We start from the raw sequence: 230,686 nt of genomic DNA, 5'->3' as shown, positions 1-230,686 counted from the left end.
CCTGACCGGCTTCGCGTTCCTGGACAACCTCAGCGGCCTGTTCGCCATGGAGGGAGGCCAGTACGGACGCTGGTACGTCAACAGCCTCCTGTACGCGGTGCTGGGCGCGGCCGTCGGCGCGCTGGTGAGCGTTGCCTGCGGCTACGCCTTCGACAAGTACCGCTTCCGCCACAAGGAGAAACTGTTCGGGCTGGTCCTCGCCGCCGTCATGGTGCCGCAGACGGTACTCGCCCTGCCCCTGTACCTGGTGGCGTCCGAGGCCGGCGTCGTCAACACCTTCTGGGCCGTGTTCGTCCCCGTCCTGTTCAACCCCTTCGGCGTCTACCTCGGCCGAGTCTTCAGCCAGGGATATGTGCCCGACGAGGTGCTGGAGGCCGCCCGCATCGACGGCGCGGGCGAACTGACCACCTACTTCAGGGTGGCGCTGCGGATGCTGGGCCCCGGCCTGGTCACCGTGTTCCTCTTCCAGCTCACCGCGATCTGGAACAACTTCTTCCTGCCCATGGTGATGCTGTCCGACCAGGACCTCTACCCCATCAGTCTCGGCCTCTACACATGGAACAGTTCCGCGTCCGTCTCACCCGAGTACTACCCCGTGGTCATCATGGGCTCGCTCCTGGCGGTCGTCCCCCTCATCCTCGCCTTCGCCCTGCTCCAGCGCTTCTGGCGCAGCGGCCTGACCGCCGGCGCCGTGAAGTGACCGCTCACAGAAGGAGTTCGGCCCCCACCATGACCAAGCACACGCCCGGCCCCGCCCTCCGGCCCCGTGCCGCGCTGGCCATGCACCCCGACGTCGCCTCCGCCGTCCTGGACGCCGGGTCGCACGCGGCCCTCGCCACGCTCTGCGAGCCAACGCCCCTGCCCGTGCTGGACGACTTCACCACACCCGGGGCACGCGCCGTGCTCGCCGACGTCGACCTGCTGGTCACCGGCTGGGGCTGCCCACCCCTGGACGCCGAGGTCCTGCGGGCGGCACCCCGCCTGCGCGCCGTCGTGCACGCCGCGGGCAGCGTACGCGCCCATGTCACCGACGCCTGCTGGGAGCGCGGTATCGAGGTCTCCTCCGCCGCCGCGGCCAACGCCGTACCGGTCGCCGAATACACCCTCGCCATGATCCTGCTCACCGGCAAGCGGGTCCTGGAGAGCGCACGCGACTACCGCACCGCCCGCGCCCGGTCCGACTGGCTGCGCCCCGACCCCTCCACCGGCAACCACCGGCGCACCGTGGGCATCCTGTCCGCCTCCCTCATAGGCCGCCGCGTCATCGAACTGCTGCGCCCGCACGACATCGACGTCCTCCTCCACGACCCGTACGTCGACGACCGGGAGGCTTCCGAACTCGGCGTGCGCCGAGTGGGGCTGGCGGAACTGTTCCGGCGCTCCGACACGGTCAGCGTGCACACCCCGCTGCTGCCCGAGACCCGGGGCCTGGTCGGCCGCGAACTGATCGACTCCATGCGGCCCGACGCCGTGCTCGTCAACACGGCCCGCGGCGCCGTCGTCGACCAGGACGCGCTCACCGACGCGACGCTCGCGGGCCGTATCCGTGCCGTGCTCGACGTCACCGAACCCGAAGTCCTGCCGCCCGACCACCCCTTGTGGAGTTGCGAGAACGTCCTGCTCACCCCCCACCTCGCCGGCTCCCAGGGCAACGAGCTGCGCCGCCTGGCCGAGCTCGCACTCGCCGAGATCGCCCGCTGGACAGCCGGCGACGGTTTTCTCCACCCCGTACGACGCGAAAGGCTGGCCTTCCTCGCATGAGCATCCCCTTCGAACTGCCCCCGGAGAACCGCGACCTGAGCCCGCACACCGGTTACACCCGCGCCCACTGGGAGGCCGCCGCGGACGGGCTCCTCACCGCTGCCTGGCGCTGGAGCACCCCCGGCCACGCCCTGCTGGACCTGCCGGGACGGCCCTCCCGCTCGGGCGTGCGCTCCGACGGCCTCGAGGGGTACGCGAGGACGTTCCTCGCCGCCGCCTTCCGTGTGGCCGGAGCGGACGGGCACGACCCCCACGGATGGCTCGAGCGCTATGCGAGCGGACTCGCCGCCGGCACCCGTACCCCGGGCCGTGACGACACCGAGTCCTGGCCGCTGATCCTCGACTTCACGGTGCAGGGCCAGCCCATGGTCGAGTCGGCGTCGGTCGCCCTCGGGCTGCGCCTGACCGCCCCCTGGCTGTGGAACAACCTCGACCCCGGTGTGCAGGACCGCGCCGAGGAGTGGCTGCGGGGTGCTCTGCGGCACACCCCCGCGCCCAACAACTGGTACCTCTTCCCGTACACCGTGGCCGGGTTCCTGGAGTCCGTCGGCCGCGGTGACAGCGAGACGGCAGCGGCCCGGCGACGCGCGGTGGACCTCCTCGAGAGCTGGTACCAGGGTGACGGCTGGTACACCGACGGGGACGCGCGGGCCTTCGACCACTACAACGGCTGGGCCCTGCACCTCTACCCGGTCCTCGACGCCCATCTCTCCGGCGACGCGGACGCCCTGGCCCACTACGGCTCCCGGCTGCGCACCCATCTCGAGGGCTTCGCCCTGATGTTCGGCGCGGACGGGGCTCCGATGCACTACGGGCGGTCGCTCACCTACCGCTTCGCGGCCGCCTCGGCCGTCGCGCTGGGCGCCGTGACCGGACACAGTCCGCTGACCCCGGGGGCCTCGCGCCGTATCGCCGACGGCAGCCTGCGCCACTTCCTGGACCGGGGCGCGCTGACCGGTGACGGGCTGCTGAACCTCGGCTGGCACGGCCCGCACGACGCCGTGCTGCAGACCTACTCGGGCCCGGCGTCCCCGTACTGGGCGTCGAAGGCGTTCGTCGCGCTGCTCGCTCCCGCCGGCCACGCCCTCTGGACGGACCGGGAGGAGCCCGCGCCGGTGGAGGAGGCCGACCGGGTGCTCGCCCTCCCCGCGCCAGGACTGCTTCTCCAGACGACCCGTGCCGACGGGATCGCCCGCCTGCACAACCACGGCAGCCACCATGTGGGCCCGTACCGGGCGGAGTCGGCGGCCGAGGACGATCCGCACTACGGGCGCCAGGCCTACTCGACCCGCACCGGCCCGACCGCGACCGGGAACATCGCCGACAACCACCTGTCCGTGGTGGTCGACGGCCGGCCCAGCGTGCGCTGCCGCGTCCACCCGCTGGGTGCCGGACAGGGGGACGGGTGGGGCTGGGCGGCCTCCTGGCACCGGCCGGTGTTCGCCGACGGCCCGCCGATGGTGCCGGGCCTGCGGGTGGAGAGCGTCACGGTGGCCCGGGGCCGGTACGAACTGCGGGTGCACCGGGTGGTGGGGGCGCCGGCCGGCTCCCTCGTCACGCACACAGGCTGGGCCACCGGCCCCGACGAACCGCTGGTCTCGTCCCTGCACGGTCTGCACGGCTGGGACGCTCCCGCCGCGGACCCCCTCCGCGCTCCCCAGGGCACGGCCTTCACCCGCTGGGCCCTGGTGCCCCGGCTCACGGGCCGGTCCGACGGCACGTCCGTGCATGTCAGCCTGGCGAGTCTGACCGCCGAACCCGGCCCGCGGCCCCTGACGGAGGCGGTCCGGAAGGTCCGGGTGGACGAGGGGGGCACGGTCGAGGTCGTGTGGGACGGCAGTGGAGCACGCACCCGGATCTCGTTCGACCCGGTGGAGGTCGGCCACCCGGAGCAGTGACCGGGGGCGGGCCTCGGGCCCGTGCCGAATCGGTGCAGGGCAGGGGCGCCGTCCAAGAGGGCGGCGCCCCTGCCGCGTCCGGACCGGACCGCGATCCGGTGATGGTCGTTGTGTCCATGCCATTGACAAATGAAATGGAGAGCCGAAACTCTCACTCCAGGGGCCGCAACAAATCGACTGGCATCCGCAAAAGATATACGACCGGTCGGTATTCCGTGGCAGGCGTCTTCTGTCTGCCCGGACGCCCACCCGCCCCGCCGTCCGTCCGCACCCGCACCTCAGCCGGCTCCGTCTGCTCCGCCCGTACGTGCCGCACCCGCCCGACCACGCCCCAGCACCCGCCGTGGAACGAGGACTTCATGAGACGGAAGCGATTCGGCCCCCGGACGATCACCGGCCTGCTCCTGGCCGGCCTGGTCGCCGCCGGTCTCCACCCCGCACCGGCCGCCGCCGCGGCACCGGCCGTCCGCGGGCCCAACCTGGCGCTCGGCAGGAGCGTCACGGCCGGTGGCTCCCACCCCGGCCATCCCGTCACCAACGTGACCGACGGAAGTCAGCAGACCTACTGGGAGGGCCCGGCGGGGTCCTTCCCGCAGCCCGTGCGCGTCGACCTCGGCGGCACCGTCGAGGCCGACCAGGTGGTCCTGGAACTGCCCACCGGCTGGGAGGCGCGGACCCAGACACTCACCGTCGAGGGCGGCACCGACGGCACCTCCTTCACCACCCTCTCCGCCTTTGCCGCCCGTGGCTTCGACCCCGCCGACGGCAATACGGTCACCGTGGACTTCGCCGCCCGGGAGCTGCGCCACATCCGTGTGCGGATGACCGCCAACACCGGCTGGAACGCTGCCCAGTTGTCCGAGATCGAGGTCTACGACAGCGACGCCGGCGCCGACCCGGGACAGCCACCGGCCGACGGAACCAACCTCGCGCTGAACAAGCCCGTCCAGGCCTCCTCCACCGTGCACCAGTTCGTGGCGAGGAACGCCAACGACGGGCGGACGGACACCTATTGGGAGTCGGCAGGCCATCCCGCCACGTTCACGGTCCAGTCGGGTGCGAACGCCGATCTGACCGGCGTCGTGGTGAAGCTCGCCCCCGACGCGGTCTGGGAGACCCGGACACAGAGCATCGAGGTCCTCGGACGCGAGCAGGCCGCGAGCGGCTTCACCTCGATCAAGGCCCGCGCCGACTACACGTTCGACCCCGCCTCGGGCGGCAACACGGTCACCATCCCGGTCACCGGGCGCCATGCCGACGTACAGCTGAGGTTCACCCACAACTCCGGCGGATACGGCGCCCAGATCGCCGAGCTGGAGGTCATGGGCGTCGCCGCCCCCAACCCCGATCTCGCCGTCACCGGCCTCACCTGGACGCCCGCGTCCCCCACCGAGTCCGACGCCGTCGAGGTCCGCGCGACCGTACGCAACGCCGGTACCGCCCCGTCACCCGCCTCCACCCTGGACGTCGGACTCGAGGGCACCGTCGCCGGCAGTGCCCCGGTCGGCGCGCTCGCCGCCGGCGCCTCCACGACCGTCTCCGTGGACGTCGGCCAACGGGCCCGGGGTTCCTACACGGTGTCCGCCGTGGTCGACCCCACGGACACCGTCCCCGAGCAGGACGACACCAACAACAGCCGCACCGCGACGGAGAGACTGACCGTGGCCCAAAGCCCCGGGCCCGACCTGGAGGTCCGCTCGATCGCCACCGACCCGGCGGCCCCCGCCACCGGCGCCGCCGTCTCCTTCACGGTCACCGTGCACAACCGGGGCACCTCGGCCGTGCCCGCCGGCACCGTCACCCGGCTGGAGGTGGGCGACCGTACCCTCGAGGGCACGACCGGGACGGTCGCCGCAGGCGCGAGCGTTCCGGTCGCCGTCGAGGGCACCTGGACCGCCACCGGCGGGTCGAGCATCCTCACCGCGACCGCGGACGCCACCGGCAGAGTCGCCGAGACCGACGAGAACAACAACATCCTCACCCGCTCCCTCGTCGTCGGCCGCGGCGCCGCCGTCCCGTACACCGAGTACGAGGCGGAGGACGGCACCTACCGGGGAACACTCCTGAGCGCCGACGCGAAGCGGACCTTCGGCCACACCAACTTCGCCACCGAGTCCTCCGGACGCCAGTCCGTCCGCCTCGACTCCACCGGTCAGTACGTGCAGTTCACCTCCTCGGGCCCGACCAACTCGATCGTCGTGCGCAACTCGATCCCGGACGCCCCGGGCGGCGGCGGTACCGAAGCCACCCTGAGCCTGTACGCGGACGGCGAGTTCGTGCAGAAGATCGGCCTCAGCTCCAAGCACAGTTGGCTGTACGGCAACACCGACCAGCCCGAGGGGCTCACCAACACCCCGCAGACCGACGCACGCAGGCTGTTCGACGAGTCCCACGCCCTGCTCGGCCGGAGCTTCCCGAAAGGCACCGCCTTCCGGCTCCAGCGCGACAGCGACGACACCGCCGCGTTCTACATCGTCGACCTGATCGACCTGGAGCAGGTCGCCCCGCCCGCCGAGCGGCCCGCGGGCTGCGTCTCCATCACCGAGTACGGAGCCATCCCGGGCGACGGGATCGACGACACGGACGCCCTCCAGCGGGCCGTGACCGCCGACCAGAACGGGCGGATCGACTGCGTGTGGATCCCACCGGGCCAGTGGCGGCAGGAGCAGAAGATCCTCACCGACGACCCGCTCGACCGCGGCCACCACAACCAGGTCGGCATCCGCGACGTCACCGTCCGGGGCGCCGGCATGTGGCACTCCCAGCTCTACACCCTCACCCCGCCGCACCAGTCGGGCGGCATCAACCATCCGCACGAGGGCAACTTCGGCTTCGACATCGACGACAACACCCGGATCTCGGACATCGCCATCTTCGGCTCGGGCACCATCCGCGGCGGCGACGGCGGAGCCGAGGGCGGCGTCGGCCTGAACGGCCGCTTCGGCGAGAACACGAAGATCAGCAACGTGTGGATCGAACACGCCAACGTGGGCGCCTGGGTGGGCCGCGACTACAGCAACCTCCCCGAACTGTGGGGCCCCGCCGAAGGGCTGGAGTTCACCGGCATGCGGATCCGCAACACCTACGCGGACGGCGTCAACTTCGCCAACGGGACCCGCAACTCACGGGTGGAGAACTCGTCGCTGCGCAACACCGGCGACGACGCGCTGGCCGTCTGGGCGAGCAAGTACGTCAAGGACCCCTCCGTCGACACCGGCCGCGACAACCACTTCCGCAACAACACCGTTCAACTGCCCTGGCGCGCCAACGGCATCGCGGTCTACGGCGGCCACGGCAACACCATCGAGAACAACCTGATCCACGACACGATGAACTACCCGGGCATCATGCTGGCGACCGATCACGACCCGCTGCCCTTCTCCGGAAAGACCCTCATCGCCAACAACGCGCTGCACCGTACCGGCGGAGCCTTCTGGAACGAGGACCAGGAGTTCGGCGCCATCACCCTGTTCGCACAGGGGCGGGACATCCCGGGAGTGGTGATCCGCGACACCGGCATCCACGACTCGACGTACGACGGCATCCAGTTCAAGACCGGAGGCGGTGCCGTGCCGGACGTCCGGATCGGCAACGTCACGATCGACAGGTCCAACAACGGGTCCGGCGTCCTCGCCATGGGCGGCGCCCGCGGCAGTGCCACTCTGACGGACGTCACCATCACCGGTTCGGCCGAGGGCGACGTGCTGATCGAACCCGGCTCCCAGTTCGTGATCAACCGGTAGCCCCACCGCGCCACCCCCGCGCAACCGCGCCGGACGACGGGCCCGTCCCCCCCCCGGGTACGGGCCCCGGTACGTCCGGACGGACCCGCCGGATCGAGCGAGCCCCCCACTCATCGCGTCACAATGTGCGATGAGATGAGTACGTATCGTGACACGCCGGGCGGGGTCCGGGTCTCACACGGGCGGGCGCATTTGCGAGATCCTCTCCGAGGGTGGGGATCCGGCCCCACAGAAGGAGAGCGGAACAGTGGCGGTTCACAGTGCGTCGGACTCGGTCGAGTCGGGCTCCTACGAGGACGAGCTGCCGGTCCGGCGCAGGCGCCCCGGCAAAGTCGTCGTCTCATGGCTGACCACGACCGATCACAAGACCATCGGCACGCTGTATCTCACGACATCGTTCGCGTTCTTCATCCTCGGCGGCATCCTCGCGCTGGTCATGCGCGCCGAACTGGCCCGCCCCGGTATCCAGATCGTGTCGAACGAGCAGTACAACCAGGCGTTCACCATGCACGGCACACTCATGCTGCTGATGTTCGCGACGCCGCTGTTCATCGGCTTCGCGAACTGGATCATGCCGCTCCAGATCGGCGCGCCCGACGTCGCCTTCCCGCGGCTGAACATGTTCTCCTACTGGCTGTTCCTGTTCGGCTCACTGATCGTGGTCAGTAGTTTCCTCACCCCGAACGGTGCGGCCAGCTTCGGCTGGACCGCCTACACCCCGCTGTCGGACTCGGTCCGCACGCCTGGGCTCGGCGGTGATCTGTGGGTCATGGGCCTGGCGTTCTCCGGCTTCGGCACGATCCTCGGCTCGGTCAACTTCCTCACCACGATCATCTGTATGCGCGCTCCCGGCATGACGATGTTCCGCATGCCGATCTTCACCTGGAACGTGCTGCTCACCGGTGTGCTGGTCCTGCTCGCCTTCCCGGTCCTGGCCGCGGCGCTGCTGGCCCTGGAGGCCGACCGGAAGTTCGGGGCGCACATCTTCGACCCGGCCAACGGCGGACCGCTGCTCTGGCAGCACCTGTTCTGGTTCTTCGGCCACCCGGAGGTGTACATCATCGCGCTGCCGTTCTTCGGCATCGTCTCCGAGGTCATCCCGGTCTTCTCCCGCAAGCCGATCTTCGGCTACCTGGGACTGATCGGCGCGACCATCGCGATCGCGGGCCTGTCGGCGACGGTGTGGGCGCACCACATGTTCGCCACCGGGGGAGTACTGCTGCCGTTCTTCTCCTTCATGACCTTCCTGATCGCGATCCCGACCGGTGTGAAGTTCTTCAACTGGATCGGCACCATGTGGAAGGGGTCGCTGAGCTTCGAGACCCCGATGCTCTGGGCCGCCGGATTTTTGGTGACCTTCCTCTTCGGCGGTCTGACCGGTGTCATCCTGGCCTCGCCGCCGCTGGACTTCCACGTCACCGACTCGTACTTCGTGGTGGCGCACTTCCACTACGTGGTGTTCGGCACGGTCGTCTTCGCGATGTTCGCCGGCTTCCACTTCTGGTGGCCGAAGTTCACCGGCAAGATGCTCGACGAACGCCTCGGGAAGATCACCTTCTGGACGCTTTTCATCGGCTTCCACGGCACATTCCTGGTCCAGCACTGGCTGGGCGCCGAGGGCATGCCCCGCCGATATGTGGACTACCTCGCGGCCGACGGCTTCACCGCGCTGAACACCGTCTCGACCATCGCGTCGTTCCTGCTCGGCATGTCGATGCTGCCGTTCCTCTACAACATCTGGAAGACGGCCAAATACGGCAGGAAAATCGAGGTCGACGACCCGTGGGGCTACGGCCGTTCGCTCGAATGGGCGACATCCTGCCCGCCGCCGCGCCACAACTTCCTCACCCTGCCGCGGATCCGCAGCGAATCCCCGGCGTTCGACCTGCACCACCCGGCGGTCGCGGCGTACGACCGGGAGGCCAACCGCCCCGAGCGTTCCGCGATCCAGGCCCCCGGGGACCAGGCCTGACCGGTGTGGCCCCGCAGCCCAGCGTGGAGGAGCATGTGAATCCGAGCCAGGACAGCACCCGCGGTCTCGACCAGCTTGAGGGGTACCTGCTGTGGGCGGCCGAAGTCGAGGACGCGCGGCGACAGGCAGGCCGGTTCGCCGAGCAGTTGCCGTGGCTGACGACCGCACAGCGCGAGGACGTGGAACGCGTCTACACCGCCGACCGCATCGCGGTCTCCCGCGCGACACTGGCCCGGATCTGCGAGCGGTCGGCCGAGCTCCGCGGCGCTTACGAACACCGCTACCGGCAGCTCCGGGCGCGGTGCGTGGCGGCCGCGGTCGTGGGCGTCGCGAGCGGGGCGGGGGCGGTCGTCCTCGCCTTCCTCGTCGGGGAGTGACGGTCCGTCGCCCCGCCGGGGCCACCGGACGCCGGTGCCCCGGCGGGCAGACGGGGGACGTTGGACGGACTCGCGCGGGGAGCGCGGCGTTTTGGCGAAGTCGAAGTCAGGCTGACCCCATGGCTTCATCGATCGAAGGCCCGCACCGCGGGCGTCACCGAGCTCCGTCCCCGGGCGACCGGCGGTCCGCGGCCCCGGTCCGGGGCCGATGCCGGCTGCCGATGCCGGCCCTCGCCCTCCTGATGGCGGCGCTCCTCACCGGCTGCGGGGCGATCGCCGGCAGCACGGCACGGGAGTCGCCCACCTCCGTGGCTCCCCACACAGCGGTCCCCCCCACGGCCGCCGACCCGTCGGCAACCACTCCGCCGGCCGGCGGAGCTCCGTGGAACGCGACGGCAGGCAACGGAGGGACGTGGAACGCGACGCCGGGCACCGGAGCACCCGGCGTGGGGAGCGCCACCCGGGGCCGGACCGACGCCGGGACACACCCCGACACCCCTGTTCCGCTCGGCGGCCTCGGTCCCCGGACACTGGCGCTGATCCCCGAGAACGCCCGCCAGGCCGTCGTCGTCACCGGCGGGAGCCCGGACGCGAACCGCTCCGAGGCCGTGCTGTACCGGCGTACGGCCTCGGGCTGGGAGGCGGGGCCGGCATGGCCAGCCCGCAACGCGCTCAACGGCTGGACCGACGATCACGTGGCGGGCGACCTCCGCTCGCCCATCGGCGTCTTCACCCTCAGCGACGCGGGGGGCCTGCTGCCCGACCCGGGCACCCGGCTGCCCTACGACGAGTCGCCCGGGTTCTCCATCGGGGGCACGGGCTTCGTCGGGGAGCCGCTCGCAGGGTCCTTCGACTACGTCGTGGCGATCGACTACAACCGGGTCCCGGGCACCTCCCCACTCGACCGGACCCGCCCGCTCGGCGCCGACAGGGGCGGCGGCATCTGGCTGCACGTGGACCACGACGGGCCCACCCAGGGCTGCGTGAGCCTCGAGAAGGCGCACATGAGGCAACTCCTGCTGGCCCTCGACCCCGAGCAGCACCCGGTCGTCGTCATGGGAGACGCCGGGTCACTGAGCAGGTGAACGGGGCACGCGTCCCCAAAGCCGGCGGGCGCCGGCGAGAACGGCCCGGCAGGCGGCCCCGGGCTCGACGAACGCGGTGGCGCCGGAGGGGAAGCGGCCCGGTGTTCCGTAGTCCGTTCGGGTGGCGGTGGCGGGCGTGTGCCGGTCCGGGCGCCGACGCGGCCGCGCCGTCCCCGATGTTGGGCGCATGTCCTCACCCGTTCCCCCGGATTCACTGCAGAAAGCGCTCGTCGCGGTGACCGCCGTCACCGGGATCGTCGACGCCGTGGCCTTTCTCGGTCTCGGGCAGATCTTCACCGCCTTCATGACCGGCAACCTGCTCTTCCTCGGTTTCGCCCTTGCCGGGGGCGAAGGGCTGGAGCCCTTGGGGTCGGCCACGGCCCTGGCCGCCTTCGTCGCAGGCGTGGTCGTCGGCAGCCGCCTGGGCGTGGCCCTGGCCGTCGAACGGTACCGGGGGTGGCTTTTCACCTCGGCCTGCGTCGCCACGGCCCTCCTCGTCGCCGCGGCGCTGACCGCGATCGGCCTGGGCACCGGCACCGGCCGGGAACCGGGGCCCCGGCACTACGTGGTGATCGCCCTGACCGCGTTGGCCATGGGAGTGCGCAGCGCGACCATGTGGCGGCTCAGGGCGGGTCTGAACACCACCCTGGTCACCGGCACTCTCATCACCTGGATCAGGACGTCGGCCCTGGGCGGCGGCCCGGGTGGTGGTGGCCAGCGCTATCGCGCGGCCGCGCTGTCGGCGGTACCGGCCGGCGCCGTGGTCGGTACTCTGCTGCTGCGGTTGAGCGTGACGGCGGCACTGCTGACCGCCGCCGCGGGTGTGCTCGGCGGCATCGGGGGCTACCTGCTCCATCCGGCCTCGCGGCATCCGCCGGGCGCGTGAGCCCTGTTCCGGGCCGACGGCACGGAGTGCGGCTCGCTCACGGGCCGTTACGGGGTCCCTCCGTACCGCGCCGGGTACTCCACTCTCCCGTGCTCCGTGCGTCCCAGTCCGGGTCGTCCTTGGCCCACCGTGCTGCGCCCTCGTCCCGAGGGGGACGTCCCGAGGCGCTCTCGCCCGCGGTGAGGTGCTCCAGCACCTCGACCAGTTCCTGGCAGGCGCGTTCCACGGAACGCCGCGTGTTGCGCTGCTCGGTGATCAATGCCGACAGCAGCAGCGCGGTCAGGGCCACGGCGCCGTTGAACGCCTGGAGGTTGATCAGGACCTCCTCGCGGGACAGGCTCTCGAAGGGCCCTACCCGATCGGTCGCCGCGATGGTGGCCATGACGGAGGCGAACATCGCGCACACCATGCTGCCGGCGAGCTGGAACCGCAACGTCGCCCAGATCAGCAGGGGATAGGTGAGGAACAGCACGCTCATGCCGACGCGGGTGGCCAGGGGGACCAGGGCGGCCGCGACGACCGTCAGCCCCAGGGCCTCCTTCCACCGCGACCAGCCCCATGGACCGCGCAGGTGGCGGAGCACGAGCAGGACCGGGGCGACGATGAGCACTCCCATCGCGTCCCCCACCCACCAGGCCAGCCACACCCCCCAGAAGCTGACCCCCGGCAGCTCACCGGTGGCGACCAGCAGCCCGGCGGCGACGGACGAGCTGACCAGCATCGCGGCGAAGGCGCCCAGGAACACCAGCGCGACGCCGTCCCGCAGGCGCGCGAGGTCGGTGCGGAATCCCACGGCGCGCAGCAGCAGGCACCCGCACACGGGCGCGGCGGTGTTGCCCGCCATGATGACGAACGAGGGCCACGACAGTGAGGTGAGTGACAGGAGGACGCCCAGGGAACCCAGGGCGACGCCCGGCCAGTAGCGCAGCCCGAAGACCAGAAGAGCGGCGACGGCCACACCGGTGGGCGGCCAGATGGGCGAGACGACCGCGCCCTCGATGACCAGCTCCCGCGTCAGCCCCAGTCGTCCCGCCGCGTAATAGCAGGCGGCGATCGCCAGCGTCCGAAGCGTGTAGACGACCGGTGTGCGCAGATCCCGGCTAGCCACCACACAAGCCATCAGACACCGGGCGCGCACCGTCGGCGAGGCGGGGGCCTGTGGCGAAGCGGGGGCGAAGCGGGGGCGAGGGGACGGGTGCGGCGAGCGATGGGAGGGGGAGTGGAGTGGCGGTGAGCCGGGACGGGCGGCGCGCCGCGGGCCTACGGCTGGGCGTCCGGGCCGTCGCGCGTGATCACCAGGACGGCCGCGTCGTCGTCGTGACCCACCTGCTCCGCCCCCTTGATCACGGCGGCGGCCAGCGCGTTCGCGTCCAGCCGGGCGACCGCCGCGATGCCCGCCAGCCGCACCACATGGTCCAGCCCCTCGTCGAGCCGCATCGAGGGACCCTCCACCACCCCGTCCGTGAGCATCACGAACAGGCTGCCCGTGTCGAGCCGGTACCGGGTCACCGGATAGGCCGACTCCGGCTGGATGCCCAGCGGAGGGCCGCCCTCGTCCCGCGTCACGCCGGACCGGCCGTCCGCCGTGGCCCACACGCACGGCAGGTGCCCGGCCCGAGCACTCTCGATCACGCCGCTGGACGGGTCGAGCCGTATGAAGGTGCAGGTGGCGAAGAGGTCCGAGCCCAGGGACAGCAGCAGGTCATTGGTCATGGCGAGCAGTTCGCCCGGCTCACCGGTGACGGAGGCCAGTGCCCGCAGTCCCACCCTGACCTGCCCCATGAAGGCGGCCGCCTCGACGTTGTGCCCCTGGACGTCCCCGATGGACAGGCCGATGCGGCCGTCGGGCATCGTGAAGGCGTCGTACCAGTCGCCTCCCACGTTGAGCCCCTGGTAGGCGGGCGCGTAACGCACGGCCAGCCGCACACCGCCGAGGACGGGGAGATCCCGGGGCAGCATGCCGCGCTGCAGGGCGACGGCGAGTTCCACCCGGGAGCGCTGCACCTCGGCCTGCGCGCGTGCCTGAGCCGTCAGCGCCTCGAGCCTGGCCAGCAGCTCGTCGCCGTCGTCCGTCGAGGCGGTAGGGGACATGGATCACTCACTCGGGCGAAGACGGCAACGCTCGGTGGTCTCCCTCGGGAATGGAGATCTCATTGATTTCTATATCCGATGATAATCGGAAATCAAATGAGTGGGCCAGTTCCCGGGGGCGGCACCGAACAGCGGCCGAGGTGGCGGTGTGTCCTGCATGGAGGTGCCGGGGGACGTCGGCGCGGCACCATCCGGAATAGAACCTGTTCCAGTGATGGGGTGGCGAGGAGGGAATCGTCGGATCTCTTTACCTTCTGCGTGTTGACGCTTATGAGGCGCCCCTCGGCGGAGACGGAGGAAACAGGTTCTACTGTCGCCTGCTGTCAGGTCACGACATGCCTGCGGGCATCCGGGGTGCCGTCCGACCCGTTTAGGCTGTGCCCATGGAGCAGCGCGAGATCATGCAGCGGGGTGTGGGCATCCTCACCGAGGCCCTCGAGATGCGGCGGCAACTCCGGGAGAACCCGGACGCCGAGGTCACCAGAAGCGGAGCGGTCTCCGCGCTCCTCGAGGAGATGCTGCCGCACATCCAGTTGCCGCACGACGCCAGCCCCCGCGAGGTGGCGGAGATCGTCACCGAGAAGCTGGGGCCCGCCATCGTGCACATCACCTCCGCCCTCACCTTCGCCTTCGTGCAGCTGGCCGAAGTGCACGACGCCGGCCGCACCGACGTGTCCTCCTCGGACGTCCTGCGCTCCATCTCGCTGCGCTACGAACCCGGGCCGGAGCGGTAGACGTCACCGGAGCGGGGCGGCCGGCCCCACGGGCCACCGGCGAGGGCGTCGGCTCCGACCGCACCGGCCGGGCGGGCGCCATCGGGCCGGGGGAGCCGCCGAAGCCGATCCCGTTCCCGTTCCCGTCGGGATCGCGGTACACGGCCTTGCGGACGTGGTGCGGGCAGGTCTCCTGGCGCGCGGGCCAAAGCCCTCTCGCGGCGATCCGGGCGACGCGGTCGTCGAAGTCGTCGGTGAAGACGGTGTGCCGGGCGTGGCCGGCGTGCTCGGGCAGGTACTCGACGGCCGCCGACCGGCGCTCCGCAAGCTCCCGGACGGCTTCGGAGTCACTGGCCACGTAGGTCGGAGGGGAGCCCGGCAGGCGCTCGTACCAGGTCGGCGCGGCCGCGTAGTCACCGGCGGGGATGCCGGCGAAGGGATCGAGGGCGATGCGGTCGTGCCAAGAGTCTTCGCGTCAGGGCGGGGGCCGTCTCGGGCCCGGGCAGCCGCGGATCGTCCCGGACTCTTGACTCCTTACGTGCCCGTAGTCATCCTCGGCTCATATCTTGTGCCGGTCATGACAACCAGCCGGGCGGTCCGGGCCACCGGCCCGGAGTGCCCGAGAGGGCCGACCGTGCCGTTCTGCCGACGGAGGGACATGGCCGTGACCATCGCTCGACACAGGCACGGCGGACGCCGTCATGCCGCCCTCGTGTCCCTGCTCCTGCTCCTGCTCGTCATGTCCCTCGGCCCGACGCCCAGTTCGGCGGCCGACGGCGACTGGTGGGAACCGACGGCGCGGCCCGCCCCGGACTCCGGCATCGGCGTCACCGGCGAGCCCTTCACCGGCACCGACGCGCGCGGCGAGGTCCGCGGGTTCGTCGACGCGCACAACCACCTCATGTCCAACGAGGCTTTCGGCGGCCGGCTCATCTGCGGCAAGCCCTTCTCCGAGCGGGGGATCGCCGACGCCCTCAAGGACTGCCCCGAGCACTACCCCGACGGCTCCCTCGCGATCTTCGACTTCATCACCAACGGCGGTGACGGCAGGCACGACCCGGACGGCTGGCCCACCTTCGTGGACTGGCCCGCCCACGACTCCCTGACCCACCAGCAGAACTACTACGCCTGGATCGAGCGCGCCTGGCGCGGTGGGCAGCGGGTCCTGGTGAACGACCTCGTCACCAACGGAGTGATCTGCTCCGTGTACTTCTTCAAGGACCGCGGCTGCGACGAGATGACGTCCATCCGGCTGCAGGCGAAGCTGACATACGACATGCAGGCCTACATCGACAGGATGTACGGCGGTACGGGCAAGGGCTGGTTCCGCGTCGTCACCGACAGCGCGCAGGCCCGACAGGTCGTCGAACAGGGCAAACTGGCGGTCGTCCTGGGGGTCGAGACCTCCGAACCCTTCGGCTGCAAGCAGGTCCTGGACGTCGCCCAGTGCGACAAGGACGACATCGACGCAGGACTGGACGAGCTGTACGACCTCGGCGTACGCAGCATGTTCCTGTGCCACAAGTTCGACAACGCGCTGTGCGGAGTCCGCTTCGACGAGGGAGCGCTGGGCACCGCCATCAACGTCGGGCAGTTCTTGTCGACCGGCACCTTCTGGCAGACGGAGCAGTGCACAGGTCCCCAGCACGACAACCCCATCGGCCTGGCCGCCGCGCCCACGGCCGAGGAGGAACTCCCGGCGGGCGTGGAGGTCCCGGCCTACGACGAGGACGCCAGGTGCAACGTCCGCGGACTCACCGACCTCGGCGAGTACGCCGTACGCGGCATGATGGAACGCAACATGATGCTCGAGATCGACCACATGAGCGTCAAGGCCACCGGCAGGGTGCTCGACCTCTTCGAGGCCGAGTCCTACCCGGGTGTCATCTCCTCGCACAGCTGGATGGACATGGACTGGACCGAGCGGGTCTACGGTCTCGGCGGTTTCGTCGCCCAGTACATGCACGGCTCGGAACACTTCGTCGAGGAGGCGGAGCGCACCGAGGCGGTGCGGGACAAGTACGGCGTGGGCTACGGCTACGGCACCGACATGAACGGCGTCGGCGGCTGGCCCGCCCCGCGCGGCGCTGACGCGCCCGATCCCGTCACGTACCCCTTCCGCAGCGTGGACGGCGGGTCCGTCATCGACCGGCAGACCACCGGCGAGCGCACCTGGGACCTGAACACCGACGGAGCCGCGCACCACGGACTCGTCCCCGACTGGATCGAGGACATCAGGCGCGTGGGCGGCCAGGACGTGGTGGACGATCTCTTCCGGGGCGCCGAGACCTACCTCGGCACCTGGGGCGCCTCCGAACGGCACCGGCCTGCGGACAACCTCGCGAAGGGTGCCCCGGCGACGGCGAGTTCGGCCGAGTGGAACCCGTTCACGAGCTACGCGCCCGGCCGGGCGGTGGACGGTGACCGGGGCACCCGCTGGGCCAGCGACTGGAGCGACGAGCAGTGGCTGCGCATCGACCTCGGAGCCACGCGCGAGGTGGGGCGTGTCACCCTCGACTGGGAGCGGGCGTACGGGACGTCGTACCGCGTCGAGCTGTCCGCCGACGGCACCGACTGGCGGACCGTCTGGTCCACCACGGCCGGCGACGGCGGACTCGACACGGCCCGGTTCACCCCTCAGCAGACCCGCCACGTGCGCGTCGTCCTCCTGGACAGGGGGACGGAGTGGGGCTACTCCCTGCGCGAGGTCGGCGTGCACGGCAGGTGACCGACCGCGCGGGCGGGCGGAGCCGCTTCGGCTGAGCCGCGTCGACAGCGCGGTGACAACCGTGCTGCGTCAACTGTTCTGGGGCAAGGCGCTGGTGAGGAGTTCACGGACCGCGTCCAGTGCTGCGGCGCGGTCGGCGGGGACGAGGCCGATCCGGGTGCGGCGGTCGAGCAGATCGCTCTCGTCGAGCGCCCCCTCGTGACGCACCGCCCAGAGCAGTTCGGCGCCGGTCACCGGATGGCCGGGCAGTACGGGCTCGCTCAGCCGGGCGTCGTGCACACCGAGGGCGTGCACGGCCGGTGCCTCCGTTCCGTAGCGCCGCACGAGGCGGCGGGGTCCCGGCAGGGCTGTGAGGACCTGCGGCGGCGCGGCGCCCACGAGCGGGAGGGACGCGGTGCGTGAGGGGCCGGCCGGCAGCCGTCGGACACGCACGACGGTGTCCACGGCGTCCTCGGCCATGCGCCGGTACGTGGTGAGCTTGCCGCCGACGACGGTGACGACCCCCTCGGACGACGTCAGCACCGCGTGCCGCCGCGAGACGTCGGCGGTCCTCGGCGCCGTACCGGATCCGTTCACCGAGGTGTCCAGCAGGGGACGCAGGCCCGCGAAGGCCCCCACGACGTCGTCGCGGTGCAGCGGGACGTCGAGGACGGAGCACAGGACGTCGAGGAGGAAACCGATGTCCGTCTCGGGAGCCTCGGGGACCTCGGGGATGTCACCGTCCACGGGTTCGTCGGTGAGGCCGGCATAGACCCGGCCGTCGTCCTGGGGCAGGACGAGGACGAAGCGGTTGGTCTCCCCGGGGACCGGGATGTGCAGGCCGGCCGGAAGCGGGCCGAGGCTGTCCGGACGCAGCACGAGGTGGGTTCCGCGCGAAGGACGGATCCGGATGCCGTCGACGAGGCCGCCCGCCCAGACACCGGACGCGTTGATCACCGCGCGGGCGCGGATCAGGCCCTCTTCGCCGGTGAGTTCGTCGCGGACCCGGGCACCGGAGGCGGTCAGCTCCAGGGCCCGGACCCGGGTGAGGACCCGTGCCCCGTGTGCGGCGGCGGTGCGGGCGACGGTGGTCACCAGGCGGGCGTCGTCGGTCAGCCGGCCGTCCCAGGACAGCAGTCCGCCACGCAGTCCGCCGGCCCGTACGGCGGGGGCCAGGTGGCGGGTCTCCGTCGCCGCGATCCGGCGCGGTGCGGGCAGGGTCGCCCGCGAGGTCCGGGCGGCCAGCCGCAGGGCGTCGCCGGCCCGGAAACCGGCCCGCGCCAGGGCGGACCGACGGTGGGAGACCAGAGGAGTGAGGGGCAGCACGAACGGCTGCGCGCGCACCAGATGGGGGGCGGTGCGCTCCATCAGCACCCCGCGCTCGACCGCGCTCTCGTGGGCGACGTCGAGCTGACCGGAGGCGAGATAGCGCAGCCCGCCGTGGACCAGCTTGCTGCTGAAGCGGGACGTGCCGAAGGCCAGGTCGTGGGCGTCGACGGCGACCACGCTCAGCCCGCGGGACGCCGCGTCCAGGGCGACCCCCGCGCCGGTGGCGCCGAGCCCGACGACGAGGACGTCGACCACGTCGCCGCCCACGGCCGCGGCCAGGTCGCGGACGCGGCGGCCGGCGGACAGGGACGAGCCGGAAGCAGCCGGTCCGGCGGACGAGGACCATCCGGCGGGGGGGTTCGGGGAGGTCATGGGGTGAGGGTCCTCTCCAGGACGTCGCGCAGTTCCGCGAGGAGGGCCTCGTAGGTGAGGTCCGGGTCGTCCTCGTCGGTCATGGTCCGCAGGGACAGGGTGAAGGACTGGACGACCAACAGGACGGACCGCGCCTGCCGTTCGGGGCGGCCGGCGCGCACCGAACCGTCGGCGTGTCCCTCGCTCAGGGTCTCGGCCAGCAGCCTCAGCATGGCTTCCTGGCTCGCCCCGCGCCGGTCCAGCACGTAGGGCAGCAGCAGTTCGGGATCCACGCCGACGATCTTCTGGAAGAGCGGGTGCTCGCCGAACGCGCGCACCACCGCCACCAGCCCGTCCACCATCCGCTCCCGCGTGCTCACCCCCGGCCGGGCCTCGGGGAAGGCCGAGGTGGCGACGGCGATCCACTCCCGCGTCATGAGGTCCCCGACCAGCGTGCGCACATCGGGCCACCGCCGGTACAGCGTCATACGGGAGACCCCGGCACGCCGCGCCACGTCGGTGAGCGTGGTGCGGCGGACCCCGACAGCCAGGACGCAGTCGCGCACCGCGTCGAGCACGGCGTCGTTGTCCGCTTGGTTGTGACGAATAGGCGTCATGTGCCACAGTGTAACGCCTGTGAGGCCGTCGATGGCGGTCCCGCTCCCATCGACCGGCGAGGACGACAGTCATGGACATGCTGTGGAGTGGCTGGGGCGACCCGGCCGGGGCGAAGCCGCTGCCCGACACCGTGATCGGGCTGCTGCGCGACATGCTCGGTGTCAGGCCGCGCGAGGCCGCACCGGCCGCCCTCGGTGAAGTGGCCGTCCCCGAGCCCCGGTTGGAGCCTGCGGCACGGCGTGCGCTGGCCGCCGCCCTGGACGGTGCGGACGACGCCGGGGACGGGGGTGCGGGCGTCGGGGAGGACCACGTACGCACCGACCCGGAGACCCGGATCCGGCACACCCGCGGCAAGTCCACCCCCGACCTGCTGCGCATCCGGGACGGCGACGTCACCGACATCCCCGAGGCCGTTCTGTACCCCGCGAGCCACGACGAGGTGCTCGCCGTCCTGCGCGTCTGCACCGAGCACGGCCTGGCCGTGGTGCCGTTCGGCGGCGGCACCTCCGTCGTCGGTGGACTCGCCCCCGGCCGGCCGCGCCCCTTCGTCGCCCTGGACCTGCGGCGCATGAACGGCCTGCTCGCTCTGGATCCGCTCTCCCGCACCGCCACCCTGCAACCCGGCCTGCGCGCCCCGCAGGCCGAGGCGCTGCTCGCCGAACACGGCTTCACCCTCGGACACTTTCCCCAGTCCTACGAGTGGGCCACCATCGGCGGCTTCGCCGCCACCCGCTCCAGCGGCCAGGCGTCCGCCGGCCACGGCCGCTTCGACGAGATGGTGCTCGCCCTCACCCTCGCCACTCCCGAAGGCACCCTCGAGGCCGGCCGGGCCCCGCGCTCCGCGGCCGGCCCCGACCTGCGCCAGCTCGTCCTGGGATCCGAGGGCGCCTTCGGCGTCATCACGTCGGTGACCGTCCGGATCCGGCCCGTGCCCCGGGCCCGCGTCTACGAGGGCTGGCGCTTCGACTCCTTCGAACAGGGGAGCGCCGCGCTGCGCCGTCTCGCCCAGGACGGACCGCGCCCCACCGTGCTGCGCCTGTCCGACGAGACCGAGACGCTGATCGGCCTCTCCCAGCCCGAGGCCATCGGCTCCGGCACCACGCGGTCCACCGGATGCACGGCCGTCGCCGGCTACGAGGGTACGGAGGAGGACACCGCGTACCGCAGGCAGGGCGCCGCGGCGGTCCTGCGCGCGTGCGGCGGGACTCCGCTGGGCGAGGAGCCCGGCCGGAACTGGGCCCACGGCCGCTTCTCGGCCCCGTACCTGCGCGATTCCCTCCTCGACGCCGGGGCGCTGGCCGAGACCCTGGAGACCGCGACGTTCTGGTCGAGCGTGCCCGCGCTGTACACCGCCGTTCGCGAGGCCCTCATCGGCACGCTCACGCAGGCCGGCACCCCGCCCCTGGTGATGTGCCACATCTCCCACATCTACGAGAACGGAGCCTCGCTGTACTTCACCGTGGTGTCGGCCCAGGGCGACGGCGACCCCGTGGCGCACTGGACGCGCGCCAAGCACGCCGCCAGCGAGGCGATCCTCGCCGCCGGCGGCACGATCACCCACCACCATGCCGTCGGCACCGACCACCGGGAATGGTACGTCCGGGAGATCGGCCCGCTGGGCACCGACGCCCTGCGCGCCGTGAAACAGCGCCTGGACCCGGCCGGAATCCTCAGCCCCGGCGTCCTTCTGCCCACGGACTGAGCCGGGGCTCACCGCGCGTCGACCGCCCCACGCCCTTTCCCCACCATCACCTGTCCCCATCACGTCGGCCCGCCCGGAGGCACCCGATGCGACAGTTCACCGCCGTCGTCAACCCCACCGCGGGCGGAGCCACCAAAGCGGCCGCGCTGCTCGCCCTCGCGCGCCTGCTCCGGGAGGCCGGTGCCGACCTGAACACGGAATACAGCCGCAGCCTGGCCCATGCGCGGGAACTGGCCCGCGACGCCGGCCGACGGGGCCGGGTGGTGCTGGCGGTCGGCGGGGACGGCATCGCCGGAGGCATCGGCGGCGCGCTGAGCGGCACCGGCGCGACCCTCGGCCTGGTGCCGGCGGGCCGCGGCAACGACTTCGCCCGTGCCCTGGACCTGCCCGCCGATCCCGCGGCCCTGGCCCGGATACTGCTGCACAACGCGCCGCGGCCGGTCGACACCATCGAGGTCGAGTCAGCCGTGCACCACCGCACCGTAGTCCTCGGCAGCGTCTACGCCGGCGTGGACGCGCTGGCCAACCGCCACGCCAACCGGTCCCGGCTGCTGCGGGGTTCCGCCTCCTACTACGCAGGCGGCCTGCGCGCGGTCACCGGTTGGCGGGCGGCGCGCTACCGGGTCACGGTCGACGGTGAGGAGCACACCCACACCGGCTACACGGTGGTCGCCGCCAACTCCGGCTACTACGGTTCTGGCCGCGTCATCGCCCCCGGCGCCCGCGTCGACGACGGCGTACTGGAGATCGTGATGATCGCGGACGCCTCGCGGCTGCTGTTCTTCAACCTGATGAACGATCTCAGGACCGGCACCCACGTCCACCGCCCCCAGGTGCGGATCCTGCGCGGCAAGGAGGTCCGTATCCTCGCCGACCGGGACGTCCCCTACGGGGCGGACGGCGAGGTCGAGGCGGTCCTCCCGGTGACTCTCAGGGTCCTCCCCGGCGCCCTCCACGTGCTCCACTGACCGGCCCGGCGGTCCTCTGGGCCGACCCGGAATCGGACACCGTGTGCCGCACGGGACTGGAAGTGTTCAATCTCCGGAACTGTTCCGGTTGCGGTTTCGGCCCCATGACCGCATCCCGGCCCACGAGGATCGTCCCCGGGGTACGCGAGCGCACGACGTCGCCACGGATGAGGTCAAGTGGACCGGTACCCGTGCCGGCCTGTTCTTCGGCTCGAGCTGCGAGCTGCGCGCCCTCGCGGAGGTCTGCGCGAGCGGCGGCGCGAAGGAGAAGTTCGTGCAGGGCTTCGTCAAGGCCTGGGACAAGGTCATGAACCTCGACCGGTTCGACCTCGCCCGACCCACCCCGCGCCGGACGTCCCGACTCCTCGGGCGCGTCCGGCGCGCGGAGCGTGCTGTGGCGGGCCGGCGGCCCCCGGAGGGACCGCTTGTGACGTCGCGTCAGGCGGACTTCCCGAGGAACGACAACAGTGCCTCGTTGACCTCCTGGGCGTGCGTCCACAGCAGACCGTGCGGGGCACCCTCGATCTCCACGTACTCGGCGCTCGGCAGCGCCTGGTGGAACGGGCGCCCGGTCGAGTCGATGGGCAGGATGTTGTCCGCCGTGCCGTGCAGGATGAGAGCGGGTACGTCGATGGCGGGGATGTCACCCCGGAAGTCGGTGAACCACGTCATCGGTGCGGCCGCCGCGGCGAAGAACCCGCCCGAGGCCGCCGTGCACCAGCTGTTGCGGACGGCCTCCGGGCTGATCCGGCTCCCGAGGTTCTCGTCGAGGTTGTAGAAATCCTTGAAGAACGACGTGTAGAACGCGTACCGGTCCGCCTTCACCGACGCCGAGATGCCCTCGAAGAACTCGCGGGGCGCCGCACCGGCCGGATTGTCGTCGGTCTTCAGCAGGAAGGGCTCCAGCGAGCCGAGGAAGGCGACCTTGGCGATCCGGCCCGAGCCGAACCGGCTGACGTAGCGGGCGATCTCACCGGTGCCCATGGAGAACCCGACGAGTACGGCGTCCGAGACGTCGAGGGTCTCCAGGACCGTGTTCAGATCGGCGGCGAAGGTGTCGTAGTCGTAGCCCGACGTCGGCCGGCTCGACTGTCCGAACCCGCGTCGGTCATAGGCGATCACCCGGTAGCCGGCGTCGAGCAGCGCGGCGGACTGCTTCTCCCAGGAATGGCCGTCCAGCGGGAACCCGTGGATGAGGACCACGGGCTGTCCGGACCCGTGATCCTCGTAGTAGAGCTCGATGTCGGTGGAGTTCTCGCGTCCCACGGTGATGTGAGGCATGGGCTTTCGTCTCTCCTCGGCTCGGTGTCGGACGATCCCGCCCCACGGCCCCGCCGGGGCAGCGCAACCGGGCGGCCCTTCCAGGTTCGCGCGACCTGCGCGAGCCCGCATCCGGTCCAGGGCGCGAAAGATCGTCCGAGGCGGCCCGGCACGGCATCCTCATGCGCGATCCCGGGCATGCACCGGGCATTCGACGGCCTCACGAGGAGTGACCCGTTCGATGAGTGCCACGACGACACCGTCCACCCCCACCCCGACCGCTCCCGGCGGCCTGCCGCTGATCGGCCACGCCCACCGGCTCGCCCGCGACCCCCTTCCGTTCATCACCTCGCTGCGCCGGCACGGCAGCGTCGTGCGGATACGCATAGGTCCGAGCCCGGCCTACGTCGTCACCGACCCCGCGCTGACCCGCCGCGTCCTGGTCACCGACGCCGCCCACTTCGTCAAGGGCGGCAGAATCATCGACGCGCTGCGGGTCTTCTTCGGCGACGGACTCGCCACCATCGCCGACGGCGACGTACACCTGCGCAACCGGCGTCCGATGCGGCCCATCTGCCACCGTTCTGCAGACCCGGCCCCGCTTCACCGTCACCTCACCCGCCCCGAGCGCCCAGGCGGTGGTCACCGTCAAGCCGGACAGGCCGACCATGACGTTCTCGTCCGCGACGTCCGGGCGAGCCGCACCTGCCGGGCCGGTGGCAGGAGGGGGCAGCGGCCCGGCAGGTGCGAGGCAGAGGTGCTCCGGGTTCAACCGGCGTACACCCTGCCCTCCTTCACCACGTAGTGGACCGGGTCGGCGCAGCCGACGGACGGGGTGACCAGGAGGCCGACCGTGAGGGGTGCGGGTTCCGTGCTCGCTGTCGAGAACCGGCAGACGGCGCCCGTGCCGGTGAGCGGGTACCAGAACCAGCCGTCCACGTCGCCGACGGTCACGCGGTCCGACTCCTTCCACGCGCCGTCGGACCGCGTGTACACCTGCAGGCGCACGGACGCGGCGTACCCGTCCTCCGCCGAGCGGAGCGCGGTCAGCGTGATCCGGTGGACCATGCTGTTCCCCCGTTGGAACGAGTGCGAGCCGAAAGGGCACGGAAGGCCGAACCGGGCGAATACCTGCCGGTCAGGGAGGTTCCATGAGATTCACCTGGGAAGACACCCGGAACGGCCCCGGGGTTGTACGGCGGGGCGCGGCCGTCCGCCGTACCGCGCCCGCCCGGTGGACCCCCGGCTCCCGTGCGGCACCCGGAAGATCACGTACCAGGCTTCGTCCGGACCTGACGCGAAGCGCCACAAGGAGTGTGACAGGGATCGAGGAGAGGCGAAGAACGGCCACGAGGGATGAAGAACGGCCAAGTACGGAGAGGAAATTCCACCATCGATCGCCCATGACGGGTTAATGTCAGTGTCAAGGAGCACAATGATCATTGAAAGAGATCAACACCGGCGCCGCGCTGGGTAGACGGTCTCGAGACCCGGCTCCGGAAAGGCCCCAGCGATGCTCTTCACCGTCAACCAGACCCAGGACCGTCCGCGCGCCGGGCGGATGGCCGCCGGGCTCCGGGCGGCCCCCGCGCCCCCGTTCGCCCCGGCCCACGTCGACGTGCTGCGCATCATCTCCGACCCGCGCACCCCCAGCTTCGTCACGGTGTACGCGAACGGCCGCCGCAGGTACAGCTACTGGCGGCCGCTCGACTCGACCACGGGCCAGGGCGGCTGCTACGTCGCCCTGCCCACCACCGACTGCGACGCGCTGCACGAGGCCGGGAAGATCGAACTCGGGGATCCGGTCGTGGACCCGAACCGGACGACGTACCGGGTCAGCGCCTCCTCCACCCGGGTCGGTCCGCCCTCCCGGGCCCTGGCCGCGCCGATCCGCCCGGTGCAGGAACGCCCCCGCCTGGTCCGGGCCGCCGCCCGCGTCGCCTGAAACGGCCGCGGGGCGCACTCCGCGGACCGTGGGGGAGTGGGAGGCACGGTGCGGGGGAAGGGCGGCCCCCGGAGGCCGGGCAGCACACGGTGCGCGGCGGCGGGGACGCACGGGGGGCACCATGAGCGGCGTGACGACGGCACACCGGGCCGGGACGGCACGCGGTCGACGGGCAGGCGTGAGCCGGGCGCTCGCCTTGCTCACCGTCGTCGCGCCGGCCGGCTGCGGCGGCGCGGACGAGGCGGGTACCCGGGGGCCCCGAACGACGCACACCCGTCGGCGTCCCGGTCCGCAGCGGCCGCGCCCCCGGCTTCTCCGGCGTCTTCGTCACCCCGGTCCGCCGATGGCACCGCCCCGGCGAAGCCGTCGGCGCCGGCCGCGGACGGGCACGATCCGGCCGCCTGTACGGACGGAGACTGCGAGATCGCGGTGTCCGGGCCGGTGACGATCCGGTTCGACGCTCCGGCAGGCAGGACGGCCCTCTCCGTGCCCGAGGTCGGCCCGGACGAAATCGAATACGAGCTGAAGTCCGGCAACGGCCGGTCCGCGGGCGGGGCCGAAGGCCGCGGACAGGGCTGCCTCACGGTGCTTTGAGCAGGCGGCTTCGGCACCTCGTGCGGTCGCGTCGGTGGCGACGGCCCACCCGGCGCCCGGCCCGGCACCGTGGTCGTCCAGGTGGCGACGGGGGAGGGCGGGGCGTCCCTCCTCCACGTCGTGTCCGGCTGACGGGCCGTCAACAGCGTACGGCCCTCGTCGGGCGCGGTGGGCTTCCCGCCCCTGACGTCCGTTCAGGACCGGGCGGGAGGCCGCCGGGCGGCCGGCGTCAGGCGATGGACGCCGCAACGACCGCGGACACCGCGAGGTTGCAGGATGCCGTCACCCAGACCGCGGGGTGCGGTTCCCGGTCGACCAGGGTGCTGCCCAGCCGTCCCGGCGTGATGAGGTCCACCACCAGGAACGCAACGGCCATCATGACCAGCCCCAGCAGCCCGAACGTGGCGGTCGACACCAGCCCCTTGCCGAAGTCCTCGTACGTCGTCCAGATGGACGTGAACACGATTCCGCCGATGCCGAGCAGCGCCGAGCTGAGCACCAGGGCGGCGTTGCGGTTGCGCTCCTCCCAGATCTGCCGGCCGAGCTTTCCGGGCGTCAGCAGGTCGACCAGGACGATGCCGAGCACCAGCAGGACCAGACCGAGTGCGCCGTAGGCGGTGGCCCGGCCGAGTCCGTTGACGATGTCGCTCATAGGAATGCCGGCTCCGTAGCGTGAGGGATCGTGAGTGATCGCGGTCAAAGGCGAGCAAAATGTAGCGCACCCGTTCGATGCTCCGGTGGGTGCGGTCGGCAGGCCTTGGTCTCCGGCAGGACGAACGTCCGGGTGAGGGCGGCCGGTACGCTGTCCGGCAGCGGTTCGCGGCGCCACAGCAGCCCTCGCCGAGCACGGCCCATTGTGCCGGATCGCTCTCGAACGGCACGCTTTCGCGGAAGCCGGGACCGAAGACACCGGGGTGCACGTCGAGTTCGCGGATGAAGGCGGATGCCGTGCTCCGTGTTCCCGGTGCCCGGTCCTCCGCCACGGTGTACGCCTCGTCCGCCGGCGGGGCGTTCGGGGAGGGGGACGGCGGCCGGCTCGCGGACGCCCCGCCGCCCTCGTCCGCCCTCTCCTCGGACACCGTCGGGGAGGCGGCACTCCCGCCCGTCCCCTCGGTGCGCGCGGCCGGCGGGAGTGCCCCGCAGCCGCGGCCACGACTGGTCTGTGCTCGGCCGCGCCCCGCCCCCGCCCCGGCTCCGAACGGCCGGTTCCGTTGTTGTGGGCAGTGTGGCGCATGGTGAGCGCTTGGAATAGCGGCTCGTTCTGAAGTGTGGGCTCTTGATGTTCACGGAGGCCCACGGCCGGTATCCGTGAGTGGGGGGTGGACGGCTGTGGACCACTGGTCCGTACCAGGGTATTGACGTCTTCTTACCTCACGTCTTGAATCAAGGGGCGACGCACTTCCCCCCCACAACCTCGGTCGGCGCGCCCGTACACGCGGGCTGCCGCACGGAAGGGAGAGCCATGTCCTCTCCACGCAGGCTGCGCAGATGGCTGACCGCCACTCTGTCCGCGGCTCTGGTCGTCTGCGCCGCCGTCGGAACCGCCCAGGCGGAACCGGCGGACACCACCTCCACCTCCACCGTGTCGGCGGAGGGTGCCGCGGCCGCCGCCGTGACGTTCTCGGACACCTTCGACGGGCCCGCCGGCGCGGCGGTCGACTCCTCGAAGTGGCAGACCGAGACCGGTGACAACGTCAACAACCATGAACGGCAGTACTACACGTCCGGCAACCGGAACGCCGCCCTGGACGGCCGGGGCCACCTGGTGATCACGGCCCGCAAGGAGAACCCGGCCAACCACCAGTGCTGGTACGGCACCTGCCAGTACACCTCGGCACGTCTGAACACCGCGGGGAAGTTCACCGCGCAGTACGGGCACATCGAGGCGCGGATGAAGGTCCCGCGCGGCCAGGGAATGTGGCCCGCCTTCTGGATGCTGGGCACACCGGTCAACTGGCCGGACTCGGGCGAGATCGACATCATGGAGAACGTCGGCTTCGAGCCGTCCACCGTCCACGGCACCATCCACGGCCCCGGCTACTCCGGTTCGGGCGGCATCGGCACCGCCGACGGTACTCCCGTCCAGCTCTGGGACTGCACCGGTGGCCCCGGTCAGCAGTGGACGGTCACCGGCGCGCGCGACATCGTCAACCCCCCGGCCGACAAGTGCCTGGACGTGACCGGCAACAACGCGGCCAACGCCACCCGGCTCCAGATCTGGACCTGCACGGGCGCCGCGAACCAGAAATGGACGGTGGGCTGAGTCCCGGCGGGCACCGCGGCCGGCGGGACCGTGGCCCCGGGGGCGGTCCCGCCGGCCGCGGTGCCCGCCGGATGCGTACTCCCCGCTCGGCCTCGGGCTGGACCATGGCGGTCTTCGGAGCACTCGCCGCCGCTCTGGGGACCGTGGGTCTGATCGCGCCGGCCGCCCAACTGTCCCTGCTCGGCCTCGAGGCCCCGGGCGGGCGGGGGAGCGGCGACCTCACCCCGGCCTTCGTGACCGCGTCCTCCATGGCGGCACTCAACATGGGTGTGTACTACGTCCTGGCGGCGCTCGCCGACTGGCGGGCCTTCTTCCGGTGGACCGTGCCGTTCAGGCTGCTGACGTGCACGGTGTTCACGGTCGCCGTGATCAACGGGCGGGCGCCCGAGGCGTTCGTCGGTGTCGCCGTGTGGGAGGGCCTCGGGGCGGCCGCGACCGGTGCGGCGCTTTGGTACGAACGACGCGCCGGCACGCCGCGGGAGCGTCGGTGACCCCACCGCTACCGGGCCGGTGGTGGACAGCGGCGACGGGACGGGGACCGGAGCCGCGCGCCGCGTTCCTGGCCGCACCGGCACCGGCGGCTGGGACCGTGACGCCACGCCCTGGCCGGCGCCCTGCACCACGATCGCCCGGCGGCCGAGCCGTCCGAGTGGGGTGCTGTCGCCGCGCGCCGGCCACGCCGTGGGCAGTCACCGCCTCACCGCGGACGACTGCGTGGTCCGCGGCCACGACATCGCGCTCGACACCGCCGGTCTCTGCACAACGGGGCCGGGACCGCTCTGATCCGCGACCCCTGCCGCGCGCCCCGCGTGATCCGTGCGCGGGGAGCGATTCAGCAAGATGACAACACGAGGATAGGTTTTTTGCCTTTCTTTTGCCCTCGGGGAACATGGCCGTGATGGCGTCCGTTGACCAGGCGGACCGCACCATCCGGGCCTGACGACCGGTACCGGAAAAGACAGCAACAGAAGCCGAGGTGGCACCAGTGGCGATGTGGGACCGGGTCAAGGAACAGGCCAAGACGCTCCAGCAGTCCCAGGGCGCGAGGTCGGGAGGAGGGCAGCACGGGAATCCCGGACCGGGACAGGCCGGCGGCCATTCCCGGGGCTCGTCCTCCGGCGGCTCCAAGGCCCAGCTGATGGGGCTGCTGAAGTCCCAGCTCGCGTCGGCGAAGACGGAACTCAGGAGCGGCGCCTACCGGGACGCGAGCATGGCGATGTGCGCGCTGGTCGCGGCCGCCGACGGGCACGTCGAGCCGGCGGAGCGGCAGCGAGTGGAGGAGCTGATCGTCTCCAACGAGGTCCTGCAGAACTTCCCGCCGGACCAGCTCCGCAAGCGGTTCAACGAGCACGTGGACCAGCTCGTGGCCAACTTCGAACTGGGTAAGGCCAGGGCTCTGCAGGACATCGCGAAGGCGTCGAAGAAGCCGGTCGAGGCACGCGCGGTCATCCAGACGGGCATGGTCATCGCCGGTGCCGACGGCGCCTTCGAGGCGACCGAGCAGTACGCCATCCGCGAGGCCTGCGCGGCCCTGGGCGTCTCGCCCGCGGAGTTCGGAGTCTGAGGACCCCTCAGGCCTCTCGGGCCCCCACACCGATCCTGCCGCGGGCCCCGGAGCGGGCAAGCGGCAGGATCGGCGGTGAAAGCGGCCTCCTTCAGTTCCTGGCGGCCACCCCACCGATGGAAGCGGCATCGAGGGTATGGCCGAGCAGGTGCAGTGGGGCGGCCGACACTCCGGCCCGTTCCACCGCGTCCCAGTAGGCCAGAGCCACCTCGGAGTCCACCAGGCCGTGCACCAGCGGCAGTTCGTGACCGGCGGTGTGCAGCAGGGACTCGGACCGGCAGGAGGCCAGGGTGTCCTCGATCCAGGGCTGCGCGAGATAGCCGGCCGCCGCCGCCTCCGGCAGGTCCCCGGCGACCTCCCGGTCGGTGGAGCCGACGTGCAGCAGCCCGCCGCCCAACACCAGTATGTCCTTCCGCTCCCGCATGCGGGCGAGGGCCCGCCCGGTGTCGAAGCAGTGCGGGAAGGAGTCGTCGACCACGACGGCCCCGGGACGGAGCCGGTCGATGTCGAGCACGGCGGCGGCGCCGCTCACCGCCGTCACCAGAAGGTCCGCACCGTGGACCGCGTCCGGCAGCACCCGCTCCGACTCCACGACCTCGAACCCGGCCGCACCGATCAGCCCCCGCTTGTGCAACCGTCGTCCCAGGGCGGTCAGCCGCGGCCCGCTGCCCCGCACATCGCACAGGAACAGCCGCCGGGGAGGCCGGGCGGCCAGGGACAGCAGCAGCTCCAGTGAGGAGGCACCGATCGAGCCCAGACCGGCGAACGCCACGTCGAGGTCCGAGAGGTCCCGTCCGGTGGCCTCCAGCGCCGCGTGCACCGTTTTCACCACGGACACGACCGTCGCCGCGTGGCCCGTCGTCACGGCCGCCGGATGACGCCCAATCCGCAGCACGTCGAAGCCGTATCCGGTGAGCGACGGAATCATCCCCGCCAGGGACACGCATCGCGCACCCCTGGAAGCGGCGAGTGACACCGCGCGGGCGGTGTACTCCACCAGCCCGGTGTCCGCCGCGAGTTCGTCGGCGAAGAGCGGGAGGGAGAAGAAGCCCGACCGGCCCAGAGGCGTCTCCACCGTCTCCACCAAGCGTGGGACGCCTTCGGGGAACAGCAGAGCGCGCACCTCGGCCCGGGGCAGCGCCGACGCGGGCAGACCCGCCAGGCGTGCAAGATGCTCCGGCGCGGGCAAGTAGCCGATCAGGGCGGCGTCCATCGTGTCCCGCGGTCCGTGGCCACTCGGCGCGGGCCGGTGCGCCACGGGACGGCCTGTTTCGGGACGGCCCGTCCTCGGACGGATCGACACGCCGCTGTCACCCGTCGCGGCCCGTTCGAGACGCCGGCGCAGCGCGTCGGTGAAACGGCCGAGTGCGCCGGGAGCGAACGCCGCGGTCGCGCCCCGCACCGTCACCCGCAGCTCGTCCCCGTCGGGCCGCACCGCCATGAACACGTCTGTCGCGGAGGACGGCGGCAGGAACGTACTGTCCCCCGCCTCCCACGACCACCGCGGAGCGCCGGCGTCGCCCGCGGGAGCCAGCGCGGAGAAGTCGAGGAAGGTGAAGAAGAACTGGGAGGTCAGGGGAAGCCCGTCGGCACGCCGTGGGACCACGTCCTCGTGGGCGCGTGCCTCCTCCGCCTCGGTGGCTGTGCGACGCAGGGCGCGGTCGAAGTCCCACCCGCCGGCGGTGTGGGAGGTGTTGTCGTCGGCCGGACCGGGCGGGGCGGGCCGAACGGGGACGGCCGAGGCGAACGGGCCGAAGATCCGGTGTGCGTCGGGCAGCGCGTTGTCCCGGCCGCTCACCGCCAGTCCCACGATCAGATCGGGCCGGCGGGTCAGTGCCACGAGTTCCTGGTAGTAGGCGGTCAGCAGGGGCGCGTACAGGGTGGTTCGCGCGTGGGACGCGAGCGCACGCAACGTCTTTGTCAGGGGGGCGCCGAGCGTGAACTCCGAGGAGTCGAACCGGGCATCGCGCCGGGCGGCCCCGGCACGGGTGGTGACGCCGCTGCCACCGGCCACCGCCGTGGTGCGCAGCACCGGCGGCCGGTACGGGGCGCACACCCGGGCCCGGCGTTTTGCCGCCGGTCCGGAGCCGCCGGTCCCGTGGCCGGTCTCCGCCGACCGCCGGACGTGGTCACGGAAGTCACTGCGCAGCAGCGGGAGACGGGGTGCGGTGCTGCCGCCGCCGTCTGCCAACCGGTCGTACACCTCGTTCAGCTCCTGCATGAGCAATGCCGCGCTGTACCCGTCGCCGATGACGTGATGGGCGTGCACCAGCAGGGTGTGCTCCTCTGGAGCGAGACTGAGCACCTGAAGACGCACCAGCGGCCAGGCCCAGGTCTCGAGGCGCCGTTCCGCCTCGGCCGCGGCCCGTTCGTCCACCTCGGCGGTGGACGTGACCGTCCCGAAGACGACCGGCAGGCGCAGGGACGGCGGCAGTTCCTGCTGGACGGGAGGGCGGGCCCCGGCGGGGAAGACGGTGCGGAGCATGCCGTGCCGCTCCACCAGAATGTCGACCGCCGCCTGGAAGACCTCGGGGTCCAGCGGTCCGGACAGCCGAATCCGGGCCAGCCAGGCCCCGGCATCCGGCGCGAGAGCCTCCGCGAGCAGGAACCCGCGCTGGCCGGAGGTGACGGGGAACGGAGTTGTCCGTTCGTCGCCGGCCGGAAGGGACCGTACGGCCGGGGACGCGGAGACGGAAGCCGGGGCTGCGGTGGTGGTGGCGGAGTGCGGTTTCGCCGCGGCGGCGTCGATGGCCGCGGACAGTGCCGCAAGGGTGCGATGACGGTAGATCACCGTCGGCCGGGGCAGCGGCAACCCGTGGTCCGCGAGCCGGGCGAACACCCGGAGGACGAGCAGCGAGTCACCACCCAGGTCGAAGAAGTCGTCCTCCCGGAAAACCGATCCGGCTTCCACCTGGAGGAGGTCCGACCAGACGGCCGCCACGCGTCGTTCGGTCGCAGTGGCCGGGGAGGACGTCTCCACGGCGTCCGGTGCCGCCGGACCGGACCGGGAGGACGAGTCCACCAGCGCCAGGCGGTCGACCTTGCCGGTGCCCGTGAGGGGCAGCGCGTCGACGCAGGTGATCCGGGCCGGGATCATGTACGACGGCAGAACACCGGCCAGGTGGCGGCGCACCTCCCGGGTGTCCGGCCGGCCGGCCGAGGACCGGAGGGTGACGAAGGCGAGCAACTGCCCCTCGTGCGCCGTCACCACCGCCCGTGCGATCCCGGGATACTCCTGGAGCGTCGCCTCGACCTCTCCCGGCTCCACCCGGTTCCCGCGGATCTTCACCTGGTCGTCGACCCGGCCGAGGAACTCCACGGTGCCGTCGGCCGACCGGCGGACCCGGTCCCCGCTGCGGTACCAGCGCCGCCCCGCCCGCACGGTGAACGCCCGTGCCGTCAGCTCCGGTTCGCCCAGGTAACCGGGGGTCAGGCCGACGCCCGCGATGAGCAGCTCCCCCGGTTCGTCCGGCTCGCAGGCGGTCCCGTCGGCGCGGACCACCTCCAGGTCCGTACCGGCCACGGGACGTCCGACCGGCACCTGCCGCACCTCGTCGCCGGGGCGGGCGTCGAGGATCTGGCAGGTGGCGTTGACGGTCGTCTCGGTGGGTCCGTACAGGTTGGCGATCCGCGCGCTGTTCCCGAACAGGTCGAACCAGCGGCGCACATGGTCCACGGGCAGTGCCTCACCGCCTACGTGCACCCACCGCAGTGCCGTCAGACCGGGAACGCCCGCCCCGCTCCGAGCCCTTTCCTCGGCGGCCGACAGCAACTGCTCCCAGAGCGTCGGCACCGAGCTCCACACACTGACCCGTGCCCGCTCCATCCGCGTGAGCAGCAGCCCGGGATCCCGCAGCAGGCCACGTGGCACGGTGACGACGGTGCCGCCGGCCAGGAGCGGTGCGAGCAACTGGCGTACCGAGGCGTCGAAGCAGGGCGACGCGGTCTGCGCGAGGCGGTCATCGGGACCGTAGCCGAAGGTGGCGACGGCCCAGTCGAGATAGTTCTCCATCGCCCGGTGAGTGATCGGCACCGCCTTCGGGCGCCCCGTGGAACCGGAGGTGAAGATGACGTACGCGATCCCCTCGGCGTCGGACGGCGAGGCGAGGGCGACCGCCGTCGCCGGTGCGGTCACGTCGGGATCGGCTCCCGCGGCCGTGTCCGGCAGGCCGTGGTCGGTGACGGGCACCGCCCGTACGGCCGTCAGAACGTCAACGGTGCGCCGGGTACGGGCGTGGCACACCACGGTGGTCGCGCCGGTGCGTGCCAACTGGTCGGCCAGCCGCGCGGTGGGGTGCTCCGGGTCGAGCGGGACCCAGCCGGCCCCGGCGCGCAGGATGCCCACGACACCGACGACGGTGTCGGCGCCCGGCTCGGTGAGCAGCCCCACCAGATCACCGGGGCGTACGCCCCGGGCGTACAAGCGCGCGGCGAGCCGAGCGGAGGCATGGTCGAGCGCCCCGTACGTGAGCGAGGCATCCGCCGCGTCCACGGCGTCCACGGCGTCCACGGCGATCGCGCCGGGTGCCGTCCGGAACCGGTCGAGCAGCCGCGCGACCAGCGGGACGCTTCCGTCGTCCCGCACGGACGGGGACGGCACGACGAGGGCGGGACCGGTGTCCGGCGACGGCGACGACGGCGGTGTGCACAGCCCGGCCAGTTCGGCGCGGAACTCCCGGTCCAGACGCGCCATGGTGGCCCGCCGGAACAACGGTTCCGGATAGTTCCACGACATCCGCAGCTGCGGACCGTCCGCCCAGCACAGCAGACTCAGCCGGGTCGTCGCCGACCCGGTGCCGGCGGCGGTGGCCCGTACCTCCACCGGACAGTCGGCGGCCGGCTCCGCGGGGAAGCGGGCGAAGCTGAAGCCCGCCGGACTCACTGTGCGGCTGCCGAAACCGGCACCAGCTCCAGTGCCGGCACCGGAATGGGTGCCGGGGAGCAGCGCGGCCAGGTCCGGACTGCTCAGCCCGGCGTGCCGCTCGTCGCGCAGCCATATATCGCGCAGCCGTTCCGCCAGGGCAGGAACCGATTCGCCGTCCGCCGTCCCACAGAGCAGGGGAAGGGCGTCGGCGAGTGGGCCGACCAGCCGTTCCACGCCTTCGAAGCGGTCCTCGCGACGCGCCCTGGCCACGTTGACCGCCACGTCCGGGCGCCCCGACCACCGTGCCAGACAGCGCACATACGTGGCGAGCAACAGGTGGAACAGGGAGACACCGTGCGCGGCGGCCAGCTGTTCCAGGCCGGTGGTGAGATCGGCGCCGAGCTCGCCGTAGTACTGCGTGATCGGGCCTGACGGGCCCGAGAGGTCGGGCGCGAGCGCGTCGGGGTCGCCGTCGTACGGCAGCCGGAGCGGTTCGCCGCGCGTGGCGAGCCGCTCGGCCCAGTAGCGCCGGTCGGCGTGCCGCCCGGCGGAGCCGGAGGGCGGCAGACTCGCCGCGTACCGTGCGAAGTCCGGCGCGGGAAGCGCATGGTGCGGACGCCGTCCGTGGTACAGATCGGTGTACGTGCTCCACAGCTCCTCGGCGAGAATGTTCAGGCTGTAGCCGTCCGCCGCCGCGTGGTGCGTCACCAGCACCAGATGGGCGAGACCCGGAGCCTGGCGGAGCAGCACGGCCCGGACCGGAGGCAGAGCCGCCAGGTCGAACGGCCGGTTGCAGAGGGCCGTCTCGGCGTCGGCCACCTCGTCGGCGGCGCAGTCGCGCACCTCGAACCAGTCCCGCAGCGGCACCGGAGGCACCACGCGCTGCGCGGGCAGCCCGTCCGGGGCGTCCACCCGCAGCCGGAGCATGCCGTGCCGTTCGGCCAGCGCCGACAGCGCCCGGCCCAGCAGCCCGGCATCGAGCGGGCCCCGGACGGTCAGTCGCAGATGCCCCCGTGCCGGGACGTCCGGACGCAGCCGGCTGCTGGTGTACAGCGCCAGTTGTACAGGGGTCAGGGGGAAGGCCCGTCCGTCCCCGGGCCCGGCCCCGCTCCCCTCCCCGGGCTCATGCCCCGGCACGTCTTCGAGTCTGCTCCCCGCACCCGCTCCCTGGTCCAGGTGGGCGGAGAGTTCACGTACCGTCCGGTGTTCGAAGAAGAGCGTGGTGGGCAGCTGCCGCCCCAGTTCCCGCTCCAGTCGCTTGACGAGGTCGACGGCGCCCAGCGAGTCCAGCCCGAGCCGCAGGAACGGCGTGTCGTCGTCGACGTCCGACGCCGGGACGCCGAGTGACCGGGCCAGCAGTTCCCGCAGGACGACAGCGGTGGCGGACGTCACCACGGGCCGGTGGTGGTGCCGGTCGGCGTCAGGAGGAACGGCGGCGGCGTCCTCGACGTACGTGGTCCGCACCGGACGCGCCGGAGTGATGACCGGCTGCGCTTCGGAGGCCAGGTCGGCGACCACCAGCTGCGTCGCGCCGGTGACGCACGCCGTTCGCAGCGCGGCCAGCGCGGGCGCGGTCGCCAGCGGTCGCCCCCCGCCGCCCGCTCCGGCACCCGCGGTGGCCGCGAGACCCGTCTCGGCGAACGGACCCAGGTTCACCGACAGCCAGGGACGGCCCGCCAGACGCTCGGCTCCGGCGAAGGAGTCGAGGAAGGCGTTTGCCGCGGCGTAGGCGCCCAGCGCACCCGCCAGGCCGTGCAGCACCGACGACACCGAGGAGAACGCGACACACACCCCGGGGCGCTGCCCGTGACGGCGCAGCGCCCCGGCCAGCAGGACCGTTCCGAGGGTCTTCGCCCCCAGCGCCCCCATGGTCTCCGGCACGTCCGTCCCACGCAGACTGCCGGGCCGTGCGACACCCGCCGCATGGAACACGGCGTCCAGCGAGGGAAGTCCGCGGACGAGCCGCTCCACGTCGGCGGGCACCGTGAGGTCGGCCGCGACGTAGCGTGCCTCGGCACCGAGACCGGCGAGCTCCTTCAGCAGGCCCGCGGGCGGGTGCGGGGAACGTCCCGCCAGCACCAGAACAGGCCGGCCCTGGCCCGCCAGGTCCCGGGCCAGCGCGGACCCGATGCCGCCTGCGCCGCCCGTGATCAGAAACGTGCCGTCGGCCGGCAGCCGCTCCTGGTCGTACGGCCTGCCCGGTTCTCCCACCGCGCCCTGCTCTTCCCCCGCTCCCGGCACGACGGAACGCACGAGACGCTGTCCGGTCCGCCGGGCGATCGCTCCCGTCGTCTGCGGCGCCGTCAACTCGGCGGCCAGGAAACGCAGCCACCCCTCGTCGTGGGGGGTGCCGTGAACGTCGTGGGAGGCGAGGTCGACCCAGTTCGCGACCACACCGGCCGACTCCTCCGGTACGGCCAGGGCCAGACCACCCAGGACCGCCTGCACGGGCGCCGGCTGCTCCACACCGTGACCCGTGACGTGCGCGTCCTCGGTCACGACCAGCAGACGGCGGGCTCCGGTCCGGTCCAGCAGCGCGAGGGCGCCCCGGAACGCCCCGACCGCCTGCCGCAGCTCCTCGTCGAGGCCGTCCGTCGGGCCCTCAGGGTCCGCCGCGCCCATCCGGGCCGTCGCGTCCCGGCGGACCGGTCCGCCGAGAAGGACCACGGCCTGCGGACGGACGTCGACGTGGCCGGCCGTGACCGCCCGTACGCCGAGGCCCGCGAACCCGTCCACCAGCCGGCGTACCGCCGAGGCGTCCGCTCCGGTCACCAGCACCGGACCGCGGGGACCGGTTCCGGGAAGGCCGGTGCGGGGGAGACCGTCGCCGGGGAGGGGCGCGGGGCGCCACTCGACTCGGTGCAGCAGCCCGCGCGGATCGGGCTCGGGCCGGTACCTGCGCCGCTGGTACGGGTACGGCGGCAGCGGCACCCTGCGATGCCCCGCGTCGAGCGCGGTACGGTCGAGGGGCACCCCGCGCACCCACAGCCGTGCCACCGTCTCCATCAGCTCCCCGGCCCCGCCCGGCGCTTCTCCGCCGTCGGACGCCGCCACGGGGGCGGGCACCACAAGGGCCTCCCGCGCCGGGCCGCGCACCGCGCCGTCCGCCGTGGTGTTCGTGCCGTCGGCCCGGTGCCGGGCGGCCACCGCGCGGATCGGACCCGCGAGGTTCCCATTCGCGCCGAGTTCCACGAACGTGTCGTAGCCCTCGTCCAGCAGCCGCTCCAGGGCCCGGCCGAACAGCACCGGTCGCAGGGCGTGTTCCCGCAGATGCTCCGGATCCATCCACGGCTGCCACTCGGCGGTCAGTGTGCTCATCACCGCGAGCGTGGGTGCTGACACCGTCAGCCTGCGCGCCGCGTCGCCCAGGGCGTGCGCGACCGGCTTCATCAGCGGCGAGTGGAAGGCGCGCGGCACCCGCAGCGGACGGGCCGTCGCGCCGCGCGCGGTGAGCCGCTCCGACGCCCGCCGGACCGCGTCCGGGGAGCCGGACAGCACCAGTCGGCCGGGACCGTTGTACGCCGCCACCGCCAGGTCGTCCGGGGACGCGGCCACCAGCGCCTCCACCTCCCGTTCCCCGGCGCCCCGGACCGCCGTCATGGCGCCCGGCGCGGTCGATCCGCCCATGAGACGGCCACGTTCCGCCGCGAACAGCAGCGTGTCGGACAACGACAGCATGCCGCCGACGCAGGCAGCCGTCAGTTCACCGACGCTGTGTCCGACCAGCGCGTCGGGCCGCACCCCCCAGGCCGTCAACTGCCGGGCGAGCGCGACACCGTGCGCCACCAGCAGGGGCTGCGCCACCTCGGTGGCGGCGAGAGCGTCGCCGTCCACGTCGCCGTCCACGCACCAGGCCGTCAGCTCCCGCCCGTGCAGCGCTCCCACCAGCGCCGACGCCTCGTCCAGCGTCGCGCGGTACACGGGTGCCGTGGTGTACAACCCCCTTCCCTGCCCCGGTCGCAGCCCGCCCTGGCCGGGGAACACGTAGACGGTCCGCGGCCGCCGTGCCACCGTCCCGGCGGCCACACCCGGCACGGGCGAGCCGTCGGCGGCGCGCACCGAGGCGAGCCGATCGCGCAGGTCGCCGGTGGCCACGACGGCGAGACGGTGCGGTCGTTCGTCGCGAGCGGCGCCCGCCGTCAGACAGACGTCACCCTCCTCGATCCCGGGGCGGCCGGCCAGGTGGTCCGAGACGCGCGCCGTCCACGCGTCGAGCCCGGCCGCGCTGCCCGCCGAGAGGGTGAGCAGGTTCGGGCCGCGGCTGTCCCGGAGCGCCCCGCGGTCGTTCCCGCGCGGCGGCGCCTGCTCCAGGACCGCGTGCGCGTTGGTGCCGCCGAAGCCGAAGGCGTTGATCCCCGCCCTGCGCGGCCCGGACGACTCCCAGGCCGTCACCTCCGTCACCAGGGCGAACCCGGACCGCTCGACGGCGGGGGAGACCGGTGTGTGATGCAGCGAGGCCGGAAGCCGCCCGTGACCGAGGGCCAGGACCACCTTCACGAGCGAGGGCAGTGCCGCCGCGTTCAGCAGGTGCCCGATGTTGGTCTTCACCGAGCCGAGCAGCCGGGGCCGGCCATCCGGGCGGGCCGGGAACGCATGGGCGAGGGACCGCAGTTCGATCGGATCGCCGACGGCCGTACCCGTGCCGTGGGCCTCGACGTACGAGACCGACGCGGGGTCGACCCCGCACTGCTCGTAGGCACGGCCGATCACCTCGCGCTGGCGCAGCGGGTTGGGTGCCATCAGGCTCAGCGACGTGCCGTCGTTGTTGACGGCGGTGCCGCGGACGACGGCCAGGACCTCGTCACCGTCCCGCCGGGCCCCGTCGAGCCGTCGCAGGACGAGAACCGCGCCGCCCTCGCCGGGCACGAACCCGTCGGCCGACGCGCTGAAGGCACGGCTGCGCCCGGTCGGCGAAAGGGCCTTGGCCGCCTCCAGGGCCTGGTGGGCCGACGCGGTGAGATGCAGGTTGACCCCGCCGACGACCGCGATGTCGCACTCGCCGTCCGCGAGACTGCGCCGGGCCAGATGCAGCGCCACCAGGCCCGAGGAACACGCGGTGTCCACGGCGAGCGCCGGGCCGTCCAGATCGAGGCAGTGGGCCAGGCGCGCGGCGACCAGGTTGGGAAGGTTGCCGGTCAGGGCCGTCGCGGTCGGCGGTGTGCCGGCGGTGTTCGCGTCGGCCAGGAGCTGCCGGTAGCCGCTGTCACCGACGGCGGCGAAGACGCCGGCCCGCAGGGCCCGGCGACGGGGCCCGGCGTACCCGGCGCGTTCCAGCGCCTCGTGGGCGAGCTCGAGGAAGATGCGCGCCTGCGGGTCCAGCGCGCGCGCCTCCTCGTCGCCGATACCGAAGTGACCGGCGTCGAAGGCGGTGGGGTCGTCCAGGAAGGCTCCCCGGCGTCCTGCCGCCCCGGGCCCTTCGGAGCCGTCCGTGGCCCGGCCCTTCGTGGTCCAGCGGTCCGGGGGCACCGCGGACACGACATCGCGGCCGGCGGTGAGCAGGTCCCAGAACTCCTCCGGCGTGTCGGCCTTCGGGAACCGGCAGGCCAGGCCCACCACGGCGGTCGCGGACGCCCCGCCCGCGGCGGACGCGCCCTCCTGCCCGCCCGTGCCCGTGTCGTCGATCGAGGTGCCGCCCGCCCCGGCGTGGTCCGCCTCGACGACGTCCATGAGGTGGTCGGTGAGCGCGGCGACCGTGTCGTTGCGCATCACCGCCGGACCCAGCGGGACACCGAGGGAACGTTCCAGCGCGGCGAGCGCCTCCATGGCCCGGAGCGAGGTGCCGCCGAGTTCGGCGAACCGTTCCCGGTCCCCGAACGATGCTCCGGGCATCCCCAGGACCGCGGCCCACACATCCCGCACCACGCGCCGCACGTCCCCACGCGAACGTGGCACCGCGCCCCGGCCCCCGGATGCCGACGGCCGCCGGGGCCGTTCTCCCGGACCGCCCACCACCGAACCCGGCTCCGCCACTGCCCCGGAGCCGGCCACCAGCCCGGAACGGGCCGACGGCCGGTACCCGTCCGCCTCGAACCGGGACCGCATCCGCTGCCGCTGGACCTTGCCGCTCGTCGTCCGGGGGAACGCGGACGGCGGCAGCGCGAACACCCGCACGTCGTCGTGGCCCAGCGCCGCACGGACCCGTCGGGCCACCCGGTCCAGCACCCCGGACGCGGTGTGCGGCGGTCGCGCCCAGGCGACGAACACCACCACCCGCTCCCCACCGGTCACCGGATCGGTCGACCCGACCACCACCGTCGTCCCGGTCGGCACCCCCGCCGTCCCGGACGCCACCTCCTCCAGGTCCGGGGCGTGGAACGTACGGCCGTTGACGAACAGGACGTCCTTGAACCGGCCGCTGACACACAGCCGGCCGTCCCGGAGGAAGCCCAGGTCGCCGGTGCGCAGCCAGCCGCCGGCGAAGGACCGCGCCGTCGCGTCCGGCAGGCCGTGGTAACCGCGGGCGATCTGCGGACCGCTCACCTCGATGTGCCCCACCCGCCGGTCACCCAGGGGCCGGCCCGCGTCGTCGGTGATCCGCACCGAGCAGCCCGCAACCGGCACCCCGACATCCATCAGCTCCACCGGCCCGGTGGGGTCGCCACCGGGTTCCCACTCCACCACGCGGCCCCGGCCGAGCGCGGACCGCTCCACGGCCACCGGCACGGCCACCTCGCCCAGCGGCGGGAACGCCACGGCAAGCGTCGCCTCGGCCAGACCGTACACGGGCGTCGCCGCCCGCGGATCCAGCCCCGCCGCCCGGGTCCTGGCGGCGAAGTCCCGCCACACCGTCGCCGATATGGGTTCGGCTCCCACGAGGATCAGCCGCACCGCGCTCAGGTCCAGCCCGGCGAACACCTCCTCGGGAACCCGGCGAAGGGTCAGCGCCAGCGCGAAGTTGGCGGCCGAGAGAACGGTGGCCCGATGCGCGGCGGCCACGTCGAACCACAGCCGGGGATTCTTCGCGAACGACAGGGGACCGATCTTCACCTGCTTGGCCCGCGCGGCCAGCGGCGCCAGATGCGTGCCGATGAGCCCCATGTCGTGGAAGTAGGGCATCCAGCTGACCACCACGTCGTGCTCCGTGAGGGCGGAGGCCTCCGTCAGCTGCCGCAGGTTCGCCAGCACGGCCGCGTGGGTCAGTTCCACGCCCCTGGGTGCCCCGGTGCTGCCGGACGAGAACTGCAGGAAGGCCAGTCCGTCCGGATCCGGCGCGGCGGGGGAGTCCAGGGCCGGACCCTCCCGCAGTACCTCCGTCCGCAGGACCCGGGCACCGTCGGGGAGTTCGGCGGCCACCGGCGCACAGGCCGCGTCCACCACGACCGGGGGACGGCCGAGGTGCTCCCACACCGGCAGGACCCGCCGTACGTCCGGCGCCAGCGGCACGGGCACCAGACCGGCCGCGAGCGCGCCCCAGAACATGGGCTGGAAATCGACGCTGTGCTCCGCGAGCACCGGAACGCAGGTGCCCGGCGCGACGCCCGCGGCACGCAGGCCGCCCGCGACGCGCAGGGACTCGGCCACGAGCTCCCGGAAGCTGACGGCGGTCTCGCCGCCGTCCCCCCGGACATGGACGATCAGCTGGCCGGGGGACTGGCGGGCGGCGTCCAGCAGGACGTCCAGCAGGGTCGCGGTGTTCATGGGTCCGTTCGTCGTTCGTTCGTGGTGTGCCCGAAGCCGGGGACGTGCGGCGGCGCGGAGGCAAGCGGTACAGCAGAGGCAAGCGATACATGGGACTCGCCGGAACCGGGACAGGTTGCTTCCGCGTATTGATCACCGGCGGCCCCGTTGTCAGTGGCCTCGCCTACGGTTCGGTCAGTGGGGCCTGCCGGAACGGCCGGGGGTCCGCTCAGGGGAGGGTTCTGTCATGTCTGGCGGGTCGGTGTCGACGACGTATCTGGAGCTGTCGCAGGATGACGGAGCCGCGCACAAGTTCTACGAGGTGACCGTCGACGGCCTGGTGGTGACCGTTCGCTACGGACGGATCGGTGCCGCGGGACAGACCCAGATCACCACCTTCCCCTCGGCGGACAAGGCGCGGGCCGCCGCCGCGAAGAAGGTCGGGGAGAAGGTCCGCAAGGGTTACGCCCCCGCCGTTCCCGGGCAGCGCGCGCCGCGTGCGGTGACCCGGCGTCAGGTGGCGTCCGCTCCCTCCACCGCGCGCGCCGTGGCTCCCGTGCTGTGGCGGTTCGGCACCGGCTCCGCGGCGTTCGGCATCCATGTCGACGACGAGCACTGCTGGGTCGGAAACCAGGCGGGCGACGTCTACACCCTGGGCCACGACGGCCAGGTGCTGGCCCGCTTCAACCTGCCGGACGGCGTGAAGTGTCTGGTGGCCGACGACTTCTGGATCTACGCGGGCTGTGACGACGGCAAGGTCTACGACCTGTCCTCCAAGCTGCCGTTCGCGGCGTACGACATCGCCGCGGACGTCGACATCTTCTGGCTGGACATCCACGAGGGCGTGCTGGACGTCTCGGACCGCGACGGCAAGCTCACCGTCATCGACCACGAGGACGAGCACCAGTGGTCCCGCCGCAGCCGGGGCGACCACGCCTGGATGGTGCGCGCCGACGACCGGGCCGTCTACCACGGTCACCACAGCGGCGTCACCGCCTACGCGCCCGACGGCGGCGGCGAGTTGTGGCACACGTCCACCCGCGGCGGCGTGCTGTTCGGCTGGCAGGAGGACGACACCGTGTACGCGGGCACGGCGCACCGCGTGGTGCAGCGGCTGTCGAAGGCGAGCGGGGCCATCGAGGCCACCTACGCCTGCGACAGCGCCGTGTACTCGTGCGCCACCTCGCCCGGCGGCCGGTTCGTGTTCGCCGGTGACGCGGCGTCGTCCGTCTACTGCTTCGACCAGGACGGCACCCGGCTGTGGAAGCTCGGCACGGGTGGCGGCTCGGCCCTGTCGATGCAGTACCGGGGCGAGCGGCTGTACCTGGTCACCACCGACGGTTCGCTGGTCTGTGTCGACGCGAGCGAGGCGGCCGTCGCCGCTGCCCAGCAGGGTACGGTGCCGGTCGCGCGGGACGTCAAGCTCGCCGAGGCACTGCCGACCTACGTGCCGGCCACGACTGCGAGCGCGGTGACCTCGGTGGCCCAGGCCCCGACCGGGGCGATCGTCGTCCAGTGTGTTCAGGACTCCGGCCGCCTGCGCGTGCACGTGGTGTCCGAGGGGTACGACTCGTCGTGGAACGTGCAGTTCCCGCGCGCGATACGGGAGCCCGGAGCCCGCTATGTCGTGGATGCCCTGCACCCGGCGGCCGGTGGCTTCTACCGGGTCCGCGGTGACATCCGCCGACTGCTCTGACGCGCCGGGTTCCCTCGCGGGCGAGGTCCCCGGAGAAGTCCCCGGGGACCGGACACCGGTCCCGGGGCGTACGACGAGGCTCACACGGGATCCGTGTGAGCCCTGTACGCGCCCCCTCGCCCGTGCGGAGAATGCAGTGTCCATGATCATGCAGCGGAATGGCCGGTTCCGTCGGCCGAAGCCCAGGAAAGCAGGTCGACCGCCGTGCACTTGCGTCTGCCCACCTCCCTGACCGAAGCACAGAACTGCGTGTCCGAGGGGGCGGTGCCCATCGGCGGAGCCACCCTCGTGTGGGCGCTCTGGCAGCGGGACGGCTTCCCCGAGCAGGCGATGTCCCTGCGCAGCCTGCCGGAGGCCAATGTGCTCGAGAGCGAGGCGCTGGGCGCCGCCGTTCTGCTGCACCGGATCGACGACCGGGTGCCGGAGGTCCTGCGCGGCGCGGCCTCCACCGTGGGCACCGGAGCGGTACGCCGGACGGCGACGGTCGGCGGCAACATCGTGGGCAGCACCCTGCGATGCCTGCTGCCGGCGGCGCTCGTCCTGGACACACGCGCCACCGTGCTGGACCGGGACGGAGCCTTCGAGACCGATCTGGCCGAGGTGGTGGCCAAGCGCCACCTGCTCCTCAGCCTGCGCTGGCGCACCCCGATAACCAGCGGATATCACAAGGCACCCGCCGAAGCGGGCGGATCGCCGCCCCTCGTCGTCGCCGCCGCCGTGCACGCAGAGGAGGACGGACGACGCAGGGTCCGCGTCGCGGTGCGTGACGGCTACGAGGTGATCGGCGGGAGCACGGACTGCGCGGCCGGTACGGACGGGACACTGCGGGCCCTGGACACCACGGACCTCGGTTCGCTCCCCCCGGAGACCGGCGACGTGATGCGCAGGGAGGTGTCCGGGGTCCTCGGCCGGGCCGCCGACGGCTGACCGGTGGTACGACTGCCGTTCGTGCGGGCCGGCCGTCGCGACGGCCCCGACCGGCGAAGGCGTCACCGCCCGGTACGGCTCAGCCGGCCGCCCGGGCGTGCCAGGTCGTGGCTCGACCGTAACGGTGCCGGGCGGGGCCGGCGAACGGGACGGGCACAGGACCGGCAGCTGCCCCGGCAGACCGACCGCGTCAGTCGACGGGCCAGGTGTGCACCGGGGCGTTGAGGTGCATGTAGTCGATGTACTGCTGCGTCATCCGGCGCAGGGCCTCATGGCGGCCGCAGTGGGCCGTGGCGTCGATGTGGTGGAACATCTCCTTCTGCCACACCGCTCCGTTGCGCCCGGTGACGCAGCGCTGCTCGATGATGCCGAGCAGCGGCTCCCGCCAGGCCTCGTCCATCCCCGAGAGTTCCAGCCCGCGGTGCGCCAGGGGCAGTAGACGCCGCAGCACCAGCTCGGGCACCGGCACCTCGCCCATCCCGGGCCAGTACAGCCGGGCCTCGATGCCGTGCCGCGCCGCCGTGTGCAGGTTCTCCTCGGCTGCCGAGAAGGACATCCGGGACCACACCGGCCGTTCCTCCTCCACCAGGGCGCGGGTGAGCCCGTAGTAGAAGGCGCCGTTGGCCAGGGTGTCGGCGACGGTGGGACCGGCCGGCAGCACCCGGTTCTCCACCCGGACGTGCGGCTTGTCGTGCGCGATGGCGTAGACCGGGCGGTTCCAGCGGTAGATGGTGCCGTTGTGCAGGGTCAGTTCGCCCAGTTCGGGGGTGTCGCCCCGGTCCAGCGTCTCGGCGGGGTCCTCTTCGTCGCACAGCGGGAGCAGCGCCGGGAAGTACCGCAGGTTCTCCTCGAAGAGGTCGAAGACGCTGTTGATCCACCGTTCCCCGAACCACACCCGGGGCCGTACCCCCTGTACCTTGATCTCCTGCGGGCGGGTGTCGGTGGCCTGCTCGAACAGCGGGACGCGGGTCTCGTGCCACAGTTCCTTGCCGAACAGGAACGGTGAGTTGGCGGCCAGGGCGATCTGGACCCCGGCGATCGACTGTGCCGCGTTCCAGTAGTCGGCGAACTGCTCCGGGAACACCTGGAGGTGGAACTGGGTGCTGGTGCAGGCGGCCTCGGGAGTGATCGTGTCCGCGTAGGTGCGCAGCCGGTCGACGCCGTCGACCTCGATGTGCAGGTCCTCGCCCCGGGCCGCGAAGATCTGGTCGTTGAGCAGCCGGTAGCGCGGGTTCTCCGACAGCGCCGACTCACCCACGTCCTCCTGCCGCAACGTCGGCAGGATCCCGGTCATGATCAGATGAGTGCCGACCGACTTCGCGCGGTCCTCGGCATGGTTCAGCGCGGCACGGATCTCCGACTCCCACGAGTCGGGGCCTCCCGCCGTCAGCCGGCGCGGCGGAACGTTGACCTCGAGGTTGAACCGGCCCAGTTCCGTGGACCAGGCGGGGTCCGCGATCACTTCGAGCGCGTCGCTGTTGCGCATCGCGGGCTCCCCCCGGTCGTCTACCAGGTTCAGCTCGATCTCCAGCCCGACCTGGGGCCGCTCGGCCTCGAAGCGCGCCTCCCGCAGCATCTGTGCGAACGTGTCGAGGCACTCCTGCATCTTGATCCGGTACCGGCGGCGGTCCTCGCGGGTGAACACCAGCGCCGGGACATCGCGTCCCATCGGATTCCCTCCCGGCCTCCCGTCCGCGGACACTTCTCCACCCCAGCGTCGCACCACCGGCCGACTCCGACCACGCGGGAGGGGATCCACCGCGGTGCCCGGAACCGCCCGCGTGCGGACGTGCCGACGAAGCGTGTCCGTCAGCCGGTGTACCCCGCCGCCATCGGCAGGTCCCTGCGGTGCCGACGGCGGCGGCTTTGCCCATACTCGGCCATCGAGAAGCTCGTCTCCCGCCTGAGGCCCGAGGTCGACCAGGAGCGCCCCGCACTGATCCGCGCCCGCCGGAGCTTCGGCTGCTGGCTCGGCCACCCCGCCCGTCGGAACGCCGCCCCCGCACGCTGACGTGTCCACGGCGCCCAAGTGGATTCCCCGCCCGGCACGGGACGAGTGGCCCGGCTCACATGGCGTACCGGGCCTGCCACCGACACGATGGTCTTCGTCACCGGCAGGCTGAAGGGATCAACATGTTCCGCAAGGTGCTGGTAGCCAACCGTGGTGAGATCGCGATTCGGGCGTTCCGCGCGGGCTACGAGCTGGGTGCCCGAACGGTCGCGGTCTTCCCGCACGAGGACCGCAACTCGCTCCATCGGCTCAAGGCGGACGAGGCGTACCAGATCGGCCAGGTCGGGCATCCGGTGCGCGCCTACCTCTCGGTCGAGGAGATCGTGGGCGCGGCACGCCGGGCGGGTGTCGACGCCGTCTACCCGGGCTACGGATTCCTGTCCGAGAATCCCGAGCTGGCCCTGGCGTGCGAAGAGGCGGGCATCACCTTCGTCGGACCGAGTGCCCGCATCCTGGAGCTGACCGGGAACAAGGCGCGCGCCGTCGCCGCGGCCCGCGCGGCGGACGTGCCGGTGCTGGGCTCCTCGGAACCCTCCACCGACGTGGAGGAGCTCGTCCGCGCCGCCGACGACATCGGCTTCCCCGTGTTCGTCAAGGCGGTCGCCGGCGGCGGCGGGCGCGGGATGCGACGGGTCGAGGACCCCGCCCAGCTGCGGGAGTCCATCGAGGCGGCCTCGCGGGAGGCCGCGTCCGCGTTCGGCGACCCCACGGTCTTCCTGGAGCGGGCCGTCGTCGACCCCCGCCACATCGAGGTGCAGATCCTCGCCGACGGCCAGGGCAACGTCATTCACCTGTTCGAACGTGACTGCTCGGTGCAGCGCCGCCACCAGAAGGTGATCGAACTCGCGCCCGCGCCGAACCTCGACCCCGGGTTGCGGGACCGCATCTGTGCCGACGCCGTGCGCTTCGCCCGCCAGATCGGCTACCGCAACGCCGGCACCGTGGAATTCCTCGTCGACCGCGACGGGAACCACGTCTTCATCGAGATGAACCCCCGCATCCAGGTCGAGCACACGGTGACCGAGGAGGTCACCGACGTCGACCTCGTCCAGGCGCAGCTGCGCATCGCCGCCGGCGAGACACTCGCCGACCTCGGACTCGCCCAGGAGAACATCACCCTGCGCGGCGCCGCGCTGCAGTGCCGCATCACCACCGAGGACCCGGCCAACGGCTTCCGCCCCGACACCGGGCAGATCAGTGGCTACCGCTCGCCCGGCGGCTCCGGGATCCGCCTGGACGGCGGCACCACCCACGCCGGTACGGAGATCAGCGCACACTTCGACTCCATGCTGGTCAAACTGACCTGCCGGGGCCGGGACTTCGCCACCGCCGTGGGCCGGGCCCGGCGCGCCGTGGCCGAGTTCCGCATCCGCGGCGTCTCCACCAACATCCCCTTCCTCCAGGCCGTGCTCGACGACCCGGAGTTCCGGGCCGGACAGGTCACCACGTCGTTCATCGAGCAGCGCCCGCACCTGCTCACCGCGCGTCACTCCGCCGACCGCGGCACGAAGCTGCTGACCTACCTCGCCGACGTCACGGTGAACAAGCCGCACGGTGAGCGCCCTGCCCTGATCGATCCGACGGCCAAACTGTCCCACCTGTCCCAGCGGGCCCCCGCCGAACCGCCCACCGGATCCCGGCAGCGCCTCGCCGAACTCGGCCCCGAGGAATTCGCGAGCCGGCTGCGCGCGTCACCGACCATCGGCGTCACCGACACCACCTTCCGCGACGCCCACCAGTCGCTGCTCGCCACCCGGGTCCGCACCAAGGACCTGCTCGCCGTCGCCCCCGTGGTGGCGCGCACCCTGCCCGAGCTGCTCTCCCTGGAGTGCTGGGGGGGCGCCACCTACGACGTCGCCCTGCGCTTCCTCGCCGAGGACCCGTGGGAACGCCTGGCCGCCCTGCGGGAAGCCGTCCCCAACATCTGCCTGCAGATGCTGCTGCGGGGCCGCAACACCGTGGGCTACACGCCGTACCCGACCGAGGTGACCGACGCCTTCGTCGAGGAGGCGGCGGCCACCGGCATCGACATCTTCCGCATCTTCGACGCGCTGAACGACGTCGACCAGATGCGGCCCGCCATCGACGCCGTACGGGAGACCGGGACGGCCGTCGCGGAGGTCGCCCTGTGCTACACCTCCGACCTGTCCGACCCGTCCGAGCGGCTCTACACCCTGGACTACTACCTGCGCCTGGCCGAGCAGATCGTGGACGCCGGTGCGCACGTCCTGGCCGTCAAGGACATGGCCGGCCTGCTGAGGGCGCCCGCGGCGGCGACCCTGGTGTCCGCCCTGCGCCGGGAGTTCGACCTGCCGGTCCACCTGCACACCCACGACACCTCCGGCGGGCAGCTCGCCACCTACCTCGCCGCGGTCCAGGCAGGAGCGGACGCGGTCGACGGAGCGGTGGCGTCCATGGCGGGCACCACCTCGCAGCCCAGTCTGTCGGCGATCGTCGCGGCGACCGACCACTCCGAGCGCCCCACCGGCCTCGACCTCCAGGCCGTCGGAGACCTGGAGCCGTACTGGGAGAGCGTCCGCAAGGTCTACGCCCCCTTCGAAGCGGGCCTCGCCTCTCCCACCGGCCGCGTCTACCACCACGAGATCCCCGGCGGGCAGCTCTCCAACCTGCGCACCCAGGCCATCGCCCTCGGCCTCGGCGACCGCTTCGAGGACATCGAGGCGATGTACGCCGCCGCCGACCGGATCCTCGGCCGACTCGTCAAGGTCACCCCGTCCTCGAAGGTGGTCGGCGACCTGGCCCTGCACCTGGTGGGCGCCGGGGTGTCCCCGGACGACTTCGAGGAGGACCCCGGCCGGTTCGACATCCCCGACTCCGTCATCGGCTTCCTGCGCGGCGAGCTCGGCACCCCGCCCGGCGGCTGGCCCGAACCGTTCCGGACCAAGGCGCTGCGCGGCCGCGCCGACGCCAAGCCCTTGCAGGAACTGACCGCCGACGACCGCGCCGGGCTGGCGAAGGACCGCCGCACCACGCTCAACCGGCTGCTGTTTCCCGGTCCGGCCCGCGAGTTCGAGACGCACCGGCAGACCTTCGGCGACACCAGCGTCCTGGACAGCAAGGCCTTCTTCTACGGGCTGCGCCCCGACAAGGAGTACACCGTCGACCTCGACCCCGGGGTGCGGCTGCTCATCGAACTCCAGGCCGTGGGCGACGCCGACGAGCGCGGCATGCGCACCGTGATGTCCACCCTGAACGGCCAGATGCGGCCGATCCAGGTCCGCGACCGGGCCGCCGCCTCCGACGTCCCGGTCACCGAGAAGGCCGACCGGAACGACCCCGGCCATGTCGCGGCACCGTTCGCCGGAGTGGTGACCCTCGCGGTCGCCGAGGGCGACGAGGTGGCGGCCGGTGCCACGGTGGCCACCATCGAGGCGATGAAGATGGAGGCCGCGATCACCGCCCCGAAGTCCGGCACGGTGACCCGGCTGGCCATCAACCGCATCCAGCAGGTGGAGGGCGGTGACCTCCTCGTGGAACTCGCCTGAGCCGGCCACTGCCGGCCGCCCGCCGACCCGTCCCCGCTCCCCGCCCCGCCGCCGGCGCCCGGCGTGACGGCGACGTGTCTACTGGGGCGGTGTCGGTGTGTCGTGGGTCCGGTACATGGCCTGTACGTCGAGCTCCAGCTGGACGGTGGGCCCCACCACGGCGATGCCGCGGGCGAGCATCGAGCGCCAGTTGAGGGTGAAGTCCTCGCGGTGCAGTTCGGCCTTCGCGAGAGCGGCGCAGCGCAGTTCCTGCTCGTAGCCGCCGTTCACGGTGCCGAGGTACTCGGTGTCGAGGCCCACGGAGCGGCTGGTGCCGTGCATGGTGAGGGTGCCGTGCACGGTCCACTTCGAGCCGCCGCGATAGGCGAACCGGGTACTGGTGAAGTCGATGTACGGGTAGTGCTCGACGTCGAGGAAGTCCGCGGATCGCAGATGGTTGTCGCGCGTCTGGTTGCCCGTGGTGATGCTGGACGCGTCGATGCGCACCGAGACCTGGGAGTCGGTCATGTTCTGTGCGACACGGATGCCGCCCTCGAACCGCGTGAAGCGGCCGTGCACATGGGCCATGCCCACGTGCTTGGCGATGAACCGGATCGCGGTGTGCGGCGGGTCGAACAGCCAGGTGCCGGACGGTGGGAGCTCCAGCTGACGTGCGGGCTCGAGCACGACGCGCTGTGGAGGGAGCGCCACGCCGGCGGCTATCTCGACGGTCTCACGGACCGGTGACAGGCCCTCCGACGCGGTCATCACGCTGTAGGTGCCCGGGGGCAGGGCCGCCATGAAGTAACCGTACGGGTCGGTGGTGCCGCGGGCCGCGACCCGGTGACTGCTCAGCCCGGTCACCGTGACCTCGGCTCCGCCCAGCGGCTGTGCCAGCGTGTCGACGACCTCGCAGCCGAACATCCCCGCGCCGGGCGGCAGGGGCACGGAGAGGGCCGACGCGGCGCCGTGGGCGCCGTGGGAGCGCCGGCGTCGCAGCAGTCCGAGGACCATGGAGTTCACCTTTCTTCACACGCGTCGCTGTCACGCGACCCTGCACGGCAGAAGCGTTCGCGGCTGCCAAGAGGCCCGGGAAACGGGACGTCGGTACGAGGGGAGGCCGGTGACGATCATAAAGCCGACGACAGGGTGAATTCGCTGCTCCGGATACCGGCACACTCGTCGGACCGTGTCGCACACGTCACTGGGCGGGACCCGGTATGTGGGGTGATGATCCGGTTTGAGGGGGCAATACTTTGCTGTGACGCTCCGGCAAACAGTGTGGGGTGTGTCGCAAAGTTCATGCGCCACTCGCGGTATCGGCGCAGATCATGCACGACGTGCACACACCTCGCCGGCGCGCAGCCGGACCGATGAGTTCTCGCGCGCCACACCGTCCGAGAAGGAGAGACAGCGGGGAGTGGCGCGGAACGGACACCGCCCCCGCCGAGGAGAGGAGTGGTGCGTGATGAAGCTGGCGCTGACGCAGTTCCTGACGCTGGACGGCGTCCACCAGGGCCCGGGATCTCCGGACGAGGACACCAGTGACGGGTTCACCCGGGGCGGCTGGTTCGTACCGTACCTGGACGCGGCCTTCGAACAACTGGCCGCCGTCTGGCTCGGTCGGGCGGACGCCCTGCTGCTGGGCCGCCGTACGTACGAGAGCTTCGCACGGGACTGGCCGAAGATGACCGAACCGCCCTTCGGCCCGCTCATGAACGGCCTGCCGAAGTACGTGGCCTCCCACACCCTGACCGAGGCCGAGTGGGGCCCGGGCGCGATCCTCTCCGGCGACGTCCCCGCCCAGGTCGCCGACCTGAAGCGGCGGCCCGGCCGTGAACTGCAGCTCCACGGCAGCGCCCGGCTCTCCCAGTCCCTCCTGGCCGCCGGTCTGATCGACGAACTGCGCCTCGTGATCGCCCCGGTGGTCGTCGGCACCGGCCGCCGTCTCTTCCCGGCCGACGCCGCCCCGGCCGCTCTGCGCCTCGTCCACCACGAGACGACACCGCGCGGCCTGGCCGTCCACACCTACGAAACGACGGGGCGACCCGAGTACGGGACGTACGGCACCGACGCATAGGGGACGAGAGCCGGCAGCCCTGTGCGGCTGCTCGGCCCGTACGGGTACGGCGGAGAGATCCCCGCCGCTGGGTGCCGGACCTGTGCGGGGCGCCGACCGGGCATGGCGAGGACGACTTCGTGTGCTCCTCGCCCGTCGGCGGGCGGCGCGCCGTTCCCGGGTGTTCCGCGCGGTGCGACCGGCCGGGGCCGGCCGGACACCGCCGCCCCCACTGCGCGTGGGGGCGGCGGTGTCGTCGGGGCGAGGGAAGGCGAGGGGCCGCCGGGTGCGTCAGCCGGTCCGCACCACGCGGAAGGTGAGGCACACGAGGGGAGTGCCGTCCTCGACCGGGGTGCCCTCGCGCTGCCAGAAACGACGGTGGCCGGCCCGCCAGTCCTCCAGGGAGGCGTCGCCCTCGCCCTCGGCGGCAGCGTGTTCCCACGTGACCTCCGCGAAGGACGTCATTTCCACGCCGGTGATCTCGATCGTGGCGACAGCGCGGCCGTCGTTGTCCAGGAGAGCCAGCCGCTCACCGGGGAACTCCAGCCCTTCGGTCTCCTCGACGTACTCGGCCAGCAGGCCGGTCGTGGCGGTCTTCCGTCCGGCCAGAACGAGAGAGTTCAGCTCGTCGCGCAGCCCGTCGGGGGTACCGAGTTCCAGTGCGCGCATACCGCCGACTCGTGGCCACATGTGCCTCATCGCCTCACTCGGTCAGCCGTGGGAAACACGGATCGTCTTCGACCGGCCATTATGGCCGAACTCGAGGCCGGTCCGTTTCCACTGGACGGAAACGGCCCCTGGCCGGGTGGCCCGGACGGACGCAGAATGGCGGCCATGTCATCCTCGCGCGTCCACAGCCGTACGCAGATCGGCATCGTCGGTGCGGGTCCCGCCGGGCTCATGCTCTCCCACCTGCTCGCCCGTGCCGGGATCGACTCCGTCGCGGTCGACCTGCGCAGCCGTCGCGAGATCGAGGAGACCCACCGCGCCGGAATCCTCGAGCAGGACTCGGTCCACCTCCTGGTCGACACCGGCGTCTGCGACCGGGTGCGCCGGGACGGTTACCGCCACGACGGCATCGAGCTGGCCTTCGGCGGGGGCAGCCACCGGATCGACTTCCAGGGCCTGGCCGGCGCCTCGACCCAGCTCTACCCCCAGACGGACGTCTTCATCGACCTCGCCGACGCCCGGATGCGCGACGGCGGCGACGTCCGGTTCGGCGTCACCGGCGTGTCGGTCGACGACCTCGTCTCCGATACGCCGGTCATGCGGTTCACCGACGCCGACGGCGTCGGCCACGAGGTTCGCGCCGACTTCCTCGTGGGCGCCGACGGATCGCGCAGCCTGTGCCGCCGCGAGGTACCGGAGGCGGCGCGCACGCAGTACTTCCGCGAATACCCCTTCGCCTGGTTCGGCATCCTCACCGAGGCACCGCCCAGCGCACCGGAGCTGATCTACAACCACTCCCCGAGAGGCTTCGCACTGATCAGCCGGCGCACCGAGACCCTTCAGCGGATGTACTTCCAGTGCGACCCCGCGGAGGACGCCGCCGCCTGGTCCGACGACCGGATATGGGAGGAACTCCAGTCCCGTGTGGGGGCCAACGGGCACACGCTCAAGGAGGGGCCGGTCACCTCCAGGACCGTGCTCCCGTTCCGCAGTTTCGTCCAGGAGCCGATGCACCACGGACGGCTCGTGCTCGCCGGTGACGCCGCGCACACGGTGCCGCCGACCGGCGCCAAGGGCCTCAACCTGGCTCTCGCCGATGTACGGGTCCTGGCCGAGGAACTCGAGCGGGCCGTCGCGAGCGGCGACGCCGCCCCGCTGGAGACCTACAGCGAGCGCGCGCTCGGCCGGGTCTGGAAGGCCCAGCACTTCTCGTACTGGATGACCACCATGCTGCACACCCTGCCGGAGGCCACCCCGTTCGACGTACGGCGCCAGGAGGGCGAACTGGCCGCGGTGACCGGCTCGACCGCGGGCTCGACCTACCTCGCCGAGGCCTACACCGGGTGGCCGCAAGGGCGATGACCATGGCACTGCCCCGCCGGGAACCGGCCGCCGACCAGCCCGGCCGGGGCGTCACCGGCTGGCTCCCCGACCGGGCTGCCTCCCCGACCGGGTTGGCTCACCCGGCGCCGCAGGCTCCCGGCCGAGGACGACGCCGTGTGGAGACTGGCCGCCGGCCACCTTCACGTGCGCCCGACCCGGCTACGACGACGCGTTCGTGGACGAGGTCTGCTTGATCACCGACGGGCACGGCACACGCAGGGAGGTGTGCTCGCCGGAGGACACGTCGGTCCGCGACGCCGGCCGGCCGTGTCCGTGCCGCGCGGGTGGGCCGACGGGGAGCCGGGGCGGATGCCGGTCCCAGGCGCACAAGGAGTGCGGTGAAGGGGCGGGTGGGACAACAGGGTTTCCGCGCAGGCTGGTTGAGAATTGTCCGGTGCGGTCACAGGGGTGCTGATCAACGCTGGAACGCGGTGGAATGGAGGTGCCGGGGGGAGGGAGGGGCGCCTCGTGGAGCAGGCCTGTGGAGGACTCGTGGAGCAGGCGCGGCACTCCGGCCCGCCGGACGAGCCGTGACATGCCCCGTCCCGGTCCCGGACGACGATCACCTCCTGGGGGACCCGATGACCTTTCCGCCACCGCCCACCGGACCGGACGACGACCCGTCCGCGCCGCCGAAGCCGACCGAACCGCCCGCGCCGTCGATCCCGGCCCGGCCACCCGTACCCCCGCACAGCGCGCAGGCCTCACAGGATCCGCCCGGCCCGCCCGCACACGATTCGACGTTGCGGGGGCCGTCGTTCCAGGACTCGGTGCGGCACGATCCACTGGCGGTCGCCCTCGGCAACGCTTCGTTCCTCGGCGTGGGCTATCTGCTGGCGCGCCGCCCCGGACTGTTCTGGACCGCCGCGGTGATCACCTTCACGTTGGTCTGGACGACGGTCGCGACCGCCGAGACCTGGAGCGAGGTGCTTCTGCTGCTGTGGTGGGCGGCGGTCGTGGCGCACGGATGGCTGCTCGCCCGGCGCCGGCGGGGCGACCCGCGGACGGCACAGCGCCTGGTCGCGCTCGGCCTCACCGTCGCGGTGCTGCTGGGCGCGGGGCTGCTGCGGTTCGACGCCCACGGCATCGAGGACGACATCGCCCAGGCACGCGCGGACGGCGACTGCGAGGCGGTGACGGAGGCTCAGGAGCAGGTGTGGGCGGGCCACAGAGTCGCCGCGGCCCCGGTGGCCGCACGCGGCGACACCGCGGTCGGCACCTGTGAACGACTGGGGACCGCGCAAGCCCGGCTGACCGCCGGACTGAACGGCGACCAGGACGACCTGAACTCAGGTTTCCGCCTGCTCGCCTCGGTCCTGGAGGAGGACTCCCGCAACGACGCCACGGTCGGGGCCACCCTGGACCGCTTCCTGGAAGGCCTGCCCACCGACGACGCCTGCGAGACCGTCCGGATCACGGACTGGCTGAACGACCGGGAGCCGGAGCCGGGCCGGCAGGTACTGGACCGCTCCTCCGAGACCGCCGACCGGCTCGCTCCGGCCGCGCTGATGGGCTGCGGCGACGCCCTGATGGGCACCCGGGAGTGGTCGCAGGCGGAGTCCCGCTACCAGCGGCTGCTGGACGAGTACCCCGGCGACAGCCATGAGGGCCGGGCCCGCAAGGCGATCAGGAAGGCCGTGCTGGCCCTGCAACTGGACGAGGTGCGGCAGTTGGTGCGCGAGAACCGCTATTGCGAGGCGCCGGCGAAGTACGAGGGGGCTCCCGCGCGCCGAGCAGGCTCCGGCCGGGCCCTGTTCCTGGGAGACGGCGAGCACTCGGGCGAGCTTCCCGGCGCGTGGCGCACCACCGACGCGGCAAAGGCGGCGCTGGTGGTGTGCGTGGGCCGGCAGGGCTTCGGGAGTGCCGTGCGCACCTGCCCCTACCGGAGCGAGACCAGCGGGCGGATCAGCGACGTCACGTTCCGCAAGGTCTCGCTCCCGGTGAAGGTGTACGCCCTGCGCACCGGCGAGCGCGTGGCCGGCCGCACGGTCCAGATCAGCGGCTCCACCTGCCCGTCGCTCTTCTTCGCCTACGGTGTCATCCCCGCGAACAAGTACGTCACGCCCTCGAAGTCCGACATCCGCAACGCGTTCTCCGCCGTCCTCGGACGATGACGTCCGGCTGTCGGTGCAGGGTGCGAGACTGCGGGGCATGACCGACTCGAACCCCCGAACGGACCTGACCCGCTATCTGCAGGACGCCAGGGAAGCCCTGGTGTGGAAGCTCGAAGGTCTCTCGGAGTACGACGTCCGCCGCCCGCTGACACCCACCGGCACCAACCTGCTGGGACTGGTCAAGCATGCCGCCGGAGTGGAACTGGGGTACTTCGGCGACGTGTTCGGCCGGCCCTTCTTCCGGGAGGATCCGCCGCCCCGGTGGTACACGGAGGATGCCGAACCCAACGCGGACATGTGGGCCACCGCGGACGAGTCGCGCGAGGAGATCGTCACGCTCTACCACCGGGCGTGGGAGCACGCGGACAGCACGTTCGCGGCACTCGCGCTCGACACCGTCGGCCGCGTCCCGTGGTGGCCGGTGGAGCGGAGGGAGACCACGTTGCACCACCTCCTGGTACGCGTGATCGCCGACACCCACCGGCACGCCGGCCACGCGGACATCGTGCGGGAACTCATCGACGGGGCCGCCGGCGGGAGGAGGGGAGCGAGCGGCCTGCCGTCCGGTGACGCGGCCTGGTGGGAGGCCCACCGCCGCCGGCTGGAGCAGGCGGCAAGGGAGGCCGACAGCCGCTGACCGGCCCCGGCGGGCCGCGAAGCCCGGCGGACGCTGTCACGGCGCCGTCGGACACCTTCCGACCCGATCCGCCGGGCAGGCCCTCGGCCGAAGTCGTGGGCGGCGAAGGCGAGGCACACCACGGTCCCGTCCGGTTCGGTCGCCTCGTAGCCCTCCCTCTGCCTTTGCCGCGGCGGGGAGGAACAGCGCATTGCCGCTCTGCTCGGGACCGGTGACGATCTCGGCGCAGTGGGCCCGGCGGCCCTCGGTATCACCCGCGGCCATGACGCGCTCGGCCTCGCGGAGGCCGGCCTTGCCGTCGCGGCCGGGCACACCGGACGGAGCGAACACGTCGCTGCACAGAACCGCCTGGCCCTCCAGCGGCGCCGGTTCGTAGCCGCCGTACCCGTCGTTCCAGTCGGCCGCGGTGATCCGGGCGGGCTCCGCCGGCGGCAGAACCACCATGCTCACCCGGGCCGCCGGCGATCCCTCCCCTCACGGTGCCGGCAGAAGCCCGCATACACGGGGCACCGGGCCGGTCCGGAGGGCAGTGACCGTGCTGCCGGCTGCCGAGCTCAGCCATCCCGAACCAGGTGCCCCGCTCCGCCGGCGCCAATTCCCCGGCGGAATCGAACCATTCCGGTCTCCGCATGCCGCAGTGATCGTGGATGCGGTCCGCCCACCGCGACGGCAGGGCGTCGGTGGTGTCGGTGTTCACGGCAGCGCCGTGTCAGGCCGCGTCGTTGATCGATGTCATGGCGCAGAGCATGGCAGAAGGACCCGGCGACGTCCCCGCCCCGCAGTGCCGTCCGGCTCGTCGGCCGGTTCCTCGTGGGCTGGTCCGGCAGGCAGAGGCGGCGGTGAAAGAGGCCGCCCGCAGGCCTCAGCGCGGCTGACGCAGTCCGGTGACGAGGAGGCCGACCAGTCGGCGTGCGTCGTAGCGGGGATCGCTGTCCGCGCCGATGCAGAGGTTCCCGACGCCGCGCATGAGCGCGTAGGCCTCCACGTCGGTGCGGATCTCCCCGGACGCGGCCGCGGCGGCGAGGAGTTCGGCGCACACGGGCACGAGCCGGTCGAGGAAGTAGGAGTGCAGCGTCTCGAAGCCGGTGTTGTCGGACTGCAGGACACCGGCGAGTCCGTGCTTGGTGACCAGGAAGTCGACGAAGAGACTGATCCACTCCCGCAGCGCCGCGTGCGGCGTCGCACTGCTCTCCAGCAGGACCGGACCGGCCTCGGCGCAGGCCTCGACCTGGTGCCGGTAGACGGCGATGATGAGATCCGCCCGGGTCGGGAAGTGGCGGTAGATCGTGCCCACCCCGACACCGGCCCCGGTCGCGATGTCGCGCACCGGCGCGTCCACGCCCGATGTGACGAAGACGGTGGCCGCCGCGTCGAGCAGGGTCTTCTCGTTGCGCCGGGCGTCCGTCCGCTTGGGCCGACCCGCGCGCCCCGTGTTCTTGCTGCCGCTGCCGTCGCCGCCGTCGGTGTCGCTCACCGCGCCGCTCCCTCCACCGCCGGCCCTGCCGTACGGAACATGGTTCCGTAGCCTTGTTCCGGAGCGGAGTTCCGTTTGGTCCATGATGTCAGAACGCGGGGCCGGCGGCGACAGCCGGACGGACCGGCGACCGGCTCAGGACCGGGTCGTGCGCGGCGTCGCCCGGACGGTCCGGCCGTTCCCGTACTCGGCGCACCCCACTCCCCAGTGCTCCGACACGGCCCGCACTGCTGCGGCACCCGTGTCCTGATCGCTGCATCGGGTGTCCCGAACGACCGATTGCGACAACCGGGAACGTTCGCATACTGTATTCAACGCAAAGGCAAGGCTTGCCTAAATTCTTGCTTCTGGCGCGGTGCACACACTCCATGACGGCATCACGTGCTCCGGGCGTGGGTGGACCGGTGCCTCCCTCATCCGGAACCGTGGAGTTCGACCATGCGCTCAACCCGCCCGCGACTGCTCGTCGCGGCCGCCGTGTCCTCCTTCGAGCCGACGGCACGGAGCGGGATGTGACCTCCGGACTCTCCGCGGTCCTGCCCGACCTCTCGCCCTGGCGGTCCTCCCGCGACTTCCGGCTCCTGTGGGTGCAGGGGCTGGTCACGACCTTCGGCAGCTTCATGGCCCTGGTCGCCCTGCCGCTGCAGATCAAGGAGCTGACCGGATCACCCCTCGCCGTGGGCGCCATGGGCGCGGTCGAACTGGTGCCCCTGGTGGTCTTCGGGCTGTACGGCGGCGCGCTCGCCGACGCCGCGGACCGGCGCAGGGTCATCCTGCTCACCGAGGCCGGACTGGGCGTGCTCGCGCTCGTCCTCCTGGTCAACGCGACGCTGCCGGAACCGATGCTGTGGCCGCTGTACGTGGTCGCGGCCGGGGTGGCGGCCCTGGCGGGACTCCAACGGCCCGCGCTGGACTCGCTGATGGCCCGGATCGTGCCGCACGACCAGCTCCCGGCGGCAGCCGCCCTGAACGCGCTGCGCTGGCAGATCGGCGCCATCGCCGGACCCGCCCTGGCCGGCCTGGTCGTGGCGTACGCGGGCAGCGCCCCGGCCTACGCGACGACGGCGGCCGGCTTCGCCGTCTCGATCCTGCTGTGCCTGCGGCTCGCGCCCATGCCGGCGGCCGAGAACGCGGGGAAACCGTCGCTGCGGGGCATCGCCGAGGGAGCACGGTACGCCTGGTCACGGCCGGTGCTCCTCGGCACGTACGCGGTGGACATGGCGGCGATGTTCTTCGCCTTCCCGAACACGATCTTCCCGTTCCTCGCCGACGAACTGGACGCCGACTGGTCGCTGGGGCTGATGTACGCGGCGGGTTCCGTCGGCTCGGTGGCGGTGAGTCTGACCAGCGGCTGGGTCTCCCGGGTGCGGCGGCACGGACTCCTGGTGGTGTGCGGCGCGACCGGCTGGGGCCTGGCCATCGCGGCGGCGGGCTGGTTGTCGGACATCTGGCTGGTGCTGGTCTGTCTGGCACTGGCCGGGGCCGGCGACATGCTGAGCGGGCTGGGTCGCTCGACCATCTGGAACCAGACCATCCCCGACGAACTGCGCGGCCGGCTCGCGGGCATCGAGGTGCTGTCGTACAGCGTCGGCCCGCAGCTCGGACAGGTCAGGGCGGGCGCGATGGCCGGCTGGACCGGCACCCGTCCCGCCTTCTGGACCGGAGGCCTCGCCTGCGTGGCCTCGGTGGGTCTGCTGGCGGTCGCGCTGCCGAGGCTGCTCACCTACGACGCGCTGACGGACGAGGACGCCCTTCGCCGCCGCGCCGCCCACACCGCCTCGACCGGCGGACCGGGCCCGGCCGAAACGGCCGGGAAGCCGGACGTGTGACGGCCGTGCCGGGCGGCCGCGAGGGCCGCCCGGCACGACGGGGGATCACGTCAGCGGAGTGATCCGGATGTTGCGGAACCTCACCTTGTTTCCATGGTCCTGCAGCCGGATCGCTCCCGCGGCAGGAGTCTCGGACCGGCCCGAGGCGGTCGGTCCGTCGAGGGCGACGTCGTCGTGGACCTTCTGCCCGTTCCACACCACCGTGACCCGGGCATCGGTGGTCTTTCGGCCGCTGTCGTCGAAGCGGGCCGCGCGGAAGTCGATGTCGTAGGTCTGCCAGGTCTCGGGTGCCGTCGCCGCGTTGGTGTCGGGCGCCCGCTTCAGATAGAACGCCCCCGCCTCGTCGGTGTCGGGCGTGGTGTCACCGTGGGAGTCGAGGATCTGCAGCTCGTAGCGGTCCTGGAGGAAGATGCCGCTGTTCCCGCGGTCCTGCCCGGTGACCTCGGGGGGAAGGAGCGGGACCCGGAACTCCACATGCAGTCTGAAGTCCTGGTAGGCGTCCTTGGTGCGGATGTCGCCGCAGCACACCTCCATCGACTTCTCGTCGCTCAGCGGCCATCGCAGGCTCCTGCCGTCCGTGTGCTGCCACTGCGCCTGCGAGGCGGCCGTACCGTCGAAGAGCGGGACCTGGGCTCCGTGCGGACGGACACTGAGCATGTCGAGATTGACATGACCGGTGTCGCCCGGGTCGAACCGGTAGGAGACCGTGTTGCTCCCGGCGCGCAGCGCCAGCCGCTCGGTCCGCGTCGACCAGGAGTCCCAGTCGTCGGTGGGCGGGAGCTGCGTCTGCCGCAGCTTCTTCCCGTTGACGTACAGGGACAGGGACTTGGTGCCCCGGAACGGGTCCGGCCCGTTGGAGTAGCGCAGCCCCACGTCGTAGGCGCCCGACTTCGGGACCGTCACGTCGAACGTCGTGCCGGCCCTGCCCTCGGTGGCGTACCGGTCCACGAAGCCGCTGCCGGAGTAGCCGGTGTGGTCGGTGTCGACACCGGCCGTGCCCGTCAGGCGCGCCTCCTCGGCCTCGTACCGGGTCGCGGGAGCCGGCTGCTTGCCGGGGATCCGGTTGAGGGTGTACCAGGCCTCCGTGTTCCACAGCTGCTCACCGGAGTCCGACGTGAAGGGACGCGGGGAGCGGATGTGCACGACACGGCCCGGCTTGAGGTCGTCCAGCCGCAGCTTGACGGTACGCCGGTCCTTCGAGAGCGTCGCCGAGCGCACCGGCAGCCGCTCCTCGGCGATCTTCGGACCGCCGTAGTCCGCGGTCGGCGTGTAGCGCCACTGCTCCGCGCGGTAGTGGGCCGCCAACTGCTCGGCGGTGGCGTCGGAGACCGGCTGGGTGTAGGTCAGATCGAAGCCGCCGGACACGGCACGCATGGTCTTGACGTCGAACGTGTTCCGGCCGTTCGGCGTCAGCTTCTGCAGACCGAACCTGAGCTTGCCCTCCTGGCCCCAGTTGCCGTCGGCTCCCAGCCCGCCGACGTAGATCGCGCCGTCGGGCCCCTGGGTCACCCGGTTGATGCCGGCCTCGAGCCCCTGGGTGTGGCGGAAGACGGCGCCCTGGTACTGGCCCTTCACCTTCTCCAGGTAGGCGCGCTGCAGACCGCCGTAGGTGACGTCGCCCAGCAGCATCTGGCCGGCGAACGGGCCCTTCTTCAGGTACAGGGGAGTGGAGGGGGAGTTGGCGATCTCGTTCTGCGGAAGCCACAGCACCGGCTCGGTGACGGGGGAGTCGTCGAAAGGGCCGGCGGGCTCGGTGTAGTGGTTGAAGAAGCGTCCCTGCTTGATCTGGACGAGCTTCGACGAGGGAAGCCATCCGCCCTGGTTGTCGGTGGCGAAGATGCTGCCGCCAGGCCCCCAGCCGATGCCGTTGGGCGTCCGCAGCCCTCCCGCGACCGGACTGATCCTCCCCGTCTTCTTGCTGACCTTGTACGTGGCCCCGCGGCCCGGCGCCGGCTGCGGCACGGTGGTCGCGCCGCCGAGGTCGATGGCGACGGAGAGGTTCACGTAGAAGTGGCCGTCCCGGTAGAGCAGCCCGAAGGCGAACTCGTGGAAGTTGCCGCCGTACGGCCAGGTCGCGACCGTCCGGTACTCGTCGGCGACCTCGTCGCCGTCGCGGTCGACGAGCCGTGTCAGCTCGTGCTTCTGCGAGACGTACAGGGCTCCGTCGACGTACTTGATCCCCATGGGCTCGCGCAGCCCGCTCGCCACCTTCGTGACGGTGACCTTGTCGCGGCTGGTGGCGCCGGTGACGTTGTCGAGCAGGTACACCTCTCCGGCAACGTTGTCCGTGCCGCCCCACGTGCTGATCGCCAGACGCCCGTCGGGCAACCAGTCCATGCCGCTGACCTGTGGTTCGAAGCCGTCCGGGCGCAGATCGGTAAGGGTCAGGTCGGGGCGCACGTCGGTGAGCGGGAGGCCGTCGCCGGGGGAGTCGCCGCTCGCCTCGCACTCCTTGCGGCCCGGCGCCGTGACCCGGACGACCCCGGCGTCGGTGCTCAGCACCTCCCGGGGCACGACGGTGAAGTCGCCCGCGCCCGGCGGCTTCCAGGCCAGCTGGAGCTGCTGCCCGCCGTCGCGCTCGAAGTGGTCGATGCGCAACGGGTGTGCCCCGGCGGTGAGATGGACCGTGCCGTCCTTCGGCTCGGCACCGTGGAGCCCGTCGTGATCGATCACCGTGTCGCCGTCGATCGCCAGCCGTGAGCCGTCGTCACTGGTCAGGCGGAACACGTACGAGCCGTCGCTCGGAATGTTCAGGTAGCCCGAGGCCTCGGTGACGAAGTGATCGGACAGCCCGCCGAAGTCGGCCTCCGTGGACCAGTCGACCGTCGGCATCAGCTTGTCGTGGTTGGGAGTCTGACCCGGTTTCAGGGTGCACAGCCTGCTCAGCGGCGTCCGCACGTCGAACACGCGCAGTGTGACCCCGGGTTCCTGGGGCGGAATGTCCGCGGGAGCGGCGGCGGCCGGTGGCGCGGAGCACAGACCCGCGGCCAGGGCCCCCGCGAACAACAGGGGGATGAGGTGTCTTCGAGCGCGTGGGAACAGACGGTTGCGCAATGGTCCTCCACGAGTCGGGGACCGGACCGTGCCGGATTTCGCTCCGGTCTGCTGCGGTGGCGCTGTACTTGCGCCGTCAAGCTAGAGGACTTCCGCTTGACGTGTCCATACTTTGTCATCGGAGAGTTCAAAGTCCGGGACCCCGCGAGGCCGGGAAGAGGCCTTCCGCTCCTGCGAGTTGTGTGGAACTTCTCCGTACTCCGGTGCTTGGACGGAGAAATGGCCGGGGCCAAGTAGTGATGGCGCGAGGGCGAAGACTGCGCATGACACACCGGATTCCGTAGACCTTCGCATTGACGGGGACATGACCTGAGAGTTCAATCATGCCTCGAGGCAAGTCGGCCGGTTCGCCGGCACGGCGCAACCCGCAGTCCTCACCTCGTACCTCAGCACGGTCTCGGCGGCGGCCCCGACGCCGTCGCCCCGACGGGTCTGCACCGCTCCGGGTTCAACCCCTGAAGGTCCCCAGCGTCCTGAAGGTTCCGGAGGTCCTGAAGGTGAGGACACCCCCACCGGGAGGTCACGCCCATGACGCCCCCGCGCGGACGCGTTCAGCTTCGCGGCACACCCCCTCCGGCCTCGTCGAGTTCACCAAGAACCACGTCTACCCGGCCTTCCGCGCCGCCGGGATCGACACCGAGGTCCTCGTGCACGACTGGAACTACGGCGACTACGCGGGCTTCGGCGCCCCCGTCCTCGCGGACGCCGGAGTGCGCGAGGACCCGCTCTCCGGCGGCATCGCCTGGCACGGCTACGCCGGTGACCCCGCGGTGGGCAGCCAGGTGCACGGCCAGTACCCGGACGTCCGTCAGTTCAGCACCGAGCACTCCGGTGGCACCTGGATCGGCAACCAGCACAACGAGGACCTGGCCGACATCGTGGGCTACGCCCGCAACTGGAGCAGCAGCCTGGTCAAGTGGAGCCTGGCCCTCAACCAGGACATGGGTCCGCACAACGGCGGCTGCGGTACCTGCACCGGGCTGATCACCGTGCAGGAGGGCGGCCCGCGGGCAGGGCAGGTCGACTACACGGCCGAGTACTACACCACCGGCCACCTGACCAGGTTCGTCAGGCCCGGCGCCCACCGGATCGCCTCCACCGCCGGCACCACCGTGTCCAACGTCGCCTGGCGCAACCCCGACGGCTCCAAGGCCCTGATCGCCCACAACGGAGGAACCTCCGCCCGTTCGGTCCGCGTCGACTGGGGCGGCCAGTCCTTCACCTACAGCCTCCCCGCCCGCACCACCGCCACCTTCACCTGGTCCGGCACCCCCTCGGGCAATCCGGGCGGCAGCACCGGCACCCTCACCGGACTCGTGGGCAAGTGCCTGGACGTCGCCGGGGATCCACGGCCGACGGCACCGCGGTGCAGCTCCACACCTGCAACGGCACGGCGGCCCAGCGCCGGACCGTGAGCGCCGACGGCAGCGTGCGGGCCCTCGGCAAGTGCCTGGACGTCACCGGCGCCTCGAGGGCCGACGGCACCCGGGTGCAGCTCTACGGCTGCAACGGCAGCACGGCCCAGCAGTGGTCGTACAACCCCGCGACCCGCGACGTGGTCAACACCGGCGCGGACAAGTGCCTCGACATCACCGGCAACAACTCCGCGGACGGCACACCCGCCCAGATCTGGACCTGCACCGGCGCCGCCAACCAGAAATGGACCCTGAACACCGCCTGACCCACCGGCAGCCTGACCCACCCGGCAGCCTGACCCACCCGGTGCGGGCCCCCAGGCGGCCGGCCGGCCCCGGGCACCACTGTGTGATCATGTCCGCATGGCAGCCGGTCGGATCATCTTCCTCAACGGCACGTCCAGTTCGGGGAAGTCGAGCATCGCCCGGGAACTGCTCGGCATCCTGGACGACGGTGTCTTCTTCCATCTGGCGGTGGACGGCTTCAACGCGATGCGTACGAAGCGGCCCCTCGCCCAGGAGGACCTCGACACCGCTCTGCGCCGGACGAGAAGGGGCTTCCACCGTTCGGTCGCGGCCATGGCCGAGGTGGGCAACGATGTCGTCGTCGACCACGTTCTCAGCGAGCCGTGGCGACTGGTCGACTGCCTGACCGTACTGCGTCCCACGGACGTGCTGTTCGTCGGCGTCCACTGCCCACCGGACGAACTGGCCCGCCGCGAAAAGGCCCGTGGAGACCGTCCCTTCGGCCTCGCGGCCCTCCAGTACGACCTGGTCCATCAGCACGGCGACTACGACCTCGAATGCGACACCGGCACGGCGAGTCCACACGAGTGCGCCGAAATGATCAAGGAATTCCTCCCGCGCCGGCCGACGCCCACCGCCTTCACTCGCCTGCGCGCCCGGTATCTGACGGACGGCGATCCGATGGGCTGAGAGCGGCGGTTCAGGACGACTCCCGCACCACCAGCTCCGTCGGCAGCGTCAACTGCTGGCGGGGCGCGCCGTGTTGGGTGATGTCGGTAAGAATTCGCGCCATCGTGCGGCCCAGTTCCTCCACCGGCTGACGCACCGTCGTCAGGGGCGGGTTGGTGTGGCGGGCGAGGACGGAGTCCTCGAATCCGACGACGGCGACATCGCCGGGCACCTGCCGCTTGTGGCGGCGCAGTTCGGCCAGGGCGCCGACCGCCATCAGGTCGGAGGCGGCGAAGACGGCGTCCAGGTCCGGGGCGCGTTCAAGAAGCGAACGCATTGCGCGGCTGCCCCCCTCCTCCGTGAAGTCACCTGTCTCAGCCAGGAGTTCACTCGCCGTCACCCCCGCCTCCCGGTGGGCGTCACGCCACCCGGCGAGCCGGCTGCGGCCGACGTCCATGTCCAGCGGCCCGGTGATCGTGGCGATCCTGGTCCTGCCGCCGCGCAGCAGGTGCCGGACCGCCTCGATGGCGCCTCCGGCGTTGTCGGAGTCGACGTAGCTCAGCCGCTCGCCCGCGTCGCGGCGGCCGGCCAGCACGGTGGGCAGCCCCATCTCCTCCAGCATGCCCGGCAGCCGGTCCTCGGAGTGGACGGAGACCAGGAGAACGCCGTCCACACGGCGCGTTGCCACCGACTCGGTCAGCTGGTCGCGTTCGGCCTGGTCACGGACGAGCATCAGCTGGAGCTGGGTCCGGCTCTCGGCGAGGGCGCCGCTGACGCCCCGGATCAGCGCGGCGAAGAACGGTTCCGAACCGAGCCGGCTCTCCGACTCCGGGATCACCAGGGCCACGGCGTTGGTCCGGTTGGTCACCAGGCCGCGGGCGACCGAGTTCGGAACGTAGTTGAGTTCCTTGATCGCCGCCAGGACCCTGGACCGCGCGTCGGCACTGACAAGATCCGATCCGTTGACGACGCGGGACACCGTGGTCCGGCCCACGCCGGCACGGGCGGCGACGGTTTTGATCGTGGGACGGCGATCCCCGGCCATGTGCTCCCCCTCCTCGGCGGTCGCGGCGACACCGGCCGCGGAGTTGACCAGCGGTAATTCTTGCAGACAGCGCAAGAGCACAAGCGCGTCAGGGCCCGGGAACCGAACGGCGGAGACCGGTCCCGGATCACAAGTTGTGTTCAAGCCATTGACAGACCGGCTGTGCTGCCAGGAGTCTTCGGTCCAGCGATGGGAACGTGCCCACCCCGAAGTGGGCACGTTCCCACCCCATTGCCAGAGCCGCTGTGGTCATCGCGTAAATCGTCACTCCGGTGCGTCAGCGCCGTCGCTAGGAGGAAAACCATGGGCAGTCCCGGTTCGTTGCGTACGAGGGCGGCGGCGGCGACCGCGGTCGTCGGCGCGCTGACGCTCGTCGTCGGCTGCAGCAGCAGTGACGATTCGGCCACGGGTGGTGGCAAGAAGGACGGCAAGGTCACCATCACCATGGGCCTGTACGGGGTGATGGGCATCAAGGAGACGGGCCTTCTCGAGCAGTACGAGAAGGAGAACCCGAACGTCGACATCAAGGCCGAGATCGCCGGTGACGAGCAGACGTACTACACCGCGCTGCAGACCAGGCTCGCCGCCGGCAAGGGCCTGAAGGACATCCAGGGCATCGAGATCGGCCGGGCCAAGGAGATCACCGAGACCCAGGCGGGCAAGTTCGCGGATTTCTCCGACGTATCGGGTACCGACCACTTCCTGCCGTGGAAGGAGTCCCAGATCAGCACCCAGGACGGCAAGGTGCTGGGGCTGGGCACCGACATCGGCCCGATGGCCGTCTGTTACCGCAAGGACTACTTCGAGCAGGCCGGCCTGCCCACCGACCGCGAGGAGGTCGCCAAGCTGTGGGAGGGCGACTGGCAGAAGTACGTCGAGGTCGGCCGCACCTTCAAGAAGGACTTCAAGGGTGACGACGTGTCCTACATGGACGCGTCCAGCGGCCTGTTCAACGCCATGGTCTACGGCTACCCCGAGCAGTTCTACGACGCCGAGGGCGAGCTGATCTACGACAAGAACCCGGCCGTCAAGGAGGCGTGGAACCTCGCCGCCGACGCCGCCGAGGACGGCCTGAGCGCCAAGCTCCGCCAGTTCCAGCCGGGTTGGGACCCGGGCCTGGCCAACGGCACGTTCGCCACGGCCGTGTGCCCGGCGTGGATGCTCAGCCACATCAGCGAGAAGGCCGGCGAGCAGAACAAGGGCAAGTGGGACGTCGCCAGGGCTCCCAAGGGTGCCAACTGGGGCGGGTCCTTCCTCGGAGTGATCGACCAGAGCCCGGTGAAGGAGGAGGCCAAGAAGCTCGTCGCCTGGCTGACCGCGCCGGAGCAGCAGGCCCACATCTTCAAGGAGATCGGCAACATCCCGTCCTCGCGAGAGGCGCTGGAGAGCGACGATGTGAAGAACGCCGGGTCGGAGTACTTCAGCGACGCGCCGATCGGCGAGATCTTCGGCGCCGCCGCCCAGGAGATCCCCGACAAGCAGGTCCTGGGCCGCAAGGACGGCACGATCAAGGACACCTTCTCCCAGGGCCTGACTCTGATCGAGCAGCAGGACACCCCGCGTGACGAGGCGTGGAAGACCACCGCGGAGCGCATCGAGAAGGCCGTCGGCTGACCCGTCGCCCCATCGGCCGTCCGGGCCCGTCCGCAACCTGCCGACGGGCCCGGGGCGGCTCACACATCCGCTCCCAGGAAGGAAAAGTCGGGTGGCCACCTCCACCACCAAGGCCCTGGCCGGCGGGGAGCCCTCGGGCCCGCCGCCGAAGACGGACGGCGAGGGCGCCGCCCGGCGGCGCGGCGCGCTGCTGCACCGGCTGGACGTCAGAGGCGCCCCGTACGCGTTCGTCGCGCCGTTCTTCGTCGTCTTCGCCGCCTTCAGTTTCTACCCCCTCGTCTACACGTCGTGGATCTCCCTGCACCGGGTGGAACTGGCCACCCTCGACGTCATGGAATGGGTGGCGTTCGACAACTACGTCGAACTCTGGAACGACTCACGGTTCTGGAACGCGCTGGCGAACACCCTCACCATCGGTGTCATCTCCACGGTGCCGCAGCTGCTGATGGCACTCGGGCTGGCGCACCTGCTCAACTACCGGATGCGCGCCTCACTGTTCTTCCGCGTCGCCTCGCTGGTCCCGTACGCCACCTCGGTCGCCGCCGCCGCGCTCGTCTTCACCATGATCTTCGAACGCGACTTCGGCATGATCAACTGGGCGCTCGGCACGGTCGGCATCGACCCGGTGAACTGGGAGGCCGACAAGTGGCCCGCCCAGGCCGCGATCTCCACCATCGTCATCTGGCGCTGGACCGGTTACAACGCGCTGCTCTACCTGGCCGCCATGCAGGCGATCCCCGCCGAACGGTACGAGGCCGCCGCCATCGACGGCGCCTCCCGGTGGAAGCAGTTCACCCACGTCACCGTTCCCGGAATCCGTTCCACCATCGTCTTCACCATCGTGCTCTCCACGATCGGCGCCACCCAGCTGTTCGGCGAGCCGCTGATCTTCGGCCAGGGACCCAACGGCGTCACCGGCGGCGCGGACAACCAGTACCAGACCCTGGGCCTGCTGCTGTACGAGGAGGGCTGGAAGAACTACCAGATGGGCCGCTCGGCCACCGTCGCGTGGGCGATGTTCCTGCTGCTCGTCCTCGTCTTCGTGGCGCAGCGCCTGATCAAACGCCTGCGTTCCCGTACGTCCTGACCTGGAGTCGCCATGACCACCCACAGCCTCCCGGCCCGGACGGACACCCCGGCCGGGCCCCCCGCCGAGAAGCCGGGCCGCGGCGGCCGCCGGCTGATGCGCCCGCGCGCCGGCCGCCAGCACCACGCCGGCCCGCTCGCCTACGTCCTGCTCGCCGTCATGGCGGTGCTGTCGATCTTCCCGCTGTACTGGACGATGGTGGCGGCCTCCACCGACAACACCCGGGTCAGCCAGACGCCGCCGCCGTTCCTGCCCGGCCCGAACCTGTTCAGCAACCTCGCCCGCGCCTGGGACGAGGCGGCGATGGGCAAGGCCATGATCAACAGCCTGATCGTGGCCGGAGTGATCGCACTGTCCACGGTGATGTTCGCGACCCTGGCGGGTTTCGCCTTCGCCAAACTGCGGTTCAAGGGGCGCAACGCCCTGCTCATGCTGGTGATCGGCACCATGCTGGTGCCGCCGCAGCTCGGCGTCGTACCGCTGTTCATGATGATGTCCGAGCTGGGCTGGTCGCAGCAGCTGCCCGCCGTCATCTTCCCCACCCTGGTGAGCGCGGTCGGTGTCTTCTTCATGCGGCAGTACCTCTCGGAGGCGTTGCCGGACGAACTCGTCGAGGCCGGACGCGTGGACGGGGCGCACTCGTTGCGGATCTTCTGGAGCATCGTGCTGCCCGTCGCGCGGCCCGCGATGGCGGTCCTGTTCATGATCACCTTCGTGCACGCGTGGAACGACTTCTTCTGGCCCTTCGTGGTGCTCGACATGACCAACCCGACGGTCCCCGTCGCCCTCACCCAGCTCAGCGCGGGCTATGTCCGCGACCAGTCGCTGATCATGGCCGGCGCGCTGCTCGGCACGCTCCCGCTGCTGGTCATGTTCATCGTCTTCGGCCGCCAGATCGTCAGCGGCATCATGGCAGGCGCCGTCAAGGGCTGACCGTCGCGTCAAGGGCCGGACGCGCCGCCGGTCCGGCGCGCAGGCGCCCGCGAACCACCCACGCCCGCACCCCCGCTTCCACCCCCACCACCTCGAAAGGACTTACGTGGTCACCGCAGCACAGCAGACCGCGTCCGCCCCGGACGCCGCCCGCACCTTCCCCAAGGGCTTCCTCTGGGGCTCCGCGACCGCCTCCTACCAGATCGAGGGGGCCGCCGCCGAGGACGGCCGCACACCGTCCATCTGGGACACCTACGCCCGTACCCCCGGCCGGGTCCGCAACGGCGACACCGGTGACACCGCCACCGACCACTACCACCGCTGGCGTGAGGACGTCGCCCTCATGGCGGAACTCGGCCTGGGTGCCTACCGGTTCTCCCTCGCCTGGCCCCGGATCCAGCCCACCGGCCGGGGACCCGCCGTCCAGAAGGGCCTGGACTTCTACCGGCGCCTCGTCGACGACCTGCTGGACAAGGGCATCCAGCCCGTCGCCACCCTCTACCACTGGGATCTGCCGCAGGAGCTGGAGGATGCCGGAGGCTGGCCCGAGCGCGCCACGGCCGAGCGGTTCGCCGAGTATGCGGCCCTCGCCGCGGACGCCCTGGGCGACCGGGTGAAGACCTGGACCACCCTCAACGAGCCCTGGTGCAGCGCCTTCCTCGGCTACGGCTCCGGCGTGCACGCCCCCGGCCGCACCGACCCGGTCGCCGCCCTGCGCGCCGCCCACCACCTCAACCTGGGCCACGGCCTGGCCGTCCAGGCACTGCGCGACCGCCTCCCCGCCGACGCCCGGTGCTCGGTCACCCTCAACATCCACCAGGTCCGCCCGCTCACCGCCGACGACGCCGACACCGACGCGGTCCGCCGCATCGACGCCCTCGCCAACCGGGTCTTCACCGGCCCGATGCTCCAGGGCGCCTACCCGGAGGACCTGCTCAAGGACACCGCGGAACTGACCGACTGGTCCTTCGTGCGCGACGACGACCTGCGGCAGATCCACCAGCCGCTGGACTTCCTCGGCGTGAACTACTACACCCCCACCGTCGTCTCCGCGACCGACGGCAGCGGCGCCCACACCTCCGACGGACACGGCAGGAGCGCCCACAGCCCCTGGCCGGGCGCCGACAGGGTCGCCTTCCACCAGCCGCCCGGCGAGACCACCGCCATGGGCTGGGCCGTCGACCCCACCGGCCTGTACGACCTGCTGCGCAGCCTGGCCGCCGACTTCCCGCGGCTGCCGCTGTACATCACCGAGAACGGCGCGGCGTTCGACGACTACGCCGACCCTTCCGGCCAGGTCAACGACCCCGCACGCATCGCGTATGTGCGCGGCCACCTGGCCGCCGTCCACCGGGCCATCGCGGACGGTGTCGACGTACGCGGCTACTTCCTCTGGTCCCTCCTGGACAACTTCGAGTGGGCCCACGGCTACAGCAAGCGCTTCGGCGCCGTCTACGTGGACTACCCGACCGGCACCCGCATCCCGAAGGCCAGTGCCCGCTGGTACGCCGAGGTGGTCCGCAGCGGAGTCCTCCCCGGCGCCTGACCGCAAACCGCCCCGGTGCGGCACCCTCGCGGGTCCCGCACCGGGGCGGGGAAGAGCCGCCCGTACGGTGGGTTAGGGTCGCGTTCATGGCCCGGTTCAAGGACTTCAACTTCAAGCTCGTCGTCATCGAGCAGCTCATGTACATCGACGAGACGCTGACCCCGCAGTTCAGTCTGGCCGGCCTCCTGAAGAAGAAGGGCCTCGGCGACGACCCCTGGGACTACGCACAGGAGCACGACCTGGCGTACAAGGTGGTGCCCGAGGCGCGCGAGTACTTCGAGTCGCTGGAGATCAGCTACGAACTCCTGTCCGGCGTAGAGGAGTTGTGCATCGACGGCGGCAACCAGGTGTACCAGGAGTGCGCACCGGTCTGGGACGGCGAGGACGACCTGTTCGACATCACCTCCCTCGAGGACCTCGCTCTCCTCCCGAACCTCCGCCGCGTCCTGGGCTCGGAGTTCCTGAGCCCCGCGCTGACGGACGTCCTCCGAAGCCGGGGCGTCACCGCCGACTAGGGCCCTTTGGGGCGCCCGCCGCCCGTGGCGAACCGAGGCCGGGCGGACGGGAGTGAACGAGAAGGCAGTGGCGGGTCGGTCCGGGGCGCACGAGGTGCCACCGGGTTCTTGGGCCGGGGTGACGCTCCACTGCCGCAAGCCGACGTGGTGGCCTTCAGGGCCGCCTGTCACGCCGCCGCCCGGTCCCTCCGCGGCAGCGTCGGCGGCGTGACCACGGCCGGGGCCACGCCGAACTTCCGCACCGCGCTGATCACCGCTCCTTACGAGGTGTGCACCGTCCTGTGCCACGCGGTACCGCCGGTCGTCGCTTTCACGGCGCACCCTCCACGGGCCGGTGCGCCCGTGACCGGTTTCCCGCCCCCGCCGGCACGGGCGGCGGATGTGTTCGGGCGGGCCGGCTTCAAGCCGCTGGACGCCGAAGAGCCGACGATGCCGTTGGCCCCGGTGCACACCGGCGAACCGGCCGGGGCGGAGCTGGAGCAGGTACGCCACTGGCGGCCCGGGACGGTCGGCGAGCTGATGTTCAACTGGTGGGACCGACCCGGCTGTCTGCCCGCCGAGTTGGGAGGCCGAGGAGCCGATCCACAGGTCGCGGAACGGCCGGCTGCTTCGCAACGGGCGGGTATCGAGGAACCGGACACGCCATCTCACCGCGGTGACTCGACGAGGTGGTGGAGGATCCGCTGTCGCATCGACCGGCGTTCCAGCGCCCGCCGCAGCTCCTCGACGACGGTGGTCATCGCGTACGGGACCTCACTGTCCAGTTCGGCGACCGTCGCGTGGGTGGCACGCCACTCGGCCTCCAGGAACGGCACCAGTGACCGGCCGCGCCCGGTCAGGTCGATCCGCCGGGTGCGGGCGTCGGGCCCCGGCTCGGAGGTGACCAGATCCTCCTTGCGCATGGCGGCGATGGTCTGGCTGATCGCGGAGTGCGAGCGGCCCAGGGACTCCGCAAGCTCGCGGATCGTCAGTGGTCCGCTGTGGGCGAGCCGGATCAGCGGATAGGCGAACCGCGGCCGTACCCCCTCGATGCCGCGCTCGGCGTAGACCTGTTCGATCTCGGCGTCCATGGCGGCCAGCAGTTCGTGCAGCGCCTGCCAGGGATCGGGCAGTGCCGTGGGATCCGAATATGTCACAGCGCTAATATAACAGTGCTTTGATAGTCGGAACCGCCCTGCGGCCTGCTGAGGCGGAAGCCGGAGTCGCGGGGGAGGCTTCCGGGCCGGGCGGAGGGACCGCGGGGGTGTCTGTGGCGAAGGCGGCGCTTTCGGCGGCGAAGACTTGGGGGCTGCGGCCCTCATTCGCGCCTCGAGGAGTTGCTTGAGGCCGAGGTGCCGGTGGGTGAGGTGTCATCGCTCGACGCCGGCCTCGATTGCCGGCCGGGAGGCGCCGAGGCGTCCGCCGGACCGCAGGGGCGTCCCGGCGGGGGGACGGCCCACCGCCGCGAGGAGGGCCTCGCGGATCGGATCCGGGGCGCGTTCGGTGTCCGTCATCCGCCCCGCCCCCGTTCGTGAGGCTTCCCCTTGTGGGCCTGTCAGGGGCGATCGTGAACCGTTGTCCCTGACGCACACCGAGGCCGGTGGTCCATCCCGTGAGGATTCGTCCGGCGGCCCCGTCAGGGCCGGCGGCAGCTCTCCGAGGTGCACCGATGAACCTGACGGCGCGCTGTCGGCCGTACGGGCGTCGTCATCCCCCGACCCACCGGATCACGCAACAGCAAGTCATCCGACACCGGGCCCGCGCCTTCTCCTCCGTCGTCCGCGGGATCCGCAACGTCTTTGCAGATCATTTGGTCGAAACTATTGTCAACAATCTTGTTGGTGGTCTAGTTTTCCTGGCACACCACACCGACCGGAAACGGAGGCACCATGCCGGGCGCTACCGCCGACCGGATCCGCCAGGCCCGTCCTCGCGGCTCCCAGACCGCGATTCCGTGTCTGTTCATGCGAGGCGGCACCTCGCGCGGGCCGTTCTTCGACGCGCGGGCCCTGCCCGAGGACACCGGGACCCGGGACGCCGTACTGCTGGCCGGGCTGGGGTCGCCCGACCCTCGCCAGATCGACGGTGTCGGCGGCGCGCACCCGCTGACGAGCAAGGTCGGACTCGTTTGCCCCGGGTCGGAGCCCGGGGTGGACGTGGAGTGGACGTTCGCACAGGTGCAGCCCGGTGCCGGCACCGTGGACACCACGGCCAACTGCGGCAACATGCTCGCCGCCGTGCTGCCGTTCGCCGTAGAGACCGGCATGGTGGTCCCCACCGCCGACCGCACCACGGCCCGCGTCCTCACCCGCAACACCGGCATGGTCGCCGAGATCACCGTTCTCACCCCGGCGGATGCGGTCGGGGCGCGGCACGTCGCCTACGCGGGCCCGGCCCGTATCGACGGGGTCCCCGGCACCGCCGCTCCGGTCGAGATCGGCTTCCTGGACACCGCGGGCTCCGTGGCCGGCTCCCTGCTGCCCACCGGTAACGTGCGCGACACCGTCGACGTCCCCGGACTCGGCCCCGTCGACGTCACCCTCATCGACAACGGCCAGCCCCTCGCCGTCGTCGCGGCCTCGGGCCTCGGCGCCACCGGCTACGAGACCCCGGCGGAGATCGATGCCGACGACGGGCTCAAGGCCCGCGTGGAGGCACTGAGGCTGGTCTGCGGCCGGACCATGGGGCTCGGCGACGTCACGGACCGGAACTACCCGAAGATGACGCTGGTCGCGCCACCGGACCGGGGCGGCACCCTGTCCACACGCAGCCTCATCCCGCGGGTGTGCCACTCCTCGATCGGCGTCCTGGCCGCGGTCACGGTCGCCACCGCATGCGTGCTCAAGGGCAGCGTGGCCGCCGGTACCGCCGCTCGGGTGTCCGGCGGAAAGGACGCCGTTGTTACCGTCGAACACCCCTCCGGCGAGTTCACCGTCACTCTCGGCCTCGACCCGGACGACCCCCAGCGGGTCGTGCGCTCCGCGCTGCTGCGCACCGCGCGCCTGCTCATGGCCGGCGACCTGCTCGTACCGGGCACGGTCTGGGCCCCCGCACGCACCATCCAGGAAGACACCGCATGATCATCGACATCCACGGTCACTACACGACCGCCCCGGCCCCGCTGGGGGAGTGGCGTGCCGCCCAGGTCGCAGCGCTCTCGGACCCGGTGCAGGCACCCGACCCGGCCGGTCCGGTGATCGGCGACGACCGGATCCGCGAGTCCGTCGAGGCCAACCAGTTGCGGCTCATGGACGAGCGCGGCATCGATGTGACCGTCTTCTCCCCGCGTGCCTCGTTCATGGCCCACCACGTGGGGGACTTCGCCACGTCTTCGGCCTGGGCCCGCATCTGCAACGACCTCTGCCACCGGGTCGCCGAGCTCTACCCCGAGCGCTTCGCCCCCGGCGCGATGCTGCCCCAGTCACCCGGCGCGGACCCGGCCACCGTCATCCCCGAGCTCGAACGTGCCGTGCTGGAACTGGGCGCCGTCACCGTCAACGTCAACCCCGACCCTTCCGGCGGCCACTGGACCGCTCCGCCGTTGACCGACCGGTCCTGGTACCCGGTGTGGGAGAAGCTCACCGAGCTGGACGTACCCGCGATGGTGCACGTCTCCACCAGCTGCAACCCCGCCTTCCACACCACCGGTGCGCACTACCTCAACGCCGACACCACCGCGTTCATGCAACTGCTCGCGGGGGACCTGTTCGCCGATTTTCCCGGGCTGCGCCTGGTCATTCCGCACGGCGGCGGTGCGGTGCCGTACCACTGGGGACGTTTCCGCGGCCTGGCGCAGGCGCTGGGCAGGCCGGAGCCGGAAGAGGCGCTGCTGCGGAACGTCTTCTTCGACACCTGCGTCTACCACCAGCCCGGTATCGATCTGCTGCTGGACGTGATCCCGACCGGGAACGTCCTGTTCGCCTCGGAGATGATCGGCGCCGTACGCGGAATCGACCCGCGCACCGGCCACCACTTCGACGACACCCGCCGCTACGTCGAGAACGCCGGGCTCTCCCCCCGGGACCTGGCCGCCGTCCAGGAGCTCAACGCCCGGCGTGTCCACCCGCGCCTGGACGCCCGCCTGACCGCCCAGGGCCGCTGACCCCCGACGCCGGCGCGCCCTCGGTCGCGCCCGCCACATCCCTCACCCCTTCACGCACCACGCAAGGAGCCGCCCCATGCATGAGCTCGGAGTCGTCCACCGCACCGTCCCGCGCGCCGAGCGCGCGGCCGTCGACGCCCTGTCGCGCTTCGGGGTGGCCACCGTCCACGAGGCCATGGGCCGCCTCGGCCTGATGCGTCCCTACCTCCGGCCCGTCTACGAGGGTGCCAGGATGTGCGGCACCGCCGTCACCGTGCTGCTCCAGCCCGGGGACAACTGGATGCTGCACGTGGCCGCCGAGCAGGTGCGCGACGGCGATGTCGTCGTCGCCGGCTGCACCACCGAGAGCGAGGACGGGTTCTTCGGCGAGCTCCTCGCCACCTCCCTGCGCGCCCGCGGCGCCAGAGGGCTGGTCGTCGACGGCGGCTGCCGCGACGTCGACGAACTCCGCCGGATGGACTTCCCCGTCTTCTCCCGAGCCATCAACGCCAAGGGCACCGTCAAGGCCACGCTCGGCTCGGTGAACGTACCCGTGGTCGTCGCCAACGCACTGGTCAACCCGGGCGACGTGATCGTCGCGGACGCCGACGGCGTCGTCGTCGTTCCCGCGGCCAGGGCCGCCGAGGTCGCCGAGGCCGCCGAGCGGCGCGAGGCGGCGGAGGAAGGCAAACGGCAGCGGTTCCGCGCCGGCGAACTCGGCCTGGACCTGTACGGAATGCGCGACCGGCTGGCCGGGCTCGGCCTCAGCTACGCCGACTGACCACCCCCGAGGAGCAGCCCCCATGACCGACGAGACCCCGGCCGTCACCCCCGGCTGGCTCGACTGGTGCCGCGATCTTGCCGAGCCCGTCTTCCGGCTCCCCGACGGAGCCGTGGACGCCCACTGCCACGTCTTCGGCCCCGCCGCCGAATTCCCGTACGCGCCCGAGCGCAAGTACACGCCGGCCGACGCCTCCAAGCAGGACCTGTTCGCGCTCCGCGACCACCTCGGCATCTCCCGCAACGTCATCGTGCAGGCCACCTGCCACGGCGCCGACAACAGCGCTCTGGTGGACGCGCTGGCGGCCGCCGGCGGGCGCGCTCGCGGCGTGGCCACCGTGCGCCCCGACGTCACCGACGAGGAGTTGCGGCGGCTGCACGACGCCGGGGTGCGGGGAGTGCGCTTCAACTTCGTCCGGCGCCTGGTCGACACCGTGCCCACCGAGGCCCTGCGGACCGTCGCCGGCCGGATCGCACCGCTGGGATGGCACGTCGTCCTCTACTTCGAGGCCGCCGATCTGGACGAGCTGGCCCCCTTCTTCGCCTCCCTGCCGGTGCCGCTCGTCATCGACCACATGGGCCGCCCCGATGTCGCCCGGGACCCGGACGGCCCCGAGTTCGCCCGGTTCCTGCGGTTCGTCGAGTCCAACGACGTCTGGGTCAAGGTCTCCTGCCCCGAACGCCTCACCGTCACCGGACCGCGCGCCCGGGACGGGGAGCGCGACGCCTACCGGGACGTCGTGCCGTTCGCCCGGAAGGTCGTCGACGAGTTCACCGACCGGGCCCTGTGGGGCACCGACTGGCCGCACCCCAACCTCAAGGACCACATGCCCGACGACGGACTCCTCGTCGACCACATCCCGCACGTGGCCCCGACCCCGCGCCTGCAGCAGGCCCTGCTGGTCGACAATCCCACGCGCCTCTACTGGCCCGAAGAGGCCGACTGACCACGACCTTTGACACGGCGACGGCGCCGGGTCCCCATCCCTGGAGCGGGCAGTGCAGCACCTTCCCACCACCAACGCGGCCAACCGGCTCGACCGGTTGCCCATCTCGAGGTTCCACAAAGTCACTCTTGTCGCCGTGGCGTTCGCCTACTTCTTCGAGTTCGCGGACATCAACACCTTCGCCATCACGGCCCCGGTCGTGCGTGAGCAGTGGGACGCGGACGTCAACGCCATCGCCTATGTGACCTCGCTGTCCTTCGTGGGCATGTTCATCGGCTCGGTCGTGGCCGGCGGACTGGCCGACCGGCTGGGCCGCAAGCCGACGCTCACCCTGACCACGGTGTGGTTCGCCGTGTGGTCCTTCGCGTGCGTGTTCGCCTGGGACATCTGGTCCCTGGGCGTCTTCCGCGTGCTGACCTCGGCGGGACTGTCGGCGATGACCGTGGTCGCCGTCGTCTACATCAGTGAGCTCTACCCCCGCGCCAAACGGGGCAAGTTCCAGGCGTACGCCATCGTCATCGGCATCTGCGGCACCCCCGTCACCAATCTCATCGCCTCCGCCGTCGTGCCGGTCAACGACTGGTCCTGGCGCCTGGTCTATCTGTGGGGCTCCCTGGGCGTCCTGTTCCTGATCTTCCTGCGAAAGATCGTGGAGTCCCCGCAGTGGCTCGAGTCCCGCGGCCGCCACGAGGAGGCCGAAGCCATCCTGGCCCGCATCGAGGCGGACGCCGAAGCCGAGCACGGCCCGCTGCCCGACGTGCAGGCCCCGCAGCCCCAGGCCCCGGTCACCAGGACCGGCCTGCGCATGCTCAAGGACAAGAAGTTCCTCTACCCCACGATCCTGCTGTCGGCGCTCTGGATAACCCAGACCATCGGCTTCTTCGGCTACTCCAGCTGGGCGCCGACCCTGCTGGCCGCCGAGGGCGTCAGTGTGGAGGACTCGATCTTCTACGTCGCCCTGACCACGATCGGTGCGCCGCTCGGCTCCTTCCTCGCCGCGATGGTCACCGACCGGTTCGAACGCAAATGGTGCCTGGTCGTCTTCGGCCTGATCATCGCAGCGTCCGGCCTCCTCTACGGGCTGACCTTCACCCCGCTGCTCATCGTCGTCTTCGGCTTCCTGGTGAACCTCTTCGAACGCGGCTACACCGCCCTGGCCTACGCGTACTCGCCCGAGCTCTACGACACCAAGGGCCGCTCGCTCGGCACGAGCATCTCCTACGGTCTGGGACGGCTGTCGAACGCGGTCGGCCCGCTCATGATCGCCGGAATCTACAACGGGGCCGGCTACCAGGCGGTCTTCTTCTTCATCGCGGGCACCTGGACCGTCGGTGCCCTCGTGCTGGCCCTCTTCGGCCCCGCGACCCGCAAGATGCGGCTGGCGGCGGAAGCCGATGCCGCGGCGAGGACACGCCCGGACAAGGCGTCCGCGACGGCCTGAACACTCACGTCACCCCACCCGGCCACGGGGCCCGGCGACCGCCGGGCCCCGTCCGCGCGTCGGTTGCCGCGGCCCCGGTGGCCGTGCCGGTGCGGGGGAGAGCCGACGACGTGCCCGGGGACTGCCCGCGGCGGCCGACCGGGATCGCCGGCGTCCTCATCGCCGCCGGTATCCACCCGGCCGTCGCCGTGCTGGGCCTGACCGCCTCCTGCAACCAGGTGTTCGGCGTCAGCGCCCCGACCGGTACCCAGACCGTGCGGGCGGCGCAGGACGCCGGCGTCAGCCCGCAGCAGGTCATGCTGCGCACCCTGCCCTACGTGTGGTGCGTCGCGCTCGGCGGCCTGATCGTCACTGCCACGACCCAGGTGTGAGCAGCCCCGCAGTCGTCCCCGCCCGGCCCGAACCGACCGAGGAGCCGTAACGCCATGACGTTCGACCGCCGTCTCCTCTCGCGCACCGCCACCGTCGGCGGTGCCCTGCCCGCAGGCTCCGCGCGGAGAGACTCCGCCACTCTCAATGGTCCCCGGGCCTGCGGGGCGGTTCACCGACGGCGTGTGCCGCTCGCCGCCAGGCGGCACTGACCGCACCATGCGCAATCGACGTACCGCGCGCCGTGTCCGCCGGCAGACGCACCGGACTGCCGATGTGCACGTGGAACCGGGGGCGGCGCACCGGGGCAGTGAGCACACCGGCCAGCTGCTTCGCGACCGTTCCCGAACAAAGACGCCGGGCTCCCGCCTGGCCGACGGGGACCACCGGCGCACCGGTCGCGGCCACGAGCCGTGCGAGACCGGTGCGGAAGGGCAGGGGCGCGGAACTTTTCGCGTCCTGGCGAAGGGGGAGACCACCTTCGGCGTAGATGAGTACATGACGTCCCGCTCCGAGCACCTCGGCCGCGGCCGCGAGGGCCTCCGCCGCCCGCGCCGACCCCCGGTGGACGGGAATGTGCCCCTCCTTGGACAACGACCGGCCCAGCACCGGCACGCGCCAGAGACCCGCCGTCGCCAGGACGGCCGGCCGCACGCCCACGGACCGCAGGGCGGCCAGTACGACCGCCGGGTCGGCCAACGAGTCGTGGTTGGCGACGAGGACACTGCCCGCGGGGCACGGTCCGTCCGCCTCACGGGTGACGGTGAGGCGCCCGAAGAAGGGCAGCAGGGCAGCGGCAGCACGGCTGAGCATGGTCGGCCTTTCGACACGGGAATCCCTGCTCGCCAGCTTCACGTGCCGACGCCCTCCGGCACATGAGTATCCGCGCCTACGGGTACCGCGCGGCTTCCCCCATGACACGGGGTGGAGGCAGCGCCCGGTTGCTTTCCGGCTTCCGCCGGGCGGTTGGCGTGCCGGGCGCGACCACGGCACGCACGGGGTTACCGTCGGCGGCATGGTCGGTGATCGCCGGAGGTGGCGCGCGTGTGTGCTCGGCGGTGCGCTGTTCGCCGTATGCATGCTCGGCACCACGCTGCCGACCCCCCTCTACGGCCTCTACCAGGAGAAGTTCGGGTTCTCCGAGCTGACCGTCACCGTCGTCTACGCCGTGTACGCGTTCGGCGTCATCGGCGTCCTGCTGCTGGCGGGCAACGTCTCGGACACGGTGGGCAGGCGCCCGGTGCTGCTGTGGGGCCTGGGGTTCGCGGCCCTGAGCGCCCTCTGCTTCCTGTGCGCCACCGGCCTGGGATGGCTGTACGCGGGGCGGCTGCTGTCGGGACTGTCCGCAGGCCTGTTCACCGGGGCCGCCACGGCGTACGTCATGGAACTGGCGCCCCACGGCGGTGCCTCTCGTGCCACGTTCGTCTCGACCGCCGCCAACATGGGCGGGCTGGGATGCGGTCCGCTGCTCGCGGGAGTGCTGTCGCAGTACGCGCCCTGGCCGCTGTACCTGCCGTTCGCCGCGCACCTGGCCCTGGTGGCCTGCTCGGCCGTTGTCCTGCTCCGGCTTCCGGAGACCGTACGTGAGCGGCGGCCGCCGAGCACCGCACGTCCGCGACGGCCCGGAGTGCCCCCCGGGGTGCGGGCGGTGTTCGGTCCGGCGGCGATCGCCTCGTTCGTGGGCTTCGCGCTGTTCGGGGTCTTCACGTCGGTCAGTCCGGCGTTCCTCGCCGAGTTCCTGAACGTGCACGACCGCGCCGTGAGCGGCCTGGTCGTCGCGCTGGCCTTCTTCGCCTCGACGGCCGGCCAACTGGCCGTCGGCCGGGTCGGTCCGGCGCGGTCGCTGCCCTGGGGGTGTGCCGGACTCCTCGCCGGTCTGGCGCTGCTCGCGGGCGCGTTGCACTGGGACCTGCTTTCGCTGGTGGTGCTGAGCGCGCTCGTCGGCGGCGCCGGGCAGGGGCTGGCCTTCCGCGGGGCGCTGGCCGCGGTGGCCGGGGTGTCTCCGGCGGGCGAGCGGGCGGCGGTGATCTCGACGCTGTTCGTCGTGGCCTACGCGGGCATCTCGGTGCCGGTGATCGGTGTGGGAGTACTGACGGGCCCGATCGGCCTGGAGGGCGCGGGCCTGGTGTTCATCGCCTGCATGGCGCTCCTGGTCGTGACCGCGGCCGTCCACCTCCTCCGGCGACCGGTACCGGCGGGGACGTGAGCGCGGGGACGGGCGCGACACGCCCCTCGCGTGTTCGCGAGGAACGGGGAGGCGGGTCACCATGGCAGGGCCTGGGGGTGGGCCGTATCGTCGCCCCGGAGGACTTCCGCACCGTGGACATCCTGCTGCCGGTCCTGTTCGCACTGGGCGCGGCGTTCAGCAACGCTCTCGCGACCGTCCTCCAGCGCAAGGCGGCCCTGAGCGTGCCCCGGTCCGACAAGCTGAGGGCCGGGTTGATGCTCGATCTCCTGCGGCGACCCGTCTGGCTCGCGGGCATCCTCGCCGTCGTCATGGCGGCGCTCTGCCAGGCCGTAGCCCTGGCTACGGGGCCGCTGACGGTCGTTCAGCCGGTCTTCGTGCTCGAATTGCCGCTCGCACTGGCCATCGCCGCGGTGGTGCTGCAAGGACGGCTGCCCCGCTCGGGCCGGGTGGCCGCCTTCGCCGTGGTGGCAGGGCTGGCCGTCGCCCTGGCCGCCGCGTCGCCCGAGGGGAACCGCACGCACGTGCCGCTGGACCGGTGGGTCCCGGCACTCGCCGTCTGTACCACGGCGATCGTCTGCCTCGCGCTCGCCGCGCTCCGCCGTCCCGAGGGCCGCACCCGCGCGGCCTGCTTCGGGCTGGCCACCGCTGTCGCCTACGCGGTGACCGCGGCGCTGATGAAGACATCGATGCACACACTCGACGACGGTGGCGTCACCGCGTTCCTCACGACCTGGCAGACCTACGGCTTCGCCCTGTTCGGCGCGTCGGCGCTGTTCCTCCTGGAGAACGCGATGCAGGCGGGGCCACTGGTCGCGTCCCAGCCCGCGCTCACGCTCGGCGACGCGGGTGTGAGCCTGGCGCTCGGGATCACGGTCTACGCCGAGTCCGTGCGGTCGGGCTGGTGGCTCCTGCCCCAACTGCTGGGCGTCACCCTGATCGTGACGGGCGTGCTGGCGCTCTCGGGACTGCCGCTCACCCGTGCCCTGAACAGCGATGACCGCCCCGACGCCGACGCCGAGGCTCGGTGAGGCGTTGCGGTGCTCAACTCGCTGCCGGCCGCGACGACGGCCGCCGGCCCGGGCGGCCGAACGGTCCCCGCCCTTCCGCCGGACGCCCTGCTCGCCGCTTTCACGGCTCCTCCGGTGCCGCCGGCGCTCTGACGGACGGGTCCCGGAAGCGGCACACCCGGGCCCGACACCGGGGCGGGGGAGAGGACCCCGGCGATCCGGTCGAGGAACCAGGACACCTGATACAGATGGTGACGTGGCGTCAGGTGACCCGCCGCGGCAGCCGGGCCCCGTCCGTCCCGGCCCGTCGAACGCGTCTTTTCGGCCGTTCCCGGACGTCGTCCCTCCGGCCACGCCGCTGTTCCCGTTCGGTGTGAGCCTGACGTCTGTTCTGCTGCGGTCCTGACCTCTACCGGATCTCTGGAGAAGGAATGAAGCCGAGCTTCCCACGCCCCGTCCGTACGGTCCGTGCGACCGCCCTGCTCGCCGTCACCTCCGTGCTCGCCGCGGCAGCACCGGCGACAGCCACGGGTGCCGGCGCCCCCGGGGCGCCCGCCCCGGCGGTGCCGCTGCGGGTGGCGACCTTCAACATCCACGCCGGTGCGGGCCAGGACGGGATCTTCGACCTCGGCCGCACCGCGCGGGCTGTACGTGATCTGGACGCCGACGTGGTCGGTCTCCAGGAGGTCGACGTGCACTGGGGCGCCCGGAGCGACTTCGTGGACGAGGCGCGCGCACTGGCCGAGAAGCTGGGCATGAGGGTGTTCTTCGCACCCGTCTACGACCTGGACCCGGCCGCCGGGGGCGGGGAGCGCCGGCAGTACGGTGTCGCCGTGCTGAGCCGTCACCCGGTGCTCGAGGCCGAGAACCACGAGATCACCCGGCTCTCCACCCAGACGTCCGATCCGGTTCCGGCTCCCGCGCCCGGCTTCGCCGAGGTGACGGTCGACGTCGAAGGCACGCGTGTACACGTCTACAGCACGCATCTGGACCACCGGGCCGACCCATCGGTCCGCGAGGCCCAGGTGGCGGACATGCTCGATGTGCTGGCCGCCGACCGCGGATCGAAGGTCCTGGCCGGAGACTTCAACGCCGAGGCCACGGCTCCGGAACTGGCGCCGCTGTGGCGGAAGCTGCGGGACGCCGACCCGGCCGGCGGTGGGACGTACCCGGCGGCCGGCCCGGCCAAGCGCATCGACCTGGTGGCCGTCTCCCGCGACATCACCGTGACCGGTGCCGAAGCGGTGCCGACGGAGGCGTCGGACCACCGCCCCGTCGTCACGGACCTGAGGGTCCACCGGCGTGGCCGCTGAACGATCCGAATCGCCCGGAGCCAGGAGGGCCGGGGGCGGCACCCACCCCGCGGGTGCCGTCCCAAGCGGCCGGCCCCGGCAACCGCAGAACCCCCATGGGGGCGGCCTCATGGGGGTGCGTCACTTCTTCTCGGGGACGCTCATCCCGCCCAGCGGAGACCGGTCGTCCTGCGCGACCGTGGCGTTCACGACGCGAGGCGTCGCGGCCGGGTGAGGCGGCAGAGTGCGCCGCGCGGCCCTGAAACGCTCCGACCGCACACGGGCAGCCCCCGCCTCCTCGTCGCGGAAGACCTCGACCAGGACGTACTCCGCCGGGTCCGCGAGGCTGCGGGCCCGGTCGAACCACGGGCAGCCGGGCGAGGCTCGCCCCCCCCGGCCGGCCGTCGCCGGAAGACTCGGAAATTCCTTAGCCCTTTCGGTGCTTGCATGGCCGTCACGAGGACGGCTCGTGAGTCAGCGCAGGCTGTGCGTCTCGGGATCCGGCGCACCGATCTTCCGGTCGGTGCGCCGGAGAGTGCGCGTCTCGCATCGAATGCCGCCGCTTCCGGTCCGCGGGCGCGGTGCGGACTCCCGCCGACCGGTCCTCTCCGTGGCGGTGGAAAGAGAGAAGATGTCCAAGCGCGCACTGATCACCGGAATCACCGGACAGGACGGCTCGTACCTGGCGGAGCACCTGCTGAGTCAGGGGTACCGGGTGTGGGGGCTCTGCCGTGGCCAGGCCAATCCGCGAAGGGACCGGATCGCCGAGCTGGTCCCCGGCCTGTCCTTCGTGGACGGGGACCTGATGGACCAGGGGAGCCTGGTCTCCGCGGTCGACCTGGTCCAGCCCGACGAGGTCTACAACCTGGGAGCCATCTCCTTCGTCCCCATGTCCTGGCAGCAGCCGGAACTGGTCACCGAGGTCAACGGCACCGGTGTCCTGCGCATGCTCGAAGCCATCCGTATGGTCAGCGGACTCAGCAAGTCCTCCGGTGGCGGCACCCGGGGCCAGATGCGTTTCTATCAGGCGTCCTCCTCGGAGATGTTCGGCCAGGTCGCCGAGAGCCCGCAGAGCGAGACGACCCGGTTCCACCCGCGCAGCCCGTACGGTGTGGCCAAGACCTTCGGCCACTACATCACCCGCAACTACCGTGAGTCGTTCGGGATGTACGGCGTCTCCGGGATCCTCTTCAACCACGAGTCCCCGCGCCGTGGCGCCGAGTTCGTGACCCGCAAGATCACCCTGGCCGTCGCCCAGATCAAGCTGGGCATGATGGACAAGGTCAGCCTCGGCAATCTGGACGCCGAGCGGGACTGGGGCTACGCCGGTGACTACGTACGTGCCATGCACCTGATGCTCCAGCAGGAGGAACCCGGCGACTACGTCGTGGGCACGGGGCGGATGCACACCGTACGGGACGCGGCACGCATCGCCTTCGAGCATGTGGGCCTGGACTGGCGTGATCACGTCGTGGTCGACCCCGGCCTGGTGCGGCCCGCCGAGGTCGAGACCCTGTGCGCCGACGTGACCAACGCCCGCAAGGAACTGGGCTGGGAGCCCGAAGTCGATTTCGAGCAGCTGATGCGCATGATGGTCGAGTCCGACCTGCGCCAGGCCTCGCGCGAGCGTGACTACGGCCGACTGGTGGCCGCCGCCGGCGGCTGGTAGGCCCCGCCCGGCACACCGGCGGCGACACGCCCCGGCAGACCCGCCTTCCGGTCGTCCACATACTAGGGATTTCCGCAGACGTACCGCCCGAGACTGGGCCCATGGTCTGCGGAATCGTGTGCACGGCACGCGCGCTGCGCGCGTGCTCCGACGGAGCTGCCGGGGCGGTCCCCGCCCGGCGTCGTGCCGTGGATCCGCCCCGGACGGGCGGGCCCCGGCACCCCGCACGGCCCGGTCCGCCCGACGGCTGACGTCCCGCGCCGGGCACGCCTTCCCGGCTCTTGCCCCAGCCGTCCCCACTCCCTCGGACACCCCGGTCGTCCCGGCGCCGAACGGCCGCCCCGAACACCCGGTGTCCCCACCGGACCGCCAGCCGTCCGCCGGTCTTCTTCCAGATGGGTTGCGTTGATATGGACAAGGAACAGAAGCTCCGGGACTACCTCAAGCGAGCGAGCGCCGACCTGAAGCGTTCGCGGCAGCGGGTGAGCGAGCTGGAGGCGGCGGCCACCGAGCCCATCGCGATCGTCGGCATGGGCTGCCGGTACCCGGGCGGAGTGAGCAGTCCGGAAGATCTGTGGCGGATGCTGGTCGCCGGCGAGGACGGCATCACCCCGATGCCCGGCGACCGGGGCTGGGAGGCAGCCATCGGCGACGGGCCCGCCGACTTCGCGGGTGGTTTCCTGCACGACGCCCCCGCCTTCGACGCGGACTTCTTCGGTATTTCGCCCCGCGAGGCCCTCTCCATGGACCCGCAGCAACGCCTGCTCCTGGAAACCTCCTGGGAGGCCTTCGAACGCGCCGGGATCGACCCGTCCGGCATCCGCGGCAGCCGTACCGGCATGTTCGTCGGCGCCATGCCGCAGGACTACCGCGTCGGCCCCGACGACGACGTGCAGGGCTTCCAGCTGACCGGCAACGCCACCAGCATCCTGTCCGGCCGGCTGTCCTACTTCTACGGCGCCGTCGGCCCCGCCGTCACCGTCGACACCGCCTGTTCGTCCTCGCTGGTCGCCCTGCACCTGGCCGCCCAGGCGCTGCGCGCGGGGGAGTGCTCGCTGGCACTGGCGGCCGGCGTCACCGTGATGGCGAGCCCCACCACCTTCGTCGAGTTCGCCCGCCAGGGCGGCCTCGCGGGCGACGGCCGCTGCAAGTCCTTCGCCGACGCCGCCAACGGCACCGGCTGGTCCGAGGGCGTCGGCGTCCTGGTCCTGGAGCGGCTCTCCGAGGCACGCCGCAACGGCCACCACGTGCTCGCCGTGGTGCGCGGCTCCGCCGTCAACCAGGACGGCGCCTCCAACGGCCTGACCGCCCCCAACGGCCCCTCCCAGCAGCGCGTCATCGAGGCCGCCCTGGTCAACGCCCGGCTCTCCGCCGCCGAGGTCGACGCCGTCGAGGCACATGGCACCGGCACCGTCCTCGGTGACCCCGTCGAAGCGCAGGCGCTGCTCGCCACCTACGGTCAGGGCCGCGATCCCGAACACCCGCTGCTGCTGGGCTCGGTGAAGTCCAACATCAGCCACACCCAGGCCGCCGCCGGTGTCGCCGGCATCATCAAGATGGTCATGGCGATGCGCCACGACCTGCTCCCGCGGACGCTGCACGTGGACCGGCCGTCCACCCATGTCGACTGGACCGAGGGAGCCGTCCGCCTCCTCACCGAGCCCGTGGCGTGGCCGCGCCGGGAGAACGCCCCGCGCCGGGCCGGCGTCTCCTCGTTCGGCCTGTCCGGCACCAACGCGCACACCATCATTGAGGAAGCCCCCGCCGAGGAGCCCGCCGCTCCCGCCGCACAGGACACCCCTGCCGTCGGGCCCGGTGCGCTGCCGTGGCTGCTGTCCGGCCGTACCGCCGACGCGCTGCACGAGCAGGCCGGCCGGCTGTTGACGCACCTGCGCGACCGGCCCGCGCTCACCGCCCTCGACGCCGCCCACTCCCTGGCCACCACCCGATCAGCCTTCGAGCACCGCGCCGTGTTCACCACCGCCGACCGGGACACCGCCCTCACCGCCCTCACCGCGCTCGCCGCCGGCGAGGGCGCGCCCGGCCTCACTGTCCGCCGGACGCGCGAACGCCCCAAGCTCGCCGTGCTCTTCTCCGGCCAGGGCTCCCAGCGCCCCGGCATGGGCCGCGACCTGTACGCCCGCTTCCCCGCCTTCGCACGCGCCCTCGACGAGGTCCTCGGCCACCTCGACGCCGGACTCGACCGCCCGTTGCGCCCTCTCCTGTTCGCCGAGGCGGGCACCCCCGAGGCCGACCTCCTCGACCGCACGGGATACGCGCAGCCCGCCCTCTTCGCCCTCGAGGTCGCCCTCTACCGGCTGGTCGAGTCCTGGGGCCTGACCCCCGACCACGTCACCGGGCACTCCGTCGGTGAGATCGCCGCCGCGCACGTCGCGGGCGTCTTCTCCCTGGAGGACGCCTGCACCCTGGTCCTCGCCCGCGGACGGCTGATGGAGGCGCTGCCCGAGGGCGGTGCCATGGTCTCCGTCGAGGCCACCGAGGACGAGGTGGCCCCGCTGGTCGCCGAGCGCGCGGCCCAGGTGTCGGTCGCCGCCGTCAACGGACCCTCGGCGGTCGTCGTCGCGGGCGCCGCCGCCGAGGTCGACGCCGTGGCCGCCCACTTCGCCGGTACCGGCCGGCGCACCCGACGGCTGCGTGTCTCGCACGCCTTCCACTCGCCGCTGATGGAGCCGATGCTCGCGGAGTTCCGGGCCGTGGTCGCCGGGCTGACCCCCCAGGCCCCCTCACTGCCCGTGGTCTCCAACCTGACCGGCATGCCGGCAACGGTCGAGCAGCTGACCTCCGCCGACTACTGGGCCGACCACGTCCAAAACACCGTCCGCTTCGCCGACGGCGTCTGCTGGCTGGCCGGGCACGGCACCGGCGTCTTCCTCGAACTCGGCCCCGACGCCACCCTGTCCGCGCTCAGCCGCGCCTGCCTGGACGCCGCCGGACACGAGGACGCCGCCGTCCTGCCCGCCCTGCGCAGGGACCGGTCCGAGGCCACCGCGCTCACCGAGACCGCCGCCGGCCTCCACCTGCACGGCGTGCCGCTGCGCTGGGAGCGCTGGTTCGAGGGCACCGGCGCCCGCCGCGCCGACCTGCCGACGTACGCCTTCCGACACCGCCGGTTCTGGCCGAAGGGCGTCACCGGGCACACCGGCGACGTACGGGCCGCCGGCCTGGGCGCCGCCCACCACCCGTTGCTGGCCGCCGCCGTCACCCTCGCCAACTCCGACGGGCTGCTGCTCACCGGCCGCCTCTCGGTGCGCACCCACCCCTGGCTCGCCGACCACACGGTGCGCGGCACGGTCCTGCTGCCCGGCACCGCCTTCCTGGAACTCGCCGTGCGGGCCGGCGACGAGGTCGGCTGCGACCGCGTCGAGGACCTCACCCTCGCCGCGCCGCTCGCCCTGCCCGAGGACGCCGGAGTCCAGGTGCAGGTGTGGGTCGGCAGCCCCGACGAGACCGGCCGCCGCACCCTCAGCCTCTACGCCCGTCCCGACGGCGACGACGACCAGCCGTGGACCCGGCACGCCACGGGCACCCTCGCCCCCGGCGCCCGTCACGAGGACGGCTTCGACGCGGCGGTGTGGCCCCCGGCCGGCGCCGAACCGGTCGACCTGGACGGCTTCTACGACGGGCTCGCCGACGCCGGATTCGGCTACGGCCCGGCCTTCCGCGGCCTGCGGGCGGTGTGGCGGCGCGGCGAGGAGACCTTCGCCGAGGTCGCCCTGGACACCGGACCCGCCGGTGACGCGCCCGCGTTCGGCATCCACCCCGCGCTCCTCGACGCGGCCCTGCACGCCACCGCCCTCGCCCCGCTCGGCGAGGACGGGCGCGGTGGCCTGCCGTTCTCCTGGCAGGACGTCACCCTGCACGCGAGCGGCGCCACCGAGGCCCGGGTCCGGCTCGCCCCGGCGGGCGACGACGCGGTGTCGATCGCCGTCACCGACGCCACCGGGGCGCCCGTCGCCTCCGTCGCCTCCCTGGTACTGCGCGCCGCCCCGGACGCGCGTGCCACCGCGGCCTTTGCCCTGCAGCGGGACGCGCTGTTCGCCCTGGACTGGACCCGGCTCACGGCCTCGTCCGACGGTACCGCCCTGCCCACCACCGTCGGCCTGCTCGGCACCGACCCCTTCGGCCTCACCGCCGCCCTGACCGCCGCCGGCGCGACCGTGACCGTCCTGCCCGAGGCCGCGGACGGCGCGCCCGCGGCCCCCGGCAGCGGCGGGCCGCCGGACCTGGTGCTCGCCCCCGTCGCCGGCGCGGGCGACGACCATCTGCCCACCTCGGTGCACGAGGTCGCCTCCCGTGCCCTCGGACACCTCCGGGACTGGCTCGCCGACCCGGGCCGCTCCGGCTCGAGGCTGGTGTTCGTCACCCGCGGAGCCGTCGCCACCGACGGCGGCGGCGTCACCGATCCGGCCGCCGCCGCCGTCTGGGGCCTGGTCCGGTCCGCGCAGACCGAACACCCCGGCCGCTTCGGCCTCCTTGATCTCGACCCCGGACCGGCTGCCGACCTTGCCCCGGCCCTGCCGGCCGCGCTCACCGCCGACGAGCCGCAGACCGCCGTCCGCGACGGCGCGGTCCTCGGCGCCCGCCTGGCCCGCGTCCGCCCGCCCGCCGAGCGGGACGCCCCCGCCTGGAACCCGGACGGCACCGTCGTGATCACCGGCGGCACCGGCGGCCTGGGCGCCGTCCTCGCCCGCCACCTCGTCGCCGAACACGGCGTACGGCACCTGCTGCTGGCCGGCCGGAGAGGCCCCGACGCGCCCGGCGCCGCCGAACTGGCCGACGCCCTGCGCGCGTCGGGCGCCGAGGTCACCCTCCGGGCGTGCGACGCCGCCGACCCCGTCGCCGTCGCCGCGCTCTTCGCCGCGATCCCCGAGGACCACCCCGTCACCGCCGTGGTGCACACCGCGGGCGTCCTCGACGACGGGCTAGTGGAGTCCTTCACCACCGAACGCCTCACCGCCGTCCTGCGGCCCAAGGCCGACGCCGTCTGGCACCTGCACCGGGCCACGCGCGACCTCGACCTCGCCGCGTTCGTCGTCTTCTCCTCCTTCGCCGGCACCGCCGGCGCCCCCGGCCAGGCCGGCTACGCCGCCGCCAACGCCTTCCTCGACGCCCTCGCCGCGACCCGGCGCGCCACCGGACTGCCCGGACTCTCCCTCGGCTGGGGCCCCTGGGCACCCGGCACCGGCATGACCGGTGAACTCACCGAGCACGACCTGCGCCGCCTGTCCCGCTCCGGCACACCCCCGCTCGCCCCCGAGGACGGACTCGCCCTCTTCGACACCGCCCTCGCCCTGCCCCGCGCCACCGTCCTGCCCGTCCGGCTCGACCTGGCCGCGCTGCGCGGCGGGGGAGAGGTGCCGCCGCTGCTGCGCGGCCTGGTCCGCGCCCGCCGCCGCACCGTGCGCACCGGCTCCGCGGCCGCCCTCGGCCTCACCCAGCGGCTGTCCCGGCTCGACGCGGAGGCCCGCACCGAAACCGTCACCGACCTGGTGCGAGCCCAGGTGGCCGCCGTCCTCGGTCACGCCTCCGCCACCGACATCGACCCCGAACGCGCCTTCCAGGACCTCGGCTTCGACTCCCTGACCGCCGTCGAACTGCGCAACCGGCTCGCCGCCGTCACCGGCCTGCGGACCTCGGCCACCGTCGTCTTCGACTACCCCACGGTCTCCGCGCTCGCCGCCCACCTGCTCGAGGAGCTGACCGGCGACGCCGATGCGGACGCGTCCGCCGCCACCCCGGCGGCCACCGCGACCGCCGACGACCCGATCGTCATCGTCGGCATGAGCTGCCGCTACCCCGGCGGCGTCAGCTCCCCCGACGACCTGTGGCGGCTGGTCACCGAGGGCACCGACGCGGTCGGCGGGCTGCCCGCCAACCGCGGCTGGGACCTGGACGCCCTGTACCACCCGGACCCCGACCACCCCGGCACCTCGTACACCCGCCACGGCGGATTCCTGCACGACGCGGGCGACTTCGACCCCGGCTTCTTCGGCATGAGCCCCCGCGAGGCGCTGGCCACCGACTCCCAGCAGCGGCTGCTCCTGGAGGCGTCCTGGACCGCCGTGGAGCACGCCGGCATCGACCCGGTCTCCCTGCGCGGCAGCCGCACCGGCGTGTTCGCCGGCGTCATGTACAGCGACTACTCCGCCACCCTCGCCGACGAGCGCTTCGAGGGCCACCAGGGCAGCGGCACCGCGCCCAGCATCGCCTCCGGCCGGGTCTCCTACGCCCTCGGCCTGGAGGGCCCCGCGGTCACCGTCGACACCGCCTGCTCCTCCTCCCTGGTCGCCATGCACTGGGCGATGCAGGCCCTGCGCTCCGGTGAGTGCTCCCTCGCCCTGGCCGGCGGCGTCACCGTGATGTCCACGCCGACCTCACTGATCGAGTTCTCCCGCCAGCGCGGCCTGTCGCCCGACGGCCGCTGCAAGGCCTTCTCCGACGACGCCGACGGCGTCGGCTGGTCCGAGGGCGTCGGCGTCCTCGTCCTGGAGCGGCTGTCCGACGCCCGCCGCAACGGCCACCGCGTCCTGGGCGTGGTGCGCGGCTCCGCCGTCAACCAGGACGGCGCCTCCAACGGCCTGACCGCGCCCAACGGCCCCTCCCAGCAGCGCGTCATCCGCCAGGCCCTCGGCGCCGCCGGACTGACCCCGGCCGACGTCGACGCGGTCGAGGCGCACGGCACCGGCACCAGCCTCGGCGACCCCATCGAGGCACAGGCCCTGCTCGCCACCTACGGCCGGGACCGCGACCCCGAACGCCCCCTGCTGCTCGGCTCCGTGAAGTCGAACCTGGGCCACACCCAGGCCGCCGCCGGCGTCGCCGGCATCATCAAGATGGTCATGGCGATGCGCCACGGCGAACTGCCGCGCACCCTGCACGCCGACCGCCCCTCCAGCCACGTCGACTGGGAGTCCGGCGCGGTCGCGCTGCTGCAGGAGCACACCGCCTGGCCCGAGACGGGCCGCCCCCGCCGCGCCGCCGTCTCCTCCTTCGGCATCAGCGGCACCAACGCGCACGTCGTCCTGGAACAGCCGGCACCGCAGCCCGCGTCCCGCCCCGCGAGCACCGACGGTGCCGACGCCCCCGCCGTCCTGCCGTGGGTCCTGTCCGGCCGCACCCGGTCCGCGCTGCGCGCCCAGGCCGCCCGCCTCCTGGCGTACCTGGACGAACGCCCCGCCCTCGCCCCCGCCGACGTGACCCTCTCCCTGGCGACCACCCGGCCCGCGTTCGAGCAGCGTGCCGTCGCCGTCGGCGGCCCCGACGACGTACGGCGGGCCCTGGCCGCCCTCGCCGCGGACCGGCCCGACCCGGCCCTGGTCCTCGGCGAGACCGGCGGAGCCGGCCGCACCGCCCTGCTGTTCACCGGGCAGGGCAGCCAGCGACCCGGCACGGGCCGCGAACTGTACGTCCGGTACCCACGGTTCGCCGAGGCCCTCGACGAGGTCGTGGCGAAGCTCGACCCGCTGCTTGCCGACACGCCGGCCGCCTCCGCGCCCCGCTCCCTCAAGGACGTCCTGTTCGCCGAGGACGGCACCCCCGAGGCCGCCGCGCTCTACGAGACCGGCTGGACCCAGCCCGCCCTGTTCGCCCTCGAAACCGCGCTGTACCACCTGGTCCGCTCCTGGGGCGTGCGCCCCGGCGTGCTCCTCGGACACTCCATCGGCGGCATCACCGCCGCCCACGCCGCCGGAGTCCTGTCCCTGGACGACGCCTGTGCCCTGGTCGCCGCCCGGGGCCGCCTCATGGCCGCCCTGCCGACCGGGGGCGCCATGTACTCCGTGCAGGCCACCGAGGACGAGGTGCTGCCGCTGCTGGCCGGGCTGGAGGACCGGGTCGCCCTGGCCGCCGTCAACAGCCCCGGCTCCGTCGTCGTCGCCGGTGACGAGGACGCCGCCGAGCGCGTCGCCGCCCACTTCGCCGACCGGGGCCGCACCACCCGCCGGCTGCGGGTCAGCCACGCCTTCCACTCGCCGCGCATGGACGCCATGCTCGACGCCTACCGCCGGGTCGCCGAGAGCCTCACCTACCACGAGCCGGCCGTCCCGGTCGTCTCCGACCTCACCGGCCGCCTCGCCACCGGCGACGACCTGCGCACCGCCGACTACTGGGTCCGCCACGTCCGCGGCACCGTCCGCTTCGCCGACGCCGTGCGCGCCGTCCACGAGGCGGGTGCCGCCACCTATCTCGAACTCGGCCCCGGCGGTTCCCTGGCCGCCCTCGTCGAAGACACCCTCGGCGACGACGCCGGCAGCGACGCCGTCCCGCTGCTGCGCACCGACCGCCCGGAGAACGCCAGCGCCCTCGCCGCCCTCGCCCGCCTGCACGTGCGCGGGGTCCGCCTGGACTGGTCCGCCCTGCACACCGGCACCGGCGCCGCCATCGTCGAACTGCCCACCTACGCCTTCCAGCACGAGACGTACTGGCCCGACACCACCGCCCCCGGCGCCCGCCGCGCCGCCCCCGACCCCGCCGACGCCGCCCTGTGGACCGCCGTCGAACGCGGCGACGCCGCCGGACTCGCCGGACTGCTCGGCCTGCGCGACGAGGAACACGCCTCCCTGTACGCGCTGCTGCCCTCGCTGTCCTCCTGGCGGCGCGCCCGGCAGGAGAAGGCCGCCCTGGACGCCGCCCGCTACCAGGTCGCCTGGCGGCCCGTCACCACCACCGGCGCCCCCGTCCTGGACGGTACCTGGCTGGCCGTCACCACCACCGGCGACGAGGCCACCGAGGTCCTCGACGCGTTGCGCGGCCACGGCGCGCTGCTCCGGCGCCTCGACCTCGACGCCTCCCACCTCGACCGCGACCGGCTCGCCGACGCCCTGCGCGCCGCCGGGGCCCCCGACGCCACCGGAATCCTGAACCTGCTGCCCCTCGCCGACGGCCCCCGGCCCACCGACGGGACATCCGGGGACACCGCCACCGGCGGCCTCCCGCCCGGCTTCGCCCTCGGCGTCGTCCTCGCCCAGGCCTGTGGCGACACCGGTACCACCGCCCCGCTGTGGACCGTCACCCGCGGCGCAGTCTCCACCGGCACCGACGACCCCCCGACCCACCCCGGCCGCGCCGCCCACTGGGGCCTGGGCCGGGTCACCGCCCTGGAACGCCCCGAGCAGCCCTGCGGCCTCGTCGACCTGCCGGCCGTCCTCGACGCGCCCGCCGCGCAGCGCCTGGCGGGCGTGCTCGCCGCCCGCGACGGCGACGACCAGGTCGCCGTCCGCGCCTTTGGCGTACTCGCCCGCCGGATCGTCCGCCACCCCGGCGCCGACCTGCCCCGCGAGGACGCCTTCACCGCCTCCGGCACCGTCCTGATCACCGGCGGCACCGGTGGCCTCGGTGCCGAGACCGCCCGCCGGCTGGCCCGCGCCGGCGCAGCCCACCTGATCCTCACCGGCCGCCGCGGCCCCGACGCGCCGGGCGCCGCCGAACTCGTCGCCGAACTGGAGGAACTGGGGGCCCGCGTCACCCTCACCGCCTGCGACAGCGCCGACCGCGACGCCCTCGCCGCCGTCCTCGCCGGCATCCCCGAGGACACTCCGCTCACCGGTGTGGTGCACGCCGCCGGCGTCGGCCAGGCCACCGCCCTGTCCGGCACCCCGCTGGCCGACACCGCCGCCGTCATGGCCGCCAAGACCCTGGGCGCCGCCCACCTCGACGCCCTGCTCGACGGCCACGACCTGGACTTCTTCCTGCTGTACTCGTCCGTCGCGGGAGTGTGGGGCAGCGCCGGACAGAGCGCCTACGCCGCCGCCAACGCCTACCTCGACGCCCTCGCCGAACACCGGCGCGCCCGGGGCCTGGCCGCCACCGCCGTCGCCTGGGGCCCCTGGGCCGAGATCGGCATGGCACACGCGCACCACTCCGTCTCCGACACCCTCGAACGCAGCGGGCTGCGCCTGCTGGCTCCCGACACCGCCATGACGGAACTGCGCCGCGTCCTCGTCCAGAAGGACACCGCGGTCACCGTCGCCGACGTCGCCTGGGACCAGTACCACCCGGTCTTCACCGCCGTACGCGCCAGCCGCCTCTTCGACGAGATCGACACCGTGCGCGCCCTCGCCGCCCCGGCGGACACCACCGACACGGTGTCCGAACTGGCCGGCCGGCTGCGCGGACTGACCGGCGACGAGCAGGAGCGGCTGCTGCTGGACCTGGTGCGCTCCGAGGCCGCCGTCGTCCTCGGCCACACCTCCGCCGACGGCGTCCTGGCCAAGCGCGCCTTCCGCGACGCGGGATTCGACTCGCTGACCGCCGTGGAACTGCGCAAGCGCCTCGCCGCGCTCACCGGGCTCGCCCTGCCCACCACCCTGGTCTTCGACCATCCCAACCCGGCCGCCCTCGCCCGCCACCTCCGGGACGAACTCCTCGGCACCGGCGGCAGCGCAGCCGTCGCCACCGCCGGTCCGGGCGCCACCGACGAGCCCATCGCCATCATCGGCATGAGCTGCCGCTTCCCCGGTGGCGCCCGCTCCGCCGACGCGTTCTGGCGGCTCGTCGCCGACGGCACCGACACCATCTCCGACTTCCCCGCCAACCGCGGCTGGGACGCCGACGCACTCTACGACCCCGACCCCGACAACCCCGGCACCACCTACTCCACCCTCGGCGGCTTCCTGCACGACGCGGGCGAGTTCGACCCCGGCTTCTTCGGCATCTCGCCCCGCGAGGCCGTCACCATGGACCCGCAGCAGCGGCTGCTGCTCGAGACCACCTGGGAGGCGTTCGAGCACGCCGGGATCGACCCCGCCGCGGTGCACTCCACACCCACCGGCACCTTCATCGGCTCGACCTACCAGGACTACGGCGTCGCCATGGACGACGGTTCCGCCGGTCACGCGGTCACCGGCTCCAGCCCCAGCGTCCTGTCCGGCCGCCTCGCCTACACCTTCGGGCTGGAGGGCCCGGCGGTCACCGTCGACACCGCCTGCTCCTCCTCGCTGGTCGCGCTGCACCTGGCCTGCCAGTCGCTGCGCAACGGCGAGAGCAGCCTCGCCCTCGCGGGGGGCGCCACCGTCATGACCAACCCGATGTCGTTCATCGCGTTCAGCCGGCAGCGGGCGCTGGCCCGCGACGGACGCTGCAAGGCGTTCTCCGACGACGCCGACGGCATGACCCTCGCCGAGGGCATCGGCGTCCTCGTCCTGGAGCGGCTCTCCGACGCCCGCCGCAACGGCCACGAGGTCCTCGCCGTCGTCCGCGGCTCCGCCGTCAACCAGGACGGCGCCTCCAACGGTCTCACCGCACCCAACGGCCCCTCCCAGGTCCGCGTCATCCGCCAGGCCCTGAACACCGCCGGGCTCACCGCCGACGACGTCGACGCGGTCGAGGCGCACGGCACCGGCACCGCGCTCGGCGACCCCATCGAGGCACAGGCGCTGCTCGCCACCTACGGCCAGGGCCGTGACCCGCAGCGGCCGCTGCTGCTCGGCTCGGTGAAGTCCAACATCGGCCACACCCAGTCGGCCGCCGGCGTCGCCGGCATCATCAAGATGGTCATGGCGATGCGCCACGGCACCCTGCCGCGCACCCTGCACGCAGACCGGCCCTCCACCCACGTCGACTGGGCCGGCGGCGCCGTACGCCTCGTCACCGAGACCACCGGCTGGCACAAGGACGACGCCCCGCTGCGCTGCGCCGTCTCCTCCTTCGGCATCAGCGGCACCAACGCGCACGCCATCCTGGAACAGGCGCCCGCCGTCCCCGAACCCGCCACGGCCGCCGAGCCCGTGCTGCCGGCCGGCGGCACCCTGCCCTGGATCCTGTCCGCCGCCGCCCCCGCCGCGCTGCGCGGCCAGGCCCGCAACCTCGCCGCGCACGTCACCGCCGCCGAGCCGCACCCGTCCGACGTCGGCCACACCCTGGTCACCGCCCGCTCCGTGCTGGAGCACCGCGCGGTCGCCCTCGGTACCGACACCGGTGAACTCGCCGCGGCCCTGGCCGCGTTCGGCGAGGGTGAATCCACCGCCCAGGTCGTCCACGGCACCGCCGACACCAACGGCCGTACCGTCTTCGTCTTCCCCGGGCAGGGCTCCCAGTGGACCGGCATGGGTTCCGAACTCCTCGACACCTCACCGGTGTTCGCAGAACGGCTGCACGAGTGCGCCGCAGCGCTCGCACCGTTCACCGACTGGTCCCTGGTGGACGTGATCCGCGGCGCCGACGGCGCGCCCGACTTCGACCGCGTCGACGTCGTCCAGCCCGCCACCTGGGCCGTGATGGTCTCCCTGGCCGAGCTGTGGCGCGTCCACGGCGTCACCCCGGACGCCGTCGTCGGCCACTCCCAGGGCGAGATAGCCGCCGCCGTCGTCTCCGGCGCCCTGTCCCTGGAGGACGGCGCCCGCGTCGTCGCCCTGCGCAGCCGGGCCATCGGCCGGGTCCTGGCCGGCGCCGGCGGCATGATGTCCGTACAGCTGCCCGCCGCCGAGGCCGAGGAGTACCTGGCCGCCCACGGCGGCGCCGTGTCCGTCGCCGCCGTCAACGGACCCCGCTCCGTCGTCCTGGCCGGCACGCCCGACGCCCTCGACGCGCTGCACGCCGAGTTCACCTCCCGCGACGTACGCGCCCGCCGCGTCGCCGTGGACTACGCCTCCCACTCCCCGCAGGTCGAGCGCATCCGCGACGAACTCCTCGGCCTCCTCGCCCCGGTGACGCCCCGGCAGGCACGGGTGCCGTTCCACTCCACCGTCACCGGCGAGATCCTCGACACGGCCGCCACGGACGCCGCCTACTGGTACCGCAACCTGCGCCGGACCGTCCGCTTCGAGGACGCCGTACGCGCCCTCCTCGACGCCGGACACACGGTGTTCGTCGAGATCGGCCCGCACCCCGTGCTCACCATGGCGGTGCAGACCACCGCCGAGGAGACCGGCGACCAGGTCGCCGTCACCGGCACCCTGCGCCGAGAACAGGGCGGCACCGGCCGCTTCCTGGCCTCCCTCGCCGAGCAGTGGGTCCGCGGCGGCCGCGCCGACTGGGCCGCCGTCTACGCCGGATGCGGCGCCCGCAGGACACCCCTGCCCACCTACGCCTTCCAGCGCGAACACCTGTGGACCGAGGCCGCGCCGCCGCGCGCCGCGGGCGACGGCGACCCCGCCGACACCGAGTTCTGGACCGAGGTCGAGCAGGAGGACGTCGACTCCCTCGCCTCCCGCCTGCACCTGGACCGCGACGCACTCGCCCCCGTCCTGCCCGCCCTGTCGACCTGGCGGCGGCAGCGCCGCGACCGCTCCACCGTCGGCTCCTGGCGCTACCGCGCCACATGGAAGCCGCTCGGTGTCCTGCCCGACGCCGCCCTCACCGGGACCTGGCTGCTGGTCACCGCCGACGGCACCGACCCCGGACACACCGCCGCCGTACGGGAGGCGCTCACCGCGCACGGCGCCGACGCGGTGCCGCTGCACCTCGACGCCGCCGACACCGGCCGAGGGCACCTCGCCGCCCGCCTGCGCGAACTGCCCGAGGTCACCGGCGTGGTGTCGCTGCTGGCCGCCGCCGAGGACACCGGCACCCTCCACCCCGTCCTGCCCGCCGGGCTCGCGCTCAGCGTCACCCTGGTGCAGGCCCTCGGCGACGCCGGCGTCGACGCCCCCCTGTGGGCGCTGACCAGGGGCGCCGTCTCCACCGGTCGCGCCGACCGGCTCACCCGGCCCGCGCAGGCCATGGTGCACGGCCTCGGCTGGACCGCCGCCCTGGAACACCCGCAGCGCTGGGGCGGCACCGTCGACCTGCCCGAGACCCTCGACCACCGTGCGGCGCAAAGGCTCGCCGCCGTCCTCACCGGCACCACCGGCGAGGACCAGCTCGCCGTGCGTGCCTCCGGTGTACTGGCCCGCCGCGTCGCCCCGGCGCCCGCCCCGGCCGGCGGGACCGGCTGGACCCCGCGCGGCACCGTCCTGGTCACCGGCGGCACCGGCACCCTCGGCCCCCACCTGGCCCGCTGGCTCGCCGACCAGGGCGCCCGCGACCTGGTGCTCACCAGCCGCCGGGGCGACAGCGCCCCCGGAGCGGCCGACCTCCTCGCCGACCTCGCCGACCGGGGCTGCACCGCCACCGTCGCCGCCTGCGACGTCACCGACCGGGACGCCGTCGCCGCGCTCCTCGACCGGCTCGCCGCCGAGGGCCGCACCGTCCGCAGCGTCTTCCACACCGCCGCCGTCATCGAACTCCAGTCGATCGACGAGACCGGCCTCGACGCCTTCGCCAAGGTCGTGCACGCCAAGACCGCCGGCGCCGCCCACCTCGACGAACTCCTCGACGACGACCAGCTCGACGCCTTCGTCCTGTATTCCTCGACCGCCGGCCTGTGGGGCAGCGGCCGGCACGCCGCGTACGTCGCCGCCAACGCCCACCTCAACGCGCTCGCCGAGCACCGCCGTGCCCGCGGTGCCCGCGCCACCGCCATCTCGTGGGGCATCTGGGCCGACGACATGAAGCTCGGCCGCGTCGACCCCAGCCAGATCCGCCGCAGCGGACTGGTCTTCATGGACCCCGAGCTGGCCCTCGCCGGACTGCGGCAGGCCCTCGACGCCGACGAGGGCGTCCTCGCCGTCGCCGACGTCGACTGGGACCGCTACCACCCGGTGTTCACCTCCTCGCGGCCCACCGACCTGTTCGAGGACGTCCCCGACGTACGGCGCCTGACCGAGGAAGTGGCCGCCCGCGCCGCCGACGGCGGCGAGTTCGCCGGCCGGCTGCGCGCGCTGCCCGCCGGCGAACAGGACCGCCTCCTGCTCGACCTGGTCCGCTCCGAGGCCGCCACCGTCCTCGGCCACGCCTCCCCGGACGTGCTGTCCGAACGCCGCGCCTTCCGAGACGTCGGATTCGACTCGCTCACCGCCGTCGACCTGCGCAACCGGCTCGCCACCGTCACCGGCCTCACCCTCCCGAGCACCCTCGTCTTCGACTACCCGGACCCGCTCACCCTCGTCGCACACCTGCGCGGCCTCATCGGCGGCCCGGGTACCCAGGACAGCGGACCGGTGCGCACCGCCGCCGCCGCCGACGACGAGCCCATCGCCGTCGTCGCCATGAGCTGCCGCTACCCCGGTGGCATCACCAGCCCCGAGGCCCTGTGGGACCTCGTCGCGGCCGGCGGCGACGCCATCACCGGTTTCCCCGCCGACCGCGGCTGGGACGCCGACGCCCTCTACGACCCCGACCCCGACCGGCCCGGCACCACCTACTCCACCCAGGGCGGCTTCCTCCACGACGTCGCCGACTTCGACGCCGGCTTCTTCGGGATCTCCCCGCGCGAGGCCCTCGCCATGGACCCGCAGCAGCGGCTCCTGCTGGAGACCGGCTGGGAGGTCCTGGAACGCGCCGGCATCGACCCCGCCACCCTCCGCGGCAGCCTCACCGGCACCTTCATCGGCGCCAGCTACCAGGACTACACGGCGGGCGGTGCCTCCTCGGAGGGCGCCGAGGGCCACCTCATCACCGGCACCATCTCCAGCGTGATGTCCGGCCGCCTCGCCTACACCTTCGGCCTGGAGGGCCCGGCCGTCACCCTGGACACCGCCTGCTCCTCGTCGCTGGTCGCGCTGCACCTGGCCTGCCAGTCGCTGCGCAACGGCGAGAGCACCCTCGCCCTCGCCGGCGGCGTCAGCGTCATGGCCACCCCCAGCGCCTTCACCGGCTTCAGCCGCCAGCGCGCCATGGCCCCCGACGGCCGCTGCAAGGCGTACGCCGAGGGCGCCGACGGCATGAGCCTGGCCGAGGGTGTCGGCCTCGTCCTGGTCGAACGGCTCTCCGACGCCCGCCGCAACGGGCACCCCGTCCTCGCCGTGATCCGCGGCTCCGCCGTCAACCAGGACGGCGCCTCCAACGGCCTCACCGCCCCCAACGGCCCCTCCCAGGCCCGGGTGATCCGCCAGGCCCTCACCAACGCGGGCCTCACCCCGGCCGACGTCGACGTGGTCGAGGGACACGGCACCGGCACCGCGCTCGGCGACCCCATCGAGGCACAGGCGCTGCTCGCCACCTACGGCCAGGACCGCCCCGCCGAACGGCCGCTGCTGCTCGGCTCGGTGAAGTCCAACATCGGCCACACCCAGATGGCCTCCGGCATCGCCGGTGTCATGAAGATGGTCATGGCGATGCGCCACGGCACCGTCCCGCGCACCCTGCACGTGGACACCCCGTCCCACCACGTCGACTGGGACTCCGGCGCCATCGACCTGGTCACCGACACCGTGCCCTGGCCCGGGACCGGACGCCCCCGCCGAGCAGCGGTCTCCTCCTTCGGCCTCAGCGGCACCAACGTCCACACCGTCGTCGAGCAGGCCCCCGAAGCCTCCGGCGCCCCCGGAACCGAGGAGCCGCAGTCCGCGCCCGCCGCGGACCCCGGCACGCTGCCGGCCGGAGTGCCCCTGGTCCTGTCCGCCCGCACCGCCCCCGCCCTGCGCGCCCAGGCCATCCGCCTCCTCGAGCACACCGAGACCCACCCGGAGCTGCCACTGCTCGACGTGGCCCACTCCCTGGTCACCACCCGCGGCACCCTGGAACACCGGGCCGCCGTCCTGGCGGACGACCGCGACGGGGTCCTGCGCGCCCTGACCGCCCTGCGCGACGGCACACCCGACGGCACCCTCGTCACCGGCGCCCCCTCCCGGGGCCGCCTCGCCTTCCTGTTCACCGGCCAGGGCAGCCAGCGCGCCGCCATGGGCCGCGAACTGTACGGCCGCCACCCGGCCTTCGCGGACGCCCTGGACGCCGTCCTCACCCGCTTCGACCAGCATCTCGAACGCCCTCTCAGGGACGTGCTGTTCGCCGACGAGGGCACCGAGAGCGCCGCCCTCCTGTACGACACGGCCTACACCCAGCCCGCCCTGTTCGCTCTCGAAGTGGCCCTGTACCGGCTCGTCGAGTCCTGGGGCACCGTCCCCGACAGCGTCGCCGGCCACTCCATCGGCGAACTCGCCGCCGCCCACGTCGCCGGCGTCCTCTCCCTGGACGACGCCTGCACCCTCGTCGCCGCCCGGGGCCGCCTCATGGCCGCCCTGCCGACCGGGGGCGCCATGGTCGCCGTCCAGGCCGCCGAGGACGAGGTGCTGCCGCTGCTGGACGGCCTGGAGGACCAGGTCTGTCTGGCCGCCGTCAACGGCCCCCGCTCCGTCGTCCTGTCCGGCGACGAGGACGCCGTCACCCGGATCGCCGCCCGGCTCGCCGAGGACGGCCGCAGGACCCGGGCCCTGCGCGTCAGCCACGCCTTCCACTCGCCGCGCATGGACGCCATGCTCGACGACTTCGCGCGTGTCGCCCGCGACCTCACCTACCACCTGCCGTCCATCCCGCTGGTGTCCACCGTCACCGGCGGGCCCGCCGCCACCGACGCGCTGCGCACCCCCGACTACTGGGTCCAGCAGGTCCGCGCCACCGTCCGTTTCGCCGACGCGGTGCGCACCCTCGCACGGCAGGGCCACACCTCCTTCCTGGAACTCGGCCCCGACGGCACCCTGTCCGCCGCCGCCCGCGACACCCTCGACGCCGCCGAGGACACCGACACGCCGGCGCACGCCGAGGCGACCACGGTGCCCGTGCTGCGCCGCGACCGCGACGAGATCACCGCCCTCACCGCCGCCCTGGCCCGCCTCCACGTCCGCGGCATCCGTGTGGACTGGTCCGGCGTCCTGCACGGCACCGGCGCCCGCCGTGTCGACCTGCCCACCTACGCCTTCCAGCACAGCCGCTACTGGCCCGACACCACCTACGGGCCCGCCCCGACGACCCCGGCCGGTCCGGCCGACGGCGCGGACGCCGCGTTCTGGTCCGCCGTCGAGCGCGCCGACCTGCCCGCTCTCGGCGCCGACCTCGGCCTCGACGACGACACCCTCGCCGCCCTCGTGCCCGCCCTGTCCGCGTGGCGGCGGCGCCGCACCGAGCGGGCCGCCGCCGACGCCCGCCGCCACCGCGCCGTGTGGAAGCCGCTGGAGGGTGCCCCCACCGCGCGTCCCACCGGCACCTGGCTCGTCCTGCTCCCGGCCACCGGCGCGGACACCGACCCGCACGCCGGCGCGGCCGACCTGCCGGACCGCCTCGACCTGCACGCCGTACGCGTGACCACCGACGGCGGGGACCGCACGGGCCTCGCCGGCCTCCTGCGGGAACTCCCGGCGCCCGACGGTGGCTTCACCGGCGTTCTGTCCCTGCTCGCCCTCACCACCGACGACTCCGACGCCGACGACCCCGCCGGCCTCGGCGGTGTGCTGCCCACGGCCACCGCCGTGCAGGCCCTCGGGGACGCGGGGATCCACGCCCCGCTGTGGGTCCTCACCCGCCAGGCCGTCACCACCGGCCGTGCCGACCGCCTCGCCCACCCCGGGCAGGCCGCCGCGCGGGGCCTCGTCCGGGTCGCCGCGCTGGAACACCCCGAACGCCGCTTCGGCGTCGTCGACCTCCCCGAACACCTCGACACCCAGGCTGTGCGCCGCCTGGCCCACCTCCTGGCCGAACCCGGCGACGAGACCGACCTCGCCGTCCGCGCCTCGGCCACCTACGCCCGCCGTCTGGCCCACCACCGGGCGCCCGACGGCACCGCCCCCCGACGGTTCGCCCCCGGGGGCACCGCACTGATCACCGGCGGCACCGGCGCCCTCGGCGCCCACGTCGCCCGCCGTCTCGCCGAACGCGGCACCCCGCACCTGCTGCTGGTCGGCCGCCGCGGCCCCGACGCGCCCGGTGCCGACGAACTCGCGGCCGAGCTGCGGGAGCTGGGCGCCGAGGTGACCGTGGCCGCCTGCGACACCGCCGACCGCGACGCCCTCGCCGCCGTCCTCGCCGCCGTACCCGCCGAACACCCCCTCACCGCGGTGATCCACACCGCCGGCGTGCTCGACGACGGCGTCCTCGACACGCTCACCCCCGAACGGTTCGACACCGTCCTGCGGGCCAAGGCACACTCCGCCGCCCACCTGCACGAACTGACCCGAGAGAGCGGCCTCACCGACTTCGTGCTGTTCTCCTCCACCGCCGGCAGCCTCGGCGCCGCCGGCCAAGGCAACTACGCGGCCGCCAACGCCTACCTGGACGCCCTCGCCGAACACCGCCGCGCCACCGGCCTGCCGGCCACCTCCGTCGCCTGGGGCCCCTGGGCCGGCACTGGCATGGCCGGCGACGGCACCGGAGTGGAGGACCGGGTCCGCCGCGGCGGCTTCACCCCGATGAGCGCCGGGGACGCGCTCGCCGCCCTCGACACCGCCGTCGGCCACGGCGACACCGCGCTCACCGTCGCCGACATCGACTGGGAGCGGTACGCGACGGTCTTCGCCGTCAACCGCCCGCTCGTGCGCGACCTCCCCGAACTGCGCGCCACCGCCGACTCCGCGACCGCTACCGCCACCGGACCGGCACTCGGCCGGCAGATCGCCGCGCTCACCGGGCCCGCCCGGCAGCGGTACGTCCTGGACTTCGTGCGCGCCCAGGTCGCCGGCGTCCTCGGCCACCCCGACCCGGCCGCCGTCGAACCCGACCAGGCCTTCACCGACCTCGGCTTCGACTCGCTGACCACCGTCGAACTGCGCAACACCCTCAACGCCACCACCGGCCTGAAGCTGCCCGCCACCCTCGTCTACGACCACCCCACCACCCGCGACCTGGCGGCCCACCTCCTCACCGAACTGCTCGGCAGCCTGCCGGAGCCGGCCGACGGCCGGGCCGCCGTGGACACCACCGGCCGCCCGGTGGACGACCCCGTCGTCATCGTCGGCATGGGCTGCCGCTTCCCCGGTGGCGTCGACTCACCCGACGACCTGTGGGACCTGCTGTACGACGGCCGTGACGCGATCACCGGCTTCCCCGCCGACCGCGGCTGGGACCTCGACGCCCTCGCCCGCGGCGGCTCCGCCACCCTGGAGGGCGGATTCCTCGACGGCGCCGGCCTCTTCGACGCCGCCTTCTTCGGCGTCTCCCCGCGCGAGGCCCTCGCCATGGACCCGCAGCAGCGGCTGCTGCTGGAGACCTCGTGGGAGGCCCTGGAGCGCGCCGGCATCGACCCGGCGGGCCTGCGCGGCAGCGCCACCGGCGTCTTCGTCGGCACCAACGGCCAGGACTACGCCACCATGCTCCGCCGCGGCACCACCGACGTGCAGGGCCACGCCGCCACCGGCACCACCGCCAGCGTCATGTCCGGCCGGCTGTCCTACACCCTCGGCCTGGAGGGCCCCGCCGTCACCGTCGACACCGCCTGCTCCTCGGCGCTCGTCGCCCTGCACATGGCCGCCACGGCACTGCGCAGCGGCGAGTGCTCCCTGGTCCTCGCCGGCGGCGTCTCGGTGATGTCCAGCCCCGACGCCTTCGTCGAATTCACCGCCCAGGGCGGTCTCGCCGGGGACGGCCGCTGCAAGGCGTTCGCCGACGCCGCCGACGGCACCGCCTGGTCCGAGGGCGCCGGCGTCCTGGTCCTGGAACGCCTCTCCGACGCCCGCCGCAACGGGCACCCCGTGCTCGCGGTGGTCCGCGGCGCGGCGGTCAACCAGGACGGCGCCTCCAACGGTCTGACCGCACCCAACGGCCGCGCCCAGCAGCGCGTCATCCGCGCCGCCCTCGCCGACGCCCGCCTCGCCCCGGCCGACGTGGACATGGTGGAGGCGCACGGCACCGGCACCACCCTCGGCGATCCCATCGAGGCGCACGCCCTCATCACCGCCTACGGCACCGAGCGCGACCCGGAGCACCCGCTGCTGCTCGGCACGGTCAAGTCGAACCTGGGCCACACCCAGGCCGCCGCAGGTGTCGCAGGCGTCATCAAGACCGTGCTCTCCCTGCGTCACGGTGAACTGCCCCGGACCCTTCACATCGACGCTCCGTCGACCCACGTCGACTGGTCCGACGGCGTGGTCGCCCTGCTCCGCGAGCGCCGCGCCTGGCCGGAGACCGGCCGGCCCCGCCGCGCCGGTGTCTCCGCCTTCGGCGTCAGCGGCACCAACGCCCATGTCCTGCTGGAACAGGCCCCGGTGGACGCCCGGCCCCTCGGGGAGGCGGACACCGACGGTGCGGTACCCGTGGTGCCCGCCGAGGTGCCCTGGCTCGTGTCCGCCCGCACCACCGAGGCCCTCACAAACCAGGCCGAGCGGCTCGTGTCGTTCACCGCCGCCCACCCGGCCGTCCCGGCCATCGACACCGCCTACACCCTGGCCGTCGGCCGCACCGCGTTCGAGCACCGGACGGTGCTGCTCGCGGGTGCGGGCCTCGAAGGCGGTGCACCCGTCGAGGTGGCGCGTGGTCGTGCGGTGGAGCGGTCGCCGGCGGTGCTGTTCTCGGGTCAGGGTTCGCAGCGGGTGGGGATGGGGCGTGAGCTGTATGCCCGGTTCCCGGTGTTCGCGGAGGCGCTGGACGCCGTACTGGCTTGGTTGGACGCGGAGTTGGAGCGTCCGTTGCGGGAGGTGTTGTTCGCGCAGGAGGGCACGTCCGAGGCGGTTTTGCTGGAGACGACCGGGTTCACGCAGCCGGCGTTGTTCGCTCTCGAGGTGGCGCTGTTCCGGTTGGTCGAAAGCTGGGGTGTGCGGCCGGAGTTCGTGGCCGGTCATTCCGTGGGGGAGATCTCGGCCGCGCATGTGGCGGGTGTGCTGTCGCTGGAGGACGCGTGCACGCTGGTGGCGGCGCGTGCCCGGCTGATGCAGGGCCTTCCGGCCGGTGGCGCGATGGTGGCCGTTCAGGCCACCGAGGAGGAGATCGTCCCGCGCCTGACGGACGGGATCGCCCTGGCGGCGGTCAACGGCCCGGACGCCGTGGTCGTCTCCGGCGACGAGTCCGAGGTTCTCGCCCTTGCAGGTGAGTTCGCTGCGAAGGGCCGTAAGACGCAGCGCCTGTCGGTGAGCCACGCTTTCCATTCGCCGCTGATGGAGCCGATGCTGGCGGAGTTCCGCGAGGTCGCCGAGAAACTGACGTACGCGGAGCCGGCGATTCCCGTGGTCTCCAATGTGACCGGTGGGGTCGCCGACGCCGGGCTGCTGTGTTCGGCGGACTACTGGGTGGGGCATGTCCGCGGCACCGTGCGTTTCGCCGACGGTGTGCGCGCGCTGGCCGAGGCCGGTGCGAACGCGTTTTTGGAGCTGGGTCCGGACGGTGTCCTGACCGGGATGGCCGCGCGGGTGCTGGACGGGGCCGTCGACACGGTGTCCGTGCCGGTGCTGCGCAGGGACCGGTCCGAGGAGACCGCGCTGCTCACCGCGCTGGCCCGGCTCCACGTCGCCGGCGTGGACATCGACTGGGACGCCTGGTTCCACGGGACCGGCGCGCGTCGTACCGAGCTGCCCACGTACGCCTTCCAGCGCGAGCACTACTGGCCCGAACCGGCCTCCGCGCCCGGCGCGGGAGCCGGGCAGGACCCGGTGGACGCCGCCTTCTGGGACGCCGTGGAACGGGAGGACCTTCAGGCGCTGTCCGCCACGCTCGACCTGGACGACACGGTCCTGTCGGACGTGCTGCCCGCACTCTCCTCGTGGCGCCGTGGGCTCAACGAGCGGTCGCTGGTGGACGGATGGCGTTACCGGGTGAGCTGGCGTCCGCTGACCGCCACCACCGCCGGATCCTCGGCTCCCGAAGGCACCTGGCTCGTGCTGATCCCCACCGTTCTCGACGGCGACCCGTGGGCCGAGGCCGTCGCCGGCGCCCTCGGCACGGACGCGGTGCGCGTGGTCTGCACTCCGGACGACACCGCTCTCGCCGGACGCCTGACGGAGGCAGCCGACGGCACCGAGTACGCCGGTGTGGTCTCCCTGTTCGCCGCCGTGGCGAACCGCGGTGACCGTGCTCTGCCGCCCGGCGCCACCTGGCCGGACACCCTGCTGGACACCCTGGACGAAGCCGGAATCACCGGTCGCCTGTGGGCGGTCACCCGTGGCGCGGTCTCCGTGGGCCGTTCCGACGCCGGAGCGGACCCCGTGCAGGCGGCGGTGTGGGGCCTCGGCCGGGTCACCGCCCTGGAACGGCCCGACCGGTGGGGCGGTCTCGTCGACGTCGACCACGTGGCCGACGCCCGCACCGCCGAGCGCCTGCGCGCCGTCCTGACCGCGACCGGGCCGGACGCCGAGGACCAGGTCGCGCTGCGCGCCTCCGGCGCCTACGGCCGGCGACTGGTCCGGGCAGCGGCACACCGCCCGGACGCCCCGTGGCGGCCCACCGGCACCGTGCTGGTCACCGGCGGCCCCGAGGGCTTCGCCGGTCACGTCGCCCGCTGGCTGGCCGAAAACGGCGCCACCGGCGTGCTGCTGGCCGTCCGCGGTGAAGCAGACGTCGACGCGCTCGATGCGCTGCGTGCCGAACTCGCCGAATCGGAGACCGGGTTCACGTCGGTCGTGCACGACCCCGCCGACGCCTCCGCGCTCACCGCGGCGGTGAACGCCCTGCCCGACGGTCGTCCGCTCACCGCCGTGATCCACACCGGCGACGACGGCGTCCCCGCCGAAGGCGCCGGTGCCCCCGGCGCGGACGCCCTCCTCGCCGCCGTACGCCGAGACCTCGACGCACTGGACACGGCCACCGGGGACCGGAGCCTGGACGCCTTCGTCGTGTTCGGCTCCATCTCCGGGGTCTGGGGCGTCAGCGGTCAGGGAGCCGGCGCCGCAGCGGGCGCCTACCTGGACGCCGTCACCCAGGAACGCCGGACACACGGCGGCAACGCGGTCACCGTCTCCTGGGGTGCCTGGGCCGGCGCCGGCCCGGACGGGCTCGCCGCCCACCTGCGCGCCAACGGCCTGCCCGCGATGGACCCGCACCGGGCCCTGACCGTGCTCGGCGCGGTCGTCGGCGACACCGTCGCCGATCCGTCGGCACCGGCCTCGGTGACCGTCGCCGATGTGCTGTGGGACCGCTTCGCACCCGCCTTCACCCGCACCCGGCCCGGCCGCCTGTTCACCGAACTGCCCGAGGCGCGGCGCGCGCTGGACGCGGTCGGCGGCGGCGACCGCGCGGACGCGGGCACCGCCGACACGCTGCGCACCCGGCTGCGGCAGTTGGACGAGCATGACCGGCTTCCGTACGCGCTGGACCTGGTCCGTACCGAGGTCGCCTCGGTGCTCGGCCACGCGGGCGCCGACGCCGTACCCGCCGAACAGGCCTTCAAGGACCTCGGTTTCGACTCGCTGACCGCCGTCGACCTGCGCAACCAGCTCGCCACGGCGACCGGGCTCACTCTGCCCGCGACCCTGGTCTTCGACTACCCGACGCCCACCGCGCTCGCCGCGCACCTGCTGACAGGGCTCCTCGGCGTGGACACCGGCCCGGCGGCCCCGGCCGAGCACGGGACGGACGCCGGAAAGGCCGACGACCCGATCGTCGTCGTCGGCATGAGCTGCCGCTACCCGGGCGGAGTGCGTTCGCCCGAGGACCTGTGGCAGCTGACCCTCGCCGGGACCGACGCCATCGGGGGCTTCCCCACCGACCGCGGCTGGGACCTGGACCGCCTTCTGGACGGGGACCGCGACGGCCGGGGCCGCAGCGTCACCCGCCACGGCGGATTCCTGTACGACGTCGCCGACTTCGACCCCGACTTCTTCGGCATCTCCCCGCGCGAGGCCCTCGTCATCGACCCGCAGCAGCGGATCGTGCTGGAGGCCGCCTGGGAGGCCCTGGAACGGGCCGGCATCGACCCGGCCGGGCTGCGCGGCGGTGACACCGGCGTCTTCGTCGGCGGCGGCAGCGGCGACTACCGCCCCGCCATCGGCCAGGTCGGCCACGTCGAGACCGCCCAGTCGGCGAGCCTGCTCTCCGGCCGCCTGTCCTACACCCTCGGCCTGGAAGGCCCCTCGGTCAGCGTCGACACGGCCTGCTCGTCGTCGCTGGTCGCGCTGCACCTCGCGGCGCAGGCCCTGCGCAACGGCGAGTGCTCCATCGCCCTCGCGGGCGGTGTCACCGTGATGTCGACCCCGGTCGGCTTCGTCGAGTTCGGCGAGATGGGCGCCCTGTCCCCGGACGGCCGCTGCAAGGCCTTCTCCGACGACGCCGACGGCACCGCGTGGGCCGAGGGCGTGGGGATGCTCGTCGTCGAGCGGCTCTCCGACGCCCGCCGCAACGGCCACCAGGTCCTGGCCGTGCTGCGCGGCTCCGCCGTCAACCAGGACGGTGCCTCCAACGGTCTCACCGCCCCCAACGGCCCCTCCCAGCAGCGCGTCATCCGCAAGGCGCTGGCCGCCGCGGGCCTCACCGCCCGCGACGTCGACGCCGTCGAGGCGCACGGCACCGGCACCGCGCTCGGCGACCCGATCGAGGCGCAGGCACTGCTCGCCACCTACGGTCAGGGACGCGATCCCGAACATCCGCTGCTGCTCGGCTCGGTGAAGTCCAACCTCGGCCACACCCAGGCAGCCTCCGGTGTCGCCGGCGTCATCAAGATGGTGCTGGCGATGCGGCACGGCACCCTGCCGAAGACCCTGCACGTCGACACACCGTCCTCGCACGTCGCCTGGAAGCCGGACGCCGTACGGCTGCTGGCCGAGGAAACCGCCTGGCCCGAGACCGGGCGTCCGCGCCGCGCGGGCGTGTCCTCCTTCGGCGCCAGCGGCACCAACGCCCACGTCGTCCTGGAGCAGCCCACGGCCGACGCCGAAGCCGACGGCGCCGCGCCCCTCCCGCCCGTCCGGGAGACGCGGGGGACCACCGGGCCGCTGCCCGTGGCCCTGTCCGCTGTCACCCGGGACGCCCTGGCCGACCAGGCGGACCGCCTGCGCGCCCGGCTCACCGCCGACGCGGGCCCAAAGGCCCCGCACACCGTCGTGTCCGTCGCCGACCTGGCGCTGTCCCTCGGCACCACCCGCTCGGCGTTCGAGCACCGTGCCGTGCTCGTCGCCGCCGACCGGGCCGAACTGCTCGACGCGCTCACCGCGCTCGCCGAGGACCGGACCGTCCCGAACGTCCTGCGGGGCCGCGCCGCGCCCGGCGGCAGGACCGCGTTCCTCTTCCCCGGCCAGGGCTCCCAGCGGCCCGGCGCCGGCCGCGAACTGTACGCGCGGTACCCGGTGTTCGCCGAGGCCCTGGACGCCGTGGCGGCCTGCCTCGACCCGCAGCTCGACCGGCCGCTGCGCGAGGTGATGTTCGCGGAGGAGGGCACGCCCGAGGCGGCCCTGCTGGACACCACCGGCTACACCCAGCCCGCGCTGTTCGCCCTCGGTGTCGCCCTGTACCGGCTGGTCGAGTCCTGGGGTGTCCGCCCGGACCTGCTGGCCGGGCACTCCGTCGGCGAGATCGCCGCCGGCCACGTCGCCGGAGTGTTCACCCTGGAGGACGCCTGCACGGTCGTCGCCGCCCGGGCCCGCCTGATGCAGGCCCTCCCGGCCGGCGGCGCCATGATCGCCGTACGGGCGAGCGAGGAGGAGATCACCGACCGGCTCGGCGACCGGGTCTCCCTCGCCGCCGTCAACGGCCCCGACGCGGTCGTGATCTCCGGCGACGAGGACGCGGTCACCGCGCTCGCCGAGGAGTTCACCGCACTCGGCCGGAAGACTAGGCGTTTGCGGGTGAGCCATGCGTTTCACTCCCTGCACATGGACGCCATGCTTCAGGACTTCGGACGGGTCACCCGGAGCGTGTCGTACACCGCGCCGAAGCTGCCCCTGGTGTCGAACATCACCGGGGAGGCGGCCACTCCGGAGCAGGTGTGCGACCCCGGGTACTGGGTCGAACACGTCCGCAGGGCAGTCCGGTTCGGCGACGGCGTACGCGCCCTCGCCGCCCGCGGCGCCACCCGCTGCCTGGAGCTCGGACCCGACGGCGTGCTGTGCTCCCTGGCGCAGGACACCTTCGACTCCCTCGCCGACGACAACCGCCCGGCACCGGCCGCCGTACCGGCGCTGCGCACCGGACGAGGCGAGGAGCGTTCCCTGATCGGCGCGGTGGCCCGGCTGCACGCCGCCGGTCAGCCCCTCGACTGGGCCGCGCTGCTCGACGGCACCGGGGCCCACCGCGTCGACCTGCCGACGTACGCCTTCCGGCGCCGCCGCTTCTGGCCCGACGCGGCCCCCGCCACCCCGGACACCGCAACCGGCGGCGGTGACGGCGACGCCGCGTTCTGGGCGGCCGTCCAGGGCGAGGACTTCGACATCCTCGCCGGCGACCTGGGCGTCGACGGGGAGTCCCTGTCCCGGGTGCTGCCCGCCCTGCGGGACTGGCGCCGCAAGCGCGGCGACCAGGCCACCGTGGACGGCTGGCGCCAGCGCATCGCCTGGCGGCCCCTGAACCGGGCCACCGCCGGCACCCCGGCGGGCACCTGGCTCGCCGTGGTGCCCGCCGAGCACGCCGACGATCCATGGACCGCCGAGGTCCTGCGCCTGCTCGGCCCCGGCAGCGTCCGACTGGACGTGTCCGGTGGCGCCGACCGCGCGGACCTCGCCGCCCGGCTGCGGGAACAGCACACGGCCGACGTCCCGTTCACCGCGGTGGTGTCGCTGCTCGCCCTCGCCGAGGGCTACGACCCGCAGGCCCCCGGCACCCCGCGCGGCGCCACCCTCACCACCGCACTGCTCCAAGCTCTCGGGGACGCCCGTGTCGACGCCCCGCTGTGGTGCCTCACCCGTGGCGCCGTCGCCGTCTCGCCCGGCGAGAGCGTGCCCGCGCCGCTCCAGGCCGCCGTGCACGGCCTGGGCCGGGTCGCGGCCCTGGAGCACCCGCACCGCTGGGGCGGCACCGTCGACCTGCCCGAGACCCTCGACGAGCGGTCCGCGGAGCGGCTCGCCGCCGTCCTCGCCGACCCCGAGGGCGAGGACCAGCTCGCCGTCCGGCCCGCCGCGGTCTTCGGCCGCCGGCTCGCCGCCGTGCAGCCCGGCACCCCCCGCGACTGGCAGCCCACCGGCACCGTCCTGATCACCGGCGGCACCGGTGCCCTCGGCGCCCACGTCGCCCGCCGACTGGCCGGTGCCGGGGCCCGCCACCTGGTGCTCCTCAGCCGCAGTGGTCCCGACGCGCCCGGCGCCGGCAAGCTCCGCGCCGAGCTCGCCGAACTCGGCGCCGAGGCCACCTTCGCCGCCTGCGACACCGCCGACCGGGACGCCCTGACCGCCGTCCTCGCGGACATCCCCGACCACGCGCCCCTCACCGGAGTCGTGCACACCGCGGGCGTCCTCGAGGACGGCGTGCTCGACAGCCTCACCCCCGAGCGGTTCGAGGCGGTCTTCCACGCAAAGGTCACCGGCGCGCTCCTCCTGGACGAGCTGACCCGGGACCACGACCTGGACGTCTTCGCCCTGTTCTCCTCCGCGTCCGCCGCGGTCGGCAACCCCGGCCAGGGCAACTACGCGGCGGCCAACGCGGTCCTCGACGCCCTCGCCGAACGCCGCCGCGCCGACGGCCTGCCCGCCACCTCCGTCGCCTACGGCGCCTGGGGCGGCGACGGCATGGCCGGTGACGGCCGCGCCGCCGCCCTCGCCCAGCGCACCGGCATCCGGCCGCTCGACCCGGACCTCGCGGTGCTGGCGCTGCGCCGGACCGTCACCGGCAGCGGCCCGGTCGCGGTCGTCGCCGACGTCGACCCCGAACGGTTCGTGCGGGCCTTCACCACCGTGCGGCCCAGCGCCCTGCTGACGGAGATGCCCGCGTACGCCGCCCTCACGGCCGCCGCGACCGCCACCGGACGCGACGCCGAACGGGCCGCGCCCGAACTGCGCGACCGGCTGGCCAGGCTGCCCGGCAACCGGCGTCTGCAGACCGTGCTCACCCTGGTACGGGAACGCGCCGCCGACGTCCTCGGCCACACCGGAACCGACCTGGTCGGCCCCGACCGGGCCTTCCGCGACCTCGGCTTCGACTCACTCGGCGCCGTCGAGCTGCGCAACCAGCTCAAAGCCGCCACCGGACTCACCCTGTCCGCCACCCTCGTCTTCGACCACCCCACCCCCACCGCCCTCGCCGAGCACGTCCTCGGCGAGCTGCTGCCCGGCGACACGCCGGACGGCGGGGCCGCCGACGAGAACGCGCTGCGCGCCGTCCTCGCCTCGGTGTCCCTCGCCCAGCTGCGCGAGCTCGGCGTCCTGGAACCGCTCCTGAAGCTCGCCGGGCGGACCCCGGCAGCGGCCGGGGCGCAGGCGGAGGGCACCGGCGCCGAGGACGTGTCCGACGCGTCCATCGACGCCATGGAGGTCGACGACCTGGTGCAGGCGGCACTCAACGGCAACCTTGACGACCAGCGGGACTGACGGAGCGACCATGACCACGCCCAGCGAAAAAGTTGTCGAAGCTCTCCGGGCCTCGCTCAAGGAGACCGAGCGGCTGCGGCGGCAGAACCGGGAACTCGCGGCAGCCGCCGCGGAACCCGTCGCCGTCGTCGCGATGAGCTGCCGCTACCCCGGAGGCGTCACCTCCCCCGAGGACCTGTGGCGGCTCGTCGAAACCGGCACCGACGCCATCTCGGGCTTTCCCACCGACCGGGGCTGGGACCTCGACGCCCTGCGTGACGCCGGGGTCGACGCGCGCGGCCACTCCGTCAGCCAGCAGGGCGGATTCCTCGACGGCGTCGCCGACTTCGACGCCTCCTTCTTCGGGATCTCACCCCGCGAGGCCGTCTCCATGGACCCGCAGCAGCGCCTGCTGCTGGAGACGTCCTGGGAGACCCTGGAACGGGCCGGCATCGATCCGCAGAGCCTGCGCTCCAGCGCCACCGGCGTCTTCGTCGGTACCAACGGACAGGACTACGCCTACCTCCTGGTCCGCTCCCTGGCCGACGCCACCGGCGACATCGGCACCGGCATCGCCGCCAGCGCCACCTCCGGCCGGCTGTCCTACACCCTCGGTCTGGAGGGCCCGGCGGTCACCGTCGACACCGCCTGCTCCTCCTCCCTGGTCGCCCTGCACGCCGCCGCCCACGCCCTGCGAGCGGGGGAGTGCACCCTCGCCCTCGCCGGCGGCGTCAACGTCATGTCCGCGCCCGGCTCCCTGATGGAGTTCAGCCGCCAGGGCGGCCTGGCCGGCGACGGCCGCTGCAAGGCGTTCGCCGACGACGCCGACGGCACCGGCTGGTCCGAGGGCGTCGGCATGCTCCTGTTGGAACGCCTCTCCGACGCCCGCCGCAACGGCCACCCCGTCCTCGCCGTCATCCGCGGCTCCGCCGTCAACCAGGACGGCGCGTCCAACGGCTTCACCGCTCCCAACGGCCCCTCCCAGCAGCGCGTCATCCAGCGCGCCCTGCACACCGCCGGTCTGACCACCGCCGACATCGACGCCGTCGAGGCACACGGCACCGGCACCCCCCTCGGCGACCCCATCGAGGCGCAGGCCCTCCTCGCCACCTACGGTCAGGGCCGCGACCCGGAACAGCCCCTGCTGCTCGGCTCGGTCAAGTCGAACATCGGGCACGCGCAGGCCGCCGCCGGTGTCGCCGGTGTCATCAAGATGGTCATGGCGATGCGCCACGGCGTCCTGCCGCCCACCCTGCACGCGGACCGGCCGTCCCGGCACGTCGACTGGAGCGCGGGCGCCGTCCGGCTCCTGGGCGAGCGCACTCCCTGGCCGGAGACCGGCCGCCCCCGCCGGGCCGGCGTGTCCTCCTTCGGCATCAGCGGCACCAACGCCCACGTCCTGCTGGAACAGGCCGATCCGACCCCGGAACCGGAAAAGTCCGCCGTGCCGCCTCTCACCCCGGCGGTCGTGCCGTGGCCGGTCTCCGCCAAGACCGAGGACGCCCTGCGGGACCGACTGGCCCAGATCACGGCACCGACCGACGCCACCGCGCTCGACACGGGCTACTCCCTGGCCACGGGCCGCTCGGTGTTCGAGCACCGGGCCGTGTTGCTCACCGGCGGCGACGGCGTGCCCGCCGAGGTCGCCCGCGGCCGTGCCACGGAACGCTCACTGGCCGTTCTGTTCTCCGGCCAGGGCTCCCAGCGGGCCGGCATGGGGCGCGAACTCTACGCCCGTTTCCCGGTGTTCGCCGAAGCCCTCGACGCCGTACTGCACCGGCTCGACGGCGAACTGGACCGCCCGCTGCGTGACATCGTCTTCGCCGGACGCCGCACCCCCGAGGCGGACCTCCTCGACACCACCGGTTACACCCAGCCCGCGCTGTTCGCCGTCGAGGTGGCGCTCTACCGGCTCGTCGAATCATGGGGCGTGACACCGGAGTTCGTGGCAGGCCACTCGGTCGGCGAGATCACCGCCGCGCACGTGGCGGGCGTCCTGTCCCTGGACGACGCCTGCACGCTCGTCGCCGCCCGCGCCCGGCTGATGCAGGACCTCCCGGCCGGCGGCGCCATGATGGCCGTACAGGCCACCGAGGAGGAGATCGCCCCCAAGCTGACCGGAGGCGTGTCGGTGGCCGCGGTCAACGGCCCGGACGCCGTGGTCGTCGCCGGTGCCGAGCTCGAGGTCCTCTCCCTCGCAGGCGAGTTCGCGGACCAGGGCCGCAAGACGCAGCGCCTGTCGGTGAGCCACGCCTTCCACTCGCCGCTGATGGAGCCGATGCTCGACGCCTTCCGCGAGGTCGCGGAGGCACTGACCTACCACGAGCCCGTCGTCCCGGTCGTCTCCAACGTGACCGGCGAGATCGCCGACCCGGAGCTGCTGTGTTCGGCGGACTACTGGGTGCGCCACGTACGGGAGGCCGTGCGCTTCGCCGACGGCGTGCGCGCCCTGGCCGAGGCCGGTGCGAACGCCTTCCTGGAGCTGGGCCCCGACGGCATCCTGACCGGGATGGCCGCGCGGGTGCTGGACGGCACCGCCGACACCGTGTCCGCGGCGGCTCTGCGCAAGGACCGCGCCGAGGAGCGCGCCCTGCTCACCGCACTGTCCCGGCTCCACGTCGCGGGCGTCCGCGTCGACTGGGCCCGCTGCTTCGACGGGACCGGCGCGCGCCGCACCGACCTGCCCACCTACCCGTGGCAGCACGAACGGTACTGGCCCGTCCTGATGGCCGCCGCCGGCGACGTGTCGGCTGCCGGTCTCGTCTCCGCCGAACACCCCCTGCTGGGCGCCGCGGTCTCCCTGGCCGGCCTCGACGGGGTCCTGTTCACCGGACGGCTCTCCGCACGGACCCACCCCTGGCTGATGGACCACACGGTGGGCGGCGTGGTCGCCTTCCCCGCCACCGGCTTCCTGGAGCTCGCCGTCCGCGCCGGTGACCAGGTCGGCTGCGACCGCATCGACGAACTCACCCTCGCCAAGCCCCTCATCCTCACCGAGAACGCCGCCGCCGTCGTCCAGGTGTGGGTCGGCGCCCCGGACGAGACCGGCGCCCGCAAGGTCACCGTCTACTCGCAGACCATGGACGACCCGGAGCAGCGCTGGACCGAGCACGCCAACGGCGTCCTCACCACCGGCGAGCGCACCACCGCCTTCGACGCGAGCGTCTGGCCCCCGAGGGGCGCCGTCGCCGCCGACCTCGAGGGCTTCTACGAGCGCACCGAGTACGGCCCCGTCTTCCAGGGGCTGCGCGCCGTCTGGCGGCGCGGCGACGAGGCGTTCGTCGAGGTCGCCCTGCCGAGCCAGGTCGACGACGCCGAGTACTACGGCATGCACCCGGCCCTGCTCGACGCGGCGGTGCAGTCCGTCGGCTTCGTCGGCCTCGGCGACGGCAAGAAGCTGCTGCCGTTCTCCTGGTCCGGGGTGTCCCTGCACGCGGGCGGCGCCTCCGTGGTCCGCGTCCGCGTCGCCCGCGTCGGCGAGGACTCCGTCTCCATCGCCGCGGTCGACGTCGAGGGCGCGCCCGTGCTCTCCGCCGAGTCGCTCATCCTGCGCGTCCCCTCCGCCATCCAGGCCCCCGCGCTGCGCAGCAGCGAACAGGACGGCCTGCTCCGGCTCCAGTGGACCCCCGCGACCGACGCCGGCACCGACACCGACGTCCACTGCGCCGTCCTCGGCACCGGCACGGGGCTGCCGGGCACCGCCGTCACCACCCTCGCCGACTGCCTGGCCGCCTCCCCGCTGCCCGAACTCGTCCTCGCACCGCTGGACGGCGGAAGCGGCGAACTGCCCGCCGCCGCCCACACCCTCACCGCCCGCGCCCTCGACCTGGTGCGCCAGTGGCTGGAGCTGAACCCGTCCGGACCGTCCCGACTGGTGTTCGTCACGCGCGGCGCCGTCGCCGCCGACACCGGTGAACGGGTACGCGATCTCGCCGCTGCCGCAGCCCGGGGCCTGGTCCGCAGCGCCGAGGCCGAGAACCCGGGCCGCTTCGCCCTGCTCGACCTCGACACGGACGCCACGGATTCCGGGGTCGGTCCGGTCGTCGGACGGCTGCCCGCGCTGCTGGCCGGGGGCGACACCCAGTTCGTCGTCCGCGACAACACCGTACGCGTTGCCCGGCTGGCCCGGCTGACCAGCGGGGAGAGCCTGCTCCCGGTCGCCGGACTGCCCTGGCGACTCGACAGCGACGACCGCGGCACCCTCGACGGTCTCACCCTGGCTCCCTGCCCGGAGGTGCTCCAGGCGCCGGAGGGCCGGCGGGTGCGCCTCGAGGTGCGGGCGGCCGGGCTGAACTTCCGCGACGTGATGAACGCCCTCGGCATGTATCCCGGTGAGGCCGGACTCCTCGGTGCCGAGGCGGTCGGTGTCGTGACCGAGACCGGCCCCGAGGTCACCGGACTGCGGACCGGTGACCGGGTGATGGGCATGGTGCCCGGCGGTCTGGGTACCGACGTCCTGATCGACGAGCGGTTCCTGGTCCAGGTCCCCGACGGGTGGACGGACGAGCAGGCGGCGTCGATGCCGCTGGTGTTCCTGACCGCCCTGTACGCCTTCCGTGATCTGGCGGGTCTGCGGGCGGGGGAGTCGGTGCTGGTGCATGCCGGTGCGGGTGGTGTGGGTATGGCGGCGGTGCAGCTGGCCCGGCATGTGGGTGCGGAGGTGTTCGCGACCGCGAGTGAGGGCAAGTGGGAGACGCTGCGTGGTCTGGGGCTGGACGAGGATCACATCGCGTCGTCGCGTGATCTGGGCTTCGAGGAGAAGTTCCGGGCGGTGACGGGCGGTCGGGGTGTTGATGTGGTCCTGAACGCGCTTGCGGGGGAGTTCGTGGACGCGTCGTTGCGGCTGACGGCCGAGGGCGGCCGGTTCCTGGAGATGGGCAAGACCGATGTCCGTGATCCTCGGTCGGTCGAGCGGGTGACCTACCGGGCGTTCGATCTGGGTGAGGCGGGTCCGGAGCGTACGCAGGAGATGCTGCGGGAGCTGGTGGAGTTGTTCGCCGGGGGCGCGTTGCGTCCGTTGCCGGTGAGGGTGTGGGACGTGCGGCGGGCGCGTGAGGCGTTCCGGTTCATGAGCCGGGCCAGGCATGTGGGCAAGATCGTGCTGACGATGCCGCCGCGCTGGAACCCCGACGGCACCGTCCTGATCACCGGCGGCACGGGGGGCCTGGGCCGGGAACTGGCCCGCCACCTGGTGTCCGCGCGGGGTGCGCGCCGCCTGCTGCTGGTGTCCCGTCGGGGCATCGAGGCCGAGGGCGCCGCCGACCTGCGGGACGAACTGGCCGCCGCCGGAGCGGTCGTGGACATCACCGCCTGCGACATGGCCGACCGCGAGGCGGTCGAGGCACTGCTCGCCGGCATCGACGCGGCGCACCCGCTGACCGCGGTCGTCCACGCGGCGGGTGTCCTCGACGACGGTGTGGTGACGTCTCTGTCGGCGGAGCGGGTCTCGGACGTGCTGCGGCCGAAGGTGGATGCGGCCTGGCACCTGCACGAGCTGACGCGGGACATGGACCTGGCGGCGTTCGTGCTGTTCTCTTCGGTGTCCGGTGTGATGGGCAGTGCGGGTCAGGGCAACTACGCGGCGGCGAACGTGTTCCTGGACGCGCTCGCCCAGCGGCGGGCCGCGTCCGGCCTGCCCGCCCTCTCCCTGGCCTGGGGCGCCTGGGTCCAGGACGGCGGCATGACCGGCACCCTCTCCGACGCCGACATGCGGCGCATCGCCTCCTCCGGTGCCGCACCGATCCCCGTCGAGCGTGGCCTCGCCCTCTTCGACACCGCCACCGGCTCCGCCGAGGCACTCGTCGTGCCCATCGGTGCCACCGGCGGCGATCTGCGCATCCCCGGTGAGGTGCCGCCGCTGCTGCGCAACCTGGTGCGCGGCACCCGGCGTTCGGCCGCGACCGCCGTCGGCGGCGCGAGCACCGCCGCCGACCTGACGCGCCGCCTCCTGGCCCTCCCCGAGGACGAGCGCGTCCGTCACGTCGTCGAGCTGGTGCGGGTCGAGGCCGCCGCCGTGCTCGGCCACTCCTCGCCCAAGGCCATCGACCCCGGCCGTGAGTTCCGTGAACTCGGATTCGACTCGCTCACCGCCGTCGAGCTGCGCAACCGTCTCACCACCGCCACCGGCCTGCGGCTGACCGCCACCCTAGTCTTCGACTACCCGACCCCGCACGGTCTCGCCGAGCACCTGGTCGCCGAACTCCTGGACGAACACGGCGACCCGGGCGTCCCAATCGTGGCCGTCGACGTCGCCGACGACCCGGTGGTCATCGTCGGCATGGCCTGCCGGATGCCCGGCGGCGTCACCACCCCCGACGAGCTGTGGCGGATGCTCGCCGACGGCGAGGACCGCATCTCCGCGTTCCCGACCGACCGGGGCTGGGACCTGGACGCCCTGTTCGGCGGGGGCCACGACAACCGGGGCGTCAGCGCCACCCGCCGCGGCGGCTTCCTGCACGACGTGGGAGGCTTCGACGCCGGATTCTTCGGGATCTCCCCGCGCGAGGCCCTCGCCATGGACCCGCAGCAGCGGCTGCTGCTGGAAACCTCGTGGGAGGCGTTCGAACGTGCGGGCATCGACCCGCAGAGCCTGCGCGGCAGCTCCACCGGCATCTTCGTCGGCACCACCGGCCAGGACTACGCGACCCTGGTGATGAACTCCCGCGAGGACGTCGAGGGCCACGCCAGCACCGGCCTCGCCACCAGCGTCATCTCCGGCCGGGTCTCCTACGCCCTCGGCCTGGAGGGCCCGGCGCTCACCGTCGACACCGCCTGCTCCTCCTCCCTGGTCGCCCTGCACCTCGCCGCCCAGTCCCTGCGCAGTGGCGAGAGCTCCCTCGCCCTCGCGGGAGGCGTCACCGTGCTGTCGACCCCCATGAACTTCTCCGGCTTCACCCGGCAGGGCGGCCTGGCGGGCGACGGCCTGTGCAAGGCGTTCGCCGACGCCGCCGACGGCACCGGCTGGTCCGAGGGTGTCGGCATGCTCGTCCTGGAGCGACTGTCGGACGCCCGCCGCAACGGGCACGAGGTGCTCGCGGTGGTCCGTGGCTCGGCCATCAACCAGGACGGTGCCTCAAACGGCCTGACCGCGCCCAACGGTCCCTCGCAGCAGCGCGTCATCCGTCAGGCCCTGGCGAGCGCCGGGCTCTCGCCCGCGGACGTGGACGCCGTCGAGGCGCACGGCACGGGCACGACCCTGGGCGACCCGATCGAGGCACAGGCCCTGCTCGCCACCTACGGTCAGGACCGTCCCGCCGACCGGCCGCTGCTGCTCGGCTCCATCAAGTCGAACATCGGCCACACCCAGGCCGCCGCCGGCGTCGCGGGCGTCATCAAGATGGTGCTCGCCATGCGTCACGGCGCACTGCCCAAGACCCTCCACGTCGACCGGCCCTCCACGCACGTCGACTGGGAGGCCGGCGCGGTACGGCTCCTCACCGAGCCCACCGAGTGGCCCGCCACGGACCGGCCGTGGCGGGCGGGCGTCTCCTCCTTCGGCCTCAGCGGCACCAACGCGCACGTCATCCTCGAACAGCCCGAACCGGCCGTCGAGGAACCGGAGACGGCCACCGAACCGTCCGTCTCGCCGGTCCTGGTGCCGTGGCCGATCTCGGCGCGATCCGAGGACGCCCTGCTGGGGCAGGTGGACCGGGTGACGTCCCTCGACGCCGCATCCGCGCTCGACGTGGGTTTCTCGCTGGCGTCGGGGCGGTCGCTGTTCGAGTACCGCACGGTGTTCCTCGCCGGCGGTGGGGGCGAACAGCCCGTCGAGGTGGCGCGTGGTCGTGCGGTGGAGCGGTCGCCGGCGGTGCTGTTCTCGGGTCAGGGTTCGCAGCGGGTGGGGATGGGGCGTGAGCTGTATGCCCGGTTCCCGGTGTTCGCGGAGGCGCTGGACGCCGTACTGGAGCATCTCGATGGCGAACTGGAGCGTCCGTTGCGGGAGGTGTTGTTCGCGCAGGAGGGCACGTCCGAGGCGGTTTTGCTGGAGACGACCGGGTTCACGCAGCCGGCGTTGTTCGCTCTCGAGGTGGCGCTGTTCCGGCTGGTTGAAAGCTGGGGTGTGCGGCCGGAGTTCGTGGCCGGTCATTCCGTGGGGGAGATCTCGGCCGCGCATGTGGCGGGTGTGCTGTCGCTGGAGGACGCGTGCACGCTGGTGGCGGCGCGTGCCCGGCTGATGCAGGGCCTTCCGGCCGGTGGCGCGATGGTGGCCGTTCAGGCCACCGAGGAGGAGATCGTCCCGCGCCTGACGGACGGGATCGCCCTGGCGGCGGTCAACGGCCCGGACGCCGTGGTCGTCTCCGGCGACGAGTCCGAGGTTCTCGCCCTTGCAGGTGAGTTCGCTGCGAAGGGCCGTAAGACGCAGCGCCTGTCGGTGAGCCACGCTTTCCATTCGCCGCTGATGGAGCCGATGCTGGCGGAGTTCCGTCGTGTCGCGGAGGGGCTGACGTATGCGGAGCCGGCGATTCCCGTGGTCTCCAATGTGACCGGTGGGGTCGCCGACGCCGGGCTGCTGTGTTCGGCGGACTACTGGGTGGGGCATGTCCGCGGCACCGTGCGTTTCGCCGACGGTGTGCGCGCGCTGGCCGAGGCCGGTGCGAACGCGTTTTTGGAGCTGGGTCCGGACGGTGTCCTGACCGGGATGGCCGCGCGGGTGCTGGACGGGGCCGTCGACACGGTGTCCGTGCCGGTGCTGCGCAGGGACCGGTCCGAGGAGACCGCGCTGCTCACCGCGCTGGCCCGGCTCCACGTCGCCGGCGTGGACATCGACTGGGACGCCTGGTTCCACGGGACCGGCGCGCGTCGTACCGAGCTGCCCACGTACGCCTTCCAGCGCGAGCGGTACTGGCCCCGTCCGGCGACCCACACCGGGGATGTCACGGGCGCCGGGCTCCGCCCCGCCGAGCACCCGCTGCTGGGCGCCGCCACCGCACTTGCCGCCTCCGAGGGTGTGCTGTTCACCGGGCGCCTGTCGCTCGCCACGCACCCCTGGCTCGCGGACCACACCGTGGGCGGCGGCATGGTCCTCTTCCCGGCCACCGGCTTCCTCGAACTGGCCGTGCGCGCCGGTGACGAGGTCGGCTGCGAATGCGTCGAGGAATTCACCCTCTCCACGCCGCTGCTGCTGCCTGAGGACACCGCCGTCGTCGTCCAGGTGTGGGTCGGGGCACCCGACGAGTCCGGCGCCCGCAAGGTGAGCCTGTACTCGCGGGCCGCCGACGCGCCGGAGGAGACCTGGACGGAGCACGCGGCCGGCGTGCTCGGCACGGACGCGCGGACCGCCGACTTCGACGCGAGTGTCTGGCCCCCGCAGAACGCGGTCGCCGCCGACCTGGAGGGCTTCTACGAGCGCACCGAGTACGGCCCCGTCTTCCGCACCATCCGCGCCGTGTGGAAGCGCGGCGACGAGGCGTTCGTCGAGGCCGCGCTCCCGGCGGAGGCGGACGACGCCGGCTACTACGGCATGCACCCGGCGCTGCTGGACGCGGCCGTGCAGTCCGTCGGCTTCGCCGGCCTGGACGACGAGCACAAGCTGTTGCCGTTCCTGTGGGGAGGGGTGTCCCTGCACGCGGGCGGCGCCTGCGTGGTCCGCTTCCGGGTCGCCCGCACCGGTGAGGACTCGGTCTCGATCGCCGCCGTGGACGTTGAGGGCGCGCCCGTCCTCTCCGCCGAGTCGCTGGTGCTGCGGGTCCCCGCCGGGATGCAGGCGCCCGCCGCCCGCCGTACCGAACTCGACTCGCTGCTCCGCCTGGAGTGGACCGCCGCCCCCGAGACCGCCGCCGATCCCTCGGTCCGTCACGCCACCGTGCCCGCGCTCGGCACCGGCAGCGCGACGACCGCCCTGGACGCTCTCACCGGTGCCGAGACCCTGGTGTGCGTCCCCGTGTCCGGTGACGGCCACGGCGATGCCGTACCGCGGGCCACGCACACGCTGGTCGCGCACGCCCTGGACCTGGTGCAGGAGTGGCTGCGGCAGGACCGCTTCGAGACGGCCCGGCTGGTGTTCGTCACCCGAGGCGCGGTCCGCGCCGGGCGCGGCGACCAGGTCGAGGACCTGGCGGCGGCGGCCGTATGGGGGCTGCTGCGTGCCGCGCACTCCGAGAACCCCACCCGCTTCGCCCTCGTGGATCTCGACGCGGACACCCGCGTCGAGACCGTGGTGCCGCTGCTGCCGGAGCTCCTGGCGGGCGGCGACGCCCAGTTCGTCGTGCGGGGCGGGGACGTCCTGGTGGGACGCCTGGACCGGGCGGCGACCAGCGCCGGACTGCTGCCCCCGGCCCACGGCCCCTGGCGGCTGGACAGCACCGCCAAGGGCAACCTGGACAACCTCGCCCTCACCGCCTGCCCGGAGGTGCTCCAGGCGCCGGAGGGCCGGCGGGTGCGCCTCGAGGTGCGGGCGGCCGGGCTGAACTTCCGCGACGTGATGAACGCCCTCGGCATGTATCCCGGTGAGGCCGGACTCCTCGGTGCCGAGGCGGTCGGTGTCGTGACCGAGACCGGCCCCGAGGTCACCGGACTGCGGACCGGTGACCGGGTGATGGGCATGGTGCCCGGCGGTCTGGGTACCGACGTCCTGATCGACGAGCGGTTCCTGGTCCAGGTCCCCGACGGGTGGACGGACGAGCAGGCGGCGTCGATGCCGCTGGTGTTCCTGACCGCCCTGTACGCCTTCCGTGATCTGGCGGGTCTGCGGGCGGGGGAGTCGGTGCTGGTGCATGCCGGTGCGGGCGGTGTGGGTATGGCGGCGGTGCAGCTGGCCCGGCATGTGGGTGCGGAGGTGTTCGCGACCGCGAGTGAGGGCAAGTGGGAGACGCTGCGCGCTCTGGGGCTGGACGACGACCACATCGCGTCCTCGCGTGATCTGGGCTTCGAGGAGAAGTTCCGGGCGGTGACCGGTGGCCGGGGTGTGGATGTCGTCCTGAACGCCCTTGCGGGGGAGTTCGTGGACGCGTCGCTGCGGCTGACGGCCGAGGGCGGCCGGTTCCTGGAGATGGGCAAGACCGATGTCCGTGATCCTCGGTCGGTCGAGCGGGTGACCTACCGGGCGTTCGATCTGGGTGAGGCGGGTCCGGAGCGTACGCAGGAGATGCTGCGGGAGCTGGTGGAGTTGTTCGCCGGGGGCGCGTTGCGTCCGTTGCCGGTGAGGGTGTGGGACGTGCGGCGGGCGCGTGAGGCGTTCCGGTTCATGAGCCGGGCCCAGCATGTGGGCAAGATCGTGCTGACGATGCCGCCGCGCTGGAACCCCGACGGCACCGTCCTGATCACCGGCGGCACGGGCGCGCTCGGCGGGCACCTCGCCCGGCATCTCGCGGCCTCGGGGACGCGGCGCCTGCTGCTGGCCGGCCGGCGGGGCCCGGACGCGCCGGGCGCCGCCGAACTCGCCGCCGAACTGCGGGAGCTGGGCGCCGAGGTGACCGTGGCCGCCTGTGACACCGCCGACCGCGACGCCACCGCCGCGCTCCTCGCGCGGGTCCCCACAGCGCACCCGCTGACCGCGGTCGTCCACGCGGCGGGTGTCCTCGACGACGGTGTGGTGACGTCTCTGTCGGCGGAGCGGGTCTCGGACGTGCTGCGGCCGAAGGTGGATGCGGCCTGGCACCTGCACGAGCTGACGCGGGACATGGACCTGGCGGCGTTCGTGCTGTTCTCTTCGGTGTCCGGTGTGATGGGCAGTGCGGGTCAGGGCAACTACGCGGCGGCGAACGTGTTCCTGGACGCGCTCGCCCAGCGGCGGGCCGCGTCCGGCCTGCCCGCCCTCTCCCTGGCCTGGGGCGCCTGGGTCCAGGACGGCGGCATGACCGGCACCCTCTCCGACGCCGGGGCCCGGCGGATGGCCGCCTCGGCCGCGCCGCCCCTCACCGTCGAACAGGGCCTCGCGCTCTGGGACGCCGCCACGGTCTCCGACGAGCCGTACCTCGTCCCCATCGGTGCTTCCGGCAGCACGCGCATGCCCGGCGAAGTGCCGCCGCTGCTGCGCAACCTGGTGCGCGGCACCCGGCGTTCGGCCGCGACCGCAGTCGGCGGAGCCCGTATCGCCGCCGACCTCACCCGGCAGCTCCTCCAGACGCGGGAGGAGGAGCGCGTCCGCTTCCTGCTCGACCTGGTCCGCGGCGAGGCCGCCTCCGTGCTCGGCCACTCCTCGCCCAAGGCCGTCGAGGCCGACCGCGACTTCCACGACCTCGGTTTCGACTCGCTCACCGCCGTGGAACTGCGCAACCGCCTCACCGCGGTCACCGGCCTGCGGCTGACCGCCACCCTCGTCTTCGACTACCCGACGCCCACCGTGCTCGCCGAACACCTGGTGACCGCCCTCCTCGACGATGAGCGGGTCGCCGACACCCCCGAGGCCACCGGCACCGTTCTGCCGGCGACGGCGGACGACCCGGTGGTCATCGTCGGCATGGCCTGCCGGATGCCCGGCGGCGTCAGCTCGCCCGAGGAACTGTGGCGGCTCGTCGTCGAGGGTCGTGAGGGCATCTCCGCCTTCCCGACCGACCGCGGCTGGGACCTGGACACCCTCATGCGCGGCGGCCACGGCGGCCACGGCCGCAGCGCCACCTCCGAGGGAGGTTTCCTCTACGACGTCGCCGACTTCGACGCCGGATTCTTCGGCATCTCCCCACGCGAGGCCCTGGCCATGGACCCCCAGCAGCGGCTCCTGCTGGAAACCTCGTGGGAGGCCTTCGAGCGTGCCGGAATCGATCCGGCGACCGTGCGCGGCAGCCGGACCGGTGTCTTCGTCGGCACCAGCGGCCAGGACTACACCACCCTCGTCATGAACTCCCGCGAGGACGCCGAGGGCCACGCCCCGACCGGCCTCGCCACCAGTGTCATCTCCGGCCGCCTGTCCTACACCTTCGGCCTGGAGGGCCCGGCGGTCACGATCGACACCGCCTGCTCCTCCTCCCTGGTCGCCCTGCACTGGGCGGCCCACGCACTGCGCTCCGGCGAGTGCAGCCTCGCCCTCGCGGGCGGCGTCACCGTGATGTCGACCGCCATGGGATACGCCGGGTTCACCCGGCAGGGCGGCCTCGCCCCCGACGGCCGCTGCAAGGCGTTCGCCGACGCCGCCGACGGCACCGGCTGGTCCGAGGGTGTCGGCATGCTCGTCGTCGAGCGACTGTCGGACGCCCGCCGCAACGGTCACCCGGTGCTCGCCGTACTGCGTGGCTCCGCCGTCAACCAGGACGGTGCCTCAAACGGCCTGACCGCGCCCAACGGTCCCTCGCAGCAGCGCGTCATCCGTCAGGCCCTGGCGAGCGCCGGGCTCTCGCCCGCGGACGTGGACGCCGTCGAGGCGCACGGCACGGGCACGACCCTGGGCGACCCGATCGAGGCACAGGCCCTGCTCGCCACCTACGGCCAGGACCGTCCCGCCGACCGGCCGCTGCTGCTCGGCTCCATCAAGTCGAACATCGGGCACGCCCAGGCCGCCGCAGGTGTCGCCGGTGTCATCAAGACCGTCATGGCGCTCCGCCACGGTGTCCTGCCCAGGTCCCTGCACATCGACGCGCCGTCGACCCATGTGGACTGGACCGAGGGCGAGGTGCGTCTGCTCACCGAGACCGTCGACTGGCCGGACACCGGCCGCCCGCGCCGTGCGGGTGTGTCGTCCTTCGGCATCAGCGGCACCAACGCGCACACCATCGTCGAGCAGGCCCCGGAGGCCGAGCCGAACACGCCGACCGTGGAGCCCGGGGCCGTCCCCGGGGTCGCCCCCGAGGTCATGCCGTGGCCGGTGTCGGCCAAGTCCGAGGAGGCCCTGGAAGGCCAACTGGACCGGATCACCTCCCTCGACGCCGCATCCGCGCTCGACGTGGGTTTCTCGCTGGCGTCGGGGCGGTCGCTGTTCGAGTACCGCACGGTGTTCCTCGCCGGCGGTGGGGGCGAACAGCCCGTCGAGGTGGCGCGTGGTCGTGCGGTGGAGCGGTCGCCGGCGGTGCTGTTCTCGGGTCAGGGTTCGCAGCGGGTGGGGATGGGGCGTGAGCTGTATGCCCGGTTCCCGGTGTTCGCGGAGGCGCTGGACGCCGTACTGGAGCATCTCGATGGCGAACTGGAGCGTCCGTTGCGGGAGGTGTTGTTCGCGCAGGAGGGCACGTCCGAGGCGGTTTTGCTGGAGACGACCGGGTTCACGCAGCCGGCGTTGTTCGCTCTCGAGGTGGCGCTGTTCCGGTTGGTCGAAAGCTGGGGTGTGCGGCCGGAGTTCGTGGCCGGTCATTCCGTGGGGGAGATCTCGGCCGCGCATGTGGCGGGTGTGCTGTCGCTGGAGGACGCGTGCACGCTGGTGGCGGCGCGTGCCCGGCTGATGCAGGGCCTTCCGGCCGGTGGCGCGATGGTGGCCGTTCAGGCCACCGAGGAGGAGATCGTCCCGCGCCTGACGGACGGGATCGCCCTGGCGGCGGTCAACGGCCCGGACGCCGTGGTCGTCTCCGGCGACGAGTCCGAGGTTCTCGCCCTTGCAGGTGAGTTCGCTGCGAAGGGCCGTAAGACGCAGCGCCTGTCGGTGAGCCACGCTTTCCATTCGCCGCTGATGGAGCCGATGCTGGCGGAGTTCCGCGAGGTCGCCGAGAAACTGACGTACGCGGAGCCGGCGATTCCCGTGGTCTCCAATGTGACCGGTGGGGTCGCCGACGCCGGGCTGCTGTGTTCGGCGGACTACTGGGTGGGGCATGTCCGCGGCACCGTGCGTTTCGCCGACGGTGTGCGCGCGCTGGCCGAGGCCGGTGCGAACGCGTTTTTGGAGCTGGGTCCGGACGGTGTCCTGACCGGGATGGCCGCGCGGGTGCTGGACGGGGCCGTCGACACGGTGTCCGTGCCGGTGCTGCGCAGGGACCGGTCCGAGGAGACCGCGCTGCTCACCGCGCTGGCCCGGCTCCACGTCGCCGGCGTGGACATCGACTGGCGACCGTGCTTCGACGGCACCGGTGCCCGCCGCACCGAACTGCCGACCTACGCCTTCCAGCGGGCCCGCTACTGGCCCGACGCCCAGCGCTCCACGGCGGGCGGAACCGGAGCGGACCCCCTGGACGCGGCGTTCTGGACGGCCGTCGAGGGCGAGGACCTGACGACACTCGCCGCCGATCTCGCGGTCGACACCGACGCGCTGGGTGCGGTCCTGCCCGCGCTGTCCACCTGGCGGCGCAGGCAGCGCGACCAGGCGATGGTCGACGGAATCAGGCACCACGAGGTGTGGAAGCCGCTGTCGCTGCCCTCCTCCGCGCCCGCCGCCGCCGGCACCTGGCTGGCCGTCGTCCCCGAGGCACTCGCCGACGACGAGTGGGTGGCCGCCGTCCTGGCTGCCGTGGGCGACGACGTCGTGCCTCTCACCGTCGGCACCGACGATCGCGACACGCTCGCCGGACGGCTGCGCGGCCTGCTCTCCGAGGGCACCGCGCTCACCGGAGTGCTGTCCCTGCTCGCGCTCACGGACGCCGCCGAAACCCCGGCCGTCCCGACGGCGGTCCTGCTCCAGGCCCTTCTGGACACCGAGATCACCGCGCCCCTGTGGTGCGTGACGCGCGGCGCCGTCGCGGTCGCCGGCACGGAGCGGCCCACCGCTCCCGGCCAGGCGGCGGTGTGGGGTCTCGGCCGGGTCGCGGCGCTGGAACTCCCCGTACGGTGGGGCGGGTTGATCGACCTGCCCGCCGCTCTGGACGACCGTGCCGCGCGTCGGCTCGCCGCCGTCCTGGCCGGACACGACGGCGAGGACCAGGTGGCCGTCCGCGACTCGGCCGTCTTCGGCCGCCGGATCGTGCCCGCCCCGGAGGCCGCTCCGGACGCGGGCTGGGAGCCGAGCGGCACCGTACTGGTCACCGGGGGCACCGGAGGCCGCGGCGCCCATGTGGCGCGCTGGCTGGCCGCCGCCGGAACCGCCCGCCTGGTGCTGGTCGGCCGACGCGGCCCGGACGCCCCCGGCGCCGCCGACCTCACCGCCGAACTGCGCGGCCTCGGAGCCGAGGTGACGATCGCCGCCTGCGACGCCGCCGACCGCGACGCCCTCGCCGCCGTCCTCGCCGACATCCCGGACGACACTCCGCTGACCGGTGTGGTGCACGCCGCCGGCATCGTCGACGACGGCGTGCTCGACGACCTCACACCGGAGCGGTTCGCCGCGCTGCACCGGGCCCGCACCGCCCCCGCCGTCCACCTGGACGAACTGACCCGGGACCTGGACCTGACGGCGTTCGTGCTCTGCTCCTCGGTGGCCGGCACGGTCGGCACCGCGGGGCGCGCCAACCTTGCCGCCGCCACCGCCGTCCTCGACGCGCTCGCCCGGCGTCGCCGGGGCGAGGGCCTGCCCGCGACGTCCATCGCCTGGGGCGCCTGGACCGACGAGGAACCGGGCGTGGACACCGGTGCCGCCGCCACCAGCGACACCGGTGCCGCCTCCACGCGTTCGGCCCGCACCGCCGGCCACCCGGCCGTGCACCCGGACCTCGCGCTCGCCGCCCTGCGGCAGGCCGTGACCCGGCCGGAGCCGACGCCCGTGGTGTTCGACCCCCGTCAGCCACAGGTCCTGGACACCCTCATCGGCATCCGCGGCAGTGCCCTGCTGCGCGACCTGCCGGACGCCCGGCAGGCGCTGGCCGACGCGGCGTCCGCGCGGCAGCGGACCGAGACGGCCGCCTCCGGGCTCGCCGCGCGGCTGCGGCAGCTGCCCGCCGCCGACCGCACCGCGGTCCTCGGCGACCTGGTCCGCACCCACGCCGCCGCCGTCCTCGGCCACCCGGGACCGGAGGCCGTCGCCCCGGACCGCAACTTCCGCGACCTGGGTTTCGACTCGCTGACCGCGATCGAGCTGCCCAACCGCCTCGCCCTGGCCACCGGCCTGCGCCTGCCCGCCACCACGGTCTACGACTTCCCGACCGCGCAGGCCCTGGCCGAGCACCTGGTCGCCGAGATCCTCGGCGAGCAGGACACCGCGGCCGGTCTCGACCGGGTGACCGCCGCCGGGCTGTCCGACGACCCGATCGTCATCGTCGGCATGGCCTGCCGCCTGCCCGGCGGCGTGCGCTCCCCGCAGGACCTGTGGCGGATGCTCAGCGAGGGCCGCGACGGCATCGAGGCCTTCCCCGAGGACCGGGGCTGGGACCTCGCCACCCTGGCGACCGGCGGCGCGGACGGCCGCGGCCGCAGCGCCACGCTCCGGGGCGGATTCGTCGACGGCGCCGCCGAGTTCGACGCCGGCTTCTTCGGGGTTTCCCCGCGCGAGGCCATCGCCATGGACCCGCAGCAGCGCCTGCTCCTGGAGACCACCTGGGAGGCGTTCGAGCGGGCCGGTATCGACGCCGACGGGCTGCGCGGCAGCCGCACCGGTGTGTTCGTCGGCACCAACGGCCAGGACTACTCCACCCTCGTCATGAACTCCCGCGAGGACCTGGAGGGCCACGCCGGCACCGGACTCGCCGCCAGCGTCGTCTCCGGCCGGCTCGCCTACACCTTCGGCCTGGAGGGACCGGCGGTCACCGTCGACACCGCCTGCTCCTCCTCGCTGGTCGCCCTGCACTGGGCGCTCCAGGCGCTGCGGGCCGGCGAGTGCGACCTCGCCGTCGCGGGCGGCGTCACGCTCATGAGCACCCCGTCCGGCTTCTCCGGCTTCACCCTGCAGAACGGCCTCGCGACCGACGGCCACTGCAAGGCGTACGCGGACGCCGCCGACGGCACCGGCTGGTCGGAGGGCGTGGGCCTGATCGTCGTGGAACGGCTCTCCGACGCACGCCGCAACGGCCACGAGGTGCTGGCCGTGGTCCGCGGTTCGGCCATCAACCAGGACGGCGCGTCCAACGGTCTGACCGCGCCCAACGGTCCCTCGCAGCAGCGGGTCATCCGGCAGGCCCTGGCGAGCGCCGGGCTCATGCCCGCCGACATCGACGCCGTCGAGGGCCACGGCACCGGCACTCCGCTGGGCGACCCGATCGAGGCGCAGGCCCTGCTGGCCGCCTACGGCCAGGACCGCCCGGACGACCGGCCCCTGCTGCTCGGCTCCATCAAGTCGAACATCGGCCACACCCAGGCCGCCGCCGGCGTGGCCGGCATCATCAAGACCGTCATGGCGATGCGGCACGCCGTGCTGCCGAAGACCCTCCACGTCGACAAGCCCTCCACGCACGTCGACTGGGAGGCGGGCGCGGTGCGGCTGCTCACCGAGCCGACCCCCTGGCCAAAGACCGGCAGGCCGTGGCGCGCGGGCATCTCGTCCTTCGGCATCAGCGGTACCAACGCGCACACGATCATCGAGCAGGCACCCGAACCCGAGGCGGCGCCCGGGCCGACCGGCTCCGCGGCGGTCCCCGCGCCGACCCCCACGGTCGTCCCGTGGCCCGTCTCCGCGAAGTCCGAGGAGGCCCTGGACTCCCAGGTGGCCCGCATCTCGTCCCTGACCGGTGCCTCCCCACTGGACGTGGGGCACTCCCTGGCCACCGGCCGGGCCCTGCTCGACCACCGCGCGGTCCTCCTCGCCACCCCCGGCGGTCAGCCGCTCGAAGTGGCGCGAGGCCGTGCCGCGTACCGCACCTCCGCCGTCCTGTTCTCGGGTCAGGGCTCGCAGCGGGCCGGGACGGGGCGTGAACTGTACGCCGCCTTCCCGGTGTTCGCCGAAGCCCTGGACGCGGTCCTGGCGCGGCTGGACACCGAGCGGGAAGTCCCCCTGCGTACGGTGCTGTTCGCGCGGGAGGGCACACCGGAGGCGGCCCTGCTGGATACGACGGGGTACGCGCAGCCCGCGTTGTTCGCGATCGAGGTGGCGCTGTTCCGACTCGTCGAGTCGTGGGGCGTGCGGCCCGACTACGTGGCCGGCCACTCCGTCGGTGAGATCACGGCCGCGCACGTGGCAGGCGTCCTGTCGCTGGACGACGCCTGTGCGCTGGTGGCGGCGCGTGCCCGCCTGATGCAGGAACTCCCGCCCGGCGGCGCCATGGTAGCCGTGCAGGCAACCGAGGAGGAGATCACTCCCGGGCTGCCCGAGGGCGTGGCGCTGGCAGCGGTCAACGGTCCCGACTCCGTCGTCGTGTCCGGCATTGAGGCCGAAGTGGTCGCGTTGGCCCAGAAGTTCGCCGCGAAGGGCCGCAAGACGCAGCGTCTGTCGGTGAGTCATGCCTTCCACTCGCCGCTGATGGAGCCGATGCTCGACGCCTTCCGCGAGGTCGCGGAGGGACTTGCCTACGCCGAGCCGACGATCCCCGTGGTCTCCAACGTGACCGGTGGGATCGCCGACCCGGAACTGCTGTGCACAGCCGACTACTGGGTGCGCCACGTCCGCGGCACCGTCCGCTTCGCCGACGGCGTACGCGCCCTGGCCGACGGTGGAGTGACCGCGTTCCTGGAGGCCGGACCCGGCGGCGTCCTCACCGCGCTGACCCAGCGCTGCCTGGACGCCGACCCCGACACCGGCTCCGTGGCCGTGCCGGTGCTGCGCAGGGACCGGTCCGAGGAGACCGCACTGCTCACCGCGCTCGCCCGGCTCCACGCGGCGGGCGTACGCATCGACTGGACGGCCTGGTTCCGCGGCACCGGAGCACACCGCACCGAACTGCCGACCTACCCCTTCCAGCGCGAGCGGTTCTGGCCCCGCCCGGCCGCCCTGACCGGCGACGTCAGCTCGGCCGGCCTGGTCTCCGCGGACCACCCGCTGCTCGGCGCCGCCGTACCACTGGCCGACTCCGAGGGCGCGCTGTTCACCAGCCAGATCTCGATGCAGGTCCACCCCTGGCTGCTCGACCACAAGGTCGGCGGCACGGTCGTCCTGCCCGGCACCGGCTATCTGGAGATGGCCATCCGCGCCGCCGACCAGGTCGGCTGCGGCCGGGTCGAGGAACTGGTCCTGTCCACCCCGATGGTGCTGAACGAGAAGGTGCCCACCGCCCTGCAGGTCGTCCTGGGTGCCCCGGACGAGGAGGGGACCCGCACCATCGCGTTCTATTCCCGGCCGTCCGACGCCACCGAGGGGGCGTGGACCCGGCACGCCACCGGATCCCTCGCCGCCGCGGAGCACACCGCCCCGTTCGACGTGCCCGTCTGGCCGCCGTCGGACGCCCGGCCGGTGCCGGTCGACGGCACCTACGAGCGCACCGAGTACGGCCCCTCCTTCCATGGCATGCGCAAGGTGTGGGTCCGCGGGGAGGAGGCCTTCGTCGAGGTCGCCCTGCCCGAGGACATCGCCGGTGACGCCCAGTACTTCGGCATGCACCCGGCGCTGCTCGACGCCGTCCAGCACGCCAACGGCTACCTCGGTGTCGGCAGTGAGGACAACCCGCTGCTGCCGTACATCTGGAACGGTGTCTCACTGCACGCGGCCGGAGCCACGACTCTGCGGGTACGCATCGCCAGGCTCGGCGACGAGTCGGTCACGCTCACGGCGGTGGACGCCGAAGGCGCGCCCGTGCTGTCCGCCGAGGCACTGGTGCTGCGCGCCCCGAGCGTGCCGCAGGCCCCCGTGGCCGGCGGCGGCCAGGAACCGGTGTTCCGCCTCGACTGGGCCACCGCCCCCGAGGTGAAGCCCGCAGAAGGGCTGCGGGCCGCCACCCTGGGTGCCGACGTGTTCGGCACCGGCACCACCCTGGCCTCCCTCGCCGACCTGACCGATCCCGCCGACGCCCCCGATTACGTCCTCGTCCGGCTCCGGGGGGAGTACAGCGCCTCGGACGGCACCGGGGAGGGCGACCCGGCCGCACCCGGCACGGACGTCCCCGCGGCCGTCCACGCGCTGACCACCCGCACCCTGGAACTCGTCCGGCAGTGGCTCGATCACGACCGGCTCGACCGCACCCGCCTGGTCTTCGTCACTCACAACGCGGTGGCCGCCGCCGACGGTGAGACGGTACGGGACCTGGCGGCGGGCGCGGCCTGGGGCCTGGTGCGCTCCGCCCAGTCCGAGAACCCCGACCGGTTCGTCCTTGTGGACCTCGACGAACAGGACGACCTGCCTGCACTCCTGCCCGACCTGCCGGGGCTGCTCGCCACCGGCGACGCCCAGTTCGCCGTGCGTGAGGGAACCGTCCGTGTCGGCCGGCTGGACCGCCTGGCCACCGGCGCCGGACTGGTCCCACCCGTCGACGTGCCGTGGCGGCTCGACACCACCGGCAAGGGCACCCTGGACAACCTCGTCCTCGCCCCGTGCCCGCAGGTGCTGCAGCCGCTCGGCGACCACGAGGTCAGGATCGACGTCGACGCGACCGGTCTGAACTTCCGCGACGTCCTCAACGCCCTCGGCATGTACCCCGGCGAGTCCGGCCCGATGGGCACCGAGGCCGCCGGCGTGGTCACGGCCGTCGGCTCCGCGGTCACCGGACTGCGGCCCGGCGACCGGGTGTTCGGCACCGTGCCCGGCGGGTTCGGGCCGGTCGTCGTCGCCGACGAGCACTACCTGGCCCGCGTCCCCGACACCTGGACCCAGCAGGAGGCCGCCTCCGTGCCGCTGGTGTTCCTGACCGCCCTGTACGCCTTCCGTGATCTGGCGGGTCTGCGGGCGGGGGAGTCGGTGCTGGTGCATGCCGGTGCGGGCGGTGTGGGCATGGCGGCGGTGCAGCTGGCCCGGTATCTGGGTGCGGAGGTGTTCGCGACCGCGAGTGAGGGCAAGTGGGACACGCTGCGCGCTCTGGGGCTGGACGACGACCACATCGCGTCCTCGCGTGATCTGGGCTTCGAGGAGAAGTTCCGGGCGGTGACCGGTGGCCGGGGTGTTGATGTGGTCCTGAACGCGCTTGCGGGGGAGTTCGTGGACGCGTCGTTGCGGCTGACGGCCGAGGGCGGCCGGTTCCTGGAGATGGGCAAGACCGACGTCCGCGACCCGCGGTCGGTCGAGCGGGTCACCTACCGGGCCTTCGACCTCGGCGAAGCGGGACCCGCGCGCAACCGTGAACTCCTCGGCGAACTTCTCGCCCTGTTCGCCGAGGGCGCGCTGCGGCCCCTGCCGGTGAGGGTGTGGGACGTGCGGCGGGCGCGTGAGGCGTTCCGGTTCATGAGCCGGGCCAGGCATGTGGGCAAGATCGTGCTGACGATGCCGCCGCGCTGGAACCCGGACGGCACCGTCCTGATCACCGGCGGCACCGGCGCGCTCGGCGGCCACCTCGCCCGCCGCCTCGCGGCCTCGGGGACGCGGCACCTGCTGCTGGCCGGCCGGCGCGGCCCGGACGCGCCGGGCGCCGCCGAACTCGCCGCCGAACTGCGGGAGCTGGGCGCCGAGGTGACCGTCGCCGCCTGCGACACCGCCGACCGCGACGCCACCGCCGCGCTCCTCGCGCAGGTCCCCGCCGCGCACCCGCTGACCGCGGTCGTGCACACGGCGGGCGTCCTCGACGACGGCGTCGTCGCCTCGCTCACCCCGGAGCGGCTCGCCGCCGTCCTGCGGCCGAAGGTCGACGCCGCCTGGCACCTGCACGAGCTGACCCGGGACATGGACCTGGCGGCGTTCCTGCCGTTCTCGTCCATCGCCGGTGTCATGGGCAGCCCCGGCCAGGGAAACTACGCCGCCGCCAACTCCTTCCTCGACGCCCTCACGGCGCACCGCCGCTCCCTGGGCCTGGCCGGCACCTCGCTGGCCTGGGGCCCCTGGTCCCACGACGGCGGCATGACCAGCACCCTCTCCGACACCGACATGCGCCGCATGCAGTCCGGCGGCCTGCCGCCGCTCTCCGTCGAACAGGGCTTCGGCCTCTTCGACATCGCGCGCGGATCCGACGAGTCGTTCCTGGTCCTGGTCGGCCTCGCCCCCGGCGCCATGCGCGGCGCCGCCCCCGAGGACCTGCCGCCGCTCTTCCGCGGCATGGTCAGGAGCAGCCGCCGTACCGCCGCCGCCACCGACGCCGCCGGAGCCGCCGCCGCCCTCGGCGCCAGGCTCGGCGAACTCCGCGCCGACGAACGCGTCCGGTACGTCACCGAACTGGTCCGCGAACAGGCCGCCCGGGTGCTGGGCCACGCCACGCCGAAGGCCGTCGACGTCACACAGGAGTTCCGGGAGCTCGGCTTCGACTCGCTGACCGCCCTGGAACTGCGCAACCACCTCTCCACGGCGACCGGGCTGCGCCTTCCGGCCACCCTCGTCTTCGACTACCCGACCCCCACGGCGCTCGCCGAGCACTTCGTGTCCGAACTCGCCCCCGGCGAGGAGGGGCCCCAGGGGCCCTCGCTCCTCGCCGAACTCGACCGGGTCGAGGCGCTCCTCACAGCCGGCGAGCACGACGAGATCACCCGCGCGGGACTCGCCATCCGGCTCGGCCAGATGCTGGACAAGGTGCGCGGCAGCGCACCGGAGCCGACCGGCACTCCCGTGGACGACGTCTTCGAATCGGCCAGCGCCGACGAGATGTTCGCCTTCATCGACAACGAGCTCGGCCGCCTGGGCGACCACTGAGACGAGCCGGATCCACCACAGGAAGGTTTTCCCGTCATGCCCGATGACAAGAAGCTCGTCGACTACCTCAAGTGGGTCACGGCCGACCTCCACAAGACCCGTCGACGGCTGGAGGAGTCCGAGGCGAGCCGGCACGAGCCGATCGCCATCGTGGGCATGGCCTGCCGGCTGCCCGGCGAGGTCGCCTCCCCGGAGGACTTCTGGCGGCTGCTGGACGAGGGCCGCGACGGCATAGCCCCGTTCCCCGCCGACCGCGGCTGGGACCTCGACGCCCTGGGCGGCGACGGGGCCGGCAGCAGCGCCGCCGCCGAAGGCGGCTTCGTCGACGCCGCCGCCTTCGACGCCGCGTTCTTCGGCATCTCGCCGCGCGAGGCGGTCGCCATGGACCCCCAGCAGCGGCTCCTGCTGGAGACCACCTGGGAAGCGGTGGAACGTGCCGGCCTGGACCCGGTGTCCCTGCGCGGTTCCCGCACCGGCGTCTTCGTCGGCACCGCCGGCGTCGACTACGTGGGCGTCGTGATGAACTCCCGCGAGGACGCGGAGGGCCACGCCACCACCGGCCTGACCGCGAGCGTCGTCTCCGGCCGCGTCGCCTACGCCTTCGACCTCGCCGGCCCGGCGGTCACCGTGGACACCGCCTGCTCCTCCTCACTGGTCGCCATCCACCTGGCCGCCCAGTCCCTGCGCCAGGGGGAGTGCGGCCTCGCCCTGGCGGGCGGCGTCACCGTCATGTCCACTCCCATGGGCTTCTCCGGCTTCACCCGCCAGGGCGGCATCTCCACCAGCGGCCGCTGCAAGGCGTTCGCCGACTCCGCCGACGGCACCGGCTGGTCCGAGGGCGCCGGCGTCCTCGTCCTGGAACGGCTGTCCGACGCCCGCCGCAACGGCCACCGCGTCCTGGCCGTCGTGCGCGGCTCCGCCGTCAACCAGGACGGCGCCTCCAACGGCCTCACCGCGCCCAACGGCCCCTCCCAGCAGCGCGTCATCCGCCAGGCCCTCGTCGGCGCCGGACTCTCACCCTCCGACGTGGACGCCGTCGAGGCGCACGGCACCGGCACTCCGCTGGGCGACCCGATCGAGGCGCAGGCGCTGCTGGCCGCCTACGGCCAGGACCGCCCGGACGACCGGCCCCTGCTGCTCGGCTCGGTGAAGTCCAACATCGGCCACTCCCAGGCCGCCGCCGGAGTCGCCGGAGTCATCAAGACCGTCCTCGCCATCCGCCACGGCGTCCTGCCCAGGACCCTCCACGTCGACGCACCGTCCACCCACGTCGACTGGACGGCGGGCAACGTCCGCCTGCTCACCGAACGCACCCCCTGGCCGGAGACCGGCCGGCCCCGCCGCGCCGCCGTGTCCTCCTTCGGTATCAGCGGCACCAACGCCCACCTCGTCGTCGAGCAGGCCCCCGAACCCGGGGAACCGGAGCAGCCCGCCACCCCGACGGCCCACCCGAAGGTCGTGCCGTGGCCGGTCGCCGCCAAGACGAAGGGCGCCCTGGACGCACAGCTCGCGAACGTGTCGGCCCTGACCGACGCCACCGCACTGGATGTGGGCTTCTCGCTGGCGTCGGGGCGGTCGGTGTTCGAGCACCGGGCGGTGCTCCTCGCGGGCGCGGCGGGCGAACACCCGGTCGAGGTCGCGCGTGGTCGTGCGGCGCAGCGCTCGCCGGCCGTCCTGTTCTCGGGCCAGGGTTCACAACGGGCCGGGACGGGGCGTGAACTGTACGCCGCCTTCCCGGTGTTCGCCGAGGCCCTGGACGCCGTACTGGCGCGGCTGGACGCGGAGTCGGCGCGCCCGCTGCGGGAGGTGCTGTTCGCGCAGGAGGGCACGCCCGAGGCGGAACTGCTCCACACCACCGGGTACACCCAGCCGGCGCTGTTCGCTCTCGAGGTGGCGCTGTACCGGCTCGTCGAGTCGTGGGGAGTGCGGCCGGAGTTCGTGGCCGGGCACTCCGTCGGCGAGATCACGGCCGCGCACATCGCCGGTGTCCTGTCCCTGGACGACGCCTGCACGCTGGTCGCCGCCCGCGCCCGGCTGATGCAGGACCTCCCGGCCGGCGGCGCCATGATCGCCGTACAGGCCACCGAGGAGGAGATCACTCCTCACCTGACCGAGGACATCGCCCTGGCGGCGGTGAACGGTCCGGACGCGGTGGTGATCGCGGGCGTCGAGTCCGAAGTCGTCGCGCTGGCGGAGGAGCTCGCCGCGAAGGGCCGCAAGACCCGGCGACTGCCGGTCAGCCACGCCTTCCACTCGCCGCTGATGGCCCCGATGCTCGACGCCTTCCGCGAGGTCGCGGAGGGACTCACCTACGCCGAGCCGGCCATCCCCGTCGTCTCCAATGTCACCGGCGAGGTCGCCGACCCCGCCCTGCTGTGCTCCGCCGACTACTGGGTGCGCCACGTCCGCGGCACCGTCCGCTTCGCCGACGGCGTACGGGCACTGGCCGACGGGGGAGCGGACGCCTTCTTGGAGATCGGCCCCGGCGCGGTCCTCACCGCCCTGACACGGCAGACCCTCGGGGACGACGCGGACATCGTGGCGGCGCCCGCCCTGCGTGCCCGGCGCGACGAGCAGACCGCGCTGCTCACCGGGCTGGCCGAACTGCACGTCGCGGGCGTCCGCGTCGACTGGGCCGCCTGGTTCGAGGGAACCGGCGCCCGCCGCACCGACGTTCCCACCTACGCCTGGCAGCACCGCGCCTACTGGCCCCGGCCCCTCGCCTTCGCGGCGGACGTCGCCGGCGCCGGGCTCACCCCCGCCGAGCACCCGCTGCTCGGCGCGGCGGTGGCGCTGGCCGGCTCCAGCGGCGTCCTGCTCACCGGGCGGGTGTCCCTGCGCACCCACCCCTGGCTCACCGACCACACCATGGGCGGCATGGCCCTCTTCCCCGCGACCGGTTTCCTCGAACTGGCCGTACGCGCCGGCGACCAGGTGGGCTGCGGCCGGGTTCAGGAACTCACCCTCACCACACCGCTGGTGCTCGACGCCAGGGACGTCGCGCTCCAGGTGCGGGTCGGTGCCCCCGACGGGTCCGGCGGCCGGGAACTCGGCATCCACTCCCGGTCCGCCGACGCCCCCGACGAGCCGTGGACCCAGCACGCCACCGGTGTCCTCGTGCCCGACGAGCGACAGGTCGAGTTCGACGCCGCCCAGTGGCCGCCGCGGGGCGCCGAGCCCCTCGACCTGACCGGCTTCTACGAGCGCACCGAGTACGGTCCCCTCTTCCAGGGACTGCGCGCCGCCTGGGCCCGGGGCGAGGAGGTCTTCGCCGAACTGGAGCTGCCCGGCGGCACGGACGACGCCGAGCTGTTCGCCCTGCACCCGGCCCTGCTCACCGCCGCACTGCAGGCCGTGGAGTTCGTGGAACTGAAGGACGCCGACCAGGGCCTGCTGCCGTTCTCCTGGTCCGGGGTGTCCCTGCACGCGTCCGGCGCGGCCCGGCTGCGCGCCCGTCTGGCGAAGGCAGGGGAGGACACCGTGTCCATCGCGGCCACCGACCCCGCCGGCCGGCCCGTACTGTCGGTCGAGGCGCTGGCCCTGCGCCCGTCGTCCGCCGCCCGGCTGCTCGGGCCCGCCGCCGGCCGGTCCGCCGCGCCGGCGACGCGTGCGCCCCGTCCGGCCGCGGCCGTCTCCACCGTGCCGGTCCGCGCCGCCGGCACGGCGTCCTTCCGCGACCGGCTGACCACCCTCGGCGCCGCCGAACAGGAACAGGCCCTGCACGACCTGGTCGTCACCTGCGCCGCGGAACTCCTCGGCCACCCCGACACCTCCGAGGTCGACCCCGAACGCGACTTCCTGGAGCTCGGCTTCGACTCCCTCATCAGCATCGAGCTGCGCCGCAGGCTCAGCGAGGCCACCGGGCTGCAACTGCCCGCCAGCATCGTCTACGACAGCGGCTCCCCGAACGGACTGACCTCCTGGCTGCTCACCGAACTGGGCGCGCAGGGCGGCGGCACCGGCCCCCGGGGCGGCGGGGCGCCCGGGAGTCCCGTCGAGAACGACTCGATGGAGCGGCTGTTCCTCGACGGCATCGCCCGGGGCAAGACCCGGGAGGCGCAGCGCATGCTGGCCACCGTCGCCGCCCTGCGACCCACCTTCGAGGCGACCGCCGAACTGGAGGACCTGCCCTGGCCGGTGACGCTCGCCGAGGGCCCGGCCCCGTCGCGGCTGGTCTGCGTCAGCGCGCCCACCGCCAACGGCGGCGTCCACCAGTACGCCCAGCTCTCCGCGCACTTCCGGGGCAGCCGCGACGTGGCCGCGCTGCCGCTGGTCGGCTTCGCCACCGGTGAGGCACTGCCCGCCGGCCCCGAAGCCGCCGCCCGGGTGATCGCCGAGAGCGCCCTGCAGGCCGCCGACGGCGAACCGTTCGTCCTCGTCGGCCACTCCTCCGGCGGCTCCCTCGCGTACGCCGCGGCCGGCGTCCTGGAGAGCACCTGGGGCATCCGTCCCGCCGCCGTCGTCCTGCTGGACACCCTGAGCATCCAGCACAAGAACGACGAGGGCATGGACTTCTCGGGCATGATGCGGTTCAACTTCACCGCGGTCGACGACTCTCCCGTACGGCTCACCAACTCCAGGCTGTCCGCGATGGGCCGCTGGATGGTGCTGCTCAACGCGCTCGACGTGCACCCCACCACCGCGCCCGTACTGGAGATCAAGTGCATCCGTGCCCTCATCGAGGGCGTACCGGCACCGGACCCCGACAGCCTGCACGAGCCCCTGGTGCCGTCGGCCACCGTACGGCCGGTCGACGCCGACCACCTCTCCCTGATCCGTGAGGACTCCGCGAAGGCCGCCGCCCTCATGGAGGAATGGCTGACCGCCCTGGAGGAATCGGCGGTCGCCGCCCAATAACCCACGACGACGAGGGAATCCACCAGTTCTCCACCCCGGGCCGGGCGCGCGTGGTACCCACCACCGCGTCCGGCCCCGCCTTTCTCCCCAGGCTCTAGGGAAACCCGCAGTCCGGGACGGCCAGACTGACCACCGGACCGGGTCGGGCCTACGACCCGGACCGGAAAGCCACCGGGCGCGCCCTGCGCGCACCGCGGGTTTCCGAACAGGGTCGGGGCGTGGAATCCGGAAACCGCCGCTCTCCGCGTTTTCCGGAATCTGAGTGAGAGGTGGGCACCTGATGTCGAACGAGGACAAGCTCCGCGCGTACCTCAAGCGGGCGATCGCCGACCTCCAGGAGGCCCGGCAGCAGCTCAGCGAGGCCGAGAACCGGGACCGCGAGCCCGTCGCCGTCGTCGCCATGGCCTGCCGCTACCCCGGCGGCGCCCGCTCGCCCGAGGAACTGTGGGAGCTGGCCCGGGACGGCGTGGACGCCATCTCCGCCTTCCCCGGCAACCGCGGCTGGGATCTCGACCGCCTGTTCCACCCCGACCCCGCCCACCACGGCACCACCTACGCCCGCGAGGGCGGCTTCCTGCACGAGGCCGGCGAGTTCGACCCGGCGTTCTTCGGGATCTCCCCGCGCGAGGCCCTGGCCATGGACCCGCAGCAGCGCCTGCTGCTGGAAACCTCCTGGGAAGCCCTGGAACGTGCCGGGATCCTTCCCGATTCCCTCACCGGCAGCCCCACCGGCGTCTTCGTCGGCACCGGGCACGGCGACTACGACAGCGCCTCCCACGGCCGCCAGGAGGAGGTCGCCGGACACCTCCTGACCGGCAACACGGTCGCCGTCGCCTCCGGCCGCCTGTCCTACACGTACGGCTTCGAGGGCCCCGCCGTCACCGTCGACACCGCCTGTTCCTCCTCCCTGGTCGCCCTCCACCTGGCCGTGCGCTCCCTGCGCCAGGGGGAGTGCTCCCTCGCCCTGGCCGGCGGCGCCACCGTCATGTCGACGCCGAAGATGTTCACCGAGTTCTCCCGGCAGCGCGGCCTGGCCGCCGACGGCCGCTGCAAGGCGTTCGCCGAGGCCGCCGACGGCACCGCCTGGTCCGAGGGCGTCGGCATGGTCCTCCTGGAGCGGCTCTCCGACGCCCGCCGCAACGGCCACCCCGTGCTCGCCGTCATCCGCGGCTCCGCCGTCAACCAGGACGGCGCCTCCAACGGGCTCACCGCCCCCAACGGACCCTCCCAGCAGCGCCTGATCCGCCAGGCCCTCATCGATTCCGGACTGTCCGCCGCCGAGGTCGACGTGGTCGAGGCGCACGGCACCGGCACGACCCTGGGCGACCCGATCGAGGCGCAGGCCCTCCTGGCCACCTACGGTCAGGACCGGCCGGCCGGCCGGCCGCTGCTGCTCGGCTCGCTGAAGTCGAACATCGGCCACACCCAGGCCGCGTCCGGTGTCGGCGGCGTCATCAAGATGGTGCAGGCCATGCGGCACGGCACGCTGCCCAAGAGCCTCCACATCGACGCGCCCACCCCGCACGCCGACTGGGGCGACGGCGCCGTCGACCTGCTCACCGAACACACCGCCTGGCCGGAGACCGGCCGGCCCCGCCGCGCCGCGGTGTCCTCCTTCGGTGTCAGCGGCACCAACGCCCACCTCGTGTTGGAGCAGGCCCCCGCAGTCCCGGCCCCCGGAACCGACACCGACACCGAGCCCGCGTCCGGGACCGAGGTTCCGGCGTGGTTGCCGTGGGTGGTGTCGGCGAAGTCGCGTGGGGCGGTACGGGAGCAGGCGGCGCGGCTGGCGGCGTTCGTGCGTGGTGCGGGTGCGGGTGCGTTGGATGTGGCGCACTCGCTGGTGTCGACCCGGGTCGCGATGGAGCACCGTGCGGTCGTCGTCGGTGGTGGACCCGACGGACTGCTCGCCGGGCTGGACGCGCTCGCCGCCGGGCAGCCCGCCCCGGGGCTCGTCGAGGGCACCGCGGCCGAAGGTGGCGGCGTCGTGTTCGTGTTCCCGGGCCAGGGTTCGCAGTGGGCCGGTATGGCGACCGAGTTCCTGGACACGTCGCCGGTGTTCGCCGCCCGTATGGCGCAGTGTGCGGCTGCCCTGTCGCCTCATGTCGAGTGGTCGTTGCTGGATGTGGTGCGGGGTGTGGAGGGTGCGGCGTCGTTGGAGCGGGTGGATGTGGTGCAGCCCGTTCTTTGGGCGGTGATGGTGTCGTTGGCGGAGGTGTGGCGGTCGTGCGGGGTGGAGCCGGCTGCGGTGGTGGGGCATTCGCAGGGTGAGATCGCGGCGGCGTGTGTGGCGGGTGGGTTGTCGTTGGAGGATGCGGCGCTGGTGGTGGCGTTGCGTTCGCGGGCGTTGCGCGCGTTGTCGGGTCTGGGCGGCATGGTGTCGGTGGCGTGTGGTGTGTCGGTGGTGGGGGAGTTGGTGGGCCGGTGGGAGGGGCGGGTGTCGGTGGCGGCGGTGAACGGGCCGTCGTCGGTGGTGGTGTCGGGTGACGCGGACGCGTTGGACGAGTTGTTGGTGGTGTGTGAGGCGCGGGGGGTGCGGGCGCGTCGGGTGGCGGTGGACTACGCGTCGCATTCGGTTCATGTGGAGCGTATCGAGGCGGAGTTGGCCGAGGTGCTGGCTCCGGTGGTGCCGCGTTCGTGTGAGGTGCCGTTCTATTCGACGGTGTCGGGTGGGGTGGTCGACACGGCCGGGCTGGATGCGGGGTACTGGTACCGGAACCTGCGCGGGACGGTTCGGTTCGAGGCGGCGACGCGTGCGCTGCTGGCGGACGGTTTCCGGGTGCTGGTGGAGGTGAGTGCGCATCCGGTGGTGGCGACCGGGGTGCGCGAGACGGTCGAGGACGCGGGTGTCCCGGCCGGTGTGGTGGGTACGCTGCGGCGTGACGAGGGTGGTTGGGAGCGGTTCACGCTGTCGCTGGGCGAGGCGTGGGCGTGCGGCGCGGACGTGGACTGGGACGCCTTCTACGCCGGCACCCGCCCGCGCCGCGTCGACCTCCCCACCTACCCCTTCCAACGCGAGTGGTACTGGCTCACCTCCGACGAGAGCGACCGGCCGACCGGCACCGACCCCGCCGACGGCGAGTTCTGGTCGGCCGTCGAGAGTGGCGACGTCACCCGTCTGTCCACCGTCCTCGACATCACCGGCGACGACACCGAGGCCTTCAGCAACCTCCTGCCCGCACTGGCCTCCTGGCGCCGCCGCCGCACCCTGCGCAGCACTCTCGACACCTGGCGCCACCGCGTCCACTGGACTCCGCTGACCGGCGCCGCCGGCCCCGTCCCCGACGGCCGCTGGCCCGCCCTGGTCCCGGCCGGGCACGCCGACGACCCCTGGGTCGATGCCCTCCTCACCGCCCTCACCGCCCGCGGAATGTGCGTCGAACGCCACGACCTGACCGGCGACGAGGACACCGCCGCCCTCACCGCCCTGCTCACCACCCCCGACGGCGGGACCCCCGCCGGAGTACTGTCGCTGCTCGCCCTCGACGAGCGGCCCCGCCCCGATCACCCCGCCGTACCGCGCGGCCTCGCCGCCGTCAAGGACCTGACGCACGTCCTCGCGGGCACCGCGACCCGTCTGTGGGCGCTGACCCGCGGCGCCGTCTCGGTCGACAGCCGGGACCCGCTGACCTCACCGGTCCAGGCCCAGACCTGGGGCTTCGGCCGTGCCGTAGCCTTCGAACTCCCCGACACCTGGGGCGGACTCGTCGACCTGCCGCACACCCCCGACCCGCGCGCCCTCGACCGTCTGCCCGGCCTGCTCGGCGGCCCCGAGGACCAGCTCGCCGTACGCGCCTCCGGCTCGTACGCCCGCAGGCTCGCCCGGATGCCGCTGCCCGAGCCCGTCGGCGACGCCGACCCCGCCGGCGGCTGGGCCCCGCACGACACCGTCCTGATCACCGGCGGCACGGGCGCCCTCGGCGCCCACGTCGCCCGCTCCCTGGCCGCTGCCGGCACCCGCCACCTGGTCCTCACCAGCCGTCGCGGCTCCGACGCCCCCGGTGTCGCCGAACTCACCGCCGAACTCACCGCGCACGGCGCCCGCGTCACCGTCGCCGACTGCGACGTCGCCGACCGCGACCAGCTCGCCGGTCTCCTCGACTCCCTCCCCGCCGACCTGCCGCTCACCGGCGTCGTCCACACCGCGGGCGTCCTCGACGACGGCGTCCTCGACGCCCTCACCCTCGACCGGTTCGACGCCGTCCTGCGCCCCAAGACCCTCGGCACCGCCAACCTCCACGAACTCACCCGCGACCACGACCTGTCGATGTTCGTGCTGTTCTCCTCCATCGTCGGCGTCCTCGGCAACGCCGGGCAGGCCAACTACGCCGCCGCGAACGCCTATCTCGACGCCGTCGCCGAGCAGCGCCGCGCCGCCGGCCTGCCCGTCGCCTCCGTCGCCTGGGGCCCCTGGGCGGACGCCGGCATGGCCACCGCCGACGTCCTCACCGACCGGATGCGCCACGACGGACTCACCCCGATGGCGCCCGACACCGCCGTCGCCGCGCTGCGCGCCGCCGTCACCGAAGGTGCCTCGCACGTCACCGTCGTCGACGTCGACTGGCCGTCGTACGCCGGCGTCCTGACCGCGGCCCGGCCCAGCCCTCTCATCGGCGACCTGCCCGAGGTCCGCCGCGCCCTGGAGGCCGCGAAGGCCGCCGCCCCCGACACTCACGCCCTGCGCGACCGGCTGCGCGGCCTCACCCCCGCCGAACAGGACCGCCTGCTCACCGACCTGGTCCGCGCCGAGGTCGCCACCGCCCTGCGCCACGCCTCGCCCGAGGCGGTCGACGTGCACCGCGCCTTCAAGGACCTGGGCTTCGACTCGCTCACCGCCGTCGAGGTCCGCAACCGCATCACCGCCGCCACCGACGTCAAGCTGCCCACGACGCTCCTGTTCGACCACCCCAACACCGTCGCCGTCGTCGGCCACCTGAAGGGCCGGCTGCTCGGCGAACAGCGGCCCGCCGCCGCACCCGTGGTCGTCGCGGCCGGTGTCACCGACGAGCCGATGGCCGTGGTCGCCATGGCCTGCCGCTTCCCCGGCGGGGTCACCACCCCCGAGGAACTGTGGGACCTCATGGCCGCCGAGGTCGACGCGGTGTCCACCCCGCCCGCCGACCGCGGCTGGGACCTCGACTCGATGTACGACCCCGACTCCGAACGGCAGGGCACCACCTACAGCCGTGAGGGCGGCTTCATCCAGGACGTCGCCGGATTCGACCCGGCGTTCTTCGGGATCTCCCCGCGCGAGGCCCTCGCCATGGACCCGCAGCAGCGCCTGCTGCTGGAGACCTCCTGGGAGACGTTTGAACGCGCCGGCATCGACCCGGAGACCCTGCGCTCCACCGCCACCGGAGTCTTCGTCGGCACCATCAACACCGACTACCAGGTCCGCCTCGGCGGGGCCGCCGCCCAGGAGCAGCTGGCCGGTCACCTCATGACGGGCAACGCCTCCAGCATCGCCTCCGGCCGTCTGTCCTACACATACGGCTTCGAGGGCCCCGCCGTCACCATGGACACCGGTTGTTCGTCCTCGATGGTCGCCCTGCACCTGGCCCTGCAGTCGCTGCGCACCGGCGAGTGCACCATGGCCCTGGCCGGCGGCGTCACCGTCATGTCCACCCCCGAGCCCTACGTGGAGTTCTCCCGGCAGCGGGGCCTCGCCCGCGACGGCCGCTGCAAGGCGTTCGCCGAGGGCGCCGACGGCATGGGCTTCGCCGAGGGCGTCGGCCTCGTCCTGCTGGAGCGGCTGTCCGACGCCCGCCGCAACGGCCACCCCGTCCTCGCCGTGGTGCGCGGCTCCGCCCTCAACCAGGACGGCGCCTCCAACGGGCTCACCGCCCCCAACGGACCCTCCCAGCAGCGCGTCATCCGTCAGGCCCTCGCCAACGCCGGACTGTCCGCCGCCGAGGTCGACGTGGTCGAGGCGCACGGCACCGGTACCCCGCTCGGCGACCCGATCGAGGCCCAGGCCATCCTCGCCACCTACGGTCAGGACCGTCCGGCGGAGCGGCCGCTGCTGCTCGGCTCGCTGAAGTCGAACATCGGCCACACCCAGGCCGCCGCGGGAGTCGGCGGCATGATGAAGATGGTGCTCGCGATGCGGCACGGCATGGTGCCCAAGAGCCTGCACATCACCGACCCCACCTCGGTCGTCGACTGGTCCAGCGGTGCCGTCCGCCTGGTCACCGAGGCCACCCCCTGGCCGGACGCCGGCCACCCCCGCCGCGCGGGCATCTCCTCCTTCGGCATCAGCGGCACCAACGGCCACCTCATCCTCGAGCAGGCCCCGGAACCCGAGCCCGCCGACGGGGCGGAAGACCCGGCCGCGGAGACGGACGGCGTACTCACCGAAGCGGCCCGGGTTCCGGCGTGGTTGCCGTGGGTGGTGTCGGCGAAGTCGCGTGGGGCGGTGCGGGAGCAGGCGGCGCGGCTGGCGGTGTCCGTGCGCGGCGCGGACACCGGCTCCGGTGCGGGTGCGCTGGATGTGGCGCACTCGCTGGTGTCGACGCGGATCGCGATGGAGCACCGCGCGGTGGTCGTCGGCAGCGACCTCGACGACCTCCTCGCCGGTCTCGACGCACTTGCCGCCGACGAGCCGTCCGCCCGCATCGTGGACGGCGTCGCCGAGACCGGACCGGGCGTCGTGTTCGTGTTCCCGGGCCAGGGTTCGCAGTGGGCCGGTATGGCGACCGAGTTCCTGGACACGTCGCCGGTGTTCGCCGCCCGTATGGCGCAGTGTGCGGCTGCCCTGTCGCCTCATGTCGAGTGGTCGTTGCTGGATGTGGTGCGGGGTGTGGAGGGTGCGGCGTCGTTGGAGCGGGTGGATGTGGTGCAGCCCGTTCTTTGGGCGGTGATGGTGTCGTTGGCGGAGGTGTGGCGGTCGTGCGGGGTGGAGCCGGCTGCGGTGGTGGGGCATTCGCAGGGTGAGATCGCGGCGGCGTGTGTGGCGGGTGGGTTGTCGTTGGAGGATGCGGCGCTGGTGGTGGCGTTGCGTTCGCGGGCGTTGCGCGCGTTGTCGGGTCTGGGCGGCATGGTGTCGGTGGCGTGTGGTGTGTCGGTGGTGGGGGAGTTGGTGGGCCGGTGGGAGGGGCGGGTGTCGGTGGCGGCGGTGAACGGGCCGTCGTCGGTGGTGGTGTCGGGTGACGCGGACGCGTTGGACGAGTTGTTGGTGGTGTGTGAGGCGCGGGGGGTGCGGGCGCGTCGGGTGGCGGTGGACTACGCGTCGCATTCGGTTCATGTGGAGCGTATCGAGGCGGAGTTGGCCGAGGTGCTGGCTCCGGTGGTGCCGCGTTCGTGTGAGGTGCCGTTCTATTCGACGGTGTCGGGTGGGGTGGTCGACACGGCCGGGCTGGATGCGGGGTACTGGTACCGGAACCTGCGCGGGACGGTTCGGTTCGAGGCGGCGACGCGTGCGCTGCTGGCGGACGGTTTCCGGGTGCTGGTGGAGGTGAGTGCGCATCCGGTGGTGGCGACCGGGGTGCGCGAGACGGTCGAGGACGCGGGTGTCCCGGCCGGTGTGGTGGGTACGCTGCGGCGTGACGAGGGTGGTTGGGAGCGGTTCACGCTGTCGCTGGGCGAGGCGTGGGCGTGCGGCGCGGACGTGGACTGGGACGCCTTCTACGCCGGCACCCGCCCGCGCCGCGTCGACCTCCCCACCTACCCCTTCCAACGGCAGCACTACTGGCCCCGCTTCGCCGACCCCTCCGGCGACGTCACCTCCGCCGGACTGGAATCGCCCGACCACCCGCTGCTCGGCGCCTCCGTGGAACTCGCCGGCGGTGACGGACTCGTCGCCACCGCCCGCTGGTCCCTGCGCAGCCAGCCCTGGCTCGCCGATCACGCGGTCTCCGGCACCGTCATCGTCCCCGGCACCGCACTCGTGGAGTCCGTCATCCGCGCCGGTGACGTCCTCGGCGTCGGCAGCGTCGACGAACTGACCCTCCAGGCCCCCGTCGTCCTCCAGGAGCGCGGCGAGGTCCAGGTCCAGATCGGCATCGGCGACGCCGACGACTCCGGCCGCCGCCCCGTCACCGTCCACACCCGGGCCACCGGCCCCGACGGCGACACCGAGGACCTGTGGACCCTGCGCGCCCAGGGCACCCTCGCCGAGCCGGGCGCCCCCGCCGTGGAGCGGCCGGAGGACTTCACCGCCTGGCCGCCGCCCGGCGCCACCGCCCTGGCCGCCGACGGCTTCTACGACCTGCTCGCCGGCCGCGGCTACGAGTACGGCCCCGTCTTCCAGGGCGTCCGCGCCACCTGGCGGCGCGGCGACGACGTGTTCGCCGAGGTCCTCCTGCCCGAGCAGGTGCGCGGCGACGCCGCCCGGTTCGGCATCCACCCCGCCCTGCTCGACGCCGCCCTGCACGCCGCCGGGCTCGCCCCCGGCGGCGACGACCGCACCGTCGTCCCCTTCGCCTGGTCCGGTGTGTCCCTGTACGCCACCGGCGCCACCGCGCTGCGGGTACGGATCTCCCCGGCCGGCGAGGACACCGTCACCGTCCACCTGACAGACCCGAGCGGGGCGCCCGTCGCCGTCATCGAATCGCTGGCCGTCCGCGAGGTGGCCGCCGAGAGCCTCGACCCGTCCGCACGGGCCGCCCGCGACTGGCTGTTCCACCTCGACTGGACCCCCCTCACGCCTGCCGCCACCCCCGCCGACGCGACCGGCTGGGCCGTGCTCGGCACCCCGGACACCCCCGTCACCGCCCCCGACGGCACCCCGCTGCCCGCCCTCCCCGACCTCACCGCTCTCGACGACGTCACCGGCCGCCCCCCCGCCGCCGTCCTGCTGTTCGCAGGGCAGATCGCGACGGCCGCACCCGGTGAGGACGCGCCGGCCGCCGTCCGTCCCGGCGACGACACCCCGGCCGTCCCGGACACCGTCCTCGGCGAGGTCCTGACCACCGTCAACGACTGGCTCGCCGACGACCGCACCGCGGACATCCCCCTCGTCGTGGTCACCCGGGGGGCCGTCGCCACCGGACCCGGCGACCCCGCGCACGACCTGCCCGGCGCCGCCGTCTGGGGCCTGGTGCGCTCCGCGCAGTCCCAGCACCCCGGCCGCCTCGTCCTCGCCGACCTCGACGTCCACGAGGACTCCTGGCAGGCCCTGCCCGCCGCGCTCGCCACCGGCGAACCGCAGCTCGCCCTGCGCCAGGGCGCCGCCCACGCGCCCCGACTGACCCGCCCCCGCACCGCCGACACCCTGGCCGCGCCCGACGGCGCCGACGCCTGGCGCCTCGACATCCCGGTGAAGGGCTCCGTCGACCAGCTGGAACTGGTGCCCTGCCCCGGCATCACCGACGAGCCCGCGCCCGGGCACGTCCTCATCGAGGTACGCGCCGCCGGACTCAACTTCCGCGACGTCCTCAACACCCTCGGCATGTACCCCGGCCCCGCCGTGCTCCTCGGCGCCGAAGCCGCGGGCGTCGTCACCGCCACCGGATCCGGCGTCACCGGCTTCGCGCCCGGCGACCGCGTCATGGGCCTGGTCACCGGCGGCTTCGGCACCCACGCCGTCGCCGACGCCCGCATGGTCGCCCCCCTGCCCGACGGCTGGACCTTCACCCAGGCCGCCTCCGTTCCCGTCGCCTTCCTCACCGCCTACTACGGCCTGCGCGACCTCGCCGGCCTCACCGCGGGCGAGTCCGTCCTCGTACACGCCGCCGCCGGTGGCGTCGGCATGGCCGCCGCCCAGCTCGCCCGCCACTGGGGCGCCGAGGTCTACGGCACCGCGGGCGACCACAAGCGGCGCCTGCTGCGCGCCGAGGGCTGGGCCGACGACCACCTGGCCTCCTCCCGCACCCTCGGTTTCGAGGACCGGTTCCGTGACACCAGCGGCGGACGCGGTGTGGACGTCGTACTGAACTCGCTGGCCGGTGACTTCGTCGACGCCTCGCTGCGCCTGCTCGCCCCCGGCGGACGCCTCGTCGAAATGGGCAAGACCGACGTCCGTGACCCCGAAGAGGTCACCCGCGAGCACCCCGGCGTCGCTCTCTACCGGGCGTACGAACTGCGCGAGGCCGGCGAGGACCGCATCCAGGAGATGTTCGCCGACCTCGGACGCCTCTTCGCCGACGGCTCCCTGCGTCCGCTGCCCACCGTCACCTGGGACGTCCACCACGCCCGCGACGCCTTCCGCCACATGGCGCAGGCCAAGCACTACGGCAAGATCGTCCTCACCGTGCCGCGCGCCTGGGACCCCGACGGCACCGTCCTGATCACCGGCGGCACCGGCACCATCGGCGGCATCCTCGCCCGGCACCTCGTCACCCGGCACGGCATGCGCCACCTGCTGCTCACCGGCCGCCGCGGCCCCGGCGCCCCCGGCGCCGCCGCCCTGCGCGACGAACTGACCGCCCTCGGCGCCGAGGTCTCCGTCGTCGCCTGCGACGCCGCCGACGCCGACCAGCTCTCCGCGACCCTCGCCGCCGTACCCGACGAACACCCCCTGACCGCCGTGGTGCACGCGGCCGGAGCCCTCGACGACGGCGCCCTCGAGCACCTCACCCCCGGCCGGCTGCGCACCGTCCTGGCCCCCAAGGCCGACGCCGCCCGCCACCTGCACCGCCTCACCCGCGACCTCGACCTCGTGGACCTGGTGTTCTTCTCCGCCGGCGCCGGCGTCTTCGGCAACGCCGGACAGGCCAACTACGCCGCCGCCAACACCTACCTCGACGCCCTCGCCCACCGCCGCCGCGCCGACGGCCTGCCCACCACCTCCCTGTCCTGGGGCCTGTGGGCCGACGCCAGCGCCATGACCGGCCACCTCGACGACACCGACCTCGCGCGCGTCCGCCGCTCCGGCGTCCTGCCGCTGTCCGCGGCCGACGGCATGGCCCTGTTCGACGCCGCGCTCGCCGAACAGCGCCCGCACCTGGTCCCCGTCCGCCTCGACACCGGCCGGCCGCGCGCGGGCGACGGCGAGGTCCCGCACCTGCTGCGCGCCCTGTACCGGGGCCCGGTCCGCCGCACCGCCGAAGCGGGCGCCGCCGGCGGAACCGACGGACTGCGGCTGCGCCTGGCCGGCCTGTCCGCCGACGACCGGCTCATCCTCCTGCGCGAACTCGTCGCCACCCACGCGGCCGCCGTCCTCGGCCACACCGACCCCGACCAGCTGCACGCCGGCCGCGCCTTCCGCGACCTCGGCTTCGACTCGCTGACCGCCGTCGAACTGCGCAACCGGCTCAACGCCGCCACCGCGCTGCGGCTGCCCGCCACCCTCGTCTTCGACCACCCGACCCTCGCCGAGCTCGCCGCCCACCTCGACGGCGAGCTCTCCGGCGGCGCCCCCGCCACCGCGCCCGCCGCCCCGGCATCCCTTCCGGCAGCCGCCGGGGGAGACGAGCCGTTCGCGATCGTCGGCATGGCCTGCCGCCTCCCCGGCGGGGTGCGCTCCCCGGAGGACCTGTGGCGGCTCCTCGCCGACGGCGCCGACGCCATCGCCGAGTTCCCCGGCGACCGCGGCTGGGACCTCGACGGCCTCTACGACGCCCTGCCCGGCGACCAGGTCACCTCCCGCACCCGCGAAGGCGGCTTCCTGCACGACGCCGCCGACTTCGACGCCGACTTCTTCGGCATCTCCCCGCGTGAGGCCCTCGCCATGGACCCGCAGCAGCGGCTGCTCCTGGAGACCGCCTGGGAGACGTTCGAACGCGCCGGCATCGACCCCCGGTCGGTGCGCGGCAGCCGCACCGGCGTCTTCGCCGGCCTGTCCTCCAGCGACTACCTCAAGCGCGTCACCCACGTCCCCGACGAGGTCGCCGGCTACGTCAACAACGGCAACGCCAACAGCGTGGTCTCCGGCCGTGTGGCCTACACCCTCGGCCTGGAGGGTCCCGCCGTCACCGTCGACACCGCCTGTTCCTCCTCCCTCGTCGCCCTGCACATGGCGCTCCAGGCGCTGCGCCGCGGCGAGTGCACCATGGCCCTGGCCGGCGGCGTGACCGTGATGTCCTCGCCGGAGATCATCGTCGACTTCTCCCGCCAGCGGGGCCTGGCCGCCGACGGCCGCTGCAAGCCGTTCGCCGCCGCCGCCGACGGCACCGGCTTCTCCGAGGGCGTCGGCCTGATCCTCGTCGAGCGGCTCTCCGACGCCCGCCGAAACGGCCACCAGGTCCTCGCCGTCGTCCGCGGCTCCGCCGTCAACCAGGACGGAGCCTCCAACGGTCTCACCGCGCCCAACGGACCCGCCCAGCAGCGCGTCATACGCCAGGCCCTGGCCGACGCCGGCGTCGGCGCCGCCGAGGTCGACGCCGTCGAGGCACACGGCACCGGCACCCGCCTCGGCGACCCCATCGAGGCCCAGGCACTCCTCGCCACCTACGGCCAGGACCGCGACCCCGAGCGGCCGCTGCTGCTCGGCTCCGTCAAGTCCAACCTTGGCCACACCCAGGCCGCCGCGGGCGTGGCCGGCGTCATGAAGATGGTCCTCGCCCTGCGGCACGGCCTGCTGCCCAAGAGCCTGCACGTCGACGCGCCCACCCCGCACGTCGACTGGTCCGCCGGCGCCGTCAGCCTCCTCGCCGAGGCCACCGAGTGGCCCGAACCGGCCACCCCCCGGCCCCTGCGGGCCGCCGTGTCCTCCTTCGGCATCAGCGGCACCAACGCCCACGTCATCCTCGAACAGGCCCCGGCCGAGCCGGAGGCCGTCGGCGAGGCGGACACCGACGACGACGCCGCGCCGGAAGTCCCTGCCGACCGCCCGCTGCCCTGGACCCTCTCCGCCCGCAGCGACGCCGCCCTGCGCGGCCAGGCCCGCGCCCTGCTCGCCCACCTCGACGCGCACCCCGGCCTCGCACCCGCCGACATCGCCCTGTCCCTCGTGACCCGCCGGGCCGCCCTGGAGCGACGCGCCGTCGTCGTCGCCACCACCACGGGCGACTTCCGCACCGGCCTCGCCGCCCTCGCCGACGGCACCCCCTCACCCGCAGTGACCAGCGGCGGCCGGGGCGCCGGCCGCGACCGCAGGGCCGTCCTCGTCTTCCCCGGACAGGGCTCCCAATGGGCCGGCATGGGCGCCGAACTCCTCGACACCTCCCCGGTGTTCGCCGAGCGGATCGCCGCGTGCGCCGACGCCCTCGCCCCGCACGTCGACTGGTCCCTCACCGACGTACTGCGCGGCACCGAGGACGCCCCCGGCCTGGACCGGGTCGACGTCGCCCAGCCCGCACTGTGGGCGGTGATGGTCGCGCTCGCCCAGGTGTGGCGCGCCCACGGCCTCAAGCCCGCCGCGGTTCTCGGCCACTCCCAGGGCGAGATCGCCGCCGCCGCCGTCAGCGGTGCCCTCTCCCTCGACGACGCCGCGCGGATCGTCGCCGTGCGCAGTCTCGCCATCGCCCGCGAACTCTCCGGCCACGGCGGCATGGTGGCCGTCACCGCCCCGCACGACGAGGCCGCCGCCCTCGTCGCCGACCTGCCAGGCGTCTCGGTCGCCGCCGTCAACGGACCTTCCTCCGTGGTGGTCTCCGGCGACACCGACGGCCTCGACACCCTCCTCACCACCTGTGAGGAGCGGGGCGTGCGCGCCCGCCGCATTCCCGTCGACTACGCCTCCCACTCCGCGCACGTCGACCGGCTCGCCGAGACCCTGCCCGCCGCCCTGGACGGCATCGAACCCCGCGACGGCGACATTCCGTTCTTCTCCACCGTCACCGCCGACTGGCTGCCCGGCACCGCCCTGGACGCCCCCTACTGGCACCGCAACCTGCGCGGTACCGTCCGCCTGGAGGAGTCCCTGCACGCCCTCCTCGACCAGGGCCACGACGTGTTCGTCGAGTGCAGCCCCCACCCGGTGCTCACCGTCGGCATCGAGGACACCGTCACCGCCGCCGGAGCCGACGCGGTCGCCCTCGGCTCCCTGCGCCGCGACGACGGCGGCGCCGACCGGGTGCTGACCGCGCTGGCCGCCGCCCACGTCGCCGGAGTCCCCGTCGACTGGCGGCCCGCCGTCGCCCACGGCCGCCCCGTGGACCTGCCCACCTACGCCTTCCAGCGCGAGCGGTTCTGGCTGGAGGCGACCGGTGCCCAGGCAGACCCGACCGGCCTCGACACGGTCGTCCGGCTCGCCGACGGCGGCGCCGTCCTCAGCGGCGGTCTGTCGCTGGCAGCCCAGCCCTGGCTGGACGCCCACCGCGTGCACGGCACCGCCCTCGTCCCCGGCACCGCCCTGCTCGACTGGGCGGTACGGTCCGGCGACGAGACCGGCTGCCCGGGCGTCACCGTCCTCGACGAACACACCCCGATCACCGTCCCCGACCGGGGCCGCGTCGACATCCAGATCACCGTCTCCGCACTCGAAGGCACCGAAGGTTCCGAAGGGGCCACGGCCCACCGGACGCTCACCGTCCACTCCCGCTTCCCCGACCCGGACGGCACCGAAGTCCCCTGGACCCGCAACGCCACCGGCACCCTCACACCCGGCGACCCGGCACCGGCACCGGCACCGGCCGCCCCCGGCACCTGGCCACCCGCAGGCGCCCGTCCCACCGACCCCGGCCGGGCCCACGACCGCCTCGACGGCAGCGGCCTCGACACCGGCGCCCCCTTCCGCACCCTGCGCGCGGTGTGGCAGCACGGCACCGACCTCCTCGCCGACGTGGAACTCCCCGAGGACGCCGGCGCCGACGCCACCCGGTTCCGCGTCCACCCGGCGCTGCTCCAGACGGCCCTCGCCCTGGCCGCCACCCCCGAGCACGCCACCGCGCCCGCACTGCCGTACCGCTGGCAGGACGTCACCACGTACGCCACCGGGGCCACCCGGCTGCGTCTGCGGCTCACCGACGACGGCGGCGGCACATGGACGGTCCACGCCCACGACGGCACCGGGGCCCCGGTCCTCACCGCCACGGCCGCCACCCGCCCGGCCACCCCCGACCGGCTCCCGGCCGCCACGGGTCCCGACGCCCTGCACCGCGTCGAATGGACGCCGTGGACCGACGACACCGACCCGGCGCACCTCACCGGCCCCTGGGCGGTCATCGGCGGCCCCGGTCGCCTCACCACCGCACTCGAGAGCGCCGGCGTCACCGTCCACGTCCACCCCGCCCTCGACGACCTCACCGCAGCCCTGGACGGCGGAGACAACGAACGGCCGACCGTGGTCGTCGTCCCCCACGCCCACGACAACGGCCCCACCGACGCGACCACCCAGGACACCGCGACCGCCGCCCACACCTCCGCCCACCGGGCACTGCACCTGGCCACCACCTGGCTCAGCGACCCGCGCCACACCGCCACCCGGCTCCTCGTGGTGACCGAAGGCGCCCTCGCCACCGGCCCGGACGACAGTGTCCCGGCCCTCGCCGACGCACCCGTCTGGGGCCTGCTGCGCTCCGCCCAGACCGAACACCCCGGCCGCTTCCTCCTCGCCGACCTCGACCCGGCCACCGACAGCGCGGGCGACGACCCCGCGGATCACGCGGACCCTTCGGCCGCCGCCCTGATCGCCGCCGTCGCCGCGGCCGACCGCAGCGGCGAGCACCAGTTCGCCATACGTTCCGGTACCGTCACCGTGCCCCGCCTGGTCCGCACCGCCCGCGACAGCACCACACCCGCGAACCACACCCCGTGGGGCGACGACACCGCGGCCGGAACCGTGCTCCTCACCGGAGGCACCGGCGTCCTCGGCGCCCTCGTGGCCCGCCACCTCGTCACCCGGCACGGCGTACGCCACCTGCTGCTCACCGGCCGCCGCGGCCCCGACGCCCCCGGCGCCGCCGCCCTGCGCGACGAACTGACCGCCCTCGGCGCCGAGGTCTCCGTCGTCGCCTGCGACGCCGCCGACCGCGACCAGCTCTCCGCGACCCTCGCCGCCGTACCCGACGAACACCCCCTGACCGCCGTGGTGCACGCGGCCGGAGTCCTCGACGACGGTCTCCTCGAAACCCTCACCCCCGAACGGCTCGACCACGTCCTGCGGCCCAAGGCCGACGCCGCGTGGAACCTGCACGAACTCACCCGCGACACCAAGCTCTCCGCCTTCGTGCTGTTCTCCTCCTACGCGGGCCTCGCGGGCGGCCCCGGCCAGGCCAACTACGCCGCCGCCAACGCCTTCCTCGACGCCCTCGCCCAGCACCGGCGCGCCCGTGGCCTCACCGCCGTCTCCCTCGCCTGGGGCTTCTGGGAGGACCGCAGCGACCTCACCGGCACCCTCGACGGCGCCGATCTCGCCCGCCTGAACCGCGCAGGGATCCGCCCCCTCACCTCGGACCAGGGCCTCGGCCTGCTCGACGCGGCCACCGCCCTGGACACCGCCCACCTGGTCCCCGTACGCCTCGACCCGCGCGCCCTGCGCGCCGACCGGGTGCCTCCGCTGCTGCGGTCCCTCGCCCGGCCGGCCCCCCGCCGCGCCGCCGATGCCGGGACCACGGGCGGACCGCAGGACCTCCGCCGCAGGCTCGCCGCGCTCAGCGGCCCCCAGCAGCAGGCCCTGCTGCACCGTACGGTCCTCGGCCACGTCGCCGCCGTCCTCGGCCACGCCTCCGCCGAGGCCCTGGACTCCGGGCGCGGCTTCCTCGACCTCGGCATGTCGTCGCTGACCGCGGTCGAACTCCGCAACCGCCTCAACGCGGAGACGGGCCTGACCCTGCCCACCACCCTCATCTTCGATCACCCCGACCCGGCCGCCCTCGTCAGCCACCTGCGGGACGAACTCGGCACCGCGACCGGAACCGGCGACGCGGACCGGCCCGTCTTCGGCGAACTGGCCGGCCTCGAGGCCGCCGTGAACGGCACCGAACTCGACGACCAGGACCGGGCCCGCCTGGCCAAACGCCTCCAGGCCCTCCAGTGGAAGCTCGACGCCACCGCGGAGACCTCCGGCGACGAACGCGACGACTCCGACCTCGACACCACCACGGACGACGAGATGTTCGACCTGATCGACAACGAACTCGGCCTCGCCTGACATCCCCGGCCGGCCACCGCGTCCTTCCAGAACCAGAGGATCCCACCCCCATGGCAAGCTCCGAAGACAAGCTCCGCGACTACCTCAAGAAGGTCACCGCAGACCTGCGTCGCACCCGGCAGCGACTGGAGTCCGTCGAGGCCGGACAGAGTGAGCCGATCGCCGTCATCGGCATGGCCTGCCGCTTCCCCGGCGGCGTCCGCTCCCCGGAGGGCCTCTGGCGGCTCGTCGCCGACGGCACCGACGCCGTCGGCCCGCTGCCCGAGGACCGCGGCTGGGACCTCGCCTCCCTCTACGACCCCGACCCGGGCACCCCCGGCAAGAGCTACGTCCGCGAGGGCGGCTTCCTCGAAGGCGCCGCCGACTTCGACGCCGACCTCTTCGGCATCGCCCCCCGCGAAGCCCTCGCCATGGACCCCCAGCAGCGGCTCCTGCTGGAAACCGCCTGGGAGGCCGTCGAACGCGCCCGCATCAGCCCCGCCTCCCTCCGCAACACCGACACCGGCGTCTTCGTCGGCGGCGCCGACACCAACTACGGCTCCCTCGCCCGCACCACCGAGGAGACCGAGGGCCACAACCTCACCGGCGGCGCCATGAGCGTCCTGTCCGGCCGCATCTCCTACACCCTCGGCCTGGAGGGCCCGGCCGTCACCGTCGACACCGCCTGCTCCTCCTCCCTCGTCGCCCTCCACCTCGCCACCCGCGCCCTGCGCGCCGGCGAGTGCTCCCTCGCCCTCGCCGGCGGCGTCGCCATGATGCCGACCACCGAACTCTTCACCGAGTTCTCCCGCCAGCGCGGCCTCGCCCCCGACGGTCGTTGCAAGCCCTTCGCCGAAGCGGCCGACGGCACCGCCTGGGGCGAGGGCGTCGGCGTCCTCCTCGTCGAGCGTCTCTCCGACGCCCGCCGCAACGGCCACCAGGTCCTCGCCGTCATCCGCGGCTCCGCCGTCAACCAGGACGGTGCCAGCAGCCGCCTCACCGCCCCCAACGGCCCCTCCCAGCGCCGCGTCATCGAGGCCGCCCTCGCCGACGCCCGCCTCACCCCCGACCAGGTCGACGCCGTCGAGGCCCACGGCACCGGCACCACCCTCGGCGACCCCATCGAGGCCCAGGCCCTCCTCGCGACCTACGGCCGCAACCGGCCCGCCGACCGGCCGCTGCGCCTCGGCGCCGTCAAGTCGAACATCGGCCACGCCCAGGCTGCGGCCGGCGTCGCAGGCGTGATCAAGACGGTCATGGCGATGCGCCACGGCGTGCTGCCCGCCACCCTCCACGTCGACACCCCCACCTCCCACGTCGACTGGACCGCCGGCGCCGTCGAACTCCTCACCGAGGCCACCCCCTGGCCCGCCGCCGACCACCCCCGCCGCGCCGGCGTCTCCGCCTTCGGCATCAGCGGCACCAACGCCCACGTCCTGCTGGAACAGGCCCCTGCCCTCGAGGCGGCGGACATATCGGATGGAACGGAAACCCCGGCAGTCGACGCCGCCGTGACGCCGTGGCTGCTGTCCGCCCGATCCGAGGCCGCACTGCGCGCCCAGGCCGAACGGCTGCTCGCGCACATCAACGACGGCGCGGACGCCTCGGGCACCGGCTCCCGGTACGCCGACATCGCCCTGTCCCTGGCGACCAGTCGCGCCCCGCTCCCGCACCGCGCGGTGGTCCTCGCCACCGACCCCGACACCACCAGCCAGGCCCTCACCGCCCTCGCCGCCGCCGAACCCCACCCCGCCGTCCTGGAAGGCACCGCCAGGGACGGCGGTTCCACCGCCTTCCTGTTCTCGGGGCAGGGTTCGCAGCGCCTTGGTATGGGGCGTGGGTTGTATGGGCGTTTCCCGGTGTTCGCGGAGGCGTTCGACGCGGTGTGTGCGGGGCTGGACGGGCATTTGGAGCGGCCGTTGCGTGAGGTGGTGTGGGGTGAGGACGGGGAGGTGCTGAACCGGACCGAGTATGCCCAGGCGGGGCTGTTCGCGGTTGAGGTGGCGTTGTTCCGGTTGGTGGAGTCGTGGGGTGTGCGGCCGGAGTTCGTGGCCGGGCATTCGATCGGTGAGGTGGCGGCGGCGCATGTGGCGGGTGTGTTCTCTCTTGCGGACGCGTGTGCGTTGGTGGCTGCTCGTGGGCGGTTGATGCAGGCGTTGCCGGCCGGTGGTGCGATGGTGGCGGTCGGGGCGGCGGAGGCGGAGGTGCTGCCGTATCTGACGGGTGAGGTGTCCATCGCGGCTGTCAACGGTGCGTCGTCGGTGGTGGTGTCGGGTGTGGAGGCCGCGGTGGAGGCGGTGGCGGAGGTGTTCCGCGGGCTGGGTCGTCGTACGTCCCGGCTGCGGGTCTCGCACGCGTTCCACTCACCGTTGATGGAGCCGATGCTGGAGGAGTTCCGCACGGTCGCCGAGAGTCTTTCCTACGCCGACCCTGTCCTGCCCGTGGTCTCCAACGTGACCGGTCGTGTCGCCGCACCCGGCGACCTCACCGAGCCCGCCTACTGGGTGACGCATGTCCGTGAGGCCGTGCGCTTCGCCGACGGCATCCAGGCCCTGGCCGGGCAGGGTGTCACGCGGTTCGTGGAGCTGGGTCCGGACGGTGTGCTCAGCGGCATGGCGCGCGAGAGCGCCGGCGACGACGCCCTGCTCGTCGCCCTGCTGCGCAAGGACCGCGAAGAGGAGACGGCGGCCCTCACCGCTCTCGCACGGCTGGCGGCACACGGCCTGACGGCCGACTGGACCGCGTACCTCGCCGGAACCGGCGCCCGGCTCACCGACCTTCCGACGTACGCCTTCCAGCACCAGCGCTACTGGCCCACGCCCGGTACGTCCTCCGGGGACGTCGAGTCCGCCGGCCTGCGCACCGCCGACCACCCTCTGCTCAGCGCGGCCGTCGAACTCTCCGACTCCGACGGCCTCCTCCTCACCACCCGGCTCTCCCTCCGCACCCACCCGTGGCTGGGCGACCACGTCGTCATGGGCAACACCCTGCTGCCCGGCACCGCCTTCGTCGAACTCGCGGTGCGGGCCGGGGACGAGGTCGGCTGCGACCGTGTCGAGGAGCTGACCCTGTCCACCCCCCTCGTCCTCCCCGAGCAGGGAGGCGTCCAGTTGCACCTCCACGTCGGCCCGGCCGACGCCGCGGGCCGCCGCAGCCTCACCGCCCGCTCCCGCCCCGAGGGCGCGGACGACCGGCCCTGGACCGAACACGCCACCGGCGTCCTCGCCCCGGGGACGGCTCCCGCTTTCGACACAACCGCCTTCGACCCCGCCGTCTGGCCGCCCGCCGACGCCGAGCCCGTCGACCTGACGGGTCTCTACGAGCGCATGGCCGAGGGTGGATACGAGTACGGCCCCCTCTTCCAGGGGCTGCGCGCCGCCTGGCGCCGGGGCGACGACGTGTTCGCCGAGGTCGCCCTCCCCGAATCCGCCGAGCGCGACGCCGCCGGCTTCGGCCTGCACCCGGCGCTGCTCGACGCGTCCGTGCAGATCTCCGCCCTCGGCGGACTCGCGCGGGGAGTCGTCCCGTTCTCCTGGGAAGGCGTGTCCTTGCACGCCTCCGGCGCCCGGGCCGTCCGGGTCCGCCTGACCCGGACCGGCGACGAGTCCGCCTCCGTCGCCGTGGCCGACCCCACCGGGGCACCGGTCGCCACCGTCGAGAACCTGGTGCTGCGCGCCGTCGCCTCCGACACCGCCGTCGACACGACGACGCGGGACGCCCTGTTCCACGTGGCCTGGACCCCGGTCGCCGCACCCGCCCCGGACAGCGGTACCGGGGAGGCCCCCTCCACGGCCGTCCTCGGTGCCACCGACGACCTCCTCGCCGCCCTGAGCGGGCCTCGCCATGCCGACTTCGACGCACTGGTGGAGAACGGTGAGGTGCCGGCGACGGTGTTCGCCGTCGTACCGCAGACCGACGCGCAGGAGGCCGGCGTGGTCGACTCCGTGCACGAAGCTGCCGCCTGGACACTGGACATGGTGCGTGTGTGGCTGGCGGAGGAGCGGTGCGCGACGTCGCGACTGGTCTTCGTGACGCGAGAAGCGCTCGAGGGCGACGACCTGTCCGGCTCCGGTGTGTGGGGTCTGGTGAGGTCGGCTGTCTCGGAGCATCCGGGCCGGTTCGGTCTGCTGGACGTCGAGCCGGGGGCGGCGCTGTCTGCCGAGGTGCTGGGTGTGGTTCTGGCGGTGGGTGAGGCCGAGTCCGAGGTCGCGGTGCGTGGTGGTGAGGTGCTGGTGCCTCGTCTGGCGCGTGTGTCCTCCGCGTCCACTGTGGACGCTGCCGGCTGGGATGTGGCTGGGGGCACGGTCCTGGTGACGGGTGGGACGGGTGGTCTGGGCCGGATCGTGGCCCGGCATCTGGTGGTCGAGCACGGTGTGCGGGATCTGCTGCTGGTGAGCCGTCGTGGTGTGGCTGCCGAGGGTGCGGAGGACCTGGTCGCCGAGCTGGCCGGGATGGGCGCTCGGGTAGCGGTGGAGACCTGTGATGTGGCTGACGCGGCCGCGGTGGCGGGTCTGGTGGGCCGGTATCCGGTGCGGGCGGTGGTGCACACCGCGGGTGTGCTGGACGACGGTGTGGTGGAGTCGCTGACGGGTGAGCGTCTGGCGGGTGTGCTGCGTCCGAAGGTGGACGCGGCCTGGCATCTGCACGAGGCGACCAAAGACCTCGACCTCACCGCCTTCGTGCTCTTCTCCTCCATGTCGGGCATCCTCGGCGGTCCCGGACAGGCCAACTACGCGGCAGGGAACACGTTCCTGGACGCCCTGGCCCGACACCGCCGCTCGCTCGGCCTGCCGGCCGCGTCCCTGCCCTGGGGCCCGTGGACCCAGGACGCCGGCATGATCGGCACCCTCTCCGACACCGACGTACGGCGCATCGCCCGCGCCGGCATGCCGGAACTCACCCCCGAGCAGGGCGCTGCCCTCTTCGACGCCGCACTCGCCACCGGTGAACCCGTCGTCCTGCCCGTGCGCCTCGACCTGCCCGCCCTGCGGGAACAGGGCGACATCCATCCCATGCTCCGTGGTCTGATTCGGGTGCGGGCGCGGCGGTCGGTTGCCGGTGGTTCGGTGGCGACGGCTGGTCTGGTGCAGCGGTTGGAGGGTCTGGGCCGGGACGAGCGGCGTGAGGTGCTGCTGGATCTGGTGCGTGGTCAGATTGCCGTGGTGTTGGGGCATGCGGGTGTGCAGACGGTGGATCCGGGGCGTGCGTTCCAGGATCTGGGCTTCGATTCGTTGACGGCGGTGGAGCTGCGGAACCGGTTGGGCAGGGCGACGGGGCTGCGGTTGCCGGCGACGGTGGTCTTCGACTATCCGACGGCGAACGCGCTGGTGGGTTATCTGCTGGACGAGTTGTTCGGTGTGGTGGAGCCGGCCGTGGTGGTGCCACTCGGCTCGTTGCCGTCGGTGGCGGACGATCCGGTGGTGATCGTGGGGATGGCGTGCCGTTACCCGGGGGGTGTGTCCTCGCCGGAGGATCTGTGGCGGCTGGTGTCCGACGGCGTCGACGCCGTGTCCGAGTTCCCCGTCAACCGGGGCTGGGACGCCGACGTCCTCTACAACCCCGACCGCGAAGTCTCGGGCACCAGCTACACCAAGGCAGGCGGTTTCCTGCACGACGCGGGGGCGTTCGACGCGGATTTCTTCGGGATGAGTCCGCGTGAGGCGGTGGCGACGGACGCGCAGCAGCGGTTGCTGCTGGAGGCGACGTGGGAGGCGATCGAGCGGGCCGGGATGGATCCGGTGTCGTTGCGGGGCAGCCAGACCGGCGTCTTCACCGGCGTCATGTACAACGACTACGGCAACATGCTCGCCGACGAGCAGTACGAGGGCTTCCGCAGCAATGGCAGCGCCCCCAGCATCGCTTCGGGTCGTGTGTCGTACACGTTCGGGTTCGAGGGTCCGGCGGTGACGGTGGACACGGCGTGTTCGTCGTCGCTGGTCGCGCTGCACTGGGCGGCGCAGGCGCTGCGTTCGGGTGAGTGTTCGCTGGCGGTGGCCGGTGGTGTGACGGTGATGTCGACGCCGACGACGTTCGTGGAGTTCTCGCGGCAGGGCGGGTTGTCGGCGGACGGGCGGTGCCGTTCGTTCGCGGATGCGGCCGATGGTGTCGGCTGGTCCGAGGGTGTGGGCGTTCTCGTCCTGGAGCGGTTGTCGGATGCGCGGCGTCGTGGCCATCAGGTGCTGGCGGTGGTGCGTGGCAGTGCGGTCAATCAGGATGGTGCGTCGAATGGTCTGACGGCGCCGAACGGTCCGTCGCAGCAGCGGGTGATCCGGCAGGCGCTGGCCAGTGGTGGGTTGTCGGCCGGTGATGTGGATGTGGTGGAGGCACACGGTACGGGCACCACGCTGGGTGACCCGATCGAGGCGCAGGCCCTGCTCGCCGCCTACGGTCAGGACCGGCCACAGGACCGGCCGTTGTGGCTGGGTTCGGTGAAGTCGAATCTGGGTCATACGCAGGCCGCGGCGGGTGTGGCCGGCGTGATCAAGATGGTGATGGCGATGCGGCACGGTGTGCTGCCGCGGACGCTGCATGTGGATGCGCCGTCGTCGCATGTGGACTGGTCGGCGGGCGCGGTGGAGCTGCTGACCGAACCGGTTGCGTGGTCGGACGGGACGGGTCCGCGTCGGGCGGGTGTGTCGTCGTTCGGCATCAGCGGCACCAACGCGCACGTCGTCCTCGAACAACCCGAAACCGAAACCTCGGTTGACGAGGGCGTCGGGACCGGAGGTCTCGCCTCTCTCGCACCCGGTACGGTCCCGTGGGTCCTCTCCGGCAAGACCGAGGCCGCGCTGCACGCCCAGGCCGCACGCCTTTTGGCCCGCGTCGAAGCGGCCCCCGACCTGCGTGCCGTGGACCTCGGCTGCTCACTGGCCACGCAGCGCTCCGCATTCGACCACCGGGCCGTGGTCCTCGCGGACGACCGTGACTCCGCCGTGCGCGGCCTGGCCGCGGTGTGCGTGGGGGAGAGTGACCCGGCTGCGATCGTCGGCGCGACCGAACAGGGCCGTACCGCCTTCCTGTTCTCGGGTCAGGGTTCGCAGCGCCTTGGTATGGGGCGTGGGTTGTATGGGCGTTTCCCGGTGTTCGCGGAGGCGTTCGACGCGGTGTGTGCGGGGCTGGACGGGCATTTGGAGCGGCCGTTGCGTGAGGTGGTGTGGGGTGAGGACGGGGAGGTGCTGAACCGGACCGAGTATGCCCAGGCGGGGCTGTTCGCACTGGAGGTGGCGTTGTATCGCCTCCTGGACGCCTGGGGTGTGCGGCCGGAGTTCGTGGCCGGGCATTCGATCGGTGAGGTGGCGGCGGCGCATGTGGCGGGTGTGTTCTCTCTTGCGGACGCGTGTGCGTTGGTGGCTGCTCGTGGGCGGTTGATGCAGGCGTTGCCGGCCGGTGGTGCGATGGTGGCGGTCGGGGCGGCGGAGGCGGAGGTGCTGCCGTATCTGACGGGTGAGGTGTCCATCGCGGCTGTCAACGGTGCGTCGTCGGTGGTGGTGTCGGGTGTGGAGGCCGCGGTGGAGGCGGTGGCGGAGGTGTTCCGCGGGCTGGGTCGTCGTACGTCCCGGCTGCGGGTCTCGCACGCGTTCCACTCACCGTTGATGGAGCCGATGCTGGAGGAGTTCCGCACCGTCGTCGAAGGACTGGCGTATGCGACGCCTCGCATACCGGTGGTGTCGAACGTCACGGGCACGGTGGCCGGTGACGAGCAGCTTGCCTCGGCCGCCTACTGGGTGACGCATGTCCGTGAGGCCGTGCGCTTCGCCGACGGCATCCAGGCCCTGGCCGGGCAGGGTGTCACGCGGTTCGTGGAGCTGGGTCCGGACGGTGTGCTCAGCGGCATGGCGCGCGAGAGCGCCGGCGACGACGCCCTGCTCGTCGCCCTGTTGCGCAAGGACCGCGAGGAAATCACCGTCGCTCTGAAGGCGTTGGCCGAGCTGTACGTCCGTGGTGGTCACGCCGACTGGGCCGCCGTGCTCGACGGGACGGGCGGTCGCCCGGTGGACCTGCCGACGTACGCCTTCCAACACGAGTATTTCTGGCCCGTGGGATCCGCCACCGGCACCGGTGACATCCGCCTGGCGGGCCTCGGTGCCCCGGGGCACCCGCTGCTGGGCGCGGCCGTCGAACTGGCCGGAGCCGACGGGGCGGTGCTCACCGGCAGGCTGTCGCTCCAGTCACAGCCGTGGCTGGCCGACCACGCGGTGCGGGGCTCGGTGCTCGTACCGGGCACGGCACTGCTGGAGCTGGCGATCCGTGCGGCCGACGAGGTCGGCTGCGACACGGTCGAGGAGCTGACCCTGTCGGCCCCGCTGGTCCTGCCCGCCCACGGCGGCACCCGTATCCAGGTCACCGTCGGTGAACCGGACGAAGCCGGGCGCCGTAGCGTCGCCGTTCACTCGCGGCACGACGAGGACGACGACCGCGGCCCCTGGACCCTGCACGCGGAAGGCACGCTGGCCGAAGAGACGACTGCCGTGCGCTCCGGTTTCGACGCGTCCGTCTGGCCGCCGAAGGACGCACGCCCGGTCGACGTGACCGACTGCTACGAGCTGCTGGCCGAGGCCGGCCTCCGCTACGGCCCGGTCTTCCGGGGCCTGCGGGCCGCCTGGCGCCGGGGTGACGAGGTCTTCGCCGAGGTGGCGCTGAACGACGACGTCGACGGCGGCACCTTCGGGCTGCACCCTGCACTCTTCGACGCGGCCCTGCACGCCTCCTTCGCCTTCGGCGACGACGGTGACGGCACGGCGTTCGGCGGTGTGCCCTTCTCCTGGGAGGGCGTGCGCCTGCACGCGTCCGGTGCCTCGGCGCTGCGCGTCCGGCTGACCAGGACCGGTGACGACTCCCTGGCCGTGGAACTGGTCGACTCGGCCGGTGCTCCCGTCGCCTCGGTGGAGTCCCTCGTCGTACGGTCCGCTTCGGCCGCCGGTGGCGGGTCCGGGAGCAGTACGAAGCCCCTCTACCACGTGGACTGGGTACCCGCCCGGGCCATGACCGGCACCCTTTCGTCGAACCCGGTCGCACTGCTCGGCGGTGACACCCTCGCTTCGATCGCCGCCGATGCGGACGGTCTGCTCACCGCCCCCGACCTGGAGGCACTGGCGGAGAACGACGTGCCCGGCACGGTGCTGGTCACCGTGACGAGCTCGCTGTCAGACGTCGTCGAGTCGGCGCACCACGGGACCGCTTGGGCCCTGGACCTCGTCCGGAAATGGCTGGCGGACGAGCGGTTCGCCGAGTCCCGTCTGGTCTTCGTCGTCGGCGCGTCCGAGGACCTGATCGACGCTCCGGTCAGGGGACTGGTGCGTTCCGCCCAGCTGGAGCATCCGGGGCGTTTCGGTCTGCTGGATGTGGAGCCGGGGGCGGCGCTGTCTGCCGAGGTGCTGGGTGTGGTTCTGGCGGTGGGTGAGGCCGAGTCCGAGGTCGCGGTGCGTGGTGGTGAGGTGCTGGTGCCTCGTCTGGCACGTATGTCTGCGGAGCCTGGTTCGGAGGCTTCTGGCTGGGATGTGGCTGGGGGCACGGTCCTGGTGACGGGTGGGACGGGTGGTCTGGGCCGGATCGTGGCCCGGCATCTGGTGGTCGAGCACGGTGTGCGGGATCTGCTGTTGGTGAGTCGTCGTGGTGTGGCTGCCGAGGGTGCGGAGGGCCTGGTCGCCGAGCTGGCCGGGATGGGTGCGCGGGTAGCGGTGGAGGCCTGTGATGTGGCTGACGCGGCCGCGGTGGCGGGTCTGGTGGGCCGGTATCCGGTGCGGGCGGTGGTGCACACCGCGGGTGTGCTGGACGACGGTGTGGTGGAGTCGCTGACGGGTGAGCGTCTGGCGGGTGTGCTGCGTCCGAAGGTGGACGCGGCCTGGCATCTGCACGAGGCGACCAAGGACCTCGACCTCACCGCCTTCGTGGTGTTCTCGTCGTTGGCGGGGACGTTCGGCAGTGCGGGCCAGTCGGCCTACGCGGCCGGTAACGCGTTCCTGGACGGTCTGGCGCGTCATCGTCGTGCACTGGGGTTGCCGGCGGTGTCGCTGGTGTGGGGTCCGTGGTCGCAGGACGCGGGCATGACGCAGTCGCTGTCGGAGACCGACCGCCGCCGCATCACCCGCGCCGGTATGCCGCCGCTGACTCCCGAACTCGGCACCGAGCTCATGGACGCCGCGCTGGCCGGCGGTGAACCCGTCGTCCTGCCCGTACGTCTCGACCTGGCAGCCCTCCGCGCCGAGGAAGAGGTGCCCGCTCTCCTGCGTGGTCTGATTCGGGTGCGGGCGCGGCGGTCGGTTGCCGGTGGTTCGGTGGCGACGGCTGGTCTGGTGCAGCGGTTGGAGGGTCTGGGCCGGGACGAGCGGCGTGAGGTGCTGCTGGATCTGGTGCGTGGTCAGATTGCCGTGGTGTTGGGGCATGCGGGTGTGCAGACGGTGGATCCGGGGCGTGCGTTCCAGGATCTGGGCTTCGATTCGTTGACGGCGGTGGAGCTGCGGAACCGGTTGGGCAGGGCGACGGGGCTGCGGTTGCCGGCGACGGTGGTCTTCGACTATCCGACGGCGAACGCGCTGGTGGGTTATCTGCTGGACGAGTTGTTCGGTGTGGTGGAGCCGGCCGTGGTGGTGCCACTCGGCTCGTTGCCGTCGGTGGCGGACGATCCGGTGGTGATCGTGGGGATGGCGTGCCGTTACCCGGGGGGTGTGTCCTCGCCGGAGGATCTGTGGCGGCTGGTGTCCGACGGCGTCGACGCCGTGTCGGACTTCCCTGCTGATCGTGGATGGGACGTCGAGTCCCTCTACAGCGCGGACCGGGACGTGCCCGGTACGTCCTACACGCGCTCGGGTGGTTTCCTGCACGACGCGGGGGCGTTCGACGCGGATTTCTTCGGGATGAGTCCGCGTGAGGCGGTGGCGACGGACGCGCAGCAGCGGTTGCTGCTGGAGGCGACGTGGGAGGCGATCGAGCGGGCCGGGATGGATCCGGTGTCGTTGCGGGGCAGCCAGACCGGCGTCTTCGCCGGCGTCATGTACCACGACTACGCCAACCTCCTGACCGGCCCCGAGTTCGAGGGCTACCAGGGAAGCGGCAGCGCGGGCAGCATCGCTTCGGGTCGTGTGTCGTACACGTTCGGGTTCGAGGGTCCGGCGGTGACGGTGGACACGGCGTGTTCGTCGTCGCTGGTCGCGCTGCACTGGGCGGCGCAGGCGCTGCGTTCGGGTGAGTGTTCGCTGGCGGTGGCCGGTGGTGTGACGGTGATGTCGACGCCGACGACGTTCGTGGAGTTCTCGCGGCAGGGCGGGTTGTCGGCGGACGGGCGGTGCCGTTCGTTCGCGGATGCGGCCGATGGTGTCGGCTGGTCCGAGGGCGTCGGTGTACTGGTGTTGGAGCGGTTGTCGGATGCGAGGCGTCTTGGCCATCAGGTGCTGGCGGTGGTGCGTGGCAGTGCGGTCAATCAGGATGGTGCGTCGAATGGTCTGACGGCGCCGAACGGTCCGTCGCAGCAGCGGGTGATCCGGCAGGCGCTGGCCAGTGGTGGGTTGTCGGCCGGTGATGTGGATGTGGTGGAGGCACACGGTACGGGCACCACGCTGGGTGACCCGATCGAGGCGCAGGCCCTGCTCGCCGCCTACGGTCAGGACCGGCCACAGGACCGGCCGTTGTGGCTGGGTTCGGTGAAGTCGAATCTGGGTCATACGCAGGCCGCGGCGGGTGTGGCCGGCGTGATCAAGATGGTGATGGCGATGCGGCACGGTGTGCTGCCGCGGACGCTGCATGTGGATGCGCCGTCGTCGCATGTGGACTGGTCGGCGGGCGCGGTGGAGCTGCTGACCGAACCGGTTGCGTGGTCGGACGGGACGGGTCCGCGTCGGGCGGGTGTGTCCTCGTTCGGCATCAGCGGCACCAACGCGCACGTCGTCCTCGAACAACCCGAAACCGAAACCTCGGTTGACGAGGGCGTCGGGACCGGAGGTCTCGCCTCTCTCGCACCCGGTACGGTCCCGTGGGTCCTCTCGGGTAGGAGTGAGGCCGCGCTGCGTGCGCAGGCCGAGCGGCTGCGGGAGTTCGTGGCGGGTGACGGCGCGGAGGCTCGTGGGGTGGACCTCGGGTTCTCGCTGGCGACTCAGCGTTCCGTCTTCGACCACCGTGCGGTGGTGCTGGCGGACGACAAGTCGGCCGCTCTGGAGGCGCTCGCGGCCGGTCTTCCGGACGCGGGTGTCGTGGAGGGTGTGGCCGGCGCAGGCCGTACCGCCTTCCTGTTCTCGGGGCAGGGTTCGCAGCGCCTTGGTATGGGGCGTGGGTTGTATGGGCGTTTCCCGGTGTTCGCGGAGGCGTTCGACGCGGTGTGTGCGGGGCTGGACGGGCATTTGGAGCGGCCGTTGCGTGAGGTGGTGTGGGGTGAGGACGGGGAGGTGCTGAACCGGACCGAGTATGCCCAGGCGGGGCTGTTCGCGGTTGAGGTGGCGTTGTTCCGGTTGGTGGAGTCGTGGGGTGTGCGGCCGGAGTTCGTGGCCGGGCATTCGATCGGTGAGGTGGCGGCGGCGCATGTGGCGGGTGTGTTCTCTCTTGCGGACGCGTGTGCGTTGGTGGCTGCTCGTGGGCGGTTGATGCAGGCGTTGCCGGCCGGTGGTGCGATGGTGGCGGTCGGGGCGGCGGAGGCGGAGGTGCTGCCGTATCTGACGGGTGAGGTGTCCATCGCGGCTGTCAACGGTGCGTCGTCGGTGGTGGTGTCGGGTGTGGAGGCCGCGGTGGAGGCGGTGGCGGAGGTGTTCCGCGGGCTGGGTCGTCGTACGTCCCGGCTGCGGGTCTCGCACGCGTTCCACTCACCGTTGATGGAGCCGATGCTGGAGGAGTTCCGCACGGTCGCCGAGAGTCTTTCCTACGCCGACCCTGTCCTGCCCGTGGTCTCCAACGTGACCGGTCGTGTCGCCGCACCCGGCGACCTCACCGAGCCCGCCTACTGGGTGACGCATGTCCGTGAGGCCGTGCGCTTCGCCGACGGCATCCAGGCCCTGGCCGGGCAGGGTGTCACGCGGTTCGTGGAGCTGGGTCCGGACGGTGTGCTCAGCGGCATGGCGCGCGAGAGCGCCGGCGACGACGCCCTGCTCGTCGCCCTGCTGCGCAAGGACCGCGAAGAGGAGACGGCGGCGCTGACCGCGCTGGCACGGCTGCACGTCGCCGGGGCCCGCGTGGACTGGACCGCCTACTTCACCGGCACCGGTGCGCGTGCACGGACCGTGGACCTGCCGACCTACGCCTTCCAACGGCAGCGCTACTGGCCTGCCGGTGCGCTGACCCGGGCCGGAGACGTGCGGTTCGCCGGGCTCGGAGCGGCCGAACACCCGCTGCTGGGCGCAGCCGTCGAACTGGCTGGCGCCGAGGGCTCGGACGGGGTGGTGTTCACAGGCCGGCTTTCGGTGCAGTCCCACCCGTGGCTGGCCGACCACGCGGTGCAGGGCTCGGTGCTCGTACCGGGCACGGCACTGCTGGAGCTGGCGATCCGTGCGGCCGACGAGATCGGCTGCGACACGGTCGAGGAGCTGACCCTGTCGGCCCCGCTGGTCCTGCCCGCCCACGGCGGCACCCGGATTCAGGTGCGGGTCGGTACCCCCGATGCCGACGGCCGGTGCGTTCTGGGCATACACGCGCGGGGCGAGGACGACATCCAGGCCCCGTGGACCGTCCACGCCACCGGAATCCTGGCTCCCACGGCTTCCCCGAACGGCGTACGGTCCGGTTTCGACGCGTCCGTGTGGCCCCCCAAGGACGCCCGCGCAGTCGATGTGACGGACTGCTACTCGCGACTGGCCGACGCCGGATTCGCCTACGGTCCCGCATTCCGCGGCCTGCGGAACGCGTGGCGCCGGGGCGATGAACTGTTCGCCGAGGTCGCCCTCGACGAAGCAACGGACGGCAGCGCCTTCGGTCTTCACCCGGCCCTGTTCGACGCCGCCCTGCACGCCTTCGCGCTCGACGACGACGGACGCGGCGGGGTGCCGTTCTCCTGGGCCGGAGTGTCGCTGCACGCCTCCGGCGCCTCGGCCCTGCGGGTCCGGCTGACCCGGGACGCCGACGGCACCATGGCCCTGGACCTGGCCGACCCGGCCGGCGCTCCCGTCGCCTCGGTGGAATCCCTGGTCGTCCGGCCCTTGGCGGCCGGACAGCTCGGCGTCGCGACTCACGACTCCCTCTACCAGGTGGACTGGGTGCCGGCGCGGGGAACGACGGCCGCCGAAGTGTCCTCGGAACCGGTGACGGTCTCGGGGGCTGCCGAACTCGAGGCGCTGATGGCGGGCGAGGTGCCGGAAACGGTGCTGGCCACCGTGCCCGGCACCGCGGGCGGTGTCGTCGGGTCCGTACACGATGCGGCCGTATGGGCTCTGGACCTGGTGCGGTCGTGGCTGGCGAACGAGTGGTGCGCTCAGTCGCGTCTGGTGTTCGTGACGCGCGGTGTCACGGAGGGCGGTGACCTGCCCGGTGCCGCTGTCCGGGGTCTGGTGAGGTCGGCTGTCTCGGAGCACCCGGGCCGGTTCGGTCTGCTGGACGTCGAGCCGGATGCCAAGCTTCCCGTCGAGCCGCTGGGCGCGGCGCTGGCGGTGGGTGAGGCCGAGTCCGAGGTCGCGGTGCGTGGTGGTGAGGTGCTGGTGCCTCGTCTGGCGCGTGTGTCCTCCGCGTCCACTGTGGACGCTGCCGGCTGGGATGTGGCTGGGGGCACGGTCCTGGTGACGGGTGGGACGGGTGGTCTGGGCCGGATCGTGGCCCGGCATCTGGTGGTCGAGCACGGTGTGCGGGATCTGCTGCTGGTGAGCCGTCGTGGTGTGGCTGCCGATGGCGCGGAGGACCTGGTCGCCGAGCTGACCGAGCTGGGTGCGCGGGTGTCGGTGGAGGCCTGCGATCTCGGGGAGCGTTCGGCGGTCGAGGCGCTGCTGGCCGGGGTTCCGGTGGACCGTCCGGTGCGGGCGGTGGTGCACGCGGCGGGTGTGCTGGACGACGGTGTGGTGGAGTCGCTGACGGGTGAGCGTCTGGCGGGTGTGCTGCGTCCGAAGGTGGACGCGGCCTGGCATCTGCACGAGGCGACCAAGGACCTCGACCTCACCGCCTTCGTGGTGTTCTCGTCGGTGGCGGGGACGTTCGGCAGTGCGGGCCAGTCGGCCTACGCGGCCGGTAACGCGTTCCTGGACGGTCTGGCGCGTCATCGTCGTGCACTGGGGTTGCCGGCGGTGTCGCTGGTGTGGGGTCCGTGGTCGCAGGACGCGGGCATGACGCAGTCGCTGTCGGAGACCGACCGCCGCCGCATCACCCGTTCCGGCCTTCCCCCGGTGACGGTGGAGCAGGGCATCGCCCTGTTCGACGCCGCGATCGCCGCTGACGTGGCAGTCGTTCTCCCCGTGCGTCTCGACTTCCCGGCACTTCGCGCGCAGGGAGAGGTTCCGCCGCTGCTCAGCGGGCTGATCCGGACGTCCACCCGCCGTGCAGCGGCCACGGGCTCCGCCGAGACCACCGGCCTGGCCGAACGGCTGACCGTACTTGGCGACACCGAACGCCGCGAGATGATGCTGGACCTGGTGCGCGGACACATCGCCCTCGTCCTCGGCCACTCGGGTGCACAGACGGTCAACCCCAACCGTGCGTTCCAGGACCTGGGCTTCGACTCCCTGACGGCCGTGGAACTGCGGAACCGACTGGGCAAGGCGACCGGACTGCGCCTGCCCGCCACGGTGGTCTTCGACTACCCGACCGCGGAACTCCTCGCCGATCACCTGCTCGACACTGTGCTCGGCACCGTGCGCGAGGTGGCTGTGCCACTCGGCTCGTTGCCGTCGGTGGCGGACGATCCGGTGGTGATCGTGGGGATGGCGTGCCGTTACCCGGGTGGTGTGTCCTCGCCGGAGGATCTGTGGCGGCTGGTGTCCGACGGCGTCGACGCCGTGTCGGACTTCCCTGCTGATCGTGGATGGGACGTCGAGTCCCTCTACAGCGCGGACCGGGACGTGCCCGGTACGTCCTACACGCGCTCGGGCGGTTTCCTGCACGACGCGGGGGCGTTCGACGCGGATTTCTTCGGGATGAGTCCGCGTGAGGCGGTGGCGACGGACGCGCAGCAGCGGTTGCTGCTGGAGGCGACGTGGGAGGCGATCGAGCGGGCCGGGATGGATCCGGTGTCGTTGCGGGGCAGCCAGACCGGCGTCTTCGCCGGCGTCATGTACAGCGATTACGGGAGCATCCTCGCCGACGAGCAGTACGAGGGCTACCGCGGCAACGGCAGCGCGGGCAGCATCGCTTCGGGTCGTGTGTCGTACACGTTCGGGTTCGAGGGTCCGGCGGTGACGGTGGACACGGCGTGTTCGTCGTCGCTGGTCGCGCTGCACTGGGCGGCGCAGGCGCTGCGTTCGGGTGAGTGCTCGCTGGCGGTGGCCGGTGGTGTGACGGTCATGGCCACCCCCACCGCGTTCGTCGAGTTCTCCCGCCAGGGAGCACTCTCCGCCGACGGCCGCTGCAAGGCGTTCTCCGACACGGCTGACGGAGCCGGCTGGTCCGAGGGTGTGGGCGTTCTCGTCCTGGAGCGGTTGTCGGATGCGCGGCGTCGTGGCCATCAGGTGCTGGCGGTGGTGCGTGGCAGTGCGGTCAATCAGGATGGTGCGTCGAATGGTCTGACGGCGCCGAACGGTCCGTCGCAGCAGCGGGTGATCCGGCAGGCGCTGGCCAGTGGTGGGTTGTCGGCCGGTGATGTGGATGTGGTGGAGGCACACGGTACGGGCACCACGCTGGGTGACCCGATCGAGGCGCAGGCCCTGCTCGCCGCCTACGGTCAGGACCGGCCACAGGACCGGCCGTTGTGGCTGGGTTCGGTGAAGTCGAATCTGGGTCATACGCAGGCCGCGGCGGGTGTGGCCGGCGTGATCAAGATGGTGATGGCGATGCGGCACGGTGTGCTGCCGCGGACGCTGCATGTGGATGCGCCGTCGTCGCATGTGGACTGGTCGGCGGGCGCGGTGGAGCTGCTGACCGAACCGGTTGCGTGGTCGGACGGGACGGGTCCGCGTCGGGCGGGTGTGTCCTCGTTCGGCATCAGCGGCACCAACGCGCACGTCGTCCTCGAACAACCCGAAACCGAAGTCGAGTTGAAGCCCGAAGCGGCACAGGAACCGAAGACCGCGCCTGCCGTGGTGCCGTGGGTTCTCTCGGGTAGGAGTGAGGCCGCGCTGCGTGCGCAGGCCGAGCGGCTGCGGGAGTTCGTGGCGGGTGACGGCGCGGAGGCTCGTGGGGTGGACCTCGGGTTCTCGCTGGCGACTCAGCGTTCCGTCTTCGACCACCGTGCGGTGGTGCTGGCGGACGACAAGTCGGCCGCTCTGGAGGCGCTCGCGGCCGGTCTTCCGGACGCGGGTGTCGTGGAGGGTGTGGCCGGCGCAGGCCGTACCGCCTTCCTGTTCTCGGGGCAGGGTTCGCAGCGCCTTGGTATGGGGCGTGGGTTGTATGGGCGTTTCCCGGTGTTCGCGGAGGCGTTCGACGCGGTGTGTGCGGGGCTGGACGGGCATTTGGAGCGGCCGTTGCGTGAGGTGGTGTGGGGTGAGGACGGGGAGGTGCTGAACCGGACCGAGTATGCCCAGGCGGGGCTGTTCGCGGTTGAGGTGGCGTTGTTCCGGTTGGTGGAGTCGTGGGGTGTGCGGCCGGAGTTCGTGGCCGGGCATTCGATCGGTGAGGTGGCGGCGGCGCATGTGGCGGGTGTGTTCTCTCTTGCGGACGCGTGTGCGTTGGTGGCTGCTCGTGGGCGGTTGATGCAGGCGTTGCCGGCCGGTGGTGCGATGGTGGCGGTCGGGGCGGCGGAGGCGGAGGTGCTGCCGTATCTGACGGGTGAGGTGTCCATCGCGGCTGTCAACGGTGCGTCGTCGGTGGTGGTGTCGGGTGTGGAGGCCGCGGTGGAGGCGGTGGCGGAGGTGTTCCGCGGGCTGGGTCGTCGTACGTCCCGGCTGCGGGTCTCGCACGCGTTCCACTCACCGTTGATGGAGCCGATGCTGGAGGAGTTCCGCACGGTCGCCGAGAGTCTTTCCTACGCCGACCCTGTCCTGCCCGTGGTCTCCAACGTGACCGGTCGTGTCGCCGCACCCGGCGACCTCACCGAGCCCGCCTACTGGGTGACGCATGTCCGTGAGGCCGTGCGCTTCGCCGACGGCATCCAGGCCCTGGCCGGGCAGGGTGTCACGCGGTTCGTGGAGCTGGGTCCGGACGGTGTGCTCAGCGGCATGGCGCGCGAGAGCGCCGGCGACGACGCCCTGCTCGTCGCCCTGCTGCGCAAGGACCGCGAAGAGGAGACGGCGGCGCTGACCGCGCTGGCACGGCTGCACGTCGCCGGGGCCCGCGTGGACTGGACCGCCTACTTCACCGGCACCGGTGCGCGTGCACGGACCGTGGACCTGCCGACCTACGCCTTCCAACGGCAGCGCTACTGGCCGGAGGTCAGCACTGCTACCACTGCGGCCGACGCCCGCGCTGCCGGTGTCGATGCCTCTGATCACCCGTTGCTGGGTGCGGTGGTGGCGTTGCCGGGCTCGGGTGGTGTGGTGCTGACGGGCCGGTTGTCGGTGGAGTCGCAGCCGTGGCTCGCCGACCATGTGGTCCTGGGCCGCACGTTGCTGCCCGGCACGGGCCTGGTGGAGCTGGCTCTGTCGGCCGGTGAGGCCGCGGGCTGCGCGACGCTGGAGGAACTGACGCTGGCCGCACCGCTGGTGCTGCCCGAGCAGGGCGGCGTCCAGGTCCGCGTCGTGGTGGGCCCCCAGGACGCGAACCACCGCACACTCACCATCTACTCACGCCAGGAAGGCGCCGAGGACGCCCCGTGGACGACTCATGCCTCCGGTTTCCTGGTGGAGGGTGTGGTGCCGGCGGAGTTCGATCTGGTGCAGTGGCCTCCGGTGGGTGCCGAGGTGGTGCCGGTGGAGGGTGCGTACGAGGTCTTCCGTGAGCGTGGTTATGGCTATGGTCCGGTGTTCCGGGGGCTGCGTGCGGTGTGGCGTCGGGGTGAGGAGCTGTTCGCCGAGGTGGCGTTGGAGCAGGAGTCGGCGGGGGAGGCCGGTGGGTTCGGTCTGCATCCGGCGTTGCTGGACGCGTCGATGCACGCGGCGATCCTGAACGACGGTGAGGGCGAGACGGTGATTCCGTTCGCCTGGAACGGTGTGCGTCTGCACGCGGTCGGCGCCTCCGCCGTCCGCGTCCGCATCGACAAGCTGGACGGCCGTGCCGTCTCCCTGTCCGTGGCTGACGTGACGGGTGCTCCTGTGATATCGGTCGGGTCCATGGTGGGGCGGCCGGTGTCGGCGGGTCAGTTGGGTGCGGTGTCCGGTGATGCGGGTGCGCTGTACGGCATCGAGTGGGTGCCGGGGGTCGCCGGTGTGCCTGCTGCGGTGTGGGTGCCGTGGGAGGAGGTGTCCGGCGAGGGTGCGGTGCCGGAGACGGTTGTCCTGGACTGTGGTGCCGATGCTGGTGTGCTTGCCGGTGTTGATGTGCCGGTGGGTGTGCGGTCGGTGGTGGGCCGGGTGTTGGGTGTGGTGCAGGAGTGGCTGGCGGGTGAGCGGTTCGCCGGTTCGCGTCTGGTGGTGGTGACGCGGGGTGCGGTTCCGGTCGGTTCGGCTGGTGATGTGGTGCAGGCTCCGGTGTGGGGTCTGGTGCGTGCGGCGCTGTCGGAGAACCCGGGTCGTTTCGCCCTGGCCGATGTCGGCGGTGGTGCGGATGCCGACGTGGACGTTGCCGTGGCGGCCGTTGTCGCCGGTGAGCCGGAGGTGGCGGTGCGTGAGGGTGCGGTGCTGGTGCCGCGCCTGACCCGGCTGCCGTCCCCCGAGCCCGAGGACGAGCCGGGCGCGGACGGTACGGTCCCGGCGTTGGACGGCACGGGCGCTGTCCTGGTCACCGGTGGCACGGGTGGTCTGGGTGCGGTCGTCGCCCGCTATCTGGTGGCCGAGCGTGGGGTGCGGGACCTGGTCCTGACGTCCCGGCGCGGCCCGGACGCACCCGGCGCGACCGAACTCGCCGCCGAACTCACCGCGCTCGGCGCGCGGGTGGAGATCCTGGCCTGCGACGTGTCCGACCGGGACACGGTCGCCCATCTGGTCGACTTCCTGGCATCGGACCGTGGTCTGCTGGCGGTGGTGCACGCTGCCGGTGTGGGTGACAACGGCCTGGTGGGTGCGTTGTCGCCGGAGCGGGTGGACGGTGTGCTGGCTCCGAAGGCGGATGCGGCGTGGTGGCTGCACGAGGCCACCCGTGATCTCGACCTTGCGGCGTTCGTGTTGTTCTCGTCGGCCGGCGGTCTGGTGCTGACGGCGGGTCAGGGCAATTACGCGGCGGCGAACGTGTTCCTGGACGCGTTGGCGGCGCGGCGGCGGGCGGAGGGCCTGCCGGCGACGTCGATGGCGTTCGGGTTCTGGGATGTGGGTGCGGGTCTTGGCCAGTACCTGAGTGAGGTGGACCGCCGGCGGATGGCGTCGCAGGGTCTGCCGGTGCTCTCCCACGAGGCCGGGCTGGACCTGTTCGCGGCGGGCCTGGAGCGTACGGAGGCCACGGTCGTTCCCCTGCGGATCGACACCGCCGCCCTGCGTACCCGTACCGACGACGTCCCCGCCCTGCTCCGTGCCCTCGCCCCGACCGTGCGCCGTACGGCCGCCGTCACCGCCGGACCCGCGCGGGAGGAGGCCCCCGCCCGGCGGCTGGCCGCCCTCCCGGCGGCCGAGCGGCACCGTACGGTGCTGCGGCTGGTGCGGACGCAGGTGGCGGCGGTACTGGGGCACGGTTCGGCCGAGGCGATCGGACCCGACCGGGCATTCCAGGAACTGGGCTTCGACTCGCTGGCCGCGACCGAGCTGCGCAACCAGCTCAACAACCTCACCGGACTCCGGCTCCCCGCCACCCTGGTCTTCGACCACCCCAACGCCCTCGCCGTCACCGAACACATCGAGGAGAAGCTCGCGGGCACGGGCCTCCGGTCCACCGCATCCGCTCGACCTGCCGTCGGCACGACGCGGGTTGACGACGAGCCGATCGCGATCGTCGGCATGGCCTGCCGCTACCCGGGCGGGGTGGCCTCGCCCGAGGGCCTGTGGCGACTGGTCGCCGATGGCGTCGACACCGTCTCAGACATGCCCGACGACCGCGGCTGGGACCTGGAGGGCCTGTACGACCCGGAGCCCGGCGCGGAAGGCAAGAGCTACACCCGCCGGGGCAGCTTCCTCTACGACGCCGCCCAGTTCGACCCCGGGTTCTTCGGCATCTCGCCGCGTGAGGCCCTGTACATGGACCCGCAGCAGCGACTGCTCCTGGAGACCTCCTGGGAGGCCATGGAACGGGCGGGCATCGACCCGGCCTCGCTCAAGGGCAGCCGCACCGGCGTGTTCGCCGGTGTGATGTACCACGACTACGCCCTCAACGTGTCACCCTCCGGCACGGCAGGCGGCAGCGTGGTGTCCGGCCGGCTGTCGTACACGTACGGCTGGGAAGGCCCGGCCGTCACCGTCGACACCGCCTGCTCGTCCTCCCTGGTGGCCCTGCACCTCGCGGTCCAGGCGCTGCGCTCGGGTGAGTGCTCGCTCGCGGTGGCCGGCGGTGCCACGGTGATGTCGACACCGGGCATGTTCGTCGAGTTCAGCCGGCAGCGCGGTCTGTCCGTGGACGGCCGATGCAAGGCGTTCGCGGGTGCGGCCGACGGCGTCGGCTGGTCCGAAGGCGTCGGTGTTCTCCTCGTCGAGCGTCTCTCCGACGCCGTACGCAACGGGCACCGCGTCCTCGCGGTCGTCCGGGGCACCGCCGTCAACCAGGACGGCGCGTCCAACGGCTTCACCGCCCCCAACGGGCCGTCGCAGCAGCGCGTCATCCGGCAGGCGCTCGAGGCCGCCGGAGTCGCCGCCTCCGAGGTCGATGTCGTCGAGGCGCACGGTACGGGCACCACCCTGGGCGACCCGATCGAGGCGCAGGCCCTGCTCGCCACCTACGGTCAGGACCGTCCCGCCGACCGGCCGCTGCTGCTCGGCTCCATCAAGTCGAACATCGGGCACGCCCAGGCCGCCGCAGGTGTCGCCGGCGTCATCAAGATGGTGATGGCCATGGAGCACGGCTCCGTGCCGCGCACCCTGCACGTCGACCGGCCCTCGCCGCACGTCGACTGGACCGAGGGCAACGCGGAACTGGTCGTCGAGGAACGGCCGTGGCCGGACGCCGGACGTCCGCGCCGTGCGAGTGTCTCCGCGTTCGGGCTCAGCGGCACCAACGCGCACGTCGTTCTGGAGCAGGCACCCGCCTCCACCTCCGCCACCGGGCCGCGACCGGTGGACGGCGACGGCGAACGTTCGACGCCCCCGCTGACCTGGACGGTGTCCGCCGCGACCCCCGAGGCGCTGCGCGCCCAGGCAGGACGACTCCTCGACCACCTCACGGACCGTCCGGAGCAGGACCCGCTGGACACGGCTTACGCACTGGCCACCTCCCGCACGGTGCTGGAGTCCCGAGCCGTCGTACTCGGCGCCGACCGCGACGACCTTCTCGACGGGCTGCGTACGCTCGCCCGCGGCGAATCGTCCCCGGCCGTCCTCCACGGCACCGCCAGGGACGGCGGTTCCACCGCCTTCCTGTTCTCGGGGCAGGGTTCGCAGCGCCTTGGTATGGGGCGTGAACTGCACGCGTGTTTCCCGGTGTTCGCGGAGGCGTTCGACGCGGTGTGTGCGGGGCTGGACGGGCATTTGGAGCGGCCGTTGCGTGAGGTGGTGTGGGGTGAGGACGGGGAGGTGCTGAACCGGACCGAGTATGCCCAGGCGGGGCTGTTCGCACTGGAGGTGGCGTTGTATCGCCTCCTGGACGCCTGGGGTGTGCGGCCGGAGTTCGTGGCCGGGCATTCGATCGGTGAGGTGGCGGCGGCGCATGTGGCGGGTGTGTTCTCTCTTGCGGACGCGTGTGCGTTGGTGGCTGCTCGTGGGCGGTTGATGCAGGCGTTGCCGGCCGGTGGTGCGATGGTGGCGGTCGGGGCGGCGGAGGCGGAGGTGCTGCCGTATCTGACGGGTGAGGTGTCCATCGCGGCTGTCAACGGTGCGTCGTCGGTGGTGGTGTCGGGTGTGGAGGCCGCGGTGGAGGCGGTGGCGGAGGTGTTCCGCGGGCTGGGTCGTCGTACGTCCCGGCTGCGGGTCTCGCACGCGTTCCACTCGCCGTTGATGGAGCCGATGCTGGAGGAGTTCCGCACCGTCGTCGAGAGTCTTTCCTACGCCGACCCTGTCCTGCCCGTGGTCTCCAACGTGACCGGTCGTGTCGCCGCACCCGGCGACCTCACCGAGCCTGCCTACTGGGTGACGCATGTCCGTGAGGCCGTGCGCTTCGCCGACGGCATCCAGGCCCTGCGCACCGCCGGAGTCGGCCGCTGCGTCGAAATCGGCCCAGAGGCCGTTCTGACCGGCATGGCACGTACCTGCCTCGACGACGGCGACGACACCGGTGTCCTGCTGGTACCGCTCGCACGCAAGGGCCGGGACGAGGCCAGCGCCCTTCTCACCGCGCTCGGCCACCTGCACAGCGACGGAGTTTCCGTCGACTGGCCGGCGTACTTCGCCGGAGCCGGCGCACGGACCGTGGACCTGCCGACCTACGCCTTCCAGCGGCAGCGCTACTGGCTGCACGCCACGGACGGTGTCGCCGCCGTCCCCGTCGGCGCCGGTGTGGACGCCTCCGATCACCCGTTGCTGGGTGCGGTGGTGGCGTTGCCGGACTCGGGTGGTGTGGTGCTGACGGGCCGGTTGTCGGTGGAGTCGCAGCCGTGGCTCGCCGACCATGTGGTCCTGGGCCGCACGTTGCTGCCCGGCGCCGTACTGGTCGAACTCGCCCTGTCGGCCGGTGAGGCCGCGGGCTGCGCGACGCTGGAGGAACTGACGCTGGCCGCACCGCTGGTGCTGCCCGAGCGGGGCGGCGTCCAGATGCGTGTGGTGGTCGGCCCGGAGAACGGCGGTCGCCGCACGGTCGCCGTCTACTCACGCTCCGAGGACACCGCACAGGACTGGTCCACTCATGCCTCCGGTTTCCTGGTGGAGGGTGTGGTGCCGGCGGAGTTCGATCTGGTGCAGTGGCCTCCGGTGGGTGCCGAGGTGGTGCCGGTGGAGGGTGCGTACGAGGTCTTCCGTGAGCGTGGTTATGGCTATGGTCCGGTGTTCCGGGGGCTGCGTGCGGTGTGGCGTCGGGGTAAGGAGCTGTTCGCCGAGGTGGCGTTGGAGCAGGAGTCGGCGGGGGAGGCCGGTGGGTTCGGTCTGCATCCGGCGTTGCTGGACGCGTCGATGCACGCGGCGATCCTGAACGACGGTGAGGGCGAGACGGTGATTCCGTTCGCCTGGAACGGTGTGCGTCTGCACGCGGTCGGCGCCTCCGCCGTCCGCGTCCGCATCGACAGGTCCGGCGACGGCGGAATGCGGCTCGAGGTCGCCGATGTGACGGGTGCTCCTGTGATGTCGGTCGGGTCCATGGTGGGGCGGCCGGTGTCGGCGGGTCAGTTGGGTGCGGTGTCCGGTGATGCGGGTGCGCTGTACGGAATCGAGTGGGTGCCGGGGGTCGCCGGTGTGCCTGCTGCGGTGTGGGTGCCGTGGGAGGAGGTGTCCGGCGAGGGTGCGGTGCCGGAGACGGTTGTCCTGGACTGTGGTGCCGATGCTGGTGTGCTTGCCGGTGTTGATGTGCCGGTGGGTGTGCGGTCGGTGGTGGGCCGGGTGTTGGGTGTGGTGCAGGAGTGGCTGGCGGGTGAGCGGTTCGCCGGTTCGCGTCTGGTGGTGGTGACGCGGGGTGCGGTTCCGGTCGGTTCGGCTGGTGATGTGGTGCAGGCTCCGGTGTGGGGTCTGGTGCGTGCGGCGCTGTCGGAGAACCCGGGTCGTTTCGCCCTGGCCGATGTCGGCGGTGGTGCGGATGCCGATGTGGACGTTGCCGTGGCGGCCGTTGTCGCCGGTGAGCCGGAGGTGGCGGTGCGTGAGGGTGCGGTGCTGGTGCCGCGCCTGACCCGGCTGCCGTCCCCCGACCATGACAGCGCAGAGGCCGCCGAAAGGATGGTGCCCGCCCTGGACGGCACGGGCGCTGTCCTGGTCACCGGTGGCACGGGTGGTCTGGGTGCGGTCGTCGCCCGCTATCTGGTGGCCGAGCGTGGGGTGCGGGACCTGGTCCTGACGTCCCGGCGCGGCCCGGACGCACCCGGCGCGACCGAACTCGCCGCCGCATTGCAGGAAATGGGTGCCCGCGTCGACATCGTCGCGTGCGATGTGTCGGACCGAGAGGCGGTCGACACCCTCGTCGCGTCACTCACAGCCGACCGTGGTCTGCTGGCGGTGGTGCACGCTGCCGGTGTGGGTGACAACGGCCTGGTGGGTGCGTTGTCGCCGGAGCGGGTGGACGGTGTGCTGGCTCCGAAGGCGGATGCGGCGTGGTGGCTGCACGAGGCCACCCGTGATCTCGACCTTGCGGCGTTCGTGTTGTTCTCGTCGGCCGGCGGTCTGGTGCTGACGGCGGGTCAGGGCAATTACGCGGCGGCGAACGTGTTCCTGGACGCGTTGGCGGCGCGGCGGCGGGCGGAGGGCCTGCCGGCGACGTCGATGGCGTTCGGGTTCTGGGATGTGGGTGCGGGTCTTGGCCAGTACCTGAGTGAGGTGGACCGCCGGCGGATGGCGTCGCAGGGTCTGCCGGTGCTCTCCCACGAGGCCGGGCTGGACCTGTTCGCGGCGGGCCTGGAGCGTACGGAGGCCACGGTCGTTCCCCTGCGGATCGACACCGCCGCCCTGCGTACCCGTACCGACGACGTCCCCGCCCTGCTGCGTGCCCTCGCCCCGACCGTGCGCCGTATGGCCGCCGTCACCGCCGGACCCGCGCGGGAGGAGGCCCCCGCCCGGCGGCTGGCCGCCCTCCCGGCGGCCGAGCGGCACCGTACGGTGCTGCGGCTGGTGCGGACGCAGGTGGCGGCGGTACTGGGGCACGGTTCGGCCGAGGCGATCGGACCCGACCGGGCATTCCAGGAACTGGGCTTCGACTCGCTGGCCGCGACCGAGCTGCGCAACCAGCTCAACAACCTCACCGGACTCCGGCTCCCCGCCACCCTGGTCTTCGACCACCCCAACGCCCTCGCCGTCACCGAGTTCGTGGAGGCCGAACTGGCCGCCGCCCACCCGGCTTCGGGCGATGACGCGGACGGCTCCACCGGTGAGGACGGCATCCGCCGCGCACTGCGGTCGATCCCGACCAGGCGTCTGCGGGACGCCGGCCTGATGGACGTCCTCCTCGAACTCGCCGAGGACGACGGTGCGCCGGCGCGGGAAGAGGCCGCCGCAGGCTGGGAGGACCAGGACGCCGATCCGGACGACGAACAGGACGGCACCGCCGACGCCCTCCAGGACGACCTGGGCGTACTCGCCTCCAACCACGACGAGACCGAGCGGGAATCCGACACCGCAGGCGTCCCCGAGGCCCCCGCGACCCCCGACGTCCTGCGTGCCGCCCGTGCGGAGACCGCCCGACTGCGCCGGGACAACCGACGGCTCACCGCCGCCCAGCACGAGCCGATCGCCATCGTCGGGATGGCCTGCCGCTACCCGGGCGGAGTGGCCTCGCCCGAGGAACTGTGGCGACTGGTGACGTCGGCAGGGGACGCCATCGCCCCGTTCCCCGACGACCGGGGATGGGACCTGTCGATGCTGCGCGACCCCGAGGCCAAGCACCCCGACGGCTACTACGCGCGGGAGGGAGGCTTCCTCGACGGGGCGGCCGACTTCGACCCCGGGTTCTTCGGCATCTCGCCCCGCGAGGCACTGGCCATGGACCCGCAGCAGCGGCTGGCGCTGGAGTTGTCCTGGGAGGCGCTGGAGCGGGCGGGCATCGACCCGGGCTCGCTCAGGGGCAGTCGTACCGGCGTGTTCGCCGGCGTGATGTATCACGACTACCCCGGCAGCGACGGCAACGGCAGCGTCGTCACCGGCCGCATCGCCTACAAGCTCGGCCTGGAGGGCCCGGCGGTCTCCGTCGACACCGCCTGCTCGTCCTCCCTGGTCGCGCTGCACCTCGCGGTGCAGGCGCTGCGGCAGGGCGACTGTTCGCTGGCCGTCACCGGAGGCGTCACCGTGCTCTCCACGCCCGGTGTGTTCGTCGAGTTCGGGCGCCAGGGCGGCCTGGCGCCCGACGGCCGGTGCAAGTCGTTCGCCGCGGCGGCCGACGGCACCGGGTTCTCCGAGGGCGCCGGCTTCCTCGTGATCGAGCGGCTGTCCGACGCGCTGCGCAACGGGCACGAGGTGCTGGCCGTGGTCCGGGGCTCCGCCGTCAACCAGGACGGCGCGAGCAACGGGCTCACCGCCCCCAACGGCCCGAGCCAGCGCCGCGTCATCCGCCAGGCCCTCGCCAACGCGCGGCTCGCCGCCGACCAGATCGACGTGGTGGAGGCGCACGGCACGGGCACCACCCTGGGCGACCCGATCGAGGCCCAGGCGCTGCTCACGACCTACGGGCAGGACCGGCCCGACGAACGCCCGCTGTGGCTCGGCTCGGTGAAGTCCAACATCGGTCACACACAGGCGGCCGCCGGTGTCGCCGGCGTCATCAAGATGGTGATGGCGATGCGGCACGGCGTTCTGCCCGCCACACTCAACGTGGACGCGCCCAGCGACCAGGTCGACTGGACCACGGGATCGGTCGCCCTGCTGACCGAGCAGCGGGAGTGGACCGGCACGGGACGCCCACGACGCGCCGGTGTCTCCTCCTTCGGCATCAGCGGAACCAACGCGCACGTCATCGTCGAGCAGGCACCGGCCGCCGACCAAGCCGCCCGCCCCGCCCGGAAGAGGCCGGACGAGACGCCGGACGAGACGCCGGCCGGCCGGCCGGCCCCCGTCGTACCGTGGCTGCTGTCCGCCCGGGACCGGGACGCCCTGCGTGCCCAGGCCGCACGTCTGCTGGCGCACCTCGAGGGTGTCCGGTCCGCCGGGGACGACGCGTTCCGTCCGCTCGACGTGGCGTATTCGCTGGCGACCACCCGTGCGGCGTTCGACCACCGTGTCGCGGTCGTCGGCTCGGAACGGGAGGGGCTGCTGGCCGCCCTGCGCGCGGTCGCCCACGGGCAGGAGCCGACGACTTCGGCCGGCGAAGGGCTGCTGGCCGTTCTCTTCCCCGGGCAGGGGTCGCAGCGTCTCGGTATGGGACGGGATCTGTACGAGCGGTTTACCGTGTTCGCCGAGGCCTTCGACGCGGCCTGCGCCGGGCTGGACGAGCACCTGGACCGACCGGTCCGGGAGGTCGTCTGGGGCGACGACGAGGACATCCTGAACAACACCGCTTACACCCAGGCGGCCCTTTTCGCCCTCGGAACGGCGCTGCACCGCCTGGCCGAGTCGTGGGGCGTCGTCCCGGACTATGTGGCCGGGCACTCGATCGGTGAGATCACCGCGGCTCACGTCGCCGGGGTCTTCACCCTGGAGGAAGCCTGCGCACTGGTCGCCGCCCGGGGACGCCTGATGCAGGCGCTTCCCGCAGGCGGTGCCATGGCGGCGGTGCGGGCCACCGAGGCCGAGGTGCTGCCGCACCTCACCGACGGTGTCGGGGTCGCGGCGGTCAACGGCCCGGCGTCCGTGGTCGTGTCGGGTGTCGCAGCGGAGGTGGAGAAGGTGTCCGCGGTCCTCCGGGACCAGGGCCGCAGTACAACGGCCCTACGGGTGTCGCACGCCTTCCACTCGCCGTTGATGGAACCGATGCTGGAGGAGTTCCGGGCCGTCCTGGAGGGGCTGTCGCCCCAGCCGCCGGTGCTGCCCGTGGTCTCCAACCTGACCGGCACCCTCGCCACCGCGGACCAGCTGTGCTCCGCCGACTACTGGGTGCGGCACGTCCGCGAGGCCGTCCGCTTCTCCGAGGGTGTGCGCACCCTCCACGAACAAGGCGTCACCCGGTTCCTGGAACTCGGCCCGGACGGCGTCGCCACGGCCATGGCACGCGAGACGCTGCCCGAGAACGCCGTGACCGTCGCCGCCCAGCGGCGCACCAGCCCCGGGGAGGCCGCCCTGGTCGACGCCCTCACCAGGCTCCACGGGCACGGCGTGTCCGTCGACTGGGCCGCGTTCTTCGCCGGGCTGGGTGCCCGCCGGGTCGCCCTGCCCACGTACGCCTTCCAACGGCGCCGTTTCTGGCCCACGGAGATGCGCATGGGCGCGGGCGCGGAAGCCGCCGGTCTGGCCCCGGCCGATCACCCGCTGCTCGGCGGAGCCGTGGAACTCGCCGGATCCGACGGTCACCTGTTCACCGGCCGGCTGTCGGTCGGCACGCACGGCTGGCTCGCCGACCACGTCGTCATGGGCTCCGTCCTCGTCCCCGGCACCGCCCTGCTGGAACTGGCGCTGCATGCCGCGAACTCCCTGGGCTGCGAGCTGGTGGAGGAGCTCACCCTCGCCGCGCCGCTGGTCCTGCCCGCCCGGGGCACGATCCGGCTCCAGGTCGGCGTCGGCGCCCCCGACGAGTCGGGCCGCCGCTCGGTCGGCATCCACTCCCGGCCCGCCGACGCCCCCGGGGCCTCCTGGACGACGCATGCCGAGGGCACCCTCGCGACCGGACCGGCGGCCTCGGCCGCCACGGACTTCGACGCGACCGTCTGGCCGCCGGAGAAAGCCGAACCGCTCGACACGGACGGCCTGTACGAACGCTTCGAGGACGCCGGCTTCACCTACGGGCCGGTGTTCCAGGGACTGCGGGCCGCCTGGCGCCGGGACGGTGAGGTGTTCGCCGAGGTCGCCCTGCCCGACGGCACCGACGGCGGCGTCTTCGGTCTGCACCCGGCACTCTTCGACGCCGCACTGCACGCCACCGCGCTGGCCGGCGCCGCGGCCGGGGGCGACGGCGGGGACCCGCCGCGGGACGGTGACTCCCCGCAGGGCGGCGGGGTCCCCTTCTCCTGGAACGGCGTGTCCCTGCACGCGGTGGGGGCGTCGGCCGTACGCATCCGGCTCTCGCGGGCCGGCGACGGCAGCCTCACGATCGCCGTCGCCGACACCACCGGCGCACCCGTGGCCACCGTCGGCTCCCTGATGACCCGCCCGATCTCCGCCGCACAGCTCGGCACCGCGGCGGGTCCGGACCGGGACTCCCTCTTCGCCCTGGACTGGGTCCCGGCGCCGGAGCAGGCCGCAGGCGCGGCGTCCGAGGCGCCGGAGGCGGAGACCGGCCCCGCACAGGTCGCCGTCATCGGTGGAGGCCCGGACGACGCCACCCCGGACCCGGCCGTCCAGGACGTCACCGCCGCTGCCGACCGGTACACCGGCCTGGAGGAGCTGGCCGCCGCGGTGGACGGCCCGGTACCGCCGGTCGTCCTCCTGCCCGTCCACACCGGCACCGGCGCGGCCGGCGGCCCCGCACGGGACGCCGGAACGCACACCTCCGACCGGCCGGTGGGCGCCCCCGCCCCGGCCGACCCGGCGCGGGCCGCGCACACCGCGACGGCCCAGGTCCTCGAAACGGTCCGGACCTGGCTCGACGACGACCGGTTCGCCGCCTCCCGGCTGGTCGTCGTCACCCGGGGTGCGACCGACGGAGCCGATCCGGCCGCGGCCGCGGTATGGGGCCTGATGCGCGCGGCCCAGGCGGAACACCCGGGCCGGTTCACGCTGCTGGACCTGGACTCGAACCTGGACATCGGCACCGGGGCCACCGGCACCGACCGCGTGGACCGGCCGGGCACGGCCCTTCCGCCCGCAGCGCTCGCGGCCACCTCCGAGCCACAACTCGCGGTCCGTGAGGGACGGGTGCTCGTGCCCCGGCTGGTTCGGGTTCGGGCACCCGAGCAGCAGGAAACGGCCGGCTGGGACAGCGACGGCACCGTCCTCGTCACGGGCGGCACCGGCGGCCTCGGCGCCGCAGTCGCCCGCCACCTGGTGACCGAACACGGCGCGCGCAGCCTGCTGCTGGTGAGCCGACGCGGCCCGGCCGCCGACGGCGCCGGCGAACTCGCCGCCGAACTCGAGGCAGCGGGCGCCCGGGTCACCGTCGCCGCCTGTGACGTGACGGACCGCGCCGCACTCGACCGGCTGCTGGCCGGGGTACCCGCCGACCGGCCGCTGCGCACCGTGATCCACGCGGCGGGCGTCCTGGACGACGGAGTGGTCGGCTCCCTCACGCCCGAGCGGCTCGCCACCGTCCTGCGGCCCAAGGCGGACGCGGCCTGGCACCTTCACGAGGCCACCGCGGAGCTCCCCCTCGACGCCTTCGTACTGTTCTCATCGGTGGCCGGCACACTCGGCAGCGCGGGACAGGCCAACTACGCGGCGGGCAACGCCTTCCTGGACGCCCTCGCCCGGCACCGCCGTACCCGCGGACTGCCGGCCGTGTCCCTGGGCTGGGGCCCCTGGACAAGGGGCAGCGGCATGACCGGCGAGTTGGGCGAGGCCGACATCGCGCGCATGACCAGGGCGGGCATGCCGCCGATGCCCCCGGAGGAGGGCCTGGCTCTCTTCGACACGCTCCGCGCGGCGGACCTGGGAGCGGCGGTGCTGCCCGTACGGCTGGACCTGGGGGCGCTGAGGGCACTCGGAGAGGTGCCGCCGCTGTTCCGGTCACTGGTCCGGGTGGCGTCCCGGCGTGCGGCCTCGGCCCCGGACACGACGGCCGCCGCGGACCTCACCCGGCGGCTGTCCGAACTCACCCCCGCGGAGGGCCGGGAGGCACTGCTGGAACTGGTGCGCGGTCAGATCGCCGCGGTGCTCGGTCACACGGACCTGGGCGAAGTCGAACCGAACCGGCCCTTCCAGGACCTCGGCTTCGACTCGCTGACCTCCGTCGAACTGCGCAACCGGCTCGGCGCGCTCACCGGCGTGCGCCTGCCGGCCACCCTCCTCTTCGACTACCCGACACCCGGAGAACTCGTCGTCCACCTGTACGCGCGTCTCGCCCCGGCCCCGGCCGACGGGCCGCAGGCGGTCCTGACGGAGCTGGACAGGCTGGAGAGGAGCATCTCCGGTATCGAAGTGGGCGCCGAACTGTTCGAACAGGTCGCGGGCCGGCTGGAGGTGCTGCGCAGCAAGTGGCTGTCGCTGCGCGCGGAGTCGGCCGCGGTGTCCGGTGAGGAGGACGACAGGTTCGACTTCGACTCGGCCACGGACGAGGAGGTCTTCGACATGCTCGACAACGAACTCGGTCTCTCGTAGAGCGCGTTCCGTCCGGCGAAGACACCGGGCGGAACCGCCGGCGCCGCAGTCCGCCACACCGTCCCGCCCGCCCGGCCACAGGCCGGGCGGGCGGGGGCGTTCCGGACGACAGGCCGCCCTGTCCGCCCGCGGCCGCTTCACCTCTTCTGCCGGAGGTCCGGCCCGCTTACCCTGTGACGGGTGACCGTTCGAAGGCGGCTCGGACATCCGCCTGACGCGCTGTTCAGCGGTTTTCCAGCCAGGGCCTCTTCCGCTTGACCTGTTTCGATCGATTCGGTGACCGGGGCGGGCAGCGGGGAGGAGAGGTCCCGAGGAGGCCGAACCGGTGCCCCACGGACCGGGTTTCCGGCGGGTTCCCGGTTGGAACGGAAGGTGTTCGTGGCCCTCGGCGGTTCCTGGCGGCCCCTGTCCGGCGCCCGACACCGCCACGCGCGGCCGGACGCGGCTCCGGGCGTGCCCGTTCGGACCCCGCACGATGCCCGCTCACACATTTCCGCAGCTCATCGGCTCGCACAGGATCGAGAACCCGCGACACCAGACAGCGAGCGGGACCCTGCGGTGTCCCGCCGCACCCTCCGCAGAAAAAGAGGCCCGTGGACGCCGGAAGGCGTCCACGGGCCGGGCCTCGCACCCGGGGGAGTGGTACGAGGGATCAGAGGGGCCGGCGGAACCCGGCCAGGGCGGCGAACGCGCCCGCCGCGCTGATCACCACGCCGATGACCAGCGCGGGTATCGCGTGGTCGAGACCCGGCACGTCCAGCGCGAGGGCACGGGTGGCGTCGATGGCGTACGTCAGCGGGTTGACGCTCGCGACGGCCGCCAGCCAGTCGGGCAGGTCGGCGACCGGAACGTAGGCGCTGGACGCGAACATCAGCGGGAAGATCACGATCAGGGCGAGGTTCTGCAGCGGCTCGGCCCGGCGCAGCCAGGCGCCGGCCGCGATGAACGCCCAGCCGAGGGAGAAACTGATGAACAGCGTGAGCCCGGCGGACAGGGCGAGTTCGGCTACGCCCCCGTTGGGGGAGTAGCCCAGGACCGTCATCGCCAACACCATGATCACGAGAATCTGCACGGCGCTGCGGACGAGTCCCACCAGACTGCGCGCGGCCAGCAGAGCTCCGGGGTGCACCGGAAGCGACCGCAGCCGGGCGACCATGCCGTTGCGGAGGTCCTCCACCAGCCCCACCCCGGACTGCATCGCGGACTGGGCCGCGTTGTCCACCAGGACGGCAGGCAGCACGAAGTCGAGGTAGCTGACACCTTCGGGAAAGTGCGGAGGCATACCCATCTTGCTGAACACCTGGGTCAGTACGAACAGGATGACCACCGGCTGGATGAGACCGAACAGCACGATGCCCGGATCGGTCACCATCGCCCTCAGCGACCGCCCGGTCAGTACCCGTACCTGGGCGACGAACGAACTCCCGCCGAAGTCCGGTGCCTTGAGCGCGACGGCCGCGGAGGCGTCCGGGCGCCGGGCGGGAGTGGTACTCGTGGTCAAGGGGTCCTCCACAGAGGGCGTCGGGGAGCGGTCACGCCGGGGTCCGGGCGTGCTGTTCGGCGAGGGTCAGATACACGTCGTCGAGGGTGGGTTCGCCGAACGTCAGCTCGGCGGCCTCTACGCCCGCGTGGTCCAGCGCGCGGATGACGTCCGCGATCTGCCGGGTGGCGTCGATCGGGACGACGATGCCGTGGGTGCCCTCCTCGCCGCCGGCCGGGGCGAACCCGGCGCCGCGCAGCGCGGCCCCCGCCCTCTCGGTGTCGTCGCCGTCCAGCGTCAGGGTCACGGTGCGGCGGCCGACGGTGGCCTTGAGTTCCTCGGCGGTGCCGGCGGCGACGACCCGGCCGGCGGAGAGCACCGCGATCGTGTCGGCGAGACGGTCGGCCTCCTCCAGATACTGCGTGGTCAGCAGGACCGTGGCCCCCTGCTCGACCAGGCCCTCGACGATCTCCCACAACTTCAGGCGGCTCGAGGGGTCCAGGCCGGTGGTGGGTTCGTCGAGGAAGATCACCTGAGGCCCGCCGACCAGGGACACCGCCAGGTCGAGCCGGCGACGCAGACCGCCGGAGTAGCCGCTCGCACGCCGGTCGGCGACCGCGGACAGGTCGAACAGCTCCAGCAGTTCTCCGGCCCGGGAGTGGGCGGCCCGGCGTCCCGCACCGAGCAGCCGGGCGATCAGGACGAGGTTGTCCCGCCCGCTGAGCTGGCCGTCCACGGACGCGAACTGCCCGGTGAGACCGATGCGGCGGCGGATCTCGAAGGAGTCCCGCCTCACGTCGAAGCCGGCGACCGAGGCCCGTCCGGAGGAGAGCGGCAGGGCGGTGGTCAGAATGTTGACCAGAGTGGTCTTGCCGGCTCCGTTGTGGCCGAGGAGGGCCAGGACCGTGCCCCGGCGGGCGCTGACACTGACCGAGTCCAGGGCGTGAACCGTGCCGAACGATTTGCTGACGGCCTCCGCCTCGATCATCAGATCGCCGGAACCGGAACCGGAACCGGAACCGGCCCGGGTGACGGGGGGCATGGCGAGCCCGCTCATGAGGTGATCTCCCGATGGTCGTTGTGCGCAGGGTGGAGGGCCGGCCACCGGCCGGCCCGGAGGTGCCGCCCGTCGGAGCGGCGGTCCGCGGACCGGGGCCGTTCACCGGCCGGTGCGCCATGACCGACGGCGGTGGCACTCGGCCGACAGCGCTGGGTCGAGCCCGCGGGACTGCCCGGCCCGTCCGGTGGGACCGTGCCCGGCGACGGTCCCGCCCCGGTGGGCCGCACCGCGCCGTCGCCGTGTTCGTGTGCTGGACCCCGGTCGTGCCCCGGACCCCGGTCGTGGCGGAGACGGGCGGGCAGCAGCCCCGGTTCCTTCGTCCGGCCCGCCGAAGGCCGCGGAACAGTGCTCCGGCCGGGAGCGGTCACCGCGCCCGGTGCCCCGTTGAGGTGGTCCGAGCAGGCCGGCGCACACGGCACGCCGGTACGGCTCCCGTCCGGGCGGCCCGTCACAGGACCCCGCCGTCCGGGGTGCCCGTACCGGACGTCCCGTCCATGAGGCGGAACAACTCCTCGTCCGTCGCACCCTCCAGGTCCAGCGTGCCGCCGGCCGGCTGCGTGCCGCCGGCCGGGGCCGCGGCCCGGCGCGTGGCGAGTGCCTTCAGCCGAGCCGCCGTCCCCGGGTCGAGCCCGACGCCCGACGTGAGCAGCGCCTCCAGCTCGTCGACCAGGGCGCCCGCGTCCCGGAAGCGGGGCGGCCCGGACCGCTGGAGCGTGGCGCACACCAGCCGGGCCACCGCAGCGGGGGAGGGATGGTCGAAGACCAGGGTCGGCGGCAGCCGGACCCCGGTGACGGCGGTGAGCCGGTTGCGCAGTTCGACGGCGGTGACGGAGGTGACCCCCAGTTCGGTGAAGGCCAGCTCGGGGCCCGCGCCCGGTGGCAGTTCCCCACCGACCACGGCCGCCAGCTCGCCGCGCACCAGATCCGTCACGAATGCCTCGCGTTCCGCCTCCGTCAGTCCCGCCAGCCCCGCCAGCCGTTCGTCCGGTGCCGTGTCCGCCGCCCCCACCGTCTCCGGGCTCGCCACGGCCACCGCGTCGGCGGCCACCGAGGCCAGCCAGTACGACTCGTGCTGGAAGGCGTACGTGGGCAGCGGTACCGCCCGGGCTCCCGGCAGCACCACCGGCCAGTCGACGGGCAGCCCGTGCGCGTGCAGCCGTACGGCGGCGGCGAGTACGGCCCGTTCCTCGTGCTCCCCGCTCCGCAGCAGCGGTTCCACCACCGGCCCGGTACCCGGCTCCCGGTGTCCGAGCCGCTCCTCGAGGCATTCGTCGACCATCGGGGTGAGGGCTGCCTCCGGGCCGAGTTCGACGTAGACGGTGGTGCGCGCGTCGGCGAGGCATCCGACCGCGTCCGCGAAACGCACCGGCTCCCGGGCGTGCCGCACCCAGTGGCCGGGATCGCGGGCCTCCTCGGCGGTGAGCGGGCGGCCGGTGACCCCGGAGACCAGCGGCACGTCGGGCCCGGCGGGGGACAGTGAGGCCACGGTCTCCCGGAACTCGGGGAGCACCGGGTCCATCAGCGGCGAGTGGAAGGCGTGGCTCACCACCAGCCGGCGCGTCTTGTACCCGGCCGCGGTGAGTTCCCCGGCCAGTTCGGTCAGCGGGGCCTCGGCCCCGGACAGCACCACGGATCGCGGGCCGTTCACCGCGGCGACGGCGATCTCCTCCGAACGTCCCTCGAGCCACGGCAGTACCTCGCCCTCGGAACAGCGGACGGCGATCATCGTCCCGCCCGGCGGCAGCGACTGCATCAGCCGACTCCGCGCGGCGACCAGGACACAGGCGTCGGGCAGGCTCAGCACGCCCGCCACATGCGCGGCGGCGATCTCACCCACCGAGTGCCCCACCAGCCGGGCGGGCACCACCCCCCAGGAGGCCAGCAGCCGGGACAGGGCCACCTGGAAGGCGAACAGAGCGGGCTGCGCGTAGCCGGTGCCGTGCAGCAGCCCGGCCTCCCCGCTGTCCGGCCCGGCCCACATCACCGAGGTCAACGGCCGCTCCAGCAGGGGATCGAGCACCGCGCACACCTCGCGCAGCGCGGCGTCGAACACCGGGAAGGCGGCAGCGAGCCCGCGGCCCATGCCGAGGCGCTGACTGCCCTGCCCCGTGAAGACGAACGCGGGCTCCACCAGGCCGCCGCCCGTGCCCCGGCCCACCGCCCCGGTGACGTCACCGCGGGCGAACCCGGCAGCCGCCGCCGTGAGCGCGGCCCGGTCGGCACCGGTGAGCACCGCCGTACGGTCGTGCAGGGAACGGGTGGTGAGCAGGGAGTACGCGATGTCGCGGGCCGACGTCCGCGGGTGTGCCTCGGCGTACGCGGCCAGTCGCCGTGCCTGCCCCCGCAGAGCCGCAGTGTCCCGGGCCGACACCAGCCACGGCACACAGACCTCACCGGACTCCGAGGCGGTCTCCCGGGCCTGCTCGACGTCCCCTGCCCGCTCGACGTCCCCTGCTCCTTGGGTCTCCTCGGCCACGGCCGGGGCCTCCTCCAGGACCAGATGGGCGTTGGTGCCGCTGATACCGAACGACGACACGGCCGCCCGGCGGGGCCCGCCGTCCCCGGCCGGCCAGTCGTGTGCCTCGGTCAGCAGCCGCACGGTGCCGGACGACCAGTCCACCCGGGACGTGGGGGTGTCCGCGTGCAGGGTGCGCGGCAGCACACCGTGTTCCAGCGCGAGCACCATCTTCATCACCCCGGCCACACCGGCCGCCGCCTGGGTGTGACCCAGGTTCGACTTGACCGAGCCCAGCCACAGCGGGCGCCCCTCGGGGCGCTCCCGTCCATAGGTGTCGAGCAGCGCCTGCGCCTCGATCGGATCGCCCAGCGAGGTGCCGGTGCCGTGCGCCTCCACCACGTCCACGTCCGCCGCCGTGAGTCCCGCGTCGGCCAGCGCCCCGCGGACGACCCGGCGCTGCGCGGGACCGTTGGGCGCGGTCAGGCCGTTGGAGGCACCGTCCTGGTTGACCGCCGACCCGCGGATCACCGCGAGCACGGGATGGCCGTGGCGCCGGGCGTCGGACAGCCGCTCCAGCAGCAGCAGACCGGCGCCCTCCGACCAGGCGGCCCCGTCGGCCCCCTCGCCGAAGGACTTGCAACGGCCGTCCGGGGAAAGACCCCGCAGCCGGGAGAAGCCCACGAACGGCGCGGGTGTCGCCATCACCGCCACACCTCCGGCGAGCGCCAGTTCCGACTCCCCCGACCGCAGCGACCGGCACGCCAGATGCAGCGCCACCAGTGACGAGGAACAGGCCGTGTCCACCGTCAGGGCGGGGCCCTCGAGGCCCAGGGTGTAGGAGATACGCCCGGACAGAGCACCGGCGGAGGTACCCACCGGGAGAAGCCCCTCCAGTTCACCGGACGGGTCGCACACGCCCGTCGCGTAGTCGTGGTACATGGCACCGGTGAACACCCCGGTACGGCTGCCGCGCAGCGTCAGCGGATCGATCCGGGCCCGTTCCACCGCCTCCCAGGCGATCTCCAGCAGCAGGCGCTGTTGCGGGTCGGTGGCCAGTGCCTCCCGTGCCGACATGCCGAAGAACCCGGCGTCGAAGTGGGCCGCGTCGCGCAGGAACCCGCCCTCGCGGACGTAGGAGGTGCCCGGCTGCTCGGGGTCGTCGCCGAAGAGGGCGTCCAGGTTCCAGCCGCGGTCGCCGGGGAACCCGGACACGGCGTCGGCACCGTCGCTCAGCAGCGCCCACAGCGCCTCCGGGGAGGCGACGTCCCCGGGCAGCCGACAGGCCATGGCGACGATCGCCACGGGCTCGTCGCCGGACACCGGGCCGGGCGGCGGCTCCTCGTCCTGTCGGTTCAGCCCGGCCAGTTCCCGGGCGAGAGCGGCCGGAGTCGGGAAGTCGAAGGCAACCGCGGCGGGCAGCGGAAGCCCGGTGGCGGCGGCGAGGGCGTTGCGCAGCCGCACCGAAGCCACCGAATCGAGGCCGTGCGCACGGAATGTGACGTCAGGTCCGATGGGCCGCGTACTGTCCGTGCCCACCACGCCGAGTACTTCGGCGACCGTGGCCACCACCAGGTCCAGGGCCGCGCGCGGATCGGGGCGGGGCGCGTCCGAGGGAACCGGCTCGGGGCGCGCGGCGGCGTCGGCCAGGATCTGCTCCAGTGCCCGCCGGTTGATCTTCCCGGCCGGCGTGCGCGGAAGCGCCGGCAGCGTGACGATGTCCAGCGGGATCTTGTACTCGGCGACGCCGCGCTCCCGCAGGAACGCCGTCACCTCACCGAGAACGACCGGACCGGTCGGCACGTCCCCTGCCCCCTCTCCGGCCCGCGGGCCGGCCGGGGGCGCGGTCACCACCAGGCAGGGGTACTCTCCGAGCCGGGGGTCCGGTACGGCGACCACCGCCAGCGGACCGAGTCCCGGCAGGTCCGCCAGCAGCCCCTGGATCTCCACCGCGTTGAACTTGCGGCCGCCGACGTTGATCAGTTCGGCGGAGCGTCCGTGGAACACCACGAGACCGTCCTCGCCGACCGAGGCGAGGTCACCGGTACGCAGCCAGCCGTCCTCGGACACCACCGACCGGGTCAGCTCCGGCTCTCCGTAGTAGCCGCGGAACATGCTGGGGCTGCGGTAGTACAGCTCCCCGGACTCGCCGGGGGCGCACGGCCTGCCGTCGTCATCGAGGATGCGCATCTGCGCGCCCCGGACCGGTCGCCCCACGCTGTGCGCGGCCACTTCCGGCGGGTCCCCGGCCAGACTGCTGGTGCCGTTCCCGGCCTCCGACATGCCCCACACCACGACCAGGGAGGTGTCCAGGGTCTCCCGCACCTCGCGCACCAGCGCGGCGGGCACGGCGGCGCCCGCGGTCAGTACGCGCTCCGGACGGAAACCGGCCCCCTCCTTCGACTCCCGAGCCCGTGACACCACGTCGTGCAGTTGCGCCGGTACGGCGACCACCACGCTCGGATGCTGCGAGCGCGCCAGCTCCAGGAAACGGTCCACGTCCCACGCACGCAGCAGCACCTGGCGGCCGGAGCGGAACAGCGCCGAGTACATCGACTGCAGTCCGAAGCAGTGGGTCAGGGGGCAGGCCGTGATCAGGGTACCGCCGTAAGGGCCGGCGCTGTCCTCGGTCGCGGCACGGGAGTTGGTGAGCAGTGAGTCGTGCGTGTGCAGACAGATCTTGGGCCGCGCGGAGGTGGTGCCCGAGGAGGGGAACAGCAGGAACGGCGCGTCGGGCCGTACCTCCACCGGTCGGGGCCGCTCAGCCGCCCAGCGGGCCAGCAGGCCCTCGACCGTCTCCGTGCCGTCCGCCGCGTCGTGGCCGGTGACCAGGACGGCGCGCAACGACGGCAGTGCCTCCCGCAGGACCGCCGAGGCCAGCGGGCCGTCGGCTTCCTGGGTGCCGGGCGGCAGCACGAGCGCCGCCGGGCCGACCCGCTCCAGCAGGGCCCGTACGTCGGCGGGGGCGTTGCCCTGGTGGACGGGAAGGGTGACGGCCCCCACCGCGGCCGCCGCCAGGTGCAGCGTGGCGTACTCCCAGCAGTTGGGCAGATGCAGGGCGACCACGTCGCCGGGCGCGACACCGGTCTCCTGGAGACCGCGGGCCAGCGCGTCCACCTCGGCCCGCCACTCCTGCCACGTACGAGTGCGTTCGCCGTCCACCAGCGCCACGGCGTCGCCTCCTCCCCGTACGGCCGCGGCGAACACGTCGGGCAGCGTGAGACCGTCGAGCCCGCCGTCGGCGGCACCGGGCGGCTGGATCACGTAGTCGTCGGCGTGGACGGGCACCATCACTCCCGGGGGTCTGGCGTTTCCGCGAAGGGGGAACCCTCCCAGGCTGTTGCCCAACACTCCGGGTTTTCCCTAGACATGGGCCGCCACCCGGGCGCGGAGGTGTGGCGCGCCCGCAGGAGGGGAACAGACGGCGGGACCGCCGGGGGACCGCTGTACGCTCCCCTGGTGACACGGACGGCCCCGCCCGGCAGCCTCCGCCGGTCAACCGGAGCGGGGCAGGGACCTACCGGCCGTCTTCCTGCGGCAGAGCTTTGTCGCCCGCGAGGTCCAGCCGCCCCGGGAACCCGGTGCCGAGCAGCCGCAGCAGCGGCGCCGCCTTCACCGCCGTCTCCTCGAACTCCGCCTCGGGGTCCGAGAGCGCGATGACGGCGCCGCCGACGCCGTAGCGCAGCCGGTTCCCGCTGAGCACCACCGTGCGGATGACGATGCTCAGATCCACCGCGCCGGTCAGTGAGAAGTAACCGATGGCCCCCGAGTACACTCCGCGCGGTCCGCCCTCCAGCCGGTCGATGATCTGCATGGTGCGGATCTTGGGGGCCCCGGTCATGGAACCGCCGGGGAACGCGGCGCGCACGGCGGCCACCGGGCTGATCCGCGGGCGCAGCCGCGCGCGCACCGTGCTCACCAGCTGGTGCACCGTCGCGTACGTCTCCACCTGGAACACCGGGTCCGCGACCACCGAGCCGACCTCCGCGCACCGGCCGAGATCGTGCCGGACCAGGTCGACGATCATCAGGTTCTCGGCGCGGTCCTTCTCGCAGGCCACCAGGTCCTCGGCGAGCCGCGCGTCCTCCTCCGGGGTGTCACCGCGCGGCCGGGTGCCCTTGATGGGCTTGGACTCCATCACGCCGTGCCGGTCGATGCGCAGGAACCGCTCCGGCGAGGTGCTGAGCACGGCCACCGTCCCGAAGTGCAGGAACGCGGCGAACGGCGCCCGGCTCATCCGGCGCAGACAGCGGTACGCCTGCCACGGGTCCAGGTCGGTGTCCGCCTCGGCCATGTTGGTGAGGCACACCTCGTACGTCTCCCCGGCCGCGATCTCCTGCTGGCAAGCGTCGATCAGCTTCAGATACGCGTCGCGGTCGTGACGCAGCACCACCGGCCCGGTGCCGCCGGCCGCGGGCGCCTCGCAGGCCTCCGGCTCCCAGCCCGCGACCGTCTCCAAAGCCCCGGCGGCCGAATCGAGCCAGGCCCGCGCGGCCTCCTCGTCGTCGTCCTCGGCCAGGGCCAGCAGATAGGTCGTGTCGGTACGGTGGTCGAGCACCAGGGCACGGTCGGCGAAGACGAGGACGGCGTCCGGGTCGGGTGAGCGGTGCGCCGCCTCCCCGTCGCACTCGGCCTTCAGCTCGTAGCCCAGGCAGCCCACCCAGCCGAGGGCGAAGTCGAAGGGAAGCTCGGGCACGTCGGTGCTCAGCCCCGCGAGGTCCCGCTCCAGCCAGGAGAGGAAGGCCGATCTCTCGACGCGCGTGGTGCCGTCCTCGGTGACGGTCACGGTGCCGGCCTGCACATCCGCCGTGGCGACGCGGGCCAGCGGCCCCGAGGCGTCACCCATCACGGACAGCTGTCCGAGGCGTCCGCCCGGGCGGCTGCTGTCCAGCCAGAACGGGTGGTCACCGGTGCGGAACAGCCAGTCGAAGGCGACCTCCGCGTCCCAGCGGGTGCGCAGCCGCTCGACGAGCACCCGCAGCCGTCGGGGCGGACCACCGCCCGCAATCCGGTCACCGGCCCCGGCCGTCACCGCGGCCTGCCCGCCACCCGCGTCCGTACGCCCGGCCGCACCCGTGGAGTCCGGGGACCGCCGCTGCTCCGGAATGCCCTTCGTGACGGCGGGCCCGGCCCCGCCGGGGCGGGAGCGGGAGCGCCGTTCGGTCAGCCGCCGGAAGTTCTCCAGCAGCCGGTGGCCGTCCTGGGTGCCGATGGACTCCGGATGGAACTGAACGCCCCACAGCGGCAGCGTCCGGTGGCGCAGGGCCATCAGCACACCCTCCGGCGACCATGCCGTGGCCTCGAGCTCCGGCGGCAGGTCCGTCACGGCGAGGGAGTGGTAGCGGACCACCTCCAGCGGCTGCGGCAGCCCTTCGAACAGTCCGGTGCCGTCGTGCCGTACGGCGGAGGTCCGGCCGTGCCGCGGCTCGGGCGCGCGGCCCACCGAGGCGCCGTGGGCCAGGGCCATGCCCTGGTGGCCCAGACACACCCCCAGCACGGGCAGCCGGCCCTCCTCGGCGATGCTCGCGCACAGCCCGAAGTCGGCGGGCCGGTGCGGTGTCCCCGGTCCCGGGGACAGCACCACGTTGTCGAATTCCTCGAGGAGGCCCGGCCGCCACCCCGGGTCGTCGTTGCGGATCACCTCGGGCTCCCGCCCGTTGACCCGGGAGAGGTAGTGGAAGAGGTTGTAGGTGAACGAGTCGTAGTTGTCTACGAGCAATGTGCGCATGAGCGTTTCCTTGTCCAGGAGGCGCGTGAGCGGAAAGTGACGTGGAACGTGACGGACACGGGTGACGGTCCGGCCGTGTGCGGGCTCTCCGGTGGTGCGTCGACCACGACTCCTGCGCCTGCCCGGGTGGCGCCGCGGGGGCGGTACCACCCGGGCGGACGTCAGGACGCCGAGGCCGTGCGTGCCAGGTCGAGGGCGTCGGCGATCTCGCCGTTGACCGCCGTCAAATGCTGGGTGAGGAAGAAATGGCCGCCGGTGAACACCCGCAGCCGGAACGGGCCTTCGGTGTGGTCCTGCCAGCGTTCCGCCTCCTCGACCGTGGTGAGCGGGTCGCCGTCGCCGGTGAACACGGTGACGGCGCATCGCACCTTCCGGTCCGGCGGGCAGGAGTACGTCTCGATGGCGCGGTAGTCGCCGCGCAGCGCGGGCAGTGCCATGCGCAGGATCTCCTCGTCGCCGAGGACGCCCGCCGCGGTGCCGTTGAGACGCTTCATCTCGGCGACGATCCCGTCGTCGTCCCGCAGATGCACCTCCTCGGAACGCGTGGTCGACGGGGCCCGCCGGCCGGATGCGATGACGGTGCGCGGTCCGGCACCCTTCTGCTCCAGCCGCCACGCCGTCTCGAACGCCAGGGCCGCGCCCATGCTGTGTCCGAAGAACACGCTGGGCCGTTCGTCCAGCGCCAGCAGCTGCTCGGTGACCAGATCGGCCAGCCGCCCGAGATCCTCGACGCAGGGTTCCCTGCGCCGGTCCTGGCGCCCGGGGTACTGCAGTGACAGGACCTCGGCGGCCGGGGTGAACCGAGCCGAGACCGGGTGGTAGAAGCTGGCCGAACCGCCCGCGTGCGGGAAGCAGACCAGCCGTACCGCGTCGGCGTCGGCCGGGTGGTAGCGCCGCAGCCACAGGGCCCCGGTGTCGTCAGCGGTGGTCACGGTGTGAGTCCCTTCAGTGGTACTGCGGCCGACGGTGCTCCGCCGGCCGGGCGGGTTCGCGGAGGTCCGGGGCGGGCGCACCCGCGGTCGCGGCCCACCGCGACCCGCTGCGCTCCTGTCCGCCACCGGGGCACGCGCGCCGCACGCCCCGGAGCGGTCAGTCCTCATGGACGGTGATCGAGCCGGACGGGCACAGATCACCCGCGGCACGGACCCCGTCCGCGTCCGTCTCCCCGGGCTCCTTCACCAGCAGGGTGACGATCCCGTCCTCGTCCTGGTCGAAGACATCCGGCGCGTTCAGCGCGCACTGGCCCGCTCCGACGCACCGCTCGTTGTCGACGGTGACGCGCATGCTCGTTGCTCCTTGGGGGGGTACTGGATCGGCAGGGGGCCGGGCGCCGCCGGGACCGTCCGGCGGCACCCGGGTGCCGGTGGCCTACCAGCGCACCGGCAGCTCGTGCAGTCCGAACAGGATTCCGTCGTACTTGAAAGCCAGTTCCTCCAGCGGGACGGCCAGCTCCAGTGTCGGGACGCGTTCGAACAGCTTGCGGTAGGCGATCTCCATCTCGACCCGGACCAGGTTCTGCCCGAGGCACTGGTGGACCCCGTAACCGAACGCCACGTGCCGCCGCTCGGCGCGGTCCGGGTTGAAGGCGTGCGGGCAGCCGAACACCTCGGTGTCGTGGTTGGCGGCGGCGAGCAGTGGAACGATGCCCTCGCCCTTGCGGATGAGCTGCCCGGCGATCTCCACGTCGTCGACGGCGACCCGCAGCGCCACCATGTCGGCCACCGAGTGCAGCCGCAGAAGTTCCTCCACCAGCCGTTCGTTGCCGATCCACTGCGGGTTGGCGAGCAGGGTGACCACACCGAGGCCGATGTTGTTCGCGGTGGTCTCGTGGCCCGCGATCAGCAGGAGCAGCAGCACGCCGGACAGTTCGACGCTGGTGAGCTGCCCGGTGGCCAGCAGCCGGCTGATCAGGTCGTCGCCGGGCCACTTCTCCTTGATGGCGATCAACCGGTTGATGTAGCGCAGCAGTTCCCGGGTGGCCGTGGCCCGCTCCTCGTCGGTCGAGGTCCGGATGGCGACCAGGGTGCGGGTCCGGGACTCGAAGAAGTCCCGGTCCGCCGGCGGCACCCCCAGGAGCGAGGAGATCACCAGGGACGGCACCGGCAGCGCGAAGTCGCTGATGAGGTCGGCCTGGTCACCCGCGGCGAGCATCGCGTCGATGCGCTCGTCCACGGTGCGTTCGATCGCCGGACGCAGCTCGCGCACGCGCCGCACGGTGAACTCGGGGATGAGAACCTTGCGGAACCGGTCGTGTTCGGGGGAGTCCAGGCCGACGAACCAACCCGGGATCTGGTCCTGCTTGGGCACGCCCATCGTCTCACCGACGTTGGGGAAGCCCTCGTTGTCCGGGTTGGCGCTGATCTTCGGGTGGGTGAGCACCGAGCGCACGTCCTCGTGCCGGGTCACCAGCCAGATCGGCACCCCGTTCGGCAGGTGGGACAGCACCAGACCATTCTGCTCGCGGTGGCTCGCGTACTGGGACAGGGGCAGCGGTTCCTCCGGTGTGCGCCGGGGGAAACCGACCACCGTGGGGTCGGTGCTGGTCGTCATGTCCGTTCCTTCTTCCTCTTTCTGAGGTTTCCAGGGGTTTTGCGCGATGCCGCGGCGCGTCCCGGCGGTCAGCCCGCGGAGCAGAACTCCCGGACGGCACCGGTCACGTACTCCTGGTCGGCGGCGGTCAGTCCCGTGTGGGTGGGCAGGTACAGGCCGTCCTCGCTGAAGCGGTGCGCGTTCAGGGACGGCCACACCGGGTCGAGGTAACCGGGCTGCCTGCTCATGGGTTTGAAGAACAGCCGGGTCTCGATGCCCCGTCGGGCCAGGTGTGCCCGGAGTTCCTCGCGCCGCTCGGCACGCAGGTCGTACATCCACAGCACGTCCCGTGACGGCATCAGGGTGATGCCGGGGATGTCCTTGAGCCCCGCGTCGTAGCGGGCCTCGATCTCTCGGCGGGCGGCCAGGATCTCGTCCAGCCGTTCCACCTGGGCCAGGGCGACGGCCGCCTGCATGGCCGTCATACGGAAGTTGTAGGCGAGCTTCTTGTGCAGGAAGCTGTGGTCGCGGGTGAACGCCATGGCCCGCAGGTGCGCGAGCTGCTCGGCCAGCCGCGGGTCGTCGGTGAGGCAGATCCCGCCCTCGCCCGCGGTGATGATCTTGTTGGCGAAGAGCGAGAAGCACGCGATGTCCCCGACCGGCCGCACCCCGTGCGCCTCCGCCGAGTCCTCGACCACCCGCAGGTTGTACTGGTGCGCGAGGTCCATCACCGCTTCCATGTCGCAGCGGCGCCCGTAGATGTGGACCGGCATCAGCGCCTTGGTGCGCGGGGTGATCTTCTCCTCGATCAGGGCGACATCGATGTTCAGGTCGTCCCCGCAGTCCACGAAGACGGGGGTCGCGCCTGTGTACGTCACCGCCCACGCGGTGGCCACCATGGTGAACTCCGGAACGATCACCTCGTCGCCGGGACCGATGCCCAGCGCGCGCAGCGCCAGGGTCAGCGCCGCGGTGCCGGAGGAGCAGGCGACGCCGTGCGCCACGCCGTTCCACTGGGCGAACGATTCCTCGAAGCGCCGCACGTAAGGGCCCTGCGAGGAGATCCAGCCGCCGGTGACGGCGTCGGTGACGTACTCCAGTTCGCGCCCCTCGAGAACGGGCCGGGAGACGGGGTGGGTGAAAGACATGCGTCCTCGCTGCGACGGTGCGTGCGGTGGCTGGAAGGGGGAAAGGGCCGGTTCGGCGTCATGGCTTGGGCAGCAGGCCCAGGATCAGGTCGGCTGCCGTCTTGCGTCCGCCGGCCGCCCTCTGGAGCGCGCCCAGCCGTTTTGCCCGCTCGCGGAAGGACGAGTCCTCGACGACCCGGGTGAGCTTGTCGACGACGTCGTCCGGGTCGACGGTCTGCGGCCGGTCCAGGGTCAGGCTGATGCCGAAGTCGCGTCCGCGCACCGCCTGGTCGAAGCAGTCCACCCACAGCGGCCGCACGACCTGCGGCTTACCGAAGTAGACGCCCTCGTGGTAGGCGTTGCCGCCGCCGTGCGAGAAGAACACCGACACCTTCGGGTGGGCCAGCACGTCCAGTTGGGACGGCACCCAGCTCTCCACCCGCAGATTCCCCGGCAGCGAGCCGGCCGGCGGCAGCAGATGCTGCTGCTCCTTCGGCAGCTTCCACAGGAACTGGTGGCGGTCCGACATCCGGCGTGCCACCTCCACCAGCGCGGCGACCTCCTCGCGGGTCAGGCGGGTGATCGTGCCGAAGCCCATGTAGACCACGGACGACTGCCGGTCCAGCCAGCCGCTCACGTCATCGTCGGCCGGTGACTCCGGCAGCGGTGGCAGCAGCGCGCCCACCAGCCGGACCTTCTCCGGCACGTCGAAGGGGTAGTCCAGTTCCGCGATGGAGGAGCACAGCACCATCTCGGCCGCGTCCACCCGGGTCAGGGCGTTGGGCGGGGCTATGCCGAGCTCCTTGCGGATCGCGGCGTCCTCCTTGAGTACCCTGCCCATCGCGGGGTGCAGGAACATGCCCAGCGTGCGCCACTTGAACAGAGCGTTCGCCAGCCTCTGCCGAGTCGTCATCTCCAGCGGAAGGCCGGAGTTGGGGACCGGGAAGTTCTTCGGGGTGTAGGACGTGCCGAAGGGGTTGTGCGAGGTCAGCACATTGCTCGCGACGAAGGGCACGGACAGCACGTACGGGATCCGGTGCGCGAGCGCCAGATCCACGCCGAAGCCGCTCACGCAGTCGATCACCATCAGGGACGGCCGCACCCGCTCGACCACCTTCTCCAGAGCGCGGTACTTGCGGGCCTGGAGCGCCGGCCTGTACGACTGCCGGACCACGGCGCGGTGCGCCTTGAACCGGGAGGACTGAGTGACCTCCCGGTAGACGGTGTCGTCCCAGGTCACCGCCGACAGTTCGGACACCACCTCGCCCAGTGAGGCGAACGACACCTGGGAATCGGCGGCCAGCGCGGCCACGTCCTCGCGGCGGTGCTCGTCGGTGGCGAACCACAGGTCGGGCACACCGCGCCGGGCAAGTTCCCCGGCCAGCACCAGCAACGGGTTGAGCAGGCCGCTCTCGGGGAGACCGACGAAGAGGATCGGCCGTGCGGCGGAGTCCATGAGGGCCCTTTCACGAGATGACTGCCGAGGTCGCCGCCCGCCCGCACGGGCACGAACCGGCGGGAAGGCAGGACGGAGTTGTCCGTGTGCGGCCCGTCGGTCAGGGCCCTGGTCGGGCGGCGCCGACCGCACCCCACCTTGATCTCACGGACGGGACCGGGAAATCCTTAGACTTCCCGTCGCAGGCCGGGACGGACGCCGGACGCAGGACCCCGAGGCGACCGGCGTTCCCTGTACGGTGGGGCGCGCCGAGCGCCCCGCAGCGCCGGGGACAAGGGCTGCTCACCAAAGCGCCGGCCCTGGCCTCAGTACGACGCAAGGGAGACCACGTGACGAACCGGGAACGGGCCATCGGCCCGTCCCTCCCCCTGGTCGGCCGCGAGACCCAGCTGAAAACACTCGCCGCCGGGGCCGCCGCCGCCCGCGCCGGACGGCCGCACATGGTCCTCCTCGACGGGCCGGCGGGAATCGGCAAGACCTCCCTGCTGCGGGCCGCCCTCGACGACGGCGGGCTCCGCGACGGCGCGACCGCGCTGTACGGAGCCTGCCGAGCGAACGACTCCGGAAGTGGCTACAGCGGTGTACGCGCTCTGTTCGGACCGCTCAACCTCACCACACGCCGACGCCGCGCGTCGTCCCCGCTCAGCGGGAGCGCCCGCCACGCCCTGCCCGCCCTCGCCCCCGACCCCGACCCCGTCGACGCGGACACCGCGCCCGGTGCCGCCTTTCCCGTCCTGAACGGCCTGTACCGGCTGGCCGCCAACCTCATGGCGGAGCGCCCCCTGGTGCTGGCCCTCGACGACGCCCACCGGTGCGACGAACGATCCCTGCGCTGGCTGGACTTCCTGCTGCGCCGCGCCGAGGGAATGCCGCTGCTCGTGGTGCTCGCCCAGCGCACCGAGTCCGGCCCGGCCGGGCCCGCCCTGACCGACCTGGTGGCCCACCACCGGCCCGTGCCGCTGCCCCTGACCGCACTGCCGGCCCGTGATGTCGAGACCCTTGTCCGACGCGCCTTCCCGGGTGCTTTGCCGCAGCCCTCCTTCGTCGACACGCTCACTGCCGTCACCGGTGGCAACCCCCTTGAACTCCAGCGGCTTCTGCACAGGCTGCGCGCTGCCGGGGTGGTCCCCGACGCCACGGGCACCCGGTGTATCACCGAGATCGGGGGCCGGGTCATCACCTCCTCCGTGCGCGAGGTTCTGGAGGGCCAGCCCGACCGCGTGCGCGAGGTGGCCCGCGCCCTCGCCGTGCTCGGCCCGGAACGGACCGAACACCTTGCGGCTCTCGCCGGTGTGTCCGTCGTGCAGGCCGAGGAGGCCGTGCGGATCCTGTGCCGGGCCGCGCTCGTCCAGCCCGGCCGGACCGAGCCGGCACACGACATGGTGCGTGCGGCGATCCTCTCCACGGTCGGCTCCACAGCCCTCGCCGGCCTGCGCACCCGGGCCGCCCAACTGCTCAGCGACGTCGGACGGTCCCCCGAGCAGATCGCCGGCCAACTGCTGCTCCTGCCGCGGGCCGACCAGCCGTGGATGACCTCCGTCCTCCTCGACGCCGCCGCGCAGGCGGAACAACGGGGGGCTCCCGAGGCTGCCGCACGCTACCTCGAGCGCGTGATGAAGACCCGGCCCGATGCGCCGGAGGTCCGGATACGGCTCGCCAAGATCCTGTCCGAGACGGATCCGTCCCGCTCCCTGACACTGCTGTACGAGGCGCTGGCCCGCACGGACGACGTTCGCACCCGGGCGAGGGCAGCGGTCCAGCTCGGACTGACCTGCCTCAGCGTCCAGAGGTCACCTGAGGGCGTCCGCGTGCTGACCGAGGCCCTGGACGACCTTCGCGCCGGGCTCGGCCCCGGGGCCGAGCCCGCCGACCAGGAACTCCTCACCCTGGTCGAATCCGTCCTGCTGATCGTCGGGGCAGACGAGAAGAGCACCCTGTCGGCGGTGCGTGAACTTGCGGCCGGGCTGACCCCACCGCCGGGCGACACGCCCGCCCAGCGTCAGCAACTCGCCATGCTCAGCGTGCTCACCGCCATGGACGGCCATTCCGCCGCCCGGTCGGTCCGTCAGGCACGGCGTGCCCTGCGCTTCCCGGACGTACCGCTCGGCGTCTGGTCCCTGCTCCCCGCCTCTCTCGTGCTGTCCCTGGCCGACGAGACCGACGAGGCGCTGGACGCGCTGGACGCCGTCCTGCGCGACAGCCGGCGGACCGCAGGGGCCTGGACGTGGGGTCTCGCGCTCTCCACCCGTGCCTTCGTCCATCTGGACCGGGGTGACATCACGCAGGCCGCGGCAGATGCCCAGACGGCTCTCGACCTGATCGAGGACGAGGACCGGGGCGAGGGCGCCACCATGCCGCAGACCGCCTGTGCCCTTGCCCTCACCGAGCGTGGTGAGCCGGCCAGGGCCGAAGCGGTGCTCGACACCATCAAGCGCCCGCGCATCGAGCGCTTCGCGTGGGAGTACCACTGGTACCTCATGGCACGGGCACGGGCACGGTGGGCACACGGTGACTCAAAGAGCGCTCTGAGTCTGTTGCGCACGTGCGGAGACTCCCTCGCCGAAGCGGGACACGCCAATCCGGTCCTGGCTCCCTGGTGGCTGGACGCCGCCTGTCTGCTGGCCGATGCCGGCCGCATCGACGAGGCCCGGGAAGCGGCCGACCACGGTGCCGGACCGGCCGAACGCTGGGGAACCCCTCGCGCCCTGGGCTACGCCGCCCTCGCCCGCGGAGTCGCCACACCCGGTCCGGAAGGAATCACTCAGCTGCGGGAGGGGGTCCGCCGGCTGGCGACGTCACCGGCCCGCGCCGACCACGCCCGCGCGCTGCTGCTGCTGGGACGGGCACTGCTGGCCGCGGGTGCGCCGCGTGAGGCACGTGAACACCTGCGGGAAGCGGTCGCGACCGCCCACCGCTGCGGCTGCGTGGCCCTCGCCCGGTGGGCCCGTGAGGAACTGGTCGGGGCGGGCGGAAGGATGCGGGAGATCACGGTCTCACCACTGGACATGCTGACCGGCACGGAACGCACGGTGGCCACGCTGGTCGCCTCGGGAGTGAGCAACCGGGAGGCCGCGGAGTCCCTGTTCGTGACGGTACGCACCGTGGAGCTCCACCTCACGAGCATCTACCGCAAGCTCGGGATCACCCGCCGCGCCGATCTCGCGGGCATCCTGCGCGAGGAGACTCCGGCCGCTCCCGGATCCCGGTCCGGTGCGGCCCGGTGAGAGCCATGCGGGTACAAGGCCACCAGGAAAACGTTGTCCCGCAGGTTCGCCGGGAAGCGCGCCGGCGTCCGTACGATCACGCCGTGCCGCTCGCCGAACTCCCTTTCCTGGAGCGTGACCGCGAGCAGGCCGTGCTGTCCGCCGTGACCGGGGAACTGCGGGCCGGCCGGCCGGCCGTGGTCACGGTGACGGGTGAACCCGGCGCGGGACAGAACGAACTGCTGAGATGGGCGGCCCAGCACGCCGCCGAGCGGGGGCTTCGTGTCCTCACCGCTCGCGCGACCCCCGCCGAACAGGAACTGCGCTACGGTGCGGTCAGCCAACTTCTGGCGGGCCACGAGAGCTTCGCCGACCACCTGCCCCACCTCTTCCTCGATCAGGGCCGGCCCGGACGGTTCCCGGAACTCACCCGCCTGCTGACCGTGGCCCGTGACCGGCCCATCCTCCTGACGGTGGAGGACGTCCACCGGCTCGACCCCGACTCGCTGCGCTGGCTGGAGGCTCTGGTACGCCGGTTGCCCCGCGCGCCGCTGGCCTTGATCACCAGCAGCATCCGCACGGCGGACATCGGCCTCGACTGGTGCGCGGGCAGCCCCCTCACCGGCTCGGCCACCACCGTCGAACTGCCCCTGCCGGGTCTCACCCGCGCCGGGACGGGCAGCGCCGTGCGGACCGTCTGCGGCACCCTCGGCGACCGCTCCTTCCTCGATGCCCTCGCCGACGCGACCGGAGGCAACCCCGCCGCCGTACGCGACACCCTGCACCGCTTCACCCGAGCGGGGCACACGCCGGACGCCGGCCACGTGGACCATGTCCGTACCATCGCGGCCGACGTGATCGGCGAGCACGCCGCTTCGGCGCTCGGCGGTCTGCGCGACCCCGTCGCCCTCGGCGTCCTGCGGGCCCTCGCGGTCTGTGACGAACTCCTCGACTTCCCACTGGTACTGGCTCTGTCAGGACCGGGCGCCGTGTCCGAGGACCGCCTGCGTGCCGCCCTGCTGGACAGCGGGCTCGTCGTCGTGCGCGACGGACGGTTCCGGGTGCGCGGTCCGGTCGTGCGGGCCCGGATCATCGAGGAGATGTCCGCCGCCGAGCGCGCGGACCTGCACGCACGTGCCGCCGAGCTGGCCCACCGGGCGGCCGCCGACGACCAGGGCATCGGCGATCTGCTGCTGCCGGCCCGCCCGGTCGGCGCTCCGTGGGCGGCGGACACGCTGCGCCGTGCCGCCGCCGCCGCTCTTCGCGCCGGCCGCCGCGACCGTGCCGCCGCCTATCTCTCCCGCGTCCTGGACGAACCGCTGTCCACGCAGGACCGCCTCGGTGTCCTGCTCCAACTGGCCGGCACGGAGCTGGTGATCGCGCCCGTCGCAGCCGGGCGCCGCATCGTGGGCATCCTCCGTGAGCCCGGAGAGACGGCTGTCGCCTTCCGGCCCCGCGCCGGCGACCTGTTCCTCCTCAGTGGTGACACGGACACCGCCCGGCGCGCCCTCGCCGGTGCCCTCGCCGACAGCAGGTCCGGCGACAGGCGGGGGGTACCGACCGCCGACCTCCGGGCGGCGGAGACGGCCGCGGCACACCACGAGGAGCTGACGGCCCTGTTCCGGGTGGTGCAACCGCTCCACCGGACGCCCGCCGAGATCGCCGTCCCGCCCGTGCCGGAACTGCCCCGTGCTTCACGGAACCCCGCCGTGAACGGCGTGCACGCATGGGAGGCCGCCGTGCGGGGAGACGATCGCGAGGAGGCCCGCGGGCTGGCCCGTGCCGCCCTGATCCCCGATCCCTCCGGCCGGCCCCCGCTCACCGTGCCCCGGCTGCTGGCCTGCCGCACGCTCCTGCTCACCGAGGACGGGGAGGAGGCCGAGACCCACCTGTGCGCCCTTCTGGCCGAGGCCCACCGCGAACGCAACTCCGTGGCAGTCGGCGGGGTGCTCGCCCTCCGCGCCGAACTGCACCTGCGTCACGGCCGGCCCGATTTCGCCGCCCGCGACCTGACCGCAGCCGATCTCGAACTGCCACCGGACAGCAGGCATCCGCTGTCCTACCCGTACTGGACGGCGCTCGGCGTCGTCACCGACCTGGCCAACGGCCGACTGGACCGGGCGCGTGCCACCGCCGACCACCCCGTGCCGCCCCCCGCCGAAGAGTCCCTGAACGGTGCCCAGTTGCTGTTCGCCCGTGGCCTGCTGGCCAACGCCGACGGCGACCCCCACCGGGCCCGTGCCCTCTTTTGGGCCTGCGGGCGCTGGCTCCTGCAGTACGGCTGCACCAACCCGGCCGTACTCCCCTGGCGCTCCCGGGCAGCCGAGGCCGCCCACGCCCTCGGTGACGCGGCACAGGCCCGGAGACTGGCGCGGGAGGAACTCGAACTCGCCGAGCGCTGGGGCGCGCCGGACTCCATCGGCGCGGCCCGGCTCTGCCTCGCCGTGATCAGTGATGAGGACCGCGTCCGGCCGCTCCGGTCGGCTGTCGGCACTTCCGGCCCCTCTCCGGGCCCGGCCGCCTACCCGTACGCGACCGTGGCACTGTCCTCCGTCGGGAGTGGCGAACCCGGCCGTGCGAGGGACGTCGCCTCACGGACCGGTCACACGGCCGACGTCGGCACGCGAGCCACCGGTGCCCACGGCGTCGTGGTGCCGCCACCCCCGCCGTCGCCCCGGCCCACGAGAACCCGCACCGGCGCACTGCCGCCCGCATGGCGAACCCTCTCGCCGGGGGAGCAGGCCGCCGCCGCGCTAGCCGCTCGAGGTCTCGCCAACCGGGAGATAGCCGCCGAACTGTCGGTGGCCACCCGCACCGTGGAACTGCGCCTGAGCAGTGTCTACCGCAAGCTGCGCGTCCGAGGACGTGACGGGCTGCGCATCCTGGTCCAAGGCACGGAGGACGACTGACCACATGCTGCTGGAGCGCACCACCGAAACGTCCCTGGTCGAGGCGGCGCTGGCCGCCGCCGGTCGGGGCAGATCCTCCCTGATACTGGTCACCGGACCGCTCGGCATCGGGCGATCAGCCCTGCTGCAGTCCCTGCCCGCACTCGCCGAGGGCCACGACGACATCCGGGTGCTGCGTGCCAACGCGGCACCCATGGAACAGGACTTCGCCTTCGGAGTCGTGCGACAGCTCTTCGAAAGCCTGCTGTCCACCTCGCCCGAGGACACCGGTGCCCGCTGGATGGACGCCCACGCCTCCTTCGCCCGCCACGTCTTCGCGGACGACAGCGACTCACCCGGTGCGGACCAGGCCGCCGCGGCCAGCGAGGCGGTCCTGCACGGTCTGCTGTCCCTCCTGGCGAACGTCAGCGCCGACGGCAGGCTCCTCGTTCTCATCGACGACCTCCAGTGGTCCGACGTACCCTCCCTGCGCTGGCTGACCTACCTGGCCAAACGGCTGCACGGTCTGCGCGCCGTCGTCGTGTGCGCCCTGCGCGACGGAGACCCCCGCACCCACCACACCCTGGTACGGGAAGTGAGGGAAGCCGCCACCCAGTCCCTGCGGCCCGCTTCCCTCAGCCTCGAGGCCACCCGCGAGCTGGTCCACGAACGGTTCGGCGAGCCCGGTGACAACGTTTTCATCCAGGCCTGTCACGAGACCGCGGTCGGCAACCCCCTGTTCCTGATGTCCATCCTGCTCGGCATGGAACACGCCGGCTTGCGACCGCTCGCCGAACACGCCGACCAGGCACGGTCGCTGCGTCCCTCCCAGCTGCGGGAGCGACTCGCCAGCATCCTGCGGACCCAGGCCCAGCCGGTCCGTGACCTCGCGGCCGCCATCGCGGTACTCGGCGATCACGTCGACCCCGACAACGCCGCCGGTCTGGCGCGCCTCGACCCCGTCGGCTACACGGCCGCGCTGCGAACCCTCGTAGCCCTCGGGCTCGTCGCCGCGGACCGCGGGCCGCGCTTCATCCACCGTGTGGTGCGGGACGCCGCCGAGTCGACCCTGACCATGGTCCGGCGTGAACAGCTCCACGACGACGCCGCCGCCCTCCTGTACGCCTCCGGACGATCCGCCGAACAGGTTGCCGCCCAGCTCATGGCCGTCGTCACCCGTCATCAACCCTGGACCGTGGACGTCCTGCGGTCCGCCGCCGACACGGCCCTGCGCCGCGGAGCCCCGGACGCCGCGGCCCGTTACCTGCGTCGTGCCCTTCTCGACAGCGCCGCCCAGGGGCTTGACCGGGCCCGCCTGCTCGTCGAACTCGGCAGCGCCGAACGTGCCTTCGATCCCGTAGCCTGTGAACGGCACATCGCGCAGGCGACAGCCCTGCTGCCCGAGGCCCGCGACCGGGCCGCGGCGGTGCTGCGCATCTCACCCACACCCCTTGGGCCCGCTCCCTCCGGCGTCGTCGACCTGCTGCGCCAGGCCGCGGAAGGGCTCGGGCCGGCCACCGCACTCACCGGAACCGACCGGGACCTCGCCCTGCGTTTGGAAGCCCGGCTGCGCCACTGCGCCTACGAGGACCCCTACGAACTCGCCGACGCCACCGAACGGTTGCGGCAACTCGGCTCCGAGCCCCCGCTGGATACCGGAGGCGAGCGGGAACTGACGATCGCCCTGCTCGTCGCCGCCACCTTCGGCAGCAACCTGCCGGCCGCGGACGTGGCACGCTGTGCAGAACGCGTCCTGGACCGCGAGCCGGCGACCTCCGCCCGCGTCCAGTCGACCCTTCCCCTGGTGGTCATCACCATGATCGCCGCTGATTCCGTGGAGGCCCTCGACTCCTGGCTGGCCGTCGAGTACCGGGCCCTGGAACACCACACGACGCCGGCCGACGCGCTGGTGCACATCGAGCGGGCCCTGATCCACATCGGCCGCGGCCGGCTCGCACAGGCCCGCGAGCAGTCCGAAACCGCCCTCGGTATGACCGAGGCCGACCGGCACAGCCTCGGCACGGTCGCCACCCTCGCGCACGCGATGGTGGCGCTGGAGACCCGCGACCCTCTCCCGGCCCAACGTGTGCTGCGACGTGCCGAACACATCCGTCCGCAGGGCCTGACCGTCACCGCGATGCTGCGTCTGCTGGAGGCCGCCGGCGCCGTGACGACGGGCGATCTCACCGGAGCACTGGACTCCCTGCGATCCTGCGGGCGCCGCCTCGAGGCCGCCGGCTGGCAGAACCCGGTGCTGTTCCCCTGGCGTCCCTGGGCCATCGGTGTCCATCGTCGCCTCGGAGACCTCCGCGCGGCGCATGCCCTGGCCGAGGAGGAACACGCCAGGGCTCAGCAGTGGGGGGCGCCGGTGGGGGTGGGCCGCGCGCTGCGCCTGCTGGGCCGCCTGGAGGAGGGGGGCCGGGGAATCGCTCTGCTGCGTCAGGCGGTCGCCGTGCTGCGCGGCTCCGCCAACCAGCTGGAACTCGCCCGCGCCCTGCTCGCGCTCGCCGAACGGCTGGGCGGGGGAGTGGAGTCGGAGGCCCTGGCCCGCGAGGCCGCGACACTCGCCACCGCGTGCGGCGCACCGTGGCTCGCCGAACGAGCCGCCGTCGGCAGCGGGATCCCCGTGGGCGTCACCGCCTGCCCGGAGGCTGTGCTCACCCGCACCGAACGCAGGGTGGCCGCGTTCGCCTGCAGAGGTCTGACGAACCAGGAGATCGCCGAGGCCATGGGAGTCAGCTCCCGGGCCGTGGAGAAGCACCTCACCCATTCCTATCGGAAACTCGGGATCTCCGGCCGACGAGAACTGATCGCCCTGATTTCCGGCATGTGAATACCCTCCGATCCGAGGGAACGAGCCGTTCACGAACACTCCGAAACGGCCCGCGGAATTCAAGGACCGTGCCCGGGTGTTTCCGCGTGCGGGTCCTGGGATGTGGCTGTGGCACCGTCCCCGGGGCGCCCGCCCGACCGGGGCGGGCCCGGCCGCTCCCAGCGAGCCGAAATGCCTACCCGTCGTACTGGCCCCGTTCCTCAAGGTGCAGGCAGTGAGGGTTTCCGTCCGGTATGGGCAGTGCGCCCGTTCGAGGCGGCCATGGGTGCACCGAACCCCCGAGGACCGAACCCCTTCGGTGCGGGACCGTACCTACCGAAGGGGCGACCACAGTGTTGGCGGACCGCTCCCGATTTCACATTGACCGCGGACAGGCGTCTCCGTAATCTCCGAATCAATACCGCTCACGGCCACGGCCTTTCGGCGGGATCAGGCTTCCGCGCCGATCCGAAGACAGGCCGTGTTCTTTGTTTCCTTTTGAAGCACAACGCAGAAGGGCCTGAGTTCCTTGATGCTTTCCCCCCACGACCTCGTCATGGACCGTCCGCACACCGCCGACGGGACCGGAGGGCCGCTGGACATCGCGGCCTCTGCCACCGACCGGCCCCACACCTCCGTGGCGTGCCTGGACCCCACCCTGACCATCCAGCAGGCCAACCAGGAGTTCGGCCGTCGGTTCGGCAACCCCGTGGAGGACCTCTGCGGCCGGCCCTTCTGCGATCTGGTGCACCCCAGCGTTCAGCAGCCCCTGATGCGGCAGTTCTCGCGCATGCTGGAGGGCAAGCGGAACCGGTTCGCCACCGAGGTCATCACCCTGGGCCAGGACACCGCGCACACGCTTCCACTGACCGCGATGGCCGTGCGTGGCGGCCACCTCCCGGACGTCGCCGCGATCCTGGTGATGTTGCCCGCGGCTGACGGCGAGAGCGTGGACTCCGAGGTCGTGGTGCCTCGCAAGAAGCTTCTCAGCGAGGTCGACGCGCGCATCCTCGAAGGCATAGCCGCGGGTGTCTCCACCGTGCCACTTGCGTCCCGCCTCCATCTCAGCCGCCAGGGAGTGGAGTACCACGTGTCCGGTCTGCTCCGTAAGCTCAAGGTGCCCAACCGCGCCGCCCTGGTGTCCCGGTCCTACTCCATGGGCGTGCTCAAGGTCGGCACCTGGCCGCCGAAGGTCGTCGAGGACTTCATCAAATGAGTCACGTGTCCGCCGGCCGGAGCGCGCCGCTTCGAGGGGGCGGCGAGTGCTCCGACGGGGTGACGGAACTGAACGGCTCACCCGCCGGCCCAAAGGCTCTGCGGGCACTGGCCCTGACCAACTACGGCCACTTCACCACCATGGCGATCGAGGACGGCAGGGTCCGCGGGCTGGAGCTTCACCTCGAGCGACTGGACCGCGACTGCCGTCTCCTCTTCGACGTGCCCCTCGACATCGGACGGGTCCGCGCCTGGGCGCGCCGTGCGGCTCCGGCGACGGGCCGGTGCACCGTGCGGATCACCGTTTTCGATCCGCTCCTCGACCTCGCCAACATCTCCGAGGACGCGGTCCCGCAGGTCCTGGTGACAGCCAGGCCCGCGCCCACGGCCAGGGCGCAGCCACTGCGGGTGCGCTCCGCCGTCCACCTCCGGGACCTGCCCGAGGTGAAGGGCGTCGGTCTGTTCGGCGCTCTGCGGCTGCGGCGCGAGGCCCGGAGGTCCGGTTACGACGACGTGCTGTTCACGGACGGTGACTCGGCACTGCTGGAGGGCAGCACCTGGAACATCGGCGTCGTCCATGACGGCCGGGTGGTCTGGCCGGCAGGCCCGGCCCTCGCGGGCACCGCCCGCGAACTCCTGCGCCGCGCCGGGGCCGGGACGAGCGCCCGCGTCACTCTGCCCGAACTGGCCGAGTGCGATGCCGTGTTCGTCACCAATTGCACCCTCGGGGTCCATCCCGTCACCCGAGTGGACGGCCTCGTGTTCCCTGCCGGCCACCCCGCTGTGACCCGTCTCGCCGACCTTTACGCGTCACTCCCGGCCGACAGGCTGTAGTGCGCACGGACCCGGACCGGGTGGCGCGGTGGACGGCGACGCTTCGCGCCCGGCCAGGCTCACCCCCTCCCACCCGTTGACAGGTCCATACCAGGGCGGCACGCTGAGAGCGCTCTCACCCCCCACCCCGCATCGGCCGCAGTCGAACGGAGACGGAGCATGCTGCGCACACTCAGACACCGGACCCTGACCGTGGTATCGACCATCGTCATGCTGCTCGGCGGCTCACTGCTCGCCACGGCAGCGCCCTCAGCCGCCCACGCCGCTGTCCCGGACACCGTCCCCCTGCAGATCACCAACAACTCGGGCCGTGGCGAGCAGGTGTACGTCTACAACCTCGGCACCCAGCTGTCGACCGGCCGACAGGGCTGGGCCGACGCGAACGGCACGTTCCACCCCTGGCCCGCGGGCGGCAACCCGCCCACCCCCGCGCCCGACGCGTCGATACCGGGCCCGGCGGCCGGACAGTCCACGACCATCCGCATGCCGAAGTTCTCCGGCCGCATCTACTTCTCGTACGGCCAGAAGCTGGTGTTCAAGCTGACCACCGGCGGCCTGGTGCAGCCCGCCGTGCAGAACCCGACGGACCCCAACCGCAACATCCTGTTCAACTGGTCGGAGTACACCCTCAACGACTCGGGCCTGTGGCTCAACAGCACGCAGGTCGACATGTTCTCCACGCCCTACTCGGTCGGAGTGCAGCGCGCCGACGGCAGCACGGCGAGCACCGGCCGGCTCAGGTCAGGTGGCTACAACGCGGTCTTCAACGCACTCAGAGGACAGTCCGGAGGCTGGGCCGATCTGATCCAGACCCGCTCCGACGGAACCGTGCTGCGCGCACTGTCCCCGCTGTACGGAGTGGAAACGGGCGCCCTGCCGGCGTCGGTCATGGACGACTACGTCAACCGCGTCTGGCAGAAGTACACCGCCTCGACCCTGACGGTCACGCCCTTCGCCCACCAGCCCGACGTCAAGTACCACGGACGGGTCTTCGGTGACGCCATGAACTTCACCAACAGCGCGGGCGCCGTCGTCACCAGCTTCCAGAAGCCGGACGCCTCCTCCATCTTCGGCTGCCACAGACGGCTCGACGCTCCGAACGACCAGGTACGCGGCCCCATTTCACGCACTCTGTGCGCCGGATTCCACCGCTCCACGCTCCTGACCAACCCCAACCAGCCCGACTCCGGTGCGGCAGGCTTCTACCAGGACGCCGTCACCAACCACTACGCCCGCGCCATCCACGCGCAGATGGCCGACGGGAAGGCCTACGCCTTCGCCTTCGACGACGTGGGCAACCACGAGTCGCTCGTCCACGACGGCGACCCGCGTCGGGCCCACATCACCCTGGACCGCTTCAGCTGATCGCTCCTCCGCGGTGGACACCGTGCCGGTGGCGGCGTGCGGGCCGAGCGCCGCCACCGGCACGGTGACGGACGCGACGCGGCGAGGCCCGTGATCGCCGTGACCGGCGGGCCCCATAAGGTGCCTCCATGTCTGCCACGTTGAACGCGGGGAAAACCCGCGCCGCGCTGCGCACGTCCGCGCGCATTTCCGGTGAACTGCTGCTGGTCCTGGTGGCCGTCGCGGTGGTTCTGTGGGTTCTGGGCCGGATGTGGCCGATTGTCTGGCCCCTGATAGTCGGTCTGCTCCTCACCACGCTCACCTGGCCCCCGGCCCGCTTCCTGCGTCGACGCGGCCTCGCCCCGGCGCTTGCCGCGTCACTGGTCACCGTGCTGTTCCTGCTGGTGGCCACGGGCACGGTCGCGCTGATCGCGGTGCCCGTGACATCGCAGTCCGGAGAGCTGACCGACGGAGTGGTGGAAGGCATCCAGCGGCTGCGCGAGTGGGCCGCCGGGCCGCCGCTGAACATCGGTGAGGAGCGCATCGCCGGTGCCTTCGACACCGCGACCGCCCGCGTCCAGGACAGCGCCGGAACCATCGTCTCCACGGTCGCCACAGGAGTGAGCACCGTCTTCAACGGTGTGGTCACCGCCGTGCTGGGGCTCTTCCTGATGTTCTTCTTCCTCAAGGACGGCCCGCGCTTCCTGCCGTGGCTCAGCCGGCAGCTCCCCGGCCGGCTCGCCACCGACGTCCCGGTCGTGGCCGCGCGGTGCTGGGACACCCTGGGATCGTTCGTCCGGTCCCAGGCGCTCGTCGGCCTCATCGACGCCGTGCTCATCGGCCTGGGCCTGTGGATCCTGGGCGTACCTCTGGTGCTTCCGCTGGCGGTGCTGACCTTCGTGTCCGCTTTCGTACCCATCATCGGCGCCCTGTTCGCCGGTCTGGTGGCGGTGCTGATCGCGCTCGTGTCCAACGGACTGATGGACGCGCTGATCGTACTGGCCATCATCGTCGGGGTGCAGCAACTCGAGGGCAACGTGTTCCAGCCCATGATCCAGAGCCGCGGTCTCGGACTGCACGCGGCGGTCGTCCTGCTGGCGGTGACGCTGGGCGGAAGTCTGGTCGGCATCGTCGGCAGCCTGCTCGCCGTACCGGTCGCCGCGCTGATCGCGGTCGTCTGGAACTATCTGCGCGAGCAGCTCTCGGACCCGCCGCAGGAACCGCTGACCGGCGGCTCACACTCCTGACCGGCACGCCGGAACGCCGCACCCTCCAGACCGCACCGACAGGAAGCTCCACGTGACGTACGACCTCACCGCCCTGCGCGCCCAGGTTCCGGCGCTGGCCACCGGCACCGCCCACTTCGACGGCCCCGGCGGCACCCAGATGCCGCTGCCCGTCATCGAGGCGATCAGCGCCGCGCTGTCCAAGCCCCTCTCGATCCGGGGCGACGGTCTGCCCGGCGAGCGCAACGCCGAGACCGTCGTCGTCGAGACACGCCGCGCCATGGCCGATCTCCTGGGCGCCGACCCGGCGGGCATCGTCTTCGGCCGCAGCGCCACCCAGCTCACCTACGACTTCTCCCGCACCCTCGCCGGAACCTGGTCACCGGGCGACGAGGTGGTCGTCACGCGGCTGGACCACGACGCCAACATCCGGCCCTGGGTACAGGCGGCCGAGCGGGCCGGCTGCACCGTTCGCTGGGCGGACTTCGACCCGGCCACCGGTGAACTGACCGGCGACGACATCCGGGCCGTGCTCAGTGAACGCACCCGGCTGGTGGCGGTCACCGGAGCCTCGAACCTCCTCGGCACGATCCCCCCGATCGGCGGGATCGCGCGGATCGTGCACGAGGCGGGAGCCCTGCTGTTCGTCGACGGAGTGCACTACGCCGCCCACGCCCTCGTCGACGTCGAGGCACTCGGCGCGGACTTCTTCGTCTGCTCCCCGTACAAGTTCCTCGGCCCTCACCACGGCGTCCTGGCCGCCCGGCCCGAACTCCTCGAAACGCTGCGCCCCGACAAGCTGCTGCCCTCCACGGACGTGGTTCCCGAGCGCTTCGAACTCGGCACGCTGCCCTACGAGTTCCTCGCGGGCACCCGTGCGGCGGTCGACTTCCTGGCCGGACTGGCCGCGCACCGGACCGGCAGCCGCCGCGAACGGCTCGGCTCGGCGTTCGAGATGATCGAGGAACACGAGGGCATGATGCGCGACCGGCTCGAGAAAGGACTGGCGGCCCTCGAGCGGGTCACCGTCCGGTCCCGCGCGGCCCGGCGCACCCCGACCCTGCTCGTCACCCTCGACGGCCACCGCACCGTGGACGCCTACCGCTTCCTGGCCGACCGCGGCGTCCACGCCCCCTCCGGCAGTTTCTACGCGCTGGAGGCATCCCGCCGCCTCGGCCTCGGAGACACCGGTGGACTCCGTATCGGGCTGGCCCCCTACACCGACAGCGAGGACGTCGACCGGCTCCTGTCGGGCCTGTCGGCCTTCCTGGAGCGGAAGGTGTGAAGGACGGGCCGGGCGAGCCGTGGCAGCGTGGAGCGCTCGGCCCGAGGGGATTGGGAAGCCGCGGCCGGCGGGACAACAACAGGACGCGGCGGCCGGTGTATGTGAGCAGCCACGGGCCGAGGGGTGACGGCCGTGTGGCGACCGGCAGGGCCACCTGCTCCCACCAGCAGCCCTGAGGCGGGACCAACTGCCGGGGGAAGGCATTCCGCGTCCGGCCCGGTCAGCAAGGCGGCAGGCTGTGATGCCCGGTCGCCCGAGTCGGGAAGACGGGTCCAATGGTCCTGCGGGGCGCCGGACCTGCCCGGGAAGGACACCGCACTGCCGAGGTTCTACGGGGACAGCCGGCTACCGGCGAGCACGCTGTCGATCCTGATCCTGATCCTGATCCTGATCCGGGTCCGGGTCCGGGTCCGGGTCGGGGTCCGGCCGCCGGACGACGTGCCCGGTCCCACCGGCACCGGCATCAGCGATGGAAGGCCGAGCGGAGGCGGGGCCGGCCGTGGGCGCGGCCAGTGTGCCCGGCCCGAAGCTCACCGATCCGGTGGCGGTGATCCCCGCCGTGGTGCCGGCGAAGGCCCACACGGCACCGGACCCGCCGTTCTCGTCGCCGGGGACACCGGCGACGAGAACGGCGTAACCGTCTCCGGTGACATCACCGGCCGCCACGTCGGTGCCGAAGCGGTCACCGCTCTCACCCGTACCCGGGACACCGGGGGAGTCCTGGCCGATGAGCATGGCCCTCGCCTCGAGACCGTCCGCCGCGCCCCGCACCACACCCAGCAGGCCGCCGCCGCCCGCCGTGCCGCGTCCGAAGACCACGTCCTGGCGGCCGTCACCGTCGACGTCGCCCAGCGCGATGCTGTCCGCGGACACGGTGTCCGCGGGGGCGATCGACGTCCTGCCACCAGGCCACTCCCCGTGCCCCTGAGCAGTTGCAGGCCCGCCGGAGCGCGAGACGGCGCACGCGCACACTCCGTGGTTCGCTGTGCGTCGAGCGCCGCCCGCCGGATCGGCAGGTCCCGACATCGGGCGATCCGACGGCGGGCAGCATCGCCGTATGTCTGCTGACGCGATCTCCGCTCCCGGCGTACAGGTGTGCTCCCTCAAGACCGAAACGCACCAGCTGGTCCAACCCGGCAGCACGTACCGAATAGTGAGGTTTCCGTTCGGTGCGGCGGAACCGACCGACCGGTTCGGGATGCACCAGGCAGTTCAGCCCGACGGGTACGTGGTGAGCAACTGGGCGACGGACGACCGCAGTGGGCTGGTCTGGCCGTCCAAAGCGGGCTGGGGCCATCTGCACGCCATGATCCAGTGGGAGGCGGCCGGTCCCTCCGGTGGCTACACCGAGTTGCGCGACCAGTTCGTGCGGGACCCGCTCGGCCTGACCACGAACCCCAACGACACAACGGCGACCGAGCACCGCACCCCGACACCGGGCGGCCAGTACTACGTCAAGAACCACGGCATCTTCGTCGAGCCCGGCACACCCCTGGCGCTGCGCGTCACGCACAACGACGCCGCCCCGCGCCTGGTGACGCTCGCCGAGTTCAAACTCGTGATTCACGAGGCGGCCCCGTAGCCGGACGCGCGCAGACGTATGCCGCAAGCGCCTCGTGTCCGCAGCGGCAGTACGCCGGCGGGGGACAGGTCTCCATCCGCGGCGCACGTCTGTTTCCCGCACCACCGCCCGCGGACAGCGCACTCGGCGCGACAGGGCCCGACCGGCCGACACCGGCGAACGCCGGCGGGAACCCCCGTTCCACGCTCTGTAGGACGACGGTGTGGAAGCCGCTCAGCGCTACAGCCCCGACCCGGCACGGCCGGCCAGTGCTCACTCTCACCTCGAAGCCCCGCACCCCTGGACCGCAAGGGTCCCAGGGTGCGGGTCAACCTCGGTCGCGTCGGATGTCGGAGGGCGCCGGGGGAGAGGTGTCCGCTCGTCCGGCTGCGGTGTCCCGGCCCCGTTCCACAGCAGCGCAGCCCCCGGGTGTCAGGCGGCTTGGGTGAGTTCGGCGCGGCCGAACAGCAGGGCGTAGCCGGTGGGAAGCCGGTCGAGGATACGGTCGAGGAGCTTCTTGTCGGTGAGCTGGGCGAGGAGGCGCAGGACGGTGCCGATGCCCCAGCGGGTGGTGGCTGGTGTGCCGCCGGTGCGGGAGGAGAGGTCCTCGACGAAGCCCCAGCCGGTGAGGGGCTGGGTGGCGGGGCGTCTGTGACGTGGGGATGCCGGCGGCTTCGTGGGGCGGTTCGGCCGCCAGTGCCATGAGCTCGTCGCCCGTCAGGTGCCGCCCGAGGGGGGCCGGCACGGCGCGCACGGCCTGCTCGGCCCGTGCGCGGGTGGGGTATGCGCCCTCGTAGCGCACTTCTTCCAGCATCTGCTCGTAGGCCGTACTGACGGTGGGCCGGCACGGCTCCTGCTGGGGGATCATCGGCGACGCGGTTGCCCTTCTCGTAGGGGGTGGTGGGGGAGGCGGTGACCTGGGCTCTTTCGCCGGTCACCGATGTCGCCCGGTCGGGGGAGGGGATGTCGCTGCCTTCGGCCCTACGCGCCGGGGACGGAGCACGGGGGCGGCCGCACAGCAGGCCGTCTTCCCCGTGCTCCGCGGGGCCGGGAGGGGGCAGCCGCTGATCTCCTTGTGGGCGGAGCCGCCGATGACGATCCTGCGTGGCTTGGCGCGCTCGGCGATCGGGATACGCAGGGTCAGCACCCCCGCGTCGTAGTCCGCCTTGATGTGCTCGGTGTCCAGGGTGTCGGCCGGCACGACCTGGTGGGAGAAGGCTCCCAGGGGCCGCTCGGGGAGCTCCATCTGGACGTCGTCCGCCTTGGTGACGGGCCGCCGCTCGGCCTTGACGGTCAGCATGTTCCGTTCGGCGTCGATCTCCAGCCGCCAGGCCGCCGAACGCCGCTACCTGCGTGTACGCCCCGGAAACCCGGGGTCCACGGGCGAGCAGCGGGCGCGGGCCACCCGCGACCGCCGCGCCGCCGACCGCACCGTCACCGCATGGGCCCGCGCCAACGCCGCGGACCTGCGCCGGCTCGCCGGCCGGATCACCGCGCTCACCGATCTCCCCGCCGCCGCCCGCACTCCTGTCGCCGAACTCACCGCAGCCCCCGCCGAGAACGACGCCGGCGCCCTCGTCGGCCCCCTGAGGGTGACGCACGCGCATCTGGTGTCCGGCCATCCCGACCTCGCGGCGCGCGTCGACGACGTCGCCCGCCACACCGACCGGCTCCGCCGGCACAGCGGCGACCAGCGCCAAGGGGCCCAAGGACCACCGGCGCGCTGAGGGCGGCCGGTGGCAGCCTGCCCCGAGGGCCGTGTGACACCACGTCCCGTCCGGACCGATCGGACGTGACCGGGCGCGCGTCCTCCGCGCCACGACTCCCCACCTCGCCGTGGCGCGGGTCGCCGCGGATCACGTGGAGCCGCCCCTCCTGGTGGAGACGGGCGACCGCAGCCGCCCGTGCCTGCGGGAACGGGGCCGTCGGGGCGGAACCCGCTGCAAGGCGTTCGGCCGTCCGCCTCCGTCCGCCTCCGTCCGTCTCCGTCCGGCTGGCCGGCGTGCGGCACTCATCAGCCATGGGTGGTGCAGAGCGGCCTCGGCCCGGTCGTCGGTGCGGGGAGGGGCAACCGGATCGGACGTGGTGCAAAGGTCCCATGCCGGACGTCCTCGTCCCGGCGCCGCCTACCCGCCCACCCGCTGCCCGGGCTCCGGGTGAGCAGCGGGCCGGACGCCGGTTTCCCCGCGGCCCACGAGACCCGACAGGGACAGGGCACCCGGCCCGAAGAACACGAGGAGCAGGAATCCCCAGCAGAAGAGCGCAGGGGCGAGACCGCCGTTCTGCAGCGGGAACAGGCCGTCCTTCTGGTGCTCGGTGAAGTAGGCGAACGCCATGATGCCCGAGCTGATGAAGGCCGCGCTGCGCGTCGTGACTCCGAGGAGGACGAGGACACCACATGCCAGCTCGATCACCCCGGCGTACCAGAACGGCCAGTCACCCACAGGGCCGGCCGTCCGGCCCAGCACCCCGAAGACCGTAGCGGCGCCCTCGCTGGTGAACAGGACGCCCAGGACCATGCGGAACAGGCCCAGTACGTAGGGCTGGCGGGTGGTCAGCCAGTCGCTGAGGCGTGCGGTGCTCATTGGGCGCTCCTTGGAGATGTCGCTGCGTGCCGGGTGCTTCGGGCCTTGCGGATTCCGGGTGTGTCCTCCCGTTCTCCCTTACGCTTGCGCGGCGTGACTGGTTCAGGTCACCAGTGGCGCGAGCTGCCGCATCGTGAGGTTGGTCCGGTGGTGGAGGGCCACCAGCAGCACCCGGTCCGCCGGCGGCAGGCACCACGGCCGACCCCACCAGGCCCGTTCCCACCCCGATCACGCACGGCCTTCAGCAGCCGATCGAACTGCCGCATCCGCAGCCCGGTCGATGTTTCCACCCACAACGCCTCAGACCGCAACAGCCCACCGATACAAGAGAAATACCCGCCGCACAGCCTTCTGCGGCACTAGAACACCGACAGCCCCGTGAGCGTCGCGAAGCGGTCCAGGGCCGCCACTCCCGACACCGAGTTGCCCCGCTCGTCCAGGCCGGGCCCCCATACGCAGAGCGTGCAGTGGCCGGGGACGACGGCGATGATGCCGCCGCCGACGCCGCTCTTGCCGGGCAGGCCCACGCGGTAGGCGAAGTCGCCCGCGGCGTCGTACGTTCCACAGGTGAGCATGATCGCGTTGACCTGTTTGGCCTGACTCCGGGTCAGCAGACGGGTGCCGTCGGCGCGGATGCCGTGCCGGGCGAGGAAGCCGGTGGCCAGGGCGAGGTCGGCGCAGGATGCCTCGATGGAGCACTGGCGGAAGTACTGGTCGAGGAGGACCGGGACCGGGTTCCCGATGTTCCCGTACGACGCCATGAAGTGGCCGAGCGCGGCGTTGCGGTCGCCATGGGCGGACTCGGAGGCGGCGACGTCTTTGTCGATGGCGAGCTCCGCGTTGTCGCTCTCCGCGCGCAGGAACTCCAGGAGGGTGCCCGCCGCGTCACCGGTCTGGGTGTGGAGGCGGTCGGTGACGACGAGTGCGCCGGCGTTGATGAACGGATTGCGCGGGATGCCGTTCTCGTACTCCAGCTGCACCAGCGAGTTGAAGGGGTTGCCGGAGGGCTCGCGGCCGACGTGTTCCCACAGCGTGTTCCCTTCGCGGGCCAGGTCGAGGGCGAGGGTGAAGACCTTGGAGATGGACTGCGTGGAGAACGGCTGCCGCCAGTCCCCGACTCCGTACACCGTGCCGTCCAGCTCCGCGACGGCCATGCCGAACCGGTGCGGGTCGCATGCCGCGAGCGCCGGGATGTAGTCGGCGGGCCGACCACGTTCGGACGTGCTCTCGATCTCGGCGGCGATGCGGTGCAGAAGTGGCTGGAAAGTGTGGGACGAGGTCATGATCGCCATTGTGCCGCCGGATCCTCCGGGGTGCGTCATGGGGTGGAGCTGAGCTGGGTGGGCGGGGACGCGGGTGGTTCGTGGCTGGTCGCAGCGTACGAACCGGCTGGAGCCACCCCGTTCTCCCGGGTGCGCGGGGAGCTGCGCGACAAGCCCCCACCGGCCCGCACCCGCCCGTGCTCAGCCGGTCTGGGACCCCGCCAAAACCTCCGGACGGAGCAACGCGGCCAGCCTGTCGGCCGGCAGCAAGCCCCTTTCCAGGACGAGTTCGGCGACGCCGCGCCCCGTGGCGAGGGCTTCCTTGGCGATGTCGGTGGCCGCCGAGTAGCCGATGTGGGGGTTGAGCGCGGTGACGAGGCCGATGGAGTTCTCGACGGCCGCGCGCAGCACGTCCGTGTTGGCCGTGATCCCGGCGACGCACCGCTCGGCGAGCGTCAGGCAGGCGGCGCGCAGGTGCGTGATGCTCTCGGAGAGGGAGTGCAGGATGATCGGCTCGAAGGCGTTCAGCTGGAGCTGGCCGGCCTCCGCCGCCATGGTGATCGTGACGTCGTTGCCGATCACCTCGAAGGCGACCTGGTTGACGACCTCGGGGACCACCGGGTTCACCTTGCCCGGCATGATGCTCGAACCGGCCTGCACCGGCGGCAGGTTGATCTCGTTCAGGCCCGCCCGCGGCCCGGAGGACAGGAGGCGCAGGTCGTTGCAGCTCTTGGAGAGCTTCACCGCGATGCGCTTCAGCACGCCGGACATCTGGACGAAAGCCCCGCAGTCCTGGGTGGCTTCGACGAGATCGGCGGCTGTGACCAGCGGGAGACCTGTGATGTCCGCGAGGTGGCGGCGTGCGGCCTCGGCGTATCCGGTGGGTGCGTTGAGCCCGGTACCGATCGCCGTCGCGCCCAGGTTGATCTCGTGGATCAGTTCGACGGCCTCGGCGAGCCGGCTGCGGTCCTCGCCCAGCATCACCGCGTACGTCGAGAACTCCTGCCCGAGCGTCATCGGCACGGCGTCCTGCAGTTGCGTACGCCCCATCTTCAGCACGTCGCGGAACTCCAGCGCCTTGGCCGCGAAGGCGTCCTGCAGCACGGACATCGCCTTGAGCAGGCCGTGTACCGCGAAGACCGTGGCGACCTTGACTGCGGTCGGGTAGACGTCGTTGGTCGACTGCCCGAGGTTGACGTCCTCGTTCGGGTGCAGGAACTCGTACGCGCCCTTCGAGTGGCCGAGCAACTCCAACGCCCGGTTCGCGACGACCTCGTTGGCGTTCATGTTCGTCGAGGTCCCGGCCCCGCCCTGGATGACGTCGACGACGAACTGGTCGTGCAGCTTCCCGGCACGGATCTCGCGGCAGGCCTCGACGACGGCCGCCGCCTTGCGGGGCTCCAGCAGGCCGAGTTCCTCGTTGGCGCGGGCGGCGGCTTCCTTGACGGCGGCGAGCGCGTCGATCAGGTGCGGGTACGAGGAGATCGGCGTTCCCGTGATGGGGAAGTTCTCCTTGGCGCGCAGGGAGTGGATACCCCAGTACGCCTCGGCGGGGACGTCTCGGTGGCCGAGGAGGTCGTGCTCACTGCGGACGGTCATGCCGGTGCGGGTCTTCCTTCTGAACGGGTGGGTCGGGGGAGGCGGAGGCAGTGAATCAGGCGTGCGTTCCGCAGGGCGACGGAGGCGTCGTCAGAGGCTCGAGCGCCCGCGCCGGGCGGATGCTTCCGACCACCGCACCGCCCCCGAACAGCGGCGCACCGGCGAACTCGGCGAGTGCGGCCGGGCCGACGCCACAGCGTGCGAGCGCCGCCGCGGTCACCGGTACGCGCCCGGTCCCCGCCGTCCGC

85 protein-coding genes and 9 pseudogenes (2 of these 94 cut by a window edge) are annotated in these 230,686 nt (G+C 73.0%); 59 read left to right on the top strand and 35 right to left on the bottom strand.

Annotation, left to right across the window (positions count from 1 at the left end):
* The 8 genes from ACWZEH_RS01280 to ACWZEH_RS01245 form a co-directional block, all read left to right on the top strand.
* Positions 1-700, top strand: the 3' portion of a protein-coding gene (locus ACWZEH_RS01280; protein WP_456195096.1) for a carbohydrate ABC transporter permease. 164 nt of this gene lie to the left of the window's left edge; only the last 700 of its 864 coding nucleotides appear in the window; its start codon lies beyond the left edge, outside the window; the stop codon is at positions 698-700.
* A gap of 29 nt (positions 701-729) precedes the next feature.
* The gene (locus ACWZEH_RS01275) at positions 730-1,761 is read left to right on the top strand and encodes a hydroxyacid dehydrogenase (RefSeq protein ID WP_456195095.1); all 1,032 of its coding nucleotides are present in this window, start codon (positions 730-732) and stop codon (positions 1,759-1,761) included.
* Entirely contained in the window at positions 1,758-3,659 is a 1,902-nt protein-coding gene (locus tag ACWZEH_RS01270; RefSeq protein WP_456195094.1) for a DUF2264 domain-containing protein, read from the top strand. Before ACWZEH_RS01275 ends, ACWZEH_RS01270 begins: the two co-directional genes overlap by 4 nt.
* 359 nt (positions 3,660-4,018) lie before the next feature.
* Entirely contained in the window at positions 4,019-7,402 is a 3,384-nt protein-coding gene (locus ACWZEH_RS01265; RefSeq protein ID WP_456195093.1) for a CARDB domain-containing protein, read from the top strand.
* 247 nt (positions 7,403-7,649) lie between these two features.
* Entirely contained in the window at positions 7,650-9,374 is a 1,725-nt protein-coding gene (gene ctaD / locus ACWZEH_RS01260; protein WP_456195092.1) for an aa3-type cytochrome oxidase subunit I, read from the top strand.
* A gap of 35 nt (positions 9,375-9,409) precedes the next feature.
* Positions 9,410-9,751, top strand: a complete 342-nt coding sequence (locus ACWZEH_RS01255) for a hypothetical protein (protein ID WP_456195091.1) — start codon at positions 9,410-9,412, stop codon at positions 9,749-9,751.
* A 242-nt stretch (positions 9,752-9,993) separates the two neighbouring features.
* Positions 9,994-10,836 (top strand): hypothetical protein, encoded by an 843-nt coding sequence (locus tag ACWZEH_RS01250; protein WP_456200000.1) that lies wholly within the window; start codon positions 9,994-9,996, stop codon positions 10,834-10,836.
* A gap of 187 nt (positions 10,837-11,023) precedes the next feature.
* Complete coding sequence (locus ACWZEH_RS01245) at positions 11,024-11,722, top strand: YoaK family protein (protein ID WP_456195090.1); 699 nt, start codon at positions 11,024-11,026, stop codon at positions 11,720-11,722.
* 37 nt (positions 11,723-11,759) lie between these two features.
* Here ACWZEH_RS01245 and ACWZEH_RS01240 read toward each other — a convergent pair whose 3' ends face one another.
* Together ACWZEH_RS01240 and ACWZEH_RS01235 are read right to left on the bottom strand one after the other, a co-directional pair.
* Positions 11,760-12,842 (bottom strand): MASE1 domain-containing protein, encoded by a 1,083-nt coding sequence (locus ACWZEH_RS01240; RefSeq protein WP_456195089.1) that lies wholly within the window; start codon positions 12,840-12,842, stop codon positions 11,760-11,762.
* Positions 12,843-12,982: 140 nt separating this feature from the next.
* Complete coding sequence (locus ACWZEH_RS01235; protein WP_456195088.1) at positions 12,983-13,813, bottom strand: PP2C family protein-serine/threonine phosphatase; 831 nt, start codon at positions 13,811-13,813, stop codon at positions 12,983-12,985.
* Positions 13,814-14,196: 383 nt separating this feature from the next.
* Between ACWZEH_RS01235 and ACWZEH_RS01230 the strand changes: the two genes are divergently transcribed.
* Positions 14,197-14,547, top strand: a complete 351-nt coding sequence (locus tag ACWZEH_RS01230) for a hypothetical protein (protein WP_456195087.1) — start codon at positions 14,197-14,199, stop codon at positions 14,545-14,547.
* A 718-nt stretch (positions 14,548-15,265) separates the two neighbouring features.
* Positions 15,266-17,254, top strand: coding sequence for a discoidin domain-containing protein (locus ACWZEH_RS01225; protein WP_456199998.1), 1,989 nt, complete (start codon positions 15,266-15,268; stop codon positions 17,252-17,254).
* Positions 17,255-17,323: 69 nt separating this feature from the next.
* Here ACWZEH_RS01225 and ACWZEH_RS01220 read toward each other — a convergent pair whose 3' ends face one another.
* Entirely contained in the window at positions 17,324-18,934 is a 1,611-nt protein-coding gene (locus ACWZEH_RS01220) for a glycerol-3-phosphate dehydrogenase/oxidase (protein ID WP_456195086.1), read from the bottom strand.
* Positions 18,931-19,530: a TetR/AcrR family transcriptional regulator gene (locus tag ACWZEH_RS01215; RefSeq protein ID WP_456195085.1), complete on the bottom strand. Its 600-nt coding sequence runs from the start codon at positions 19,528-19,530 to the stop codon at positions 18,931-18,933. Before ACWZEH_RS01215 ends, ACWZEH_RS01220 begins: the two co-directional genes overlap by 4 nt.
* 71 nt (positions 19,531-19,601) lie before the next feature.
* Between ACWZEH_RS01215 and ACWZEH_RS01210 the strand changes: the two genes are divergently transcribed.
* A complete protein-coding gene (locus ACWZEH_RS01210; RefSeq protein ID WP_456195084.1) occupies positions 19,602-21,233 on the top strand; it encodes an FAD-binding oxidoreductase in 1,632 nt (543 codons plus the stop codon).
* A gap of 86 nt (positions 21,234-21,319) precedes the next feature.
* On the top strand, positions 21,320-22,201 hold the full coding sequence (locus tag ACWZEH_RS01205) for a diacylglycerol kinase family protein (RefSeq protein WP_456195083.1): 882 nt from the start codon (positions 21,320-21,322) through the stop codon (positions 22,199-22,201).
* Between the two features lie 438 nt (positions 22,202-22,639).
* Here ACWZEH_RS01205 and ACWZEH_RS01200 read toward each other — a convergent pair whose 3' ends face one another.
* The gene (locus ACWZEH_RS01200; protein WP_456195082.1) at positions 22,640-23,482 is read right to left on the bottom strand and encodes an alpha/beta fold hydrolase; all 843 of its coding nucleotides are present in this window, start codon (positions 23,480-23,482) and stop codon (positions 22,640-22,642) included.
* Positions 23,483-23,702: 220 nt separating this feature from the next.
* Between ACWZEH_RS01200 and ACWZEH_RS01195 the strand changes: the two genes are divergently transcribed.
* Entirely contained in the window at positions 23,703-24,266 is a 564-nt protein-coding gene (locus tag ACWZEH_RS01195) for a cytochrome P450 family protein (RefSeq protein WP_456195081.1), read from the top strand.
* Here ACWZEH_RS01195 and ACWZEH_RS01190 read toward each other — a convergent pair.
* Positions 24,230-24,523, bottom strand: a pseudogene (locus tag ACWZEH_RS01190) (hypothetical protein); the annotation flags it as partial. The gene ACWZEH_RS01195 and the pseudogene ACWZEH_RS01190 sit on opposite strands and share 37 nt — an antisense overlap.
* A 451-nt stretch (positions 24,524-24,974) precedes the next feature.
* Here ACWZEH_RS01190 and ACWZEH_RS01185 point away from each other — a divergent pair.
* Together ACWZEH_RS01185 and ACWZEH_RS01180 are read left to right on the top strand one after the other, a co-directional pair.
* Positions 24,975-25,406 carry a hypothetical protein gene (locus ACWZEH_RS01185; protein WP_456195080.1) on the top strand — a complete coding sequence of 144 codons (432 nt, stop codon included), beginning with the start codon at positions 24,975-24,977 and terminating at the stop codon, positions 25,404-25,406.
* 441 nt (positions 25,407-25,847) lie between these two features.
* Entirely contained in the window at positions 25,848-26,000 is a 153-nt protein-coding gene (locus ACWZEH_RS01180) for a hypothetical protein (RefSeq protein WP_456195079.1), read from the top strand.
* A gap of 229 nt (positions 26,001-26,229) precedes the next feature.
* Here the strand turns inward: ACWZEH_RS01180 and ACWZEH_RS01175 are convergent, their stop codons facing one another.
* Positions 26,230-26,652 carry a DUF350 domain-containing protein gene (locus tag ACWZEH_RS01175; protein ID WP_456195078.1) on the bottom strand — a complete coding sequence of 141 codons (423 nt, stop codon included), beginning with the start codon at positions 26,650-26,652 and terminating at the stop codon, positions 26,230-26,232.
* 810 nt (positions 26,653-27,462) lie between these two features.
* Between ACWZEH_RS01175 and ACWZEH_RS01170 the strand changes: the two genes are divergently transcribed.
* The 3 genes from ACWZEH_RS01170 (at position 27,463) to ACWZEH_RS01160 (ending at position 29,827) form a co-directional block, all read left to right on the top strand.
* Positions 27,463-28,263, top strand: coding sequence for an RICIN domain-containing protein (locus ACWZEH_RS01170; RefSeq protein ID WP_456195077.1), 801 nt, complete (start codon positions 27,463-27,465; stop codon positions 28,261-28,263).
* A gap of 71 nt (positions 28,264-28,334) precedes the next feature.
* Positions 28,335-28,754, top strand: coding sequence for a hypothetical protein (locus ACWZEH_RS01165; RefSeq protein ID WP_456195076.1), 420 nt, complete (start codon positions 28,335-28,337; stop codon positions 28,752-28,754).
* Between the two features lie 494 nt (positions 28,755-29,248).
* Positions 29,249-29,827 (top strand): tellurite resistance TerB family protein, encoded by a 579-nt coding sequence (locus ACWZEH_RS01160; RefSeq protein WP_456199996.1) that lies wholly within the window; start codon positions 29,249-29,251, stop codon positions 29,825-29,827.
* 91 nt (positions 29,828-29,918) lie between these two features.
* On the opposite strand, the gene ACWZEH_RS01155 is transcribed toward ACWZEH_RS01160, so the two are convergent.
* Positions 29,919-42,329 carry an amino acid adenylation domain-containing protein gene (locus ACWZEH_RS01155; protein WP_456195075.1) on the bottom strand — a complete coding sequence of 4,137 codons (12,411 nt, stop codon included), beginning with the start codon at positions 42,327-42,329 and terminating at the stop codon, positions 29,919-29,921.
* Positions 42,330-42,555: 226 nt separating this feature from the next.
* On the opposite strand from ACWZEH_RS01155, the gene ACWZEH_RS01150 reads away from it, so the two are divergent.
* Both ACWZEH_RS01150 and ACWZEH_RS01145 read left to right on the top strand, forming a co-directional pair.
* A complete protein-coding gene (locus ACWZEH_RS01150; protein ID WP_456195074.1) occupies positions 42,556-44,004 on the top strand; it encodes a WGR domain-containing protein in 1,449 nt (482 codons plus the stop codon).
* 204 nt (positions 44,005-44,208) lie between these two features.
* The gene (locus ACWZEH_RS01145; protein WP_456195073.1) at positions 44,209-44,931 is read left to right on the top strand and encodes an FAD binding domain-containing protein; all 723 of its coding nucleotides are present in this window, start codon (positions 44,209-44,211) and stop codon (positions 44,929-44,931) included.
* A gap of 190 nt (positions 44,932-45,121) precedes the next feature.
* Here ACWZEH_RS01145 and ACWZEH_RS01140 read toward each other — a convergent pair whose 3' ends face one another.
* Positions 45,122-46,600: a glutamate-cysteine ligase family protein gene (locus ACWZEH_RS01140; protein ID WP_456195072.1), complete on the bottom strand. Its 1,479-nt coding sequence runs from the start codon at positions 46,598-46,600 to the stop codon at positions 45,122-45,124.
* Between the two features lie 120 nt (positions 46,601-46,720).
* On the opposite strand from ACWZEH_RS01140, the gene ACWZEH_RS01135 reads away from it, so the two are divergent.
* Positions 46,721-46,942, top strand: a complete 222-nt coding sequence (locus ACWZEH_RS01135; RefSeq protein WP_456195071.1) for a hypothetical protein — start codon at positions 46,721-46,723, stop codon at positions 46,940-46,942.
* Between the two features lie 122 nt (positions 46,943-47,064).
* Positions 47,065-50,448 (top strand): pyruvate carboxylase, encoded by a 3,384-nt coding sequence (locus ACWZEH_RS01130; protein ID WP_456195070.1) that lies wholly within the window; start codon positions 47,065-47,067, stop codon positions 50,446-50,448.
* 78 nt (positions 50,449-50,526) lie between these two features.
* On the opposite strand, the gene ACWZEH_RS01125 is transcribed toward ACWZEH_RS01130, so the two are convergent.
* A complete protein-coding gene (locus ACWZEH_RS01125; RefSeq protein WP_456195069.1) occupies positions 50,527-51,441 on the bottom strand; it encodes a YceI family protein in 915 nt (304 codons plus the stop codon).
* A 454-nt stretch (positions 51,442-51,895) separates the two neighbouring features.
* Between ACWZEH_RS01125 and ACWZEH_RS01120 the strand changes: the two genes are divergently transcribed.
* Entirely contained in the window at positions 51,896-52,507 is a 612-nt protein-coding gene (locus ACWZEH_RS01120; protein WP_456195068.1) for a dihydrofolate reductase family protein, read from the top strand.
* 270 nt (positions 52,508-52,777) lie between these two features.
* On the opposite strand, the gene ACWZEH_RS01115 is transcribed toward ACWZEH_RS01120, so the two are convergent.
* A complete protein-coding gene (locus tag ACWZEH_RS01115) occupies positions 52,778-53,176 on the bottom strand; it encodes an ASCH domain-containing protein (protein WP_456195067.1) in 399 nt (132 codons plus the stop codon).
* 144 nt (positions 53,177-53,320) lie between these two features.
* On the opposite strand from ACWZEH_RS01115, the gene ACWZEH_RS01110 reads away from it, so the two are divergent.
* The 3 genes from ACWZEH_RS01110 (at position 53,321) to ACWZEH_RS01100 (ending at position 57,289) form a co-directional block, all read left to right on the top strand.
* Complete coding sequence (locus tag ACWZEH_RS01110) at positions 53,321-54,517, top strand: 4-hydroxybenzoate 3-monooxygenase (protein ID WP_456195066.1); 1,197 nt, start codon at positions 53,321-53,323, stop codon at positions 54,515-54,517.
* Positions 54,518-55,119: 602 nt separating this feature from the next.
* Positions 55,120-56,652, top strand: coding sequence for a hypothetical protein (locus tag ACWZEH_RS01105; RefSeq protein WP_456195065.1), 1,533 nt, complete (start codon positions 55,120-55,122; stop codon positions 56,650-56,652).
* Positions 56,653-56,689: 37 nt separating this feature from the next.
* Entirely contained in the window at positions 56,690-57,289 is a 600-nt protein-coding gene (locus ACWZEH_RS01100; protein ID WP_456195064.1) for a DinB family protein, read from the top strand.
* 862 nt (positions 57,290-58,151) lie between these two features.
* On the opposite strand, the gene ACWZEH_RS01095 is transcribed toward ACWZEH_RS01100, so the two are convergent.
* The gene (locus ACWZEH_RS01095; protein ID WP_456195063.1) at positions 58,152-58,763 is read right to left on the bottom strand and encodes a TetR/AcrR family transcriptional regulator; all 612 of its coding nucleotides are present in this window, start codon (positions 58,761-58,763) and stop codon (positions 58,152-58,154) included.
* 512 nt (positions 58,764-59,275) lie between these two features.
* Between ACWZEH_RS01095 and ACWZEH_RS01090 the strand changes: the two genes are divergently transcribed.
* On the top strand, positions 59,276-60,592 hold the full coding sequence (locus ACWZEH_RS01090; protein WP_456195062.1) for an MFS transporter: 1,317 nt from the start codon (positions 59,276-59,278) through the stop codon (positions 60,590-60,592).
* Between the two features lie 45 nt (positions 60,593-60,637).
* Here ACWZEH_RS01090 and ACWZEH_RS01085 read toward each other — a convergent pair whose 3' ends face one another.
* Entirely contained in the window at positions 60,638-63,646 is a 3,009-nt protein-coding gene (locus tag ACWZEH_RS01085; protein ID WP_456195061.1) for a 3-keto-alpha-glucoside-1,2-lyase-like domain-containing protein, read from the bottom strand.
* Positions 63,647-64,215: 569 nt separating this feature from the next.
* On the opposite strand from ACWZEH_RS01085, the pseudogene ACWZEH_RS01080 reads away from it, so the two are divergent.
* Together ACWZEH_RS01080 and ACWZEH_RS01075 are read left to right on the top strand one after the other, a co-directional pair.
* Positions 64,216-65,327: pseudogene (locus tag ACWZEH_RS01080) on the top strand (ricin-type beta-trefoil lectin domain protein); the annotation flags it as partial.
* Between the two features lie 97 nt (positions 65,328-65,424).
* Positions 65,425-65,997, top strand: a complete 573-nt coding sequence (locus ACWZEH_RS01075; RefSeq protein WP_456195060.1) for a chloramphenicol phosphotransferase CPT family protein — start codon at positions 65,425-65,427, stop codon at positions 65,995-65,997.
* A 10-nt stretch (positions 65,998-66,007) separates the two neighbouring features.
* On the opposite strand, the gene ACWZEH_RS01070 is transcribed toward ACWZEH_RS01075, so the two are convergent.
* Positions 66,008-67,021, bottom strand: coding sequence for a LacI family DNA-binding transcriptional regulator (locus ACWZEH_RS01070; RefSeq protein ID WP_456199994.1), 1,014 nt, complete (start codon positions 67,019-67,021; stop codon positions 66,008-66,010).
* A 303-nt stretch (positions 67,022-67,324) separates the two neighbouring features.
* Between ACWZEH_RS01070 and ACWZEH_RS01065 the strand changes: the two genes are divergently transcribed.
* From ACWZEH_RS01065 to ACWZEH_RS01045, 5 genes are all read left to right on the top strand, one after another.
* On the top strand, positions 67,325-68,635 hold the full coding sequence (locus ACWZEH_RS01065) for an ABC transporter substrate-binding protein (protein ID WP_456195059.1): 1,311 nt from the start codon (positions 67,325-67,327) through the stop codon (positions 68,633-68,635).
* A 91-nt stretch (positions 68,636-68,726) separates the two neighbouring features.
* Positions 68,727-69,722, top strand: a complete 996-nt coding sequence (locus ACWZEH_RS01060) for a carbohydrate ABC transporter permease (RefSeq protein WP_456195058.1) — start codon at positions 68,727-68,729, stop codon at positions 69,720-69,722.
* 12 nt (positions 69,723-69,734) lie between these two features.
* Positions 69,735-70,655 (top strand): carbohydrate ABC transporter permease, encoded by a 921-nt coding sequence (locus ACWZEH_RS01055; RefSeq protein ID WP_456195057.1) that lies wholly within the window; start codon positions 69,735-69,737, stop codon positions 70,653-70,655.
* Between the two features lie 106 nt (positions 70,656-70,761).
* Positions 70,762-72,201 (top strand): GH1 family beta-glucosidase, encoded by a 1,440-nt coding sequence (locus tag ACWZEH_RS01050; protein WP_456195056.1) that lies wholly within the window; start codon positions 70,762-70,764, stop codon positions 72,199-72,201.
* 86 nt (positions 72,202-72,287) lie between these two features.
* Positions 72,288-72,716 carry a DUF6892 domain-containing protein gene (locus ACWZEH_RS01045; protein WP_456195055.1) on the top strand — a complete coding sequence of 143 codons (429 nt, stop codon included), beginning with the start codon at positions 72,288-72,290 and terminating at the stop codon, positions 72,714-72,716.
* A gap of 647 nt (positions 72,717-73,363) precedes the next feature.
* On the opposite strand, the gene ACWZEH_RS01040 is transcribed toward ACWZEH_RS01045, so the two are convergent.
* Complete coding sequence (locus ACWZEH_RS01040; RefSeq protein WP_456195054.1) at positions 73,364-73,852, bottom strand: MarR family winged helix-turn-helix transcriptional regulator; 489 nt, start codon at positions 73,850-73,852, stop codon at positions 73,364-73,366.
* A 213-nt stretch (positions 73,853-74,065) separates the two neighbouring features.
* The gene (locus ACWZEH_RS01035; protein WP_456195053.1) at positions 74,066-74,209 is read right to left on the bottom strand and encodes a hypothetical protein; all 144 of its coding nucleotides are present in this window, start codon (positions 74,207-74,209) and stop codon (positions 74,066-74,068) included.
* A gap of 375 nt (positions 74,210-74,584) precedes the next feature.
* Here ACWZEH_RS01035 and ACWZEH_RS01030 point away from each other — a divergent pair, with 375 nt between their 5' ends.
* From ACWZEH_RS01030 to ACWZEH_RS01005, 6 genes and pseudogenes are all read left to right on the top strand, one after another.
* Positions 74,585-75,775 (top strand): 4-oxalomesaconate tautomerase, encoded by a 1,191-nt coding sequence (locus tag ACWZEH_RS01030; RefSeq protein WP_456195052.1) that lies wholly within the window; start codon positions 74,585-74,587, stop codon positions 75,773-75,775.
* On the top strand, positions 75,772-76,797 hold the full coding sequence (locus ACWZEH_RS01025; RefSeq protein WP_456195051.1) for an amidohydrolase family protein: 1,026 nt from the start codon (positions 75,772-75,774) through the stop codon (positions 76,795-76,797). Before ACWZEH_RS01030 ends, ACWZEH_RS01025 begins: the two co-directional genes overlap by 4 nt.
* A gap of 76 nt (positions 76,798-76,873) precedes the next feature.
* Positions 76,874-77,557 (top strand): 4-carboxy-4-hydroxy-2-oxoadipate aldolase/oxaloacetate decarboxylase, encoded by a 684-nt coding sequence (ligK, locus tag ACWZEH_RS01020; RefSeq protein WP_456195050.1) that lies wholly within the window; start codon positions 76,874-76,876, stop codon positions 77,555-77,557.
* A 22-nt stretch (positions 77,558-77,579) separates the two neighbouring features.
* Positions 77,580-78,503 (top strand): amidohydrolase family protein, encoded by a 924-nt coding sequence (locus ACWZEH_RS01015; protein WP_456195049.1) that lies wholly within the window; start codon positions 77,580-77,582, stop codon positions 78,501-78,503.
* Positions 78,504-78,555: 52 nt separating this feature from the next.
* Complete coding sequence (locus ACWZEH_RS01010) at positions 78,556-79,944, top strand: MFS transporter (protein WP_456195048.1); 1,389 nt, start codon at positions 78,556-78,558, stop codon at positions 79,942-79,944.
* A 140-nt stretch (positions 79,945-80,084) separates the two neighbouring features.
* A pseudogene (locus tag ACWZEH_RS01005) lies at positions 80,085-80,315 on the top strand (transporter); the annotation flags it as partial.
* Positions 80,316-80,457: 142 nt separating this feature from the next.
* On the opposite strand, the gene ACWZEH_RS01000 reads toward ACWZEH_RS01005, so the two are convergent.
* Positions 80,458-81,126, bottom strand: a complete 669-nt coding sequence (locus ACWZEH_RS01000; RefSeq protein ID WP_456195047.1) for a lysophospholipid acyltransferase family protein — start codon at positions 81,124-81,126, stop codon at positions 80,458-80,460.
* A 202-nt stretch (positions 81,127-81,328) separates the two neighbouring features.
* Here ACWZEH_RS01000 and ACWZEH_RS00995 point away from each other — a divergent pair, with 202 nt between their 5' ends.
* The 3 genes from ACWZEH_RS00995 to ACWZEH_RS00985 all read left to right on the top strand — a co-directional run bounded on the left by ACWZEH_RS00995 (position 81,329) and on the right by ACWZEH_RS00985 (position 84,821).
* A complete protein-coding gene (locus ACWZEH_RS00995; RefSeq protein ID WP_456195046.1) occupies positions 81,329-82,519 on the top strand; it encodes an MFS transporter in 1,191 nt (396 codons plus the stop codon).
* Between the two features lie 113 nt (positions 82,520-82,632).
* Complete coding sequence (locus tag ACWZEH_RS00990; RefSeq protein WP_456199993.1) at positions 82,633-83,529, top strand: DMT family transporter; 897 nt, start codon at positions 82,633-82,635, stop codon at positions 83,527-83,529.
* A 410-nt stretch (positions 83,530-83,939) separates the two neighbouring features.
* Positions 83,940-84,821: an endonuclease/exonuclease/phosphatase family protein gene (locus ACWZEH_RS00985; RefSeq protein ID WP_456195045.1), complete on the top strand. Its 882-nt coding sequence runs from the start codon at positions 83,940-83,942 to the stop codon at positions 84,819-84,821.
* Positions 84,822-84,941: 120 nt separating this feature from the next.
* On the opposite strand, the pseudogene ACWZEH_RS00980 reads toward ACWZEH_RS00985, so the two are convergent.
* A pseudogene (locus ACWZEH_RS00980) lies at positions 84,942-85,226 on the bottom strand (antibiotic biosynthesis monooxygenase family protein); the annotation flags it as partial.
* A gap of 205 nt (positions 85,227-85,431) precedes the next feature.
* Here ACWZEH_RS00980 and ACWZEH_RS00975 point away from each other — a divergent pair.
* The 6 genes from ACWZEH_RS00975 to ACWZEH_RS00950 all read left to right on the top strand — a co-directional run bounded on the left by ACWZEH_RS00975 (position 85,432) and on the right by ACWZEH_RS00950 (position 192,789).
* Positions 85,432-86,469: a GDP-mannose 4,6-dehydratase gene (locus tag ACWZEH_RS00975; protein WP_456195044.1), complete on the top strand. Its 1,038-nt coding sequence runs from the start codon at positions 85,432-85,434 to the stop codon at positions 86,467-86,469.
* A 410-nt stretch (positions 86,470-86,879) separates the two neighbouring features.
* Complete coding sequence (locus ACWZEH_RS00970; protein WP_456195043.1) at positions 86,880-115,604, top strand: type I polyketide synthase; 28,725 nt, start codon at positions 86,880-86,882, stop codon at positions 115,602-115,604.
* A 10-nt stretch (positions 115,605-115,614) separates the two neighbouring features.
* Complete coding sequence (locus tag ACWZEH_RS00965) at positions 115,615-138,927, top strand: type I polyketide synthase (RefSeq protein WP_456195042.1); 23,313 nt, start codon at positions 115,615-115,617, stop codon at positions 138,925-138,927.
* 36 nt (positions 138,928-138,963) lie between these two features.
* Entirely contained in the window at positions 138,964-143,784 is a 4,821-nt protein-coding gene (locus ACWZEH_RS00960) for a beta-ketoacyl synthase N-terminal-like domain-containing protein (protein WP_456195041.1), read from the top strand.
* Positions 143,785-144,064: 280 nt separating this feature from the next.
* The gene (locus tag ACWZEH_RS00955) at positions 144,065-160,696 is read left to right on the top strand and encodes a type I polyketide synthase (RefSeq protein ID WP_456195040.1); all 16,632 of its coding nucleotides are present in this window, start codon (positions 144,065-144,067) and stop codon (positions 160,694-160,696) included.
* Between the two features lie 50 nt (positions 160,697-160,746).
* A complete protein-coding gene (locus ACWZEH_RS00950) occupies positions 160,747-192,789 on the top strand; it encodes an SDR family NAD(P)-dependent oxidoreductase (protein ID WP_456195039.1) in 32,043 nt (10,680 codons plus the stop codon).
* A 652-nt stretch (positions 192,790-193,441) separates the two neighbouring features.
* Here ACWZEH_RS00950 and ACWZEH_RS00945 read toward each other — a convergent pair.
* From ACWZEH_RS00945 to ACWZEH_RS00905, 9 genes are all read right to left on the bottom strand, one after another.
* Entirely contained in the window at positions 193,442-194,290 is an 849-nt protein-coding gene (locus ACWZEH_RS00945) for an ABC transporter permease (protein ID WP_456195038.1), read from the bottom strand.
* Between the two features lie 31 nt (positions 194,291-194,321).
* The gene (locus tag ACWZEH_RS00940; RefSeq protein WP_456195037.1) at positions 194,322-195,326 is read right to left on the bottom strand and encodes an ATP-binding cassette domain-containing protein; all 1,005 of its coding nucleotides are present in this window, start codon (positions 195,324-195,326) and stop codon (positions 194,322-194,324) included.
* Positions 195,327-195,777: 451 nt separating this feature from the next.
* Positions 195,778-201,075, bottom strand: a complete 5,298-nt coding sequence (locus ACWZEH_RS00935; protein ID WP_456195036.1) for a type I polyketide synthase — start codon at positions 201,073-201,075, stop codon at positions 195,778-195,780.
* 226 nt (positions 201,076-201,301) lie between these two features.
* A complete protein-coding gene (pabB, locus tag ACWZEH_RS00930; RefSeq protein ID WP_456195035.1) occupies positions 201,302-203,512 on the bottom strand; it encodes an aminodeoxychorismate synthase component I in 2,211 nt (736 codons plus the stop codon).
* 161 nt (positions 203,513-203,673) lie between these two features.
* Positions 203,674-204,444 carry a thioesterase II family protein gene (locus ACWZEH_RS00925; RefSeq protein WP_456195034.1) on the bottom strand — a complete coding sequence of 257 codons (771 nt, stop codon included), beginning with the start codon at positions 204,442-204,444 and terminating at the stop codon, positions 203,674-203,676.
* Between the two features lie 157 nt (positions 204,445-204,601).
* The gene (locus ACWZEH_RS00920) at positions 204,602-204,796 is read right to left on the bottom strand and encodes a ferredoxin (RefSeq protein ID WP_456195033.1); all 195 of its coding nucleotides are present in this window, start codon (positions 204,794-204,796) and stop codon (positions 204,602-204,604) included.
* 84 nt (positions 204,797-204,880) lie between these two features.
* A complete protein-coding gene (locus tag ACWZEH_RS00915) occupies positions 204,881-206,062 on the bottom strand; it encodes a cytochrome P450 (RefSeq protein ID WP_456195032.1) in 1,182 nt (393 codons plus the stop codon).
* A gap of 68 nt (positions 206,063-206,130) precedes the next feature.
* A complete protein-coding gene (locus tag ACWZEH_RS00910; protein ID WP_456195031.1) occupies positions 206,131-207,189 on the bottom strand; it encodes a DegT/DnrJ/EryC1/StrS family aminotransferase in 1,059 nt (352 codons plus the stop codon).
* Between the two features lie 58 nt (positions 207,190-207,247).
* Positions 207,248-208,624, bottom strand: coding sequence for a glycosyltransferase (locus ACWZEH_RS00905; protein ID WP_456195030.1), 1,377 nt, complete (start codon positions 208,622-208,624; stop codon positions 207,248-207,250).
* Positions 208,625-208,953: 329 nt separating this feature from the next.
* Between ACWZEH_RS00905 and ACWZEH_RS00900 the strand changes: the two genes are divergently transcribed.
* From ACWZEH_RS00900 to ACWZEH_RS00865, 8 genes are all read left to right on the top strand, one after another.
* Positions 208,954-211,848 (top strand): ATP-binding protein, encoded by a 2,895-nt coding sequence (locus ACWZEH_RS00900; protein WP_456195029.1) that lies wholly within the window; start codon positions 208,954-208,956, stop codon positions 211,846-211,848.
* A gap of 83 nt (positions 211,849-211,931) precedes the next feature.
* Positions 211,932-214,736: an AAA family ATPase gene (locus ACWZEH_RS00895; RefSeq protein WP_456195028.1), complete on the top strand. Its 2,805-nt coding sequence runs from the start codon at positions 211,932-211,934 to the stop codon at positions 214,734-214,736.
* A 4-nt stretch (positions 214,737-214,740) separates the two neighbouring features.
* Positions 214,741-217,548 carry a helix-turn-helix transcriptional regulator gene (locus tag ACWZEH_RS00890; RefSeq protein WP_456195027.1) on the top strand — a complete coding sequence of 936 codons (2,808 nt, stop codon included), beginning with the start codon at positions 214,741-214,743 and terminating at the stop codon, positions 217,546-217,548.
* 508 nt (positions 217,549-218,056) lie between these two features.
* On the top strand, positions 218,057-218,743 hold the full coding sequence (locus tag ACWZEH_RS00885; RefSeq protein ID WP_456195026.1) for a PAS domain-containing protein: 687 nt from the start codon (positions 218,057-218,059) through the stop codon (positions 218,741-218,743).
* On the top strand, positions 218,740-219,576 hold the full coding sequence (locus ACWZEH_RS00880) for an aminotransferase class IV (RefSeq protein WP_456195025.1): 837 nt from the start codon (positions 218,740-218,742) through the stop codon (positions 219,574-219,576). Before ACWZEH_RS00885 ends, ACWZEH_RS00880 begins: the two co-directional genes overlap by 4 nt.
* 159 nt (positions 219,577-219,735) lie before the next feature.
* The gene (locus tag ACWZEH_RS00875; protein WP_456195024.1) at positions 219,736-220,941 is read left to right on the top strand and encodes a glycoside hydrolase family 64 protein; all 1,206 of its coding nucleotides are present in this window, start codon (positions 219,736-219,738) and stop codon (positions 220,939-220,941) included.
* A 128-nt stretch (positions 220,942-221,069) separates the two neighbouring features.
* A complete protein-coding gene (locus tag ACWZEH_RS00870) occupies positions 221,070-222,167 on the top strand; it encodes an AI-2E family transporter (RefSeq protein WP_456195023.1) in 1,098 nt (365 codons plus the stop codon).
* Positions 222,168-222,219: 52 nt separating this feature from the next.
* Entirely contained in the window at positions 222,220-223,431 is a 1,212-nt protein-coding gene (locus ACWZEH_RS00865; RefSeq protein WP_456195022.1) for a cysteine desulfurase-like protein, read from the top strand.
* 345 nt (positions 223,432-223,776) lie between these two features.
* Here ACWZEH_RS00865 and ACWZEH_RS00860 read toward each other — a convergent pair whose 3' ends face one another.
* Positions 223,777-224,304 carry an FG-GAP repeat protein gene (locus tag ACWZEH_RS00860; RefSeq protein ID WP_456195021.1) on the bottom strand — a complete coding sequence of 176 codons (528 nt, stop codon included), beginning with the start codon at positions 224,302-224,304 and terminating at the stop codon, positions 223,777-223,779.
* A gap of 184 nt (positions 224,305-224,488) precedes the next feature.
* Here ACWZEH_RS00860 and ACWZEH_RS00855 point away from each other — a divergent pair, with 184 nt between their 5' ends.
* Positions 224,489-225,013 (top strand): hypothetical protein, encoded by a 525-nt coding sequence (locus ACWZEH_RS00855; protein ID WP_456195020.1) that lies wholly within the window; start codon positions 224,489-224,491, stop codon positions 225,011-225,013.
* Positions 225,014-225,424: 411 nt separating this feature from the next.
* Here ACWZEH_RS00855 and ACWZEH_RS00850 read toward each other — a convergent pair.
* Both ACWZEH_RS00850 and ACWZEH_RS00845 read right to left on the bottom strand, forming a co-directional pair.
* Positions 225,425-225,860 (bottom strand): annotated as a pseudogene (locus ACWZEH_RS00850) (DUF2267 domain-containing protein).
* Between the two features lie 192 nt (positions 225,861-226,052).
* Positions 226,053-226,316: pseudogene (locus tag ACWZEH_RS00845) on the bottom strand (Hsp20/alpha crystallin family protein); the annotation flags it as partial.
* On the opposite strand from ACWZEH_RS00845, the pseudogene ACWZEH_RS00840 reads away from it, so the two are divergent.
* Positions 226,309-226,719, top strand: a pseudogene (locus ACWZEH_RS00840) (type III effector protein); the annotation flags it as partial. The pseudogenes ACWZEH_RS00845 and ACWZEH_RS00840 sit on opposite strands and share 8 nt — an antisense overlap.
* 399 nt (positions 226,720-227,118) lie before the next feature.
* Here the strand turns inward: ACWZEH_RS00840 and ACWZEH_RS00835 are convergent.
* The 5 genes and pseudogenes from ACWZEH_RS00835 to ACWZEH_RS00815 all read right to left on the bottom strand — a co-directional run.
* Entirely contained in the window at positions 227,119-227,577 is a 459-nt protein-coding gene (locus ACWZEH_RS00835; protein ID WP_456195019.1) for a DoxX family protein, read from the bottom strand.
* Positions 227,578-227,688: 111 nt separating this feature from the next.
* Positions 227,689-227,900 (bottom strand): annotated as a pseudogene (locus ACWZEH_RS00830) (IS5/IS1182 family transposase); the annotation flags it as partial.
* A 36-nt stretch (positions 227,901-227,936) separates the two neighbouring features.
* Positions 227,937-228,869 carry a glutaminase gene (locus ACWZEH_RS00825; RefSeq protein ID WP_456195018.1) on the bottom strand — a complete coding sequence of 311 codons (933 nt, stop codon included), beginning with the start codon at positions 228,867-228,869 and terminating at the stop codon, positions 227,937-227,939.
* Between the two features lie 171 nt (positions 228,870-229,040).
* The gene (aspA, locus tag ACWZEH_RS00820) at positions 229,041-230,438 is read right to left on the bottom strand and encodes an aspartate ammonia-lyase (protein WP_456195017.1); all 1,398 of its coding nucleotides are present in this window, start codon (positions 230,436-230,438) and stop codon (positions 229,041-229,043) included.
* A gap of 55 nt (positions 230,439-230,493) precedes the next feature.
* Positions 230,494-230,686: pseudogene (locus tag ACWZEH_RS00815) on the bottom strand (asparaginase) (it continues 858 nt past the right edge of the window).

Source organism: Streptomyces yamdrokensis, assembly GCF_053890455.1.
Note: the sequence above shows the minus strand (reverse complement) of the source record. Positions and strands in the feature narration are given on the sequence as shown.

What these genes read in the sequence shown, in the direction of transcription:
- ACWZEH_RS01275 (WP_456195095.1), top strand. Translation starts at nt 730, where the DNA reads ATGACCAAGCACACGCCCGGCCCCGCCCTCCGGCCCCGTGCCGCGCTG.
- ACWZEH_RS01270 (WP_456195094.1), top strand. Translation starts at nt 1,758, where the DNA reads ATGAGCATCCCCTTCGAACTGCCCCCGGAGAACCGCGACCTGAGCCCG.
- ACWZEH_RS01265 (WP_456195093.1), top strand. Translation starts at nt 4,019, where the DNA reads ATGAGACGGAAGCGATTCGGCCCCCGGACGATCACCGGCCTGCTCCTG.
- ACWZEH_RS01250 (WP_456200000.1), top strand. Translation starts at nt 9,994, where the DNA reads ATGGCGGCGCTCCTCACCGGCTGCGGGGCGATCGCCGGCAGCACGGCA.
- ACWZEH_RS01245 (WP_456195090.1), top strand. Translation starts at nt 11,024, where the DNA reads ATGTCCTCACCCGTTCCCCCGGATTCACTGCAGAAAGCGCTCGTCGCG.
- ACWZEH_RS01240 (WP_456195089.1), bottom strand. Translation starts at nt 12,842, where the DNA reads ATGGCTTGTGTGGTGGCTAGCCGGGATCTGCGCACACCGGTCGTCTAC.
- ACWZEH_RS01235 (WP_456195088.1), bottom strand. Translation starts at nt 13,813, where the DNA reads ATGTCCCCTACCGCCTCGACGGACGACGGCGACGAGCTGCTGGCCAGG.
- ACWZEH_RS01230 (WP_456195087.1), top strand. Translation starts at nt 14,197, where the DNA reads ATGGAGCAGCGCGAGATCATGCAGCGGGGTGTGGGCATCCTCACCGAG.
- ACWZEH_RS01225 (WP_456199998.1), top strand. Translation starts at nt 15,266, where the DNA reads ATGTCCCTCGGCCCGACGCCCAGTTCGGCGGCCGACGGCGACTGGTGG.
- ACWZEH_RS01220 (WP_456195086.1), bottom strand. Translation starts at nt 18,934, where the DNA reads ATGACCTCCCCGAACCCCCCCGCCGGATGGTCCTCGTCCGCCGGACCG.
- ACWZEH_RS01215 (WP_456195085.1), bottom strand. Translation starts at nt 19,530, where the DNA reads ATGACGCCTATTCGTCACAACCAAGCGGACAACGACGCCGTGCTCGAC.
- ACWZEH_RS01210 (WP_456195084.1), top strand. Translation starts at nt 19,602, where the DNA reads ATGGACATGCTGTGGAGTGGCTGGGGCGACCCGGCCGGGGCGAAGCCG.
- ACWZEH_RS01205 (WP_456195083.1), top strand. Translation starts at nt 21,320, where the DNA reads ATGCGACAGTTCACCGCCGTCGTCAACCCCACCGCGGGCGGAGCCACC.
- ACWZEH_RS01200 (WP_456195082.1), bottom strand. Translation starts at nt 23,482, where the DNA reads ATGCCTCACATCACCGTGGGACGCGAGAACTCCACCGACATCGAGCTC.
- ACWZEH_RS01195 (WP_456195081.1), top strand. Translation starts at nt 23,703, where the DNA reads ATGAGTGCCACGACGACACCGTCCACCCCCACCCCGACCGCTCCCGGC.
- ACWZEH_RS01185 (WP_456195080.1), top strand. Translation starts at nt 24,975, where the DNA reads ATGCTCTTCACCGTCAACCAGACCCAGGACCGTCCGCGCGCCGGGCGG.
- ACWZEH_RS01175 (WP_456195078.1), bottom strand. Translation starts at nt 26,652, where the DNA reads ATGAGCGACATCGTCAACGGACTCGGCCGGGCCACCGCCTACGGCGCA.
- ACWZEH_RS01170 (WP_456195077.1), top strand. Translation starts at nt 27,463, where the DNA reads ATGTCCTCTCCACGCAGGCTGCGCAGATGGCTGACCGCCACTCTGTCC.
- ACWZEH_RS01165 (WP_456195076.1), top strand. Translation starts at nt 28,335, where the DNA reads ATGCGTACTCCCCGCTCGGCCTCGGGCTGGACCATGGCGGTCTTCGGA.
- ACWZEH_RS01155 (WP_456195075.1), bottom strand. Translation starts at nt 42,329, where the DNA reads ATGAACACCGCGACCCTGCTGGACGTCCTGCTGGACGCCGCCCGCCAG.
- ACWZEH_RS01150 (WP_456195074.1), top strand. Translation starts at nt 42,556, where the DNA reads ATGTCTGGCGGGTCGGTGTCGACGACGTATCTGGAGCTGTCGCAGGAT.
- ACWZEH_RS01140 (WP_456195072.1), bottom strand. Translation starts at nt 46,600, where the DNA reads ATGGGACGCGATGTCCCGGCGCTGGTGTTCACCCGCGAGGACCGCCGC.
- ACWZEH_RS01130 (WP_456195070.1), top strand. Translation starts at nt 47,065, where the DNA reads ATGTTCCGCAAGGTGCTGGTAGCCAACCGTGGTGAGATCGCGATTCGG.
- ACWZEH_RS01125 (WP_456195069.1), bottom strand. Translation starts at nt 51,441, where the DNA reads ATGGTCCTCGGACTGCTGCGACGCCGGCGCTCCCACGGCGCCCACGGC.
- ACWZEH_RS01120 (WP_456195068.1), top strand. Translation starts at nt 51,896, where the DNA reads ATGAAGCTGGCGCTGACGCAGTTCCTGACGCTGGACGGCGTCCACCAG.
- ACWZEH_RS01115 (WP_456195067.1), bottom strand. Translation starts at nt 53,176, where the DNA reads ATGTGGCCACGAGTCGGCGGTATGCGCGCACTGGAACTCGGTACCCCC.
- ACWZEH_RS01110 (WP_456195066.1), top strand. Translation starts at nt 53,321, where the DNA reads ATGTCATCCTCGCGCGTCCACAGCCGTACGCAGATCGGCATCGTCGGT.
- ACWZEH_RS01105 (WP_456195065.1), top strand. Translation starts at nt 55,120, where the DNA reads ATGACCTTTCCGCCACCGCCCACCGGACCGGACGACGACCCGTCCGCG.
- ACWZEH_RS01100 (WP_456195064.1), top strand. Translation starts at nt 56,690, where the DNA reads ATGACCGACTCGAACCCCCGAACGGACCTGACCCGCTATCTGCAGGAC.
- ACWZEH_RS01075 (WP_456195060.1), top strand. Translation starts at nt 65,425, where the DNA reads ATGGCAGCCGGTCGGATCATCTTCCTCAACGGCACGTCCAGTTCGGGG.
- ACWZEH_RS01070 (WP_456199994.1), bottom strand. Translation starts at nt 67,021, where the DNA reads ATGGCCGGGGATCGCCGTCCCACGATCAAAACCGTCGCCGCCCGTGCC.
- ACWZEH_RS01065 (WP_456195059.1), top strand. Translation starts at nt 67,325, where the DNA reads ATGGGCAGTCCCGGTTCGTTGCGTACGAGGGCGGCGGCGGCGACCGCG.
- ACWZEH_RS01055 (WP_456195057.1), top strand. Translation starts at nt 69,735, where the DNA reads ATGACCACCCACAGCCTCCCGGCCCGGACGGACACCCCGGCCGGGCCC.
- ACWZEH_RS01045 (WP_456195055.1), top strand. Translation starts at nt 72,288, where the DNA reads ATGGCCCGGTTCAAGGACTTCAACTTCAAGCTCGTCGTCATCGAGCAG.
- ACWZEH_RS01035 (WP_456195053.1), bottom strand. Translation starts at nt 74,209, where the DNA reads ATGACGGACACCGAACGCGCCCCGGATCCGATCCGCGAGGCCCTCCTC.
- ACWZEH_RS01030 (WP_456195052.1), top strand. Translation starts at nt 74,585, where the DNA reads ATGCCGGGCGCTACCGCCGACCGGATCCGCCAGGCCCGTCCTCGCGGC.
- ACWZEH_RS01025 (WP_456195051.1), top strand. Translation starts at nt 75,772, where the DNA reads ATGATCATCGACATCCACGGTCACTACACGACCGCCCCGGCCCCGCTG.
- ligK (WP_456195050.1), top strand. Translation starts at nt 76,874, where the DNA reads ATGCATGAGCTCGGAGTCGTCCACCGCACCGTCCCGCGCGCCGAGCGC.
- ACWZEH_RS01015 (WP_456195049.1), top strand. Translation starts at nt 77,580, where the DNA reads ATGACCGACGAGACCCCGGCCGTCACCCCCGGCTGGCTCGACTGGTGC.
- ACWZEH_RS01000 (WP_456195047.1), bottom strand. Translation starts at nt 81,126, where the DNA reads ATGCTCAGCCGTGCTGCCGCTGCCCTGCTGCCCTTCTTCGGGCGCCTC.
- ACWZEH_RS00995 (WP_456195046.1), top strand. Translation starts at nt 81,329, where the DNA reads ATGGTCGGTGATCGCCGGAGGTGGCGCGCGTGTGTGCTCGGCGGTGCG.
- ACWZEH_RS00985 (WP_456195045.1), top strand. Translation starts at nt 83,940, where the DNA reads ATGAAGCCGAGCTTCCCACGCCCCGTCCGTACGGTCCGTGCGACCGCC.
- ACWZEH_RS00975 (WP_456195044.1), top strand. Translation starts at nt 85,432, where the DNA reads ATGTCCAAGCGCGCACTGATCACCGGAATCACCGGACAGGACGGCTCG.
- ACWZEH_RS00970 (WP_456195043.1), top strand. Translation starts at nt 86,880, where the DNA reads ATGGACAAGGAACAGAAGCTCCGGGACTACCTCAAGCGAGCGAGCGCC.
- ACWZEH_RS00965 (WP_456195042.1), top strand. Translation starts at nt 115,615, where the DNA reads ATGACCACGCCCAGCGAAAAAGTTGTCGAAGCTCTCCGGGCCTCGCTC.
- ACWZEH_RS00960 (WP_456195041.1), top strand. Translation starts at nt 138,964, where the DNA reads ATGCCCGATGACAAGAAGCTCGTCGACTACCTCAAGTGGGTCACGGCC.
- ACWZEH_RS00955 (WP_456195040.1), top strand. Translation starts at nt 144,065, where the DNA reads ATGTCGAACGAGGACAAGCTCCGCGCGTACCTCAAGCGGGCGATCGCC.
- ACWZEH_RS00950 (WP_456195039.1), top strand. Translation starts at nt 160,747, where the DNA reads ATGGCAAGCTCCGAAGACAAGCTCCGCGACTACCTCAAGAAGGTCACC.
- ACWZEH_RS00940 (WP_456195037.1), bottom strand. Translation starts at nt 195,326, where the DNA reads ATGAGCGGGCTCGCCATGCCCCCCGTCACCCGGGCCGGTTCCGGTTCC.
- ACWZEH_RS00935 (WP_456195036.1), bottom strand. Translation starts at nt 201,075, where the DNA reads ATGGTGCCCGTCCACGCCGACGACTACGTGATCCAGCCGCCCGGTGCC.
- pabB (WP_456195035.1), bottom strand. Translation starts at nt 203,512, where the DNA reads ATGCGCACATTGCTCGTAGACAACTACGACTCGTTCACCTACAACCTC.
- ACWZEH_RS00920 (WP_456195033.1), bottom strand. Translation starts at nt 204,796, where the DNA reads ATGCGCGTCACCGTCGACAACGAGCGGTGCGTCGGAGCGGGCCAGTGC.
- ACWZEH_RS00915 (WP_456195032.1), bottom strand. Translation starts at nt 206,062, where the DNA reads ATGACGACCAGCACCGACCCCACGGTGGTCGGTTTCCCCCGGCGCACA.
- ACWZEH_RS00910 (WP_456195031.1), bottom strand. Translation starts at nt 207,189, where the DNA reads ATGTCTTTCACCCACCCCGTCTCCCGGCCCGTTCTCGAGGGGCGCGAA.
- ACWZEH_RS00905 (WP_456195030.1), bottom strand. Translation starts at nt 208,624, where the DNA reads ATGGACTCCGCCGCACGGCCGATCCTCTTCGTCGGTCTCCCCGAGAGC.
- ACWZEH_RS00890 (WP_456195027.1), top strand. Translation starts at nt 214,741, where the DNA reads ATGCTGCTGGAGCGCACCACCGAAACGTCCCTGGTCGAGGCGGCGCTG.
- ACWZEH_RS00880 (WP_456195025.1), top strand. Translation starts at nt 218,740, where the DNA reads ATGAGTCACGTGTCCGCCGGCCGGAGCGCGCCGCTTCGAGGGGGCGGC.
- ACWZEH_RS00875 (WP_456195024.1), top strand. Translation starts at nt 219,736, where the DNA reads ATGCTGCGCACACTCAGACACCGGACCCTGACCGTGGTATCGACCATC.
- ACWZEH_RS00870 (WP_456195023.1), top strand. Translation starts at nt 221,070, where the DNA reads ATGTCTGCCACGTTGAACGCGGGGAAAACCCGCGCCGCGCTGCGCACG.
- ACWZEH_RS00855 (WP_456195020.1), top strand. Translation starts at nt 224,489, where the DNA reads ATGTCTGCTGACGCGATCTCCGCTCCCGGCGTACAGGTGTGCTCCCTC.
- ACWZEH_RS00835 (WP_456195019.1), bottom strand. Translation starts at nt 227,577, where the DNA reads ATGAGCACCGCACGCCTCAGCGACTGGCTGACCACCCGCCAGCCCTAC.
- ACWZEH_RS00825 (WP_456195018.1), bottom strand. Translation starts at nt 228,869, where the DNA reads ATGGCGATCATGACCTCGTCCCACACTTTCCAGCCACTTCTGCACCGC.
- aspA (WP_456195017.1), bottom strand. Translation starts at nt 230,438, where the DNA reads ATGACCGTCCGCAGTGAGCACGACCTCCTCGGCCACCGAGACGTCCCC.